Raw genomic sequence first — 229,363 nt, 5'->3', positions numbered from 1 at the left:
CGCGCAGCGCCGCCGCGCAGGCCGGCCGCTGATGGGCCGGCGGCGGGCCGCCGACCGGATCGTCGAGCCGGTCGACACGGGCCTCGCCGAGCTGGTGCCCGACCCGGACCGGGCCGGTTCGTGGACGCTGCTGCTGGACGGCGCGCCACAGTCGCATGTGGACCTGACCGACCCCACCCACCTGGAGTTCGAGTACGTCCGTCGGCTGGCCGCCGCGATCGATCTGGTCGCGCCCGCCGGCGCGCCACTGCGGGTGCTCCATCTCGGCGGCGGCGCGTTGACCCTGCCCCGCTACGTGGCCGCCACCCGTCCGGGCTCCACCCAGCGGGTGTGCGAGCTGGACGGGGCGCTGGTCGAGCTGGTGCGGCGGGCGCTGCCGTGGCGGGCCGATGCCCGACTGAAGGTACGGGTGGGCGACGCCCGAGCGGTGCTGGCCGCCTCGCGGGACGCCAGCTACGACGTGGTGGTCGCCGACGTCTTCGCCGGCGCCCGCACACCGGCCCGGCTGACCTCGGTGGAGTACGCCGCCGAGGCGAGCCGGGTGCTGCATCCGGCGGGCTGGTACCTGGCCAACATCGCCGACGGCCCGCCGCTGCGCTACGCCCGCGGACAGGTCGCCACCGTACGGTCGGTGCTGCCGCGGGCCTGCCTGGTCTCCGACGCCGCCGTGCTGCGCGGGCGGCGCTACGGCAATCTGGTGCTGCTCGCCGGCCGTCAGGAACCGCCGGTGGCGGCGTTGACCCGCCGCGCCGCCGGTGACTGGTTTCCGGGTCGGGTGCTCGCCGGCGCGGAGCTCGACCGGTTCACCGGGGGTGCCGCCGTGGTGCACGACGGCGAGGCCATCGACTCGACGCCACCTCCGCCGGGGATTTTTTCCGTCCGGCGTTGATCTGTTCGCTGGGTCCGTCCGTATCAATCAGCAGCCATGCCCGTGGGGGGACGGCTTCTGTCCATGGACACCCGGAGGTCTGCATGCACGCACTGGCGGTCGGTTGGCAGAGCGACCGGGTGCGGGTGGACTGGATGTCCGCCCGGTCCCAGTCACGGCCGACCACGTCCCCGCATGGGGTCGACTCCCGCGCGGCGTCTCGCCAGAATAGCCCGGTGACGCCGCGACCCACCCCTGGCCGCCACCAGGCTTCGACCACCGAGGCTGCCCACTCCGACCAGTTGGTTCGCACGCTCTACGCCGAACACGCCGGTCCGCTGCTGATGTTCGTCATGCGGCTGACCGGCGGCGACCGGCAGCGGGCCGAGGACATCGTCCAGGAGACGCTGCTGCGTGCCTGGAAGAACGCCCACCGGCTGGGTGCACAGGGACAGGGGTCGCTACGGCCGTGGCTGGTGACGGTGGCCCGGCGGATCGCCATCGACGAGCACCGCAGCGAACAGGCCCGCCCGGCCGAGACGTACGACCGGGACCTGACCGCGTTCGCCGAAGCGGACAGCACCGACCGGGTGCTGCGCTCGATGACGGTGGCGGACGCGCTACGAACGTTGACTCAGTCCCACCGGGAGATCCTGGTGGCGACCTACTTCCGGGGCCGGACGGTGCCGGAGGCAGCCGAGGAGCTCGGCCTGCCACTGGGCACCGCGAAGTCGCGGGTCTACTACGCGCTGCGCGCGCTGCGCACAGCTCTGCAGGAAAGGGGGGTGACGGAATGAGCCGGGTTGACCACATGGACGTCGCCGCGTACGCGCTCGGCGTGCTGGACGACCAGGACATGGAGCGGTTCGAGGAACACCTCGCGACCTGCTGGGCCTGTGCCGCCGAGTTGGAGACGATGGTGCCGGTGGTCGGGCTGCTCTCCGACATCGACGAGGAATCGATCACGGCGCTGGAGCAGACCCACACGAATCCGGTCCTGTTGGATCGGACGCTCGTGGCGCTGCGCGGGCACCGGCGGCGGGCACGGTTCCGGCAGGTCCTCGCGACCGCGGCGGCCGTGGTCGTCTTCGGCGGGCTGACCGGCGTCGGCTTCGCCAGCCTGAGCGACAGCAGCAACCCGCCGGGCATCCAGGCCGGACCGGACGCCACCGCGCCGATCGACCCACCGGACACCCGCCCCGGCAACCCGGGCGACCCGGGGTTCGGCGGCAACGAGCAGGAGGGTGACCAGGTCAACGTCACCGACTCGACCACCGGGGTGCAGGCGACGTTCTTCCTCATCTCGAAGGACTTCGGCACCAAGATGGACTTCACCCTCGGCCGGCTGCCGGGGCCGCGCACCTGCCGGCTGGTGGTGGTGCGCAAGAACGCCGAGACGGAGGTCCTCTCCACCTGGTCGGTGCCGGAGGGCGGGTACGGCACCAACGCCAACCCACAGTCGCTGACTCTGTCCGCGGCCACCTCGACGAAGCTGGACGACATCAAGCACTTCGAGGTTCAGGAGGTGGACGCCAAGGGTGCCACCAACACCCTGATGACCGTCCCCACCGCCTGACCCGCCGCACGCAAAGGCCCGCCTCGGACGAGGCGGGCCTTTCGCCGTCCCTGGCCGGGGCGGCGGATACGGACTCCTACGAACAGAGGCCCCAGACGGTTCAACGTAATCCAGTGAAATTCGCCACCGTTTCGGATTCAACCTTGACAGCACTACTCCCGTACTCATCGGTGACTATCAAGCATGAGGAGGGCACGTGGCACAGATGAAGCGGACCGTCATCGCGGTGAGCGCCGTGGTCGCACTTACGGCCTGCGCTCCCGCGGGCTACGGACCTGACTCCGGTGCGGCCGAGCCGGTCGCCGTCGCCGCGGCCGAGCCCACCGTGACCGCAGACCCGGAGGCCAGCGCGGAGCCGGGTGCCTCGGCATCACCGGGCGCGGAGGCCGAGAACGACGTTCCCCTGCCCGACGGAGCCGAGCTGACCGACAGTCTGACCGGCAAGAAGTTCCCGCGGATGGGCAGTGCGGTCGTCAACCAGGACGGGTTCATCCTGTACCGCTTCGACCGCGACACCAACGACCCGCCGTCGTCCAACTGCGAGGACGAGTGCGCGGAGGTGTGGCCGCCGGCGCTGACCGACGGCAACCCGGATCTCAAGGGCGTCTCCGACGACGCGGTGGGCACCATCACCCGTGAGGACGGCACCCGCCAGATCACCCTCGACGGCTGGCCGCTCTACACCTACATCGGTGACAAGAAGCCCGGCGCGTGGAAGGGCCAGGGCGTCGGCGGCACCTGGTTCGTGGTCAACCCCGACGGCAGCAAGAACCTGGAGTGCCTGCCCAAGGGCACCCCGAAGGCCGTCGCGCCGCCGTCGAAGTCCGAGTCGAGCGACTCCGACTACGACTACTGATCCAATCGGTACACCGATGGCCGGTCGCCGCCCGAGAGGGCGGCGACCGGCCATCGCCTTTACAGCGACAGCCCCGGCCAGGCGGTGAGCGCATCGGTGCGCCGGCCGCGGCGCATGGCAGAGTGAGGCCGTGACCAGGACCGAAGCGAACGCGAGCCGGGCCCTGCGACCGGCGTCCGGCTACCGCCTGGCCGCGTCGGTGCGCCCGCTCACGTTCAGCCCGTACGACCCCTGCGCGCGGATCGTCGCGGGCGTCTTCTGGTGGGCGACCCGCACCCCCGACGGGCCGGCCACCCTCGCCCTGCGGCCGGCGGCCGGCGACCTGGTCGCCGAGGGTTACGGCCCGGGCGCCGGGTGGGTGGTGGAGCGGGCCGACTCGGTGGCCGGGCTACGCGACGACCTGACCGGGTTCGCGGACCTCGCGGCGACGCACCCCGTGGTGGCCCGGCTGGCGGCGGTGCACCAGGGGTTGCGGATGCCGGCCACCGGGCTGGTCTTCCCCCAGGTGCTGCGGGCGGTCCTGGAGCAGAAGGTGACCGGCAAGGAGGCCTACCGGGGGTACGCGGCGACCGTCCGCCACTTCGCCGAGCCGGCCCCGGGGCCGATGCGGCTGCTGCTGCCGCCCGACCCGGCGGCGGTGGCCGCCGCCGGCTACTGGGTGTTCCACCCGTTCGGGATCGAGCAACGCCGGGCCGAGACGCTGCGCCGGGCCGCCCGGATGGCCGACCGGCTCCAGCGGTGCGCCGACGCCACCGAGGCCACCCGGCTGCTGCGCTCGATCCCCGGCGTGGGGCCGTGGACCGCCGCCGAGGTGGTACGCGTCGCGTACGGCGACCCGGACGCGGTCAGTGTCGGCGACTACCACGTACCGAACACGGTCGCCTGGGCCCTGGCCGGCGAGCCACGCGGCGACGACGCCCGGATGCTGGCGTTGCTGGAGCCGTTCCGGGGGCACCGGGGCCGGGTCTGCCGGCTGCTGGAGGCCGCCGGCGTGCAGGCACCGAAGTTCGGCCCCCGCGCCCCCATCCGCTCCTTCGCCCACTTCTGATCACCCGCCGCCGGGATTCAGGCGGCTTCACGCAGGTCGGCCAGGCTCACCGGGGTACGCCGCAGCAGCAGCTCCGCCAGCTCGGTCACCGAGCCGACCTCGCCGAGCACGTCCTTGCCACCACCGAAACGACCGGGATAGCGGTGCACCAGCCGGTAGACGTACCGGCCGGCGATCCGCTCGACGCTGACCCGCCACCGTCCGCAGCACCCGCACACCAACTCCGACACCCCGCGAAAGTAGCTCTGAGCTGCGGCTTTCTGATTCGCCCGGGCGGGACGTGCCGGACGTGGGGCGGACACGCCACCCACCGCGCGGCGGTGATCTGCCTCACCGCTGTCGGTGGCGTCTGGTTGACTGGTCGCCGTGGACCTGCCGATCAACCCGCCGGTGGAGCCGATGCTCGCCCGCAGCGTCGCGTCGATCCCCACCGGGTCGGGCATGACCTACGAGCCCAAGTGGGACGGCTTCCGCTGCATCGTCTTCCGCGACGGTGACGAGGTGGAGCTGGCCAGCCGGGGCGGCAAGATGATGACCCGCTACTTCCCCGAGGTGGTGGAGCAGGCCCGCCGGCAGCTGCCGCCGCGCTGTGTGGTCGACGGCGAGCTGATCGTGATCCGCCGCGACGGCCCGGACGGGCAGCCCCGGCTCGACTTCGAGCTGCTGGCCCAGCGCATCCACCCGGCGGCCTCCCGGGTGAAGCTGCTCGCCGAGACCACCGCCGCCGACTTCGTCGCCTTCGACCTGCTCGCCCTCGACGGCGAGAGCCTGCTCGACGCGCCCTACCCGACCCGCCGCGCCCGGCTGGAGGAGGCGTTGGCGCAGGTACGCCCGCCGGTGCACGTCACCCAGGTCACCACCGACGCCGACACCGCACGCCGCTGGTTCGACGTCTTCGAGGGCGCCGGGCTGGACGGGCTGATCGCCAAGCCGGCCGACCTGCCGTACGAGCCGGGCAAACGGCTCATGTTCAAGGTCAAGCACGCCCGCACCGCCGACGTGGTGGTGGCCGGTTTCCGCTGGCACAAGTCCGGCCCGGTGGTCGGCTCGCTGCTGCTGGGGCTGCACGACGACGCCGGGGTGCTGCATCACGTCGGGGTGAGCGCCTCGTTCACCATGGCCCGCCGGGCCGAGCTGCTGGAGGAGCTGGCCCCCTACCGCGACGCCGGGGCGGAGCACCCGTGGGTGCACGGCGACCACGAGCGGGGCCAACGCATTCCCGGCGGGGTGAGCCGGTGGACCGGCACGAAGAACCTGGAGTGGGAGCCGCTGCGCCCGCAGCTGGTTCTCGAGGTGGCGTACGACGCGATGGAGGGTGACCGGTTCCGGCACACCGCGCGGTTCGTCCGCTGGCGACCCGACCGTGACCCGCTCTCCTGCCGATACGATCAACTCGACCGGCCGATCCGGTTCGACGTGGACCAGGTCCTGCGGGGCGACCCGGCGGTCCCGGCCGGGCCCGCGTAGCTTGGCCGTCGACCTGATCACGGAGGCTCGTTCGTGACCCGTACTTCCGACCGGATCCGCCGTTTCCGGCTCACCGTGGCCGGCCTGGCCGCCGCCGCGGTGGTCGCGGCCGGCTGCACGCTGCCGGCGTTCGCGCCGCGCACCGACGCCGAGGTCGAGGCCGCGGCGCCGGGCACGGATCCGACCTGGCGGCCCTGCCCGGACGTACCCGAAGAGGTGGTCGGGCGGAGCGCGCCGGAGATCCGGTACGAGTGCGCCCGCATCCAGGTCCCCCGGGACTGGTCCGGCGGCGCTGGCGCGGGTGAGACCTTCGAGATCGCGCTGCTGCGGGCCCGCTCCACCAAGCAGCGCGACCGGATCGGCTCACTGTTGGTCAACCCGGGCGGGCCGGGCGGCTCGGGGGTCGACACGGCGGTCTACCTCTCCTTCGGCGAGCAGTTCGGCGGCCTGCCCGACAGCATCATGGAGCGCTTCGACATCGTCGGCTTCGACCCACGCGGGGTGGCCCGGTCCAGCCCCGTCGAGTGCATCCCCGATGCCGACCTCGACGCCGCCTTCGGCTACGACCCCGACCCGGAGAGCCAGGAGTCGTTCGACGATTTCGTGGCGCTCAACCAGCGGATCGGCCAGGGCTGCGGCGACAGGTACGGCGACCAGCTACCGCTGTACGGCACCGAGCAGGCCGCCCGCGACATGGATGCGATCCGCGCGGCCGTCGGTGACGAGAAGCTGACCTACCTCGGCTACTCCTACGGCACCCTGCTCGGCGCCACCTACGCCCAACTGTTCCCGCAGCGGGTACGCGCGCTGGTGCTCGACGGCGCGGTCGACCCCCGCCAGGGGCTGATCGCCGGCTCGGAGAGCCAGGCCAGAGGCTTCGAGCGGGCCTTCGACAACTTCACCCGCTGGTGCGCGGCCAACGCCGCGCGCTGCCCGATCGCGCCGGACGCGCGGGCGGCGGTGATCTCGGCCATCGACAAGGCCAACGCCTCCCCCGTCCGCTCCGCCGACGGCCGCGAGGCCACCGCCGGCTGGGTCTTCTACGCGATCGTCTCCTCGTTGTACTCCGAACCCGGCTGGCAGCAGCTCGCCCAGGCCATCGACCGGCTGAACGAGGGCAACCCCGACAGCGTGTTCCGCCTCGCCGACAACTACACCGGCCGCGACGAGAACGGCCGCTACACCAACCTGTTCGACGCCAACCTCGCCGTCAACTGCGCCGACGAGGACGAGCGCCCCGACCTGGCGCGGATCCGCCAGCTCCAGTCCCAGTGGCGCGGGCAGTACCCGCTGTTCGGCGCGCCGCTCGCCGCCGGCCTGGTCTCCTGCACGCAATGGCCGGGCGGCAGCGACCCCTACCCCACCGGCCGCGCCGACGGCGCCCCGCCGATCCTGGTCGTCGGCACCACCGGCGACCCCGCCACCCCGTACGAGCAGACCCCGGCGCTGGCCGAGATGCTCGGCGTCGGCCAGGTGCTCACCTGGGAGGGCGAGGGCCACACCGCCTACCCGCAGACCGCCTGCATCACCGAAGCCGTCGACGCCTACCTCATCGACCTGACCGTCCCCGCCGACGGCAAGCGCTGCCCGGCCCGCTGACCAGTCGGTGCCGGCTCGCCAGGCTGCTGACGGTCGCGTCGGGCGGCGTACGTCCAGCCTTCCGCTATCGGTCCGAGCCTGCGGGGTAGAGGCGGATGATCCGGGCGACGGTGTCGCGGTCACCCTCGACGCGTACGGTTCCGGCGCCTTCGGCTTCCGCGAGCAGCAGGCCGTCGAAGAGCACCTCGCTCCAGACCGTCGACTCGGCGGTCACGGTCGCCACCGGGTTGTCGGCGGCACCGGGCTGGACGTGCAGTAGCCGCTCGACGGCGGCCAGGTGGTACTCGCGTACCGGTGGGTTGGTCTGGCGGGCGTCGTAGAGGCGCAGGGTGGTCGGCGGCAGGTTGTCGGGGACGGGCGGCGCCATGGTGCGCATAGCGAGGATGGTGGCGTCGGGAGTCATGCCACCGGTGGTGCGAGGATCGCGGCCAGCCGAGTACCACCGGCCCAGTGAGGCGAGCACCGACTCCAGCCCACGACCCCACTCGGTGACGACGTACGCGCGGGTGCGCGCCAGGTCGGGCAGGGTCACCTGCTCGACGATGCCGGCCTGCCGCAGGGATCTGAGCCGGTCGCTGAGGACTGCCGGAGTGATGCCACAAACGGCCTCCTGTAGGTCGGCGAAGCGTTTGGGGCCGAGAAGCAGTTCGCGGACGACGATGAGCGTCCACCGGTCACCCACCAGGTCGAGGGCGTTGGCGGCCCGGCAGGCGTCGCCGTGGTGCGCGTAGGTCAACTTGGCAGGCAACCGGTCTCCACTTTCTTCACACGAGCGAAAGCTATGTTTAAAATACCGTCATGCGGAGTACCGACACACCCCCAGCGCCTCCCGTGGTCGACCGGGACACGTGGCTTCGTGAGCGGAACGACCTACTCGTACGGGAGAAGGCACACACCCGTGAGGGTGACGCCATCGCCGCCGCCCGCCGCCGCCTGCCGATGACCGAGATCGACCCGGTCAAGCTGGTCGGCGAGCACGGCCCGATCTCGTTGCTCGACATCTTCGACGGGCGCGACCAACTCGTGGTCTACAAACACATGTGGCACCTCGGCAAGCCGTTCGAGGAGCAGTGCGAAGGCTGCACCCTGAGTATCTGGAACTTCCACGAGGCTAGCTACCTGGCGGCACGGGGCATCAGGTTCGCAGTCTTCAGCGAGGGGCCGTACGAGGAGATCGCACCATTCCGCGAGTTCATGGGCTACCTCCATCCGTGGTACTCGACCCACGGCATCGACGACCCCGCCGTCGCCGGAGGCGGCGTCATCGCATGCTACCTGCGCCGAGACGACCGGGTGTTCCTCACCTACGAGACGACCGGCCGCGGTGTCGAAGCGATCATGGGCTCACTCAAGCTGCTCGACATGACCGCCTACGGACGGCAGGAGGTCTGGGAGGACTCCCCCGACGGCTGGCCGCAGGACCCGACGTACAGCTGGTGGCGCAGAGACGGCCGCCCGGTAGCCCAGTGGTCCCGCCCCGGCGCGACGCCAGTCCGGCCACCGGACCAACAACACTGCCACTGACGCCTGCCGGAAGGTACCCATGACCAGCTGAAGTTCCAGTCCGACGCCGGCAGGTCGCGTTGCGTGGTCGGCGCCGGCCGGATGTACTGGCCACCATGCTGCGGATCGCGGTCCTCGCCACGGCCCTGCTGGTGACGCTGGCCGGCTGCGCCAACGACCAGCATTCGCCGTCAGCCCCTGGGTTGGCATCGACCGGACCGTCGGGCGCCGAGGCCCCAATAACCGCGCCCCCCGCACCGGGATCCGACTCGGCCCGTTCGTCGCCCGTTCCGACCAGCGGAGAAGCCCAGATCCTGGCGGGCGTCGGTTTCCGGACGCTGGTCGCCAGCGCCCCGCATGACTTCCTGGCAATGATGCGCGGCAGGCTGGCGGTGGGCAGGGGTGGATGTTTGGCCCTGCAAGCCGAGGAAGGGCCGGACTACCTTGTGGTCTGGCCGCCGGGAGTCACGTTGCTTCCGGACGGCCGGGCCGGCGTACACCTTCCCGAGGCCGGATCGGTCACGGTGGGCGAACAGATCAGCGGTGCCGGCGGATTCTCGGAAATTCCGCTGACCGGAGGTGCGCCGCCCGGACTCTTTCCGCCGGTCCCACCCGAGTGCGCGGACGGCAGCACGGTGGTTGCGGTGATCACAAGCGTCGGCCGATCCCGCGTCGGCTGACGGGTGGCTCTGCCGCACATCGGTTCGCGCCGCTGTGGGACGCTCACGGGATGAGTGAGGTGATCTTCCGCGAGGCGGTCCAGGCAGACCTGCCGGCCGTGCTCGACCTGCTCGCCGACGACGTGCTGGGGCGTACCCGCGACGTCGGGGAGGTCGACGCCACGTACGAGAAGGCGTTCGCCGACGTCACCGCCGACCCGCGCAACCACCTCGTCGTCGCCGAGTTCTGCGGCGAACTGGTGGGCTGCATGCAGCTCACCTACATTCCCGGGCTCGGTCGGCACGGCAGCGAGCGGCTGCTGGTCGAGTCGGTCCGGGTCCGCTCCGACCAGCGTGGTCGGGGCCTGGGCGGGCAGATGATGAGCTGGGCGATCGACCAGGCCCGGCAGCGTGGCTGCGGCCTGGTGCAGCTCACCACCGACAAGAGCCGGCACGACGCGCACCGGTTCTATCTCGGCCTGGGCTTCGTCGCCAGTCACGAGGGCATGAAGCTCAGCCTCTGACGCCGTCGCCTGCCGGTGGCTCCGCCAGCCGGGGCCGCCCCACCTCGCAGCCGAGGACGGTTGCCCAGAAACTCGTCAGCGTCGACAGACTCGACCCGTGGATCATGCTCCGGGTGGAGTTGCGGATCATCCAGAAGTCGCCGCCGGGCAGCACGATCGCCCAACCGGCCGGGCCACCGCCGTCCTCTCTCACGAGCACCAGCAGTTCCGGCCTGCTGTCGACGTCGATTTCGGACAGATCCTCGACCTCCACGGACCACAGTCCCTGCTCCCCGAATCCCATTCCGCCCCACCTCATCAGGTCGCCGGTCGCCGTTCCTGCGGGAAGCGTGCGGGAGTGTCGGCAATAGATGCAAGGCTCCGCGTGAGACAGTCATCCAGCGACCCGCCAATGAGCCGACGAGACATCTATTTCCTCGGAGCGGAGCCGGTGATGCGTCAGGATGAGACAACCCGGGGGGGCGTGACCGAGACAGGCTCGACAGTGCCGCGACGTGAACTCGGCCGGCTGCTCCGACAAACGCGGGAAAAGGCCGGCATCGGGCTGGAGGCCGCCGCTTCGGATCTCGAATGGTCGCGGGCCAAGATGTACGACGAGGTGATCCCCCGATGGTTCCAGCTGTACGTGGGGCTCGAATCCGCCGCCAACCGCATCCGCTCCTACGAGCAGAGCCTGATTCCCGGTCTACTACAGACTCCTGAGTACACGGCAGAGGTCGCGCGGTGCCGACCGGGCATCACCGATGACGAGGTGGCGAAGCTCGTCGAGTTGCGGCTGGAACGTCAACGTATTCTCACGAGACGGCGACCGACCGCGCCCATGCTGGACGAGGGTCTGCTTCACAGAAGCCTGCCTGGCATGTCTCGGCAGATTGCCAAGCTGATAGAGGCCGGTGAGGCACCGAACGTCTCCGTCAGAATCGCTCCGCTCAATGGCAAGCTCAATCGTGCCGCCGTCGCCGGCAGTTTCGTCATCCTGGACTTTCCCGTCAAGGGTGCCCGGTCAGCCGAGCCGACCACGGTCTACAACGAAAGCCTCTCCGGCGCGCTCTACCTTGATCGTCTGGACGAGGTCCGGGCATACGCCGAGGTGTGGAACCAGCTCAGCGCAGCGGCGCTGAGCAGCGAGGAATCACGCACGCTCCTGCGTCGAATCATGGAGAGGCATCATGACTGATCTGAGCGGTATGACCTGGCGCAAAGCCAGCCGCAGCAGCGACCAGGGGAACTGTGTCGAGGTGGCGGACGGTCTTGCGGGCGTGGTGGGAGTGCGGGACAGCAAGGACGTCGCCGGCCCGGCCCTGCTCTTCGACGCGTACCAGTGGCGGTCTTTTGTCCAGACCCTCAAGAGCAAGCGGCCCGCGTAGCCCGATGCGCACGCCGCCCCTGGCCCGCAGCACTTGATCGTGCTCGATCTTGCCATGGGCAGGGCGGCTCAGCGGGGGCGGTCGCGGTCCTTGGACGGCTGGACCCGCTTGGGCTCGCCGGGCATCTTCGGGTGATCCGGCGGGTAGGGCAGATCACCCTCGCCGTCGGCGGCGTCCCGCTCGGCCCACTCCAGCAGCGGGGTCAGGTCCCACCCGGTCTCGTCGATGCCGGCGTGCGGGTCACCCCGCTGCGCCAGCCGCTGCGGCACGGTACGCAGGTCGAAGTCGTCCGGGTCGACGTCGGGCAGCTCGTCCCAGGTGACCGGGGTCGAGACGGTGGCCCGGGCGGTGGCCCGCAGCGAGTACGCGCAGGCGATCGTGCGGTCGCGGGCCATCTGGTTGTAGTCGACGAAGACCCGCTCGCCGCGTTCCTCCTTCCACCAGGCGGTGGTGACCAGCTCGGGGCGGCGGCGGGCCAGCTCCCGGGCCAGCGCGATGGTGGCCCGGCGCACCTCCACGAACGTCCAGCGCGGCTGGATCCGCAGGTAGACGTGCATGCCCCGGCCACCGGAGGTCTTCGGCCAGCCGGTCACGCCCAGCTCGTCGAGGATCGCGCGCAGCTCGGCGGCGGCGGTCGCGGCGTGCGCGAAGTCGGTGCCGGGCTGCGGGTCCAGGTCGACGCGCAGCTCGTCGGGGTGGTCGACGTCGGCGGCGCGCACCGGCCACGGGTGGAAGACCACCGTGCCCATCTGGGCGGCCCAGGCGACGTGGGCCAGGTCCGCCGGGCAGAGCTCCGCGGCCTTGCGCCCGCTGGGAAAGCTGATCTCCGCGGTACGCACCCAGGGCGGCACGCCCCGGGTGGGCACCCGCTTCTGGAAGAACATCTCCCCCTCGATGCCGTCGGGGAAGCGTTGCAGGGTCGTCGGTCGCTCCCGCAGTGCGCGCATGATGCCGTCGCCGACGCTGACGTAGTAGTGGAAGACGTCGGCCTTGGTGAAGCCGCGCTTCGGGAAGATCACGCGATCCGGGCTGGACAGCCGTACGGTCTGCCCGGCCACCTCGATCTCCTCGGCCGCCGCTTTCGTGCCACCCATTGCGCGACCCTATGCGATGGGTCCGACCTTCGACGTACCGTTGACCCGTGAGTCTTCCCGACAGTGAACTGCCCCGCACCGAGGACGAGTGGCGGGTCCGCCTCAGCCCCGACGAGTTCCGGGTGCTGCGCGAGCACGGCACCGAGCCCGCCTGGACCGGCGAGTACGTCGAGACCAAGACGCCCGGCATGTACCGGTGCCGGGCCTGCGGCGCCGAGTTGTACCCCAGCGACACCAAGTTCGACTCGCACTGCGGCTGGCCGAGCTTCGACGACGCCATCCCGGGTGCGATCCGGGAGATCGAGGACAACTCCCTCGGCATGGCGCGCACCGAGATCCGCTGCGCCCGCTGCGACAGTCACCTCGGGCACGTCTTCCGCGGCGAGCACTTCACCCCGAAGGACACCCGCCACTGCGTGAACTCCCTCTCCATCCGCCTGGACCCCAGCACCGCCTGACCTCGTCGATCTAGGGCTTATCGTCATGCGTTGATCTCCAACGACGACGATCAGCCCTAGATCGACGGGCGGGCCGCCGCCAACAGGGCGACCTGTGCGCTGCGGGACTGTTCGACCCGGCGGGCCAGGTCGCGTACCCGTTCGTCGGTGCCGGCCGCCAGGTGTGCCCGGGCCAGGTCGGCCGCTGCCTGCTGGTGGGCGCTGAGTACCTCGATCAGCACCGTGTCGAGGTGGGGCGGCGGGGCGTCGCGTAGCCGCGCCAGCTGGTCTGGGCCGGTTCCGTGTCCGGCGTGGTCGTCGGCGCGGGCGCTGCGCCCGGCCTGTGCCAGCCAGGTCCGCGCGGTCTCCAGTTCGTCGGTCTCGGTGACCTCGACGGCGGCTACCAGGGTGCGCAGTTCACCGTCGGTCAACCGGTCCCGGACCAGCCTGACGATCTCAAGGGTCTGCTCGGTGTGCCCGGCCATCATCGACAGGAACAGCAGGTCGATGCCGGTCATCTCGGTCGCGGCGGCCGGCGTCGCGCCCGCTGCGGCGGCCGGTGGCGGCGTACCGTCGGCCGACGTGCGGTCCCCCGGCGCGGGCGGGCCGCCGCAGCCGGCGGCGAGCAACACGGCGAGCAGGGCAGGCAGGAGGTGCGGTGCGGGCCGGGCCCGACCGCACCTCCCGCTGGTCAGACCTGACTCCACAGCGCCGGTACGTTCGGCGGCTCCCAACCGGCGATGGCGGTGTGCGCCTGCCGGCAGCGGTAGGTGCGGCCGCCGTAGGTGACCTGGTCGCCCACGGCGTACGCCCGACCCGCCGTCCACGTGCCGCCGGCCGGCGGGTTGGTGGTCGGTGCGGCCGTCGGGGTGGGCGACGGGGCCGGCGGGTTGGTGGTCGGGCTCGGGCTGGGCGTCGGATTGCCGCTGCCACCGCCGATCTGCAGGTCTACGCAGGAGTAGAACGCGTTGGCGGTGTCCGAGATGTTCCACACGGCCAGCAGCTTCTGCCGGCCCGAGTAGTTGGACAGGTTCACGGTGTGCGAGACGGTCGGGCCGGGCTGACGGCCGCCACCGCTGAACACGGCGACCCGGGTGTTGCCGATGAAGTACTCCCAGTCGCGGGTGGCGTGCTGGGCGGTGTTGACCCAGGTGAACGTCACGGTGCTACCGACCGAGGTGGCCGGCCAGCCGCGGTTGTCGTCGTTGAGGACGGCGAAGTGCGAGATGTTGGCGTGGCAGTTGCGCAGCCCCTTGGGGCCCTCGACGCTCTGCGGCTCCCACCTGATCTGTCCGCAGTCGGGGACGCGGTTCTGGGCGCAGAGCGCCTGGCGGCTGGGCGGCGACGAGATGTAGCCGTGGGCCTGGGCCGGGGTGGCGACGGTCAGGGTGGAGACCATGGCGCCCGCTGCGACGAGCGGAAGGGTGATTCTTCGGCGCATGACGGCAGCTCCTTAGCGGCGTGTTGCCTGGTGAGGTGCCACCAACATAATTTAAACCTTGTTAACAGTAAAGACTCTCATCGATAAAAGGTGCGGGTTGGCCGGGCCGCACGACCGGCCAACCTGACCGGATTCCGCCACAGTGGCCGCCGACAGGCGGCAAGATAGGACAAATCACCATACTTTGGAGGTACCTGTCGTGGCGACGTGCGAGGTATGCGGCAACGACTACTGGATGGCGTTCGAGGTTCGTACGGTCAGCGGCGACGTGCACACCTTCGACTCCTTCGAGTGCGCCGTGCACAAGTTGGCACCCATCTGCGAGCACTGCCAGATCAGGATCGTGGGGCACGGGGTGGAGGTGTCCGGGCGCTTCTTCTGCTGCGGCCACTGCGCGCGGGCCGTGGAGACCGAGCAGGGTGCCCAGATCCGCGACGCCGTCGGCGCCCGCCCCGCCTGAGAACCCCACCCGGCCCGCTCCGCCCTCGCGGCCTAATCTGGCGGGATGCCGAGCACCGAACTGCGGGTCGCCAGCTTCGCCGACCTCGACGCCCGGACCTTCCACGACCTGGTACGACTGCGCGTCGACGTGTTCGTGGTCGAGCAGGAGTGCGCGTACCCGGAGATCGACGGGCGGGACGTCGAACCCGGCACCCGGCACCTCTGGCTGGCCCACGACGGCGCTCCGGTCGCGTACCTGCGGATCCTGGCCGAACCGGACGGGTCCGCCAGGATCGGGCGGGTGGTGGTGGCGCCGGCGGCCCGCAGCGCCGGGCACGCGGGGCGGTTGATGGCCGCGGCCCTGGCCGGGGTCGGCGACCGGCCGTGCGTGCTGGACGCCCAGTCGCACCTGGTCGACTTCTACACCCGGCACGGCTTCACGGTCAGCGGCCCGGAGTACGTCGAGGACGGCATCCCGCACACGCCTATGCGCCGGAAGCGTTGACCGAACCGCGAAACCAGTGCTGGAAGCGCTTCGACGACCGCGTGCACCCGGTGCCGGAAATCGCTTTCCTCATTGACTCTTGACGATCGAACGTGCCATCCTTCCGGTCGAGTCAGCACACGAGGGCCACGCTGACAGCGCGGGAGAGGGCAACTCCCGAGCGTCCGGGCGATGTCGAGATCCGACGACTCCCCCTGGGGGCTCCATGTCCAATTCACTCAGGTCATCGCGGGCGCTCTGGCTGCTGGCCATCGCGGCCGTCGCCACACTGCTGCTCAGCACGGCATTTGTGCAATCCGCCTCCGCGCACGGCTCGGTGGCCAATCCCATCTCCCGCAACTACGGCTGCTGGCAGCGCTGGGGTGGTGACTTCCAGAACCCGCGGATGGCCACCGAGGATCCGATGTGCTGGCAGGCGTGGCAGACCGACACCAACGCCATGTGGAACTGGAACGGCCTCTACCGCGAGGGCGTAGCCGGCAACCATCAGGGCGCCATCCCGAACGGCCAGCTCTGCTCCGGCGGGCGTACGGAGAACGGGCGCTACCGGGCGATGGACGTGCCGGGTGCCTGGCGCACCACCTCGGTCGGCAACAACTTCCGGCTGAAGTTCTACGACCAGGCCAGCCACGGGGCCGACTACATCCGGGTGTACGCCACCCGGCAGGGCTACGACGCACTGACCACCCCGCTGGCCTGGTCGCACCTGGAACTGGTCGGTCAGATCGGCAACACGCCGGCCTCGCAGTGGCAGCAGGAGCCCGGCGGGGTCTCCATCGAGATCCCGGTCAACGCGCCCGGCCGCACCGGCCGGCACGTCATCTACACCATCTGGCAGGCCAGCCACTCCGACCAGTCGTACTACATCTGCAGCGACGTGCAGTTCGGTGACGGGTCCACGCCGCCCCCGACCACCCCGCCCCCGACCACCCCGCCGCCCACCACGCCGCCGCCGACCACCCCGCCGCCCACGACTGCGCCGCCGACCACCCCGCCGCCGGCGGGTGCCTGCTCGGCGACGTACCGGGTGACCTCGACCTGGTCCGGCGGGTTCCAGGGTGAGGTGCAGGTGACCGCCGGCAACGCGGCCATCCGCGGCTGGCGGGTGACCTGGACGTACGCCAGCGGCCAACAGGTCAGCCAGGCGTGGAACGCCACCGTCAGCTCCAGCGGTTCCACGGTGAACGCCACAAATGTCAGCTACAACGGCAGCCTCGGTGCCGGAGCCAGCACCAGCTTCGGCTTCCTGGCCTCCGGCAGCAGCACGAGCACACCGACGGTGACCTGCACCGCGACCACCTGACCCCGGCCGGGGCCGCGCCACACTCCCTCCGGCGCGGCCCCGCCCGGCTCAGCCGGCAACCGGCACGTCAGGCATCGGCAGCCGGCAGCCCGGCGGGGTGGCCAGCACCTGTCTGGTGGTGGTGCCGGTGCCCCGCTCCGGAGAACGCTTCCCGCGTTGACGTACGCCGATGCTCCGTGGCACGCTTCCCTCGGAGCCAACACCACAGGGGCAACGCAGATCGGCCACGGGAGAGGCAACTCCCGAGCGTCCGGGCGCAGTCGTGAACTGACGATTCCCTTGGGGAGCTCCATGTCGAACGTACTCAGATCATCACGCGCCGCCTGGCTGCTGGCCATCGCGGCCGTCGCCCTGTTGCTGCTCACCACCGCGCTGACAAGCCCTGTCTCCGCGCACGGCGCCACGGTCAACCCCGGGTCCCGCGCCTACGGCTGCTGGGAGCGCTGGGGTGGTGACCACCTGAACCCGCGGATGGCCACCGAGGACCCGATGTGTTGGCAGGCGTGGCAGGCCAACCCGAACGCCATGTGGAACTGGAACGGCCAACTCCGCGAGGGGGTGGGCGGCAACCACCAGGCGGCCGTACCGAACGGCCAGCTCTGCTCGGGCGGGCGTGCCGAGGGCGGTCGCTACAACGCCCTCGACACCTTGGGTGCCTGGCGGACCACCCCGGTCGCCAACAGCTTCCAGTTGAAGTTCTTCGACCAGGCCAGCCACGGTGCCGACTACCTCCGGGTGTACGCCACCCGGCAGGGTGTGGACACGCTCACCAAGCCACTGGCCTGGTCCGACCTGGAACTGGTCGGCCAGATCGGCTACACGCCGGCGTCGCAGTGGCAACGGGAGGTCGACGGGGTGTCGATCCAGATTCCGGTGAACGCGCCCGGCCGCACCGGCCGGCACATCATCTTCACCGTCTGGCAGGCCAGCCACTTCGACCAGTCGTACTACCACTGCAGCGACGTGCAGTTCGGTGGCGGCACCACCCCGCCGACCACCACGCCGCCCACGACCACGCCGCCGACCACCACGCCACCCACCACCACCCCGCCGACCACTACCCCGCCCACCACCAACCCGCCGGTGACGGGTGCCTGCTCGGCGACGTACCGGGTCACCTCGACCTGGTCCGGCGGATTCCAGGGTGAGGTGCAGGTGACCGCCGGCAACGCGGCCATCCGCGGCTGGCGGGTGACCTGGACGAACGGCAGCGGCCAACAGGTCAGCCAGGCGTGGAACGCCACCGTCAGCTCCAGCGGTTCCACGGTCACCGCCACAAATGTCAGCTACAACGGCAGCCTCGGTGCCGGAGCCAGCACCAGCTTCGGCTTCCTGGCCTCCGGCAGCAGCACGAGCACACCGACGGTGACCTGCACGGCCACCTGAGCCCCGGTCGGGGCCGCGTCCTCACTCCCTCCGACGCGGCCCTGACCGGCCGGTGCGTACTGCGTTCCTGCTGTTAACAGGGGCCCCCTGTACTACGTGAGGCGTTAACAGGGGGCCCTTCCTTACACCTCAGGCGAGGGCGGAGACGATGTCGGCGACCGAACGACGGCGGCCGGTGTAGAACGGGACCTCCTCGCGCACGTGCAGCCGGGCCCGGGACGCCCGCAGGTCACGCATCAGGTCGACGATCCGGTGCAGCTCGTCGGCCTCGAAGGCGAGCATCCACTCGTAGTCGCCGAGCGCGAACGAGGCGACGGTGTTGGCGCGGACGTCCGGGTAGCCCCGGGCCATCTTGCCGTGCTCCGCCAGCAGCTCCCGTCGCTCGGCGTCGGGCAGCAGGTACCAGTCGTACGAGCGGACGAACGGGTAGACGCAGAGGTAGGCGCGGGCCTGCTCGCCGGCGAGGAACGCCGGGATGTGACTCTTGTTGAACTCGGCCGGCCGGTGCAGCGCCATCTGCGACCAGACCGGGGTCATCGCCCGCCCCAGCGTGGTCCGCCGGAACCGCAGGTACGCGTCCTGCAGGTCGTCGCTGGACGACGAGTGCCACCAGATCATCAGGTCGGCGTCGGCGCGCAGCCCGGACACGTCGTACGTGCCGCGCACCACGACGTCCTTGCCGGCCAGCTCCTCGATCAGGGACTCGACCTCGCCGATGACGTTGTCCCGCAGCGACGGCAGCGGTCCGCTGGCCCGGAACACCGACCACATGGTGTAGCGGACGGTGTCGTTGAGTTCCTTCAGTCGGGCCGCGTTGCTCTGCTCGGTCATCTCCCCGATCCTTCCAGTGCTGTGATGATCTCCTCGGCCGCCGTCTCGCCGGAGCGGACGCAGACTCCGATGCCGACCCCGTCGTAGCCGGCGCCCGCCAGTCGCAGCGTCGGATGCGCCGCCCGCAGCGCCGCCCGCACGGCGGCCACCCGGTCGAGGTGGCCGGGGGTGTACTGCGGCAGCGCGCCGCCCCACCGCTGCACGTGCCCGTCGACCGCCGCGGGCAGCGGCCCGTCGAGCACCGCGGAGATCTCGCGGTGCACCGTGGCGGCCAGGTCCTCGTCGGGGCGTTGGAGCTGCTCCTCCTCGCCGTACCGCCCGACCGAGGCGCGGACCAGGGCCAGCCCGTCGCGCCGGCGCAGGTGGCCCCACTTGGTGGTGAAGAAGGTGGACGCCTTGATCAGCAGGCCCTCGGTGCTGGGCACCAGGAAGCCGGAGAGCTGCGGCAACGTCGGCTCGGGCAGGGCCAGGGTGACCAGCGCGACGCTGGCGTAGTCCAGCCCACCGATCTCCTTCGCCGCCACCGGGGCGATCTCGGTGAGCAGTCGGGCCGCCGGCCGGGCCGGCACGGCCAGCACCACCGCGTCGACGTCGACGTGCTCGGGGTCACGGGTCGGCCCGACCGTCAGCCGCCAGCCGGCGGCGGTCGGGGTCAGCTCGCGTACCGTCGCGTGCCGGCGGATGGTCGCCCCGCTGGCCGTCACGGCCGCGTCGACCAGGGCGCTCAGCCCGCCGTCGAGGGTGCCGAAGACCGGCTCGCCGGGGGCGCGGGGGGCGGCTGCCTGCGCCGCGCGGACCGCGCCGAGCAGCGTGTGCTCCACCCGGGCGGCCCGGGCCAGCGCCGGCATGGTGGTGACCAGGGACAGGTCGTCGGCGCGGCCGGCGTACACGCCGCCGAGCATCGGATCGACCAGCCGGTCGACCACCTCGTCGCCGAACCTCGCGCGGACCAACGCGCCGACGGACACGTCGTCGTCGGGGCCGAGCAGCGGCCCACCACCGTCGCGGTCGGCCTCCGGGGTCGGGCGGGCCACCGTCGCCACCTTCTCCAGATCCCCGGGTACGCCGACCAGCGTGCCGCCGGGGACGGGGCGCAGCCCACCGTCGACCGCGAGGGCCGCCTGCCCGACGGTCGGGTGCACGATCCGCCCGGCCAGACCGAGCCGGCGGACCAGGGCCACGGCGGCGGACTCCCCGCCGGCCGGGTCACGCATCAGAAACGACTCGGCGCCGAACTCCACCGGCCCACCGGCCAACTCGCCGGTGCGCAGCTTGCCGCCCAGCGAGCCGGACTGCTCGTACACGATGATCTCGGTGCCCTCCGGGGCACGGTCGCGCAGCCGGACCGCGGCGGCCAGGCCGGCGATGCCGCCGCCGACCACCGCCACCCGTCGCCGCGCCGCCATGGCCCTCAGCCCTGGTCGGCCGGTCGAGCGGACAGCTCGTGCACCAGCGCGACCACCCGGGTCAGCACCTCCGGGTCGGTCTCCGGCAGCACGCCGTGACCCAGGTTGAACACATGCCCCGGCGCGGCCCGGCCCTGCTCCACGATGCGGCGGACCTCGGCCTCCACCACCGGCCACGGGGCGAACAGCAGGCACGGGTCGAGGTTGCCCTGCACGGCGCGGTCCGGCCCGATCCGGCCGGTCGCCACGTCCAGCGGGGTACGCCAGTCGACGCCGACCACGTCGGCGCCGGCCTCACCCATCGCGCCGAGCAACTCGCCGGTGCCCACCCCGAAGTGGATCCGGGGCACGCCCGCGTCGGCGAGCCCGGAGAGTACGGCCGTCGAGTGGGGCAGCACGAAGCGGCGGTAGTCGGCCTCGGAGAGCGCACCGGCCCACGAGTCGAAGAGCTGCACCGCGGAGACTCCGGCCTCGATCTGCACCCGCAGGAACGCCAGGGTCACCTCGGCGAGCCGGCCGGCCAGGGCGTGCCACAGCTCCGGCTCGCCGTACATCAGCGCCTTGGTCTTCACGTGGGTACGCGACGGGCCGCCCTCGACCAGGTAGCTGGCCAGCGTGAACGGCGCGCCGGCGAACCCGATCAGCGGGGTGTCGCCCAACTGGCTGACCAGCATCCGGACGGCCTCGTCGACGTACCCGACGTCGTCGCGGCCGATCGGCCGGATCCGCTCGACATCGGCGGCGGTACGCACCGGTTCGGCCACCACCGGTCCGGTTCCGGGCACGATGTCCAGCTCCACACCGGCCGCGGCGACCGGCACCACGATGTCGCTGAACAGGATCGCCGCGTCCACCCCGTGCCGGCGTACCGGCTGGAGGGTGATCTCGGTGACCAGGTCGGGCCGGCGGCAGGATTCCAGCATCGCCACGTTGGCCCGGATCTCCCGGTACTCCGGCAGCGAGCGGCCGGCCTGTCGCATGAACCAGACCGGGGTGTGCGGGACGGGGCGGCGGCGGCACGCCCGCACGAAGGGCGAGTCGGCCGGCCCGCCGGGGCGGGGTTCGTCGTCTGGGGCGGCGGTGCCCGTGGTGTCGGTGGTCATCGCGGCCATCGTGCCACGCGCCCGGCGGCCGCCCCGTGCCCACCGCCACCTTTGTGACGGACCGTTGGGTGCTACCGCCTGAGGAGTGCGCGGGCGGGCTCATCACGGCCGGTGAATTCTGCGTGGGTGGAGCCGACGGCGGGCCCTGTTTCGGTCCACCGACCTGACCTACCACCGGTCCTGGAGCTCGACGGTGGTACGCGCCGGCGCTTGAGTTGCCGCAGCGGGGTGGCTCGGTGATCGTCGGCGCGCCGTCACGGCCAGGAACCGGACGGCGGAATAGGCTGCGGACATGGCCCCCCCGATCGCGCTTCCGGACACCTTCGCCCGCGCGGTCGTCGGGCTCCGGTCGGCGGCGCCGCGGCCGGAGATCCTGCTCGAGGAGGTGGGCGCGCCGCAACGGCTGGCGCCGTACTCCTTCGCGCTATCCGCCTCGGTGCTGCGTGACGACGACGAGGTGGCGACCGGGCGGCTGATCCTGTTGCACGACCCGGCTGGGCACGAGGGCTGGCAGGGCACGCTGCGGCTGGTCACCTACGTGACCGCCGAGCTGGAGGTCGACCTCGCCGCCGACCCGCTGCTGCCCGCGGTGGGCTGGACCTGGCTCACCGACGCTCTCGACGCCCAGGCGGCGGGGTATCGGGCCATCGGCGGGACGATCACGCAGACGATGTCTACCCGCTTCGGTGACCTGGCCGGCCCGCCCGCGGCGGGCGACGTCGAGATCCGCGCCTCGTGGACCCCGACCGGCGTCGACCTCAGCGCGCATCTGCACGCCTGGTGCACCCTGCTCGCCTCCACCGCCGGCCTGCCGCCGCCGGGCGTCACCGCCCTACCGGAGCGCCGCCCCGCCACCACCGGCTGAGCCCGGCGGACCTGACCGACCCGGCGGCACGGCGGACCCGGCGGCACGGGGACCCGGCCGACACGCGGCGGGTGCGCGTCGCACGATCGTTTCGCGCACTAGGGTTGTCAGGTGACCGACGAACCACCCCAGCACCGTCGGGCCGCCGCAAGCCGTACGGGAAACGACACGCAGCACCCGCCGTCGGCCCGGCCGGAGCCGTCGGACGCGGGGACCGAGCCCACCAGCGGCGCCGCCGTGCCGCTGACCGCGCCCCGCGAGGGCACCCCCGAGCCCGTTGCCGACCCGGAACAGCTCGCCGAGGTGGTGGCCCGTTTCGCGGCCGGCACCGGACCGGTGGCCCTGGACGCCGAACGCGCCTCCGGCTACCGCTACAGCCAGCGCGCGTATCTCGTACAGTTGCGGCGCGCCGGCGCCGGCACCGCCTTGATCGACCCGTTGCCGCTACCCGACCTGACCGCCCTGGACGCCGCGATCGCCGAGGTGGAGTGGGTGCTGCACGCGGCCAACCAGGACCTGCCCTGCCTCGCCGAGCTCGGGCTGCGCCCGCGCCGGCTCTTCGACACGGAACTGGCCGCCCGGCTGGCCGGCTTCGAACGGGTGGGGCTGGCCGCGCTCACCGAGCAGCTGCTCGGTTTCAGCCTGGAGAAGCACCACTCGGCGGCGGACTGGTCGAGCCGGCCGTTGCCCGAGTCCTGGCTGACCTACGCCGCACTGGACGTGGAGATGCTCACCGATCTGCGGGACGCACTCGACGCGGAGCTGACCCGGCAGGGCAAGTCCGAGTGGGCGGCGGAGGAGTTCGCCGCACTGGTGCGTACCGGTGCCCGGCCGCCCCGGGTGCGGGCCGAGCCGTGGCGGCGCACCTCCGGCATCCACCGGGTACGCGGGGCACGGGCCCAGGCCCGGGTCCGTTCCCTGTGGTACGCCCGCGACGAGATCGCGGCCCGCCGGGACGCGGCGCCGGGGCGGGTGCTGCCGGACTCGGCCATCGTCGCGGCGGCCGAACTGGATCCGAAGGACGAACGGACGCTGCTCACCCTGCCCGGCTTCGGTGGTCGTTCGGTGCGCCGGCTGGCTCGCACCTGGCTGACGGCGCTGGACGATGCGCGACAGTTGCCGGACGACGCGTTGCCGGTGGCCCCGACCGTGGAGGGTCCGCCGCCGCCGCACCGATGGGCCGAGCGGGATCCGGCTGCCGCCGCCCGCCTGGCCCGCTGTCGGGAGGTGGTGCTGCGGGTGGCCGGCGAGCACAACCTGCCGCCGGAGAACCTGATCTCCCCCGACACCGTCCGCCGCATCGCCTGGCAGCCCCCCGAGGAGATCACCGAGGCCACCGTGGCCGAGGTGCTGCGCGACCACAACGCCCGCGAATGGCAGCTCACCCTCCTCCTCCCCGAGCTGGCCACCGCCCTCCTCCCCACCCCCTAACCCCCCCCACCCCCACCCACCCCTCCCTCCCCCCCTCCCACCCGACCACCCCGTTGATCAAGAAGTTTGCGTCCGCCGCACGGCGCATCGCGGACGCAAACTTCTTGATCAACACCGACTGGGGGCGGGTGGAGTGTGGGGTGGGCCACAGCGGGGGGTGCGGCGCGGGTTATTACTGGCGAGTAGCATCGGGGAAACGCCAGTGCCGGCGACCTTCGTTCGGCCCTCTGGCGCCGGCTGCGGCCGGATTGTGGTCGATAAGGAGGCTCACAGTGCCCCGTGAAGTCCGGGATGTCGTGTTTGTCGACGGCGTCCGTACCCCGTTCGGCAAGGCGGGCGGCATGTACGCCCACACCCGCGCCGACGACCTGGTGATCCGCTGCATCCGCGAGCTGCTGCGCCGCAACCCGCAGCTGCCACCGGACCGGGTCGAAGAGGTCGCCATCGCCGCCACCACCCAGATCGGTGACCAGGGCCTCACCATCGGCCGCACCGCCGCGCTGCTGGCGGGCCTGCCCAAGACCGTCCCGGGCTTCTCGATCGACCGGATGTGTGCCGGGGCCATGACCGCCGTGACCACCGTCGCCAGCGGCATCGCCATGGGCGCCTACGACGTCGCGATCGCCGGTGGGGTCGAGCACATGGGCCGCCACCCGATGGGTGAGGGCGTCGACCCGAACCCGCGCATCGTCGCGGAGAAGCTGGTCGACCCGTCCGCACTGGTCATGGGCTCCACCGCGGAGAATCTGCACGACCGGGTCCCGCACATCACCAAGCAGCGCACCGACGCGTTCGCGCTGGCCTCGCAGCAGAAGACCGCGAAGGCGTACGCCAACGGCAAGCTCCAGGGCGACCTGGTATCGGTGGCGATCCGCGACCCGGAGACCGGCTGGGGCCTGGCCGGAGTGGACGAGGCCCCTCGGGACACCTCGCTGGAGAAGCTCGCCACGCTCAAGACCCCCTTCCGTCCGCACGGCAAGGTCACCGCGGGCAACGCGGCCGGCCTCAACGACGGCGCCACCGCCAGCCTGCTCGCCGACGAGGCCACCGCCCGCGAGCTCGGCCTGCCGGTCGCGATGCGCCTGGTGTCGTACGGCTACGTCGGCGTCGAGCCCGAGGTGATGGGTGTCGGCCCGATCCCGTCGACCGAGAAGGCGCTGCGCATCGCCGGCCTGAGCATCGACGACATCGGTCTGTTCGAGCTGAACGAGGCGTTCGCCGTGCAGGTGCTGGCCTTCCTCGACCACTTCGGCATCGCCGACGACGACCCCCGGGTCAACCCGTGGGGCGGTGCGATCGCCATCGGTCACCCGCTCGCCTCCTCCGGCGTACGGCTGATGACCCAACTCGCCCGGCAGTTCGCCGAGCACCCCGAGGTCCGCTACGGCCTCACCGCCATGTGCATCGGCATCGGCATGGGCGGCACCGTGATCTGGGAGAACCCGCACTGGACCGCGTCCGCGCAGGAGGGTGGAGACAAGTGAGCCTCACCGCACCGAACGAGGTCGTCACCAGGGCGCTGCTGCGCCAGGTGAACGTGCCCGGGCTGGACCGGCCCGCCGCACTGATCACCCTCGACAACGGATTCGACCACACCAAGCCGAACACCTTCGGTCCGGGCGGCCTGACCAGCCTGGACGAGGCGATCGACGCCGCCCTCGCGGCCAACCCGGCGTTCATCGCGGTCACCGGCAAGCCGTACATCTTCTGTGTCGGCGCGGACATCACCGGCCTGCCGCAGCTCGCGGACCGCGAGCAGGCGCTGGAGATCGGCCGGCTGGGTCACCGGGTCTTCGCCCGGCTGAAGGACAGCTCCGTACCGACCTTCGCCTTCGTCAACGGCGCGGCGATGGGCGGCGGCCTGGAGCTTGCCCTGCACTGCCACTACCGGACGCTGTCGGCGGGCGCTGCGGCCCTCGCCCTGCCCGAGGTCTCCCTCGGTCTGATCCCGGGCTGGGGCGGCACCCAGCTGCTGCCGAACCTGATCGGCATCCCGGCAGCCACCCAGGTGATCATCCAGAACCCGCTGATGCAGAACAAGATGCTCAAGCCGAAGCAGGCCGCCGAGCTGGGCATGGCGGACGTGCTGCTGGAGCCGGCCGACTTCCTGGAGCGGTCCCTGGAGTGGGCCGCCGGGGTGGTACGCGGCGAGGTCACCGTGGTCCGGCCCGAGGTCGACAAGGACATGTGGGCGGGCGTGCTGTACTTCGCCCGGCAGACCCTCGACTCCCGGCTGCACGGCGCGGTCCCGGCCGCGTACAAGGCGCTGGACCTGCTGGAGACGGCGAAGGACACCGACTTCGCCACCGGCACCGCCGCCGAGGACGAGGCCCTGGCCGACCTGGTCTTCTCCGAGGAGCTGCGCAGCGGCCTCTACGCCTTCGACCTGGTGCAGCGGCGGGCCAAGCGACCGGCCGGCGCGCCGGACAAGGGCCTGGCCCGGCCGGTGACCAAGGTGGGCATCGTCGGCGCCGGCCTGATGGCCAGCCAGCTGGCGCTGCTGTTCGCCCGCCGCCTGCAGGTGCCGGTCGTGCTGACCGACCTGGACCAGGCCCGGGTCGACAAGGGCGTCGGCTACGTGCACGCCCAGATCGAGAAGTCGGTCAGCAGGGGCCGGATGGACAAGGGCACGGCCGCCAAGCTGTACGGCCTCGTGAGCGGCTCCGTCGACAAGGGTGTCTTCGCGGACGCCGACTTCGTCATCGAGGCGGTCTTCGAGGACCTCAACGTCAAGAAGCAGGTCTGGGCCGAGCTGGAGAAGATCGTCAAGCCGGAGGCGGTGCTGGCGACGAACACCTCGTCGCTGTCCATCACCGACATGGCGGCGGAGCTGGAGCACCCGGAGCGGGTGGTCGGCTTCCACTTCTTCAACCCGGTCGCGGTACTGCCGCTGCTGGAGATCGTTCGGGGCGAGCGCACCGACGACGCCACCCTGGCCACCGCCTTCGCGGTCAGCAAGCAACTGAAGAAGTCGAGTGTGCTGGTGAAGGACGCCCCGGCGTTCGTGGTCAACCGACTGCTCACCCGTTTCCTCGGCACGGTCTTCGCCGCCGTCGACGCCGGCACCCCGCTGGAGGTGGCGAACCGCGCCCTGGACCCGCTGGGTCTGCCGATGCGCCCCCTCGCACTGCTCCAGCTGGTCGGGCCGGCCGTCGCCTACCACGTCGGCGGCACCCTGCACGCCGCGTTCCCGGACCGGTTCGGCGTCAGCGAGAACCTCAAGCGGATCGCCGACTCGGGCCAGCCGATCGTGGTCGACGACGAGATCAACGCCGAGGTGGCGAAGCTGCTGGTCGTCGGCGACCAGCCGCTCACCGAGGAGCAGGTACGCCGCAACGCGCTGGACGCGCTGGCGCAGGAGATCCGGCAGATGCTCGACGAGGGCGTCGTCGCGCAGGCACAGGACATCGACCTGTGCATGATCCTGGGCGCCGGCTGGCCGTTCCACCTGGGCGGCGTCACGCCGTACCTGGACCGGACCGGCACCAGCGAGCGGGTCACCGGTCAGCGGTTCCTGTCACGCGGAGCGGCCAGCCTGGCCGGCTGAGCGGGGCTGCCGCCGAGAACCACCGTCGCGGTGGTCACCGACTCCGGTGACCACCGCGATCGCATTGCGGGGCACGGCCGCGACCGTCTCGCGCCGTCCGGCGCCGGACGGCGGGAATTGAGGCCGCTGGCTACGATGACCGGTTCCACCCGAACCCCAGGAGCTGACAGCATGTCCCAACCTCCGGACGAGCACCAGAACCCGCCGGCCGGCCCGCCCCCGGCCGCCGCACCTGGTTCGTACCCCCCGCCGGGTGCCGCCCCGTACCCGTCGATGGGTGACCAGTCGGCGCCGCAGCAGCCCGGCGGCTACCCGCCACCCCCCGGCGGCTACCCGCCCCCGCCCGGCACCTTCCCGCCGCCCGGCGTCGGCCAGCCGCCCGCCGGTCCGTGGCCTGCCGGTATGGGACCCGCCGGACCGCCACCGAAGAAGAAGTTCGGGGTCGGGAAGATCGTGCTGATCGTCCTCGCGGTGCTCCTGGTGCTCTGCGCCGGCGGTGCGACGGCCGTCTGGTTCGCGGTCAAGGACGAGGTCACCGAGACCGTGGACGCGAGCCGGACCCGGCTGGTCGCCCCGGACACCCTGGCCGGCCGACCGAAGATCACCGACCCGCAGTTGCAGCAGGCGGCCGACGACATGGTCCGCGAGATCCAGTCCACTGTGCAGAACGAGACCAGCGCGGTGGGCGCGTTCTACGGTGACCCGGCCCAGGAGGACCTCGTCATGATCGTGGGCGCGTCCGGCCTGATGTCCGACCCGCAGCAGGAGCTGGACGAGGCGATCAAGGGCCTGTCCACCCAGCTGGCGCTCACCAACATGACCTCCGTCGATCCGGGTCCGCTCGGCGGCGAGGCCAGTTGCGGCGACGGCCAGTCGGAGGACCTGCCGCTCGGGATCTGCGTCTGGGCGGACCGGGGCAGCGTCGGCACGGTCGTGATGTTCTTCTCGTCCCGCGCCGACGCCGAGGCCGAGTTCGTCACCATGCGCGGCCAGATCCAGCAACGCGAGTAGGCCGGTATCCGGTCTGAGCCGGGCCCCGGTCGCGTCGGCGACCGGGGCCCGGCGGGCATCAGGCCGGGGCCTCCCCCACCGTCACGGCCGGTCCGGAGCCGGGCTGGCCCTGCTCCGCCGCCGGCCGGGCCGCCGCCTTCTCGGCGGCGCTGCGCAGTACGCAGAACTCGTTGCCCTCCGGGTCGGCGAGCACCACCCAGCCGGCACCGGTCGGCCCGATGTGGTCGGCCACGTGCCGGGCACCGATGCCCAGCAGCCGCTGGACCTCCTCGTCCCGGGTCCGGTCGGTGGGCTCCAGATCGAGGTGCAGACGGTTCTTCACCGTCTTGCCCTCGGGTACCGCCAGGAACAGCACCTCCGGGCCGCCCGGGGGCAGCAGCATGGCCTCCGGGTCACCCGGGAAGTCGTCCGGCTGGCGGGGGCAGTCGAAGACCTGGGCCCAGAAACCGGCCAGGGCGTACGTGTCGTGACAGTCGATTCCGATGTTGTGGATCCGTGCGCTCATTGGTGTCCCTCTTGGTCATTGCCACCGGCTCCGCCGGCCTGTGGGCCGCGGACGTCGGGGCAGCCAGAACTGACGTGCCTGGTCCGCTGAGTTGCGGGACAGCAATCCCGCTACCGGGGTGCCCCGCGAGGGTGAGCGGTCAGCCGGCAAGGCGGGGCGCGGACAGCATCACTGAGATCATCGACGCACCCCCCTCCTTGATCGGGCTGACCCCGGGATCTTCGCACCGCCGCGTCCGCAGGGCAACCCTGGCCCCGGAGCCAGTAGGGCTATGCCGTGGGGTGCGCGGATGGACGTGTTGGTGCTGCGGCTGCCTGCCGGCGGCAGCAATGGGTGATCCGCCGAGTCCGGGCGCGCTGCCCGTATGAGCCCGAGCAGAGCGTCACCGTGCGACGTCCACCGTCGGCGCGGCGTCCGCCGCCGGCAGATCGACCGTCACCTCCAGGCCGCCGCCGGGCTGCGCCACGGCGGTCACCGTGCCGCCGTGGGCGTCGCAGACCGCCCGCACGATGGACAGGCCGAGGCCCGAGCCGCGGGCCCCGGTCCGTTCTCGGCCGCCGCGCCGGAAGGGCTCGAACAGCCCCGGTACGTCGGCCGGGTCCACCTCGAAGCCGGTGTTGCCGACCACCAGCCAGGACCGCTGCCCGTCCGAGCCGGTCCGCACCCAGAGCCGGCCGTGCAGGTGGTTGTAGCGGACCGCGTTCTCGATCAGGTTGCCGGCCAGTCGGTCCAGCAGCCCGGGATCGCCGACCACCGGCGCCGGCTCCAGCGAGGTCTGCACGGCCAGCTTGATCCGCTCCACCTCGCGGCGTACCGCGGAGAGCGCGTTGACGGTCCCGGCAGCCAGGTCGCACTCGCTGCGCCGGCCCAGGCGGCGGCCCGTCTGCGCCTCGCTGCGCGCCAGCACCAGCAGCGCGTCGACCAACCCGTTGGCCCGCTCCGAGGCGTCGCGCACCACGGTCGCCATCCGGCGGTACTCGGCCGTGTCGGCATCGTCGTCGCTGAGCGTCACGTCGATCTCGGTACGCATCACCGCCAGCGGCGTACGCAGCTCGTGCGAGGCGTTGGCGACGAACCGTTTCTGCGCCTCGAAGGCGGCGGCGATCCGGTCCAGCATCGCGTCGAAGGTGTCGGCCAGCTCGGCCACCTCGTCGTCGGCTCCGGAGTAGCAGATCCGCTGGTGCAGCGTGGTCTCACCGAGCCGGCGGGCGGTCGCGGTGACCTGGTGCAGCGGGCGCAGCGCCCGGCCGGCGACCGCGTACGCCCCGACCACACCGACCATGCCGATCGCCAGCAGCGCGGCCAGCCCCTTGGCCAGCAGCTCACCGGAGGCCGACTCGACCAGTTGCTGCTGCCAGGCGGCGGCCTCCAGGCTGCTGCCGTCGGCCAGCACCACAGTGGTGCCGGGCAGCAGCTCGTCGGTGGGGCGCAGCGCGTCGCGGACCAGCAGCCAGGCCAGCAGCACCAGGATCGCGCCCGCACCGACCAGCAGCACGCCGTTGAGCAGCGTCAACCGCAGCCGCAGCGTGGGTCGCAGCCGGGGCCGCCGTACCGTGGGACGCAACCGCAGGGCCGGCAGCCACGGGTGGCGGGTCACACCACCACCTCGGCCGTGCGGTAGCCGGCGCCGACCACCGTCTCGATCAACGGTGGGTCGCCGAGCTTGCGGCGCAGGGTCATCACGGTGACCCGGACGATGGTGGTGAACGGGTCGGTGTTGGCGTCCCAGACCCGTTCCAGCAGCTCCTCGCTGGACACCACCGCGCCCCGCGCCTTGAGCAGCTCGCAGAGCACCCCGAACTCCTTGTTCGTCAGCTCCACCGGCATGCCGCCTCGGGTGGCCGTCCGACGCGCCGGGTCGACCACCAGGTCGGCCACCGCCAGCACCGGCGGCGCCGCCGGGGTGGCCCGCCGGCCGAGCGCCTGCACCCGCGCGACCAGCTCGTCGAAGGCGAACGGCTTCGGCAGGTAGTCGTCCGCGCCGAGCTGCAACCCCTCGACCCGGTCGGCGACCGTGCCGCTGGCGGTCAGCATCAGCACCCGGGTCAGCGTGCCGGACGTGGCCAGCTCCGCGCAGATCTGATCGCCGTGCACCCCGGGCAGGTCGCGGTCGAGTACCACCACGTCGTAGCGGGTGACGAAGGCCATCTCGTGCCCGCTGTCGCCGTCGTAGGCGACATCCACCGCCATGCCGCGCTTGCGCAGCCCGCGTGCGATCGCGTCGGCGAGGTTGCGCTCGTCCTCGACCACCAGTACCCGCATGTCCCGCCTCTTCTCCACCTGGACCACCGACAACGTAGCCTCGCCGGCCAAGCCGACCGCACCGCAGGGCGTGGCCGGGAGCCTGGTGACGGCGGATCAGGCCGGCAGCTGCCACACCCCGAAGTCGCCGTTGTGCAGTCGGCAGGCAACGAGTTCGTACCGGCTCTGGCAGCTGCCGGCGGCACCGGCCAACACGTCGACCGTCCGGGGCCGCTCCTGCGTCGGATCGAGTCGAGCCAGCACCAGCCCCACGTCGGGCACCTGACGCACCCCGAGCATCTGCGGCGCGTACTCGTACCGGGCGACCAGCTCCCACGGCCCGTGCTCGGCCAGCACCTCCCCGCTGGTCAGGTCGAAGGTGACCAGGCCCTGCACCGCACCGCTGGATCCCGCCATCGCCGCCAACGCCCGCTGCTCCCCGGTCAGCAGGAGGTCGACGGTGCCCTCCTTGCTCCACCGCACCGCTCCGCTGGCCGGGTCGAGGGCCGTCATCCCACCGCTGGCCAGTCCGGTGCAGAGCAGCGGGCCGCAGGACGTGACGTAGGTGGCCGTCGGCACGGTCGCCTGCCAGCGTCGGACCAGTCCCTCGACGGTGTAGGCGGTGACGGTGTTCGAGTTGCGGATGACCACCACCAGGTCACCGATCACCGCCGCCTGCTGGTAGCCGGCCGGATTGTCGTCGGGCACGCCGAGGCGGTGCCGGATCGCCCCGTTCTCCGGGTCGATCACCACCACCTCGCCGTCCAGCGCGGAGAGCACGATGGTGTCCACCAGACCGTCCCGCTGGCGGTAGTCGACGCTGGCCACCGGCAACGGGATCGACCACAGATCGCGGGCGGTCGCCAGGTCGATCGACCACAGCTTGTCGGTCGTAACGTCGCCGAACGTACGCACCAGCGCCCGGCCGGGCTCGTCGAGGATCACGACCCCCGGCGTCCGCCAGCGCTCCTCACCGGTGCGGGCGTCGATGTGCAGGGTCTCGCTGGTCCCGGCGGACTCGCGGGCCATGGAGACCAGCACCCCGCTGTCGGCGACGGACTGCACCCGGTAGATCCGGTTGCCGATCGGCACCGGCACCCGCCACAGCGGCGCGAGGCGCTGCGGGGTGCCGGTGGCGCGCTCGGGTCGCGGATAGGCGAGCAGCTCCTGGCTGCCGTCGGTGACGCGCGGTAACGGTGTGACGGTGAAGACGTGTTCCTGGGTGAGGAACAGGTCGCTACCCAGGGCGGCGGGCACGGTCGCGTGGACCCGCCGGGCCGGCGGCGCGGCGCCGGCCAGGGTCAGCAGCCCGACCAGCGCCACGATCGCGGCCGACAGCCGACGGCTGCCGTGGCGGGGTCGGCGGCGGGTCGCTGGCGGGTCGGTCGGCTCGGTGAGCTCACCGAGGTCGATCAACGTCACGCTCGTCCTCCCCGCCGCGCACCCGACGCGCGGCCGTCACGTCCGTCGGATGCACCGGCACCCGCCTGTACGATGGCCCGTCGTGGCTGTGCCGGTGGTAGATCCCTCGCTGAACCCCGTCTCCGCGACCGTCGAGGCGGAACCGACAACACGACGTCCCCGACGCGGGCCGGTGCGCGCCGACGTGCTGGCCATCGGAGCCTACGTGCTGCTCGGTGTCCTCGTCTGCCTGAACTACTGGGCGGACGTGAACAACCGCGTCTCGTCCCACCTGCCCACCGACCACAGCTGGTTCGAGTGGCTCTTCGCGCACGGTGCGTACTCGGTGCGTCACCTCGAGAACCCACTGTTCACCGCCCAGCAGAACGCCCCTGACGGGGTCAACATGATGGCCAACACCTCGCTGCTCGGGGTGACCCTGCCACTGGCTCCACTCACCATGCTGCTCGGCCCCCAGGTGGTGTACGCGCTCTACCTGGGCGCCGCGCTGGCGGCGACCGCCGGCACCTCGTACTGGGTGTTGTCGCGGCACCTGGTGCGCTCGCGGGCGGCGGCCTTCGTCGGTGGCGCGTTCCTCGGGTTCGCGCCCGGCATCGTGCACCACGCCAACGGCCAACCCAACTTCGTCTCCAACTTTCTGCTGCCGCTGATCGTGCTGCGGGTGTTCCGGTTGGCCGAGCCGGGCCGCTGGCGGCGCAACGGACTGGTGCTGGGCCTGCTCGTGGCGTACCAGATCTTCATCAACGAGGAGATGCTGCTGCTGACGGCGCTGGCCTGCCTGGTCATCGTGATCGCGTACGCGGCGATGAGACCGCGCGCGGCGTGGGACCGGGCCCGGACGTTCGCCGCCGGCCTGGGCACCGGCGCTGCGGTGGCCCTGCTGATCACCGCCTACCCGATCTGGTTCCAGTTCAACGGCCCGCAGTCCTACCGTGGCCTACAGGGCGGGGTGTTCCACAGCTGGGGCGAGGACCTCGTCGCCTTCGTCACCTTCCCCCGCGACACGATCGCCGGCGACGAGGCGGTGGAGGCGACGATCGGGCTGACCGAGCAGAACACCTGGTTCGGCTGGCCGCTGGTGGTGCTGTCGGTGGTGGCCCTGGCGCTGCTGGTACGCCGGTCGCTGGTGGCCCGGATCCTCGCCGTGCTGGTGGTGGTCTTCTCGGTGGCCTCGCTCGGCCCGGAGATCCGGTTCAACGGCGAGCTGACCGGCATCGCCGGCCCGTGGTCGTACATCTCGGAGGACCTGCCGCTGGTCGAGATGATGATGCCTACCCGGCTGACCCTGGTGACCACCGCCGCGCTGGGCGTGCTGCTCGCGCTGGCCTGGAACGCGGTGGCCGGCACCCGCCGTCCGCCGGTACCGGCTCCCCGCGCCCCCGAGGGAGCGACCGGCACCGGACGGCTGCCGCGCTGGCAGCGGGTGATCGGGTACGCCGCGATCTCGCTCGCCGTGCTGCCGCTGCTACCAACCCCGCTGCCGGCCGAGCCGGTCGACCCGCCGCCGGCCTTCATCACCTCGGGCGCCTGGCGGCCGTACGTGCCGCAGGGCCGCACGCTGGTGCCGGTGCCCATCCCCAGCAACGTGCACGGACTGTCCACACTGCGGTGGAGCGCGCTGACCCAGCACGAGTTCCCGATCCCGGCCGGCTACTTCATCGGCCCCAACCTCGACGGCGAGGGCGTCTTCGGTGCGCCGAACCGCCCCACCAGCACGCTCGTCTACAGCAGCATGGACACCGGGACGGTGCCCGAGCTGACCGACGAGAACCGCCGGCAGGCGGTGGAGGATCTGCGCTTCTGGCGGGCGTCGGTGGTGGTGCTCGGCGCGCATCCCCGCGAGCCCGTGCTGCGGGAGCTGTTGACCGGGCTGCTCGGCGACCCGCAGCGTGTCGACGACGTCTGGCTCTGGGACGTGCGCGACCGGGTGTAAGGAAGGGCCCCCGGTTAACGCCTGCGGTAGAGCAGGGGCCCCCTGTTAACCGCCTGACCCCGGGTCGGGCAGCGGCTCGGAGACGTGGGCGCTCACGATGCGCCAGCCGGCCGGCAGGCGTACCCAGGTCTGGGTCTGCCGGCCGCTGGCGGCGCCGCCGGGGTACCCGAACCGGGTGGTGACGACCGCCAGATCCGCGCCGAAGGCGCTGACCACCGTGTCGACCAGCCGGCGGCCGGGTGGCAGCGGCGGCTGTACGGCCCGCCACTTGCGCTGCTCATCGAGCCCGTACTGATGATCGGCGATGCCGAAGCGGACCGTGGCCTCGGAGTCCCAGAAGTACCCGCAGATCCGGTCGGCGTCCCCGTCCATCAGCGCCTGCTCGTAACCGCCGAAGGCCGCCGTCACCTCGGCGACCACGTCCGTCCGGTCGATCTCCATGCGGTGAGTCCTCTCTGCGGGGGCGGGACGGCGCGTGGGAGCACCCGGCCGGGCGACGGCGGCTGGTGCGCGCCGCACCGCCGCCCGGCCGGGCGGTTCAGCTCAACTGCTCACCGCCGGCTCGCGCTTCTCACCGCCCGCCGCCCCACCGGCGGCAGCCGAGTCCGTGGCAGTCGAGTCCCCGGCAGCCGAGTCCGTGGCAGCCGGTGCCGCAGCGGCCGGTGCCGCGGGGGTGCTGGCGCCGTGCAGCCGGTCCAGCTCGATCTCCTCCGGATCGGGTACCCGTGGCGGGTACTTGCCGAGCGCGAAGATTCCGCAGATCACCGCCACGAAGAGATAGCCGAGCGCCACCTGCCCGTTGGCGTTCCACTGCACCTCCTCGCCGTGGATCAGGCCGATGAAGGCGAGCACCGCGCCCGACGCGGCGAAGACGGCCGCGTGGACGAAGCGTTTGTCGATGATGAACGCCACGATCGCGCCGAGCACCAGACCGGCGAGGATGGCGCCCTCGCCGAGGATCCGCAGGCCGTCGTAGACCACCCCGGCACCCGCGAGGGCCTCGTTGCCGACCTCGGCCGCCGTGGTGCCGGCCGCCGCGAGGGCGTTGTTCATCTGCCCGGTCGCCCAGGCCGCGATGTTGGGGATCAGCGCCGCCACCACCGCCGCGGCGTGTGCCCGAGGGGTCGCCTGGAACGCCTGGGCACCGATCAGCAGCCCGATGTAGAGCAGGATCGGCACGATCGCCGCGGTCGGGAAGATCGCGCCGAGCAGGGAGAACATCCCCAGGAAGCAGAGCAGCGCGATCACGATCCCGGTCGCCATCGAATAGCCGGTACGCCCACCGGCGGCCTTCCAGCCCGGGTGGCCGACGTAGACCGCTGGCGGGAACGGCGAACCGAGGGCGGAGCCGATGACCGCGCCGGCGCCGTCGGCGAGCAGGACGCTGCGCAGGTTGTAGTTGTCCCCGGCGGTGGCCGCGCTCTCCACGTTGGTCATCGCCTCGGTGAAGTTGTACACACCGAGCGGGATCGCGGTGGCCAGCAGTGGCGCCATGTCCGACAGCCCGCTCCACAGCAGATCGAGCTGGAAGGTGGGGAACGCGAACGCGATGTCCCGCGCCGCCGCCGTGACGTCCGGCACCGACATCGCTCCGCCGATCCAGCCGATCGCCGTGCCGAGCAGCAGCGCGGCGAGGCCGATCGGGAAGTTGAACGGCAGCTTCACGTCGGTGAGCAGGCCGATCAGCAGCAGCGCCAGCACCGGCAGGGCGATCCAGGCCATCCGCCACATCTGGCCGGCCGGGTTCATCGAGATGAAGGTGATGGAGATGCCGGCGAGGGTGCCGAGCAGCGCCGCCCGCGGCGTGTACCGGCGGATGTACGGGCCCACGAACGCGCCGATCAACACGATCACGCCGATGATGAAGGCCCACGCCATTCCCGCCTGCCAGGCCCGGACCGCGTCGCCGGTGCTCAGGTAGATCGGGAGCATGATGACGAAGATGACGATGAACATGTGCGGCACGCTCGGCCCGTACGGCAGGGCGGTCACGTCGGTGCGGTTCTCCCGCCGGGCCAGCCGCCGGGCCAGATGGGTGTAGTAGATGTTGCCGGCGACCAGGGCGATGCCGAGCGCCGGCAGGATCGTGCCGAACACCTCCCGTTCGGGGAGGTTCACCACGAAGAGGCAGAGCCCGGTCAGGGTGAGCACGTTGACCAGGACGTTGACGCCGAATCCGAAGAACGCGTTGGTGTCGCCGCGCACCCAGTACGGCAGCGGCACGACGGAGGGTTTGGTGGAGACCATGGCTGCTCCCGGTCAGGAGGAGGGTTGCAACACGGGGGTGGTGGGCAGCACGGCAAGCACGTCCGTGGAGTCGGCGACCCACCCGAAGATGCCGCCCTGGGCGGCGATCATGTCGAGCCCCACCCGCTGGAACTCCGGGAAGTAGGACCCGACACAGTCGGCGAGCACGAGGCACTCGTACCCGCGGTCGTTGGCCTCCCGGACCGTGGTGTGCACGCACACCTCGGTGGTGACCCCGGTGACCAGCAGGCTGCGGATCTGCTGGTCGGCGAGCAGGGCGTCCAGCCCGGTGGCGTAGAAGGCGCCCTTGCCCGGCTTGTCGATGACCGGCTCGCCCGGCAGTGGCGACAGCTCGTCGACGATGTCGTGGCCGTACTCGCCCCGGACGAGGATCCGGCCCTTGGGCCCGGGGTCGCCGATCCGCTTGCTCGGCAGGCCCCGGTTGAGCTTGGCCGGTGGGCAGTCGGAGAGGTCGGGCAGGTGCCCCTCACGGGTGTGCACCACGCTCAGTCCCGCCGCCCGGGCACCGGCCAGCAGTGCCGTCAGCGGCGCGATGGTCCGACGCAGCTGGCCGACGTCGTTGCCCAGGCTCTCGCCGAAACCGCCGGGCTCCAGGAAGTCGCGCTGCATGTCGATGACGAGCAACGCGGTGGTCGAAGGGTCGAAGGTGTACGGGGAGGGCCGCGCGGCGGCAACGGTCAACATGCGTTACCTCACTTGGTCGTGGCGGCGATGACGTCGTCGGAGGTGGCGACGCAGCCGAAGACGCCGCCCTGCATGGTCACCATGTGCAGGGCGGCGTCGTGGTTTCCCTTGTCGGTGGCGCCGGTGCAGTCGGAGAGGATCAGGCACTCGTAGCCCCGGTCGTTCGCCTCGCGCATGGTGGTGTGCACGCAGACGTCGGTGGTGATGCCGGTGAGGATCAGGTGGGTGATGCCCCGGGTACGCAGCACCAGGTCGAGGTTGGTGGCGTAGAAGGCACCCTTGCCCGGCTTGTCGACGACGACCTCGCCGGGGGCCGGGGCGACCTCGGGCACGATCTCCCAGCCCGGTTCGCCCTTGACCAGGATCCGGCCGCACGGGCCGGCGGCGCCGATCTCGGCACCGATCTGCGCCGAGCGCCAGCGCTTGTTCGACGGCAGGTCGGACAGGTCGGGGTCGTGCCCCTCACGGGTGTGCACGACCAGCATCCCGAGCGACCGGGCGTGCTCCAGCAGCCGGGCGGTGGCCGGCAGGCCGGCCCGGGTGAGGCCGATGTCGTAGCCCATCGCGTCGACGTAGCCGCCCGGCCCGCAGAAGTCGGTCTGCCAGTCGATGCAGAGCAGCGCGGTCCGCGCGGTGTCGGCCGCGCCGTCGTACGGCCACGGGTAGGGGTTCGCCGTTACCGGCCCGATCCTGCCCATCCTCTCCTCCTCCAGTTGTCATGTCCGGTGCGCCGCGGCGCGGCGGTACGCCCGCCACCCACCGGTGGCGCTGATGTCCTCGGCCTCCGGGCCGGCGGCGTACGCCTCGCAGAGGAACCCGAGCACGTCCCGCCCGTCGTGCAGGCGCACCCAGCCGAGCGAGAGGGGAGCCGGCACCCCGGCCAGCAGCTCGCCGACGGCGGTCACCGGCAGCCGCCACAGCTCGACCTCGATCGCGTGGCCGTCCGGATCTGCCGGGGCGAGGCGGACCAGGCCGGGCAGCCCTCCGCCGTCGGGGGTGTCCAACCGGTACAGCCGGTACCGGGGTGCCGTGCGGGCGGCACCGGCGAGGGTGGCGCCCCGGTCGGTCAGCTCGGCGTTGCGGGACTCGCCGGCCAGGTGTCGCCCGACGACCGCGATCAGTACCCGCGCCGGTCCGGCGGCCGACGCCACCCGGGCGACCGGCCGTCCGGCGGCGACGTCGGCGCGGTCGACGGCGGTGGCGGTGGCGGTGGCGGTGCGGTCTGCGGCGGTGGCGGTGGCGGTGCGGTCTGTGGCGGTGGCGGTGGCGGTGAACGCGGCGGCGAGCTGAGCCAGGGTGGTGTCGGTGAACGCCGGCCCGACCAGGGTCAGGCTCGCCGGTCGGCCGGCGGCGGTGAACCCGTTGGGCACGGTCACCGCGGCCAGGTCGAGCAGGTTGGCGAACTGGGTGTAGCGGCCGAGCATGGCGTTGCGCCCGATCGGGTCCTCGGCGATCTCGTCCAGCGTGAACGTCGTGCCGACGGTGGGCACGACCAGCACGTCGACCTCCTGCCACAGCTGGTCGACCCGGGCCCGCAGCTCGCGCAGCCGGTGCTGGCCCCGGAAGACGTCGATCGCGTCGTAGCGCCGGCCGGTCTCCAGCACGGCCCGGGTGACCGCCGCCACGGCCTCGGGATGCTCCCGCAGGAAGCCGTCCAGCCCGGCGAGCCGCTCGGCCACCCACGGCCCCTGGTAGAGCAGGTCCCCGGCCTCGAAGAAGGCGCCCAGCGGCACCGGCCGACCCGGGCCGACCAGAGCACGCAGCTGCTGGACCCCCGCGGCGAACCGCACCGCCTGCCCGGCGTCGCCGAAGAACTCCAGGTCTTCTGTACGGGGCACGCCGAGGCGTAGCGTCCCCGGCATGCGGGGTGCGACCCGCTCCACCGGCAGCGGACGGCCCCAGGGGTCGCTCGCCGGGACACCACGAGCGGCGTGCAGCACGTCGAGGCTGCCGCCGACGTCGGTGGCGAAGATCGAGACGCAGTCCAGCGAACGGCAGGCCGGCACCACCCCGACGGTGCTGAGCAGGCCCCGGGTGGGCTTGAGGCCGACGATGCCGTTGAGCGCCGCCGGCACCCGGCCCGAGCCGGCGGTGTCCGTACCCAGGGCGAAGCTGACCTGGCCGGCGGCGACCGCGACCGCCGAGCCGGAGCTGGACCCACCGGAGATGAGGCCGCCGCCGAAAACGCTTTCGCAGCTGCCGTACGGCGAACGGGTGCCGGTCAGGCCGGTGGCGAACTGGTCGAGGTTGGTCTTGCCGACGAGCAGGGCGCCGGCGTCGAGCAGCCGGCGGACCACGGGCGCGTCCTCGGCCGCCCGGTACCCGAAGTCGGGGCAGCCGGCCGTGGTGATCATGCCAGCGACGTCGATGTTGTCCTTGACGGCGAACGGGATCCCGTACAGCGGCAGCGTCGCGGGGTCACCGCTGCCGGCCAGCCACTCGGCGCGGGCCGACAGCTCCCCGGCCGGCACCGTGCTGATCCAGACCGGCCCGCCGGCCCGCCCGTCGAGCCCGGCGAGAACGCGCTCGACCAGGTCCGTCGGGGTCAGTCCCCCGTGCACGTACGCCGACCGCAGCTCCGAGACCGATCCGATCCGCTCTGGCATACAGTCGATTGTCGACCGTTCTGTTTCGAGAAACCGCGCGATACGTAACGACGCCATGACGGCGACCGGTGCGGGTGGCTCCGGGGCTACCCGAGGTAGGAACGCGCCCCATGGTCGGAGAGCACCGTGAGGACCGTCTCCGGGTCACCCGCGGTGACCGCCTCGAAGAGCCGCTCGTGCCGGTGCACCCCGTCCAGCGGTTGCGCCACCTCCGCCTCGCGACGCAGGTTGATCGCCATGTAGAGCTGCAACTTCACCAGGATCGAGTCGTACACCGCGGAGAGCTGCCGGTTGCCGGCGAGCGCCACCAGCGCGACGTGGAACGCCCGGTGCGACTCGGCGACCGCCAGCCGGTCGCCGGCCCGGGTCGCCTCCCGCATCTGGTCCAACGTCGCCCGCAGCCCCGCCAGGTCGCCCTCCCGCTGCACCGGGATCGCCGACCGCACCGCGAAACGCTCCAGCACGTCGCGCAGCTCGTACAGCTCCCGCACGTCCCGATCGGAGAGGGTGGCGACCCGAACCCCCCGCCGGGGCACGTGCTCGACCAGCCCCCGCTGGGCCAGCAACCGCAGCGCCTCGCGCAGCGGGGCGCGGCTGATCCCGAGCCGCCGGGTCAGCTGCTCCTCGACCAGCCGTTCACCCGGGTCGCTCCGGCCGCTGAGGAGTTCCCGGGTCAGCCGGTCGACCGCGAGGTCCACCAGGCTGACACTCTCCAGCTCGCCGTCCACCGGCGATGCGGCCACGTCGCTCACTCCGACGAGTCTGCCATCTGTCCGCGCAGCGCCGGCGCGGACGCGTCCTGCGGACGACTCAACCGACCAGCGCACGTACGTCCCAGACGAACGCTCCGCCGATCTCCCGGGCCGGGCCGAGCAGCGCCTCGACGGCGCGCCGCACCGGCTCGCCATGGTGCAGTCCACCCTGGACCACCACGGCCGCCCGCCAGTGCCGCAGGTCGGCTATCGCCTGCCGCCGGTCGGCGTCGGTGATCGGCGGCACCTCGCCGGTGTCCGCCACCCGACGGAGCAGCAGCGAGGTGGGCCGGTCCGGGGCACCCCAGCGGGCCGTCGGGTCGTCCGGCGCGCGCGGACCGATGAAGAAGCCGCCCGGCGCGGCGAAAGCCAGGCCGGTCCGGGCCGACCAGAACATCGCCGGGCTGCGGCCCGCGTTCGTCACCGGCGGCACCGCCACCACCGTCCGCCCCGACGGCACGTACGCCCGCCAGGTGCCGTCGGCGACGAAGGCCGGAACCGGCCAGGCCGGCACGGTGCGGATCGGTGTCGGTGCCAGCGGCAGCAGCGCGGCGAGCACCGCGCCGGCCCACAGCAGCCGCACCGGCACCGGCTCCCGGGCGGCCGGAGCCGGCGTCGTGGTGCCGGCGTCGCCCCCCGCCGGGTCGCCCCCCGCCAGGTCGCGCACCAGCCGGATCCGGTCGACGGAGAGGGCGACCAGGATGCCCAGCACCGGTATGCAGATCAGCGAGAATCGGGCCGGTACCACGTGGTCGAGCAGGGGCAGGTCGGCGATCAGCCGGTACGGACCGGGCAGGTCGGTGAACGCGCCGTCGAGGCGTACCCGCGCCCCCAGGGAGAGCAGGGCGAAGACCACCCCGCAGCCGGCCAGCGCCCGCACCAGTGGCCGACGCCAGAACCAGACGGTGATGATCACGGCCAGCACCAGCAGTCCCGGCCCGAAGAAGGAGTTCTCCTCGGTCGGATTCGGGGCCAGCAGGGTGGGCACGTGGTGGTCGCCGAGCACGGTCTGCCGGGCGGAGGCGGCGAACGACGCGGCGTCCAACTGGTAGCCGTGTGCGTGGAACGGCATCCCCCGGTAGTGGCCCGGGCCGAAGAACTGGAACCACAGCGGGTACGCCAGCAGCAGCACCGACAGCGCGGCACCGACCCCGATCCGGCCGGCCGTGGCCGGTGCCAGCCGGCGGGCGGCGGCCCGGTCGGCCAACGCGTACCCGAGGACGAAGACCCCGGCGGCCAGCGCCACGAAGAGCAGCACCTCCTCGCCGAGGAAGACCTGGTACGTCACGGCCAGGCCGAGCAGCACGCCGTCCCGCCACACCCGGCCGCCTCGCTCGGGGCGGAACACCAACGCCAGGATCACCGGCACCAGGAACTGGGCGCCCATGTGCAGGTGCGAGCCCGCCTGGGCGATCATGCCGGGGGCGAAGCCGCAGATCAGCCCGCCGATGGCGGCGGCCACCCGGGAGGCGACCAGGCGACGGCGCAGCAGCACGTACCAGGCGGTGGCGGTACCGGCGAGGCAGCTCACCACCGCCACCCCGAAGGCCGTCTGCGAGCCGAACAGCAGCGTGACCGGGGTCAGCGGGACGCCCAACCCGAGCACCGACGTGTTGGCCATCAGGTTCACCCCACCGGGGGCGTTGAGCGCGTCGCTCCACAGCGGGTTCTCCAACCCGACCACGGCGCGGGCCGCGTGAGCCAGCATCCACTCGAAGAGGATCTGGTCACCGGCCTGGTGGAAGAGGCGATCCGGACGCCCCCACTGCCGGCTGGTCAGCCAGACCGCCAGCGCGAGGTAGCCGACCACCACCAGCGCGTCGGGGGTACGCGCGGAGAGCCACCGCCGGCGGGCGGCGACCTCGCCACCGCGCTCGGTCGTGCCGACCGACATCAGGTCCGGGGGTCGGTCAGCGACCGCACGTCCCACACCCAGACGTCCAGTTCGAGACGGGCCGGGCCGACCAGTTGCTCGACGGTCTGCCGCAGCGGCTCGGAGTGCGGCTGCCGCAGCGGCAGCACCAGGACCGCCGCGCGCCAGGACCGCAGCTCGTCCAGGGATCGGCGGCGCTGACGGTCGTCCAGCTCCGGCGTCCGGCCGGTCGTGGCGACGTCCTCCAGCAGCCGCCCGATGCCGCTGGGGCGGCCGTTGAAACGGCCCGGGTCGCCGGTGTTGCCGTTGCGCGGAGCGAGGAAGTAGCCACCCGGGATCTTGAAGTCCAGGTTGGTGGAGGCGGCCCACCGCATGCCGTGGGTGTTGCCCATGCTCGGCACCGGGATCGGCACGAGCGTCTGCTCCGGCCCGACGTAGGCGCGCCAGCGGTCGGAGGTGATGAACTTGGGTACCGGGGGACGGGACGTCATCGGCAACGGCATCGGCGCGATCGGCAGCAGCGCCAGCACCAGGCCGGCGACGGTCAGCGTACGCACGGTCCGCCGGTCCAGCGACAGCGTGCGGGTCCGCTCGATGGCCAGGGCCAGCAGGATCGCCACGACCACGCTGGTGATCATGCCGAACCGGGTCGGCACCACCGCGTCGAGCAGCGGCAGCCGGACCAGCCACTCCCACGGTCCGACGATCAGCTCCCGGTCCCACCAGGAGATCCGCTCGCCGAGGGAGAGCACGGTGTAGAAGGCGGCGGTCGCGGCGAGCGCCCGGACCAGCACCTCCCGCCGGAGCCAGAGCACAATGCCGACCGCGATCAGCGCCAGGCTCCACCCGAAGAAGGCGTTCTCCTCGGAGTAGTTCGGGGCGAGGTTCACGTTCGCCCGCTGGTTGCCACCGATCGTCGGGGAACCGGGGGCGAAGTACGCGGCGATGTCGTTGCCGTAGTCGCGGACCGCGTCGCTGAGACCGTGGTAGGCCATCGGCCCGGCGAACTGGATGTACAGCGGGTACGCCAGCAGCGTCCCGGCGATCACCGTGCAGGTCGCCAGCGCCTTGGCCAGCGGCCGCCAGGCGGCCGACCAGAGCGCCGGCCGCTGGACGACCACCGCGATCAGGAAGATCCCGCAGCCCATCGCGGTGAAGAGCAGGATCTCCTCGTTGATGAACGCCTGCGCGGTGACCAGCAGGGCCAGCAGCGCGCCGTCCCGGTACGGCCGGGTCGATCGGGTGATCACCATGACCCGCCACACGATGAACGGCAGCAGGAACTGACTGATGATGTTCGGATGCCAACTGGCGTGCGACAGCATCGCCGGTGAGAAGCCGCAGAACCAGCCGCCCACGATGGCGGCGAGCGGGTTGCTCACCACGTGCCGGGACAGCACGAAGTACCAGGCCGAGGCGGTGCCGGCGAGGCCGAGCGTCACCAGCAGCACGAAGGTGACGGCGGGCCCGAACAGCAGGGTCACCGGCACCATCGGGATGCCCAGCGCGAGGATGGCCGTGTTGGCCATCAGGTTGACCCCGTCCGGGTAGTTGAACTGCTCGGTGAAGAACGGGAACTCACCGTGCAGCACCACCCGTACCGAGTGGGCGAGGAAGAACTGCACCTGGGCCGGGTCGCTGCTGTAGAGCGAGGCGACCCGCCCGGCCGGGTTCACCCAGATCTGACTGGTCACCCAGATCGCGGTGAGCAGGAACCCGCCGAAGACCGCGAGATCCTGCCGGCGACGCGTCCACCGGAATCGGCGCCGTCCCGCCGGAGCCGCCCCGGCCGCGTCGGCCGGGCGCAGGTCGGTCTTCGTCGCCGGGTCCGCGACGGCGCCTGCCGGGCGGGCGGCATCGGTCGCGGGCGGCACGTCGGTCACAGGCGCGGTGGTCGTGGGCGCGTCGGTCACAGGCGCGTCGGTCACAGGCGCGTCGGTCGTGGGCGCATCGGTCACGGGCGCGGTGGTTTCGGCCGTCGGGACTTGGCTGCGCGCACCCTCACCCAGCGTCACGACTTCGGACGAGGAGTCGGCGACGTCGGCGGATTGCGGCAGCGCGGCGGCGCGGGTCTCGGCAGGCGTCACAGTCGGCGGAGTCTACCCGAGTAGGGTAATAGCCCCAAAGTCAACTCGTCGTCCCTTGTGGCCGGTGTACGGCCGACACGACGCAGCGTAAGGCGGCGCGAACCACCGTCCGGACGTCTCGTACTATTGCCCTCCGACACGACGACCGACTCGATCGGGGGCGTAACAGGTGGCTCCAGTCCGCTGGCGCGGCTTGACCGCCACCGGCCTGTCTGCCCTGCTGGTCGCCGCCACCGCCTGCGGGCCGGTCGCCGAGCGCGAGCCACGGGACCTGCGGGTCGGCTACGACAGCATGGACGGCTCGCTGACCGTCTGGCCGCCACGTGGCTCGCTGGCCGAGGACGCCGCGGCCACGGCCGCCGTGACCGAGGCGGTCCGGGACTGGCGTTCGCCGGTGGACGACCGGGTGCACCTACCCTCGTCGGGCATCCTCTTCTCCGGCGAGGTCGACGGCGTCCCGCTGGCCCTGGTCGCCGCCTCGGTACCCGGTGAGTCCGCCTCGTGGCTGCTCCAACTCACCCGCGACGGCGACCGGTACGTGGTCAGCCACTCCACCGAGTACACCGATCCGGGCTACCTGGTCTACTCCGACGTGCTGCCGGTGCAGACCTCGGCAGGGCGGCGGTACCTCACCTCCGAGCGGGTCCGACGGCTGGTCGGACCGGACGGCCGCACCGTGTCCGGCACCGACGGGCTGACCGAACAGGTCGACGTGCCGCAGTGCCGGGCGGTGACGTTGACCGCCACCCTGCGGTCCACCGAGTCGCTGCCCCGCGGTCGCGCCGCCGACCGGCTGCTCGACCTCGGCACCGGCACCGCCGGCCCCCGCTACCCACTGGTCCGCGACGAGAGCGGCTCCGGCCGGCGTGCGCTGACAGATCTCGACACCTGCGCGCTGGCCGGTGAGGACGGCCCGTTCGGCAGCATCTCCCGGCGCGTCGGCGACCGGGACGTCCCGCAGTCGGTGCCGGCCTCCTGGCCGAAGGCGAAGGTGGCGGTGCGTACGCTCGGCGAACTTGCCCTCGGTGGCGGCGAGCCGGCCGAGTTGGAGCAGCTCACCTGGGAGACCGCCGACGGCACGATGAGCGCCGTCGTCTACCGCCCTGCCGATGCGGGCCCGGTGGTGCTCTCCCCCGCCGACCGGACCAACCCGCTGCAGGTCTACGAACTGCCGGTGCCGGGTCAGTCGCTGGTCGTGCTGAGCTGGCGCTCCACCAAGGACACCACGTTGTCGGTGCCACCGAACACGACCCGCCTGGTCGACCGTCCGGGCCTGGTGGTGGCTCCCCTCCCCGAACGCAGCGAGACCTTCAGCCTCGCCGCCGACGAGAAGACCCACTACCGCTCCGCCGGCTCCCCCCGCCGCTAACCCCCCACCCCCCCCACCCCCCACCTCCCGCGATCATGCAGTTGTGGCCCCTCACAACGGGTGCATTCGTCACTTAAGAACGACCACAACTGCATGATCGACGTGGTGCGGCGGCGGTGACCCTGCGTCAGGGGTTCCGGTGTTGCCCGGGCACGCCCGGGGGGGGAGGGCTTTGGTGGGGGTGTTAGTTGGGGGTGGGGGTGTTGGGGGTCAGGGTGGGCGGCTCGACGGAGTCGGCGTCGAGGCGGGAGATCCAACCGGTGACGTCGCGGGCCACGTCCTGGGCGGTCAGCCCGAGGTCGGCCAGGATCTGGTTGCGGGAGCCGTGCGGGTGCCAGTCGGCCGGCACGCCCAGATCCCGCAGCGGCACCCAGACGCCGGCGTCGCGCATCGCCTGGGCAAGGGCGTCGCCGACGCCGCCGACCCGGACGCCGTCCTCGACCGTGACCACCATCCGGTGGCCGGCGGCCAACTCCACCAGCTCGGCGGGGACGGGGCGGACCCAGCGCGGGTCGACCACGGTGACCCCGTAGCCCTGCTCGGCCAGCCGGGCGGCGACCTCCACGCCGAGCTGCCCGAAGGCGCCGACCGCGACCAGCAGCACGTCGGTACGCGTCGACTCCACCAGCACGTCGACCGGCCCGACCCGGCGCACGGCGGGCAGGTCCGCGATGACCGTACCGGTCGGGAAGCGGACCACCGTCGGGCCGTCGTCGACGGCGACCGCCTCGCGCAGCTCCTCGCGCAGCGTGGCGGCGTCCCGGGGCGCGGCGATCCGCAGACCCGGCACCACCCCGAAGACCGACATGTCCCAGATGCCGTAGTGGCTCGGCCCGTCGGGGCCGGTGATGCCGGCCCGGTCAAGCACGAAGGTGACCGGCAGCTTGTGCATCGCCACGTCCAGCAGGACCTGGTCGAAGGCCCGGTTCAGGAAGGTGGCGTAGACCGCCACGACCGGGTGCAGCCCGCCTAGCGCCAGCCCGGCGGCCGAGGTGGCGGCGTGCTGCTCGGCGATGCCCACGTCGTAGGTGCGCTCCGGATACTTGTGGGCCAGCTTCGCGATGCCGGTCGGCTCGGCCATGGCGGCGGTGATGCCGACCACGTCGGGCCGCTCGTCGGCGATCGCGACCAGCTCGTCGGCGAAGACGTGGGTCCACTTCACCGAGGGCGCGGCGGTGGACTTGCCGGTGGCGATGTCGAACGCGCCGGGGCCGTGGAAACAGTCCGCCTCGTCCTCCTCGGCGGGACGGTAGCCGTAGCCCTTGCGGGTGACCGCGTGCACGATCACCGGGCCGCCGAAGTTCTTCGCCGCGCGCAGCGCCACCTCGACGGCGGCGACGTCGTGCCCGTCGACCGGGCCGACGTACTTGATGCCCAGGTCCTCGAACATCGCCTGCGGGGCGACCGCGTCCTTGACGCCCTTCTTGACCGCGTGCAGCACCTCGTACATCGGCTTGCCGACCAGCGGGGTCGAGCCGAGGGCGTCCTTCACGGCGTCGAGGACCTTCTCGTACCCCGGGTTCAACCGCAGGGTGGAGAGGTGGTCGGCGAGCCCGCCGATGGTCGGCGCGTACGAACGGCCGTTGTCGTTGACCACGATCACGAGTGGGTTGCTGGTGGCGGCGATGTTGTTCAGCGCCTCCCAGCACATGCCACCGGTGAGCGCGCCGTCACCGACCAGAGCGACGACGCTGCGCGACTCGCCGCGCAGCGCGTACGCCTTGGCCAGCCCGTCGGCGTACGACAGGGCGGTCGAGGCGTGCGAGTTCTCGATGATGTCGTGTTCGCTCTCGGCCTGGCTGGGGTAGCCAGAGAGCCCACCGCGCTGTTTCAGCTGGTCGAAGCCCTGCTGACGGCCGGTGATGATCTTGTGGACGTACGCCTGGTGACCGGTGTCGAAGAGCAGCCGGTCACGGGGAGAGTCGAAGACCCGGTGCAGCGCGAGGGTGAGCTCCACCACGCCCAGGTTCGGGCCGATGTGCCCGCCGGTACGCGACACCTTGGCGATCAGGAAGTCGCGGATCTCGGCGGCGAGGATGTCCAGTTCGGTGGCGGACATCCGCTTGACGTCCTGGGGACCGTGCACCGTGGCCAGCAGCCGGCCGTGTTTGGCCGTGTCCTCTTCAACACTCATGAGGGCAGAGTCTATCGGCCCTCGCGCAGCCCGCACCCCGGTCACCGCGGCCTCGCCGCTGAGCGCCAGGTCAGCCCGGCAGCAGCAGACCGACAAGCTCCACGTGCTGGGTCATCGGAAACAGGTCGTAGCCGCGTAGCTCCGCCAGCCGCCAGCCCAGGCCGGTGAAGACCCGGACGTCCCGGGCGAACGCGGCCGGGTCGCAGGCCACGTACGCCACGGCGCGTGGCCCGGCGGCCACCACGTCGCGCACCACCCGGGCGCCGGCCCCCGACCGGGGCGGGTCGAGCACCACCACGTCGACCGGTCCGGTGATCCGTCGACGGGTCAGCGCGGTCTCCACCCGGGCCGCCACCACCTCCACCACCGGCAGGTCCCGCAGGTTCTCGCGGGCGGCGGCGACGCCGTCGGCGGCGGCCTCGACCAGGGTGATCCGACCGCCGGCACCGACCCGGCCGGCCAGCGCGGCGGCGAACAGGCCCGCCCCGCCGTAGAGATCCCAGGCGATCTCCCCCGGCTGCGGGTCGGTCAACTCCAGCACCGCCGCGACCAGGGTGTCCGCCGCGGCGGGATGGACCTGCCAGAAGGACGAGGCGGGCAGCGACCAATCCCGGCCCGCGGCCCGTTCCCGGACCTGATCCGGGCCGCTCACCACTTCGGTACGCCCGGCCGCCACCGCGGTCACCGCCACGTCCCCGCCGGTGGAGGCGACGGCCTCCACCGCCTCGGCGTCCGGCCAGGTGACCCCGGCGGAGGTGAGCACCGGCAGGTCCTGGATGGCCGGGTGGGCGATCAGGCAGCGGTCGACCGGTACCACCTCGTGCGAGCGGTGCTTGAGCAGCCCGGCCCGGCCCGCCGCGTCGACCGCGTAGCGGACCCGGGAGCGCCAGCCGAGCGGGCCGCCCGGCAGCGGCTCGACCCGGACGCCCAGCGCGTCGCACTCGGTCTCGTCGAGGCCGCCGAGTCGAACGAGCTGTTCGCGGACGACCTTGGCCTTCCAATCGAGCTGGGCCGGCGGGGCGACGTGTTGCAGATCGCAGCCGCCGCAGCGACCCGGCCGGGCGTACGGGCAGGGCGGGGTGACCCGGTCCGGGGCGGCCTCCAGCACGCTCACCGCGTCGGCCCGCACGAACCCCCGGTGCACCTCGGTCACCTCGGCCAGCACCCGCTCGCCGGGCAGGGCGTGCCGGACGAAGACCACCTGGCCGTCCACCCGGGCCACGCAGTGCCCACCGGGGGCGACCGCCGCCACGGTCAGCTCGACCCGCTGGGCCTCCTCCAGGCCACCGCTCACCGCCGCGCCGCCAGTCACCGCTGCTCCCCCGCTCACCGCTGCTCCCCCGCTCACCGCCGCCGCTCCGCTCACCGCTGGCCCCCGCTCGTCGCCCCTCACCGCCGCGCCCCCGCTCACCGCCGCCGCCCCGTCGCTCACCGCTGGCCCCCGCTCACCGCTGCTCCTCGTTGGATGGTGGGCTCTGCTCGGGCGGGGCGGAGCTCGCCGGCGCATCGGTCGGTGACGGGGTGCTGCGCGGGGCCGCCCGGGGCCCTCGGACCAGCCCTCGCGTGAGGGTGGCGTCCATCCGGTCGAGGTCCTTGCCCGCCGTCGAGGCGAGCTGCCACGGCACGCTGGTCACCATCACCCCCGGCTCGAACAGCAGCCGGCCCTTCAGCCGCAGCGCGCTCTGGTTGTGCAGCAGGTTCTCCCACCAGCGTCCGACGACGTACTCGGGGATGAAGACGGTGACCACGTCGCGCGGCGAGTCCCGACGGACGCCGGCCACGTAGTTCAGGATCGGGCGGGTGATCTCCCGGTACGGCGAGTCGATCACGGTGAGCGGGATCGGCACGTCACGGCGATCCCAGTCGGTCTGCAACTGCCGGGTGTCGTGATCGTCGACGTTCACGGTCACCGCGGTGAGCGTGTCCGGCCGGGTGGCCTGGGCGTACGCCACCGCCCGCAGGGTCGGCTGATGCAGTTTGCTGACCAGCACGATCGCGTGGTTACGGGCCGGCAGCACCGGCCGACCGTCGTCCGGGGCCAGTTCAACGGCGACCCGGTCGTAGTGCCGACGGATGGCCAGCATCAGCACGTAGATCAAGCCCATCGCCACGATGGCGATCCAGGCGCCGAGCAGGAACTTGGTGATCAACACGATGACCAGCACCGCGCCGGTCATCGCCATGCCGAAGGTGTTGATGGCGCGGGACCGGACCATCCGGCGACGGACCAGCGGGTCCCGCTCGGTACGGAGCCGCCGGTTCCAGTGCCGGATCATCCCCGCCTGGGAGAGGGTGAACGAGACGAAGACGCCCACGATGTAGAGCTGGATGAGCTTGGTCACCTCGGCCTGGAAGCCGACGATCAGCAGGATCGCGAAGGCGGCCAGGAAGATGATGCCGTTGGAGAAGGCGAGCCGGTCACCCCGGGTGTGCAGCTGCCGCGGCAGGTAGCGGTCCTGGGCGAGGATCGAGCCGAGGACGGGGAAACCGGTGAACGCCGTGTTGGCGGCCACGAAGAGGATCGTGGCGGTCACCCCGACGACCAGGAAGAGCAACACCGAGCCGGACCCGAAGATCGTTTCGCCGAGCTGGGCGGTGACCGTCTTCTGCACGTACCCGTCCGGTCCGGAGACGATCTGCAGGCCCGGATTCTCGACGAACTGCAGCCCGGTGAGCCGGGCCAACCAGACGATGCCGACCAGCATCGTCACCGAGACCAGACCGAGCATCAGCAGGGTGGTGGCGGCGTTGCGGCTCTTCGGCGCCTTGAAGGCGGGCACCCCGTTGGAGATCGCCTCCACGCCGGTGAGCGCGGCGCAGCCGGAGGAGAAGCTGCGCAGCAGCAGGAACGCCATCGCCCAGCCGCTCGTGTCGTGCCACTCGGCGGCGATGACCAGGTCGGCGCTGGGGGCGCGCAGGTCCTCGCCGAGCACGACGACCCGGACCAGCCCGGTGAGGATCATGCCGATGATGACGATCATGAAGCCGTAGGTGGGGATGGCGAACGCGCTGCCCGCCTCCTTGAGGCCGCGCAGGTTCACCGCGGTCAGCAGCACTACGGCGGTGACCGCGATGAGCACCTTGTGCGTCGCCACGAAGGGGATCACGGAGCCGAGGTTGGCCACCCCGGAGGAGACCGACACGGCGACCGTCAGCACGTAGTCGACCAGCAGCGCGCTCGCCACCCCCACGCCGGCGCGCGGGCCGAGGTTCACCGTGGCCACCTCGTAGTCACCGCCCCCCGAGGGGTAGGCGTGCACGTTCTGCCGATAGCTGGCCACCACGGTCAGCATCACCACGACGACCGCAAGGGCCACCCACGGCGAGAAGACGAAGGCCGAGGCGCCCGCGATGGAGAGCATCAGCAGGATCTCGTCCGGCGCGTACGCCACGCTCGACAGCGCGTCCGAGGCGAAGACGGGCAGGGCGATGCGCTTCGGCAGGAGGGTGTGCTTGAGCCGGTCGGACCGGAACGGTCGACCGACGAGCAGCCGCTTCAGCAGGGAGGTGGATCTGGCCACAACGGCAAAGCGTACGTCCACCTCCGGGTCGCACGTGGGGTGGCCGGCTGCGGGCGGATCCACCGCCGGAGTACCGTCGGTCCCCGTCCGCGGTCCCGACGTGGCAGGCTCGCAGGCGACGAGGCGCAGCGGTACGCACCGTGGGAGGCAGCGTGCATGTCGTGATCATGGGATGTGGCCGGGTCGGCTCGACTTTGGCGGACAACCTGGAGGCCCGGGGGCACTCGGTTGCCGTCATCGACCAGGACGCCGACTCCTTCCGCCGGCTGCGGCCCGACTTCGCCGGGACGACGGTCACCGGGGCCGGTTTCGACGGCGACGTGCTGCGTCAGGCCGGCATCGAGCGGGCGGACGCCTTCGCCGCCGTCTCCAGCGGGGACAACTCCAATATCATCTCGGCCCGGCTGGCCCGTGAGACGTTCGGTGTGTCCCGCGTGGCAGCCCGCATCTACGACCAGCGCCGCGCGCAGGTCTACGAGCGACTGGGCATCCCCACCGTGGCCACCGTCCGCTGGACCGCCGACCGGATGCTGCGGCACCTGCTGCCCGAGGGCAACGTGGAGATCTTCCGCGACTCGACCAGCACCGTGTCGATCGTCGAGGTGCCGGTGCACAAGGACTGGATCGGCCGGCCGGTGCGGGCCCTGGAGGAGGCCACCGGCACCCGGGTGGCCTACCTGATCCGCTTCGGCATCGGCACGCTGCCCACCGCCGGCACTGTGGTCCAGGAGGGCGACCAGGTGTTCATGCTGGTCACCGACGACCTGGTGAACCGGGTCACTGCGGTGGCGGCGACGCCGGAAGGAGGGCAGTGATCATGCGGGTTGCCATTGCCGGCGCCGGCAACGTGGGTCGCTCCATCGCCCAGGAGCTGATCGAGAACGGCCACCAGGTGCTCCTCATCGAGCGGCAGCCCCGGATGCTGCGGCCGGACCGGGTGCCGGACGCCGAGTGGGTTCTGGCCGACGCCTGCGAGCTGGCCAGCCTGGAGGAGGCCGAACTGGCCGACTGCGACGTGGTGGTCGCCGCCACCGGCGACGACAAGGTCAACCTCGTGGTCTCGCTGCTGGCCAAGACCGAGTTCGCGGTGGCCCGGGTGGTCGCCCGGGTAAACCGGGCCGAGAACGAATGGCTGTTCACCGAGCAGTGGGGCGTGGACGTGGCGGTCAGCAAGCCACGCGTGATGGCCGCACTGGTCGAGGAGGCGGTGACGGTCGGTGACCTGGTACGCCTGATGACCTTCCGACAGGGCGAGGCCAACCTGGTCGAGATCACCCTTCCGCCGACCGCGCCGTACGTCGGGCGGGCACTGCGCGAGGTACCGCTGCCCCGGGACACCGCACTGGTGGCGATCCTGCGCGGCAAGCGGGTGATGGTGCCCAGCCCGGACGACCCGATCGAGGCCGGCGACGAGCTGGTCTTCGTCTGCACCGCCGAGGCGGAGGACGCCGTACGGGCGGTGGTGCTCGGCCCGGACAGCGTCGAGCGCACCCGCGAGTCGCGCTGAACCGGCTGGTCCGAAAGGCAGCCGTCCGGTCGCCGTCGGCGGTGGTTCAGCTCGTCGGCGGCTCCACCTCGCGCTGGCGGGTCACCCGTCGCACCGTCCAGACCGTGATCAGCAGCAGCAGCACGTACGGCGGGTAGCCCAGGGCCAGCCGGGCTATCCCGAGTGCGGTCTCCATGTCAGCGGCCGCCGCCTCGTCGCCGAGTTGATCGAACCGGCGGGCCGCCAGGTAGATCGCGGCCTGCACGCCCACCTTGGCCAACCACACCACGCCCCACAGCACGGTCAGCCTCGTGAAGACCCGGACCAGCTTGGGATCGTCGCGCCATTCGGCGCTGCCCTTGGCGACCAGCACCGACCAGATCCAGCCGACCAGCGGCTGCCGAACCGCCGCCGAGACCAGCAGAGCCAGCCCGTAGCCGATGCCGTAGAGGATCCCGGGGAGGTAGAAGTCGCGCGCGTCGCCGGTACGCCAGGCGATGGCGGCGCCGACCCCGATGCCGAACAGCCCGTTGACCGCGTGCCGTACCGGCCGCCGCTGGGCCAGCCGCAGCCCGCCGATCAGCACCGCCACCGCCACCGACGCGATCACCGCGGGCCGCAGCTCGCCGAGGATGTTGGCGATCACGAAGACCACCACCGGGATGCTGGACTCGGCCAGACCCCGCCAGCCGCCGAGCTGATCGGCCATCTGCTCGGCGACGGTGGGCAGCCGCTCCTCGTCCGCCGGCCCGGTCTCCGGCTGGGTGGCCGGCTGCTGTCCGGTGGTCATCGCCCGCCGTCCAGAAAATGCCAGATCCGCAGGTTCACTTCGACGGCTCCAACTCGTAGTACGGGTTGTAGATCACCTTGCGGTCGTCGCGCACCGCGATCCGCCCCCTGGCGGTCAGGTGCCGGCCCGGTTCGATGCCCACGATGTGCCGCCGGCCCAACCAGACCAGCGTCACGACGTCACTGCCGTCGTAGAGATCCGCCTCCAGCGCCGGCAGGTTGATCCGCGGCGTGTAGACGACGGTACGCAGCCGGCCGCTGACCGAGACCAGCTGCCCGCGCGCGCACTGCAGCACCGGCTTCGCGCCGCACCGGGCGCTCTCCCGCTGCAGCTGCTGCGCCTCGATCTCGGCCTCGCTCGCGGTGAGCCGGCGCAGCATCCGCCGCAGCGAACCCCGACCCTCGTCGGTGGTCATGACCTCCGCGTCACCTCTCCACGCCGGCCGGCTGGCGCCGACACCCGTCGCCTCCGGTGGCACCGGGACAACACCCGCCCAGCGTACGCCCGACGGGTCCGTCCCGGCGCACCGGAAATTGCGGTCTCAGCGCGCACCGGGCGCGGACGCGATGCCGGCCTGCTCAGCCTGCCCGGCCTGCTCGGCCTGCTCGCCCATCTCGCGCGGCAGCCGCAGCGGCAGCGGTTCACGCACCGGCTTGGCCTCCGCACCCCGGTCGACGACCAGCCCGTCCAGGCACACGGCCAGCGGACCGGCGGCGGCGGGATCGGTGGCCGCCGCACCCTGGTACACCGCGCGGACCATCCACCGCGGCCCGTCCACCCCGACGAAGCGCAGGTCGGTCAGGCCGTCCTCGGTACGCACCCGGGCATGCAGCTCCGGGCCGTACTCGCCGAGGACCTCCTGCGCGGCGGCACCGTCGGTGAACAGTGACTGGCGAATCTCCTCGCGTACCTCGTCCCAGATGCCCTCGGAGCGCGGGGCGGCGAAGACGCCGAGCTGCAGGGCGCTCTGCCCGTGCACCAGCACGACCTGCTGGATCACGCCCTGCTGGTCGGCCTGCACCCGCACCTCGACGTCGGGCACCGCCGGGATCTGCAGGCTGCCCAGATCGAGCCGCTGCACGCCGTCGGGCGCCTCGGTAACGTCGTACGGCCCGCGCGCCGGGGTCGGCTCGGCGCCCTCAACGGTCTCGGGCGCCTCGCTGGCCCGTTCGTCACGGGCGTGCCGTCCCGCGGCCCGCTTTCGGGAGAAGATCACTGCGTCCACCCTCCGCTGTTCGCACTCACGGTGCCATCTCGTCCGTCCGCGCCGTCCGTGACCGCCGGCGGCACCAGTCCGGCGTGTCCGCCGGTGGAGCCGTGCCCGCCGGTCCCGCGTCCGGACGCGGGCAGCTCGGCCACCGGCTGGAAGACCGCCCGTTCCACCCGCTGCACAATGAGCTGCGCGATCCGGTCACCCCTGGCGATCTTCACCGGCACGGCCCGATCATGGTTGATCAGGTTGACCAGGATCTCACCCCGGTAGCCGGCGTCGACCGTACCGGGCGCGTTGAGCACCGTCACGCCGAGTCTGGCCGCAAGCCCCGATCGGGGATGGACCAGGCCCACGTACCCGTCGGGCAGCGCGATCGCCACGCCGGTCGGGACCAGCGCCCGGCCGCCGGGCGACAACTCCACGTCGGCGGCGGCCACCAGGTCGGCACCGGCGTCACCGGGATGGGCGTACGCCGGCACCGGCAGCTCGGGGTCGAGCCGTCGGACCGGCACGGGCACCAGGTCGGTCACGGTTTCCCTCTTTCGTCCGTTCCGCTGTGGGTGACCCTGTCATCCTGCCCGGTACCCGGGCCGCGCCGCGCCGTACCCTGGCACGAGTGAGCAAGCCACGGTCTCCCTCGTCCACCACGGCGACCTCGGGATATACCGAGCGGATGCGGCTGCCCTGGTGGCTGTGGCTCGCGGGGCTCGCCGCCGCCACCCTGCTCGCGGTGGAGGTATGGATGGGCGGCGCCGGTGTGCGGGCCTGGTTGCCGTTCGCGGTGCTGCTGCCAGCCACCGTCGCCGGGCTGGCCTGGCTGGGCCGGATCCGGGTCGCGGTGACCGACGGCGAGCTGCGGGTCGACGACGCCCGGCTGCCCGTGCGGTTCATCGCCGACGCCGTCCCGCTGGATGTCGACGGGCGGCGCGAGGTACTCGGCGTCGGGGCGGATCCACTGGCATTCGTCGTCCAGCGGCCCTGGATCGGCGGTGCCGTCCAGGTGGTCCTCAACGACCCGGCCGATCCCACCCCGTTCTGGGTGGTCAGCTCCCGGCACCCGGTCGAGCTGGCCGACGCCCTACTGAGCGCCCGCGACGCGGCAGGCTGATCCAGCCCGGCCCGCTGAGTACCCTCCCCGCCCGCTGAGCCCGCCGGGAGCGGCCGGTCAGGGTGCTCCGGGGGGTCCGGGTAGGGCTGGCGGGCTGCCGGGCAGCGCGGGCGGCACGCCGGGCAGGCCGCGCCGCTGCCGGCGCAGGTCGGTGCGGAGCTGGTCGGCCAGCGTCCGGGTGGCCCGACGATTCAGGTAGCTCGCCACCGCGGCGCCGGTCAGGAACGGTCCCAGCGTGGTCAGGTTCCGACCGAATCGCTTGAGCAGCGTGTCCCGCAGTTCGTGGCGGGCCGCCGTGCCGAGCACCGCGCCCACCCCCACACCGGGCATCATCGGGTTGACACCACGCTGGTTCGCCCAGGCCTGCACCAGAGAGACCGTCCGCTGACTGCCCGCGGCGGGCAGCGGAGCGCCGTAGATCTCGTGCAGCTCACCGGTCAGCTTCAGCTCGATCGCCACCACGGCGACCGTCTCGGCGGCGAGCAGCACCGGCGCGGAGAGCAGGCTCGGGGTGACCGTCCACTGCACCGCCGAGGCACCGCCACCGGCCGCTCCGATTCCCGCTGTGGCCCGGGACGCGTTGCGCACCAGCCGGTCGGCCAGATCCTCGCCGTCCAGTCCGGGGAAGTGCCGGCGCAGGGTGGCCAGGTCGCGGATCGGCACGTGCGGGGCTATCTCGGCGACCGTGTCCACCATCCAGCGCACCGCCGCCTTCGGCTTGAACAGGTCGCCGATCCCCCGGGCACGGGCCTGACCGACCAGCCGGCCGAGTAGTTGGCGCCGTTTCGCCGGCTCGATGTCGTCGGCGGTCAGCGCGGCGACCGTCTCGCCCAGCTCACCCGCCTGCTCGCCGCGTTCGCTCATGCCAGCACTCCGCTGCGCTCGCTCATGGCTAACGAGTCAACCAGGTCGGGCGGCGCGGCGCTCGTTGAGCCGGGCAGCGGCGGCTCCACTCGGGAGCCGCCGCCGTGGTGGTGTTGTCTTCCTGTCGGTCAGACGCACTCGCGGCAGATCAGCTCGCCGTTGCGCTCGACCGCCAACTGGCTACGGTGGTGCACCAGGAAGCAACGGGCGCAGCGGAACTCGTCCTGCTGCATCGGTAGCACCTTGACCGTCAACTCTTCGTCGGCAAGGTCGGCGCCGGGCAGCTCGAAGCTCTCAGCCACTTCGGCCTCGTCGACGTCCACGGCGCCCGACTGAGAGTCGACGCGCCGGGCCTTGAGCTCTTCCAGGCTGTCCTCGCCGAGGTCGACCTCGTCGCGGCGCGGGGCGTCGTAGTCGGTGGCCATCGGTTTCACTCTCCCATTTCGATGTTGTCGCTTCCGGTTGTAACGCCGGACGACGCTGTTTCGGTTCCGCTGGCCGGCCACCGCTTGTGTCGGCCAACTGACCCGACGACCGTTCGGGTCAGTCCGCCAGAGGATCTCCCCGGTGAGCGCGGAACCCTACCCCCCCTTTGGGCGAGGCATGTATACCGCCCTCGTGGCTGAGATGTACGCCCCTGCACGTGAAGTTGTTCCCAATGTGACTCAGGCGACACGAAGATAGGGGTAGTACTACCCGGTTCTCGGATGGCGCGCCGGCATGTCGGACTGTTTCCACGCGACGGTCGGACACCCGTTAACCTCAGCGGCGTACCTGACGGCCGGCGGGACGGCCGCCGGCCGCCGCCACCCATCATTGTCCGGGAGTGCCCTGATGAGTTTTGCGCGAGTGCGAGCACTCGTTGTCGTCGGCGGGCTTGCGGTGGTCGCCCTGGTCTTCGTGGTCGTCGCCCTGGTCAAGGACACCCAGAGTAACGCCGGCTCGGGCGAGGGCTGCCCGTCGGACTGGCCGCGCGCCGACGTGACCCTGCGGGAGTCGAAGGACGTCAAGATCAATGTGCTGAACGCCACCGACCGACCCGGCCTGGCCGGCACCGTCGCAGACGACTTCCGCAACCGGAACTTCCAGGTGAAGAAGGAAGCCACCCAGAAGAAGCAGATCGACGACGTGGCGGTGCTGCGCTACGGCCCCAAGGGGGTCAGCTCGGCGCACCTGCTGCGGGCCTACTTCCTGGACAACGCCGAGTACGAGTACGACGTCAAGCGCGAGGACGACGTGGTCGACGTGGTGCTGGGCGGCGGCTTCCAGCAACTGGCCACCACCACCGAGGTCAACCAGTCGCTCGGCGACCTCGGTGCCCCGGTCGCCCCGCCGGGTACCTGCCCCATGCCGATCGAAGACTGACCGGTCGAGGTGGGCGGTCAGGGGCCGCCGGAGGCGTCCAGCGCGGCCAGGCGATCGTGCAGCGGGGCGAAGAGCGCCGCCGGCGCGGCGATGACCATGTCCGGCCCGGCCGCCAGCCCCTTGAGCCCACCGACCCGCACGCCGGCCTCGCTGGCCACCAGACCACCGGCCGCCTGGTCCCAGGCGGCCAGGCCCTTCTCGTAGTAGGCGTCGGCCCGCCCCTCGGCGACCAGGCACAGGTCGACGGCGGCGGCGCCGAGCCGCCGGATGTCCCGCACGTGCGGGATCAGTTCGGTCAGCACCCGGGCCTGGTGGGCGCGGCGGGCCGGGGCGTAGCCGAATCCGGTGACCACCAGCGCCTGGCCGAGGTCGGTCTCGGTGGAGCACCGGAGGCGCTGCCCGTCGCGCCAGGCGCCACCGCCGGCGGTGGCGGTCCACTCCTCGCCGGTGTGGATGTTGCGCACCACTCCCGCCACCACCTCGCCGCCCACCTCCGCGGCGATCGACACCCCGCAGTGCGCCAGCCCGTAGAGATAGTTGACGGTGCCGTCGATCGGATCCACGATCCACCGCACCCGGGCCAGGCCGTCGCCCCGCTCCGCCGCGCCGTACTCCTCGCCCAGGACGGCGTCGTCCGGCCGCTGCCGCCGCAGCTCATCGGTGATCTGGCGCTCCACGGCCCGGTCGGCCGCGGTCACCACGTCGGTGACCGTGCTCTTGGTCGCGGTGACCGAAACACCCTCGGCCCACATCCGGTACGCGGTGGTCGCCGCGCCCCGCGCCACGTCGATCGCGAGCTCCAGCAGTTCCCGCGGCGATGGCGCCGAGCGGTCCATCATCGGTCCCCTTCCCGCACGGCCGGGTATCCGGGTTCCGCGCGGGTATCATCCTTTCAAAGTCCAAAAGTGCACCGAATCGGCGGTCCCGACCACCGATCAGCCGTGCGGCGCAGGATGATCGCGGCAGACGGCGTTACAATTCACCCCTGCCCACGCGCCACGGACCGCCACACGACGGACGGGCCGGGACACGGGGGTTCCTCAAACACATCGCCCGGCACGGTGCGCCACGCTGCGCCGGACGACCCGGCCGTGCTCGCTCTTCGCCTCCGGAAGGTCATTCGTGACAGAACCCCGCCAGACCGGCGCCGACGTTCGCTCGCTCACCGACACCCTGATCGCCCACGCGCAGAGCGCCGGCGGCCAGCTCACGTCGGCCCAGCTCGCGCGTACCGTCGAGTCCGCCGAGGTGACTCCGGCCCAGGCCAAGAAGATCCTGCGGGCGCTCTCCGAGGCCGGGGTGACCGTCGTGGTCGACGGCTCGGCCAGCACGCGCCGGCGGGTGGCCGCCGCGCGCTCCGCGACTCCGGCGTCCCGGGCCACCACCGCCAAGACCACCAAGAAGGCGGCCGCGCCGGCTCCGAAGCAGGCCCCCTCGGCCGAGGAGGCGCCGGCTCCGGCTCCGCGCAAGGCAACCTCGCGCAAGGCCACCGGAACCACTGCGGAGGTGGCCGCCAAGGCCGCCGCCCCGGCCAAGAGGTCCACCCGCGCCACCAAGGCCACGGTGGCCGCCGCGACCGGCGCGGGCAAGCCCGCCAAGCCGGGCGAGGTCGCCGAGGGTGAGGTGAATCCCGAGGAGCTCGCCGCCGAGATCGAGGACGTGGTGGTCGAGGAGCCGGCCGAGCTGGCCCGGGCGGCTGCGGCCGACGCCGCCAGCTCCGCCACGGACAACGACTTCGAGTGGGACGACGAGGAGTCCGAGGCGCTCAAGCAGGCGCGCCGGGACGCCGAGTTGACCGCCTCCGCGGACTCGGTTCGGGCATACCTGAAGCAGATCGGCAAGGTTCCCCTGCTCAACGCCGAGCAGGAGGTGGAGCTGGCCAAGCGGATCGAGGCGGGGCTCTACGCCGCCGAGCGTCTGCGGGCGGCCGACGAGGGCGAGGAGAAGCTCGTCCGGGAGATGCAGCGCGACCTGCTGTGGATCTCCCGCGACGGTGAGCGCGCCAAGAACCACCTGCTGGAGGCCAACCTCCGCCTGGTCGTGTCCCTCGCCAAGCGGTACACCGGCCGCGGCATGGCCTTCCTCGACCTCATCCAGGAAGGCAACCTCGGCCTCATCCGCGCCGTCGAAAAATTCGACTACACCAAGGGCTACAAGTTCTCCACCTACGCCACCTGGTGGATCCGCCAGGCCATCACCCGCGCCATGGCCGACCAGGCCCGCACCATCCGCATCCCGGTACACATGGTCGAGGTGATCAACAAGCTGGGCCGGATACAGCGCGAGCTGCTCCAGGACCTGGGCCGCGAGCCCACGCCGGAGGAGCTGGCCAAGGAGATGGACATCACACCGGAGAAGGTGCTGGAGATCCAGCAGTACGCCCGGGAGCCCATCTCGCTCGACCAGACCATCGGCGACGAGGGCGACAGTCAGCTCGGCGACTTCATCGAGGACTCGGAGGCGGTCGTCGCGGTCGACGCGGTTTCCTTCTCCCTGCTTCAGGACCAGCTCCAGCAGGTTCTACAGACGTTGTCCGAGCGTGAGGCGGGCGTGGTACGCCTGCGCTTCGGGTTGACCGACGGGCAGCCGCGTACGCTGGACGAGATCGGGCAGGTCTACGGTGTGACGCGCGAGCGGATCCGGCAGATCGAGTCCAAGACGATGTCCAAGCTGCGGCACCCGTCCCGTTCCCAGGTGCTCCGGGACTACCTCGACTGATCAGCATCCGTCAACTGAACGTGCCGTTTTGACCACCTGGCGTGCAACGTCGGTTGGTGATCAGGTGGTTGCACGAATGTGATCGTTGACGTGGCACCCTGGTTGCACGGCACACTGTCCCTGCCATGTGTGACCTCGGTCCCCCGCGGGCACACAGGGAAGGCGAGGACCGACAAGGGTGTTGCACGATAGGTGACCACGACCGAAGAGAGTGTTCATCGGTGACGACCAGAGGAGGAAGGCGATGACCCCGACCCTCACGCCGCCGCCCGAGACGGTGAGCCCCCCGGCCGCCGATGAACGGTGCGACCGCTGCAATGCCGCCGGCAAGCTCCGGATCACCCTGTCGGGTGGCAGCGAGCTGGTGTTCTGTGGACACCATGCCAACAAGTACGCGGAGGATCTCGTCAAGATCACCGTGCGCTACGCGGCCGACCCGGAGTTCGCCTGGCGCGGCGCTGACCTGATGGCCAACTGAGGGATCAGCAACAACTCGACACAGCCGGCCGGAGACATCCCCAGGATGTCTCCGGCCGGCTTTTACGTGCCTGGGCACACCCGGGTGGCCGGGAGCCCGTCAACCGCCCCTGCGGGCCGCTCAGCGGCGGCAGGCGGCATGGCGGATGCCACCGGCGCCAACCGGATCTGCGCAGCGCCGCACCGCGACACACGGGCGCACGGTGGGGCTGGTGGGCCGGCCGGGACGGACGTGGCTTGCCGGGTTCAGAGCGTCTGCACGGTGGCGATGCGTTCCTCGAGCTGCTCGATGGTGGCCTGAGCGCTCGGCGGGCCGCCGCAGAGTCGACGCAGCTCGGCGTGGATCTTGCCGTGCGGCTGGCCGGTACGGTGGTGCCGAGCCGCCACCAGAGCGTTGAGCTGACGCCGCAGTGCGACCCGGCGCTGCGCGGCGCTCATCGGCGCCGGTGGGGCGACGGTCGGCGCCGCCGGCACCCCCGACCGTTCCGCGACCCGACGTCGCTGCGCAGCGAGTTGATCAGCCTGGCGCTTGGACAGCAGCGCGGCCACCTGTTCCGAGGTGAGCAGCCCGGGCAGGCCCAGGTACTCCTCCTCCTCGGGCGTGCCGGCCTGCGCCGCGGTGCCGAAGGAGGCGCCGTCGAAGATCACCTGGTCCAGCTCGGCGGTGGCGGAGAGCGCGGTGAACCGCTTCTCCAACTCGCCACTGGCCTGGTCGTCGCGCTGGGCGCGCTCCAGCAGGTCGTCGTCGAAGCCCTCGCGGTCGGACGGCTTGCCGAGCACGTGATCCCGCTCGACCTCCATCTCGCTGGCCAACCCGAGCAGATGCGGCACGCTGGGCACGAAGACCGAGGCGGTCTCCCCTGGCCGCCGGGCCCGGACAAACCGCCCGATCGCCTGCGCGAAGTACAGCGGGGTGCTGGCGCTGGTGGCGTAGACGCCGACGGCCAGCCGGGGGATGTCGACGCCTTCGGACACCATCCGCACCGCGACCAGCCAACGCTGCTGGGAGGCCCCGAACGTCGCGATCCGGGCCGAGGCGCCCACGTCGTCGGAGAGCACGACCGCCGCCTTCTCTCCCGTCACCTGCTCGATGAGCTTGGCGTACGAGCGAGCCGTCTGCTGATCGCTGGCGATGACCAACCCACCCGCGTCGGGCATGCCCGCCTCGCGCAGCACCGTCAGCCGGGCGTCGGCCGCCCGCAGCACCTGCGGCATCCAGTCGCCGGCCGGGTCCAGCGCGGTACGCCAGGCCTGGGCGACGAGGTCCTGCGTCATCGGCTCACCCAGCCGGGCCGCCAACTCCTCGCCGGCGTTGGTGCGCCATCGAGTCTCCCCGGAGTACGCCAGGAACAGCACCGGCCGCACCACGCCGTCGCGCAGCGCGTCGCTGTAGCCGTACACCGAGTCGGCCCGGGAACGCAGCAGGCCGTCGGAGCCCCGCTCGTAGCTGACGAACGGGATCGGGTTGTCGTCGGAACGGAACGGCGTACCGGTCAGCATCAGTCGGCGTACCGCGGGCTCGAAGGCCGCCTTCACCCCGTCGCCCCAGGTCCGTGAGTCGCCGGCGTGATGGATCTCGTCCAGGATGACCAGGGTGCGCCGGGTCATGGTGCGCCGCCGGTGCACGTGCGGGGCCATCCCGACCTGCGCGTACGTGACCACGGCACCGTGGAAGTCCGCCGCGGAGTGCACGTCGGCGTTGCGAAACGCGGCGTCGAGTTGGATGCCGACCCGGGCCGCCGACTCGGCCCACTGGGTCTTCAGATGCTCGGTCGGCGCGACCACGGTGACCGCCTCGACGCTGCCGTCGGCGAGCAGTTCGGCGGCGATCCGCAGGGCGAAGGTGGTCTTGCCGGCGCCGGGGGTGGCGACTGCGGTGAAGTCGTCGCTGCGGCGACGCAGGTACTCCACCAGAGCCTTGCGCTGCCAGGCGCGCAGGGGCGGGAACGTCTCGAGCGCCGGCGTCCGGGCTGCCACGCGTTCGCTCCTCTCCGACCACACGTTGTCCCGACCGCGGGCCGGCGGACCCGGGCCGAGGGGCACGGGTAGCCGCCCCACGAAAACGCCTCCGCGCAACGAGCCGCGAAGGCCGACTCAGCATAACCAGGACCGGCCATCGCGCCCACGCGACGCCACACCCGGTCACCGAACGCCACTCACCACTGCCCGCCGTGACGCGAGGCGGGATTCACCGTGGCGACCCGGCGGCGCCGGTACCCGGCGGAGGCGGCGTGGCCACCGGCGCCGACCAGCGCCGACGCAGGGCCACCAGGCGGATACCGAAGACCAGCAGCACCGCGGCGGTCAGCGGAACCGGACCGGTGTGCCCGAGGACGTTGAGGACCACCACCCCGATCGAGCCGATCAGCGCGGCAACGGCGTAGATCTCCCGCCGCAGCACCACCGGGATCTCGGCGGTCAGCAGGTCTCGGCCGAGCCCGCCACCGATGGCGGTGATCATGCCGATCAGGCAGGCACCCACCGCCGGCACCTGGGCGTCGAGTGCCTTGAGGGTGCCGGTGACGGTGAACAGGCCGAGTCCGGCCGAGTCCAGCACCAGCACGGTGGTACGCAGCCGGGCGAACTGCGGGTGCAGCCAGAAGACCGCTGCGGCGGTCAGGGCAGCGGTGGTCGCGTAGCGCCAGTCGGCGAACGCCAGTGGCGGTACCTCGTCGATCACCAGGTCGCGGATGATCCCGCCGCCGAGAGCGGCGACGAAGCCGACGAAGACCACCCCGAACAGGTCGAGCCGCTTGGCCACCGCCGCGGAGGCACCCGAGGCGGCGAAGACCGCGACACCGGCCAGGTCGGCCAGGAGCAGGGCGGTGGAGGTGGTCACCGCCGCAGGTTACGTGGACGGCCGTGCTGGCCGTTCCCGTCACTCCTTGTACGAGTCGAAGATCTCCTTGCACTTCGGGCAGACCGGCGATCCCGGTTTGGGGGTTTTCGTCACCGGGAAGGTCTCCCCGCAGAGCGCCACCACGAAGGTGCCCATGACCGCACTCTCGGCGATCTTTTCCTTCCGGACGTAGTGGAACATCTCCGGACCGGTGTCGGCGTCCTTCAGCTCCGGGCTCTCGAGGATCTGTGTACTCACGTCTGCACCTCCGACGGACAAGTTTGGCAGGTCACGCTGACCCGGTCCACCTGAGGTGGCCCGGGTGGCGAGCGTACGGTGAGCGATTGTGACCGACTTTCACCTTCGCTACGGCACCGAGGTGGCCCGGGCGTTGCGCGAGCATCGTCCCGTGGTCGCTCTGGAGAGCACCATTGTTTCGCACGGTCTGCCCCGGCCGGACAACCTCCGGGTGGCCCGGCAGATCGAGCAGGCCGTCCGGGACGCCGGCGCGGTGCCGGCCACCATCGGCATGGTCGCCGGTGAGCTCGTGGTGGGCCTCGACGACGCCGAGCTGACCCGGCTGGCAACCGCCGACGGTGTGACCAAGCTCTCCGTCCGCGATCTCGCGGTGGCCGCCGCAGCCGGCGCGGACGGCGCCACCACCGTGGCCGCGACCAGCGCCGTGGCCGCCACGGCCGGCATCGGCGTATTCGCCACCGGCGGGCTGGGCGGGGTGCACCGGGAGGCCGCGCAGACCTTCGACGAGTCGGCTGACCTGGTCACCCTGGCCAGGACTCCGATCGCGGTGGTCTGTGCCGGGGTCAAGTCGATCCTCGACGTGGGCGCCACCCTGGAACGGTTGGAGACCCTCGGGGTGGCCGTGGTCGGCTACCGCACCCGCCGGTTCCCGGGCTTCTTCATCACCGACAGCGGCTTCGACCTGGACTGGTCGCTCGACTCGCCGGAGCAGATCGCCGCCGCGCTGGCCGCCCGGGTGCAGCACGGTGTGCACCACGGCGGGTTGATCATCGCCAACCCGCTGCCCACCGACGAGCAGCTCGATCCCGGCCTGCACGACCGCACGCTCGTCGAGGGGCTGGCGTTGCTGGAGCGCGACGGGGTGACCGGCAAGGGCGTCACGCCGTACCTGCTGTCCCACTTCCACTCCGCCACCGAGGGTGCCAGCCTCGCGGTCAACGTCCGGATCATCCTGCGCAACGCCGACCTCGCCGCCCGGATCGCGGTCGCCGCCGCCGACCGTCGCGGCGAAGCCGCCAGGTGAGCGGTACCGGTCGCGTACTGGTCGTCGGCGATGTGATCACCGACGTGGTGGCGGTACTGGCCGGACCGCTGGCCAGTGGTTCGGACACGCCGGCCGCCATCGGGTTCACCGGGGGCGGCCAGGCCGCCAACACCGCGTCCTGGCTCGCCGCACAGGGCGTGCCGGTCACCCTGGTCGGCGCGGTCGGCGACGACGCCGCAGGACGGGACCGGGTCGCGGAGCTGACCGCCGTCGGCGTCGACTGCGTGGTGGAGAGGGTCGCCGGCTGCGCCACCGGCACGGTCATCGTGCTCACCGCCGGCGACGAACGCACCATGGTCACCGAGCGCGGGGCGAATGTCCGGCTGCGCCCCGGGCAGGTCGACGCGGCGCTGGCCGGTACGCCGGACGCGGCGCACCTGCACCTGTCCGGGTACACCCTGCTGGACGCCGACTCCCGACCGGCCGGCCTGCGCGCGCTGGCCGCCGCCCGCGAGCGTGGCCTCACCACCAGCGTCGACGCGGCCTCGGCTGCCCCGCTGCGCTCGGTCGGGCCGGCGGCGTTCCTGACCTGGGTACGCGAGGTCGACCTGCTGCTGGTCAACGCCGACGAGGCCACGGTGCTGGCCGGCGGGCTGGACCCGCTGGCCCAGGGCAGGGCGCTGGTCGCCTCGGCCCACCGGGTCGTGGTGAAGCGCGGCGGTGCCGGCGCGACCTGGGTCGACCGGGACGCCACCGTGGCCGCCTCGCCGGCCCGCCGGGTGGCGGTGCTCGACGTGACCGGGGCCGGCGACGCCTTCGCGGCCGGGCTGCTGGCGGCCTGGCTGGCCGGGGCGTCGCCGGAGGCCGCGCTGGACCGGGCCACCGACCTCGGCGCGGCGGCGGTCTCCCAGATCGGCGCACGCCCGGTCCGTTGAACGACCGCTCCCGGCCACCAGGCCGGGACCGGACCGGTCGAGGCGGGGACCGACCTGGACGGCCAGGAGGCTGCGGACCGGCCGGTCCGGTCAGGGCTCGGCGTCGATGACCCGGTGTGGCCGTTCTTCGGCGCTGAGGCTCATCGGCGGCGGCTCGGCCTCGGTGGCCGGGCGCGACGAGAACCGGTTGGTCAGCCGGTGCTGCTCCTTCGGTGGCCGGTCGTTGGCCAGCAGCACCGCGATCCACGGGATGAGCACCATGCCCAGCGCGACCATGGGCAGCCAGAGCCAGAGCAGCGGCGCCTTCGCACCGACCAGGATCGCGCCGACGATGACGCAGGCCACCCGGACGCCCATCATCGCGACATACCGCCGCTGCCGGCTGGTCAGCTGGTCGTCCTGACTGCGGGAGGCATCGGTGATGAGAATCGGCCGGTACGCCTGACGCTTCACCGTGTACCTCCTCGGGGGGTCACCCCCATCCTGTCACTCGGACCGGGCGACCGGCGAGGTTCGTCGCGAGCACCAGACGTGTTACGTGCGTGGTACGCTCGCCGGCGTGGGCAGCAGGTTCAGCTTCACCGACGAGGCGCTGGCCAACCTGAGGGTCTACGACGTCACGGCGGGGGAAGTCTGGGAGGCGCTGCACAGCAGCCGACGGGTCATCCGCCACCTGGGTGACGACGTGATGGTGGTGTACGCCACCACCGCTCGCGGACGCCGGGTGGCCGTGCTGCTGGCCGAGGCCGACGGGACCGACAACGACTGGGACGTCCTCTCCGCCCGCGAACTGAGCGACGTCGAGGCCAAGCGCTACGACGAGGCCGTACGGAGATTTCCGGAGACGAGGAGGCGGTGACGATGAACCGTCACGACGCGACCAAGCAGTTCCACAGCGGCGGCGACCGGCTCGCCGACCTGATCGACGAGAGTCACTCGGTGGAGCTACCCACCCCCGACACCGAGACCCCGATGGTCAGCCGCTCGGTCCGGCTGCCGCTGGACACCTACGAACGGGTCCGGGCCGCCGCCGACGCCCGGGGCATCGGCGTGACCACGCTGATGCGGCAGTGGATCGAAGCCGGCCTGGCCGACCTGGACGACTCGGCCACCGTCTCGCTGGCCGACGTACGGCGGGCCATCGCCTCCCTCTCCCACCCGAGCGCCGCCTGACGGCAACCGCCCGCCCGCGCCGACCTGACCCGCACCCCGGTGCGCGAGGGGCGAGGTCAGGTCGGAAAGTTGGCGCCACCTGGATCTGTGCGGTCCAACGGAGAGGCCGACGGCTCCATGGGCAGGTTACGGCCACGCCGCGCGTCGAGGACGGCCAGCACGGTCAGCACGCTGGCGACCACGGACAGGGCGAGCATCGGTGTCCCGAGCAGAAGCAGCGGCGCGGACCCGGCCAACGCCAGCACCGCCAGCACCCGCCGGCGCGAGACCCGCGCGAAGATTTCGTACTCGAAGCGGGTCCGCCCCAGCAGGAACAGGGCCGGGCCCCCGACGACGAAGATCAGCCAGGCCGGTTCGACCCGGTCGAACGGCTTCACGATCACCAGTTCGTAGCCCACTCCGGTGAGCAGTACGCCGAGCACCATCACCAGGTGCGTGGCGGACGCCGACGCACCGAGCCGGCCCGGCGACCGGGCCATCCGCAGCGCCTCGGCGAGCAGGTGGCCGGCCCGGTGGAAGTAGATCCGCCAGAGCAGCGCAGTGGTGATGAAGGCAACCGTGAAGGCGGCTGCGGCCAGCCTTCCGAAGCCCTCGCCGCTGTAGCTGATCCCGATGACCAGGATCGTCTCGCCGAGCGCGATCAGAAAGATCTGCTGGTGGCGCTCGGCCATGTGCTCGCCGGCGATCCGCCAGGCCGAAACCGGTGCCCGACCCAGCCCCGGCACCGGCCAGCCCAGCACGAATCCGACCATGTCGATGGAGATTGCCAACGCCCACAGCCCGAACCGCAAGTCGTCGGGTCCGAGTGCGCCGGCCAGCCAGAACACCCCCGCTCCCGACGCCCAGGCGGCCAGCCGCCACGGCACGGTCCGCCGCGGGTGACGCCCCAGGACGGCGGCGATCAGCAGCGGACGGCCGATCACCGCCACCAGGTACGCCACGACGAACGGCACCGCCCGCTCCTCGAACGCCCGAGGCAGGGCAACGGCCATCACCAGGCTGGCGAACATCGTCCCGACCACGACGAACTGGATCGTCCCGGCGTCCGGCTCGTACCGACTGGTGACCCAGTTGATCAATCTCCAGACCTGCCACAGCGCGAGGAACAGGATCAGCGTCTCCAAGAAGCCCAGCACGGTCAGCCCGTGCTCGATTTCCTCGATGAAACGCACCGACACCCGGGTCAGCCCGAAGACCAGGGACAGGTCGAGGAAGAGTTCCAAGAAGGTGGCCCGCGACGACCCGGTCTCGCCACGCAGGAGCGCGCCGCCCCGCTTCGCCGCCATCGACCGCCCCCTGCCATCGTCGGAAGCGGCCCGCTCAGTCCCCGCCGGCCTTCGCTTTCGCCGCCGCCTTCATCTGCTGTTTGTACTCCCGGACCAGGCGCAGTGACTCGGCATCGGTGACATCGGCAACGGACCGGTGGGCGTTCGGATCACCGTAGGAACCGGCCGCCTCCTGCCAGCCCGGCGGCCGCACCCCGAACCGCTTGCCGAGCAGGGCGAGGAAGATCTGGGCCTTCTGTCGACCGAACCCGGGCAGCGCGGTGATCCGCGCGAGTAGCGCACGGCCGTCCGCCGGATCGGCCCAGAGCTGGGCGGCATCGCCGTCGTAGCGTTCGACCAGCACCCGGCACACCTCCTGCACCCGGGCCGCCATCGCCTTCGGGAACCGGTGCAGGGCGGGCGGCTGGGCGAAGATCGCCACCAGGGCCTCCGGGTCGTGGTCGGCGATCTCCCGGGCGTCCAGGTCGTGGCCGAGCCGTTGGGCCAGCACGTACGGCGAGGAGAACGCCTTCTCCATGGAAATCTGCTGGTCGAGAACCATCCCCACGAGCAGGGCCAGCGGGCTGCGGGCCAGCAGTCGGTTCGCCTCCGGGTCGATGGGCAGTACGAGCGTCATGCCTCCATCCTGCCGGTACAAGACAGCAGGACGTGATCCGACGCGCATCCCGTTCAGAGGTGAGGTTAGGCTGTGCTAACTTCTGCGCGTCGCACATCCGCCCTGGAAGAGGTCAACCTTGCTCGCCACCCGCCGCACCACCCGCGTGCTGATCGCTGCCAGCCTGCTCACCATCGGCCTGGCCGCCTGCGGATCCGACGAAGAGGGTACCGCCGCCGATCTCGGCAAGGCGGACGACAAGCAGATCACCGTCTACAGCGGACGCAACGAACAACTGGTCAAGCCGCTGTTGGACAAGTTCACCCAGCAGACCGGGATCACCGTCAACGCGCGTTACGCGAGCACCGCGCAGCTCGCCGCCCAGTTGGTCGAGGAGGGCGACAAGTCCCCGGCCGACGTGTTCTTCGCCCAGGACGCCGGGGCGTTGGGCACGGTGGCCAAGCGCGGCATGTTCAGCACCCTCTCCGAGACGACCGTCGAAAAGGTGCCGCCGACCTACCGCGCCGGCAACGGCCAGTGGGTCGGGGTGAGCGCCCGCGCCCGGGTGCTGGCCTACAACCCGGATCAGGTGCCGGCCGACCAGCTTCCGAACTCCGTGTTCGACCTGACCGCTGCGCAGTGGAAGGGAAAGGTCGCGTTCGCACCGACGAACGCCTCGTTCCAGGCGTTCGTCACCGCCATCCGGGTGCAGCACGGCGACGCCAAGGCCGAGGAGTTCCTGGCCGGGCTCAAGGCGAACGACCCACAGATCCGCGACGGCAACGGCAAGATCGTCGAGGACGTGAACAGCGGCGTCGTCCCGGTCGGCCTGGTGAACCACTACTACCTGGGCGAGATCGCCAAGGAGAAGGGCACCACCCCGGAGGCGCTGAAGGTCAAGCTGCACTTCTTCCCCGGCGGTGACACCGGCGCTCTGGTCAATGTTGCCGGCGTGGGTGTGCTCAACCGGTCCGCCACCGACCCTGACGCGCAAAAGTTCGTGGACTTCCTGCTCGGCACCGAGGCGCAGACGCACTTCGCCGAACAGACCTTCGAGTACCCGGTGATCACCGGGGTGCCGGGCCCGGCGTACGTGCCCGCGCTGGCCGACCTGGCCGTGCCGCAGATCGACCTGAATGACCTGGACACGCTTGACGCCACCGTCAGCATGATCAAGGACTCGGGGTTGGTGCCCTGACCGCTCCGACGACCACCGCAGGGCCGCCCCGGACCGGGCCGGCCCTGCCTGGCGTACGCGGAAGGGCGCGCCGACTGGCGCCACGCCCGACGCTGCTCGCGGCCTCGACCGCGACGGTGGCTGTGGCTCTGATACCCCTGGCCTACCTCGCCGTACGGACCGCCGAGGCCGGCTGGGACACGATCGTCGGAGAGCTGTGGAGCACGCGGGTCGGGTTACTCGCCCTGCGCAGCCTCGGGCTGGCCACGGTGGTCACCACGGCCTGCGTGTTACTCGGCGTCGGCACCGCCTTCCTCGTCACCCGCACCGACCTGCCTGGCCGCCGGCTCTTCGCCGTGCTGGCGTCGCTGCCGCTGGCCGTGCCCACCTACATCGCCGCGTTCGCCTGGGTCTCGGCGGCACCCCGGCTGGAGGGATTCTGGCCGGCGGCACTGGTGCTGACCCTCTGCTCCTACCCGTACGTGCTGCTGCCGGTCGCGGCTGCGCTACGCGGTGCCGACCCGGCTCAGGAGGAGGTCTCCCGGTCATTGAGACGTAGCGGCTGGCAGACTTTCACGGCGGTGACGTTGCGGCAGATCCGCCCGGCCACCGCCGCCGGTGCGCTGCTGGTCGCCCTCTACGTGCTGTCCGATTTCGGGGCAGTCTCCATCCTGCGCGCCGACACCTTCACCCGGGCCATCTTCGTCGCCTTCGACCTGGGCTTCGATAGAACCGGCGCGGTGGTGCTCTCCAGCGTGCTGGTGGCGCTGACCGTCCTGCTGCTGGCGGGCGAGACCGCGACCCGACGGCGCGGCGCTCGCTACGCCCGGCTCGGCGGCGCCCGGCGTCCCGCGTTGCGGCTGCGCCTCGGCGCGGCCCGGCTGCCGGCGATCGCGGCGCTGCTCGGCGTTGCCGGGCTGGCGCTCGGCGTGCCGGCAGTCAGCCTGGCGCGGCGGCTCGCGGCCGGCATGTCCCGCCCGGGAGCGCTGCCCGAGGTGCTCACCGCGGCCGGGAACTCGCTGACGGTCTCGGTGGCCGGCGCCGCGCTGACCATGCTGCTGGCGCTGCCCTTGGGCCTGCTCACGGCTCGCGCACCGGGCCCGCTGACCACCGCGCTGGACCGGCTGGCATACCTCGCACACGCCCTGCCCGGTGTGGTTGTCGGGCTCTCGCTGATCTTCTTCGGCATCAACGTCGCGTACCCCCTCTACCAGACCCGGTGGCTGCTGGCCCTCGCGTACGCCACGCTGTTCCTGCCGTTGGCGGTCGCCGCGGTGGCCGGTGCGGCCCTTCAGTCCCCGGCAGGGTTGGAAGAGGTGGCCCGTTCCCTCGGCCGTGGACCATGGACGGTGCTCCGCACGGTGACCCTGCCGCTGACGCTGCCCGGCATCGGAGCCGGTGCCGCGCTGGTCTTCCTCACAGGGATGAAGGAGTTGCCCGCCACGCTGCTGCTGCGCCCGACGGGCACGGACACCCTGGCCACCGAGCTGTGGACCAGTACGGCCGTCGGCGCCTACGCGGCGGCGGCGCCCTATGCCGCGCTGCTGGTCGCGATCTCGGCACTACCCACCTGGCTGCTAGTCGCCCGTAGCGGGCTGCTCGACAAGGAGGACCGTCAATGAGCGAGCGTCAGCGAGCGAATCATCAATGCAGCCCGTGGGTGCCTCAGGGCGGCACGCAGCGAAGCGGAGTGCCGTCATGAGCGAGCGTCAGCGAGCGAATCATCAATGCAGCGCGTGGGTGCCTCAGGACGGCACGCAGCGAAGCGGAGTGCCGTCATGAGCGACGTCGTACTCAGCGGTGTGTTCAAGCGATATGGACGGGTGAACGCCCTGGTCGGGGCGGACCTAACCGTCCCGGCCGGCCAACTGACCGCCGTGCTCGGCCCGTCCGGGTGTGGCAAGACCACGCTGCTGCGCTGCCTGGCCGGCTTCGAGCGACTCGACGCCGGGGAGATCCGCATCGACGGCACGCTGGTCGCGGGTGGTGGTCGGCACCTGCCAGCGCATCGGCGCAACATCGCCGTGGTGCCCCAGGAGGGTGCGCTCTTCCCACATCTGAGCGTGGCGGAGAATGTCGGATATGGGCTGGACCGGGCCGCCCGGCGGTCCGGCAGGATCGACGAGGTGCTGACGCTGGTCGGGCTCGCCGGGTACGGCGACCGGATGCCGCATCAGCTCTCCGGCGGGCAGCAACAGCGGGTCGCGGTGGCCCGTGCCCTGGCACCCCGTCCGTCGGTGGTGCTGTTGGACGAGCCGTTCAGTGCTCTCGACGCGGGACTGCGTACGGGACTGCGGCACGACGTACGCGAGGCGCTGCGCGCCGACGGCGCCACCGGTGTGTTGGTCACCCACGATCAGGGCGAGGCGCTCTCGGTAGCCGACCAGGTGGCGGTCCTGTGCGAGGGGCGGGTGGTTCAGTCCGCCCCGCCCACCACCATCTATCGCGAGCCGGCCGACCCCTGGGTCGCCGGGTTTGTCGGCGACGCGATGCTGCTGCCGGCGGTGGTCGAGCAGGGTGCTGCGCGTACCGCCCTGGGGATCCTCCCGGTCACCGGTGCGACGGCCGACGGCCCGGCCACCGTCCTGGTTCGGCCCGAGCAGCTCCGCTTCGCCGACGGTCGGGACGCGGTCGCCGCGACCGTCCTGCGACACGACTTTCATGGCCACGACGCGCTGATCGGGCTCCGTCTCGCCGACGGCACCCAGGTCACCGCCCGGATTCTTGACGGTGCCGCCCCGGTACCCCTGGGTGGCGAGGTCACCGTGCGGGTGGATGGCGCGGCACGGGCGTTCCCGGCACGGACCCTCGCCGGCCTTCCGGCCGAGTATCAGCTCACCGCCTGACTGGTACGAGGGCTTTGCGGGGTAGGAGCACTAGCGGCATGGACCGGCCCGGCGGATCGGGTCGAGCTGTCCGCCGGGCCGGTCCACTTCATCAGGGTCAGTTGACCACGAACAGCAGGCGGTTCGGCGATCCCGAGCCGGGGCTGGTCACCACGCCGGTGGTGGCGTTGTTGACCAGGTAGCTCTTGACCTGTGCCGGCGAGTAGGACGGGTTGGCGCCCAGGACGACGGCGGCGGCGCCGGCCACGTGCGGCGCGGCCATCGAGGTGCCGCTGAGCGTGCTGGTCGCGGTGTTGCTGGTGTGGTACGCGGAGAGCACGCTCGAGCCGGGCGCGAAGATGTGCACGCAGGAGCCGTAGTTGGAGAAGGACGAGCGGGCGTCGGTGCTGGTCGTCGAGCCCACGGTGATCGCGGTCGAGGTACGGGCCGGGGAGTAGTTGCAGGCGTTGGCGTTGGAGTTGCCCGCCGCGACCGCGTAGCTCACGCCCGAGGCGATCGAGTTGGCCACAGCGTTGTCGATGGAGCTGCTGGCCCCACCGCCGAGGCTCATGTTCGCCACGGCCGGCTTGACCGCGTTGGCGGTCACCCAGTTGACGCCGTTGACGACGCTGGTGGTGGTGCCACCGCCGGAGCAGTTGAGCACCTTCACCGCGACCAGGCGGACGGCCTTGGCAACGCCGTACGTCGAGCCGCCGACCGTGCCGGCGACGTGGGTGCCGTGGCCGTTGCAGTCGGTGTTGTTGCTGTCCACCGTGTTGGTGCCCCAGGTGGCCCGACCGCCGAACTGGTTGTGGCTGGTCCGGATACCGGTGTCGATGATGTACGCCCGCACGTTCGAGGCGGTGTTCGGGTAGGTGAAGGTGCCACTCAGCGGGCGGTTCCGCTGGTCGATGCGGTCCAGGCCCCAGGTCGGGTTGGTCTGGGTGGCCTGGATCGTGACCACCTGGTCCTGCTCCACGTACGCCACGGCCGGGTTGGCGGCGAGTCGGGCCGCCTGGCTCGCGGTCATCTTGGCGGCGAAGCCGGTCAGTGCCGCGCTGTACGTGTCGGAGACGCTACCCCCGTACCGCTTGACCAGGGCACTGGCCCGGTCCGGCACCGCGCTGCGCGCCGTCGACGAACCCGCGGCACCGACCGCGTCGGTGCGCAGGACGACGAGGTAGCTTCCGCTGACCGCGTTCGACGCGCCAGCGCCGCGGATCTCGCCGGTGGGTGCGGCGACCGCCGCGGTGGTGCTGGCCGCGGATACGGCCGCCGCGGTGGCGACGACGGCGAGCGCCCGGATGAGCTGCCGTCGCGCGGTGGACCCTGAGGACATCGTCTGCCTCCCTTACCTGGGCGGCCGACCCGGGCTTCTGGCCGGGCGGTCCGCACCATGGACTGAGTTGGAGGAGATGCTAGCGTTTGATCGATGGATATAACAGAGATGCGCGTCGATTGATGGAAAATGTCACGGGCCGTCACGCCTGGACCGGGCTCCACCAGGCAGGATGACGGTGTGGATGGACATGACATGCTGCTCTCCCCCGCCGGCGTCGAGGCGCTGCGGACCGCGTTGATCCGAGCCACTTTCACCGCCAACGGCATCGCCGGGCGGCTCGGCCCGCAGGCCACCGGCGGGGTGGCCCGCAACGACTTCCGCGCCGCGCTGCGCGCCACCGCCGACCGCGATCCGCTCGCCACCCTGATCCGGGTGTTCATCTGCGAACAGACCGAGTCGGAGGCCGCCGTCGCCGCCGCGCTCTCGCCACTGTCGATCGCCGAGGCACTCGACGCGGGGCTGGTCGAGCGACACGGCGACGGGCTACGGATGGGGTTGGACCTGGAACCGTACGGCGACGACTGGTGGGTGCTCGCGGACGTGCCGGCCAGCGCCCGTCCGGGCCGCCCGCTGCACGCCGAGCACGTCCTGGGCATCGGCGGGGCGACCCAGACGATGATCGGGGCGGCCGTCCGACGGCCGGTGGAGAGCGCACTCGACCTCGGCACCGGCTCGGGCGTGCAGGCGCTGCACCTGGGTACCCACGCCCGGCGGGTCACCGCCACCGACGTCTCGCGGCGGGCGTTGCGGTTCGCCGCCACCACCGCCGCCCTCAACGGCCAGGACTGGGAACTGCTGCGTGGCGACATGGTGGCGCCGGTGGCCGGTCGTCGCTTCGACCTGGTGGTCAGCAACCCGCCGTTCGTGGTGGGGCCGGGGACCACCACGCACGTCTACCGCGACTCCGGCCGGGTTGGCGACGCGATCGGCGCCGAGTTGGCTGCCGCCGCTCCCGACCTGCTCACCGAGGGCGGCACCATGCAGTACCTCGCCAACTGGGTGCACGTTGCCGGTGAGGACTGGGGCGAGCGGGTGGCCGGCTGGTTCGCCGGCACCGGCCTGGACGCCTGGGTGATCCAGCGCGAGGTCGCGGACCCGATGGCGTACGTCAACCTGTGGCTGACCGATGTCGGGGAGGCGGCCGACCCGCAGCGGATGGCCGACTGGCTGGACTGGTTCGACGCGCACAAGGTGGAGGCGATCGGGTTCGGCATCGTCTCGCTGCGCCGAGCCGGCCACGACGACCCGGTGACCCGGGTGGAGGACCTGCGCCAGCGGGTCCAGACGCCCCTGGGCGACCGGATCGCCGACTGGTTCGACCGGCAGGACTGGCTGCACGGGCGGGACACCGACGGGCTGCTGGCCGAGCGTTACCGCGCTGCCGACGGGCTTCAGCTGCGGCAGGAGGCGACCATGGGTCCCGATGGCTGGGCGGTGGACCGCCAGGTCCTCGCCATGCCTGCGGGGCTGCGCTGGACCGAGGAGATCGACCCGCTGGTACTGGCCCTGGTGGGCGGGGCCGACGGGCGGCTGCCGCTGCGCGACCAACTCGCGCTGCTCGCGGTCGCCCACGATGTGACCGTGGACGAGTTGGCCGAGGCGGCCGGGCCGATCGTGGCGCACCTGGTCGAGCGGGGCTTCATCGAGCGGGTCGGCGCCTGATGCGGGCGGTGGTGCAGACGGTCGGCCGGGCCAGCGTCACCGTCGAAGGTGAGGTGGTCGGCGCGGTCGCCGACGGGCTGTTGGTACTGCTGGGGGTGACCCACACCGACACCGTCGAGATCGCCCGCACGATGGCCCGCAAGGTGCACGAGCTGCGCATCATGGACGACGAGCGGTCGGCGGCCGACGTCGGCGCGCCGATCCTCGTCGTCAGCCAGTTCACCCTCTACGGCGACGCCCGCAAGGGCCGGCGCCCGACCTGGACCGCGGCGGCCCCGGCAGAAGTGGCCGAGCCTCTGGTCGATGAGGTGGTCCAGGCGCTACGCCAGCGCGGCGCGCAGGTCGAGACCGGGCGCTTCCGGGCACACATGCTGGTGGAGAGCGTCAACGTCGGCCCCCGCACCCTGCTTCTCGACCTCTAGCGCCACCCATGCGCAACCAGTGGTTGCGTATGACGACGGATCGTCCTAGAGTCATGCGCAACCACTGGTTGCGGAAATGGAGGAGCGTGCCGATGGAGTACGGCAGCATCGAGCGGGAGATTCGCGTCGACGCCACCCCCGAGGTGGTCTACGAGGTCGTCAGCAGACCCGAACACCTGCGGCAGTGGTGGCCGGACGAGGCAGAGTTCCAGCCCGTTCCCGGTGCCACCGGAGTCATCTCCTTCGGTGACAACGCCACGCCGGATCCGCATGTCGAACCGCTCACGGTGGTGGAGGCCGACCCGCCCCGGCGGTTCTCCTTCCGGTGGGTGTACGATGCGGCCTCGGCCGCGACGCCGACAAACTCGCTCCTGGTGACCTTCGATCTGGTCCCGTCGGGCGCAGGCACGCTGCTGCGCCTCACCGAGACGGGGTTCCGGGAGAGAGGCTGGGAGGCGGCCGTGCTCGAGGAGCACTACCGCGACCACGTCAACGGCTGGGACCATTTCCTGCCCCGTCTCGTCACCTACGTCGCACGGCTGGTCGCGATTTCATGAGCGTCGCCGTCGACGACGAACTCTGGTCGGCGGTCGGCGACCCCACCCGACGGCGGATGCTCGATCTACTGCTGAGCGACGGCGGTGGCACGGCGACCACGCTGAGCGAACAACTGCCGGTCACCCGACAGGCGGTCGCCAAACACCTTGGCGTGCTCGACCGGGTCGGGCTGGTCCACGCCACGCCGTCCGGACGCGAACGCCGCTACGAGGTGGACGAGGCGCAACTCGCCCGCGCAGTCGCGCAACTGTCGTCGGTCGGCGCCACCTGGGACGCCCGGCTGCGTCGGATCAAGCAGATCGCCGAGGCGATCCAGCGCAGCCAGGAGAGCTGAGCTCACCCGGAACGAACGAACGTCGCCACGTCCGTGGCGGCGCTGATGAATGCTGCCCGGATTCGGGCGTCTTCGACGGAAAGAGGTATCGAGATGGTGGACATCCTGCACCGGGTCGGGGTCACCGCGACTCCCGACGACGTCTACGCGGCCCTGACCACGGTCGACGGACTGGCGAACTGGTGGACGGTGGAGACGGACGGCGACGGCGATGTCGGCGGAGTGCTCCGGTTCCGCTTCGTACCCGGCGGCTTCGACATGAAGGTCGTGGAGACCCGGCCCGCCGAACTGGTGCTCTGGGAGGTCGTCGACGGTCCCGAGGAGTGGATCGGCACCCAGGTTCGCTTCGAGTTGAAGGTGGAAGACGACTTCACGATCCTGCTGTTCCGCCACGAGGGCTGGCGGGAGCCGGTGGAGTTCATGTACCACTGCAGCACCAAGTGGGCGATCTATCTGATGAGCCTCAAGAAGCTGGTCGAAACCGGCAAGGGCGAGCCCGCCCCGCACGACGTCAGGATCAGCAACTGGCACTAGTGCGGTGTCGCGGCGACGTGCCTGGACACCGCACCAGCCAGGCGGCACGGGTGGGCTGGTCAGCCGAAGAGACCGCGACGTTGCAGGGACTGGCGCAGCCAACCGTCGAGCTGGGCGGCCCAGTCGGTACCGGCGGCCGAGGCGTGCTCGACGGTGAAACGACCGAAGGCGTCCCGGCCCTCGGTGAACAGCCCACCCCGCTTGTCCAGCTCCAGCACCACCTGCACCTGTCGCGGGTCGGCGATGAAGGTGAGCTCGAGCTGGTTCATCGCGCCCGCGTACTGCGGCGCTGGGTAGAACTCGATCTCCTGGTAGAACGGCAGCGTCTGGTGGACGCCGTAGATGTGCCCCCGCTCCACGTCGGCCCGGGCGAACCGGAAACCGAGCCGCAGTAGCGCCTCCAGCAACAGCTCCTGGGCCGGCAGCGGGTGCACCGCCACCGCGTCGAGGTCACTCTTGTCGACCGCGTGGGCGACCTCCAGTTCGGTACGCAGCCCCATGGTCATCCCGTGCAGGTGCTGCCCGTACAGCTCGGTGAGCGGGGTCTCCCAGGGCACCTCGAACCGAAACGGGACGTCGTAGCGCTGTCCCGCCTCCAACCGGAATGCGCCCGTGACCGGCTGCCGCTGGAACTCCTGGTTGGTCGCGTACTCGTTGTCGCCGCTCTCCACCTCGACCCGGGTGAGCAGACCCAGAGCCACGTAGGACACGTCGACCGCATGGTCGCCGCCGGTGACCGCAATGCTCCCCGTCAGCTGGCCGCCCGGCTGGCAGTTCGAATCCGCCAGCACCGTCTCCACCGACGGACCACCGACTCCCATCGCCTGCATGAGCCGCTTGAAGACCACGATTGCCTCCGTTGCCTGATCGCCCGCCCCACTCGGGGCGGGCAGTGTCGGCCCGGGCGGCCGACCGCTGGCACGGTAACCGCAGCCGGCAAGCCGAACCGACCGAACCGCCGAGCGGGCCCGTCACGGAGTGACGACTCAGGCCACAAGTCGCTAACAGCTGTCGGTTCCCCGATCGCCTCACTCCCGTTTTACGCCCCAACCGCCAAGCTGTTTGTCACCGGCAGGATTTGGCCGGCGGGACACGGCACGGACGTGGACACGGGGAGAGGCGAGATGGGCCTGCAGACGATGGAGCACCGGACGCACACCGGCACCGAGGCCGAGCACGGCGTCGACACCCTGACCGACCTGGACGCCACCGACGAGCGTGGCGTCTCCACGGATCTGGTCCGGGCATACCTCAACGGAATCGGGCGGACGAAGCTGCTCACCGCGGCGCAGGAGGTCGACCTGGCGAAGCGGATCGAGGCCGGCCTGTTCGCCGACGAGAAGCTGGCGACCTGCGCGCCGGTCTCCGCCGACCTGCGTGCCGACCTGGAGGTGGTCGCGCGACAGGGCCGCGCCGCCAAGAACCACCTGCTGGAGGCCAACCTCCGCCTGGTGGTGAGCATCGCCAAGCGGTACACCGGCCGCGGCATGGCCTTCCTCGACCTCATCCAGGAAGGCAACCTCGGCCTCATCCGCGCCGTCGAGAAATTCGACTACACCAAGGGCTACAAGTTCTCCACCTACGCCACCTGGTGGATCCGCCAGGCCATCACCCGCGCCATGGCCGACCAGGCCCGCACCATCCGCATCCCGGTACACATGGTCGAGCAGGTGAACCGGATGGTCCGCGCCCGGCGGGAGTTGGCTGTCTCGCTGGGTCGGGAGCCCACTGTCGCCGAGGTGGCCCACGCGCTCGACGTACCGGAGTTCCAGGTGATCGAGCTGATCTCGTACGACCGGGAGCCGGTCAGCCTGGACCAGGCCGTCGGCGAGGACGGCGAGAGCGCGCTCGGTGACTTCGTCGCCGCCGTGGACCCGTCCGCCGCGCCGGACGACGCCGCTGCTCAGGGCGAACTGCGCAACGAGGTGAGCGTCGTGCTGGCCACCCTGTCCCAGCGCGAGCAGGCGGTGATCCGCCTGCGGTTCGGGCTCGACGACGGGCGGCAGCGCACCCTGGACGAGGTGGGCCGGGAGTTCGGTCTCTCCAGGGAACGGATCCGGCAGATCGAGAAGGTGACCCTGCTCAAGCTGCGGGCCCCGGAACGGGCGCAGCGGCTGGAGGCGTACGCCTGCTGACCTGACTCGCACGACTCGGCCCCGGCGGTTCGCCGGGGCCGACTTCGTGTGTGTCGGCTTGACCGGCGGCCGCGCACCGGATACAAACCTCTTGGTTATCAAACCGGAGGGTTATATACCGTGCACACGGACCTGGACGCCACCTTCGCGGCGCTCGCCGACCCCACCCGGCGCGCCATCCTCGCCCGGCTGGCGACCGGCGAGGCGACCGTCACCGAACTCGCCGCGCCGTTCGCGATGAGCCAGCCGGCGGTCTCCAAGCACCTAAGGGTGCTGGAACGCGCCGGCCTGGTCAGCCGCGGGCGGGACGCGCAACGCCGCCCGTGCCGGCTGGAGGCCGGCCCGTTGCGGGAGGCCACCACCTGGCTCGCCGGATACCGCGACCACTGGGCCGAAAGCTACCAACGCCTGGACGCCCTGCTCGACGAGCTGCGCTCGACCGACCAGGCCGACCAGGCCGGGTCCCGAGGCGGTGGGGCGCGGTGATCGACGACCACCTGGTGGTCGACACGCCAGGTGACCGGGAGATCGTACTGAGCCGGCTGTTCGACGCCCCGGCACGGCTCGTCTTCGCCGCCTTCACCCGACCCGAGCTGCTGACCCGCTGGTACGGCGCCCGAGGCTGGCGACTGGTCGAATGCGAGATCGATCTGCGGGTCGGCGGGCGTTGGCGGTTCGTCTCGCAGGGGCCCGGCGGGGAGCGGATGGGCCAGAGCGGGATCTACCGATTGATCGATCCGCCACGTCGACTCCGCTGCACCGAGTTGTTCGACGACCAGTCGTACCCCGGCCAGACCCTGGTCAGTTACGACTTCACCGAGCTGGCCGGACGGACCACCGTCACCACCACGCTGCGGTACGCCACACCCGAGGGGCGGGACACCGCGCTGCGGTATCCGATGACCCGCGGAATCACCGAGAGTTTCAGCCGACTCGCCGAACTGTTGGCGACGACGACATCAGGAGAACAAGAATGAACTGGACACTGGAAGTGGTGGTCGTACCGGTCTCCGATCTGGACCGGGCCAAGGCGTTCTACGCCGACCAGCTGGGCTTCGCCGTCGACCACGACACGGTGCTCGGCGACGACGTACGGATCGTGCAGTTGACCCCGCCCGGCTCCGGCTGCTCAATCGTGATCGGCAAGGGCGCGGTGCCGGAGATGCCATCCGGTTCACTCAAGGGGCTCCAGCTGGTCGTGCCGGATCTGGCCAAGGCCCGTACCGAGCTGCTCGAACGGGGTGTCGAGGTGAGCGAGATCCAGATACTCGGGGAGAACCCACGGCCGGTGCCGGACCCGCTGGACAATGTCGGCTTCGTCTTCTTCTCCGACCCGGATGGCAACGCCTGGGCGGTGCAGCAGATCTCCAGTCGAGCCTGAGCCGGACTGTTAACAAGGGGCCCTTCCTATACACCAGGCGTTAAGAAGGGCCCCTTCCTTTCACAATCGGCGGGGGCCGGTGTCGGGGCGGGGGGCGGCGGAGCCGACCCGGACGGCGGCGTGCAGCACGGAGAGGCCGTCGGGGCGGGCGAGCACCGGGTTCAGCGTCAGCGACCGCACCCGAGGCTGCTCGTCGGCGAGCCGACCGACCCGCAACAGCAGGTCGGCCAGCGCGGCGCGGTCCACCGGATCGGCTCCCCGGTGCCCGCGCAGCAGCGGTGCCGCGCGGGGCGCGTCGACCAACTCCATGGCGTCGGTGTCGGTCAGCGGCACCGCCCGCCAGGCCCGGTCGCCGAGCAGTTCGGTGGCGACGCCACCCAGCCCGAAGCCGACCACCGGCCCGAACGCCGGATCCTCGACCAGCTCCACCACGCAGGCCACTCCCGGCGGCACCATCGGCTGCACCAGGACGTCGGCGCCGAAGCTGGCCGCCAACTCCGAACAGGCCCGGCGCACGGCGGCGGCGTCCGACAGGTCGAGGCGGACCGCGCCGAGGTCGAGGCGGTGCCGCAGCCCAGCGGCGGCCGCCTTGAGCGCGACCGGGAAACCGAGTCGCGTCGCCGCGTCGACGGCCTCCTCCACCGAGGAGGCCGGCACCGACTCGACCACGTCGATGCCGTACGCGGCGAGCAGCGACCCCGGATCGACGCCCTCGGCCCGCAACGCCGCCGTCGCCGCCGACTGGTCGATGTCGGGCAGATCGGGCAGGGTGCCGGGCAACCGACGCAGCCAGTGGGCGTACTCGGTGACCCGGGCCAGCGACCGGACCGCCTCCTCCACGCTCGGGTACGACGGCATCCCGGCCGGGGCCCGGCCGACCAGGAAGGTCGCCACCGCCGGCTTGCCGGCCGAGAGCGCCGCGGGCAACGCGGCGGTGAGATCGGCCTCGCTGCCGGTGAACTGACCAGGCAGCGGCGGCGCGAAGAGCGCCACCAGGGCGTCGACGGACTCGTCGGCGGCAGCCTCGGCGAGAGCCTGGGCGAACTCGGCCGCGCTGGCCCTCGGCCCGACGTCGCGCGGATAGCCGACCGCGACGGTCAACCCCTGGGCGGTGCAGGCGGTGGCGGCCAACCCCGTCAACGCCGAGGAGTTACCGACGACACCGACCCGGTCGCCGGCGGGCAGCGGCTGGTTGGCCAGCAGCACCCCGACATCGAGCAGCTCGCCGACGGTGTCCACCCGGATCACCCCGGACTGGGCGAACAGCGCGCTGACCGCCGTGGAGTCCGGGCCGGTGGAATCGCCGAGCCCGGCTGGGCGGACCGGTGACGCCAGCGCCACCACCGGCTTGTCCCGGCCGATGCGCCGGGCCAGCCGGGCGAACTTGCGCGGGTTGCCGAAGGTCTCCAGGTACAACATGATCACGTCGGTCGCCGGGTCGTCCTGCCAGTACTGCAGCAGGTCGTTGCCGGAGACGTCGGCCCGGTTGCCGGCCGAGACGAAGCTGGACAGTCCCAGCCCCCGCCGGTCGGCCTCGGCCAGCAACGCCACACCGAACGCGCCTGACTGACTGAAGATGCCGACCCGGCCCGCCGGCGGCAGACGCGGGGCGAGGGTGGCGTTGAGGCGTACCGTCGGATCGGTGTTCGCCACCCCCAGGCAGTTGGGGCCGATCACCCGCATGCCCGCGGCGTGGGCGGCGCGCACCAGCGTGCGCTGGGCGGCGGCCCCATCGATGCCGGCCTCGGCGAAGCCGGCGGAGATGACGACCAGTCCGTGCACCCCGGCCGCCGCGGCGTCGGCGACCACGGCCGCGGCGGCGTCCGGCGGCACCGCCACCACGGCCAGGTCGACGGGCAGGCCGGCGTCGGCCGCCGACGGGTACGCGGGCAGGCCGGCCACCCGGGCGGCGCTCGGGTGCACCGGCACCACCGACCCGGTGAACCCGCCGTCACGCAGGTGCCCGAGCACCGCCGCACCGACGCCCTGACCGGTTGCGCTGGCACCGTAGACGGCGACGCCACGTGGCGCGAGCAGCCGGGCGATGGAGCGCGCCTCGGTGCGGTGTTCGCGGCCGCGTTGCACCTCCAGGGTCGCCTCGGTGGGGGCGATGGGGAAGCTCAGGTGCACCACGCCGTCGGCGAACTGCCGCTGGATCTGGTACCCGAAGTCGGCGAAGACCCGCAGCATCTGGCCGTTGGCCGGGAGGACCTCGGCCACGAAGTTGACGATGCCGGCCCGCCGGGCGGCGTCGGCGAGATGCTCCATCAACACCGAGCCGATCCCCCGCCCCTGGTGAGCGTCCTCGACCACGAAGGCGACCTCGGCGTCGGGAGACTCGGGGCCGAGCCGTTCGTAGCGGCCGACGGCGACGATCCGCCCGCCCGCCAACACCACGAACGCCTCCCGGTCGCGGTGGTCGACGTTGACGAAGCGTTGCAGGTCGCGTTCGGGGATACGCGGGTACGGCGAGAAGTAGCGCAGGTAACGGGTGCGCTCGGAGAATCGGGAGTGCATCGCCACGATCTCCGGCGCGTCCGACGGACGGATCGGTCGCAGCTGGACGGTGCTGCCGTCACTGAGCAGCACGTCCACGGCTTGTTCGGCTGTGGTCACCTCGGGCGGCCCTCCCCCGGCTGATTCACTCAGTCACGCGGATCGTGCGGGTCGAGCCCGAGCAGCGGGAAGACCGCCTTGCGGGTCGCCGCGATCGCCCGGTCCACCTGGTTCGGCTCGCCGGTGGGCTGCCACGGCTCGTATCCCGGATCGACGTCGTCGGTCATCCGCAGCGGCACGTCGAAGCCGGGACGGCGGGCCGTGGCCAGTTCCCGCCAGGCCGGCGGGGTCAGCGTGGCCGGGTCCAGCGGCGCCCCGGTGGCCACCGCCAGCAGGTGCGTCCAGGCCCGGGGTACCACCTCGACCAGGGCGTATCCCCCGCCGCCGGTGGCCACCCAGCGGCCGTCGCACAACTCGTCGGCGAGCGCCCGCAGCGCCAGGTACGTGGCGCGCTGGCCGTCCACGGAGAGGTGCAGGTCGGCGAGCGGATCGACGCGGTGGGCATCGGCTCCGCACTGGGTGAACAGCAGCTGCGGGCGGAAGGCGCGCAGCACCGACGGCACGATCGCGTGGAAGGCGCGCTGCCAGCCGGCGTCCTCGACGCCCGGCGGCAACGGGATGTTGACCGCGGTGCCGGCGGCGTTCGGGCCGCCGGTCTCGTCCGGGAAGCCGGTGCCGGGGAAGAGCGCCAGCGGGGTCTCGTGCAGGCTGACGGTCATCACCCGGGGGTCGTCCCAGAAGATCTGCTGTACGCCGTCGCCGTGGTGCACGTCCACGTCGACGTACGCGATGCGCTCGGCGCCCAGGTCGAGCAGCCGGGCGATGGCCACGGCCGGGTCGTTGTAGACGCAGAACCCGGCGGCGCGGGCGGGCATCGCGTGGTGCAGGCCGCCGGCCACATTGACGGCGCGGCGGGCCTCCCCGCGCCACACCGCCTCGGCCGCGGCCACACTCGCCCCGGCGACCAGCGCGCTGGACTCGTGCATCCCCTCGAAGACGGGATTGTCGGAGGTGCCCAGACCGAAGCCGGCGAAGAGCGGGTCGCGCGGAGCTATCCGGACCGCGTCCAGATAACGCGGGGCGTGCACCCGGGTGAGCAACGCGTCGTCGGCGGGCGTCGGCGGCACCAACCGCACCCCGGGTCGTTGCAGGATGCCGAGCTCACGGGCGAGCGCGATGGTCAACTCCACCCGCACCGGGTCGAGCGGGTGGTCACCGAGGTCGTAGGCGAGCAGCGACTCGTCCCACACCACCACCGTGTCGTCGGACATCTGCCCATGGTCGCACGGGCCCGGTCGAGCGGCTGGGCGGCGGGCCAGGTGCGGTCAGGCGTCGGGTGCCGGGCCGGTGGCCACCGGCCGCCCCGGGTCGGCCACCCAGTTGCTCCACGAACCGACGTAGAGCGCGACGTCGGTCCGGCCCGCCAGGTGCAGGGCGAGTACGGCCTGCGCGGCGGTCACCCCCGAGCCGCAGTACGCCCCCACGGGTACCGCGTCGGTGACCCCGGCCGCGGCGAAGCGGTCGCGCAGCGCCTCGGCGGCCGGGAAGCGGCCGGCGGCGACGTACTCGGGAGCGGGCAGGTTCACCGCACCAGGAATGTGACCGGCGACCGGGTCGACCGGTTCGTGCTCGCCCCGGTAGCGGGGTGCGGCCCGCACGTCGAGCAGGACACCGTCGGCGGCGGCCAGCCGGGCAGCAGCCGCGGCGTCCAGCACCGGCAGCGCACCCGGCGCGACGATCACGTCGCCCGGCCGGGGGGACTCCTCGTCGGTGCTGGTGGGCAGGCCGGCGGCGATCCAGGCCGGGAAGCCGCCGGACAGCAGCCGCACCGGCCGGTGTCCCGCCCAACGCAGCGTCCACCAGGCGCGGGCCGCCGACATGCCGTCGCCGCCGTCGTACACCACCACGGGGTGACCGGCACGTACGCCGGCGGCACGCAACGCCGCCTGCAGCGCGGCCGGGTCGGGCAGGGGGTGCCGCCCGGCCGGGCCGGGCGGGCCACAGAGCGCGGTGTCCAGGTCGACGAAGACCGCGCCGGGCAGGTGTCCCACCGCGTAGTCGTCCCGCCCCGGCGGGCCGGTCAGCCGCCAGCGGACGTCGAGCAGGGTCGGCGGGTCGGCCCCGCCGATTTCGGCGGCGAGCGGCTCGGCCTCGACCAGAAGATCCTCGGTACCGGACATGGCGTCCAGTCAACACCATCAGTAACCGCAGCGGCGGTTCGGCGGCAGGAGATCGAGGCGCGGCAGGGTACCATCGAGCCTTGGAGGGCCGCTGACACCATGAAGTCTCACGACCTGGTCGACACGACCGAAATGTACCTGCGTACGATCCTCGAGCTCGAAGAGGAGGGTGTGCCGCCGCTACGCGCCCGGATCGCCGAACGGTTGCGCCAGAGCGGCCCCACCGTGAGCCAGACCGTCGCCCGAATGGAACGCGACGGCCTGCTCACCGTCGAGGGCGACCGGCACCTGAGCCTCACCGAGCAGGGACGCAGCAGCGCCGTCTCGGTGATGCGCAAGCACCGGCTCGCCGAGCTGCTGCTGGTCAACGTGATCGGGATGCCCTACGAGGAGGCCCACGAAGAGGCCTGCCGCTGGGAGCACGTGATGAGCGACGCGGTCGAGAAGCGGGTCTACGACCTGCTGAATCGGCCGACCCGATCGCCCTACGGCAACCCGATCCCCGGGCTGGAGCAGCTGGGCTCGCCCAGCCGGGCCGAGCCGGAGCCGATCGACGGCGAGCGCAACCTGGCCTTCCCCGGCCTCACCGGCAAGGTGATCGTGCGGCGGATCTGCGAGAGCGTGCAGACCGACGCGGAGGTGCTCCGGCAGCTGCACGCCGCCGGCGTCGACCCGGGGGCCACGGTGACGGTGGCGCAGGAACGTGACGCCGTGTCGATCGACCGCTCCGGCGAGAGCGTACGGCTGCCCCGCGAGGTCGCCTCCCGGGTCTTCGTCGCCGCCGCCTGATCCTGGCTCAGCTCACGTACGGGCAGTGCCGGCAGCCCCGACCGCAGCAGGTGCCACGGCGGGCCAGGAAACCCGCCGTGAGCACGAACAGCCCGCTGTCCGGGTCGAGGTAGCCGGCATCTCCCGCGGCCAGCGCGGTCGCGTGCGCGGCAAGGAGCCGATCCCGCCCGGGGTGATCCGGCGGCAGCCGGGACGGGTGCGGCTCGGTCAGGGGCCGCGCCGCCAGGGGCCGTCGCTGCACGCTCATCCCGGGCAGTCTAGGGGCCGGGCGACGCGCCCTGGCCAGTCCTGGCACCGGCCGAGCTAGCCGAACCAGGTGATCTCCTGACCGTGCCCACGGGTCCAGGCGAGCGGCTGGCCGTCGAGCGCGAGCACGTTGAAGTGTGCTCCGCTCGGCGGCTGCGGCAGTCCGTCGTACGGCAGCACCAACGGCCCCTCGTTGGCGATCCAGTGGCCGGGCAGCCCGCGTACCAACTCGGCGAAGGCCGCCCGGCGCGGCGCTGGCACCAGGTAGAGCACGCTGGTGTGGAAGACCACCAGGGTGGCGTCGGCCGGCGCCTGTGCGGCCAGGGCCGGCAGGTCGTCCACCAGGTCACCGCGGACCAGCAGCGGAGGATCGGCGACGGCGACGGCCGCCGCGGCCCGCAGCCGGGCCCGGCGGTGCTCGTGCTCCGGCCAGATCAACGCGTCGAGCCAGGCCACGTCCGCCGGGTTCGTCACGTCCAGCGGGTTCAGGTCCAGGCCGGCCCGCCACACCACCTCGGGTCGGCGGGCCGGCGGTGCCAGGTTCGTGGCCACGCAGTCCAGCACCGGCTCTCCCGTACCGATCAGGTGGCTGCCCGACGCGTCCGTGGTCGGGCCGCCGCCGGCGTAGCGGTAGGCGTACCGGTCGGGGTAGAGGCAGAGCCCGGCGGAGGCACCGACCTCCAGCAACGCCAGCGGCTGCGGCAGGGCCGCCAGCAGCGGCAGCAGTACGGCGCAGCGCCCGGCCTCATTGGTCTGCGTCACCCGGGTCCGGATCTCCGCCTCGATCGCCGACCAGTTCGCCAGGGCGTAGTCGCGGAAGGCAGCCGGATCCTCGACCGGCCCGCCGAGCAGGCGCACCACGCCGAAGAGCAGGTTCGGTTGCTGTTTGGCCGGCGCAAGGCTGCCGATCAGGGTGAGCAGTCTGTCGTCGCGGGACACCGAGTGCGCCAGCCGCTCGTACGCCGGCGAGACCCCGTGCGCTTCGTGCCCGGCGAACCTGGCGTACCGCTCCGCGATCGTCATCGGCCGATGATCGCAGTGGAGGCCGTGCCGAGGTCAGGTGCCGGACCAGGGATTTCGCTCACATGTGGACCACGGCGATGCGCTCCTCCTTCGGCCGGTCCGGCTCCGCGACGAGCCTGTGCAGGTCGTCCGGGTCACTGGTCGGCAACACCACCGGACGTGTGAACTCCAGGGCGGTGCGGGGGGCCACCTGGTTTATGGTGCGCCCTCCAGGGCGCTACGTTGCCGGAATGGACTGCTACACCTGCCGGACCGAGGCACGGTTCGACACGCTGCCGCCGCGGGAACGCGTCGACGCCGACGTGCACTGGCGGGTGGTGCACGCGTTCGACAGCCGACTGCCCGGCTGGCTGGTGCTCGTTCCGCGCCGGCACGTGACGTCGATCGCCGAGCTGACCGACGCCGAGGCGGCGAGCCTCGGCACCTGGCAGGTCCGGCTCTCGCGGGCGTTGACCGCCGTCACCGGCTGCGTGAAGACCTACGTCATGCAGTACGCCGAACAAGCAGGCTTCGCGCACGTCCACTTCCATGTGGTGCCGCGCCTGGCGGACATCCCGCCCGACCACCGTGGCCCGCGCGCCTTCGCCTACCTCCACGCGCCACCCGACGAGCGTGTCCCCGAGGCCACCATGGACGCCCTCGCCATCGAGTTGCGCGGACACCTCGCTACCGAATCCACCCCATGAACCGCCGTCGGTGCAGCATCCCGGCCGGCACCCAGGTCAGGTCCTGACGAGCGGTCTCGACCAATCTTGGTACGAGGGTGCCCCTGGGAGGGCCGTTTCGGTCCAAGATCCCAAGAAGACGATCGAGCCCCGGGCGGGTACCCGCCCGGGGCTCGTCGCGTACTCGTACGTCAGCTGCAGCCGCTGGTGGAGCCGCAGCCCTCGCAGACGTAGCAGCTACCGGCCGGGCGCATCTTCGTACCGCAGGTGAAGCAGAGCGGTGCGTCGGCGGCCTTGCCGATCACGGCCTCCAGCAGTTCGGTGCTGGAGCCGACCGACGGTGCCGGCTTGGCGGCGGCGACGTCGGCGAGCTCCTGGGCCGGCTGGGCCACCGGGCCGATCTTCGGCTCGGTCGGTGCCTCGACCGGGGCGGAGGAGGCCATGGCGGTGAGATCCGTGCCGTTCGCCTCCGCCTCGGCCTCGGCCCGCAGCTGTGCGGCCCGCTCCTGGGCGGTGAAGATGCCCAGCTCCGCGCGGCGCTCGTAGGGCAGGAAGTCCAGCGCCAGGCGACGGAAGATGTAGTCCATCACCGAGGCGGCCATCCGCACGTCCGGGTCGTCGGTCATGCCGGCCGGCTCGAAGCGCATGTTGGTGAACTTGCTGACGTACGTCTCCAGCGGGACGCCGTACTGCAGTCCGATGGAGATGGCCACCGAGAAGGCGTCCATCACACCGGCCAGGGTCGAGCCCTGCTTCGACATCTTGAGGAAGACCTCGCCGAGGCCGTCGTCGGGGTACGACGAGGCGGTGAGGTAGCCCTCGGCGCCACCGACGGAGAAGCTGACCGTCTGCGAGGGGCGCTTCTTCGGCAGCCGCTTGCGCACCGGGCGGTACTCGACGACCTTCTCGACCACCGGCTCGACGGCCGTGGTCGCCTCCGGCTCGGCGGCCTTCTTCTTCGCCGCCGACAGCGGCTGGCCGACCTTGCAGTTGTCCCGGTAGATCGCGAGCGCCTTGAGGCCGAGCTTCCAGCCCTCGAAGTAGATCCTCTCGACGTCGGAGACGGTCGCCTGCTCCGGCATGTTGACCGTCTTGGAGATGGCGCCGGAGATGAACGGCTGGACCGCCGCCATCATCCGCACGTGGCCCATCGGCGCGATGGACCGCTCGCCCATGGCGCAGTCGAAGACCGGGTAGTGCTCCGGCTTGAGGCCGGGGGCGTCGACCACGTGGCCGTTGTCGGCGATGTGCTCGACGATCGCCTCGACCTGCTCCTCCGGGTAGCCGAGGGAGCGCAGCGCGCGCGGCACGGTCTGGTTGACGATCTGCATCGAGCCGCCGCCGACCAGCTTCTTGAACTTGACCAACGCCAGGTCCGGCTCGACACCGGTGGTGTCGCAGTCCATCATCAGACCGATGGTGCCGGTCGGCGCGAGCACGCTGGCCTGGGAGTTTCGCCAGCCGTTCTTCTCACCGATCTTGTTGCCCTGGGTCCACTGCTTCGTGGCCTCGCGGACCACCGCGGTGGCCACCGTGCCGGTCGGCTTGATCTCGTCGTTGGCCGCGGCGTGCTTGCGCATGACCCGCTTGTGCGGCTCGGCGTTGCGGGCGTAGCCGTCGTACGCGCCGACGATGCCGGCCAGCTCCGCCGAGCGGCGGTACGCCGTGCCGGTCATCAGCGAGGTGATCGCGGCGGACAGCGAGCGACCCTGGTCCGAGTCGTACGGCAGGCCGGAGGCCATCAGCAGGGCGCCGAGGTTGGCGTACCCGATGCCGAGCTGCCGGTACGCCCGGGTGGTGTCGCCGATCTTCTCGGTCGGGAAGTCGGCGAAGCAGATCGAGATGTCCATCGCGGTGATGACCAGCTCGACCGACCTGACGAACTTCTCCACCTCGAAGCCACCGTCGGCGCGGAGGAACTTCATCAGGTTCAGTGAGGCCAGGTTGCACGAGGAGTTGTCCAGGTGCAGGTACTCCGAGCACGGGTTACTCGCGGTGATCCGACCGGTCTCCGGGCAGGTGTGCCAGTCGTTGATCGTGTCGTCGTACTGCAGGCCGGGGTCGGCGCAGTCCCAGGCGGCCTGGGAGATGGTACGGAAGAGCTTCTTGGCGTCGATGGTCTCGATCACCGAGCCGTCGAGGCGACCGCGCAGGTCGAAGCCGCCGCTGTTCTCCACCGCCGTCATGAACTCGTCGGAGACCCGGACCGAGTTGTTGGCGTTCTGGTACTGCACGCTGACGATGTCGGCGCCACCGAGGTCCATGTCGAACCCGGCGTCGCGCAGCGCGCGGATCTTGTCCTCCTCGCGCGCCTTGGTGGTCACGAAGTCCTCGATGTCGGGGTGGTCGACGTCGAGGATGACCATCTTGGCCGCCCGTCGGGTGGCACCGCCGGACTTGATGGTGCCGGCGCTCGCGTCGGCGCCCCGCATGAAGCTGACCGGACCGGAGGCGGTGCCACCGGAGGAGAGCAGCTCCCGGGAGGACCGGATCCGGGACAGGTTGACCCCGGAGCCCGAGCCGCCCTTGAAGATCAGCCCTTCCTCTTTGTACCAGTCCAGGATGGAATCCATCGAATCATCCACAGATAGGATGAAACACGCGCTGACCTGCGCGGGTGACGGGGTGCCGACGTTGAACCAGACCGGCGAGTTGAAGCTGAACACCTGGTGCAGCAGCATCCAGGTCAGCTCGTGGGCGAAGACCTCGGCGTCGGCCGGGGAGGCGAAGTAGCCGTACTCCTCGCCGGCGGTGCGGTAGGTGGTCACCACCCGGTCGATCAACTGCCGCAGCGACCACTCGCGCTCCGGGGTGCCCACCGCCCCCCGGAAGTACTTGGTGGTCACGATGTTGGCCGCGTTGACGCTCCAACTCTCCGGGTACTCCACCCCGCGCTGCTCGAAGTTGATCGAGCCGTCCCGCCAGTTCGTCATCACGATGTCGCGGCGCTCCCAGGCGACCTCGTCGTACGGGTGCACCCCATCGGTGGTCCAGACCCGCTCGATCTTCAGCCCCGCGCCCGCCTTGCTCCGTGCCCTGCTTGTTGTCACGCCATCCCCCGGCATCTCATCCGCCCCCTCGTCCGCGCGGCCCCGCGCGATCCGACTGTCACTACTGGTCAAGAAGTTCACTGCGCGGGACCGGCGACACCGGCCGACTCGGTCCCGGCGCCCTCCCGGGCGCGCGCGGCGGCCCGCAGCGTGTCGATCTCCCGCTCGAAGTCGGCGAGCGAGTCGAACGACCGGTAGACGCTGGCGAACCGCAGGTAGGCGACCTCGTCCAGATCCCGTAGCGGACCCAGGATGACCAGCCCCACCTCGTTGCTGGGGATCTCGGCGGCCCCCTTGGCCCGGATGGTCTCCTCGACCCGCTGCGCCAGCAGCGCGATCGAGTCCTCGTCGACCGGCCGGCCCTGGCACGCCTTGCGCACCCCGCCGATGATCTTCGTGCGGCTGAACGGTTCGGTCACTCCGCTGCGCTTGACCACGGCGAGCACCGCCTCCTCGACGGTGGTGAACCGCTTGCCGCACTCCGGGCACGCCCGCCGCCGACGGATCAACTGGCCGTCGTCGGCCTCCCGCGAGTCGACCACCCGGGAGTCGGCGTGCCGGCAGTACGGACACCGCATCGCCCGACCTCCTCGATCGACCACAGGCCCGCCCTCGCCCGCCTCCGGGCACGCCGCAGGACGCCGGAACCAACCCACAGGGTGGCCCGCCGGTTTGGCGGTACGGGAGTGCGGTCGGTAGTCGAACCCAACCTGTAGGCAACTTACGCCCATGTGACTACTACATCTAGGGGTCGACGGTATGCCGCCGACGATCGGAGGTCAAGTTGGTCGGCGTGTCCGGCGCGTCACCCGCACACCCCCTCACCCCCCGCAGTTTCGCGCAACCGGAGAGCCCAACGCGGACCGGCCACGCCGGTTACCGGCCGGCCGGCCGAGATCGGTGACGCTCCGGACAATGTCGAACACCCGTTCGATCAGACGTACCATTATCAGAACGGGTGTACGACTGTCGCGGGTTTCCGTCGCAACACGCCGAGATAGGTCGTACAGATGTTTGAAAAAGACCGATCTCACCTATACGGTCATGAACAGCCGGAGGTGACCATGGTCGACCCACCGGCCGGCAGATCACCGCATGCACCACGAGCCGCCGAGGCACCCGGCGCCGACCAGGGAGGACGCGTGACCGAGGATCGGGCCAACCGGCCACAGAGCCCGCAGCAGAGCACCGAGGCGGGCCCGCCGGCCGCCCGACGCCGGAGCGTCACCCGCACCCGGCCCGGACAGCCCGCCGTACGCCCGGTGGCTCCGGTGGTCAGCGCCTACCCCGACCCGGCGACGGTCGACCTGACCGCCCGGCAGCGGCGCATCCTCGACTTCATCCGCACCTGGGTGGAGCGCCACGGCTACCCGCCGAGCGTGCGGGAGATCGGCGAGGCGGTCGGGCTGGTCTCTCCGTCGAGCGTCGCCTACCAGCTCAAGGAGTTGGAGAAGAAGGGCTTCCTGCGACGTGATCCGAACCGCCCGCGGGCGGTCGACGTCCGCCCCCCCAGCGACGTCGACGACGAACTGAGCCGCTCCCAGCGCCCCACGCCGGCATACGTGCCGATGCTCGGCCGGATCGCCGCCGGCGGGCCGATCCTCGCCGAGCAGTCGATGGAAGAGGTCTTCCCGCTGCCCCGCGAACTGGTCGGGGAGGGTGAGGTCTTCATGCTCCAGGTCAAGGGCGACTCCATGCTCGACGCGGCGATCTGCGACGGCGACTGGGTGGTGGTCCGGCAGCAGCCGACCGCGGACTCCGGCGAGATCGTCGCCGCGATGCTCGACGGCGAGGCGACCGTGAAGACCTACCGCCGACGCGACGGCCACGTCTGGCTGATGCCCCAGAATCCGGCCTTCGACCCGATCCCGGGCGACGACGCCACCATCATGGGTCGGGTGGTCGCGGTACTGCGCCGCATCTGACGCAGCAGCACGACCGGTGCTGACCCGAGGTCAGTACCGGTCCCCCCGATAGCCGTAGTTGCCGCGGACCTGGCCGTACGGCTCGTTGCCGTCCTCGCGGTAACGAGCGGAGCGCCGCCCACGCTGGTCCGGCTCCGCCGGGCCACCCCGCCGTGGCGGTTCGGCACGGCCACCACCGCCACCCGGCTGCCCGCCGGCACGGCCCCCGGCACCGCCGTAGACTCCGCTGCCGGGGCGGCCACCGCCGCCCGACGGTCGGCCACCGCCCGGTCGCCCGCCGTAGACGGGAGCACCGTCACCACCGGGTCGACCACCACCGCCGTAGACGCCACCGCCGCCCTGGCCCGGGCGGGCACCGTTGCCGGCGGCGGGCCGGCCACCGCCGTAGACGGCTCCCGGCCGTGCGCCGCCGCCCGGTCGCTCGCCGCCCGGCTGCCCGCCGTAGACGCCACCGGACGGCGCGCCGCCGTAGACCCCGCCCGGGCCGCGATCCTGTGCCGGGCCGGGGCCACCGCCCTTACGGCCCGGACCGTCGCCGTCGTCGTCGCCGTCACGCTTCCGGCCGGCCGGCGCGGGCCGCTTGCGGGCCCGCAGAATGCCGAAGATTCCCGCGCCGACGAGCAACGCGCCGAGCACACCGACCGTGGCGATCAGGCTCGTGATGTCGTTCAGGGTCAACCCGTCGATCCACGAGCGACCGGCCGCGCTGTTCGCCGCGTTCGGGTCGTTGGCCAGGTCCTTCGGGCCCTCGGTGGAGGGGGTGTAGGCGAGCACGTCGACCGGGTCGTCGTCTTCGAGGTGGCCGGCGTCGGAGACGGTCAGGAACGTCTTGCCGTCGGGCGAGTAGGCAATCGCCTCGCCGAACGGGTCGGCCAGGGCGGTGACCCGGGGCGTGGTCGTGGTCAGTGCGGTGACGATGTCACCGTTCTGGACGTCGTACTCGAAGGCGTCGGCGTAGGTGCGCAGCACCACCCGGGAACCGTCCAGCGACCGGGCGGCACCGGTGATCGCGACGCGACCGAAGGTGCTCAACGGATTCTCGGTGTCCGTCTTCGGCAGCTCGACATCGCCGACCTTCTTCATCGGCACCGGTTCGGTGTCGCCGGTCTTCAGCGGCCCGTCCGGGGTGAAGATCTCGGCCTTCCCAGCGGTGACCTTCGTGATGATCAGCGGAAGTTTGTCGTCGCCGATCAGCAGCGCCTCGGCGTCGCGCGGCTTGCCGTCCGGGTACGACAGCCGATGCAGCTTCGGCTGGCTGCCGCCGCCGATCGGCATGCTCCAGACCGCCACCCGCTCGCGGCGCTCGCGGCTGGTGACGTTGTCGCCGGTGTCGGCGATCCACAGCGTCTTGCCGTCCGGCGAGACGGCGAGATCCTCGGTGTCCAGCGGTCCCCCGCCGGAGTAGGGCACCTGGCGTACGACCTGGCAGTCCTTGTTGAGGTAGAAGACCTGCTTGCGGTCTTCCTGGTCGGTGCTGTCATTGATGACGATGTAGCCGTTGCGAGTGGCCACCAGGCCGGAGAGCTCACGCAGCCGCGAGTCGGAGACCGAGCACTGCTTCTTGCCCGCCGCCGTGACCGGCGGCCCCGCAGCGGCGACCGGGGGCGCCGCTGCCACAGGAGACGCTGCCTTCGCGGGCGACGAGCCGGGCGCGGCGAGCGCGGCACCGGTGACCGCCACGGTGGCCCCGACCAGGCCGAGGGCAACCGTGACGGAGGAAACAGTGCGGAGCATGAAAGAAGTGTCGCATGCCGAAGGTTTCCATCGGGTGACGCCGCTGGGCGGTCACGAGGCGGTACGAACCGCCTCCGCCGTGTTGCCGAACGGGGCCAATTCCGCCGCGAACGCCTCGTTGACCCGTACGTGCACCATCGTCCCCTCCGGCAGGTGGGCGGTGCTCAGCACCTCTCCCTGCCGGTGCAGGCGGGCCACCAGGTCACCCCGGTCGTACGGCAGCACGACGCGCACCTCGACCGCCGGACGGGGCAGCCGCCGCTCGATCGCGTCGCGCAGATCGTCGATGCCGCGGCCGCGGTGCGCGGAGACGAAGATCGCCTCGGGCCAGAGTCGCTTGAGCCGAAGCAGGGTCTCCTCGTCGGCCGCGTCGGTCTTGTTGACCACCAACAGCTCGGGCAGCCGGTCGGCACCGACCTCGCCCAGCACCTCACGGACGGCCCGGACCTGCTCCTCCGGATCGGGGTGTGCGCCGTCGACCACGTGCACGACCAGGTCGGCCTCGGCGACCTCCTCCAGCGTGGAGCGGAACGCCTCGACGATCTGGTGCGGGAGGTGCCGGACGAAACCGACCGTGTCGGACAGGGTGTAGACCCGCCCGTCGGAGGTGGTGGATCGGCGGGTGGTCGGGTCGAGCGTGGCGAAGAGCGCGTTCTCCACCAGCACACCGGCCCCGGTCAGGCGGTTGAGCAGGCTCGACTTGCCGGCGTTGGTGTAGCCGGCGATCGCCACCGCGGGCACGCCGTTACGGGTGCGGCGGGCGCGCTTGGTCTCGCGTACGGTCCGCATGGCCTTGATCTCCCGGCGCAGCCGGGAGATGCGGTGGCGGATGCGCCGTCGGTCGGTCTCCAGCTTGGTCTCACCCGGACCACGCACGCCCACGCCACCTCCGGCGCCGCCACCACGGCCGGAGCCGCCGGTCTGCCGGGACAGCGTCTCGCCCCAACCACGCAGGCGGGGCAGGAGGTATTCCAGCTGGGCCAGCTCGACCTGGGCCCGGCCCTCCTTGCTCTTGGCGTGCTGGGCGAAGATGTCGAGGATCAGCGCGGTGCGGTCGACCACCTTGACCTTGGTGCGCTGCTCCAGGTTGCGCAGCTGGGACGGGGACAGCTCGCCGTCGCAGATGACCGTGTCGGCGCCCGCGGAGAGCACCAGCGAGCCGAGATCGTCGACCTTGCCGCGACCGATGTAGGTCGCCGGATCGGGGCGGTTGCGTCGCTGGATCAGCCCTTCGAGCACCTGCGAGCCGGCGGTCTCGGCCAGCGCGGCCAGCTCGGTGAGGGAGTTTTCGGCGTCGAGGAGGGTGCCCTCGGTCCAGACGCCGACCAGGACCACGCGCTCCAGCCGGAGCTGGCGGTACTCGACCTCGGTGACGTCGGTCAGCTCGGTGGAGAGGCCGGGGACCCGTCGCAGTGCCTGCCGTTCGGAGAGCTCGTACTCGCCGGTGGTGGCCTCGAGCTCGTCGTCGGGGATGGAAACGTAGGTCTCCTGGTCTCGCAAGCGTCTCTCCTGTCCGTTCTGTGCATGTACCGAGCAATCCTGACATGTGTCAACGCCCGTTGCACCTGGTATATGCCCACCGCGCAAAGAGGCAAAAGTGGGGGTGGGTGCCGGTTGCCCCGGCCGGGCGAGTAGAAATGCGGACGAGCCGTTCAGCGCCGACGGAGGGACCTGCGTGGCCACCACCCGACTGCCCAGTGCCGGATTCTCGATCACGATCCGGATCGCCGTACCCGCCGACGCCTCCTCGATCGGCCGGCTCACCACCTCGGTCGGTGAGGCCGGGGCGATCGTCACCGCGCTGGACGTGGTCGACTCCGACCCCTCCAACGTGATCGTCGACCTGACCTGCGACACCGCCGACACCAGCCACGCCGACCAGGTGGTCGAGGCGCTCAAGGCGCTCGACGGCGTGGACGTGCGCAAGGTCTCCGACCGCACCTTCCTCCTGCACCTGGGCGGCAAGATCGAGGTGAGCCCGAAGGTCGCGCTGCGCAACCGCGACGAGCTGTCCCGCGCGTACACCCCGGGGGTTGCCCGGGTCTGCCAGGCGATCGCGGAGAACCCCGCCGACGCCCGCCGGTTGACCATCAAGCGCAACACCGTGGCCGTGGTCAGCGACGGCTCGGCCGTGCTGGGGCTGGGCAACCTCGGTCCCGCGGCGTCGCTGCCGGTGATGGAGGGCAAGGCGGCGCTGTTCAAGCGCTTCGGCGGGGTGGATGCCTGGCCGGTGGTGCTCGACACCCAGGACACCGACGAGATCGTCGCCATCGTCAAGGCGATCGCGCCCGCGTACGGCGGGATCAACCTGGAGGACATCGCGGCGCCGCGGTGCTTCGAGATCGAGGCGCGGCTGCGCGAGGCGCTGGACATCCCGGTCTTCCACGACGACCAGCACGGCACCGCCATCTGCGTGCTGGCCGCGCTGACCAACGCGCTGCGCGTGGTGGGCAAGCAGCTCGCGGACGTACGGGTGGTGGTCTCCGGTGCCGGCGCGGCGGGCACCGCGATCATGAAGCTGCTGCTGCGTCAGGGCGTCGGCGACATCATCGCCTACGACCGGCAGGGTGCCCTGCACCGCGGCCAGACCGGCCTCAACCCGGCCTGGCAGTGGCTGGCCGAGAACACCAACACCGACGGCTACGCCGGCGACCTGCCCGGCGCGTTGAACGGTGCGGACGTCTTCATCGGGGTGAGCGCGCCGAACCTGCTCACCGGAGACGACATCGCCACGATGGCCAAGGACGCGATCGTCTTCGCGCTGGCCAACCCGGACCCGGAGGTCGATCCCCGGGAGGCACGCAAGCACGCCGCCGTCGTGGCGACCGGCCGCTCCGACCAGCCGAACCAGATCAACAACGTGCTCGCCTTCCCGGGTGTCTTCCGCGGCATGCTCGACGCGCACGCCGAGGAGTTCACCGAGGAGATGGCGCTCGCCGCCGCCCGCGCCATCGCCGATGTGGTCGGCGAAGAGAAGATCAACCCGACGGTGATCGTGCCGAGCGTCTTCGACTCCCGGGTGGCCCCGGCGGTCGCCGCCGCCGTTCGCGCCGCCGCCCAGAACCCCGCCGTCACCCCACCGCCCGCCGCCGACCCGGGCCCCGCCGACCTCCCCGAGATCGCCGCCACCGCCTCCGCCACTCCCTGACCCCAACCCCCACCCCAGGCCGATGCTCGGCAGCCGTTGACCTCAGCCTCCTGGGCACACGTGACGGTCACGGCGTCACTGAGCGTCACGGTGACCAGAAGTGCAGGATCGGTGGGGGTCAGGGGCGGGTGAGGGTGCCGGTGGCGATCAGGAGGGCGGGGCCGGAGAGCCAGCAGGAGTCCTCGGCGAGGGTCACCGTGAGGCGGCCGCCGGGGACGTCGACGGCGACTGTGCCGACCTCGCGGGCGGCCTCGTGCAGGGCCACCGCCGCCACGGCGCAGGCACCCGTGCCGCAGGACAGGGTCTCGGCGGAGCCCCGCTCGTAGACCCGCATCAGCACGTGCGCGTCGACGCCGTCGACCGGCTCTGCGACGGCGGTGAACTCGACGTTCACCCCGGCCGGGAAGACCGCCGGGTCGTATCCGGGCGCCCGGGTCAGATCCAGCCCGGCCAGGTCGAGCCCCGCGGAGACGGGACAGACCAGATGCGGGTTACCGACGTCCACCGCCGTGCCGGGCAGGGTCAGCCCGCCCAGGGCGGCGGCGGAGGCGCCGTACAGCCGGGGGCGGCGCATCTCGACGGCGACGGCGTCCCCCTCGACCCGCGCGCGCACGATGCCGGCCCGGGTGGCCACCGGCAGCGCCCCGCTGGTCGGCGTGGCCAGCCCGGCCTCCAGCAGGTACCGGACGAAGACCCGAGCGCCGTTGCCGCACATCTCGGCGAGGGAACCGTCGGAGTTCCGGTAGTCCATGAACCACTCGGCCTCGCCGGCCAGGGCGACGCCTTCGGGGTGCTTGGCGGCGCGGACCACCCGCAGCACGCCGTCCCCGCCGATCCCGCGCCGCCGGTCGCAGATCGCCGCCACCAGATCGGGCGTCAGGTCGAGCGCGCCGTCCGGGTCGGGCAGGATCACGAAGTCGTTGCCGGTGCCGTGTCCCTTGGTGAACTCCACGCCCCCATCATCGCGCAGCCGCACCGTGGATCCGCACGGCGGCCTCGATCGATCCCGGGTCGGCGGAGTCCAGCCAGTGCACCCTGGGGTCGCGCCGGAACCAGGAGCGCTGTCGCCGGACGAACCGGCGGGTGGCCCGGATCGTCTCGTCGTGCGCCTCGGTTTCGGTCAGCTCACCGGCCAGGAAGCGCAGCACCTGCTGGTAGCCGAGTGCCCGGCTGGCGGTGCGCCCCTCGGGCAGGCCGCGTCCGACCAGCTCGCGGGTCTCGGCGACCAGCCCGTCGGCCCACATCCGATCCACCCGTACCGCGATCCGCTCGTCGAGCAGGGCGGTGTCCAGGTCCACCCCGATCTGCACGGACGGGTAGTACGGCGTCGGCTGCGGCAGCGCCGCGGTGAACGTCCCGCCGGTCAGCTCGATCACCTCCAGCGCCCGGACGATCCGCCGGCCGTTGCCGGGCAGGATCCCGGCCGCCGCCACCGGGTCGGCCTCGCGCAGCCGCGCGTACAGCGGCGCCGGGCCCGCCGTGGCCAGCTCGCCCTCCAGCCGTTCCCGCACGACCGGGTCGGTGCCGGGGAACTCGAACCGCTCCAGCACCGCGCGCACGTACAGCCCGGATCCACCCACCAGCAGCGGCACCCGGCCCCGGTCGAGGATGTCGTCGATCGCCGTCCGGGCCAGCCGCTGGTACTCGGCGACGCTGGCCGGCTCGGTCACCTCCCAGATGTCGAGCAGGTGGTGCGGCACACCGTCGCGTTCGGCGAAGGTGAGCTTCGCCGTGCCGATGTCCAGTCCCCGGTAGAGCTGCATCGAGTCGGCGTTGACCACCTCGCCGTCGAGCGCGTGCGCCAGGGCGATGCTCAGCGCCGACTTGCCCGCCGCTGTCGGTCCGACCACGGCGAGCACGGTGCCGGGGGCGGTCACCGCCGTTCCCAGTTCGCCACGAAGTAGGTCACCCCGTAGGGCGCGGCGTGGTAGCCCAGCTCGCCGTGCCAGCCGCCGCCGGCCGCCCGCACCGCGCCGGCGAGCACCTGCCACGGCGCCCGGCCGGCGACCTTCAGCTGCGCCGACAGGTCGGGGTCCAGGCCGAGCAGGGCTTCGGTGTCCGCGTCGGCCAGTGCCCGGGCAACCCCCTCGTCGTACGCCTCGGCGCGCGGATCGGCGTAGCCGGGCGCCTGCTCGCCCCGGCAGGCCGACCCGTCCCCCGTCACCAGCAGCGCCCAGGGCTGGTTCGACCCGAGTCGGGCACCGAGGTCGGCGCAGGTCTCGACCGGTTCGTCGGCGCCGACCGTCGTCATCCGCCAACTCATACCGCCGGTTCCGGCCGTCCGGGGCCGGCCGAGCAGCCAGGCGCCGATGAGCAGGCTGAGCGGGAGGTGGTCGGTGCCCACCCGCCCGTCGGGGTGATTACCGAGTCGCACCTCCAGCGGCACCCCCCACGGCGCGAAGCTGCCCCGGTACGGGAAGTCGAGGTCGGCTCTGCGATCGCCGGCGCCGATCACCAGCACGCTCCGCGCGCCCGAGTCGAGCAGCCGGACGACGGCGGTGTCACAGGCGGCGCGGAGGTCGTCCAGTTCGGGTGCGGCGGCGCCGGCAACCTCGGGCACGAGCATCGGCGGATGGGGGCAGACGGCGGCGGCGACCAGTGGCACCAGGCAACCGTAGCGGCCCGGCGGTGCACTCGACGTCACCGGCCACCGCGCGGGCGTGGTACCCGCCGAACCACTCGCGGAGCCCGGCCGGGTCGTCGGGGCCAGCTCGTCGGGGCCAACGGCACGCCGAGAACGTGACGCAGACAGGAGGGCTAGGACACCGTATGGTCACGGTCGGCGATAGGCGCTCGACGCGCACCGGGGCGCACCTGTGACAATGCCCGGAGAAACTTGGCTGCGCCGTGGCGGCGCCCGGGAAACTGCTCCTGGGTGCCGGGAGAACGAGGATGGGCACATGAGCGACTGGACTGCCTTCGGACGGGTGGACGCGGACGGCACCGTTTACGTCAAGACCGCCGAGGGCGAGCGGGTGGTCGGATCCTGGCAGGCGGGGGCTCCAGAGGAGGGTCTGGCACATTTCGCACGCCGCTTCGCCGATCTGGTGACCGAGGTGAATCTGACCGAAGCACGGCTCAACTCCGGCGCGGCGGACGCCAACCACTCGCTCGCCACCATCCGGCGGCTCCGCACCTCGCTGGCCGAGGCCCATGTGGTCGGAGACATCGACGCGTTGGCGACCCGACTCGACAAGCTCGCCATCGTGGCCGAGGAGAAGGCCGCGCAGGCCCGGGTCGCCAAGGAGGCCGCCCGCGCCGAGGCCCTCGCGCGCAAGACCACCCTGGTGGAGGAGGCCGAGAAGCTGGCCGCCGAGTCGACCGGCTGGAAGACCGCCGGTGACCGGTTGAAGGAGATCCTCGACGAGTGGAAGACCATCCGCGGGGTCGACAAGAAGACCGACGGCGAGCTGTGGAAGCGGTTCGCCGCCGCCCGGGACGGCTTCACCCGCCGCCGGGGCGCCCACTTCGCCTCGCTCGACGGGCAGCGCAAGCAGGCGCAGACCGTCAAGGAGGAGCTGGTCGCCGAGGCCGAGAAGATCTCCGAGTCCACCGACTGGGCGACGACGGCCAACCAGCTCAAGGACCTGATGAACCAGTGGAAGGCCGCGCCGCGCGCCTCGAAGGAGGCCGAGCAGCGGCTGTGGGAACGGTTCCGCGCCGCGCAGGACGCCTTCTTCACCCGGCGCAGCGAGGTCTTCTCCGCTCGGGACAACGAGCAGCGCGCCAACCTGGAGCGTAAGCAGGCGCTGCTCGCCGAGGCCGAGGCGCTCGACGTCGACGGCGACCCCAAGGGCGCCCAGGCCAAGCTGCGCGAGATCCAGGCACAGTGGCACGAGGCCGGTCGGGTGCCGCGCGAGGCGGCCGCCGGCCTGGAGCGCCGACTGCGCGCCATCGACGAGAAGGTCCGCGAGGTGATGGACTCGGCCTGGCGGCGGACCACCCGCGAGGACAACCCGCTGCTGGCCCAGATGCGGACGCAGGTCGCGGAGGCCGAGGAGCGGCTGTCCCGGGCCCAGGCCGCCGGTGACACCCGGCGGATCAAGGAGGCCGAGCAGGCGCTGGCCTCGAAGCGTCAGTTCCTCCAGTTGGCCGAACAGGCCGGCTGAGCCGGACACCTCGAAGGCCCTCGGTCCGCACCGCGGACCGAGGGCCTTCGTACGTCCGGCCGCTGGTCAGGGCGATGTGAACGTACGACATTTACATCGACGTCAATCTGTGGTTATCTGGGGAAAGCGCTTGCCGTCTTCTTCTGCGGGCGTCGCGCACGGGAGCCATTCCGACCAGTTCATCCGACGGCAGGGCGCATCCTGCGACCGCCACGGCATCGCTGCCCTGGGCACGGCAGCCTCCAGTGTCGAGGCGTACCCCTGCCGACTCCACCGGACGACGCATCCAGGCGTACCCACGGCTTTGTACCACCATCCACCCCGCCGGGGCCGCCCGCGTCGCGGACGCATCCGGGCCGGCGCCGGCAGCCGGTCCACGACGTGCCGACGCGTCGTCCGACCCGTTCCACGTACTCGAGGATGAGGAGAACGACCGTGCTTGCAATCGTCAAGCGTCGCCTGACGCGACGGCTGGCGGCGCTGGCCGCGACGGCAGTCGCGCTGCCCGCGGCCGCCGTCGCGGTGGCCGTCACCCCGGCTGCGGCGGCCACCGTCGACACCGGCGCGTACTACGTGTTCGTCAACCGCAACAGCGGCAAGGCGATGGACCTGTGGAACTGGTCCACCTCCGACGGCGGCGAGATCCGGCAGTTCACCCGCAGCGACGGCAACAACCAGCAGTTCCAGTTCGTCGACGTGGGCAGCGGCTACTACCAGCTACGCAACCGGCACTCCGGCAAGGTCGTCACGGTGCCCAACTCGAACGACGGCGTCCAGGTCACCCAGGTCACGGCGAGCAGCGACACCAAGCAGCACTTCCGACTCGTGGACTCCGCCAACGGCGACGTCCGGTTCGTCAACCGGCACAGCAACAAGGCCCTCGAGGTGTGGCAGTGGTCCACCGCCGACGGCGGGGTCGTCTCGCAGTACGCCGACCTGGACGGCGCCAACCAGCGGTGGCAGCTGGTCCGGTTGGGCGGCGGCAGCACTCCCACTCCCCCGCCCAACCCGGCTCCGCAGACCGGGCTGGTCGGCTGGGCCACCCAGAACGGCGGCACCACCGGCGGCGGCAACACCGGTGCCACCACGGTCACCAGCGCGTCGGCGTTGACCAGCGCGCTCAACTCCACGAACGCGGCGGTCATCCGGGTCTCCGGCACCATCAACTGCTCGGGAATGCTGCGGGTCCGGTCCAACAAGACCATCCTCGGCAACGCGGGCGCCACGATCGCCGGCTGCGGCTTCACCATCAACGGTGACCGCAACGTGATCATCCGGAACCTGACCTTCCGGAACTGGGGCGACGACGCGATCAATGTGGAGCAGTCGGCGACCAACATCTGGATCGACCACAACAGCTTCACCGCCGGATACGACGGCGCGGTCGACATCAAGCGGGGCTCCGACTTCATCACCGTGTCGTGGAACCGCGTCTTCGGTCACGACAAGTCGATGCTGCTCGGGCACAGCGACGACAACGCCAGCCAGGACGTCGGGAGGCTGCGGGTCTCCTACCACCACAACTGGTTCGACGGCAGCAACCAGCGCCACCCCCGGGTCCGCTTCGGCAACCCGGTGCACGTCTACAACAACTACTACAGCAACGTGCGCGGCTACGGCGTGGCGTCCACGATGAACGCCGGCGTGCTGGTCGAGGGCAACTACTTCGAGAACACCCCGGACCCGTACCACCTGGGTGAGGGCAGCTCCGGCCCCGGCTCGCTGGTGGCCCGCAACAACCACTTCGTCAACTCGGGCAGCGGGCAGACCGGCGGCAGCGTGGCCGGCATCCCGTACTCGTACACCCTGGACACCCCGAGCAACGTCAAGTCGATCGTGACGGGCGGTGCGGGCGCCGGTCGGATCTCGGTCTGACCGCGCGGGACGGTCGGGGCCCGGCACGCCGTGCCCCGACCGGCTCAGAGCGCGACGGCGCAGCCGGTCGTGGGTTCGGACGCCACGGCCGGCGCGCCGATCGTGGGCAGCCCCAGCAGCACCCCGGGGGTACGCGGCGAACGTCCCGCCTCGGCTGCGTCACCGGCCCGGGTGCGCCGGTGCGACAGCGGCTCACCGTCGGCGTTGAGGTGGTGCGGCGCGGCGTAGGTGATCGTGGTGTGCACGATGTCGCCCGGACGGATCGACCCGACGTGCGAGCCGGCGTCGAAGTGCACCAGGCGACCGTCGCGGGCCCGGCCGGACATCCGGCCGGTGCGCTCGTCCTTGCGCCCCTCCCCGACGGCGACCAGCACCTCGACGGTCTCGCCGACCAGCTTCTTATTCTCCGCCCAGGTGATCTCCTCGACGCAGGCGATCAACCGCTCGTAACGCTCCTGCACGACCTGCTTGGGCAGTTGGCCGTCCATGGTCGCGGCCGGCGTGCCGGGGCGCTTGGAGTACTGGAAGGTGAAGGCGGAGGAGAACCGCGACTCGCGCACCACGTCCAGGGTGCGCTCGAAATCCGCCTCGGTCTCGCCGGGGAAGCCGACGATGATGTCGGTGGTGATCGCCGCGTCCGGCATCGCCGCGCGAACCTTGGCGATGATGCCCAGGTACCTCTCCGACCGGTACGACCGGCGCATCGCGCGCAGCACGTCGTCGGAGCCGGACTGCAGGGGCATGTGCAGCGAGTGGCAGACGTTCGGCGTCTCGGCCATCGCCGCGATCACGTCGTCGGTGAAGTCCTTCGGGTGCGGGCTGGTGAACCGGACCCGCTCCAGCCCGTCGATCTCACCGCAGGCGCGCAACAATTTCCCGAACGCGTACCGGTCGCCGAACTCGACGCCGTAGGAGTTGACGTTCTGCCCGAGCAGGGTCACCTCCAGCACGCCCTCGTCGACCAGCGCCCGCACCTCGCCGAGGATGTCGCCGGGGCGGCGGTCCTTCTCCTTGCCCCGCAGCGCCGGCACGATGCAGAAGGTGCAGGTGTTGTTGCAGCCGACCGAGATCGACACCCACCCGGCGTAGGTGGACTCGCGGCGGGTCGGCAGCGTGGAGGGGAAGACGTCGAGGGATTCGAGGATCTCCACCTCGGCGGCGGCGTTGTGCCGGGCCCGCTCCAGCAGCACCGGCAGCGACCCGATGTTGTGGGTGCCGAACACGACGTCGACCCAGGGCGCCCTGCGGACGATCTCGCCCCGGTCCTTCTGGGCCAGGCAACCACCGACCGCGATCTGCATCCCCGGGTGCCGGTTCTTGACCGGACGCAGATGACCGAGGTTGCCGTAGAGTCGGTTGTCGGCGTTCTCGCGGACCGCACAGGTGTTGAACACCACCACGTCCGGGGTGTCGTCGGCGTCGCCCGCACGGACATAGCCGGCCTGCTCCAGCAGGCCGGAGAGGCGCTCGGAATCGTGCACGTTCATCTGGCAGCCGTAGGTTCGCACCTGGTAGGTGCGCGGGCTGCCCGCCGCTGCGGTAGTCATGACGTGCACAGCGTATCCGGACCCGACGGGTCGGGCGGAACGAGGAGGAGCCATGTGCCGGAGCATCAAGACCCTGCGTGAGCCGTACACCCCGCAGGTCACCGACGCGGACGTGCAGGCCGCGGCGTTGCAGTACGTCCGGAAGATCTCCGGGTTCCGGGCGCCGGCGGCGCACAACGCCGAGGCGTTCGACGCCGCGGTGGCCACGGTCGCCGCGGCCACCCGCACCCTGCTCGACGAGCTGGTGGTCCGCGGCGCCCGCCAGGGGTAGGCGCTTCAGGCCGCGGCGAGGGCCGGGTTCACCGAGTCGGGCGCCCACCGGGAGCGGTGGCAGCGCGACCAGCCCCGGCAGCGCGGATCCGCCTCGGTACAGAGCCGTCGCTCGCTGAGCACCTCGCCGTCGTCGGTCTCCCGCACGTCGAAGTGGACCGGACGGATGCTGCCGTCGGGGGCGACCAGCAGATGCCGGGTGTCGTCGAGCGTGTCGTCACGCAGCAGGCAGTTGCGGTCGAGCAGCCGGGCCAGCGCCGCGACGCTGGGCAGCTCGGGCAACCCGTCGGGCACGCCGTAGCAGTCCACGATCGTGGCGAACTCCCCCGGCGCCTGCCACACGTCGCAGACCACCGCGTACGCCGGCAGCCGGGCCGGGTCCGCCACCGCCAGCGGCATCACCACCCGACCGATCGCGTCGGCCAGCGCCGGGTAGACCTCCACCGGTCGTACCCGGTCGATTCTCCAGTTCCACAGCTCGGTCATGCCGCCTCCTCGCTGTGCTCGTCCCACCGGCCTCCGGATCGGGCCTTACAAACGATGGTGGGGGGCATTTGCCCCGAAGCAGGGGCAAGTTACCGGTCTGTGACCATTCTGGGCAGAATTTCCCTGAGCCTCATCGCTCGGAGTAGCGGGAAGACGACAGTTTATCGGGTACGGTGCGCGTTACTCAGCGCAACACGAGCCGATGTTCTCCCTCGGGCAGCAGCTCACCGATCACCGGCGCACCGGGGATCTCCCCGGCCACCAGCAGTCCACCGGAGGTCTGCGCGTCGGCCAGCAGCAGCCGGTCCGCCTCGCCGGCCGCGCCGAAGTCGGTCCACGGCGTCACCCACTCAAGGTTGCGGCGGGACCCGCCGCTGACATACCCGTCGCGGACCGCCTCCCGGGCGCCGGCCAGGTACGGCACCCGGGCGATGTCGATCGCCACGGTCAACCGGCTGGCCCGAGCCAGCTTCGAGGCGTGACCAAGCAGACCGAACCCGGTCACGTCGGTGCCACAGCGCACTCCCGCCGCCACCGCCGCCCGTGCCGCGTCACGATTCAGCGTGGTCATCGCGGCTACCGCCTCGGGAAAGCTCTCGCCGGTGGTCTTGTGCCGGGTGTTGAGCACGCCGACCCCGAGCGGCTTGGTCAACGACAGCGGCAGCCCGGCCCGCCCCGCGTCCAGGGTGATCAGCTCCGCCGGCCGGACCAGCCCGGTGACGGCCAGGCCGTACTTCGGGCCGTCGTCGTCCACGCTGTGCCCGCCGGCCAGGTGGCAACCGGCGTCACCGGCCACGTCCCGACCGCCGCGCAACACCTCCCGGGCCAACTCCAGCGGCAGCACCTCGCGCGGCCAGCAGAGCAGGTTGAGCGCGACCAGCGGGCTGCCACCCATCGCGTACACGTCCGACAGGGCGTTGGTGGCGGCGATCCGCCCCCAGTCGTAGGCGTCGTCGACCACCGGGGTGAAGAAGTCCGCGGTGGTCACCACGCCGGTGTGCTCGTCCAGCCGGACCACCGCGGCGTCGTCGCCATGTTCCAGGCCGACCAGCAGGTCGGCGGCACCGGCCCTGCCGACCAGCAGGTCGGCGGCGCCGGCGGCGGGGCCGAGTCCGGCCACCATCGCCTCCAGCTCGCCGGGCGGGATCTTGCACGCGCAACCGCCGCCGCGGGCGTACCGGGTCAACCGCACGGGCTCGGCCATCCCCTCATGATCTCCGTCACGCCACTCGGGCGCCACCCGTAGCGAGCATTTTCGGACTCCCGGGCCCGATCCACGACGGTGTTACCGCTCCGTGACCATCTCGGTTGTGTTCCGCCACGTCACCCCGCCTACAGTGGCCGCTATCCGGGGGTCAACCGACTCCCGAGAGCGACGAGGGGGCGACGTGACGACGGGCGAACCGCTCATCGTGCTGGACTCGGTCAACAAGTGGTTCGGTCCGCTGCACGTGCTGGACGACGTCTCACTGTCGGTGGGTCGGGGCGAGGTCGTGGTGGTGATCGGCCCGTCCGGTTCCGGCAAGTCGACCCTGTGCCGCGCGATCAACCGGCTGGAGCCGATCAACTCCGGCACCATCACCTTCGACGGCCAGACACTGCCGGCCGAGGGCAAGGCCCTGGCCAAGCTGCGCAGCGAGGTCGGCATGGTGTTCCAGTCGTTCAACCTCTTCGCGCACAAGACGATCCTGGAGAACGTCACCCTCGGCCCGATCAAGGTGCGCGGCGAGAAGCCGGCGGCGGCCCGTGAGCGGGGCCTCGCCCTGCTCGACCGGGTCGGCATCGCCAACCAGGCCGACAAGTTCCCGGCTCAGCTCTCCGGCGGCCAGCAGCAGCGCGCCGCGATCGCCCGCGCCCTGGCCATGCGGCCCAAGGCGATGCTCTTCGACGAGCCCACCAGCGCGCTGGACCCTGAGATGGTCGGCGAGGTGCTGGACGTGATGACCTCGTTGGCCCGCGACGGCATGACCATGGTCGTGGTCACCCACGAGATGGGCTTCGCCCGGCACGCGGCGAACCGGGTCATCTTCATGGCCGACGGCAAGCTCGTCGAGGACGCCGCTCCGGCGGAGTTCTTCGCGAACCCGCGCAGCGAGCGTGCCAAGGACTTCCTCTCCAAAATCCTCACCCACTAGGCGTCCGGTAGCGGAGCGGCCGTGACCCGGCAGGCTCCAGTCGAAGAAGGAGAAACAAGTATGCGAATTAAGCGGATTGCGGCAGTCGCCGCGGTTGCCGGCCTCGCGGTCGCGATGACCGCCTGCGGCGGGGACAGCGACGAGGGCGGCTCCGGCACGGGCGCCGGTGGCATCGTGAGCAAGGCCGAGAGCCAGAAGAAGCTGGTCATCGGCGTCAAGGCCGACCAGCCGGGCCTGGGCCTGCAGACCGGCAGCCAGTACGAGGGCTTCGACGTCGAGATCGGAAAGATCATCGCCAAGGGCCTCGGTGTCGAGGAGAGCGGCATCGAGTGGAAGACCACCGTGACGGCCAACCGTGAGCCCTTCATCGAGCAGGGCACGGTCGACCTCGTGGTCGCCACCTACACCATCAACGACGAGCGTAAGCAGAAGGTCAACTTCGCTGGCCCGTACTACATCGCCGGCCAGGACCTGCTGGTCAAGTCGGACTCGACGCTCACCGGCCCGGACCAGCTGGCGGGCAAGACGGTCTGCTCGGTGACCGGCTCGACCCCGGCCAAGCGGATCACCGAGAACTACCCGGACGCTCAGCTGGAGCAGTTCGACGCGTACTCCAAGTGCCTGCCGCTGCTCGAGGGCGGCCAGGTCGACGCGGTGACCACCGACGACATCATCCTCGCCGGCTACGCCGCGCAGGACCAGTACGCCGGCAAGTTCAAGGTCGTCGGCAGCACCTTCTCCGACGAGCCGTACGGCATCGGCCTGAAGAAGGACGACACCGCCGGCTGCGAGAAGGTCAACGAGATCCTCAAGGCCGCCGCCGAGGACGGCAGCTACAAGGCCGCCTGGGACGCCACCCTGGGCAAGAGCGGCACCCCCGCGCCCGAGCTGGACACCACCAAGCTGACCCACTGCGGCGCTGTCTGACCGGTAACGGAGCCGGCATCCCGTCGGGGTGCCGGCTCCGGCCTGTCGCCGACCGCCATTACGTGCCCCGGGAGCCGAAGCATGCACGTATTCGCTGATCCGACGAACTTCGACGCGTACGTGTCGGGCTTCCTCTGGATCCTCAAGCTGACCGGCGCGTCCGCGGTCATCGCGCTGGTGATCGGCGTGCTGCTGGCCGCGATGCGGGTCTCCCCCGTACCCGTACTGCGCGGCTTCGGCGCGGCCTGGGTCAACATCTTCCGCAACACCCCGCTCACCCTGGTCGTCTTCTTCTGCTACTTCGGCCTGTACGTCACCCTCGGGCTGAGCCTGTCGCAGGAACTCGACCTCAACCGCTACTGGCTCGGTGTGATCGGCCTGTCGACGTACACCTCCGCATTCGTCTGCGAGGCGGTGCGTTCCGGCATCAACACGGTGCCGGCCGGGCAGGCCGAGGCGGCCCGGGCGATCGGGCTGTCCTTCGCGCAGACCCTACGGATCGTGGTGCTGCCGCAGGCCGCGCGCTCGGTGATCGCGCCGTTCGGCAGCATCCTGATCGCGCTCTGCAAGAACGCCACCATCGTCGGGACGATCGGCCTGCTGGAGTCCTCCAACATCATGAAGGACCTGATCAACAGCAACGGTGACGCGGTCATCCCGATCTTCCTGGTCTTCGCCGGCACCTTCGCCGCACTCCTCATCCCCACCGGCTACTTCTTCGGCTGGCTGGCCAACCGTCTGGCGGTGAAGCGCTGATGAGCACCGGCAGCATCCTCTACGACCACCCGGGGCCACGGGCCCGAGCCCGCAACGCGGTGCTCAGCGTGATCTTCGGCATCGCGCTGCTCGGACTGCTCTACTGGATCTACACCAAGTTCGACCAGGCGAACCAGTGGGAGCCCCGACTGTGGGAGCCGTTCACCCGGTCGGCCACCTGGACCCAGTTCATCCTGCCGGGCCTCTGGGCGACCCTCAAGGCGGCCGGCGTCGGCATGGTGCTGTCGCTGGCCTTCGGCATCGTCTTCTCCTTCGGCCGGCTCTCCGACCACTGGTGGATCAGCGTGCCGGCCGGCGCGGTGGTGGAGTTCTTCCGGGCCGTACCGCTGCTGCTCATGATCTTCTTCATCTTCTACGGCGTGCCGTTCCTCATCCAGGGCCCGGTCACCGCCTTCTGGGCCGTGGTGATCGGCCTGACCCTCTACAACGGGTCGGTGCTGGCCGAGGCGTTCCGGGCCGGCATCCGGTCCATACCCAGCGGCCAGTCCGAGGCGGCCTACGCGATCGGCATGCGCAAGAACCAGGTGATGCGCATAATCCTGCTCCCGCAGGCCGCCCGCGCCATGCTGCCGATCATCGTCAGTCAGCTGGTGGTGCTGCTCAAGGACACCGCGCTCGGCTACATCGTGGCCTACCCCGAGCTGCTCCAGCGCGGTGTCAACGACCTCTCCGCCAACTACGGCAACATCATCGCTGCCGCCATGGTGATCGCGGTCATCTACATCGTCATCAATTCCCTGCTCACCTGGTTCGCCGGCTGGCTGGACCAACGCAGCCGCGTCCGGGCCTTCCGGATACCGAGACAGACCGGACCGGCCGCCACCGCTGGCGCCACCCCGGGCGGCGACGGCACGGCGGTCGAGCCGCAAGGCTGAGCGGGGGTACCCGCAGCATGATGCGGCGCCGGCCAGAATTGGCCGGCGCCGCATCGCGTACTCCCTGGCGCTCGCCGCAAGCGCGGCGCTCGCTTTGAGCGTGCGTTAATAGGGGGCCCTTGCTATGCACGAGGCGTTAATAAGGGGCCCTTCCTTACATCTCAGCGGGCGATCTCGGTGACGCGGGACTCGCGTACCACCGTCACTCGGATCTGGCCGGGATAGGTCAGCTCCTCCTCGATCTGCTTCGCCACGTCCCGGGCCAGCACCGCCGCGCCGATGTCGTCGACGTCGTCGGGCTTGACCATCACCCGGATCTCCCGGCCCGCCTGCATGGCGAAGACCTTCTCGACGCCGAGCTTGCCGGCTGCGATCTCCTCGATCCGTTCCAGCCGCTTGACGTACGCCTCCAGGCTCTCCCGCCGCGCCCCCGGCCGGCCACCGGAGCAGGCGTCGGAGGCCTGGGTGAGCACCGCCTCGACGGTCTGCGGCGGCACCTCGTTGTGGTGCGCCTCGATGGCGTGCACCACGTCCTCACTCTCGCCGTACTTGCGAGCCACATCAGCGCCGATGATCGCGTGGCTGCCCTCGACCTCGTGGGTGAGCGCCTTGCCGATGTCGTGCAGGAACGCCGATCGTTTGATCAGCGGCACGTCCAGGCGCAGCTCGGCGGCCATGATGCCGGCGATGTGAGCGGTCTCCACCAGGTGCTTGAGCACGTTCTGCCCGTACGACGTGCGGTAGCGCAGCCGACCCAGCAGCGTGACCAGCTCCGGGTGGATCTCGGTGATGCCGACCGTGACCAGGGCATCCTCGGCGGCCCGCTGGCACAGCTGATCCACCTCCTGCCGGGCCAGCTCGTGCACCTCCTCGATCCGGTGCGGATGGATCCGGCCGTCCAGCACCAGCTTCTCCAGCGTCAGCCGGCCGACCTCCCGGCGTACCGGGTCGAAGCAGGACAGCAGCACCGCCTCGGGAGTGTCGTCGATGATCAGGTTGACGCCGGTGACGGACTCGAAGGCCCGGATGTTGCGGCCCTCACGACCGATGATCCGCCCCTTCATCTCGTCGCCCGGCAGGTGCAGCACGCTCACCACGCTCTCGGCCGTCTGCTCACTGGCCACCCGCTGGATGGCGTCGACCACGATGTGCCGGGCCCGCTGCTCGGCCGTGGACCGGGCGTCGGACTCGATGTCTCGTACCAGCAGGGCGGCCTCCCGCTTGGCCTGGGTCTCGATCACCTCGATCAGCTCGGCCCGCGCGGCGTCGGCGGTCAGCCCGGCGACCCGCTCCAACTCGCGCCGCCGCTGGTTCTCCGACTCGGTCAGCTCCTCCTCGCGGGCGGTGAGCGCCGCCTCGCGGGCGGCCAGGGCGGCACTCGCCGCGGTCAACTGGCGTTCCCGCTCGGCGAGCCGCTCCACCTCCTCGGTGTGCAGTCGCTCCCGCTCATCCATCCGGGTGGCCCGGCGCTCCACCTCGACTGCCTGCTCGCGGGTGGTCGCGGCGAGTACCGCCACCTCCCGCTCACCGCTGCGCCGGGCCGTGGTGCGCAACTGCTCGGCGTCCGCTTCGGCCTGCTTGTGCGCCCGTTCGAGCACCGTGTCCGCCTCGGCGCGGGCGTCGTCGAGCACTCGGCGTGCCTCTGCTCGGGCCGCCTTCGCCTCCGCCTTGGCGGCCGCCGCCTCCGTTCGGGCCGCCGCGGCGGCCGACTTCGCCACGTCGATGGTGCTGTTGACCTCGTCCGCGGCGGTACGCAGTGCGGCCAGGGACTGCTCCTGACGGTCCTTCTCGGCGACGTACGCCGGGTCCTCCGGTGCCGGGCGCGCCTGCAACCCGCGCAGCACCCGAAGCCCGAGGAAGAGCGCACCGAGCACCACCAGGGTCAGCACCAGCACGGACGCGAGGAGCACGACGTCGAAGGCGCTCATGCCGCCGCTCCAGCCGCCGGATCCTGCTCACCGTCGTCACTGGTCCGCGACTCCGCTGCGCCGGCAGCCGGCTGCCGGCTCATGCCGGGACTCCGGTGGACCTGTTTCGCCTCGCCATGGCGCGCCTCCCCTGAACCGTCGCGCCGCAGCAGCTGCCGGTGGGCAGACTCCTGCGGCTCTGGACGCCCGACCGGAGCGCCTGGCCGTGGGGTGGCTTCCTCCGCCGACGGTGCCCCAGGGGACGTCGGCGGGCCGGGTGCAGTGTCACGCGAGCACCGGACCGGCCTGTCCGGAGCTGGCGTACGCGGCCGAGGTGCCGGCCAAAGTGATGCTGTTCTGTTACGGGATCTATGTTGTGCGCTTAGCCTGCGCTTGGTCGGGCAATGTGAGCCTTTATGGCGAGGCTAGGTCTCAACCGGCCTCCGGTCAAGAACTCATGATCAAACCACCCGGACGGAGAGAAGTTGCATAATCACTCTCCGTCTATGAACACTCGGACTTGAGTGGGCAAAAAAGACGAACAACCAGCCCGGTGGCCACTCATCCTGGCTGGTCACCCCCCACCCCGCCACCCGTCACCCGGCCAACCCGGCCGGGCCGACGACCGCCGAGCGTAAGCGCTGCCGAGATCACGCTCGATCCCGGATCGAGTGGTCATCAAGCCTGCGGGATGCCACTCGATAAATGATCGAGCCCGATCTCGCGGGCCGGCGGGCGACATACCGGGCGTGGCGCACCGGCCAACCCGACCGGCGGCGCCGGTGGGTGGGATCGCCGGGTCAGCGATCGATCTCGCCCTCGGCGTCGGCGAGGGCGTCGGCGTCGATCTGCTCGGCGAACTCGGCCGCCTCGGCACTCTGCGCGGCGAGCGCGTCCTTCACGGCCCGGATCGAGACGCCCGGCGGGTAGCCCTTACGGGCCAGCATGCCGACCAGCCGCCGGAACACCGCGTCCGGCTCGCCACGGGCGGTACGCAGCTTGCGCTCCACCAGGGCGCGGGCGGTCTCCGCCTCGGTGGTCTCGTCCAACTCGCCGAGCGCTTCGCTGGCGGTGTCGCCGTCGACGCCGCGCTGACGCAGCTCGTTGGCGAGTGCCCGGCGAGCCAGCCCGCGACCGGCGTGCCGACTGGCCACCCAGGCCCGGGCGAAGGCGGCGTCGTCGATGATGCCGACCTCGTCGTAGCGGTCGAGGACTCCCGCAGCGGTCTCCTCGGAGATGCCCCGCCTGGCCAACGCGGTGGCCAACTCCGCGCGGGTGCGGGGGCGGACCGCGAGCTGCCGCAGGCAGATCTCCCGGGCCACCTCGGCCTCGTCGCGAGGTGCGGCCGAGGTGGTTGCGTCGTCCTCGTTGCCGGCGGCGCGACGGCCTCGGCGGGGACGGGGCGTGGCGTCACCCGTGCGGGGCGGGCTGGCATCCCAGCCCCGCCCCGTACGAGCACGTCGTCCTGCCACGACCTAAGGATCAGAAGTCGACCGGCGGCAGCTCCGGGCCACCGGCGGCGTCGCCGGCGCCGACCCCGACGCCGAGCTTCTCCAGGATCTTCTTCTCGATCTCGGCGGCCACGTCCGGGTTCTCCCGGAGGAACTCGCGGGCCTTCTCCTTGCCCTGGCCGAGCTGGTCACCGTCGTAGGTGTACCAGGCACCGGACTTGCGGATGATCGACTGCTCGACACCGACGTCGATCAGCGAGCCCTCGCGGGAGATGCCCTTGCCGTACATGATGTCGAACTCGGCCTGCTTGAACGGAGCCGCGACCTTGTTCTTCACGACCTTCACCCGGGTGCGGTTACCGACCACGTCGGTGCCGTCCTTCAGGCTCTCGATGCGCCGCACGTCGAGCCGGACCGAGGCGTAGAACTTCAGCGCCCGCCCACCGGTCGTCGTTTCGGGACTGCCGAACATGACGCCGATCTTCTCGCGGAGCTGGTTGATGAAGATCGCGGTGGTGCCGGTGTTGTTGAGCACGCCGGTGATCTTCCGCAGCGCCTGGCTCATCAGCCGGGCCTGCAGACCGACGTGGCTGTCGCCCATCTCGCCCTCGATCTCGGCGCGCGGCACCAGGGCCGCCACCGAGTCGATCACGATGATGTCGATCGCGCCGGAGCGGACCAGCATGTCGACGATCTCCAGCGCCTGCTCGCCGGTGTCCGGCTGAGAGACCAGCAGGGCGTCGGTGTCGACGCCGAGGGCCTTGGCGTAATCCGGGTCGAGCGCGTGCTCGGCGTCGATGAAGGCGGCGATGCCGCCGGCCCGCTGTGCGTTGGCCACGGCGTGCAGCGCGACCGTGGTCTTACCGCTGCTCTCCGGACCGTAGACCTCGACCACCCGGCCACGGGGCAGACCGCCCACGCCGAGCGCCACGTCGAGGGCGATGGAACCGGTGGGAATGACCGAGGTCTGGATGACCGGCCGCTCCCCCAGGCGCATCACTGAACCCTTGCCGAACTGCTTGTCGATCTGAGCGAGAGCAAGGTCGAGCGCCTTCTCCCGGTCAGGACCTGCCGCCATCGTTGCCACCCCTGCCTTCGCCGGCGTCTTTCCTGAGCTTCGCGTCACGCGGGACACGCTAGGCGCTGGGTCCGACAGAAAACCAGCCGACGGGCCGTGATCTGTGGACGAGCACCCCGCTGTGGACAATAGCCGAACAGGTGTACGAGTCGGCAAGGGACACGCGGAAGTAGCGAATCGGGTGCTCAGCGTAGCCGGGCGGGCACTCGATCCGGGTAGGCGGCCACCACCGCGCGCCACACCACGTGCGTCGCCTCACCGGCCGCGAGGGCCTGCTCGATGGTCCGCCCACCGAGCTCCGGCAGCACCTGGTCGCTGGCGATGCTGGCCGCGTACCCCGGCCCGAACGCCTCCGCCAGTCGTGCCCAGAAGTCGGTCAGCCGCAACGTGATCAGTCCTCCTCGTCCGGTGCGCCCACCGGCACCGGCCGCAACGCTAGCGCCAGCAGGGGTGCCACCGCGACAGCGGCGAGCAGGGTCAGCACGGGATAACCCGCCACCTGCATGACAAACCCGCTGAGCGCCCCCGCCAACGCCCCGGCCAACCCCATGACCAGGTCGGACAGGCCCTGCGCACTCGGGCGCACCGCGTCCGGCACCGACTCCGACAGCAGGGTGGAACCGGCCACCATGGTCGCCGACCAGCCCAGCCCGAGCAGGATCAGACCGATGGTGAGCCGGAAGGTGTCGTGCCCGGCGGTGCCGGCGACCGCACAGGCCGCCAGCAGCGTGCCGATCCCACCGAGGATGACCGGGCGTCGACCGGCCCGGTCGGTGAGCCAGCCGACCACCGGCGCCAACGCGTACATGCCGGCGATGTGCAGGCTCAGCACGAGTCCGACGACCGGCAGCACCTCGTCGACGGCGTAGTACTCCCGCAGGTGCACCGGGGTCATCGCCATCACCGCCACCATCACCAGGTGGCCCACGGCCACCGCGGCGACGCCGAGCCGGGCCGCCGGCCTGGCGCGTACCACCGAGAAGGCGGCGAGCATGCCCGCACCGCGCTGGGCCGGCGGTGCCGGCGCGGCGACCGGCTCGGCCGGCACCGGGGTGGCGGCGGGCGACGCCGGTGGTGCCTCGGCCGCGTCGGGGAGGCCCGAGCGGGCCGCCGCGAGCCGGCGCGCGGTGAGCAGCGGGTCGGGCCGCAACCCCAGCAGCAGTACGCCGGCGGCGAGCACGAACGCGACGGCGCTGAACGCGAACGGGCCGGACAGCGACGGTAGTCCCCAACCTGTGGTGGTGCGGTCGGCGAGCGCGGCGAAGTTCGGGGCGGCCACCGCGCCGATGGTGGTGGCCCAGACGATCAGCGACAACTGCCGGGCCCGACGGTCCGGCTCGGCGAGGTCCACCGCCGCGTAGCGGGCCTGGAGGTTGGCCGCGGAACCACCGCCGAAGAGCAGCATGCCCAGGAAGAGCAGCGGGACCCACCGGGTCGCCGCCGCCAGCACGACCAGCACGCCACCCAGCGCGCCGACGCCGTACGCGAAGACCAGACCCGGGCGGCGACCGTGCCCGGTGATGATCCGGGTGGCCGGGACGGCGAGCAGCGCGCCGCCGACCACGGCGGCGCTCTGCGCCAGGCCGGCCACCGCGGTGCCGGCGAGTTCGGCGGCCAGCAACGCACCGACGGCGATGCCGATGGTCACCCCGATCCCGCCGATGACCTGGGTGGTGAAGAGCAGGCGCAGGGTACGCCGCTGGATCGGCGCGACATCCGGACGCGCGGGCAGCGCAGTCGTCAGGTCAGTGGCCAACGGAATGCTCCTGGGTAGGGGATGGCCATCCTTTCGCACCCGACCGACGAGAGCAGCCCGGTTTCGTCACAACCCCAGACCACGCCCGATGATTTCCTTCATGATCTCCGTGGTGCCGCCGTAGATGGTCTGCACCCGGCCGTCCAGCCAGGCCCTCGCCACCGGGTACTCCAGCATGAAGCCGTAGCCGCCGTGCAGCTGCACACAGCGGTCGGCGACCCGGTTCTGCAGCTCGGTGGTCCACCACTTGGCCTTGGCCGCGTCGGTCACCGACAGCCGGCCCGCGTTGAACTCGGCGATGCAGTGGTTGAGGAAGGTCCGCGCGATGGTGACCTCGGTGTCCAGCTCGGCCAGGAGGAACCGGTTGTGCTGGAAGCGCCCGATCGGCCGGCCGAACGCCTCGCGGGTACGCGCGTAGTCCAGGGTCAGCGCGAGCAGCCGTTCCGCGGCGGCGACCGCGGCGATGGCGATGCTGAGCCGTTCCCGGGGCAGGTTGGCCATCAGGTGGTAGAAGCCCTGGTTCTCGGTGCCGATGAGGTTCTCCGCCGGCACCCGGCAGTCGTCGAAGAAGAGTTCGGCGGTGTCGTTGGCCTTCAGCCCGATCTTGGCCAGCCGGCGGCCCCGGGTGAAGCCGGCGGTCCCGGTCTCCACCACGATCAGGCTCACCCCGTGCGCGCCCTCGTCGGCGGTCCGGGCGACCACGATCACCAGGTCGGCCAACTCGCCATTGGTGATGAAGGTCTTCTGCCCGTTGAGCACGAAGCTGTCACCGTCGCGCACGGCGGTGGTGCGGACGCCGGCCAGATCGGAGCCGGCACCCGGTTCGCTCATCGCGATGGCGGTGACCAGGTCTCCGGAGCAGAATCCCGGCAGCCAGCGCTTGCGCTGCTCGTCCGTGGTCAGCTCGGTGAGGTACGGCGCCACCACGTCGTTGTGCAGGCCGAAGCCGAGCCCGGAGCAGCCGGCGGTGACGATCTCCTCGACCAGGACCGCGTTGTACCGGAAGTCCCGCTGCCCGCCTCCGCCGTACGCCTCGTCGACGTCCATGCCGAGCAGCCCGGCGGCGCCGGCGGAGCGCCACACCTCGCGGTCGACGATCCCGTCGGCCTCCCAGCGTTCGTGGTGCGGCACCGCCTCCCGGGCCAGAAACGTCCGGCACAGCTCGCGGAACTCGTCGTGGTCGCGGTCGTAGAGATGCTGCTCCATAGCGGCAAGTGTGGCACCGGCCCCGGACGGGCAGGTCAGGCGGTGAAGCCGCCGGGCGGGGCCGGCCGGGCCGCCCGGGCGAGCACGTCGGCCAGCGCCGGCAGCTCCGCCTCGTCGAGCGAGCTGACGGTGATCCGCAGCGCGGGTGGGCCGGCGATGCGGTACAGCGCGCCGGGCGCGGCCAACCAGCCGGCGTCCCGCAGCACGGTCGAGGCGACGGTCTCGTCGGTGACCGGCAGCCACACGTTGATCCCGCTGCGGCCGTGTGCCGGCAGGCCCCGGTCGGCCAGGGCGGCCATCAGTCCGTCGCGCCGCCGCTCGTAGCTGCCCGCCGCCCGGTCGACCAGGGCGGCCACCGCCGGGTCGCGCCAGAGGGAGAGTACGAGCCGTTGCAGCACGGTGGAGACCCAGCCGGCACCGACCCGGGCCCGGCCGGCGACCCGGGCCACCGTGGTCTCGTCGCCGGCCAACACGGCCAGGCGCAGGTCCGGGCCGAACGGCTTGCTCACCGAGCGGAGGAAGGCCCAGTTGGTGGTCGCCCCGGCGAGCGGGTGCAGCGGTACCCGGGCCAGTTCGGCGGCGTGGTCGTCCTCGATCAGCAGCACGTCGGCGTGCCCGGCGAGCAGGGCCCGCAGCGCGCCGGCCCGGTCGGCGGAGAGGGCCGCGCCGGTGGGGTTCTGTGCCCGGCTGGTGACGATCAGTGCCCGGGCGCCGGCGGCGAGTGCGGCGGCCACTCCCGTGACGATCGGTCCGTCGTCGTCGACCGGCACGCCGATCGGCCGCAGCCCGAGCGCGGCGAGCAGGTCGAGCAGGCTGGCCCAGCCCGGGTCCTCCACGGCGACCGGGTCGCCGGGGCGAAGGTGCGCACCGAGCAGGCGCTCGATGCCGTCCAGCGCGCCGCCGGTGAGGGTCACCTCGGCCGCCGGCACCCCGTCGGCGGCCAGTCGCGCCCGGGCCGCCGCGGCCATCTCCGGCAGCACCCCGACGTCGGGGTAGCCCACCGGCTCACCGGCGGAGTCGGCCAGGGTGGCCAGGTGCGGGCGCAGCGGTGGCAGCAGCCGGGGATCGGGTTCGCCCCGGGACAGGTCACGTAGCCCGGGGGCGGGTGGTGGGCGCAGCGCCGCGCGGCGGGCCGCGACCGGGGGGCGGGGGCGTACCCGGGTGCCGTGCCGGCCGGCGGTGACGACGAGGCCACGCTGGCGCAGCTCGGCGTAGGCGCGGGAGACGGTGGCCGGGCTGACGGCCAGGGCGGTGGCGAGCGCGCGCACCGGCGGCAGCGGGTCACCGGGGGCGAGGTCGGCGCGGCGGATGCCCGACTCGATGCTGGCCGAAATCTCGACGGCCGTCGCACCGGTCACCTGATAACGTGCTGCCACAAAGATGAGATTGTACTAGAACAATGATTCGCCGCAGAACAGGGGTCGGAGCATGTACGCGCAGACCGCCCGCACCACCGCCAGCCGCTCCCGGGACCGGATGAGCTACGACCGCGACACCGCCCACGCGGTGCTCGACGAGGCATACCACTGTGCGCTGGGGTTCACCGTGGACGGTGAACCGCGCGTGCTGCCCACCCTGCACGTCCGCATCGGCGACACGCTCTACCTGCACGGCTCCACCGGCAGCCGCCCGTTGCTGGCCGCCCGGGACGGCGGTCTGCCGGTCTGCGTGGCGGTCACCCTGCTCGATGGGCTGGTCTACGCCCGCTCGCAGTTCCACCACAGCGCCAACTACCGATCGGTGATCGCGCACGGCACCGCTCACCTGGTCACCGATCCGGACGAGCGGGCCAGGGTCTGCACCGCCCTGGTGGAGAAGACCGCCACCGGACGCGCGGCGGACAGCCGCCCGCCGAGCCGGCGGGAGCTCGCCGAGACCGCGGTGCTGGCACTACCGCTGATGGAGGTGTCGGTACGGGCCCGCGACGGCGGGGTGCGGGACGAGCCGACCGACCTCGACCTGCCGCACTGGGCCGGGGTGGTGCCGTTGCGGCTGACCGCCGGGCTGCCCGAGCCCGACACCGGGGTCAGCACGGCGGTGCCGGCCTACCTGCAACCGGCTCGCTCCCCCTGGCACGAGCCGGTGCCGCTGCACGGCGGGTACGTGCGGCTGGAGCCGCTGGACCTGTCGCACGCCGACGAACTGTTCGCCGCCACCGCCGACCCGGAGGTCTGGCGGCACCTCGGCAGACGCCAGCCGGTCGACGCCGCGGAGCTGACCGTTGCCATCGGGGACTACCTGACCGCGCGGCACCGTGGCGAGCAGGTGCCGTGGGTGCAGCGGTGCGCGGCCACCGGCGCGGTCATCGGCACCACCTCGTACTACGAGATCGATCCCGAGCGGCGGTCGGTGGCGATCGGGCACACCTTCCTCGGCCGACCGTGGTGGCGAACCGCGATCAACACCGAGGCGAAGCTGCTGCTGCTCGCCCGCGCCTTCGACGAGCTGGGCGCGGTGCGGGTCCTCTGGCACACCGACATCCGCAACGAGCGCTCACAGCGGGCGATCGAGCGGCTCGGCGCACACCGGGAGGGGGTGCTGCGGATGCACCGGCTGCGTCCGGACAACTCGTGGCGGGACACCGTGCAGTATTCGATGACCATCGACGAGTGGCCGAACGCACAGGTCAAGCTGCGGGAAAGGCTTCGCGCGAAGGCCACCGTCGCCGGATGATGTCGGGCGTGCTGGGGATCACCGACATCTGGACTTACGTGCTGGGCACCGTGGCCATCGTGCTGCTGCCCGGACCCAACTCGCTCTTCGTCCTCGCCACCGCCGCCCGGCGCGGGGTCGGCGTCGGCTACCAGGCGGCGAGCGGAGTGTGGGTCGGCGATGCGATCCTCATGTTCCTCTCCGCCGCCGGGGTGGCGTCGCTGATCAAGGCGTACCCACCGATCTTCCTTGTGATCAAGTACGCGGGCGCCGCGTACCTGGGCTATGTGGGGTTGACCATGCTGCGCGGCGCCTGGCGGCGCTGGCGGGACCGCAACGACCCGGACACCCCGCGGCTGATCGACGCCGCCCCACCGGCGGCGATGCGCAGCCCGTTCCGCAAGGCACTGGTGATCAGCCTGCTCAACCCGAAGGCGATCCTGTTCTTCGTCTCGTTCTTCATCCAGTTCGTCGATCCGACCTATCCCTGGCCCGCGCTGTCCTTCCTGCTGCTCGGCCTGATCGCCCAGGTCACCAGTGCGCTCTACCTGACCGCGCTGATCTTCGCCGGGACGTTCCTGGCCGCCCAGTTCAGCCGGCGCCGCCGGCTGGCGGTCGGCGCGACCAGCGCGGTGGGCGCGCTCTTCCTCGGCTTCGGCCTCAAGCTCGCCCAGGGGTGAGGACAACAGGTCAGGTGCCGTCGCCACCGCCGCCACCGACGCCGGCACCGCCCGCCGTACCGCCCAGGCCGAAGCCCGGCGGGATCGGCTCGTCGGGTGACCGGCTGACGTGGGCCGAGTGGGTGATCGGTGCCGACCAGTCGGCGTGGGACGCGGCGGCCGCATGCCGGTTGATAGCCTCGCGCAGCCACCCGTCGACCGTGGTCACCCAGTCCCGCTGATCGGCGCCGGCGTGCCAGCTGCGGAACCGACTGATGCTGGTGTGGGTGATCCCGGCCAGTGCCAGCCGTCGGTCGCACCAGAGGATCACCTCGATGCCGGCGGAGTTGGCGACGAAGATCACCTCCAACTCGGTGATCGGCCCGGCGTAGAGCGGACCCACCCAGAAGCCCCACCGCTGGTGCAGCGGCAGGGCCTGGTCCACCGCCGGCAACCGGCCGTCGACCAGCCCCGCCTGGCGGACGCGGAATCCCAGCGCGTCCAGCGCGGCCAGTACCTGCTGCTGGGTGGGCAGTGGGTGGACGAAGACCGGCACCATGGCGCCCTGGTCCAACGCCGGCTCGATCGCCACCTCCGTCCGCAGACCCATCCGCAGGCTCAGCAGCGGTGTCCCACCCAGGGTGGTCACCGGGGTCTCCCACGGCAGCGGAAACTCGAACGGAATCGACCGGGCCTGCCCGGCCCGCAGCAACAGAGCCTCCGCCACCTGCGCCTGGTGGAACTGCACCAGCCGGCGGGGGGCCTCCGGATCGTCCGGCTCGACCGTGCTGACCAGGCCGAGCCGGACGTGGAAGACCGGCACGTCGACGGCGCCGGCGACGAGATCCACCCGCCCCGGCAGCCGCAGGCCGGGGCGGGTGGACGGGTTGGCCAGCGTGGTCCGCACCGTCAGGCCCGTTCCGCCCGACTCCGGTGACACCCCCGTCAGCCGCACCCGTGTCGCTCCTATCTCAGCCGGCGCGCCGCGCGAGGGACCGGGTCGGTCTCGTCGTCGAACTCCCCGATGACCTCCTCGAGCAGGTCCTCCAGGGCGACGAAGCCGACCGGACGGGCCGGACCACCCCCGTTGCGGACCAGCGCGAGCTGGGACTGGCGGGCCCGCATCACGGCCACCGCCTCGGTGACGGTGGCCGAGTCGGGCAGCGTGATCGCGTCGTTCATCAGGTCCGCCGCGGTGGCGTCGGGCCGGCTGGCGATGGCCCGCACCGCCTCGCGGACGTGCACCAGGCCGCAGACGTCGCCGGCCGCGTCCAGCACCGCCATCCGTGACCGGCCGCTGTCCCGACTGACCTGCTCGATCCGATCCACCGGGTCTTCCCGGCGGACGGTCACCATCCGGTCGAACGGCTCCATCACCTGGGCGATGGTGGTGCCCTGCAACTCCAGCATGCTGGTCAGCAGCTCGTGCTGGGCAGCGCCGAGCAGCCCGTGCTCCCGCGACTGCTCCAGCAGCATCCGCAGCTCGTCGGGGCCGTGCACCTGGGCCAACTGATCCTGCGGGTTGACCTTGACCAGCCGCAGCATCGCGTTGGCCACCGCGTTGAGAACCGACAGCACCGGCCGGGCCACCCGGGCGAACGCCCGGAACGGCAGGGCCAGCAGCAGCGCGGAGCGCTCCGGGTCGGTGATCGCCCACGACTTCGGCGCCATCTCGCCGACCACCAGGTGCAGGAACGTGACCAGGCTCAGCGCGAAGATCAGCGCGATCACGTGGCTCGCACCGTACGGCAGGCCGACGGCGTGCAGCAGCGGGCTGAGCAGACGCTCGATCGCCGGCTCGGCCAGTGCGCCGAGGCCCAGCGTGCACAGCGTGATGCCGAGCTGCGCACCGGCCAGCATCAGCGACAGCTCGCGTACGCCGTCGAGTGCGGCTCGGGCGGCCCGGCCCCCGCCGGCTGCCGCCTGTTCGAGCCGGTACCGCTTGCTCGCCACCAGGGCGAACTCGGCGGCGACGAAGAATCCGTTGAGCGCCAGCAGGACCACGGAGGTGATCAGCGCGAAGCCCGTGCTCATGCCGACACCTCCTCGTGCCCGCCGGTGATCTGGAGACGGACCGAGTCGGCCACGTGCCGGTCGACCGCGAGCACCTCGACCAGGGCGCGTGGCGAGACCTCGCCGTTGTCCCCGTCGACCGGCAGGTCGATCTCCAGCCGGTCACCGACCTCAGGCACCCGGCCCAGTTCGCGCATCACCAGCCCGGAGAGGGTGTCGTACTCGGGACGTTCGGGCAGGGCGATGCCGGTGCTGTCGGCGACCTCGTCGATCCGCCAGCGCGCGGGCACCACCCACGAGCCGTCGTCCTGCCGTGCCGGGGCCCGCTCCGGCGGGTCGTCCTCGTCACGGATCGGGCCGACCAACTCCTCGGCGATGTCCTCCAGCGTGATGACGCCGGCGAAGCCGCCGTACTCGTCGACCACGCAGGCGAGTTGCCGGTGCCCCGAGCGGAGCCGGTCCAGCACGGTGGGCAGCGGCAGCGTCTCGGGCACCAGCAGCGGCGGGCCGGCCACCGCGCTGATCTGGGTGGTGGCGCGCTGCGCCGGGGGGACCCGCAGCACGTCGGCGATGCCGATCACGCCGATCAGATCGTCGACGCCCTCCGCTCCCCGCACCGGGAAGCGGGAATGGCCGGTGTCGAGCAGCTCGACCACCCGGCTGACCGGCTCGTGCGCCCGGAGGGTGTGCACGTGGACCCGGGGCACCATGGCCTCGCCGGCGGTCAGCTGGCGGAAGTCGAGCCCCCGGTCCAGCAGCGTCGACATCTCCGCGTCGAGGTGGCCCCCCAACCGGGACTCGGCGATGATCCGCTCCAGGTCCTCGGGCGTGGCGCCGCTGGGCAGCTCCTCGATGGGCTCGATGCCGATCCGGCGCAGCAGCCGCACCGCGGCCCGGTCGAACAGCTTGATCACCGGACCGGCGATGGCCAGGTAGAACAGGGTGGAGCGGGCCAGCGCCCGGGCGACCTGCTCGGGACGGGCGATGGCCAGATTCTTCGGGGCCAGCTCACCCACCACCATCTGCACCACGGTGGCGATGACCAGGGCCAGCACGATCGACAGCGGCAGGGAGACACCGGCGGAGACGCCGGCCACGCCGAGCAGCTCGGCCAGGCCGGCACCGAGGTAGGGCTCGGCGGCGTAACCGACCAGCAGGGCGGTCACGGTGATGCCGAGCTGGGCGCCGGAGAGCATGAACGACAGCCGAGCGCTGACCTCGAGGGCACGGGCAGCCGCCTGGTCGCCCTGGCCGGCGAGTTGCTTCAGTTTGCCGCGGTCGACGGCGACGTAGCCGAACTCCTGCGCGACGAAGTAGCCCGTCGCGACGGTCAAGACGATGATCAGAAGAAGACCGACGAGGATCAGCACGGGAAACTCAGGGCTCCCGGGGCCGTCGGTGCGTGGGGATGCCGGGGCTTACCCGGCTGGCTACTGCTGCCCTCCTGGGCAGAAGAGTCGATCATGCCGTCATTCTACCGGCGTCGGTACCCGCGGCGGGCAGGTGTGCGTACCCCGGTCCGACCCCGGCGACCTCGGTCGCCGTCGCGGTGACCTCCGGTCAGCGGTCGGCCAGTTCGTCGACGTCGAGCAGGTCCCGGTCCACCCGCCCGCTGCGGTACGCCGCCCGGCCGATCATCTGCGCGGCGACCGGTGCGGTGGCCAACTGGAACACCCCGACAAGCACGATCATGCCCAGGTCGGAGGGGCTGCGCAGGCGCAGGCCCAACCCGAGCAGCAGCAACAGCACCCCCAGCACCTGCGGCTTGGTCGCCGCGTGCATCCGGCTCAGCGTGTCCGGGAAGCGGAGCACTCCGATCGCGGCGGCGAGGCTCAGCAGCGCACCGGCGACCAGGCTGACGGCGCCGAGCCAGTCGGCGACCGCACCCGGCGTCACGGCTCGTCCCGGACGGCGAAGCGGACCAGGGAGACCGAACCGACGAAGCCGAGCAGGGCGAGCACCACCAGCACCGGAAGCGTGGTGGCGTGCCGGTTGACCGCCGCCTCCGCGCCGACCGCACCGAGGATCGTGGCGAGCAGCATGTCGGCGGCGACCACCCGATCCAGCAGCGTCGGGCCCCGGTAGAGCCGGACGAGGGCGAGCAGGGCGGTCAGCGACAGCAGGCCGGCCAGGAGGATGGCGACCACAGCGTTCACGAGAACTCCTTGTCGACTCTAGCGGAACGGACCATGCGCAGTTCGGCGTCCGAGCCGACCGTCTCGACGATCCGCCGCTCCACGTCCCGGATCCGGGCGCGGCTGGCGGCGAGGTCGGCGGGGCCGTGCACGTCGAGCACGTGCACGTAGAGGATTCCGGCGTCCCGGTCCACCTCCACGATCAACGTGCCCGGCACCAGGGAGAGCACCTCGGCGGTGAGGGCCAGACCGAGATCGGTGGGCACCCGCAACTGAACCGCGATGATGGCCGAACGGGGAACATAGCCGGGCTGCACCGCGATCCGGGCCACGTGCGCGCTGGCCCGGACCAGTTCGACGACGAACCGCCCCACGAACACCAGCAGCCCGCGCAGCCTCAGCCGGCCACTGAAGGTCACCGGCGGAAGTGGGAAGAACACCAGCACCGCGGCGGCCACCAGCAGGCCACCGAGCAGATTTCCCCAACTGAAATCCCCCCAGAAGAGGTTCCAGACCAGCACCAGCCAGCCGTACGCGATCACCTGGTCGCGCCGGCGGCCCGCCCAGGCCTGAGCCCGGCGACTGGTCCCGGACGGTCGCGCCGCGCCGGTGCCGGGCGAGGTCACGACGCCCCGCCGGGCAGGACGGCCCGCACGTACGGGGTCCGCTCCATCAGATCGGCCGCCGCACCCGCGGTCACCTCGAACAGCGGACCGGCCACCACGGTCAGCGCCACGCCGAGCGCCACCAGGGCGACCGTGGCGCCGACCATCAGCGCGGGCAGCGGGGCGGTCGGCGCGACGATCCGGCAGGGCGACCGCCAGAAGGCGATGTTCCACACCCGGCTCGCCACGTAGAGGGTGAGCAGGCTGGTCACGGTGCCGACGACCACCAGCGTCCAGGGCAGCGGTCCGCCGGCGGCGACGCCGGCCTGGAGCAGGCCGAGCTTGCCCAGGAAACCGGAGAACGGCGGGATGCCCGCGAGGTTCATCGCCGAGACGAAGAAGAGCACACCGAGCAGCGGCGTAAGCCGGGCCAGGCCGCCGAGCTGACGCAGGTCAGTGCTGCCGGCCCGCTGCTCGACCAGACCGGTGACCAGGAACAGGGTGGTCTGGATGGTGATGTGGTGGACCACGTAGAAGATGGCCCCGACCAGCCCGGCGACCGTGCTGAGCCCCACTCCGAAGATCATGTAGCCGATGTGGCTGACCAGCGTGAACGACAGCAGCCGCTTCATGTCCGACTGGGCCACCGCGCCGAGGATGCCGACCACCATGGTCAGTCCGGCCGCCACCATCAGCAGCTCGCCGGCCTGCTGATCCGGGAAGAGGAGGGTCTGGGTCCGGATGATCGCGTACACGCCGACCTTGGTGAGCAGGCCGGCGAAGACGGCGGTGACCGGGGCCGGCGCGGTCGGGTAGCTGTCGGGCAGCCACGCCGACAGCGGGAAGACCGCCGCCTTGATACCGAAGGCCACCAGCAGCATCAGCTGCAGACTCAGCCGTACGCCGTCCGGCAACGCGTCCAGCCGCGCGGTGAGCTGGGCCAGGTTGAGTGTGCCGGTCGCCGCGTAGAACAGCCCCACCGAGATCAGGAAGATCATCGACGCCAGGACGTTGACCACCACGTACGTGGAGCCGGTGCGGATCCGCGGTCCGGTGCCGTTCAGGGTGATCAGGACGAAGCTCGCGGCGAGCAGCATCTCGAAGCCGACGAAGAGGTTGAACAGGTCCCCGGCGAGGAAGGCGTTGCACACGCCAGCGGTCAGCACCAGGTAGGTCGGGTGGAAGATGGACACCGGGGCGGTCTCACCGACCTCCGCCTGCCCCTGCCCGATCGAGTACAGCAGCACGCAGAGGGTCACCGCCGAGGAGACCACCAGCATCAGTGCGGCCAACTGGTCGGCGACCAGCACGATGCCGACCGGGGCCGGCCAGTCACCGATCTGCACCACCAGGGGTCCGTGCCGGTACGCCTGCACCAGCAACACCACCGCCACCACCAGGCTGGTACTCAGGCAGCCCACGCTGACCACCCGTTGCAGCCACGGCCGGTTGGCAAGCAGCAGGGTCAGCGCCGCGCCCAGCAACGGCAGCACCACCGGCAGCGGCACCAGCTCACTCATCGCCGCCCCCGCTGCGGGTGGCGTCGCGCGTACCGGCTCATCCCGGCCCCTCCGGACGGCGAGGTGCCGGCGAATCGACCTGCTGGGGGTCGGCGGCGGCCGGCTCGCTCGCGAGATCGGCGGTCGAGACCTCCTGGTGCGCGGCCCGGCGCACGACCTGCCGGTCCTCGACGTCGTCGGGCACCTCGTCGTCGCCGGTCAGGTACCAGCTGCGATAGCTGATCGCCAGCAGGAAGGCGGTGAACCCGAAGGTGATCACGATGGCGGTGAGCACCATCGCCTGGGGCAGCGCATCGCTCATCGCCGCCTCGTCGGTGACCCCGACCACCGGCGGCTCCCCGGACCGGCCACCAAAGATGATCAGCAGATTGACCCCGTTGCTGATCAGGATGACGCCGAGCAGCACCCGACTCAGGCTCCGTTCCAGCAGCAGGGTCACGCCGCAGCCGACGAGCACCCCGATCGCCAGGAAGGACATCAGATTGGCTCCGGCGGTTCTCACCGTGCCTCCCCCTGACCACCGGCGGCCGCCGGACCACCGGCGGCCGCCTCGATGTGCCGGTCCACCTCGGCGCCGAGACTGCGCAACACGTCCAGCGCCAGCCCGATCACCACCAGGTAGACACCGACGTCGAAGAAGAGGGAGGTGACCAGGTAGAAGTCCCCGATCACCGGAAGCCAGAGATCGATCGTGGTGCTCCGCAGCACGGCACCGCCGGCGAGCAGGGAGACCACCGCGCTGCCGACGGTGAGCAGCAGCCCGGCGCCGAGCACGGTGCCGGCGCCGATCGGCGCGGCCTCGACCAACTCGTACCGGCCACCGGCGAGGTACCGCATGGTCAGCGCCAGGCTGGCCACGAGTCCTCCGGCGAAGCCCCCGCCGGGGGCGTTGTGTCCGGAGAACAGCAGGTAGAGGGAGAAGACCACCGCGGTGTGGGAGATCAGCCGGGTGACCACCTCCAACACGATCGACCGGTGCCGCTCGTGCAGCGTGGCGCCGCCGCGCAGCCAGACCGGCCGACCGGGGAAGGCCTCCTCGCCGCCGCTGTCCCGCCGCCGCGGACGCGGCCCGGTGCGGGACTGCTGGAAGATCAGGCTCGCCACCCCGGTGGCGGCCACCACCAGCACCGCCACCTCGCCCAGGGTGTCCCAGGCGCGGATGTCCACCAACGTCACGTTGACCACGTTGCGGCCGTGCCCCTGCTCGACCGCCAGGTGCGGGAAGTCCTCGGAGATGGAGCGCGCCTGCCGGGCCGCCGCGGCGCCGACGGCCAGGCCGGCTACCGTCGTACCGACGATCACGCCGATCGTGCGGCGGATCCAGCGGCTACGCCGCAGCGGCCGGATCGAGAATCGCTCCGGCAACCGGCGCAGCACCAGCACGAAGATCGCGATGGTCATGGTCTCCACGAGGAACTGGGTCAGCGCCAGATCCGGCGCACCGTAGAGCACGAACAGCATCGCGGTGCCGTAGCCGGTCATCCCGACCAGCAGCATCGCGGTCAGCCGCCGCCGGGCGCCCACGGCGAGCAGGGCGGCGACGCTGATCACCAGCAGGACCACCGGCTGCGCGGGGCTGCCCCACAATGCGAGCGGCTGCTCCCAGGGCCGGGTGAGGAAGAGCGCCCCGCCCGGCACCGCGGCCAGCACGATCAGGATGAGCCCGAGGTACTGCGGCAGTGATCCCCGCTGGGTGACGCTGGTGACGTCCACGGCGGCCCGATCGAAGCGCTGGGTGATCCACTCGTACCCCTGCTGCCCGGTGACCGGCGAGCGCAGCCGGGCCAGCGCCGGGGCCAGCGGGCCACGCAGCGCGAACAGCGCCGCCCCGCCCGCCACGGCCAGCGCGGACAGCCCGAGCGCCGGGGTGAGGCCGTGCCACAACGCCAGGTGCTCCTCGACGCTGCCGAGCAGTTCGGGGTACGGACGAAGCAGGTGGTCCAGCACCCCTGCCGCCGGGCCCGCGACGAGACCGACCACGGCCAGCAGCAGCGGTGGCACCAGCAGCGGCAGCCCGATCCGCCCCAGCTCCGTCGGGGCCGCGCCGGGGCGGGTGGCGAAGGCTCCCCAGAGGAACCTGATGCTGTACGCCACGGTGAGCGCGGTGCCGGCCACCAGCCCCGCCAGCACCAGCGGCTGATCGGTGAAGGCGGCGAAGACGGCCTCCTTCGCGACGAAACCGAGCAGCGGTGGCAGGCCCGCCATCGACGCGGCGGCGAGCACCGCCACGCCGGTCAGGACCGGTGCGGTCCGGCGCAGGCCGGACAGCTCGCGCAGGTCCCGGGTGCCGGCACCGTGGTCGATCACGCCGACGACGAGGAACAGCGCCGCTTTGAACAGGGCGTGGGCGAGCAGCATCGCGACACCGGCCAACGCGGCGTCCGCGGTGCCCACCCCGATCACCACCGTCAGCAGGCCGAGCTGGCTGACCGTTCCGTGCGCGAGCAGCAGTTTCAGGTCGGTCTGCCGCAACGCCGCCCAACCGCCCAGCAACATGGTCGCCAGGCCGGCGACCACCACCACCGGCCGCCACGGTCCGGCCACGGCGAGCACCGGTGCGAGCAGGCCGAGCAGGTAGACGCCGGCCTTCACCATCGCCGCCGCGTGCAGGTACGCGCTGACCGGCGTCGGCGCCGCCATCGCCACCGGCAGCCACGAGGTGAACGGCAGCACCGCCGACTTCGACAGCGCCCCGAGCAGGATCAGCAGCACGGCGACGACCAGGTGGCCGCCACCGGGCAGCGGACGTTCGGCCAGCTCCGACCAGCGGTAGGTGCCCGCGTGGTGGCCGAGCATGATGAACCCGACCAGCATGGCCAGGCCACCGAGCGTGGTCACGATCAGTGCCTGGGCCGCCGCCCAGCGGCTGGACCGCCGCTCGGTGCTGTGCCCGATCAGCAGGTACGAGAAGACCGTGGTGAGTTCCCAGCCGACGTAGAGCAGCAGCAGATCGTCGGCGAGGACCAGCCCGAGCATCGCACCGGCGAAGGCGACCATCACGCCGGCGAACCGGGCGTTGCCGACCGCGCCGGGCGGAAAGTACCGGGCGCTGTAGACCAGCACCAGCGCGCCCACGCCGCCGACCAGCAATGTCATCAGCCAGGACAGGGTGGTCATCCGTAGGGACAGGTCCAGCCCCAGTTGCGGAATCCACGGGTACGTCTCGACGACCGCGCCGCCGTCGACCACATCGGGTGTGCGTACCAGTGCCCAGCCGAAGGCGGCGGCGGGCGGGAGGGCCAGCAGGTAGCAGGCGCGCGGACCCCACCGATGCACCAGCAGCGGCGCCACGAGGGCCGCCACGAGGTGCAGGATCAGCAGTTCGAGCACGCGCGCTCCCGGTCGAGGTGGCCGCGGCGCCGCTCGGCGTGGGCAGGCGCCTAGCAGCGATCAGACGACAGTTCGGCGCGCTACGGGTGGTTTTCCCGAAATGCGCCCGCCCTCACCATCGGGAGGCGGGTGACCGGATCAGGGCCGGGCGGCGGCGTCCGCCGGGGAGCTCGCGGCACCCCGACCGGGACGGCCCTCGACCATCAGGTCGGGCCGGCCGAGCTGCGACGCCGCCCTGTTCACCAGGCGCTGCGCGGCAGCCAGGGACCGCACCGACAGCAGTCGGCCGCGACTCTCCCGGCGCAGCACGAAGTAGTGCACGGCGGCCCGCACCTGCGCGCGGTCGGCCGCGCTGGCCTGGGCGGTGGAGACGACCAGCTCCCGCAGGCAGCTGGCGAGCCGCTCGGCCAGCTCAAGCTCGGCGCCGTGCAGCCCGGTGCGAAGGGCGGCGACATGGCTGTCGACCTTGCGGATCAGGACGTCGGTGCCGGGTCCGGAACTCCGCTCCTCGACGGCCATCCAACCTCCTCCACCCGCCCAGCACACCGCGGGTGAAGTTACTTTATGTTGCCCGTCACAAGCAAGCAGTTAAGTAAGACTTAACGGATTCTACGGTCAAGTAGCGTGTACCGCCTTAAATAGACATACTCCGCCAGACCGGCGACGACGGATGTCGGTCCCCGGGGGCAGGATGGAGTCGTGGCGGATTCCAGCATGGCTGCGGCGGGGCTCTCCCGGTTCGGTCCGGCGACCCGGGAGTGGTTCGGCGCGGCGTTCGCCGCGCCGACGGCGGCGCAGGTCGGCGCCTGGGATGCGGTCGCCGCCGGCCGCCACGCCCTCGTCGTGGCACCCACCGGTTCCGGCAAGACGCTGGCCGCGTTCCTGTGGTCGCTCGACCGGCTGGCCCGCGAACCCGCACCGGCCGAGCCGAGGCACCGGTGCCGGGTGCTCTACGTCAGCCCGCTCAAGGCACTCGCGGTCGACGTCGAACGCAACCTTCGTGCGCCCCTCGCCGGCATCCGGCAGGCCGCGACGCGGCTGGCGCTGCCGCCGCCGCAGATCACCGTCGGCATGCGTACCGGGGACACCCCCGCCGACGAGCGCCGGGCCTTCGCCCGTACCCCACCAGACGTGCTGATCACCACGCCGGAGTCACTGTTCCTGCTGCTCACCTCGGCCGCCCGAGACTCGCTGCGCGGCGTCCAGACGGTGATCATCGACGAGGTGCACGCGGTTGCCGGCACCAAGCGTGGCGCCCACCTCGCCCTCTCCCTGGAGCGCCTCGACGAGCTACTGCCCGCCCCGGCACAACGGATCGGCCTCTCCGCCACCGTCCGGCCGCTCGACGAGTGCGCCCGTTTCCTCGGCGGCGCCCGCCCGGTCGACGTGGTCGCCCCGGTCGCCGCCAAGACGATCGAGGTCAGCGTCCAGGTGCCGGTGGAGGACATGACCCGCCTCGACGAGCAGGAGGCGCCGCAGGACGATCTGGCCCGCCCCCGGTCGGCGTCGATCTGGCCCGCCGTGGAGGAGCGGGTCTTCGGGTTGATCCGGGCCCACCGCTCGACCATCGTCTTCACCAATTCCCGGCGTGGCGCCGAGCGGCTCTGTGCCCGGCTCAACGAGCTCGCCGCCGAGGAGCAGACCGAAGGGGAGCCGGCCGCGACCGGTCATGGCCCCCGGCTCCCGGCGGAGCTGATGGCCCAGGCCGGCGCGGTGGCCGGCGCACCGCCGGTGATCGCCCGGGCGCATCACGGCAGCGTCTCCCGGGAGGAGCGCCGGCACATCGAGGAGTCGCTGAAGGCAGGTCAGTTGCCGGCGGTGGTGGCCACCTCCAGCCTCGAACTCGGCATCGACATGGGCGCGGTCGATCTGGTCGTGCAGATCGAGGCACCACCGAGCGTGGCCGCCGGCCTGCAACGCGTCGGCCGCGCCGGGCACCAGGTCGGCGCGGTGTCCCGGGGGGTGGTCCTGCCCAAGCACCGGGGCGACCTGCTCTCCTGCGCCGTGGTCGCCGAGCGGATGACCGACGCCGCCATCGAGGAGCTGCGGCATCCGCGCAACCCGCTGGACGTCCTCGCCCAGCAGATAGTCGCGATGGTCGCGCTCGACCAGTGGCGGGTGGGTGACCTGGCGACGGTGGTCCGGCGGGCAGCACCCTTCGCCGAGCTGCCCGACTCCGCGCTGCACGCCGTGCTGGACATGCTCTCCGGCCGCTACCCGTCGACCGCCTTCGCCGAACTTCGTCCCCGGCTGGTGTGGGACCGCGCCACGGACGTGCTGACCGGCCGGCCCGGTGCCCAGCGACTCGCGGTGACCAGTGGCGGCACCATCCCCGACCGGGGACTGTTCGGTGTCTTCCTGGCCGGCGCGGAACGCGCCGCCCGGGTGGGCGAGCTGGACGAGGAGATGGTCTACGAGTCGCGGGTCGGCGACGTCTTCCTGCTCGGCTCCTCGTCCTGGCGGATCGAGGAGATCACGCCTGACCGGGTGCTGGTCTCCCCCGCCCCCGGTCAGGCCGCCAAGATGCCGTTCTGGAAGGGCGACCAGCCGGGCCGGCCGGTGGAGCTGGGCCGGGCGATCGGCACCCGGGTCCGCACGCTGCTCCGCCAGGGCGACGAGGAGGCGGTGGCCACGCTGCGCGCCGCCGGGCTGGACGACTGGGCCGCCGGCAACCTCCTGGCGTACCTGCGCGAGCAGCAGGCCGCGACCCGTGCGCTGCCGGACGACCGGACGGTGGTGGTCGAGCGGTTCCGCGACGAGCTGGGCGACTGGCGACTCGCCGTGCACAGCGTCCTGGGGGCCCGGGTGAACGCGCCCTGGGCGTTGGCGATCGGCCGGCGGCTCGCCGAGCGCTACGGGGTGGACGCGCAGGTGATGCCCGCCGACGACGGCATCGTGGTACGTCTGCCGGACACCGCCGACACCCCACCCGGCGCCGACGTGGTGGCGTTCGATCCCGAGGAGATCACCCAGCTGGTGGAGGAGTCGGTCGGCACCTCTGCCCTGTTCGCCGCCCGCTTCCGGGAGTGTGCCGCGCGCTCACTGCTGCTGCCTCGCCGTGACCCGCGCCGCCGCCAGCCGCTCTGGCAGCAGCGGCAACGCGCGGCCCAACTGCTCGACGTCGCCCGCGAGTTCGCCGACTTCCCGGTCACTCTTGAGGCGGCTCGGGAATGCCTGCAGGACGTCTTCGACCTGCCCGCCCTGACCGAGGTGATGCGTCAGCTCGCCGGCCGTCGGGTGCGGCTCGTGGAGGTGGAGACCGACCGACCGTCACCGTTCGCCCGCTCGCTGCTCTTCGGCTACGTCGGCGCCTTCCTCTACGAAGGCGACGCGCCGCTGGCCGAACGGCGGGCCGCGGCACTCGCCCTGGACTCGGCGCTGCTCGGCGAGCTGCTCGGCCGGGTGGACCTGCGCGAACTACTCGAACCGACGGTGCTCACCGAGACCGAACGGCAGTTGCGCTGGCTCACCCCGCAGCGCCGGCCCCGCGACGCCGAGGACGTGATCGAGCTGTTGCGACAGCTCGGCGACCTGAGCGCCGACGAGCTGGCCGAGCGCGGCGCGCCCGAAGAATGGCTGACCGAGCTGGCCGCCGCCCGACGGGTGCTGCGAGTCCGCGTCGCCGGGCAGGAGCGCTGGGTCGGCGTCGAGGACGCCGGCCGGCTGCGGGACGCACTCGGCGTGGCCCTGCCGGTGGGCGTCGCGCACGCGTACCTCGAACCCGTCGCCGACCCGCTCGGCGACCTGGTCGCCCGGTACGCCCGCACCCACGCCCCGTTCACGGCCAGCACCTGCGCGGCCCGCTTCGGGCTCGGGGTCTTCGTGGTGGAGCAGGCGCTGCGCCGCCTGGCCGCCACCGGTCGGGTGGTCTCCGGCGAGTTCACGCCGGACACCGTCGGCACCCAGTGGTGCGATGCCGAGGTGCTGCGCCTGCTGCGCCGCCGGTCCCTCGCGGCGCTGCGCCGGGAGATCGAACCGGTGCCACCCCGGGCGCTGGCCACCTTCCTGCCCCGCTGGCAGCAGGTCGGTTCCTCGGCTCGTGGGGTGGAGGCGGTGGCCGCCGCCGTGGAGCAGTTGCAGGGTGCGTCCGTGCCGGCCTCGGCCCTGGAACGCCTGGTGCTGCCCGCCCGGGTCGCGGACTACTTCCCCGCGCAACTCGACGAACTCTGTGCCAGCGGCGAGGTGCTGTGGGCCGGCGCGGGAGCGATCTCCGGTGGGGACGGCTGGATCAGCCTGGCGTACGCCGACTCCGCCCCGCTGCTGCTCCCGCCGCCGGACGACGCACTCACCCGCACGCCCCTGCACGACGCGGTCCTGGACGCCCTCGGTGACGGACAGGCCCTCTTCTTCCGTCCCCTGGCCGACCGGGTCGGCGCCACCGACGACGCCGCGCTGACCGCCGTCATCTGGGACCTGGTCTGGGCCGGCCACCTCACCAACGACACTTTGGCACCGCTGCGGGCGGTGATCGGTGCCGGCGGCGCCCACCGCGCGCGCCCGAACGCCGCGCGCGGCCGCTACCGGCGACCGGGAAGGGTGGCGCTGCCGAGCCGCAGCGGCCCGCCGACGGTGGCCGGCCGCTGGTCCCGGCTGCCGGAACGTGACACCGATGCGACCCGCCGCGCCGCCGCGCTCGCCGACGTGCTGCTGGAACGGCACGGCGTGCTGACCCGGGGCGCGGTCATGGCCGAGCAGGCGCCCGGTGGCTTCGCCGCGGTCTACCCGGTGCTGGCCGCGCTGGAGGAGCGCGGCGCGGCCCGGCGCGGATATTTCGTCGACGGCTTGGGCGCCGCCCAGTTCGCGGTGCCCGGCGCGGTGGACCGGATCCGTGCCCTGGCCGAGCCGCTCGACGGTACGCGGGCCCGGGGCGGCGTCACGGTGGTGCTGGCCGCCACCGACCCGGCCAACCCCTACGGCGCGGCGTTGCCCTGGCCGGAGCGGGCGGTCGACTCCGGCGACGACTCGGCGGCGGCGTCGGGCACCGGCCACCGGGCCGGCCGCAAGGCGGGAGCCCTGGTCCTGCTGGTCGCCGGCGACCTGGCGCTCTACGTGGAGCGGGGCGGGCGCACGATCCTCTCCTTCACCGACGACGAGGAGGCGCTGACCGCAGCCGGGAAGGCGCTGGCCGACGCGGTCCACTCCGGCGCGTTGGGTCCGATCTCGGTGGAGCGCGCCGACGGCGAGTCCGTACGCTCGTCGCCGCTGCGCGACGCCCTCACCGCCGCCGGCTTCCGCACCACCCCGCGCGGCCTGCGGCTACGCCCGTGACCCCGCCCACGCCCACAGCTCAGCGCAGGGTGTCGAGGGTCTTCTGGTAGCGGGAACGGTCGGTGGGTGGGGTCCGCGCTGACCGGTAGTTGAGCACCACCGTGCCGCTGCGGTAGGCGGCACCGCTCCACCGCTCGGCCAGGTCACCCGCGCTGCTCTCGTCGGGGAAGACGTACACGGCCACGTTGTCGGTGACGACGAGTTCCGAGCAGCCCAGCCCCAGCCCGTCCGGTCCACACTCGATGGAACGGTCCCGCGGGTTGGCCACCTTGAGCCCGGCGGCCCGGAAGGCCGCGACGACCTCTCCGGCGGTCGGTGCGCCTTCCTGGCGTGGCGGCAGCACCACCGGTGGCGGGCTGGGCGGTCGCCGCTCGGTGCCGCCATCGGCGGTCGGGCCCGCCGGCCCCGCTGCGGTGGCCGGGCCCGCCGGTGCCACTGCGGTGGCCGGGCCCACCGGTCCCGCTGCGGTCGTCGGTTCGGTGGCGTCGACGTCTGGCCCGGTCGGGTTCGCCGGGCCTTCCGACGGCACCGCGTCGGCCGATGCGGCGCTGGCGGGCGGGTTCGGTCCCGCCGGCCGGTCCGGGCCACCGCCGCAGGCGGCGAGCGCGCCCGTAACCGTCAGGAGGACGACGACGGGCAGGATCCGGTGGCTCATCCAGGCAGTCTGCCCAACCCGCTCCGCCGCAGGCAGTGGCCGGTCGGCCAGGCACGGTGTCGCGTATCCGGCAGGACCGGGCGTACGATCCGGTGCCGTGACCAGCGGGGCCGCCAACGACGTCCGGACACCGTTCGGGGTGGTCTCGCTGACCACCGACTACGGGCTCACCGACGGGTTCGTGGCGGTCTGCCACGGAGTGATCGCCCGACTCGCGCCCGCGATGCGGATCATCGACGTGACCCACCTGGTGCCGCCGGGTGACGTCCGTCGGGGCGCGGCGGTGCTCGCGCAGACCGTGCCGCACCTGCCGGCCGGGGTGCATGTGGCCGTCGTCGACCCGGGTGTCGGTACGCCGCGGCGGGGCGTCGCGCTGGGCACGCCCGAGGGGTTCCTGGTGGGGCCGGACAATGGTCTGCTGCTCGACGCCGCCGTTGCTCTCGGCGGGGTGACCGACGCGGTGGAGCTGACCAATCCGCGCTGGCTGGCGCCACGGGTCTCGGCCACCTTCCACGGCCGGGACGTCTTCGCGCCGGTCGCGGCCCGACTGGCGCTGGGCGCACCGCTGGGCGAGGCCGGCCCGCCGGTCGACCCGGCGACGCTGGTGCGGCTGCCCGACCCGCTGGTGCGGCGGCGACCGGACGGGTTCGTCGCCGAGGTGCTGACGGTGGACCACTTCGGCAACGTCCAGCTGGCCGCCCCGGCCGACCTGCTGGCCCCGCTGCCGGCCCGGCTCCTGGTGCAGGCGGCACCGGACGACCGGCCAGAGCACGCGGCACCGGACGACCGGCCAGAGCACGCGACCCCGGACGACCGGCCGGCGCAGGCGGCGGCCGGCGGCGGGGGACGGGAGGTGGCCGCCGTGCACGGGCGTACGTTCGGCGATGCGCCGGTCGGGGCGCTGGTGGCACATGTGGACTCGGCCGGCCGGGTCGCGCTCTCGGTCAATGGTGGACACGCCGCCGAACTGCTCGGGGCGATCCCGGGTACGCTGCTGCGGGTCCGGGTCATAGCCTGAGTCGAGGCGGACCCGCACGACGCGGATGAAACGTCTACTGTGGAAAGCTGTCGAAGTGGATGATCGCTGGGTTCCCGCCGCTTGCCCCTGCTGCGCGTACCGGACCGGCGGCGGCACCTGTCCGGTCTGCTTCTGGACCGATGACGGCCAGACCGATGCGGACGCCGACGTCGTGCGCGGCGGGCCCAACGGGGATCTGAGCCTGTCCCACGCTCGACTCAACTTCGCCGTCTACGGCGCCTGCCACCCCCGCTACCAGGAGTCGGTCCGTGCGCCCCGGCCGGAGGAGCTGCCCTGACCCGGCCCTGACCGGGGACGAGGGCCGCGCAGGCCGTGGAGCCGGGCCGGCGGGCAGGACGCCGGCCCGGCTCTAGGTGCCGGTTCAGCAGACCGGCACCGACCCACCCCAGACCGCCGAGATGTACGCGTGGCTGACGAACTGCCCGCTGGCCAGCCGATTCCACCGGTTGGTGGTCCGGTACGGGCCGGCGACCGTCTGCCCGCTCACGTAGCACTGGAGCGGCACGTTGGCGTACCGGGCGGCCAGACCCCGCGACGCGTAGCCGGTGCCGGGGCCGGCCCGCACGTTGAGTGGGCCGTCACCGACCACACCACGTGGGCCGGTGCCGGTCCACAGGTACGCCACGTCGACCCAGGCGTTCGTGGTCAGCTGCAACCCGTCCCAGAACGTCCCGTCGGCGAGGTCGACGCCGGCCGGGTTCAGCACCAGCCGGCCGAACTGGTCCCGCCCGCCGTTGTAGCCGTTCTGGTAGGCGGCCTGCGCCTGCGGTCTGCCCCGGGGCAGGTCCTTCCAGTTCTCCCGCACCCCGCTCGGGTTCCAGTAGTCGTCGCGGGTGTTCCAGGGGCCGACGTCCCAGACGGGCGCGTACTCGCATCGGCTGCCGTTGGTGGTGCAGACCCGCAGGGTGTAGTCGCCGCTGTTGCGCGGGGAGAGTCCCCGGCGCGAGGGCAGCGCCACGAAGTGGTCGCGGGCGCGCACGGTGTGCCCGTTGGCGGTCACCTCGCCGACCAGGCCGATCCGGGTCGCGTACACCCGGTAGGTGAGGCCGGGGGTGGCGGCGGTGGCGGCGACGGAGTCGGCGGTGAGCCGGACGGCCCGGACCTCGGTGGTGGCGCCGGACCTGCTGCCGGTGAGCACCACCCGGGCCTGCACCCGGCGGACCGGCTGGTCGAAGACGGCCGCGGGAACGGCGTCATGCCACTCGGTCCAGCCGATCGCCCGCCAGCCACGGACCTGGACGCTCGCGGTGGCACCGGATCTGGCGACGACGGTGACCTCGGCCCGGATCCGGGTAGCCGGCCGACTGAGGTTTCGCGGAGCGGCCACCAGCATGCCCTCGGCGACCGCGCTGCGCCGGGCCGGCGCCCCGGGCGGGCGGGCGTCGACCAGCCGGAGGCCGGCACGGGTGTGCCGCACGTTGACGTCGTCGGTGTCGACGACGGACAGGTCGGCGTCCCACCGGTCGACGCGGGCGGCCGACGCGGAGGTGGGGTGCAGGGACACGGCGAGGGCGAGGGTCAGGGCAAGAGCCAGGACAGTGGTACGGGGATGATTCATCGACATTCTCCTCAGAACTCCCCGATAGTGCCTATATAAGTAGATCGAAGAGAAGCGCCGTACAAATGGTGATACACGTGAATATGCTTCGAGTGGAAGAATGGTGCGGTGCCCGAAGGTGACACCGTCTGGAACACCGCCCGCGTGTTGGAACGGGCGCTGGCCGGGGCCCGACTGACCGGCAGCGACTTCCGGGTGCCCGCACTGGCCACCACCGACCTCACCGGTTGGACGGTGCGCGAGAGCGCCAGCCAGGGCAAGCATCTGCTGCTCCGACTGGACGCCCCCGCCGGCACCGGCGAGTCGCGATGGACGCTGCACTCGCACCTGCGGATGGACGGCACCTGGCGGGCGTACGCGCCGGGCGAACGCTGGACGGCGCGGCCGGCACACCTGATCCGGGTGGTGCTGCGCGCCGAGGTCGCCACGGCCGTGGGCTATCACCTGCACGAGGTGACCCTGGTGCCCACCGCCGAGGAGGAGCGCCTCACCGGCCACCTCGGCCCCGACCTGCTCGGCGCCGGCTGGGATCCGGCCGAGGCCACCCGCCGGCTGGCCGCCCACCCCGACACCCCGGTCGGCGTGGCCCTGCTCGACCAGCGCAACCTGGCCGGTGTCGGCAACCTCTACAAGTGCGAGGTGCTGTTCCTGCGCGGCATCCATCCCCGCACGCCGGTACGCGACGTGCCCGACCTGGCCGGCCTGGTCACGCTGGCGCAGTCGCTGCTCGCCGCCAACCGGGGCCGGTGGACGCAGAGCAGCACCGGGTCCCTGCGACGCGGCCAGACCAGTTACGTGTACGGGCGGCGGGCCCAGCCGTGCCGACGCTGCGGCACCGCCATCCGCAAGGAGGAGCTGGGCGAACGGGTCACCTACTGGTGTCCCACCTGCCAGCCGGGCATCCCTTGACCGACTCGGGCGATCTTGTCGCCATGCATCTTCCACGCGACGGCCTGGGCAGATCCGAGGCGGTGGACGGCCAGCCACGCGACCGGATCGGAGTGGCGCGGACAACACGCCGGAAGATCGGCAGATAGGGACGATTGGGCCCTTCCTAACCGACCACCCGCGTCGCATGCTGCGGTTGAGGGCTCACGGAACGTCAACACCGCGCGCCCGCGCTGCCACGTCGGGGTGGTGGCCGCCGCGCCCCGATCCCCGGGAGAGCCATGGCTGTGTTCCGCAGACTCCGGTCCACCTGGCTGGTCCGTGCCACCCGCGCCGTCCTCGACGACATGCCGGCCGACCTCGACGACACCGCCCCGACGCCGGCACCACCCCGGCCGCCGCTGCAGGCACCGGCACCGCTGCAGGCACCGGCACCGGCGAGCCTCGATCCGGCGGCGGCGCCCCGCTGCTTCGGCCCGGTGCCGAACCACGCGTTCAGCCCGCTGCCGGTCCTGGGCGACGACGGCGCGGTGCTGGCCGGCACCGGGCTGCGCAAGTTCGTCGACCCGCTGCCCGGCCTGGGCATCCTGGGACAGACCCCGCTCGGCGCCCACCTGCCCGTCGCAGTGCCGGACACCATCACCCACCCCGGCTGCGACTACTACGAGATCGGCCTTCAGGAGTACGCGCAGCGCCTGCACCGCGACCTGCCGGCGACCCGCCTTCGCGGCTACCGGCAGCTGAACCTCGGCACGGACGTCGACGGGCACAACACCGTCGCCCCGCCGCCACGGCCCTGGCACCTCGGCCCGGTCGTGCTGGCCCGACGAGGCCGGCCGGTGCGGATCAAGTTCATCAACCAGCTTCCCGCCGGCCCCGCCGGCGACCTGTTCCTGCCGGTCGACCCGACCGTGCCCGGTGCCGGCTCGGGTCCCCTCGGCGGGCCGGCACCCTTCCCGCAGAACCGGGCGGTGCTGCACCTCTGCGGCGCGCACACCGGCTGGATCAGCGCCGGAAACCCCTGGCACTGGATCACCCCGGCGGGCGAGATCACCCCCTACCCGACCGGCGCCGGCCTGGCCCACGTCCCCGACATGGCCCACCCGGGACAGGGCGCCACCACGCTCTACTTCCCCAACGACCAGAGCGGACGGCTGCTCTGGTTCCACGACAACACCGCCGGGCTGTCCCGGTTGACCATCCACTCCGGCCAACTCGCGCTCTACCTGCTCACCGACGAGACGCAGGAGCGGCTGATCGCCGACGGGCTGCTGCCGGCCGAAGCGCTACCGCTGGTCTTCGAGGACAAGACGTTCGTGCCCGACGACGCCCAACTGGCCACCCAGGATCCGACCTGGGACCGGGACCGCTGGGGTTCGCGGGGCGCCCTCTGGCACCCACACGTCTACCAGCCCCGGCAGAACCCGTACCGGCTCGACGGACGCAACCCCACCGGCCGGTGGGACTACGGCCAGTGGTCAGGTACCGCGCCGAGCGTCGCCCCGGACGCGCCCGCCACCGCGGTGCCCAACCCGCACCACGATCCGGTCACCGACCCGGACGAGCCGCCGGAGGCGCCGGGTGTGCCGCACCCGAGCGCGGTGCCGGGCGCGTACGGCGACACCGTGCTGGTCAACGGTGCCGCCTACCCGTACCTGGAGGTCGAACCCCGGCTGCACCGGTGGCACATCCTCAACGCCTGCACCGACCGCTGGCTCAACCTCCAGCTGTACCGGGCCGCCTCGGACGCGCCGATGTGGACGGCGGAAGGCCGGCTGGCCGACGCCGACGCCGGCGAGGTGCCGATGGTGGACGCCGCCCGTACGCCGGGCCGCCCGGTCGGCTGGCCCACCGACGGCCGGCCCGGTGGCGTGCCGGACCCGACGACGGCCGGGCCCGAGATGATCCGGATCGGCAACGAATGCGGCCTGCTGCCGGCGCCCGTGGTGATCCCGAACCAGCCGATCGGCTTCCGGTACGACCGGCGTGACCCGACCGTGCTCAACGTCGACGGTCACGCGCTGCTGCTGGCCCCCGGCGAGCGGGCCGACGTGCTGGTCGACCTCGCCACGGTCACGCCCGGCAGCACACTGATCCTCTACAACGACTGCCCCGCACCGTTACCCTGCTTCGACCCCCGGTACGACCAGTACACCGCAGGGCCGGATCGCACCGCCGAGGGTGGCGCACCCTCGACCGTCCCGGGGTACGGTCCGAACACCCGCACCCTGCTGCAACTACGGGTGACGGGCACCCCGGCGGAGCCGTACGACCTCGGCCGGCTGCGGGAACGGCTGCCCGGCGCGTACGCGACCAGCCAACGTCCCCCGGTCGTGCCCGCGCCGGCGTACGACTCCTGCTTCGGCACCACCACCGGCCCGACCCGGATGCCGGTGCACGCCACCTCGGTCGAGTTCATCGCGGCCGGCGGCACCGCGCCGGTGAAACTGCCGCTGGAGGTCAAGGCCGTACGGCAGGTCTTCGAGCCCGACCACGGCCGACTCACCGGCCGCCTCGGCGTGGCGCACCCGATGGCCGGACCGCTGCACGGCGCCACCCTGCCGCTCGGTCCCACCGATCCGCCGACCGAGGTGCTGCACGTCTGCGATCCGGCCGTTGCGGTCGGCGCGCCCGGCGACGGCAGCCAGCTCTGGCGGGTACGCGGCACCGGCCGGCAGAGCCATCCGGTGCGCTTCGACGGGCTGGACGTGCAGGTGGTCGGCCGGGTGGGCCGGGACGGCACGATCCGGCCGCCGCACCCGGGTGAGCTCGGCTGGAAGCAGATCGTCCGGGTGGATCCGGGCGAGGACGTGCTGCTCGCGCTGCGACCCGAGGCACCGGTCCTGCCGTTCAAGATCGGGGACAGCGTACGGCTGCTCGACCCGACCCGACCGGCGGGCGCGCGCATCGGATCCACCCCGGTCAGCCCGATCGACGGACGGCCGACGGGGGTGGTCAACCAGCTGGTCAACCTGGGCTGGGAGTACGGCTGGTCGAGCGGGGCGGCCGGCCACCGCGACCAGGGCATGTACCGGCCCTTGGTGGTCCGCGTCTCGCCTCGGGCACCGACCGGGCTCACCGCCGCCCCGGCCCCCGGCTCGGCGACCGCCCTGCCCGCGATCACCCTGGCCTGGACCGGCAACGGCAGCGGCAACCGGGCACCGGCCACCAGCCACCTGTTGCAACGTGCCACCGATGCGACGTTCACCGACGGCCTGACCACGATCACCGTGGCGGCCACGGCGACCCGCTACACCGACGCGACCGTCACCCCCGGAGTCACCTACCACTACCGGATCCGGGCGGAGAACGCGGTCAGCTGCTCCACCTGGTCGAACAGCATTCCGGCGGCGGTGCAGCTCACCGCACCGACCCGGCTGACCGCAGCCATCCCACCCGCCGCGCCGCTGCGGGTCGCGCTGCGCTGGGCCAACCGATCCTTCGCCACCGGGATCGACGTGCAGCGGGCCACCAACCCGACCTTCACCAGCGGGCCGGGCACCACCGCGATCAGCGTCGGCGACAACCATCTCGACCCTGCGGTCGCACCCGACACCACGTACTACTACCGGGTGCGGACCACCTACCTCGGTGCCGCCTCACCCTGGTCGACGGTGGCGACGGTGAGCACCCCGCCTGCGCCCGGCACTCCGACCGCGCTGAGCGCCGCCACCAGCGCACCCGGCCCGGACACCGCGACCGTGGTCCTGGGGTGGGCCGCCAGCACCCCCACCGGCCAGGGTGCCGGCTTCACTGTGGAACGGGCGTTGGACCCGGCCTTCAGCCGCGAACTGGCCACCTTCACGGTCACTGGTCGAGGCTTCACCAACACCGGCCTGGCCCGTGGCGTCACCTACCACTACCGGATCCGCTCGTTCAACGTTGTCGGCGCCTCCCCGTTCACCGGCCCCATCCCGATCACCACCCCACCCTGACCACCCACCCAGCCCGGCACTGCTCGGCGTCGTCGGCGCTGCTCAGCGCTGCTCGGCGTTGATCGGCATTGGTCAGCGTTGATCAAGAAGTTTGGGTCGTGGAACGCAAGGATCCCGACCAGATCCTCTTGATCAACGGGTTGGGGATGAGAACGGATTGGGGATGAGAGTGGCGCGGCCGGCGGTCACGGGGTGGCGGCGGGGCGACCCACGGCACGCAGCTCGGACAGCGCCGAAGCGAAGCCGTGCAACAGGTCCGTGGCCTCGGTGAGCCGGGCGGCGGCGGGATGCTCCAGCTCCGGCCGGTACTCCTGCGCCAGGTAACCGGCGGCGGCCACCACCAGCCGTTCGTAAGCGCCCACCCCCGACTCCAACTGCCCGGTCAGCGCCTGGTGCGCCTCGGCCAGCGGCGCCCGGGCGTCGGGCGGCGCGAAGCGGGCCGCGCGTTCCACGCTGGCCACCCGGTTGGCCAGCTCACGCAGCGACTGCTCGGCAGTGGCCGCCTCGGCGACAGCGGGCTCGGCGAGGCCGGTCAGCCGGCCCGCCATCCCGGCCATCGTCGACGCGGCCCGGTCCAGGCGCTCCCACGGCTGCGCCGCGCTGGTGCCGCGCAACGCGCTGCGGCTGCGGGCCCGACGTACCTCGGCCACCACGCCGGCCCCGGCGGGCAGCCGCTCCACGGCGGCGACCAGACGGGCCCGGGAGCGAGCGGCGGCCTGAGCCGGGTCGAGCGCGGCCGGGGCGGGTTGCGCGGCCAGCGCGCGCAGGTCGACCCAGCGCCAGCCGGCCAACGCGGTCGCGGCGCCCGCGGCGGCGGCCCAGGCCGCGTCGGCGAGCCCGATGCCGGCGTACGGGGTCAGCACGATCGTCGCGCCGCCGAGCCCGCCGGCCAGGACGCTCCACCGGCGGGCGGAGCGACGCAGCTTGCTCAGCCGCCGAAAGTAACGGGTGCGCTCGTCTGCCACGTCGCCTCCTCGCCCGCTGCGCTCAGCCAGCGGCGGTGGTGTCGCCGGTGCCGCGATCGCGGCTCATGCTGGCCCTGATCTCATCGAGCCGGGCCACGGCCGGGTCACCGGTCTGCGCGGCCGACTGGTCGGCCACGGCACCGCGTTCGGTGCCCGCGCCGAGTTGCTCACCGGCCATGCTGGCCCGGATCTGGTCCAGTCGGGCCGATCCGGCAGTGTCCAGGGTCGCCTTCTGGATCTCCAGCATCCGGCCCTCCGTCGAGTTCCCGGCGAGCTCCGCCCGGCCCATCGCGTTGGCGTAGCGGCGCTCGATGCGGTCGCGGACCTCGTCCAGGGTGGGGGTGCTGCCGGGGGCGGTGAGCGCCGACATCGACTCCAGCGAGGCCGCCACGCTCTCCTGCATCTTGGCCTGCTCCAGCTGGCTGAGCAGCTTGGCGCGCTCGGCGAGCTTCTGCTGGAGGATCATCGAGTTGTTCTCCACCGCCCTGCGGGCCTGCCCGGCGGCGCCGAGCGCCTGGTCGTGCAGGGTCTTCAGGTCCTCCGCGGACTGCTCCGCGGAGACCAGCTGGGTGGCCAGGGCCTGCGCGGACTGCTCGTAACGCCCGGCCTCCGCCTCGTCACCCTTGGCCCGGGCCTGATCGGCCAGCACCAGCGCCTGACGGGCGTTGGCCTGCAACCGCTCGACGTCGGACATCTGCCGAGACAGCTTCATCTCCAACTGGCGCTGGTTGCCGATCACCGCGGCGGCCTGCTGGACGAGCGCCTGGTGCTGCCGGTGCGCCTCGTCGATCGCCTGCTGGAGCTGCACCTTGGGGTCGGCGTGCTCGTCGAGTCGGGCGCCGAAGAGCGCCATCAGGTACTTCCACCCCTTGACGAACGGGTTCGCCATCTCCGCGGTATCCCCTCAATCACGTCGCTGCGCCTGCCCCACCCGGCGTCCCAGCTCGGCCGCCGACGATGGTGCAACCATCGTCCCAGCCGGGCGCCAGTACGGCATCCGTACCGACGAGAGGGGACGTCCGCGATCAACCCTACGCGGCGGTGGCCACCACGACCATCGGGCCGATGGGTCTCAGGCGGCGCAGACCACGTCCCGATCGGTGCGGTCCGTGGCGGGACGGACCCGGGCACTGCGCAGGGTGGCCTTGAGCGGGGAGTCCTGGCGTGCGGAGACGGCGACCGAGCCGTCCGAGGTGACCTGCCGCACCCCTCGGCCGGTGGCCTTGTGTACCGGGGCGGCGACCGGCGAATCGGCCGGCTCGTCCTGCACCGGCACCAGCACGCCCGGCAACTGCTCGGCGAACGCGACCGTGTCGCTGACCTCGCGCAGCAACTCGGAGAGGCGAGCACCCAGCGCGTCGCAGATCGCGGCGAGCAGCTCGCTTGAGGGTTCCTTCTGGCCGCGTTCGATCTCGGACAGGTAGCCGAGGCTGACGTTGGCGGCGGAAGAGACCTCGCGCAGCGTGCGGTGCTGCCCCTGCCGGCGCGCCCTCAGTGCGTCACCGATCACCCGGCGTAGCAGGACCATCGCACCTCCCCTGAGGGACACAGTTCGCCCGGCCATCCGGTCCGGCGGTGGCACCGGCTCCGGCTGTCGAAGCTTTCCCGCAACCGTACCCGTTGCGCGCCGCCACGACATCCCGCCCCGCCCGGCTACCCGACGGCAGGGCGTCCGGTGCCCGAGAGTTGGACGTGCTCTGCGAGCAGGCGCAGCGCCTCGGTCACGGCGGCGCCGCGGATCCGGTCCCGCCCACCTACCAGGTCGAGCTGTCGCACCTCGGTGCCGTCCGGGCCGGCGACGGCGACGAAGACCATCCCGACCGGCTTGCCGTCCTGGGGCTCCGGGCCGGCCACTCCGGTGGTGGCCAGGCCCCAGTCGGCCCCGCAGCGTCGCCGCCCGCCCTCGGCGAGCGCCGCCGCCACGTCCGGGTCGATCGGGCCACGCTCGGCCAGCAGCGCCGCCGGTACGCCGGCCAGCCGCTCCTTCAGCTCGGTCGCGTAGACCACCAGACCACCCCGGTAGACGGCGCTCGCCCCGGAGATCTCCACGATCGTGGCGGCCAGCAGCCCGCCGGTCAGCGACTCGACGGTAGCGACCGTCTCCTGTCGCTCGGTAAGGCGGTGCACCACCCCCGCCGCCGCGCTGCCCATCGCCCCCTCGGCCTCCCGCACACCCATGATCTGCATCCTTCCCGGGTTTCCGGCGCGGTACGCGCCGCAACACCGATCGGGTTGTCAGCCTCGGGCGCGGCGCAGGCGTAATGCCTGGGCGATGTAGTCGAAGCCGGTGACGACGGTCACCACCACCGCCGCCCCCATGATCCACGGACCGATGGCGGCGAGCGTCGCCGGCATCGGCCACAGGTACCAGGTGATGGCGAGTATCTGCAACGCGGTCTTGACCTTGCCGCCCCGGCTCGCGGCGATCACGCCCCGCCGGATCACCCAGAACCGCAGAGCCGTGATGCCCAGCTCACGGGCCAGAATGACCACCGTCACCCACCACGGCAGCCGGTCGTACCAGGACAACAGCAGCAGGGCCGCGCCGGTGAGCGCTTTGTCGGCGATCGGGTCGGCCACCTTGCCGACCGCGGTGACGAGCCCGAACCGGCGGGCGATCCAGCCGTCGACCAGATCCGTCACCGAGGCGACCGCGAAGATCACGCAGGCGATGACCTGCCACCCGCCGTGCGTCATGCCCGAGACGACCACCGAGGCCGCGAAGACCGGCACCAACAGCAGCCGCAGCGCGGTCAGGCCGTTGGCGGCGTTGACCACGGGCACCCGGGCCACCACCGGCACCGGCGTCGACTCCGTCGCCCCGGTCATCCGCCCGCTCCGCTCGGTGGGCGCACCCGGCATCGCACGTCGTGTCTCCCCCGCCTCGTCCTGGTCGGCCGTCACCGCGCCGCGCCGGGAGCCGCCGAGATCATCTCCTCCGGCACCGCGACCAGGTCCACGCCCTCGGTGCCGGTCACCGTGGCCCGGACCAGGTCACCAGGGCGCAGCGCAGCCAGGTCGACCCCGCCGCCGTCCGGTGCGACAAGCGTGGTCGAACCGTCCACCTCCGGCGCCTGATGGGCGGCCCGCCCCTCGACAACGCCGTCGTCGACCGAGTCGACCAGCACCTCCAACGTCGAGCCGAGGCGATCCTCGGCGCGCTGCGAACACAGCTCGTCGGCGAGCGCGCTGAGATTGTCGTACCGGCGCTTGACGGTGGCGGCGGAGACCTTGCCGGGCAGCCCGGCGGCCTCGGTGCCGTCCTCGTCGCTGTAGTCGAAGACGCCGATCGCGTCGAGCCGGGCCTCGGTGAGGAAACGGACCAGCTCGTTGACGTCGGCCCGGGTCTCGCCGGGGAAACCGACGATGAAGTTGCTCCGCGCCCCGGCCTCCGGCGCCAGCGCCCGCGCAGCGGCCAGCAGCTCCAGGAAACGGTCGGTGGAGCCGAAACGGCGCATCCGACGCAGCACCGGCTCGCTGGAGTGCTGGAACGACAGGTCGAAGTACGCCGCCACTCCCGGCGTGGTGGCGATCGCCTCGACCAGCCCGGGCCGTGTCTCGGCCGGCTGGAGGTAGCTGGCCCGTACCCGGACGATGCCCTCGACGGCGGCGAGCTGCGGCAGCAGCTTCTCCAGGGCGCGGGGGTCGCCGAGATCCTTGCCGTACGACGTCGAGTTCTCGCTGACCAGGACCAGCTCCCGGACGCCGCTCTTGGCCAGCCACTCGGCCTCGGCGAGCAGTTCGTCCGGGGTACGGGAGACGAAGGCCCCCCGGAAGGCGGGAATGGCGCAGAACGCACACCGCCGGTCACAGCCACTGGCCAGCTTCAGCGAGGCCACCGGGCCGTTGTCGAGCCGGCGGCGCAGCACCTTACGCAGGTGCGCGGGGGTGTGCTCGTCGACGTCGGTGCCTCGGCCGTGCCCGGGCAGCGACACCGCGCTGCCGCGGCGGGCGACCGGGGTCAGCGGCAGCAGCTCGCGCCGGTCACGCGGGGTGTGCGCGGCGAACTCCTGGCCGGCCACGACCGCACCGAGCCGGGCGGAGATGTCCGGGTAGTCGTCGAAGCTGAGCACCGCCTGGGCCTCGGGGAGGCTGTCGGCCAACTCCCGGCCGTACCGCTCGGCCATGCAGCCGGCGGCGACCACCTTCGCGCCGGTGTCGGCGGCGGCCAGCAGCGTCTGGATGGAGTCCTGCTTGGCCTTCTCCACGAACCCACAGGTGTTGACCACCACCACGTCGGCGCCCTCGCCGTCGGTCGTCACCTGCCAGCCGTCGGCGTGCAGGCGGGCGGCCAGCTCCTCCGAGTCGACCTCGTTGCGGGCACAGCCCAGGGTCAACAGGGCGACCCGACGGCCGTCGGCGCTGGAGTTGTCGGGCGACTGCTCCAGGTCGCGGCGCGGCGCCAGACGCGCCGAGCTGGAGTTGTCGGGCGAGGAGGTGGCAGACACCATCCGAGGGTACCGGGCGGCTCTGGCGGCTCCGGCAACGGCGGGTGCGGCCGGGACGGCCTAGCGTGCCGGAGCGAGGATCCCCACCAGGCGGTCGAGCAGGAAGACCTCGGTGCCGGCCAGACCGACCGAGCAGAAGACCGAGATCTGGTCGGCGTCGGTGCGGCCGGACGTCGCTCCGGCCAGCACCGCGCCCAGGTGGCGCAGCCGGGACGCGTACGGCGGCTGCGCGGCGAGCATCGGGGGCGTGTAGGACATCGCCTGTGCCAGCGAGTCGCTGGCCAGCACGGCAGCGGCGTCCAGCAGGTCGGTGTCGAACTCCGAGCGGTCACGCTGCTTGAAGCCGACCGCGTTGACGTGCGTGCCGGGACTCAGGTCGGCGGCGGTCAGCACCGGTTCCGGGCTGGTGGTGGCCAGCACCACCACGTCCCGGTCGTGCGCGGCTGCCCGGGCCGTGTGCACGGCGCGAGCCGGGATACCGAGTTCGGCCCGGACCCGAGCGGCGAACGCCTCCCGCCGCGCGGCGGAGCGGCTGTGCACGGTCACCTCACGCAGTCGTCGCACGGCCGCCGCGGCCCAGACCTGGGTCCACGCCTGTGCACCGGAGCCGATCACCCCGAGGGTGGCCGCGTCCGGCCGGGCCAGGACGTCCACCGCGACCCCGCCCAACGCGCCGGTACGCCGGGAGCCCAGCTCCGCCCCCACGGCCACCGCCCGCACCGCGCCGGTGCGTCCGTCGTGCAGCACCACCACCTGCTCGGTCTCGGGATGCCCGAACGTGTCGTACGACCGGTATCCGTACCACTGTCCGACCAGGTGCCCGGCGGTGAGCATCAGCCGGCCGCCGTCGAGCGGCGCACCGGCCCGGGGCGGTGCCACCAGCCGCCCGTCGTATGCGGCGAGCAGGGCCTGACGCATCGCGTCCACCGTGGTCGGGGCGTCCAGCGCGGCGGCGACCTCCGAGTCGGAGATGAGCACGGTCATGGATACATCGTGCAGGGTGAAGCAAGGTTGAGGTCTACCCCGGGTGATCCGATTCACCCGGACCGGGCCGCCCGCCCGGTGCTACCGTCGGTCGCGGCGGCCCGCGTGGCCGTCCCGGACGAGTCGTGGGCGTACCCGGTCAGGTCAAGACGCCCCGTGCGTTGACCCGACTCGTCCCGGCCCTCGGTGGCCGGGCCCACCGAAGAGGTGACCCGATGGCCTGGATCGTGCTGGTGCTCTCCGGACTGCTGGAGACGGCGTGGGCGATCGCCCTGGACCGCTCCGCCGGCTTCACCCGTCCCCTCCCCTCGGCGGTCTTCGCGATCACGCTGGTGCTGAGCATGGCCGGCCTGGCGTACGCGTTGCGGGAGATCCCGGTCGGCACCGGGTACGCGGTGTGGGTCGGTATCGGCGTGACCGGCACCGCCCTGGTGGGGATGCTCGTGCTGGGCGAGTCCGCCAGCCTGGCCCGGATCGGTTGTCTGCTGCTGATCGTCGCCGGCGTGGTCGGCCTCAAGATCTATCACTGACCCTGTCCACTCCGAGGGGGCGTGGCGCGCGTCCGCAGTGGGTAGAAACGGACGGCAGACGCAGACTCACCTTCCGGAGGAAGACATGGCCACCAGCACCGTCCGCTCGACCAGCGCCGCCCGCATCTGCACCATCGTGGGCTTCGTATGCGCGGTACTCGCGCTGCTGCTCAACCCGATCCTCTTCGGAGTCATCGGTCTGGTCCTCGGCGTCGTCGGCGCGGTCCTCGGCGACAAGCCGCTCGGCTGGTACGCCGCCGCGGCCAACGTGGTCGCCATGGTGCTGAGCATGCTGATCCTCAGCGCGCTCTGACACCTCTGCTTTCATTGATCACTCGACCGGGCCCGCCACCTCAGGTGGCGGGCCCGCGCATCTGGGTGGGCCTACGTGTCAGCGGGTTCGGCCGCGGTCGGCGACCAGGACGCGGTTGCCGTCCGGGTCGCGGACGGTGGCCATCCGTTCGCCCCACGGCTGGGCCTGCGGTTCGGCGAGCACCTCCACACCAGCCTCGGCCAGTCGGGCCACCGCCGCCGCGCAGTCTGCGACGTACACCCACAGGGTCGCCGGGCCGGTCGGCTGCTCGTCGGCCTCCCGGCGTCCGATGCCCAACTGCCCGTCGCCGAAGCTCACGGAGACGTAGGCGGGCTCGCCGGTCTCCGGGAACTGGTAGCTGACCACCCCGCCGAGCAGCCCCTCGTAGAAGTGCCGGGCGGCGTCCAGGTCGCCGGACGTGATGATCGGGAACACTTCCCTGGCCAACGCCGGACGGTCAGTCACCGCCACCTCGCAGCCCCTCCAGGACCTCTTCCAACTCGTCCGGCTTGACCAGCACGTCGCGGGCCTTGGAGCCCTCTGACGGGCCGACCACGCCCCGGGTCTCCATCAGGTCCATCAGCCGGCCCGCCTTCGCGAAGCCCACCCGCAACTTGCGCTGGAGCATCGAGGTCGAGCCGAACTGCGAGGTGACCACCAGCTCGACCGCCTGCACCAGCAGGTCGAGGTCGTCGCCGATGTCCTCGTCGATCTTCTTCTTGGTGTCCTGCGCGGGGGCCAGCACGTCCGGGCGGAACTCCGGCTCACGCTGGTCCTTGCAGAACTTCACCACGTCGCTGATCTCGCGCTCGGTGACCCAGGCACCCTGGATCCGCACCGGCTTCGAGGCGCCCATCGGCAGGAACAGCCCGTCGCCCCGGCCGAGCAGCTTCTCCGCACCCGGCTGGTCGAGGATGACCCGGGAGTCGGCCAGCGAGGAGGTGGCGAACGCCAGCCGGGACGGCACGTTGGCCTTGATCAGGCCGGTCACCACGTCGACCGAGGGCCGTTGGGTGGCGAGCACCAGGTGGATGCCGGCGGCCCGGGCGAGCTGGGTGATCCGCACGATCGAGTCCTCGACGTCGCGCGGGGCGACCATCATCAGGTCGGCCAACTCGTCGACGATCACCAGCAGGTACGGGTACGGGCGCATCTCGCGCTCGCTGCCCGGTGGTGCCTTGATCTCGCCGTTGCGCACCTTGCGGTTGAAGTCGTCGATGTGCCGGACCCCGTTCGCGGCGAGGTCGTCGTAGCGCATGTCCATCTCACGGACGACCCACTCCAGCGAGTCGGCCGCCTTCTTGGCGTTGGTCACGATCGGGGTGACCAGGTGCGGGATGCCCTCGTAGCCGGTCATCTCGACCCGCTTCGGGTCGATCAGCAGCAGCCGCACCTCGTCCGGCGTCGCCCGGGTCAGAATGGACATGAGCAGGCTGTTCAGGCAGCTCGACTTGCCCGCGCCGGTGGCCCCCGCGATCAGGATGTGCGGCATCTTCGCCAGGTTGGCCACCACGTAGCCGCCCTCGATGTCCTTGCCGAGCGCCACCACCATCGGATGGTGGTCGCTGGTGGCGGAGCGCGAGCGGAGCACGTCACCGAGCGCCACGTTCTCCGGGTCGGTGTTCGGGATCTCCACGCCCACCGCGCTCTTGCCCGGGATCGGGCTGAGGATGCGGACGTCCGGCGACTTCACCGCGTACGCGATGTTGCGGGAAAGCTGGGTGATCCGCTCCACCTTGACCCCGTGACCCAGCTCGACCTCGTAGCGGGTCACCGTCGGCCCCCGGGTGAAGCCGGTGACCGCCGCGTCCACGTCGAACTGATCGAAGACGCCGGTCAGCGCGGCGATCACCTCGTCGTTGGCCTTGCTGCGGGTCTTCGGCGCGGCCCCACTGCCGAGCAGGTTCGCCGGCGGCAGGGTGTAGTCACCGGCCAGCCCGGTCAACGCGAGCTGCTCGGCCCGGGTCGGCGCGGGCGAGTGCTCCGGCGGCTCGGCCGGCTTGCGGCTGGCCGGCACCCGCGACGGCGCCTTGCGGGGCAGGACGATGGTCTCCTGCAGGTCCACGTCGTCCAGCTCGTCGAACTCGTCCGGGTCGACCGGCGGCGCGGTGCGCTTCGCCGGGCGCCGTCGCGGCGGCGTGGCGGGTGCCTCCTCCGCCTCCGGCCCGGTCTGCCCGACCACGGCACCGGCGAGCAGCCCGAGCCGCTCGGGAATCTTGTTGATCGGCGTCGCGGTGACCACCAGCAGCCCGAACAGGAGCAGCAGGATCAGCAGCGGAACCGCCACCCAGGCGGTGACCGAGCGCTCCAGCAGGCTGCCCACCCCCGCGCCGACCAGACCGCCGGCGAAGTCCCGCTCGCCCGGGCCGGCCGGCTGCTGGCCGATGTGCAACAGCGCGGCGGTGGCGACCAGCATGGAACCCCAGCCGACCAACCCCCGCCCACGGTGCTCGGGGTCACCGGGCTCACGCATCAACCGCCAGGCCCCGATGCCGAGCAGTACCGGCACCACGATGGAGATGGCGCCGAGGAAGAGCCGGACCGTGTCGGCCAGCCGGACGCCGAGCGGCCCAGCCGCCGAGAACCAGATCGCGCCCGCGCCGAGCAGGGCGAGACCGATCAGCAGCAGTCCGGCACCGTCGCGGCGGTGCTCCGGGTCGAGGTCGCGGGCCGAGGCGGCCTGCCGCCCGGCGGCCCGCACCGCCCAGCCGGCTCCGTGAGCCAGGCCCATCCACAGAGCCCGGATCGCCCGCCCGACGTACGCGGCCGGGCCCGGTCCCCGCGCCGAGGTGCGGCGCCGGGCCGGCGCGCGGGTCGTCTTGGCCGGTTGGCGGGCACGACTGTTCGTGCCACCACGCGGCGACGCGCCGCGCCGCCGACTCGCCTGAGGGGTACGGCCCGCCATAGCATCACCGTAACGGCGGGCCCGGCGATCGGCCGGTCTTCCTGGTCGCTCCGCGTGTCGCAGCGCGGTCCCCGCCGGCTGCCGTGATATTTGCCTGGCGAGGGGGTGTCCGATGAGGTCGCCGGAGTTCGAGGAACGCCCGGACGACCCGTTGGCCGGGCGCCCGTCGGCGCTGCGGCCGTTGACCCACGACCTCGTCGCCGCGGTGCTGGCCACCCGGGGACACGCGGTGACCACCGACGACGCAGGTGAACTGGTCGGCCGGTGGGCGGAGAGCCACATCTGGTTCCTGCGCGCCGGCGACGCCGGGGAACTGCTCCAGGTACGCACCATCGCCACCCGCGCCTTCGCCGTCGAGCAGGTGCCCTCGCTGCACCACTTCTGCAACACCTGGAACCGTGACCGGTTCTGGCCCAAGGCGTTCGTCCACGTCGACGACGGCGGCCCGGTCCGGATCTGCGGCGAGGTCATCACCGACCTGGAACGGGGCGTGACGCCGCACCAACTCGACCGGCTGCTCGACCGGGGCATCTCGACCGGCTGCCGGCTGGCCGCCGAGGTGGGCCGCCTGGCGGGGACGGCGCATCCGTGACCGGGCCGGCGGCGAGCGGCGGCAGGGGTCGCGGTCGTGCACGAGCCACCGGTCCGGTGAGCGGGCTGCGAACCGTCCGTGGCCCCGGCGACGCGCTCTCCGATGCCCGGGACATGCCCGACGGTGAGTCGCGCATCGCCGAACTCGAACGGGTCGCCTCCCTCGCCCAGGCGACGGGTGATCGCCGGATCGCGCTCGAGGCGTGGTCCGAGCTGGTCGAGACGCACCTGCGTGGCGGCGAACGGTGGCGACTCTTCGAGCCTGTCCGGCACTGCCTCGACGCGGCCCGGTCCGACGACGAGACGTTACGTCGCTACCGGCGGTACGCGGTCGAAGCGCTGCTGGGCAGCCCTCGCATCGGCCTCGACCAGGCTCGCAACGTGCTGGACGGCCTCGCCGACCAGGCCGAAACCGGCGACGCGGGCAGCGCGCTCGTGGCGCAGCTGCGCTGCCGGATCGCCGACCAGGCGGGCGACGAACCCGCCGCCCGGGGTTGGTTGGGCCAGTGGCGGACCAGCACACCCGATCCCGCCGGCGGGTGCCCCGCCTGCCTGCCCGTACGCCAGGCCGAACTGCTCGCCGGCTGGGGCGACTGGGCGGCGGCGCTCGACACCCTCGCACCCCTGCTCGATGGCCCGGCGCGTTGCACCGCCCAGCCCGAGGCCGCCCTGACCGCGGCGATGCTGCCCTGGCTGCGGGCGGGCGAGGCGGAGCGGGCGGCGCGGGCGCACGTCCGGGGCTACCGCCGGCACCGTGCGGAGCCCGACGGGTTCAGCCACCTCGCCACGCACCTGCGCTTCTGCGCGCTCGGCGGGCACCTCGACCGCGGGCTGGAGATCATCGTCGAGCAGTTGCCCCGGCTGGAGCAGCCGCACGAGGACCTGTCGGTGATGGAGTTCGCCGCGGCGGGCGCGCGGATCTGCACGTTGGCGGCCGAGTCGACCGGCGACCGGTCGGTACGGCGACCGGCGTACCGCGGGCGACCATCAGCGGACGTCACGGTGGGCCAGCTCGGCAGCGAACTGCTCACCCTCGCCACCGGCCTGGCGGGCAGCTTCGACGCCCGCAACGGCACCGGACACCAGTCCGGCCGGATGGCCTCCTGGCTGGCGGAGCGTCCGCTGGCCCCGCCGGTGCCGCTGCCCGGCGACGAGGAGCCCGAGCCGGAGGACGGCGCCGATCAGCCGGCCGTGGACGAGGTCGGCCCGCTGACCACCGCGATGATCACAGCCGCATTGGACGAACGGGGCGACGGCTACGCCCTCGACGCCGCCGGCACGGTGCTGGGACGCTGGGGCGACGCGGTGATCCAGTTCCGGCAGGCCGGGGAACGCCAGGACATCCTGCACGCCCGGGTGGTCGCCGGGCGACGGCTACCGGCGGCCCGACGCGCCGAGGCGTACGCGTTCTGCAACGGATGGAACCGGGACCGGCTGCTACCCAAGGCGTACGTCCACGATCCTGGCGACGGTGAGTTGGTGCTGGCCGGCGAGGTGACCACCGACCTGGCGGACGGGGTGGCACCGATCCAGGTGACGGTGCTGGTGGACAGCGTGGTCCGCACCGGTCTGGCGTACGCGGAGGCGGTCGCCGCACTCCCCTGACGCCCGGCTGCCGGCTCGGCGGGCCCGCTGAGGTCGGCGGGCCCGGCCGGGCGGGATCCGCCCGGCCGAGCCCGGATGCTCAGCGCCGACTGCTCAGCGCGCGGAAGTTCTGCGTGGTGATCAGGGTCAGGTTGTTGCGTTGCAGGATCTCGTTGACCGGCTGGTAGAACGTGCTGCCGCCGCGCACGCAGTCACCCGAGCCGCCGGAGGTGACGCCCTGCGCCTGGTTGCCCGAGATCCACGAGCCGCCGGAGTCACCGGGCTCGGCGCAGACGTTGGTCCGCACCAGACCGCCGACCAGTCCCTCCGGGTAGCGGACGGTGGCGTTGCGGGCCTGGACGACGCCGCAGCGAACACCGGTCGTGGAGCCGGATCGGCAGATCGACGAGCCGACGGGCACTTCCTGCGAGCCGGCCACCCGGGCGATGCCGCCCCGGAAGTCGGTCACCTCGGGCAGCACCGTGGTGTTGTTGTTGACCTGCACGAAGGCCCAGTCGTCGCCGGGGAAGGACGAGGCCCGGAAGACGCCCTGCGCCGCACCGTCGGGGCCCGTGGTGCGGTCACCGACCCGCCCGCAGTGCCCCGCCGTGACAAAACCACCGGCCACCGCGAAGCCGACCGAGCAGCGACCGTTGCCGACGAAGAACGCCTCACCGCCGCGCACGTCGGCGAAGAGCCGCGGCTGCTCCTCGGTGGCCATCCGAACCGTCTGCCGGGACACCCCGACGCGGTCCACGAAACGCCACCCGGCTGCTTCCGCGCCCGGCTCGGCGAGCACCACGACGCTGTTCGAGGCGACGTCGACGTACCAGCCGGACACCTGCTCGGCCCGCGCGGCGGCCCGATCCATCCGGGTCTTCACCGCGTCGAGCTGCCTGACCCCGCGATCGACCACCTTCGGCACCGCCCCGGCGGCCCGTACCCGCTGCGCCTGCTCCGGGTCGGCCACCGCGACGTTGAGTTCGTCGCCGTCGGCGCTGAGCCAGCTGCCGCCGTAGGCCGCCCCGAGGTCGGACCGGAGCGTGTCCACCACCGCACTGGCCCAGCGTTCGGTCTTCAGACGCGCGGCCACCTGCGACTCGTCCAGCCTCAGGTCCCGGCGCATCGCCTCGACCAGCTCCGGGTCCGCGCCCGCAACCGCGCTCTTCGGCGCGCTGTTCGGCGCGGCATCGTCACCGGCGAACGACGGCAGGGTCACTGCCACCGCCGCGCCCACCGCCACCACCACGACACCGATGGCTGTCAATCGTCTGCGGTCCATCCGCCATGCTCCTCCCGGCCCGCGTGGGTACGCCTGCCGGTTCGGAATACGGGCACCAGGCCCGAACGGTTGAACAGAAACGCCGACAAATCGATCTGTACACGGCGATGGACCGCCGGACGCCGGGTCCAGCGGTCCATCGACATCGGGTGCGGTGACCCGACGAACCTCAGACCTCGACGACGGTGGGGACGATCATCGGGCGGCGACGGTAGGCGTCGTTGACCCAGCGGCCCACGGTGCGTCGGACGATCTGCTGCAGCTGGTGGGGGTCGGTGATCCCGTCCGCCGCCGCCCGGTTGAGCGCCTCGGTGACCAGAGGAAGCACCGGGTTGAAGGCCTCCGGGTCCTCGGAGAAGCCCTTGGCTGACACGGTCGGACCCGCGACCACCTTGCCGGTGACCGAGTCCACCACGACAGTGGCGGCGATGAACCCACCGTCACCGAGGATGCGTCGCTCGGTGAGCAACGACTCGCTGACGTCACCGACGGCCAGCCCGTCGACGTAGACGTAACGGCTCTTGACGTGCCCGACCAGGCTGGCCCGCCCTTCCACCAGGTCGACCACGTCGCCGTCCTCGCAGAGCACCACCCGATCGGCCGCCACGCCGGACTCGATGCCCAGCCGAGCGTGCGCACGCAGGTGCCGCCACTCGCCGTGCACCGGCATCAGGTTGCTGGGGCGGACCACGTTGAGCAGATAGAGCAGTTCGCCGGCGGGGGCGTGACCGGAGACGTGCACCTTCGCCACGTCCTTGTGCACCACCACCGCCCCGGCCCGGGCCAGCCGGTTGATCACCCGGTAGACGGAGGTCTCGTTGCCCGGCACCAGCGAGGAGGCCAGCACCACGGTGTCACCGGGGGCGATGGTGATGTGCCGGTGGTCGCCGCTGGCCATCCGGCCCAGGGCGCTCATCGGCTCACCCTGCGAACCGGTGGACATCAGCACGATCTGCTCCGGCGGCATCGAGGTCGCCTCGTCCAACCCGACCACCAGGCCGGGCGGGATGTTCAGCAGGCCGAGGTCCCGGGCGATGCCCATGTTGCGGACCATGGAGCGGCCGATCAGCGCGACCTTGCGATCGTGCTCGATCGCCGAGTCGAAGACCTGCTGGACCCGGTGCACGTGGGAGGCGAACGAGGCGACGATGATCCGGCCGCGCGCCTTCGCGAAGATCGAGTCGAGGACCGGGCCGATCTCCCGCTCCGGCGTGACGAAGCCGGGGATCTCCGCGTTGGTGGAGTCCGACAGCAGCAGGTCCACGCCCTCGGCGCCGAGCCGGGCGAAGCCGGCCAGGTCGGTGATCCGGCCGTCCAGTGGCAGCTGGTCCATCTTGAAGTCGCCGGTGTGCAGCACCAGCCCGGCCGGGGTACGGATGGCCACCGCGAGGGCGTCCGGGATCGAGTGGTTCACCGCGAAGAACTCGCAGTCGAACGACCCGAGCCGCTCCCGGCCGCCCTCCCGCACCGTCAGCGTGTACGGCTGGATGCGCCGCTCGGCCAGCTTCGCCTCGACCAGGGCGAGGGTGAACTGCGAGCCGACCAGCGGGATGTCGGGCTTGTGGGCGAGCAGGTAGGGCACCGCACCGATGTGGTCCTCGTGACCGTGCGTCAGCACGATCGCCTGGATGTCGTCGAGCCGGTCGAGGATGGGACCGAAGTCGGGCAGGATCAGGTCGACCCCGGGCTGCTCGACGTCCGGAAAGAGCACACCACAGTCGACGACCAGCAACTTACCGTCGTACTCGAAGACGGTCATGTTCCGGCCGATGGCGCCGAGCCCGCCGAGCGGTATGACCCGCAGCCCGCCTTCCGGCAGCGGCGGGGGGAGTTGGGCCTCCTCGTTGTGCGCCTCGGTCACGCGTTCACCTCATTCTGGGACGCCGTCATCCGGCGTCCATCGTGTTCTTCGGTCATCAGGGAAGGGGTAGGCCCGCCGCCGCGCAGTCGGCGCGCAGCTGGGCGACCTCGCCGTCGGTGGCCTCCACCAGCGGCGGCCGGACCGGTCCGGCCGGCAGGCCCTGGACGGCCAGGCCCGCCTTGACCAGGATGGTGCCCTGGGTACGGAAGATCCCGGTGAACAGCGGCAGCAGCCGGCGGTGCCACGCCAGCGCGGTCGCCGTGTCTCCGGCGTCGTACGCCTCGATCATCCGCTTGGTCTCGGCGCCGGTGAAGTGGGTGGAGGTGCCCACCACCCCGACACAGCCAACGGCCAGCGCGGGCAGGGTGAGCGCGTCCTCGCCGCTGTAGTACGCCAGATCCGTCCGGCTGGTCACCCAACTGGTGGCGGTCAGGTCAGTCTTGGCGTCCTTCACCGCGACGATCCGGCCGTGCTCGGCGAGCCGGACCAGCGTCTCGGTCTCGATCGGTACGCCGGAACGGTGCGGGATGTCGTAGAGCATCACCGGTAGCCCGGACGCGTCCGCCACGGCCGTGAAGTGGCGCAGCAGCCCAGCCTGCGGCGGCTTGTTGTAGTACGGCGTGACCACCAGCAGCCCGTGTGCGCCGGCCTTCTCCGCCGACGCGGCCAGCTCGATCGTGTGCCGGGTGTCGTTGGTGCCGACCCCGGCCACCACCCGGGCCCGGTCTCCGACGGCCTCCACGACCGCCCTGATCAGGCGTTCCTTCTCGGCGTCGGTGGTGGTCGGCGACTCACCGGTGGTCCCGTTGACCACCAGCGCGTCGTTGCCCTGCTGGGTGACCAGATGATCCGCCAGCCGCGCCGCGCCGTCCAGGTCGAGCGCGCCGTCTGCGGTGAACGGGGTCACCATGGCCGTGAGCACCCGACCGAACGGGCGGGAGGCCGCCCGGATCGGGGCGTCAAGGTGGTCGTGCGTCATGGTGACAACCTATCGGACGGCCGGCAGCCGGCCACCGGGGAAGGGGTTACGCCCCCTGGGCGTGCGGACTGTGCGCCACCTCGCTGCCGTCCGGCAGGGTCGAGATGGCGAAATCGGCGAAGACGTTCGGCGCGACCCGCTGCAACTGCCGCAGACACTCCACCGCCAGCTCGCGGATCTCCACGTCGGCGTGCTCGGTGGCGCGCATCCCGATGAAGTGCCGCCAGGCCCGATAGTTGCCGGTGACCACGATGCGGGTCTCGGTGGCGTTCGGCAGCACCGCGCGGGCGGCCTGGCGGGCCTGCTTGCGCCGCAGCGTCGGGTTCGCCACGTCGGCGAAGCGCTGCTCCAGCCCCTCCAGCAGGTCGTTGTACGCCCGCACGCTGGCCTCGGCGGCCTCGACGAACCGCTTGTGCAGCTCCGGGTCGTCGGCGATCACCGACGGCTCGACCATCGCCGCGTCCCGCTCCGGCACGTACCGCTGGGACAGCTGCGAGTACGAGAAGTGCCGATGCCGGATCAGCTCGTGGGTGAACGACCGGGACACCCCGGTGAAGTAGAAGCTCACCGAGCCGTGCTCCAGCACGGAGAGGTGACCGACCTCCAGGATGTGCGCCAGGTAGCCGGCGTTGGTGGCGGTTGCCGGGTTCGGCTTCTTCCAGCTCTGGTAGCAGGCCCGCCCGGCGAACTCCGCGAGCGCCTGCCCCCCGTCGGCGTCAGTCGACCACGGCACGTCCTGCGGCGGGTCGAAGTGGGTCCACGCGATCAGCTTGACCTGGGGCTGCACCATCTCCGGCATGCCGCGACTGTAGTAGGGCGGCTCCGCCGCCCCGATGGCGGGTGGTTAGACGTAGAGGGCGGTGAAGGGGGGCCAGGGGAGGTTGCGGAGCACCGAGAAGGCCAACCAGGCGGCCAGGAAGCCGCCGACCAGCTTCGGGCCGATCCGCAGCTCGGGCAGCCGCCAGCCGAACGCCTGCCGGCCGGCCCAGGCGACGAAGAGGTACGCCAGGAAGGGCAGCGCGAAGACGAAGAGGAAGTGGTGTCGGGCCGCGGCCGGCAGGTCGGCGTGCAACACGTACCAGAGGGCCCGGGTGCCACCGCAGCCCGGGCAGTCCAGCCCGGTCGTCAGCTTGAGCAGGCACGTCGGCAGGGCGTCCGGCGCGGAGCGGGTGGGGTCACTGAGCAGGGTGTAACCGATGCCGGCGGCGACACAGCCGACCGCGGCCAACGGCACCACCCAGCGCGGCGTGCGAGCGTAGAGCCGCGCCACGAACCGGGTGAGCCGGTCGGACTCGGCCACCGGGTAGCCGGCCGGATATCCCACCGGCCAGTTGGCGGGCGTCTCGGGCGGCGCGCCGCCGACCGGCCCGTGCGGCACCGCGCCGTGCGACATTGGTCCGTCCGGAACCGGCCCGGGCGGCACCGCGCCGTCCGACGCGGCCGGATGCCCGGCGGGCGGCGCCGGCTCGGCGCCGGCTCGGTCAACGCTCGTCACGTCGCTCACCGTACACCGGCCACGCCCAGCAACGCGGCGGCCAGCGGGGCGGCAAGGTCACCGGCGACCGGTGGGGCCACCGCGTCCAGGCCGAGCCAGCCGGCCAGCCGGTACAGCTCCGCGGCGAGCGCCACGGCGGTCTCCCCCGGGTGGGCACCCGGCTCCACCCAGGCGGCCGGCACCAGCAGCACCCCGGCCTTGCGATCCGCCTTCAGATCGACCCGGGCGGTGAACCGCTCGCCCTGGCGGAACGGCAGCACGTAGTAGCCGTACACCCGCTGCGGCGCCGGGACGTAGATCTCGATGCGGTAGCTGAAGTCGAACAGCCGCTCGGTGCGGGCGCGCTCCCAGACCAGCGGGTCGAACGGGCTGACCAGCGTGTTGCCGCGCACCCAGCGGGGCAGCCGGGCCTGCGCGTGCAACCAGGCCGGTTGCCGCCAGCCCTGAACGGCGACGGGCCGCAACTCCCCCGCCTCGACCAGGTCGGCGATGGCCTGCCGGGCACCGGCCACCGGCAGCCGGAAGTAGTCGCGCAGCTCCGGCTCGGCGGCCACTCCGAGCGACCGCGCCGCGATGCCCACCAGCGTGCGGTACGCCTGCGCGTCGGTCGGGGTGGGCGCGTCGAGCACCTCCGCCGGCAGCACCCGCTCGGGCAGGTCGTAGCGGCGGGCGAAGGAGGTGGTGCGCTGGGCCGCGCACACCTCACCGGCCCAGAAGAGGTATTCCAGCGCCTGCTTGACCGCCGACCAGTTCCACCCCCAGTTGCCGCTCTCGCGGGGCGCGTCGTGCTCGATCTCGGCCACCGTCAGCGGGCCCCGGGCCGCCACCTCGTCGCGTACCCAGGCGACCAGGGCGGGCTGTTCGGCGGCGATGCGGCGCATGCCACCCCAGGCCTCGGCCTGGGCCCGCGCCATCCGCCAGCGCAGCGCCGGATGCAGGCCGACCGGGACCAGCGACGCCTCGTGGCCCCAGTATTCGAACAGCTCTCGGGGCCGGCGGTAGGCCGCCGTGTCGAGCAGCGTGGTCGGATAGGGGCCGAGCCGGCTGTAGAGCGGCAGGTAGTGCGCCCGTTGCAGCACGTTGACCGAATCCATCTGGATCAAGCCGACCCGGTCGAGCACCCGGCGCAGGTGCCGGCGGGTGGCTGCCCCGGTTGGTGCCGGGTCGGCGAACCCCTGTGCGGCCAGCGCGATCCGCCGGGCCTGGGCGAGCGAGAGCGATTCCGGTGCGAGCATCGCAGGCAGGCTACGTCAGCCGTACGACATCGGTGCGGACGCTGGACCTGCGGCCCGTCACGGCCTAGAACTACTTCCATGCCCACCATCCGCCACGAGGAGCCCGAAGACGCCGAGGCGATCGCCCGGGTACACGTGAGCGGCTGGCAGGCCGGCTACGCCAGGATCATGCCGGACGAGGTGTTGAACCGGCTCAACCCGGTCGCCTGGGCACAACGCCGCCGCGCCCTCGGCACCGCCGACCCGGAGCACCCGTTCACCACCCTGCTCGCCGAGGTGGACGGCGTGCTCGCCGGGTTCACCACGTTCGGCCCGTACCGCAACAACCAGGACCGGGGCGACCTCGACCAGGCGTACGGCGAGGTGGTGGCGATCTACGTGGCGCCCGCCCACTGGGGCGACGGGACCGCCCAGGCCCTGTTCGCGGCGGCCCGAGCGGGCCTGCGGGAGCGCGGCTGGACGGAGTACCGACTCTGGGTGCTGGCGGACAACGACCGGGCCCGCCGGTTCTACCAGCGGGCCGGGTTGTCACCGGACGGCGAGCGGTCGACCTATCCGCTGCCACTGTCCGGCGGGCGTCCCCCGATCGGGCTGGTCGAGCTGCGCTACACCGGCTGGCTCGACGGCTGAACCCGCCGGCGGCCCGGATGACGCCGCGGCGCGCACCGGCAGGAAGGCCAGCAGCGCCAGGCTGATCCAGACATAGGTGTTGCTGAACAGGAAGCCGTCCAGACCGGTGAAGTCCTTCTCCCACGCCCAGACGATCCGGCTGATCAGGAACCCGTACCCGACGGTCGCGGCGGCCAACAGGGCGCGGCGCCGGCGGCTACCGGGCGACGCGGCCATGCCGTTGTCCACCAGCAGCAGCACCCCCGGCAGCAGCCAGACCAGGTGGTGCACCCAGGTGACCGGGCTGACCAGGCACATCACCGCGCCGGTCAGCGCCAGGCCGGTGGCCTCGTCACCGACGGACGCGGCGGCCCGGGAGCGCCACACCCACACCGCGAGCGTCGCGACGACCAGCAGCAGCCAGGCCACCGTGCTCGGGCTCTGCGGGTCGAGCCGGGCCACCACGCCACGCAGCGACTGGTTGGAGACGAAGGCCAGCTCACCGACCCGGCCGGTGTTCCACAGCGCGGTGGTCCAGAACTCCCGGGAGGCGTCCGGGAAGAGCGCGGCGGCGAACATCGTCGCGCCGGCCGCGGCACCCGTCGCGGTGACCGCCGCCCGCCATCTTCCGGTGACCAGCAGGTAGACGATGAAGATGCCCGGCGTGAGTTTGATCGCGGTGGCCAGGCCGATGCCGATGCCGGCCCACCGGCTGCCGCCCGGCAGCAGCCGGAGCAGGTCCACCGCGACGAGGAACAGCAGCAGCGTGTTGACCTGGCCGAAGTTGATGGTCTCGCGCATCGGCTCGAAGGCGGCGGCGAGGCAGAGGGCCACCGCGAAGGCGAACCAGCGGGTCCAGCCGGCCCGTCGCGACACCGGGTCCAGCAGCCACCAGATGAGCACCGCACTGGTCACCACGCCCGCGGCCACGCTCAGCACGATCGCCGCGTGCCAGGACAGGTACGCCATCGGCAACATCACCAGGGCCGCGAACGGGGGGTAGGTGAAGCCGTACTGGGTGCCGGGCTTCAGGTAGTCGTAGATCTCCCCGCCGTCGTGCACCCACCAGACCAGCGCGCCCCGATAGACGTGCAGATCGAAGAAGCCGTGCCGGACCGCCGCCACCGACAGGAAGGCGGCCACCGCGACGGCGAGCACGATCACGACGCCGACCTGCCCGACCGTCCGCCTGGCACCCTGCGCCAACGTCGCCTCCCTCACCCTGCGTAGGCTGTCGTGCCATGAGTCTCGGGTACGTCCGCCCGGCGCGTCCGGAGGACGCCGCCGAGATCGCCCGCATCCAGCTCGCCACCTGGCGGGTGGCCTACCGGCGGCTGCTGCCCCGGCACGTGCTGGACGGCCTCGACGAAGCGTCGCTCGCGCAGCGCTGGGACGCCGCGGTACGCCAGCCGCCCGGCGACACCCACCGGGTGCTGGTCGCCGTCGAACAGGCCGAGCAATCCTATCTGGTGGGGTTCGCCGCCTCCGGCCCGGCCGACGCCGAGGCGCTGGCCCCGAACGAGCCGGCCGACGGGCTCGGTGCGGACGTGGTCGCGGTGACCGACCTGCTGGTGGAGCCGCGCTGGGGCCGGCGTGGGCACGGCAGCCGACTGCTCGCCGCCAGCGTCGACCTGTGGCGGGAATCCGGCTTCGACCGGGCGGTGGCCTGGGTGTTCGAGGGCGACCAGGCGTCCCGGAAGTTCCTCGGCACCGCCGGCTGGGAGCCGGACGGCGCGGGACGCGCGCTGGACGTGGACGACATGCTGGTGCCGCAGCTACGCCTGCACGTCGCGGTGTCCGCCGATCCGGTCGCGGTGCCCGCCGATCCGGTCGACGCCAGCTGACCGCCGGGCCACTGGTCGCTCAGCTGCCGCCCGTGGCCAGCTCGACGACCACCTCGTCGTCCTCCCAGGCACCGGTCGGGGTGAAGCCGAGACTCGGGTAGAGGCGGGCCGCTGCCGCGTTGCGTGGGTGGTACGACAGGCGGACCGGATGCCCCTGCGCGGCGAGCCAGCCGGCAAGGGTGCGCACGATGGCCCGACCGACGCCGTGGCCCTGTTCCGCCGCGTCGACCAGCATCCCACCGATCCAGCGCGAGTCGTCCTCGTCGACGCCCCACATGACGTGTCCGACCACCGTCTCGTCGGCGTACCCGGCCAGCGACGTCCACACCTCGGAGCGCTCGGTCAGCAACAGGTACCGGGCGGCCAGCGCCGGTACCCAGTCACGCTGGTCGTCACGCGGAGCGACGTCGGCGACCGCCCGCCAGTTGTCGTCGTCCACCGGGCGCAGGGTGATCCGGCGCCCGCGCCGGTCGGTGATGCCAGAGTCGATCACCACAGCAGCCTACGGTCGTCCCGGGTGGGACGTCGTCGGGTTTTGCCGAGGCGGCAGACCTGCGGTCACTCAGTCGAGCAGGGCGTCCAGGCCGAGGGTCAGGCCCGGCCGGGCACGCACCGCCCGGACCGCCAGCAGCACGCCGGGCATGAACGAGACCCGGTCGTACGAGTCGTGCCGGATGGTCAGCGTCTCCCCGGTGGCGCCGAAGAGCACCTCCTGGTGGGCGACCAGGCCGGTGGCCCGCACCGCGTGCACGCGTACCCCGCCGATGTCGGCGCCACGGGCACCGGCGACCTCGTCCGAGGTGGCGTCCGGCACCGGGCCCAACCCGGCCTCGGCGCGGGCCGCCGCGATCAGGCGGGCGGTGTGGGTGGCGGTGCCGCTGGGCGCGTCGAGTTTGCGCGGATGGTGCTGCTCGACGATCTCGACCGACTCGAAGTAACGGGCCGCACGCGTGGCGAACTGCATCATCAGCACGGCGCCGAGGCCGAAGTTCGGGGCGATCACGACACCCACGCCGGGCTTGTCGGCGAGCCAACCGCGTACCCGCTCCAGCCGCTGCTCGGTGAAGCCGGTGGTACCGACCACCGCGTGGATGCCCTGGTCGACGCACCAGTGCAGGTTGTCCATCACGACGTCCGGCGTGGTGAAGTCGACGACCACCTCCGCACCGGCCGCCGAGACGTCGCCCAACCAGTCGCTCTGGTCGGCCGACGCCACCAGCTCCAGGTCGGGAGCTGCGTCGACGGCCTTGCACACCTCGGTACCCATCCGACCGTGGGCACCCAGCACACCGACCCGGATCGCCTCGGTCGCGCCCTTCTCCTGCTGCTCAGTCACGCGGCACAACCTATCCCAATCGGGAAGGCTCGTGCCGCGTGATCGACTCCGTGCCGACGAGATGGTGGCGTCGGCCGGAACGCGTCACCGCCATCGCGCCGGATCGGTGTTGATTCAGAGCGAACCGGTGAAGTCCCGGTCGGCGAACGGGCCGACCACCGCGAGGGACATCGGCAGGTTCAACAGCTCCGCGGCGAGGGTGTTGACGTCGTCGAGCGTCACCGCGTCGACCCGGTCGAGCAGTTCGTTGACCGGAATCAGATCGCCGTAGAGCAGTTCGCCCTTGGCCAGCCGACTCATCCGCGACCCGGTGTCCTCCAGGCCGAGCACGAACGAGCCCTTGCTCATCCCCTTGCCCCGGGCCAGTTCCGCCTCGGTGATGCCGTGCGCGGCGGTACGGGCCAACTCGGCGCGGGTCAACTCCAACACCTCGTCGACCCGGCTCGGGGCACAACCGGCGTAGACGCCGAACAGGCCGCTGTCGGCGTACTGGCTGGCGTAGGAGTAGACGGAGTACGCCAACCCACGACGCTCGCGGATCTCCTGGAACAGCCGGCTGGACATGCCGCCGCCGAGCACGTTGTTCAGCACACCGAGGGCGAAACGGCGTTCGTCGAGTCGGTCGATGCCCGGGCAGCCGAGGACGACGTGCGCCTGCTCGGTCTCCTTCACCTCCACCACGGTGGTGGCGGCTCGGGTGCGTACCGCCGGGGTGGCCGGCCGGTACGGCGCGGGTGTCGCCGGGTCGGTGTCCAGCGGGGTGCCGCGCAGCGCCTGGCGGACCAGTCGCACCACGGCCGCGTGGTCGAGGTTGCCGGCGGCGGCGATGACGATCTGCGGCGCGACGTAGCGGCGGCGGTAGAAGCCCTGGATCTGCCGGCGGGTCATCGGGGTGACCGTCTCGGCGGTGCCGGAGATCAGCCGGCCCAGCGGGTGGTCGCCGTAGACGGCCTGGGCGAAGAGGTCATGCACCTCGTCGCCGGGCTCGTCGTCGTGCATGGCGATCTCCTCGAGGATGACGCTCCGCTCGGTCTCCACGTCGGCCGGTTCCAGCACCGAGTCGGCGACCAGATCGCACATCACGTCGATGGCCAGGGGCAGGTCCTCGTCCAGCACCCGGGCGTAGTAACAGGTGTATTCCTTGGTGGTGAAGGCGTTGGTCTCCCCGCCGACCGCCTCGATCGCCGACGAGATCTCCAGCGCGCCGCGCTTGTGGGTGCCCTTGAACAGCAGGTGTTCCAGGAAGTGGGCGGCGCCGGCCTGCGGATTTGTCTCGTCCCGGGAGCCGACCGCCACCCAGATGCCGAACGACACGCTGCGCATCGCCGGGATCGCCTCGGTCAGCACGCGTAGCCCACTTGGCAGCACCGTGCGGCGCACCGTACCGCCCAGCGGATCGTCGCTCAGGGTCCTGGTCACCGCCCGGGTCGAGCCGCCGGCGGAGCGGATGGTCCCGGTGGCGTTGCTCACGACAGCCTGCTTTCGACGAGGAGTGCGGGTGCGGTGGTGACGAACCGGCCGGGGCGACGGGCGTCGCCCCGGCCGGTCAGCGGAACAGTCGGGTGATCAGGCTCAGCTGTGCCGGGTACGGCGTCGCGGACGCGAGTCGCCGTCGCCGCCCTCGCCGCCACCCTCGCCGCCCTCGCCGCGGTCGGGACCGCGGCTGCCGCGCTCGCCGCCACGGTCACCGCGGTCACGCGGACCACGGTCACCGCGGTCACGGCCGGCCGGCCGCTCACCGGACGCCTCACCGGCGGCCGGCGCCTCGGCGCCCTCGGGGCGGACCTTGTCGAGGTAGATCTTGCCGCGCTGGTCGATGTCGGCGATCTCCACCTCGACCCGGTCGCCGACGTTGAGGAAGTCCTCGACCTTCTCGACCCGCTTGCCGTCGCCCACCTTGGAGATGTGCAGCAGGCCGTCGCGGCCCGGCAGCAGCGAGATGAACGCGCCGAACGGCGCGGTCTTGACCACGGTGCCGAGGAACCGGTCACCCATCTTGGGCAGGGTCGGGTTCGCGATCGCGTTGATCCGCTCGACGGCGGCCTGCGCCGACGGGCCGTTGGTGGCGCCGACGTAGATGGTGCCGTCATCCTCGATGGAGATGTCGGCGCCGGTCTCGTCCTGGATGGCGTTGATGGTCTGACCCTTCGGCCCGATCACCATGCCGATCTTGTCGACCGGGATCTTCACGGTGGTGACCCGCGGCGCGTAGTCGGACATCTCGGCCGGGGCCTCGATCGCCCGCTGCATCACGTCGAGGATGGTCTGCCGGGCCTCGTGGGCCTGCTGGAGCGCGGCAGCCAGCACGTCGGACGGGATGCCGTCGAGCTTGGTGTCGAGCTGCAGCGCGGTGACGAAGTCACGCGTCCCGGCCACCTTGAAGTCCATGTCGCCGAACGCGTCCTCGGCGCCGAGGATGTCGGTCAGCGTCACGTACTGGGTCTTGCCGTCGACCTCGTCGGAGATGAGGCCCATGGCGATGCCGGCCACCGGCGCCTTCAGCGGCACACCGGCGGAGAGCAGGCCCAGCGTCGAGGCGCAGACCGAGCCCATCGAGGTGGAGCCGTTGGAGCTGAGCGCCTCGGAGACCTGCCGGATGGCGTACGGGAACTCCTCGCGCGAGGGCAGCACCGGGATCAGCGCCCGCTCAGCGAGAGCGCCGTGCCCGATCTCGCGGCGCTTCGGCGAGCCCACCCGGCCGGTCTCACCGGTCGAGTACGGCGGGAAGTTGTAGTTGTGCATGTAGCGCTTGCGCGTCTCCGGCGCCAGCGTGTCGAGCATCTGCTCCATGCGCAGCATGTTGAGCGTGGTGACGCCGAGGATCTGGGTCTCGCCGCGCTCGAACAGCGCCGAGCCGTGCACCCGGGGCAGCACGCCGACCTCGGCGGTCAGCGGACGGATGTCGCGCGGACCACGGCCGTCGATACGGACCTGCTCGCGCAGCACCCGGTTGCGCACCTCGGACTTGGTCAGCGAGCGGAAGGCGCCGGAGAGTTCCTTCTCCCGGCCCTCGAAGCGCGGGCCGACCGCCTCCAGCAGGCGGGCCTTGATGGCGTCGAGGGCCTCCTCGCGGGCCGCCTTGCCGGCGATCTGCAGGGCCTCCGCGACGTCCGCGCGGGCGAACTCGGCCACCGCGTCGTAGGCGTCTTCCTGGTACTCCAGGAAGACCGGGAACTCGGCGACCGGCTTGGCGGCGACCTCGGCCAGCTCGCTCTGCGCCCGGCACAGCTCGCGGATGGCGGGCTTGCTGGCCTCCAGGCCGCTGGCCACGACCTCCTCGGTCGGGGCCGGCGCACCGTCGGCGACCAGCTTGACGGTCTGCGCGGTGGCCTCCGCCTCGACCATCATGATCGCGACATCGCCGTCCGGCAGGGCGCGACCGGCCACGACCATGTCGAACGTGGCGCGGCCCAGCTCCTCCAGGGTCGGGAAGGCGACCCACTGACCGTCGACGTGGGCCATCCGGGTCGCCCCGATCGGGCCGGAGAACGGCAGGCCGGAGAGCTTGGTCGACATCGAGGCGGCGTTGATCGCGACGACGTCGTACGGGTGCTGCGGGTCGAGCGCGAGGATCGTCTCGACGACCTGGACCTCGTTGCGCAGGCCCTTGACGAACGACGGGCGCAGCGGCCGGTCGATCAGGCGGCAGGTGAGGATGGCGTCCTCGCTGGGCCGGCCCTCCCGGCGGAAGAACGAGCCGGGGATCCGGCCCGCTGCGTACATCCGCTCCTCGACGTCGACGGTCAGCGGGAAGAAGTCGAACTGCTCCTTCGGGTGCTTGCCGGCGGTGGTGGCGGAGAGGACGACCGTCTCGCCGAGCTGGGCGATGACGGAGCCGGCGGCCTGCCGGGCCAACCGGCCGGTGGAGAAGGTGATCTCACGGGTGCCGAACGACCCGTTGTCGATCACGGCGGTGCGGGCTTCGGTGCCGAGTTTGGTCTCGGTCATGGTGTGGCAATGCTCCTTCGCATCGGGGGCTACGACGCGGAAGCTGTACGGACGGCCGGTCTTCGATCGAAGCGCCCGGGACCACCGGCGGGATGCCGGGGTGCCCGGAGGCCACTACCGGAGACCGGTACGCCGACGGCTCCCCCTGTCCTGGGTGTCGCGGCCCGTTTCTCAGGTGGGACGCCAACGGGGGAGTGGCCTGGTGGGCCACTCCCCCGTCACGTCACCGACGCAGACCGAGCCGCTCGATGAGCGACCGGTAGCGGTTGATGTCCTCTTTTTGGACGTAGTTGAGCAGCCGACGGCGACGGCCGACCAGCAGCAGCAGCCCACGGCGGCTGTGGTGGTCGTGCTTGTGCACCTTCAGGTGCTCGGTGAGGTCCGCGATCCGCTTGGTGAGGACCGCGACCTGCACCTCGGGCGAACCGGTGTCGCCCTCGACGGTCGCGTACTCCTCGCGGATCTTGGCCTTGGCCTGCTGATCGAGCGCCATGTTCTCCCTGTTTCAGTGGGTTGGATCAATGCTGTCCATCGGGCCGGGCTAGGGCACCGGCGATGGAGGTGTCCTCGCACCCGCGGCGTCGAGCAGGCAGGCGAGGCCCCACGTCGTCAGCCGACGTCCCTGCCAGCCTACCAGCACCTCGTCCGGATCGTCCGGACGAGCCCCTCAGCCCAGCGCCCGGCGAGTCCGCTCGACGTCCTGGGCGATCTGGGCGATCAACGGCTCGACCGAGTCGAATCGCACCTGCCCGCGCAGGTGCGCCACGAAGTCCAGGGCGAGCCGCTCACCGTACAGGTCACCGTCGAAGTCCAGGGCGTACGCCTCGACCCGGCGTTCCCGGCCGGAGAAGGTCGGATTGGTGCCGATCGAGACGGCCGCGGCGAGGGGTTCCCGCTGCCCGCGACGGATCATCCGGGCGGCGTAGATGCCGTCGGCGGGGACTGCGGCGTACCGGTGGCAGAGCAGGTTGGCCGTCGGGAAACCGAGCTCACGGCCGCGCTGATCGCCCCGGATGACCACGCCCTCCAGGCGGTGCGGACGGCCCAGCGCGGCGGCCGCCGCGGTCACGTCACCCGCGTCGACGCAGGAGCGGATGTACGTCGAGGAGAAGACGGTGCCGGACTCGGTCACCAGCGGTGCGCCCTCGACGGCGAAGCCGAACGTGCGGCCGAGCCGCGCCAGCAACGCCACGTCACCGGCCGCCCGGTGGCCGAACCGGAAATTGTCCCCCACCACCACCAGCGCGGCGTGCAGGTGCTCGACCAGCACGTCGTGCACGAACGCCTCGGGAGGGATCCGGGAGAACTCGGGCGTGAACGGCACCACGCAGAGCACGTCCACGCCGAGCGCCTCGATCAGCTCCGCCTTGCGGGCCGGCTCGGACAGCACCGCGGGATGGGAGCCGGGTCGGACCACCTCGGCCGGATGAGGATCGAAGGTGAGCACCACCGACCGCACGCCGAGTTCGCGGGCACGGGACACGGCGTGCCCGATGGCCGCCTGGTGCCCCTTGTGTACGCCGTCGAAGACACCGATGGTGACGACGGACCGCCCCCAACCACCGGGTGCCGCGTCGTACCCCCGCCACCGCTGCATGCTGCTCCTCCGCTGTTGTTCGCCCCGGCGCCCCGGCGCTCGTCCGCCCGACGCCTCGGCGCTCGTCCACCCGCGCCCCGCCGTCACGCCGGGGCGAGCACGACCTCCGCGCGGGCCCGACCGGCCCGCTCGCTGACGATAGCGATCAACCCCCCGGCCGGATCGAAGACCGCGTACGGTCCGGTGCGCCCGACAGCGTCGAGCGGACCACCGTGGGAGAGCACCTTCGCCTCGTCGGCGGTGGCGTCCCGGCGCGCGAAGAAGCGTTCGGCCGCGACCGCGAGCGGCAGGCCCACCACCTCGGGCGCGCGCCGCTCCAACTCGTCGAGAGTAACGGCCTCGGCCAGGGTGAAGCCGCCCACGGCGGTCCGTCGCAGCGCGGTCAGGTGCCCGCCGACGCCCAGCGCCAGGCCCGCGTCGCGGGCGATCGCCCGGATGTACGTGCCGGTGGAGCAGGCCACCTCGACGTCGACGTCGACCACGTCGGGCTGGTCGCGCCGGATCGCCAGCACGTCGAGCCGGGACACGGTGACCCGTCGGGCCGGCAGGTCGACGGCCTCACCCTCACGGACCCGCTTGTACGCCCGCTGTCCGTTGATCTTGATGGCGCTCACCGCGCTCGGCACCTGGTCGATCTCCCCGCTGAGCGCGGCCAGCGCGGACCGGATCGACTCGTCGGCGACCGTCCCGGCGGGCGTGGTGGCGATCACGTCGCCCTCCGCGTCGTCGGTGACGGTGGCCTGGCCCAGCCGGATGGTGGCGGTGTAGCTCTTGTCCGCACCGATCACGTACGTCAGCAGGCGGGTGGCCCGACCCACGCCGATCACCAGCACCCCGGTGGCCATCGGGTCGAGGGTGCCCCCGTGGCCGACCCGGCGGGTGCGGGCGAGCCGGCGGATCCGCGCCACGACGTCGTGCGACGTCATGCCGCCGGGCTTGTCCACCACGATCAGACCGTCTGTGCTCACGACGTGCAAGCCTGCCAGACCCGGCTGGCCGGCCGAGCACCGGACGCCAGGCTCGAAAACGGATGTACGCGGTGGTATCACGCTGCGACGATGGGCGTATCGGCGTCGATGAACGCCGTGCAACACAGACCACGGGGAGAACGAGATGACCACGGACGGCGACACCGACCGCGCCCGGCAGCCCGAGGAGCACGTGCGCTTGCGCACGCCCGAGCAGCCGAGTGTCCTGCCCGACTGGATGCTCGACCCGCCACCGCCGAGGCGCACGCTGGGCGTCCGGCTGGCCGAGGCCGTCGCGGCGCTGCCCGGGGCGGGACGGATCCGGCGCCGGTGGTGGATCTGGCAGCGGCGGGAGCGCCTCTCCCAGCGGTACCCGAACGCCGTCAAGATCATGGCCGTGTTAGTCTCGTTCGCGGTGATCCTGCTCCTGGTGCTGTCGGTGCACGCCCTCTACGGCCTCGCCTGATCACACGCGGGCACCGGCCGACCGGGGTTCGGACCGGACCGCACCGGTCACCGCCCAGCCACCGGTACGCAGCCGCAGCAGCACTCCGACCAGGCGCAGCACGGTGAACAGCAGCAGGCCGGCCCAGATGCCGCCGAGGCCGAGATCGAAGGCGTGGGCGAGCCAGATCGCCGGGAGGAATCCGCCCAGCGCGCCGGCCACCGTGAGGTTGCGCAGGTACCGGATGTCGCCCGCGCCGATCAGTACCCCGTCGAGGGCGAACACCACGCCGGCCAGCGGCAGCATCGCGGCGAACCACGGCCACGCCACCAGCGCCTGCTCGTGTACCGCCACGTCGGAGCTGAACCAGGTCGGCACGGTGCCGGCGCCGGCCGCCGCGAGCACGGCGAACGCCGTACCGCAGATCGCACCGAGCCGACCGATCCGGCGGGCCAGCGCCCGCGCCGCCGCCTCGTCGCCGGCCCCGAGTGCCGCCCCGACCAGCGCCTGCGCGGCGATGGCCAGCGCGTCGAGCAGCAGCGCCGCGAAGAACCAGAGCTGTACGGCGATCTGGTGGGCACCGACCGCGGCGGCGCCGAACCGGGCGGCCACCGCCGTGGCGGAGAGGAAGCTGGCCTGGAAGGCCACTCCCCGGATCAGCAGGTCGCGGCTGAGCACCAACTGCTGGCCGATGACCCGGGGGCGCGGCCGGAGCGCCACCCGCTCGGTCACCAGCGCGGCGGCGAAGAGGACGCCGGAGAGGGTCTGCGCGATGACGTTTGCCACCGCCGAACCGATCAGCCCCATGCCCACCGGGTAGACCAGCACCGGGCAGAGCACCGCGGACAGCAGGTTGGGGCCGACCACGAAGGCCAATGGCCGCCGGGTGTCCTGCACGCCGCGCAACCAGCCGTTGCCGGCGGCGGCGAGCAGCAGGCCGGGTGCGCCGAAGGCGGCTACCCGCAGCCACTGGCCGGCAGCGGCTCCGACCTCGCCTCCGCCGGCCAGGGCGCTGGCCAGGGCACCACCACCGAACTGCAGGCCAACGACGACGAGGAGCCCCACGCCGAGGGCCAGCCAGGACGACTGGACGCCCTCGGCCACCGCGGCGGCACGGTCGCCGGCTCCGTACCGACGGGCTGCCCGGCCGGTGGTGCCGTACGCGACCACCGTGCCCAGCCAGGCGGTGAGGGTCATCACCGTCCCGCCGACCGCCACCGCGGCCAGCGGCACCCGGCCCAGGTGGCCGACGACTGCGGTGTCGACGAGGACGTAGAGGGGCTCGGCGGCGAGGACCACCAGGGCCGGCAGGGCGAGCGCGGCGATCCGGCGCGGAGACGCGACCCGGTCGGTGGCGACGGTGGAGCGGTTCATCGGTGCCGATGGTGGCACGTGAACAGTAAGGGGAGCAAGCCTATGGACTACTTACCGGCCGGAGCTGCAACCGCCGGCGGGGCGGGCTGCGGACCCGGGTACTGCGGTGCTGAGCTTGAGATCGACAGGGACGGTGACGCCGCGCACCCGGGACGGCTCGGCGTCACCGCCGGTCGGCTACGTTCACTGACGGGTGTCCATGGAGGTCTGCAGGGCACGGCGGGCCTGCTCCCGGGCCTCGTCGGTGGTCTCGGGCTTGGGCTTGGCGGGCATTGGTGGACCCCTTCCAGGGCGCGCGCCGCCGGGCGTGACGGCGCATCACGGGCGGTGTTACGACAAGCGCCCGGACCGGTCTCCGGGGTCACCGGAGCGGCGGGTGGGCGACGTGGCGGCCCGGGTCGATCGACCCTGGAGGGAGGCGAGGCCGGGTATGGCTGCGCCCCTTGACCTGCGCCAAAAGCGGCGCCGACCGTTTCCCAAGCTATCGTTCAGGTCCACATGGTGCGCGCTGTTCCCGCGATTTGGACCGGTCGATTACCGTCACCGGGCCAGGAAGTGCCAGCCGATCCACCACCAGAAACCGAACAGCCCGATCCGACCCACGGGCACCGGACCCACCTCATACCGCATGATGTACCCGCAAACCTCGCCGAGCGTCGGTATCCGCGAACCCTCCCGCCGGGCCAACCACTCGACCAGCCCGAACAGCGCCAGACCGACCAGGAATCCGCCGATGGCCAGAGCCCGCATCATCGCCGCACCAGTCCCCAGAACGCCGACAGCCACACCAACCAGGCCGCGGAACGGACCAGACGATCCTCCAGCAGCGGATCGGCCAGCCGCGAGAAGGTGGGAAAGTCGTCACCGGCCGCCGCGAAGAAGGTGGCGCCCTCGAAGATCCCGAAGACCAGCACCGGAAGTGTCCACCAGACAGCGCCTGAGCCCAGCCGCCGCGGTGCCGGACCGCCCTGCACCCGCCTGGTGAGCCCCAGCCAGATCAGCACCCCACCGGCGCCGAAGACATAGAGGTTGGCCTCCGTCGAAAAGGACGCGAAGCGGCCACCGACCAGCGAGAGAGCGACGAGCACCGGTACGCAGACAACCGGACGTTCCCAGGTGCGAGGGGTCTCGACGGTGAGATCGTGGGGCTGCTCCATCATCCGATTCTCTCCGCCCTGTCCAGGTGCTGGAAGGTTGACTCCCCGGAGTCGACCCTGAAACTACCCCTGCTGGTCGATGCCGCCCCCGGACGCGGGCACTGCCAACTCGGCCCGGATCTGCTCCACCACCTCTTCCACAGTGCCACGGCCGGTGAAGCCGGCGGCGAGCCGATGACCACCGCCGCCCAGTGCGACCGCCACCCGACTCACGTCCGTCGCGCCCTTGCTGCGCAGGGAGACCGCCCACCCGTCCGGGCCGGTCTGCTTGACCACGCAACTCACGTCGGCCTCGGCGGTGCAGCGCACCGGGTCGATCAGCGCCTCCAACACGTACGGCCGCTGATCGTGCCGGGCCAGGTCGTCCAGGGTCGCGTACGTCCAGACCAGACCCTGCCCGCCGGCCGCCTCGGGCTCCAGCCGGGCCCGGCCGAGCACCTCGCCGAAGAGCCGCACCGCACCGAACGGCCGGCTGTCGAACACCCGCCGGGAGATGTCACCCGGACTGATCCCGGTGGCCAGCAGGCGAGCCGCCATCTCGTGCACCGCGGGGGTGGTCGCGTCGAACCGGAACGAGCCCGTGTCGGTGCTCAGCGCCACGTACAGGCACTCGGCGATGCCGGCGTCCAGCGGCACACCGAGCCGCTCCAGCAACTGCTCGGCGACGACCGAGGTCGCCGCGGCCGCCGGGTCGACCAGGTTCACATCGCCGAAGCCGGTGTTGGAGGCGTGGTGGTCGAGCACCAGCGCGGTGCCCGGGCCGGTCAGCCGGTCGGCCAGCTCGCCGAGTCGTGAGTCGCTCGCCGCGTCGAAGCAGATGACCAGGTCCGGCTCCGGTTCGGCCTCGGCCGCCGGCACCAGCAACTCCTGCCCGGGTAGCCCGCGCAGCGGTTCGGGGACCTCCGGCGGGCCTGGGAAGGTCGCCTGCAACCGGTGTACGCCGAGCCGCCGCAGCCCGAGCCCGAAGCCGAGCATGCTCCCCAGCGCGTCGCCGTCCGGGTTGACGTGGCAGATCAGCAGCACCCGCCCGTCGACCGGCAGCTGCCGTACGGCGGCCACCGCGGCGGCCCAGTCGACCTCGGTCGGCCCGGCCACCGGGGATTCGGCCGCCTCGACCCGGACGGTCGGCGCGTCCGTAGCGGCGGCGGTCACCGCCGGTCCCCGCCCCGGGCGTCGTCCGCGTCCTCGGCCTCATCGGCCTCGGCGACGCCCTCGCCGTCCTCGTCCTCGTCCTCGTCGAGGCGGTACGGCTGCGGCTCACCGGCGTACTCGGCCTTGGCGGCGAGGCGCTGCACCTCGGCGTCGGCGTTCCGGGCCGCGGCGAGCAGGTCGTCGATGTGCTTGACCTGATCCTGCACGTCGTCTAGGACGAAGGTCAGGGTCGGCGAGTGCCGCAGCCCGAGCGCCTTGCCGACGGTGCTGCGCAGCATGCCCTTGGCGCTGTCCAGCGCGGCGGCGGTGCCCGCCTGGGCGGCCGCGTCACCGAGCACGGTGTAGAAGACCGTGGCGTCGCGCAGGTCTGCGGTGATCCGGGCGTCGGTGATGGTGATCATGCCGAGCCGTGGGTCCTTGATCTGGCTCCGCACCACCGACGCGACCAGTTCACGCACCCGCTCCGCGTGCCGCCGTACCTTGGCCTGATCCGTCATCTCCGCCACCTCCACGGCGTCCCGCTGCCGACCGGGCCGGTGACGCCGCCGTCACCGGAGCCCGCATCGACCCAACACCTCGAACCCTACCTGCGCCGCCCGCGCCGGCGCGCGGGGCAGCAGGTGGCGATGCCCACCGACCTCAGTCGTCGTCGCCGTACAACCGACGACGTACCGACAGCACCTCGACCTCCGGCCGAGCGGCCACCAGGCGCTCGCAGGAGTCGAGCACCTCGCGGGCGTGCGCCGCCTCGGCGGCCACGACCGCCACCCCTATCTCCGCCCGCCCATGCAGGTCGAGCGCGCCCACCTCGGCGGCCGACACGTCGAAGCGGCGCAGCGCGGCGACGATCGGCCGAACGTAGGACCTCTTGGCCTTCAGCGACCGGGAGTCGCCCGGCAGCAGCAGGTCGAATACTGCGGTTTCCGTGTACATCGTCTGCGGACACTACCCGCACCCCACCCCACATGATCAAGGGGTTTACGCCGATCGGCGTAAACCCCTTGATCAGTGCGTCACCGCAGGGTCAGGCGCGAACCTTCTCCCGCATCTCGAAGGTCTCGATGACGTCGCCGACCTGGACGTTGTTGTATCCACCCAGGGTCAGACCACACTCGAAGCCTTCGCGAACCTCCGTGGCGTCGTCCTTGAACCGCTTGAGCGAGCTGACGGTGAGGTTGTCCGCCACCACCGCGCCGTCGCGCAGCAGACGCGCCTTGGCGTTGCGCCGGATGATGCCCGACCGGACGATGCAACCGGAGATGTTGCCGATCTTGGACGAGCGGAACACGTCGCGGATCTCCGCGGTGCCGAGCTCGACCTCCTCGTACTCCGGCTTGAGCAGGCCCTTGAGCGCCGCCTCGATCTCCTCGATGGCCTGGTAGATGACCGTGTAGTACCGGATCTCCACGCCCTCGCGGTCGGCCATCTCGCGGACCTTGTTGGAGGCCCGCACGTTGAAGCCGATGATCGTGACCGGCTCGGACGACGCGCTCGCGAGCATGACGTTGCTCTCGGTGATCGCGCCGACGCCCCGGTCGAGGACCTTGAGCTGGACCTCCTCGGGGATGTCGAGGTTGAACAGCGCGTCCTCCAGGGCCTCCACCGAACCGGAGACGTCACCCTTGAGGATGAGGTTGAGCGAGGTCTTCTCGCCCTCCTTGAGCTGCTCCATGAGCGTCTCAAGGGTGGCCCGGCCACGGGAGTTGGCGAAGGACGCCGCCCGCCGCCGTGCCTGCCGCTGCTCGGCGATCTGCCGCACCGTGCGGTCGTCCGCCGCGGCGAGGAAGGTGTCGCCCGCGCCCGGCACCGCGGTGAGGCCGAGGACCATCACCGGACGGGCCGGACCCGCCTCGGCGAGCTGGTTGCCGTTCTCGTCGAGCATCGCCCGGACCCGGCCGTGCGCCCCACCGGCGACGATCGAGTCGCCCGCCCGCAGGGTGCCCTTCTGCACCAGCACCGTCGCCACCGCGCCGCGGCCCTTGTCCAGGTGCGCCTCGATGGCCACACCCTGAGCCGGCCCGTCGATCGGAGCGGTCAGCTCCAGTGACGCGTCGGCGGTGAGCAGGACCGCTTCGAGAAGCTCCTCGATGCCGATGCCCGGCTTGGCGGCCACGTTCACGAACATGGTCTCACCGCCGTACTCCTCGGCGACCAGTCCGTACTCGGTCAGCTGCTGGCGGACCTTGTCCGGGTTGGCCTCCGGCTTGTCGACCTTGTTGACCGCCACCACGATCGGCACCTCAGCCGCCTTGGCGTGGTTCAACGCCTCGATCGTCTGCGGCATCACGCCGTCGTCGGCCGCGACCACCAGGATCACGACGTCCGTCACCTGGGCACCACGGGCACGCATGGCGGTGAACGCCTCGTGACCCGGGGTGTCGATGAAGGTCACCGCCCGGTCCTCGCCCTCGTGCGGGACGTGGACCTGGTACGCACCGATGTGCTGGGTGATGCCTCCGGCCTCGCCGGCTACGACGTTGGCCTTGCGGATCGCGTCGAGCAGCTTGGTCTTACCGTGGTCGACGTGACCCATGACGGTCACCACCGGCGCCCGGCTGACCAGCCGCTCGCTGGCGACCTCGGCGTCGAGGTCGATGTTGAACTGCGCGAGCAGCTCGCGATCCTCGTCCTCGGGGCTGACGATCTGGACGTTGAAGCCCAGGTGCTCACCCAGCAGCAGCAGGGTGTCGTCGGAGCACGACTGGGTCGCGGTGACCATCTCGCCCAGGTTGAACATCTCCTGGACCAGTGAACCCGGGTTGGCGTTGATCTTGTCGGCGAAGTCCGACAGCGAGGCGCCACGGGACAGCCGGACCACCTGACCCTGACCCCGGGGAGCACCCGAGCTCATGGTCGGGGCCGACAGGTTGTCGAACTCCTGTCTGCGCTGCTTCTTGGACTTGCGGCCCCGGGTCGGCTTGCCACCCGGACGCCCGAAGGCACCCGCGGCACCGCCGCCCCGGCCACGGCCACCGCCACCAGGGCGACCGCCACCACCGGACGGCGCACCCGGACGGAATCCGCCGCCAGCACCACCGCCGCCACCAGGACCGCCACGGTAACCACCACCGCCGCCGGCGCCACCGCCGCCACCAGGACCACCGCGGTAACCACCACCGCCGCCGGCACCACCGCCGCCACCAGGACCGCCACGGTAGCCACCGCCACCGCCGCCACCCGGACGGCCGGCACCGCCACCGCCACCGGGGCGACCGGCACCCGGCCCGCCCGGACGACCCGGACGCTGGCTCGGCATCGAGGCCGGGCTCGGCCGCGGCGGCATGGACGCCGGGCTCGGCCGCGGCGGCATGGACGCCGGGCTCGGCCGTGGGCCACCGGCACCGGCGGCCGGCGGCCGCTGACTGCCCTGGATACCGAAGGGGTTGTTGCCGGCGCCGCGCGCCGGCGGGCGACCCTGCCGGCCACCCGGACCCGGGTTGGGCCCACCGGGCCGACCCGCGGCCGGAGAACCCGGGCGGGGCGGCATGGCACCGGGACCGGGTCGGGGACCCGGACGGGTGCCACCGTCGGCCGGCGGCTCCCGGCGGACGTTCTCTCGCTGCTGCTGGCGGGCGGCCTGCGCGGCCTTGACCGCGGCCTCCTGCTCAGCCTTCAGCGCGGCGGCACGCGCCTCTGCGGCGGCCACCTCGATGTCGTGAGCGCTCGCCGGCTTGGCGACCGGGGCCGCCGGCGGCGGCGGACCGGGCACCGGGCCCTTCGGCTTCGGCCCAGGCGCTGCCGGACGCCTTGGCGGCATCGGCTTGGCGGTGATCCGGGGCTCGCCGGGGGTCGGCGACGGGGTCGGTGACGCCGTGGGAGCCGGTGCGGCCGACGGCGCAGCCGTCGAGGCACCAGGGCCACCCGAGGCGACGAACGCGGTACGCAGCCGCCGGGCGACAGGCGCCTCGACGGTGCTCGACGCGGACTTGACGAACTCGCCCATCTCTTTCAACTTGGCGAGAACGGTCTTACTTTCGACCCCGAGCTCTTTTGCAAGCTCGTGTACGCGGGCCTTACCTGCCACTGCACTCCTCACTCCGAGGTCGTGCGGGCAGCACCCGCAGCGACCTCACTCCTGCACTTGAAGCCTGGTCATTTCAGGGACTTCATCGTGTGCTCATGTCGGTCGTCCTACCTTGCTAGCGACCCTCGCCCGATCGGGTGACCGGACGTGGTGGTTGACGCGTCAGGTACTCCGCGAGGGCCCCGTCATCCGGAACCCCGGCGACTCGCAACGCGCGCCCGAAGGCACGTCGCCGCGCTGCCTGCGCGAAGCAGGCCGGATCTGGATGCAGGTTCGCTCCCCGACCCGGCAGACTGCGGGCCGGATCGACTCTGAGGCTCAAACCAGCCCCGTCGCCGACCGCGACGATCCGCAGCAGTTCACTGGCCGGCACGCGCCGTCGGCAACCCACACAGGTGCGTTCCGGCAGCGCGCGTCGTACCACTGGTGGAAGTCTACCCCTAGCTACCCGACACCGCTCCGCCCGGTTCCCGGACGTGATCAGCGCCGGGCCGGCCGGTGGTAGGTCCAGCCTGTTCGGCGTCGGACCGGATGTCGATCCGCCAACCGGTCAGCCGGGCAGCAAGCCGGGCATTCTGCCCCTCTCGGCCGATCGCCAACGAGAGCTGGAAGTCCGGAACGGTCACCCGGGCGGCCCGGTTGGCCAGATCGACCACCTCGACCCGCAACGCCTTGGCCGGGGAGAGCGCATTACCGACGAAGGTGCCCGGATCGTCCGACCAGTCGATGATGTCGATCTTCTCACCGTGCAGCTCGCTCATCACCGCCCGGACCCGCTGCCCCATCGGCCCGATGCAGGCGCCCTTGGCGTTGACCCCGGGCGTCATGGACCGTACGGCGATCTTCGTACGGTGACCGGCCTCACGGGCGATCGCCCCGATCTCGACCGTGCCGTCGGCGATCTCGGGCACCTCCAGGGCGAAGAGCTTCTTCACCAGGTTCGGATGCGTCCGGGACAACGTGATCTGCGGACCGCGCATCCCCTTGGACACATGCACCACCACCGACCGGATCCGCTCGCCGTGGGTGTACCGCTCGCCGGGCACCTGCTCGGACTGCGGCAGCACACCTTCCAGCTTGCCGAGATCGACGGTGACGATGCCCTTCTCGGCCCGCGCCTCGTGCGCCTGGACCACACCGGTGACCAGGTCACCGTCCCGGCCGACGTACTCGCCGAAGTGCACCTCGTCGGTGGCCTCCCGCAGCCGCTGGAGAATCACCTGCTTGGCGGTCATGGCGGCGATCCGGCCGAAGTCGTGCGGGGTGTCGTCCCACTCCCGCAGCACAGCACCTTCGGGACTGAACTCCTGGGCGTAGACCAGGGCCGCGCCGGTCTTGCGGTCGATCTCCACCCGGGCGTGCGACTGAGCGCCCTCGGTGTGCCGGTACGCGGTAAGCAGCGCGGTCTCGATCGCTGCGAGGATCGTGTCGAACGGGATCTCCCGCTCGCGCTCCAGTGCGCGCAGCGCCGCGAGGTCGATGTTCACCTCTCCTCGTCCTCCAGATCGTCATCGTCGTCGTCATCGAGGTCTTCTGATTCGGCCAGCTCGTCGAGGCGGGTGAACTCGACCTGTACCCGGCCGGGGCCGAGATCGGCGTAGGCCCACTCCGCGCGGTCCGCGCCGGTCTCCAGCACCACACGCTCGTCGTCGGCGGCCACCACCCGACCGGTGACCTGCCGGTCGCCGCCGGCGCGATCGCCGGGCTCCCCGGACGGCCCACCGCTGCCCCGCACGGTCACCCGGACCAGCCGGCCGATGTTGCGTCGCCAGTGCCGGGGCAGCGTCAGTGGACGGTCCACGCCCGGTGAGCTGACCTCGAGCTGGTACTCCCCGGCGACGATGTCGCCGGCGCTCTCCTCGGCCGCGTCCAGCGCCACGGAGACGGCCCGCGAGACGTCAGCCACCGCGTCCAGGTTGATCCCGCCGTCGGCGTCCACGATCACCCGCACCACGTGCCGGCGGCCCGCCCGCGAGACGGACAGGTCCTCCAGGTCGTAGCCGGCGGTGTCGACCACCGGCGCGATCACTTCCCGCAGCCGCTCGCGGCGGGCGGCGAGGTCGCCACGGGAGACCTGACCCGCACGCGGAGCCTGGCCACCGCGGGGTCGCCCCGTCGTTCTGGTGGCACGGCCACGCTGCGTCATCTGTCCGACCTTTCCCCTGCTCGCCGGCGACCATGCCGGCACGCCTCCGGTGCGGACGCGCCGGAGGCTGCGCAGAGCGTAACGCGCCGCCGCGATGACGGCCCTAGCGGCGCACCGACGCCACCGCCGTACGCGGGCCGCGACGATGGTGTTGACTTGTCCGGTGGCGATGGGCAGAACGACTCGGCTGGACGGATCGTCCGAGCTTTCCCGACGCGCGGTGCTACGGGCCGGTGCGCTGCTGGCGCTCGGTGGGGCGGCCGTGCCGCTGACCAGTTGTGGTCTGCTCGACCGCGACGAACAGCCGCCGCAGCCGGACGCGCTGACGCCCCTGATCGATGAGGCGCTGCGACTCGCCGCCGGGCTGCGGGCAGCCGCCACTGCCCACCCCGAGCTGACCGACCGGCTCGTTCCGCTCGCCGAGTCGCACGAGGCACACGCCGCGGAGCTCACCCGGGTGGTCGGTGGCCCGACCGCCACGCCGTCCGGCTCCGCCGTCTCCCCCTCCAGCGCCCCGTCGGCCGACCGCTCGGCCACGCTGACCGCACTGCGGCAGTCCGAACGCGCCGGCCGGGACGCGGCGACCCGGGCCTGCGCCACGGCGCCCGCCGAGCGCGCCGCGCTGCTCGGTTCGGTCGCCGCCGCACGCGCCACCCACCTGGAAGCGCTGCGATGAGCGCCGAGGTGCTCGCTGGCGCACTCACCGCGGAGTACGCCGCGATCTGGGCGTACGGGCCCATCGGCGTACGCCTGTCCGGTGCCGAGCGCAAGGCCGCGGCCGAGGCGGAGGCCGCCCATCGAAGCCGACGGGACGCCCTGGTGGTGCAGTTGAGCACCGGCGGCGGCACCGTCCCGCCGGACCGGGCCGGATACGCGCTGCCCTTCCCGGTGACCGACCGGGCCAGCGCGTTGCGGCTCGCGGTGGAGGTGGAGGAGCGCACCGCGGCGTTCTGGCGGGCCGCGCTGCCCGCCAGCACCGGGGCCGAACGGGACCGGGCCCTGGCCGCCCTGACGGAGTACGCGGTCCGGGCGACACGGTGGCGGCGCAGTGCCGGGATCACCCCGCTGACCGTGCCGTTCCCGGGTCGTCCCGCCTGAGCCGGGTGGCCCGGGTCGGCACGGTCACACCGGCACCGGTTGCGGTTGGCATACCAGGTATGCATACTCCGGTTCCATGTCCATCCGTCACGGCCTGCTCGCCCTGCTCGAACGCGGGCAGATGTACGGCTACCAGCTGCGGGCCGCCTTCGAGGAGTCGACCGGCTCGACCTGGCCGCTGAACATCGGGCAGGTCTACACCACGCTGTCCCGCCTGGAGCGGGACGGGCTGGTGCGCTCGTTGCCGGAGAGCGAGGCCGGCCAGCGGCCGTACGAGATCACCGACGCCGGGCGGACGGACCTGGCGCTGTGGTTCGCCACCCCGATCAGCCGCAACGACCGCCCCCGGGACGAGTTGGCGATCAAGCTGGCGCTGGCGTTGACCACCCCGGGGGTGGACGTCCGTTCGGTGGTGCAGACCCAGCGGACCGCGACGATGCGAACGCTGCAGGAGTTGACCCGGTTGAAATACTCCAGCGGCAGCCCCGACGACCTGTCCTGGCGGCTGGTGCTGGACGCCATGGTGTTCCAGGCCGAGGCCGAGGTGCGCTGGCTCGACCACTGTGAGACCAGTCTGGTGCGGCACCGCCCCCCGGCTCCTGGCCCAGCGCCCCACTCCGAGGCGGTGGGCCACAGTGGTGAGGAGGCACGACGGTGAGTACCACAGGCGGGCGAGTGCCGGCATCCCCGGACCAGGACGCCGCGTCCGGGACACCCGGCTCGGCCACCCCCGGTCCCGGCGACGGGGCCGTGCTCGACCTACGTGACGTGCACCGCACCCACGGCAGCGGCCCGGCCGCCGTGCACGCCCTGCGCGGGGTGAGCCTGCACGTGCGCCCCGGCGAACTGGTCGCCGTGATGGGCCCCTCCGGTTCCGGCAAGTCCACCCTGCTCACCCTGGCCGGCGGGCTGGACAGCCCGACCGCCGGTGAGGTGCGCGTCGAGGGGCAGCCGCTGCACGCCCTGGATCGCCGTGGGCTGGCGCGGCTGCGCCGCCGACGGATCGGCTACATCTTCCAGAACCTCAACCTGATCGGCAGCCTGACCGCCGTGGAGAACGTCGCGCTGCCGCTGGAGCTGGACGGGTCAGGTGTCCGCCAGGCCCGCCGGCTGGCGCTGGACGCGCTGACCGAGGTGGGTTTGACGGAGCTGGGCGACCGGTTCCCGGACCAGCTCTCCGGCGGCCAGCAGCAACGCGTCGCCATCGCCCGGGCACTGGTCGGGCAGCGACGCCTCGTGCTGGCCGACGAGCCGACCGGGGCGCTGGACTCGCAGACCGGCGAGGCGGTGCTGCGGTTGCTGCGCCGCCGCGTCGACGCCGGAGCCGCCGGGGTGCTGGTCACCCACGAGGCACGGCACGCCGCCTGGGCGGACCGGGTGCTCTTCCTGCGCGACGGGGTGACGGTCGACTCGACCGCCCCGCTGGCCGGCGTCGAGGCCCTGCTCAGCGGCAGCGGCCGGTGAACGGCGAACAACACCGACGAGCGCGCGGGGTACGGCTGGCCGAGGCGGCCGGATCGTGGCGGGCCGCGCTGCGCATCGCCCGCCGGGAGGCACGGCGGGCACGGGGGCGCACCGCCCTGGTGCTGGCCATGATCATCCTGCCGGTGCTGGCCATGAGCTTCATCGCGGCCAGCATGGACATGGCCCGGCTGACCCCGGCCGAGGAGCTGGACCGCCGACTCGGAAACGCCGACGCGGAGCTTCGGGTGGTCAGCCGCGGCCCGGTCGAGCAGGACGCCACCGGCGACGGTTGGTCGACCACCGGTGACGGTGAGACCTTCCCGGGACTGGTCACCACGGAACAGGTCACCGCGCTGCTGCCCGCCGGCGCTCGGGTCCTCCCGGTCCGCCGCTGGGTGCCGATAACCGTCTGGCAGTCCGACCGGATCCGCGACTTCGACACCACCGTGGTCGACATGACCGACCCGCTCGGTCACGGGTTGGGCCGGATCCATCAAGGTCGGGCACCCGCCAGCGGCGACGAGATCGCGGTGAACCTGGCGGCCCGGCGCAGCCTCGACGTCGACATCGGCGATCAGGTCAACGCCGGGGACGGTACGCGTAGCTGGACGGTCGTCGGCGTGGTCGAACTCCCCGAGCGGCTGGACGCGATGGCCATCCTGCACCCCGCCGGGGCGCCCCCGCCGCAGTCGCAATCCGAGGGGCTGTTCCTGGCCGATCTACCCGGCCCACTCAGCGACGACCTGTTCCGGCACCTGAACGCCAACGGTGTCGTGGTCGGCACCCGGGTGCCCGGATCGACCACGTTGGAGAGCAGCTCCGCCGACTCGATCGTCTCGGGCATGGGGGTGGAGCAGGTCAGCATCGGGTTGCTGGTCGGCGGCCTCGGCCTGCTCGAGGTGGTGCTGCTGGTCGGTCCGGCGTTCGCCGTCGGGGTACGGCGGCGGCGGCGGGAACTGGCGCTGGTCGCGGTGGCCGGTGGAGATGCCGCCCAGCTCCGCCGGGTGGTACTCGCCGACGGCGTGGTGCTCGGCTGCGTCGGTGCCGTCACCGGTATCGCGCTCGGCGTGGCCGCCGCGTTCGCCGGCCGGCCGCTGGTCGAGCAGTTCATCTTCCAGCAACGGTTCGGCGGGTACCGCGTCTGGCCGACGGCGCTGGTCGTGATCGCCCTGGTCGCGGTGCTGGCCGGGGTGCTGGCCGCGCTGGCACCGGCCTGGACGGCCGCCCGCCAGGACGTGGTGGCCGGGCTCGCCGGCCGACGCACGCCGCCCGTGCACCGGCGCCGGTGGCTCATTATCGGTCTGCTGCTGGCCGCCGGCGGGACGATCGTGGCCGCGGTCGGCACCGTGCTGACCTCGCAGGCGGTCATCCTCGCCGGCCTCGTCCTGGGCGAACTCGGACTGGTCTTCGCCACCCCGACGCTCGTGGGGCTGCTGGCGCGACTCGGCCGATTCCTGCCGCTGGCTCCCCGGATCGCGGTACGCGACGCCAGCCGCAACCGCTCCTCGGCGGCGCCGGCCATCTCCGCCGTGATGGCCGCGGTCGCCGGCAGCGTCGCCCTCGGCCTCTTCCTCGCCAGTGACGAGGCCCGCACCGAGCAGCGCTACCTTCCCGCACTGCCGGAGCACACCATGCTGGTCGGCACCAGCGCCGACCTGGGCGGCACCGCGCTGCCCGATCTTGCCGAGATCGCCGGCCCGGCCCGAGAGCACCTCGACGCCGGCACCTTCACCCCGTTCGTCTCGGCCGGCTGCCGGCCGGAGTTCGACGCCTGCCTCGTCACCGCGACGTTGCCGGCCGGGCGGGCGTGCCCCTGGCAGCCGTACCAGCCGATCAGCGCCGCCGACCAGCGCCGCGCCCGCGCCGACGCCCGGTGTCGGGACCACCCCGACGACTACTACGGCACGTATCCCCGGGTTGCCGTCGACGAGGGCACGATGCTACCGATCATCACCGGCGCCGCGCCGGATGAGGTGGCCGCCGCCACCGCCACGCTGCGGGCCGGTGGCGCAGTGGTGACCAACCCGCGATTCCTGCGGGACGACGGCCGGCTGGATCTGCGGGTCGATCACACCGACGAGTCACGTGCGGCGGACACCGTCACGGTGCCCGGGTACGCCCTGGCCACCGGGCTGGGTCAGCACTGGCTGATCCTCTCCCCCGCCGCGACCGACCGGCTCGGCCTGACCACGTGGCCGGCCGGTTGGGTGATCGAGACGACCGGGCAGGTGGACCAGGAGCGGCAGGACCAGTTCATCGCGGCGACGCGCCCGCTCGGGCCACTGTGGTTGGAGACCGACAACGGTCACGGCCTCGGTGACGCCCGGCCGCTGCTCCTGCTGCTGGCCGCGGTCTCCGCGGTGGTCACCGTGGGGGCCGCGGGCATCGCCACCGGCCTCGCCGCGGCCGAGGGACGCGGCGACCTGTCCACCCTGGCCGCGGTCGGCGCCGGGCCGGGTGTACGCCGCCTGCTCTCGCTCTGCCAGGCCGGCGTGATCGCGGTGCTCGGCTCGGCGCTGGGCATCGTGGCGGGCGTCGCCGTGGCGGTGATCGTGCTGACCTTCACCAACCAGCGCTACACCGACAGCTGGCCGATCGAACCGCCGTACCCGCTGGTGATTCCCTGGCTCCCGATCGGCGTGCTGGTCGCGGTGCCGCTGGTGGCGATGGCCGGCGCGGCGCTGTTCACCCGCTCGCGGCTGCCGGTCGAGCGCCGCCTGGACTGACCCCCGCGGATCATCGCATCCGCGACCGGTCGGCCCCTGTCGCCGCGTGACCCACGACGGCAGAATGGCCGCGTGTCTGTTCTGCGCAGCGTCACCCGTCGGGCCGGTCGTCACCGCTGGTTCGGCGCCGCCATCCGGCTGCTGGTCCCAGCCGACCGTGCCCTCGGGCGACTGACCCGGGGACGGGTCGTCGCGCTCGGGCTCGTGCCGTCACTGGTGATCACCACCACTGGCCGGAAGTCGGGCCAGCCGCGGAGCAATCCGTTGCTCTACGTGCCCGACGGTGACGCGTTCGTGGTGGTCGGATCCAACTGGGGCCAGCCACACCAGCCGGCGTGGTCGCTCAACCTGCTCGCCGAACCGAGCGCCGAGTTGGACGTCAAGGGCCGCCGGATCCCGGTACGCGCCGAGGTGGCCACCGGCGCCGAACGGGACCGGCTGTGGCGGTTGCTGGTCGCCGAGTGGCCGGCCTACGAGACGTACGTGGAGCGGGCCGGCGGCCGGGAGATCCGGATCTTCCGGCTGGTTCCCGACCGGCACGGCGGTTCGGACGGGCGCGGCGGTTCGGACGGGCGCGGCGGTTCGGACGGGCGCGGCCAACCAATCTAGGGTGGAGTGACCGGGCGGTCGCTCCCGGCTACGGTTCCGACGGTGACGCGATCGCGGGGTGCTCGGCGTGGACGGTGGTCAGGAACACCGGGACGGCCCTCGATGGGAGGTGGCCGAACGGGTCACGGCCGCCGTCCGGCGGCGGTTTCCGGCCGAGGTGCTCGCCGTCGCGGTGCACGGCCCGCTGGCCCACGGCGACGACGACGGCGGTGGCGACGGCGAGGTCGGGTTGCTGGTGGTCACCTACCGGCCCGGCACGGGGCCGCCCGCGGCGACCCGGCGGGTGGACGGCGTGCTTGTCGACCTGACCGTGCTGGCCGCCGACGAGCGCCTGCACCAGGCCCGGCAGCTGACCTCCCGGTGGCCGCTGACGGCCGACCGGTACCTGACCACCCGGGCCCTGCACGACCCGACCGGATGGCTGCGCACGCTGCGCGACGAGCACCTCGGCCGGCTGGCCCGGGCCCGGCCGGCCGAGTTCACCGCCGCCGCCCGGAAGGCGTGGTACCGGGGCAGCGCCGCACACTCCCGGGCCGCCCGGCTGGCGGAGTGGTACGAGACGGACCAGGCCCTGCTGATGCTCGGTGAGGCCCGGCTCGCCGCGGCCACGGTGAACGGCCTGCTCAACCGGACCTACTTTCGGGATCCGGGCGACGCGGTTCGGCGGACCGGGCTGGCCGGGGCGGACATGACCGAGGTGGGCGCGGTGCTGGCCCGTCAGTCGGCGGAGTTGACCGCGCGGGGCCGCCCAGTGGACGGCACCGTCGACGATCTCCTCGACGGCTAGTGCGGTGTCCAGGACGGCCGCCGGTCGCCGGCTCGGTCCGGCGCAGCCCGGTGAGCGTTTCTGGCCACCGCGCTAGCCGAGGCTGCCCTGCACACCGATCAGCATGCCGATCAGGTAGGTCGCCGCCGCCGCGGCGGCGCCGAGCAGGAGCTGACGCAGACCACCGGAGAACCACCGGCGGTTGGTGAACCGGGCCACCACCGCTCCGGCCACGAAGAGTCCGAGCCCGCCCACCGCCAGAGCCAGGGCCAGGCTGGTCGCGCCGAACAGGTACGGCAGCAGCGGCACCAGCGCGCCGACGGAGAAGCAGAGGAACGACGAGAGGGCGGCGGTCCACGGATCGGGCTGCTCGTCGGGGTTGACGCCCAACTCCTCCTGGACGTGCACCCGCAACGCCTGCTCCGGGTCCTGTCGCAGCGCCTCGGCCACTCCGACGGCGAGATGTTCCGGCAGGCCCCGGGCCATCCACATCTCGGCCAGTTCCCGGGCTTCGGCCTCCGGGTGGCGCTCCAACTCCTGCCGCTCCTTGGCCACCTCGGCGGCGAGCTGCTCGTTGGCCGAACGGACGCTGGTGTACTCCCCGAGCGCCATCGAGATCGCGCCGGCGACCAGCCCGGCGGTGCCGGTGAGCACGATGTTGCGCGGCGAGACACCGCCACCACCGACGCCGGCGATCAGCGCGATGTTGGTGACCAGGCCGTCCATCGCGCCGAACACGGCCGGGCGGAGCCAGCCGCCGGAGACGTCCGCGTGGTGGTGTTCCCGCAGCGCCGCAGGGGTGTCCGTCACGGCAGGGTGAGGATCTCGCGGCCGTCCTCGGTCACCAGCACGGTGTGCTCGAACTGGGCCGTCCACCGGCGGTCCTTGGTGACCACCGTCCAGCCGTCGTCCCAGAGGTCGTACTGGTAGGTGCCGAGAGTGATCATCGGCTCGATGGTGAAGGTCATCCCGGGCTCCATCACGTCCGTGGGACGCGGGCTGTCGTAGTGCGGCACGTAGAGCCCGCTGTGGAAGGCCTCGCCGATGCCGTGGCCGGTGAAGTCGCGGACCACGCCGTAACCGAAGCGCTTGGCGTACGACTCGATGACCCGGCCGATCACGTTGATCTGTCGGCCGGGGGCGACCGAGCGGATGCCCCGCATCATCGCCTCGTGGGTCCGCTCGATCAGCAGCCGGGCCTCCTCGCCGACCTCACCGACGCAGAACGTCGCGTCGGTGTCGCCGTGCACCCCACCGATGAACGCGGTGACGTCGACGTTGATGATGTCGCCGTCGGCCAGCACGGTCGAGTCGGGGATGCCGTGGCAGATCACCTCGTTCAGGCTGGTGCAGCAGGACTTCGGGAAGCCCTTGTAGCCCAGCGTCGACGGGTAGGCGCCGTTGTCGATCAGGAACTCGTGTACCACCCGGTCGATCTCGTCGGTGGTCACACCGGGTTTGCAGTGCTCGCCTGCCAACTGCACCGCCTGGGCGGCGATCCGCCCGGCGACCCGCATCTTCTCGATCGTTTCCGGGGTCTGCACGTGTGAGCCCTGCCAGGGCCGGGGTGCCTTCTTGCCGACGTACTCCGGCCGGGCGATGTGGGCGGGCACCGGCCGCCACGGGGAGAGCGTGCCGGGGGTCAGCGGCGCACGGGCGGTCATGGCGCAAGCCTATCGCCGCCCCGCCGGTGACCCCCACCACCGCCCGCGGCGGGAGGTTGTTGCCCCACCCAGGGCACTGTGTCAAGGTGTCTGCGTGGATCAAGGGGGAACACCTCCCGTCTTCTCGGCCAGCGCGCGGACCGATGACGATCACCTGAGCGTGGTGGTCACCGGTGAGGTCGACATGGCGACCGCCGACGCCATGCTCCAGACCGTGCTGCGGGAACCGGCAGCCCGGGTCACGCTCGACCTACGCGCGGTGACCTTCTTCGATTCGGCGGCCATCCACGCGGTGGTCCGGCTCGCCGGCCGCTACCCGGGCGCGTTGACGGTGCTGCCGTCCCGGCAGGTCAGCCGGGTGCTGGAGATCGCCGGCCTGGGCACGCAGCCCTGGCTGCACCCCGCCTGACGTCACGGGCTCAGCCGTCGCCCACGGGCTCAGCCGTCGCCTACGGGCTGAGCCGTCGGCGCAGGGTGACCTGCGTACCCTCCGGGGTCCGATCGACCGACAACTCCCCGAGTGCCCGGATCAGCGACAGCCCGCGCCCCCGGAAGCTCGAACCGGTCGACTCCCGCCACCGCCCGCTGTCGCGCACGGCCGCCACCACCGTGCGGTCCTCCACCTTCACCTCGACGTCAATCGTTGGTTCCGCCGGGTCGACCGGATGCTCGATGGCGTTCGCGGCCGCCTCGGAGACCGCCACGGTGAGGTCGAACAGATCCGTCTCGCCGACCCCGTGCGCGACGAGGAAGTCCTCCAGCCGCCTGCGCAGCACGCTCAGCCGGGCGGGATCGGCGGGCAGCCGCAGCGCGAACCGGTCGAGTTCGGCCGCCTCCAGCGCGAGTACCGCCACGTCGTCGCGCCGGGGCCGGTCGACGACCCGCTCCATCACCGCGTCGATCAGATCCGCGACGTGGTCTCCGGGCCGCGAGGCGTCGGCGCGAAGCTGCGCCAGGGAGGCGTCGATGCCGAGCTGCCGGTCCTCGATCAGGCCGTCGGTGTAGAGCAGCAGCCGGTCACCCGCGCGCAACTCGCCGGAGACCGTCTCGTACTCCGTGCCGGGGATGACCCCGACGGGCGGCCCGAGCGCGCGGTCATGCAGGAACGCCACGTCGTCGCCGCGGATCAGCAGCGGAGACGGATGCCCCGCGCTGGCGTACCGCAGCCGGCCCGTGCGAGGGCTGAACCAGAGGCAGAAGACCGTCGCGAAGGATCGTGACTCGGTGGATCCCACCAACCGGTTGAGCCGGGTCAACGATTCGCCCGGATCGAAACCCTCCAGCACGTACGCGCGCAACGCGTTGCGCAGCTGGCCCATGGCTGCCGCCGCCGGCACCCCCTTGCCGACCACGTCTCCGATGATCAGCACGAGTTCGTCGTGCTCCCGGGCGATGACGTCGTACCAGTCGCCGCCCACCTCGACGTCCTCGCTGCCGGGCAGGTATCGGCTGGCGACCAACGCTCCGGGCAGCCGGGGCAGGCTGCGGGGCAGCAGGCTGTGCTGCAGGGTGGTGGCGATTCGGTGCTCGGTCTCGTAGAGCTGAGCGTTCTCCAGTCGCACACCGACCAGCCGGGCGAGCTGGGTCAACGCGGCCTCCTCGGTGCCGGCGCCCTCGGCCACCGGACGCCACACCCGCAGCTCGCCGAGCCGCTGGTCGGCCACCCCGGTCAGCGGCAGCACGAAGGACGGCTCGACCGAGGTGGCGCCGCCGGCGTCGGCCTCGTAGCGGGTCTCGCCGGCGCTGACCACCACCCGCACGGCCTCGGCGAGGCTGAGGGCGTGTCGGGCCGCGACCTGGAGCACGTCCGACGTGGAGCGGGCGGTGTTGACCGCGACCGCCGCGTCGGCGAGGGCCCGCAACCGGCGGATGATCTGGTTTCGCAGCTGGCCGAGCTCCATGTTGGCGCGGACCCGGGCGATCAGCTCCTGCCCCGAGAAGGGCTTGGTGAGGTAGTCGTCGGCGCCGACCGACAGCCCGGCCACCTCCTCGGCGGGGCCGGCTCGGGCGGAGAGCAGCACGATCGGCACGTACCGGGTGCGCGGGTCCGCCCGCAACGCGGCGACCAGGCCGAACCCGTCCAGCCGAGGCATCATCACGTCGGTCAGCACCAGGTCGAAAGCGGTGTCGGTGGCCAGCCGGAGGGCATCGACGCCGTCGGTGGCGGTATGCACCTCCCATCTGGGCGCGAGCAGCCGAGCGACATGTTCCCGCAGGTCAGGGTTGTCGTCGACGACCAGGATCCGGCCGGACGGGGCGCGGTCCCCGGGGCCGGGCGACGCAGGGGCGGGGTCCCCGGGGCCGGGCGACGCAGGGGCGGGGTCGGCAATCCACTGCGCGGTCTCGGCGACGAAGAGCCCGGCCTGTCGCGGCTCACGCCCGGTGCCGTCGGTGTCGGCGATCCGGTCGCCCGGCAGATGCCCGGAGCCGAACGGCATGGTGACCGTGAAGGTGCTGCCGACGTCGACCTGGCTGGTGGCATCGACCCGCCCACCGTGCATCTCGACCAGCTCCCGGACCAGGGCCAGCCCGATCCCGGTCCCTTCGTGACTGCGCGAACGCACCCCCGGCACCCGGTGGAACCGCTCGAAGATGTGCGGCAGCTCCTCCGGCACGATACCCACGCCGGTGTCGGTCACCTCCAGCCGGGCGACGCCGTCGACCTCCCGGACCCGGATGCTGATTTCGCCGTCGAAGGTGAACTTCAGGGCGTTCGACACCAGATTCAGGACGATCTTCTCCCACATGTCCTGGTCGACGTAGACCGGTTCCGGCAGCGGTGGGCAGTCCACCGTCAGGCGTAGCCCGGCCCGCTCGGCCGCGGAGCGGAACGTGCTGACCAGCCGGGAGGTGTAGCCGGCCAGGTCGGTCGACTCGTAGTGCGCGGCCAGCCGCCCCGACTCCAGGCGGGAGAAGTCGAGCACCGTGTTGACCAGCTTGAGCAGCCGCACCGCGTTGCGGTGCATCATGGTCAGCCGAGACGTGTAGTCCTCCGGCAGCGCCGGATCGGCGAGCAGGTCCTCCAGCGGGCCGAGCACCAGGGTCAGCGGGGTGCGGAACTCGTGGCTGACGTTGGCGAAGAAGTTGGTCTTCGCCAGATTCAGCGCGGCCAGTTCGGCCGCCCGGGCCCGCTCCTGCTCGTACGCCCGCTGCTTGCCGACCGCACGGGAGATCTGCGCGGCGACCAGTTCCAGGAAGGTCCGGTACTCGTCGGTGAACGACAGCCGCCGGGCCACCCCCAGCACCAGCACCCCGGCGGAGTCGTTGGTCGCGCTGATCGGCAGTACCACCGCGTCCTTGGCGGTGTCGGCCGGCACCTCTGCAAGTAGGTCGACCGTGGCGACCAGGTCGCCGGCGCCGGTCATCGCCACCTCGCCCAGCCGGGCGGGCGCATCGACCGGGGCGTCGTCCACGCCACTGCTGCCGGTCAGCCGCAGTTGCCCGTCGCCGTCGCGCAGGTAGAGCAGCGCGAAGGGCACGTCCTCCCGGTGCCGGTCGAGCACCCCGGCGGCGACCCGGCCGAGCTCCGCGCTGCTGCCCAGGTCAGCCAGCTCCGAGCCGAGTTCGGCCAGGGTACGCAGCCGGCGCTCGCCGAGCACCCGGCCGGTGGTCTCACTGCAGATGCAGAGCACACCGTTGATCGACCCGTCGGTGTCCCGGATGGGGTCGTAGGAGACGTCGAAGTAGACGTCCTCCACGAAGCCGTGCCGTTCGATCAGGAAGTGGCGGTCCTGGGCCTGGTACGCCTCGCCGTGACGCATCACATCGGTCAGCAGGGGCCCGAGCACGTCCCAGGTCTCCGCCCAGTGTTCCCGGGCGGGCTGTCCCAGCACGGCGGGGTGCTTGTCGCCGATGGTCGGCCGATAGGCGTCGTTGTAGAAGGCGCGCAGATCCTCGCCCCAGAACATGGCGATCTGCGCCTTGGAGGCGAGCATCGTGCTGATGACGTTGCCCAGCGTGGCGGGCCAGCGGTCCGGGGTGCCGAGCGGGCTGTCCGACCAGTCGTGCTCGCGCAGCAGAGTGCCCATCTCGCCGCCGGCCCCGAACGCCGCCTTGAGCAGCGGAGAGATCCCGCCGGCCGCCGCGAACGGATGACTACCGTCCGCGCCCCCCTGGGCCGAGTTCATGCAGCCTCCCGGCCGTGTTCGCACCGCTTCCGATCATCAAGTGCCGTGACACGCCTTCTACCCAGCCGAATCAACGACGTAACGCATAGCGCCGGTCGGACGCTGATTAGCTCGACTCGGCCGGTCGACCGACGCTGAACACGACGGGTTGATCACCCACAGTGTCACCCAGATCACAGCGGAGTGACGTACGCGCCGGTGATCCCGCCGTCGACCACGAACTGGGCGGCGGTCATGAACGAGGCGTCGTCGCTGGCCAGGAAGGCCACCGCGGCGGCGATCTCGGTCGGTTCGCCGAAGCGTCCCATCGGCACGTGCACCAGCCGCCGGGCGGCCCGCTCCGGATCGGCCGCGAACAGCTCCCGCAGCAACGGTGTGGCCACCGGCCCGGGGCACAGGGCGTTGACCCGGATGCCCTCCCGGGCGAACTGCACGCCCAACTCCCGGGTCAGCGCCAGCACCCCGCCCTTGCTCGCGGTGTACGCGATCTGCGACGTCGCCGCACCCATCAGCGCCACGAAGGAAGCGGTGTTGATGATCGAGCCCCGACCCTGCCGGCGCATGTGCCCGATGACGTACTTGCAGCAGAGGTAGACGCTTGTGGTGTTGACCCGCAGCACCCGTTCCCAGGCGTCCAGCCCGGTGTCGAGGATCGAGTCGTCGTCCGGCGGCGAGATGCCGGCGTTGTTGAACGCGATGTCCACCCGCCCGTACCGTTCGACCACCCCGTCGAAGAGGTCCCGTACCGCGGTCTCGTCGGCCACGTCCGCGGCGACGAAGCTGCCGCCCACCTCGTCGGCGGCCCGCGCGCCGGCCTCGGCGTCGATGTCGACACAGACCACCTTGGCGCCCTCGGCGGCGAACCGCCGCACGGTGGCCAGCCCGATGCCGCTGGCCGCCCCGGTCACCACGGCGACCCGGTCCTGCAACCGTCCCTGCATGCTCACTCCTCGGTGCTGATGAACACGTTCTTGACGTCGGTGAACGCGTGCAGGGCGTCCGGCCCCAGCTCGCGGCCCAGGCCGGAGCGCTTCATGCCACCGAACGGGGTCCAGTACCGCACCGAGGAGTGCGAATTGACGCTCAGGTTGCCGGCTTCCACCGCGCGGGCCACCCGCAACGCCCGGCCCACGTCCCGGGTCCAGATCGAGCCGGACAGACCGTACTCGGTGTCGTTGGCCAGCCGGAGCGCGTCAGCCTCGTCGTCGAACGGGAGCACCGAGACGACCGGGCCGAAGATCTCCTCCCGCCAGTGGCGGTCGGCGGTCGAGTCGGCGAGCAGCACCGTCGGGGCGTACCAGTAGCCGGGACCGTCGGGGCGCGAGCCGGTGAACGCCACGCGCGCCTCGTCGACGTACCCGGCGACCCGGTCCCGGTGCGCGGCCGAGATCAGCGGCCCCATCTCCACCGTCTCGTCGGCCGGGTCACCCACCCGGAAGGCGCGGACCGCCGGTTCGAGCAGCTCCAGGAAGCGGTCGTACACGACGCGTTGCACCAGGATCCGGGAGCGGGCACAGCAGTCCTGGCCGGCGTTGTCGAAGACGGCGTACGGTGCGGTGGCCGCGGCCCGTTCCAGATCGGCGTCGGCGAAGACGAGGTTCGCCGACTTGCCGCCGAGTTCCAGGGTCAGCCGCTTCACGCCGGCCGCGCAGCCGGCCATGATCCGGATGCCGACCTCGGTGGAGCCGGTGAAGCAGATCTTGCGCACCGCCGGGTGGCTGACGAACCGCTCACCCACCACGTCGCCGCGCCCGGGCAGCACGGTGAACACGCCCTCGGGCAGGCCCGCCTGATCCGCCAACTCGGCGAGGCGCAACGCGGTCAGCGGGGTCGACTCGGCGGGCTTGAGCACCACCGTGTTGCCGGCGGCGAGGGCGGGGGCGAAGCCCCAGGCGGCGATCGGCATCGGGAAGTTCCAGGGCACGATCACCCCGACCACGCCGAGCGGTTCGTGGAAGGTGACGTCCAACCCGCCCGGCACCGGGATCTGCCGTCCGGTGAGCCGCTCCGGCGCCCCCGCGTAGTAGTCCAGCACGTCCCGCACGTTGCCCGCCTCCCAACGGGCGTTGCCGATGGTGTGGCCGGCGTTGCTCACCTCCAGCCGGGCCAGCTCCTCCAGGTGCTCGTCCACCACGGCGGCGAACCGCCGCAACACCCGCGCCCGATCCCCCGCGCTGACGTTGCGCCACTTCTCGTACGCCGTCACCGCCCGCGAGATCGCCGCGTCGACCTCCGCCACGGAGCTGCCCGCAACCTCCCGCAACACCACCCCGCGCGCCGGATCCCACACCTCACCCACCCCAGCCCCCCATCCCGCCCCCCATCCCGCCACCCATCCCGCCGATCATGCAGTTGTGGCACCGCACGAATGCCTCGTATCCGCTCATTTCAGGAGCCACAACTGCATGATCGGCGTAGCGAGGGGCGGCGGGGCGGGGGGCGGCGTGGCGGGGGGCGGCGGGGCGGGGGTGGGGGTGGGTGGTTAGAGGCGTTCGAAGCCACGGGTCAGTTCCCAGTCGGTGACGGCGGCGTCGAAGGCGGCCAGTTCGACGCGGGCCATGTTGGCGTAGTGGGCCACCACGTCGTCGCCGAAGGCATCGCGGGCCACCGTGGAGGAGTCCCAGAGGGCCAGGGCGTCGCGGAGGGTGCCGGGGACCCGTTCGGCGCTCGCGTCGTCGTAGGCGTTGCCGGTGCACTCCTGCGCCAGCTCCAACTCATTCTCGATGCCGTGCACCGCGCCGGCCACCAGCGCGGCGATCGCCAGGTACGGGTTGACGTCCGCGCCCGGCACCCGGTTCTCCACCCGCATCCCCTGACCGTGCCCCACCACCCGCAGCGCGCAGGTGCGGTTGTCGGTGCCCCAGCGCAGCGCGGTCGGCGCGAACGAGCCCGGCTGGTAGCGCTTGTAGGAGTTGATGTTCGGCGCGAAGAGCAGGCTCAGCTCCCGCATCGTGGCGAGCAGCCCGGCGAGCACCCGCTGCCCCGTCACGCTCAGGTGTGCCGGGCCGTCACCCAGCATCGCCGAGCCACCGGAGGCGTCACGCAGCGAGAAGTGGATGTGGCAGGAGTTGCCCTCCCGCGCGTTCGGCTTGGCCATGAAGGTGATCGACATGCCCTCCTGGGCGGCGATCTCCTTCGCCCCGTTCTTGTAGATGACGTGATGGTCGGCGCAGGCCACCGCCTCGTCGTACCGGAAGGCGATCTCGTGCTGGCCGAGGTTGCACTCGCCCTTGGCGCTCTCCGGGGTGAGCCCCGCGCCCGCCATCTCGGTGCGGATGCGGCGCAGCAGCGGCTCCACCCGGGCGGTGCCGAGCAGCGAGTAGTCCACGTTGTACTGGTTGGCGGGGGTGAGGTCGCGGTAGCCGCGCTGCCACGCCTGCTCGTACGAGTCGCGGAACAGGACGAACTCCAGCTCGGTCCCGGCGTACGCGGTCAACCCGTGCGCGGCGAGCCGGTCCAGTTGGCGGCGCAGGATCTGCCGGGGCGAGGCGGTCACCGGCCCGGCCCCGCCCAACCACTCCAGGTCGGCCAGGAGCAGTGCGGTGCCGGGCTGCCACGGCACCCGGCGCAGGGTGCCGAAGTCCGGCTTCATGGCGAGGTCGCCGTAGCCGCGTTCCCAGCTCGACATGGCGTACCCGTCGACGGTGTTCATGTCGACGTCCACGGCGAGCAGGTAGTCGCAACCCTCGCTGCCGTTCGCGACGACCTGGTCGAGGAAGAAGGGGGCGTGGAACCGCTTGCCCTGCAACCGACCCTGCATGTCGACCAGGGCCAACACCACCGTGTCGATCTCCCCCTCGGCGACGGCGACCCGCAGCTGTTCCAGCGTGAGCGGTGGTCTTTTCATCCGCGAGCCTCCATCACCAAGGTCTACCGGCCGCAGCCGATCACCGTCAATGGGCCGCAACGCTCGTACCCGGTGACACCGGCCGGGCAAACCGGCTTCGGCCGTCTGCCGTCCGCTCCGCCGTCTTCACGTTCGATCGTGGCACCATGCCCGGCCGGGGCACGGCCGCCGGGCCCGTGCCCCGCACCGTCGCATCAGTCGTTCTGCTCGATCGACAACAGCCAGTCGTCCATGGTCGCCGTCAGGGCGTTGTTGGCGGCCACGTCCACGACGCGCCACCGTACCGCGATGGTGTAGTTGCCCGGTCCGAGACGCCGGCAGGCCTGCAGCGCGTTCGACTCCCCGACCCCGGTGGTGAACGTGGGATCGTTCAGCGGTGCCATCGGGGTGGCCACGCCAGCGGCGATGACAACGATCTGGAGCTGGACGTGGTCTGCCGGCACCGTGACGGGCACCGGCTGGCCGGCCAGCACGACCTCACCGGTGAATCGCACGACGAACTGGTCGTTGTCGCCGTTGGGTACCGTCACCGGCACGCCGGAGTTGGTCAGCGGCACGAAGACGCCGGTCTCGCCGATCGTGGTGGGGGTGTCGTTCATCCGCGCCAGCGATGCCTCCTGCGGTCCGCCGTTGCAGTTGGTCGGCCCCTGCTCGGGTGGGATCTGGTCGTCCTGCGCCCGGGCCATGGCCTCGGCGAACCGGTGCGGTCCGTCGACCACCACGCCCGGCCCACCGACGCGGGCCGGCAGACCGGCGCTGGCGGGCGCCGTGAGCGCGGCGCCGACGAGGATGGCGATGGCGGCTGGCACCAGCCACCGTGCGTGTCGGGCTCGAAGTTGCATGGTCTCCTCCTGTGACTGGCACACCGCCGGCCCTCGGTTTGTCCGGCGGGTCGCCCACCTACCGGCGGGCGCTCGATGCCGCAGACGCTGGCACGGGGGCCTCAGGGCGGCGTCAGGGCGCGGTCAGGGCGGCCGGTCCGCCGCCGTCGGATCGCCGGATGTCGGGTTGGCGGCACCGGACCCTGACGCCGCCGTGACACCTGGGCGGAGCATCGGTTCCACCGGCCGCCATCCCCGGCGGCGCCAGCGCGAAAGGTAGAACCCCATGTCGTACCCGAGCCTCATTCGGTGCAGATTCCCCGTGGCCGCCGCCGCGGTGGTCGTAGGTTTGTCGGCGGGCATCCTGGTCGTCCCCGTGATCGACGTGGCCACCGGCACCGCCCGTCCCGCCCGTGCCGGCGGCTCACCCGATCGGGTGTCGCACACGAGTCCGTTCGATGCGCAACCGATCAAGACCGCGACGGCGACCTGCCCCATCGACACGGTGCGCTATGCCGGCGGGGCAGCGGTCAACCACGGTCGGGCGGATGGCGGCGGCGTGGCGTTGACCGGGATCGTCCCGGACGTCGCCGGTCGATCGGTCACCGTGACGGCCGCCGCCCGGCCCGGATACACCGGCCAGTGGTCCCTGACCGCGTACGCGATCTGCGAATCCTCCCTGGAGCCGTGGCGGATCACCGCGGTCGGGACCGGCACGACCACCGCGTCCTGCCCCGAGCCCACCCGCCTGTTCGGCCTCGGGTTCCAGGTGACCGGGGTGCCGTCGGAGAGCCATGTCACCGAGATCGCGATGGATCAGAACCTGACCCAGGTCCGGGTGAGCGCCGGTGGTCCGGGAGCGGAGACGGCCGAGGTCACCGCGATCGCACTCTGCCGGCCGTCAGCCGGACAGATGCGCCGGGTGCAGGCGTTCAACGACGAACCGGGTTGGCCCAGAACGGCCGAGGGCCAGGACACCGAGGCGGACCTGGCGGTGTACGCGACCGGGGCCACCGTCACCGGGCCCGAGGACGCCACCCTCGACGCGGTCGTGCCCGGCCCCGACGACGGGGTCACCTGGGTGCGCGGAACGCTACTCGAATCGGGTAAGCCCCTCGTGGGGGCCGCTGGCCGGACCACCGTCACGGCCGACGACGATCAGGACGAGGCGGTGGTCGCGCGTGCCGCGCTCATCGGAACCTTTCACTGACGGTGGCCGGACCGGTGGGCCGTACCGCGACGGACGGATCGCGGGCGACCGGCGGCGTCTGGACGCCGCCGGTCGCCGCCCCGCCGGACGGGCGGGCCCGGGCGGGCGGCGCGAGCAGGACGCGGTCCGGCGGGCGTACGCCGATGGCGCGCATCGCCTCGCCGTACCGGTCGAATGCCCGGCGCGCCTCGCCGTGCCGGCCGGCACGTGCCAGGCAGCGCACGAGGCTGCGATGGGCCGCCTCGTCGTACGGGTCACGCTCCAGCAACCGCAGCAGGTACCCGACGGCGGCGTCGATCCCGGCCCAGCGACCGGCGTCGGCGGTGGTGTCGCTGACCTTGGTGAGCATGCGCAGCATGCTGAGGTACGCGGCACGCGTCTCCTCACGCAGCGGCCCAGACCAGGGCGCGTACGGCTCGTCCTCGAAGGCGTCCGCGCCGTGGTGCCGGTCGATCGTGACCAGCAGGTCCCGCGCCTCGGCCGACTCACCGGCGGTCAGGAGTCGGCGGGCCTGCGCGACGTAGGCGAGGAAGTCCTCGACGTCGACCCGCACCCGGGTCACGTCGAGGGCGATGCTGGCCTGGTCGGCCACCAGATAGTGGTCGGCGCTCCGCGCCCGGCGGGGATCCAGCACACCGCGGACGATCGACAGCAGCACAGACAGCCGGTGCGCGGTCTTCGCGGAGTCGTCGTCGGGCCACAGCATCTCGCATAGCTCGTCGCGGGGCACCGGCCGGCCGCGCCGCGCGACGAGGATGCGCAGCAGGTCCCGGGCCTTACGGGACTGCCAGCGCGACGGCGGTACCGGCTCGCCGTCGACCCGTACCTCGAACCGGCCCAGGGCCTGCACGGCGACGTCCGCGAGCGCCTCGACGGCCTCGGAGGTGGACCGGTCCCGGGCGACCGCCGCGCCCGCCCCGTCGCACGGCGGTACCGCCCACGGCCGCGGGTCGGTCAGCACGGCTCCGGCAGTGGCCAGCCGCTCGGCCGCCAGCAGGCCACGGATACGGTCGTCGGGCCCCGCCGTGGGGAGCCGGCTGATCGCGACCACGATCCGGGCGGCCTCCACCGTCGCCCCGGCGTCCGACCAGATGCCGTGGCACTCCCGCAGGGCCGCGCGGGCGCGGGCGACATCGGCCTCGGGCCCGCGAGCGTGGGCCGCGCCCCGCAGCTCCAGCGCATCGGCCAGGCCCACGCGGTCGCCCTGCGTCCGGGCCGTCCCACACGCCTCCGAGGCCAGCTCGTCGGCGCGCCCCCGGTCACCGTGGCGCAGCGCCAGCCAGCCCTGCGCGAGCAGCGCCGGCACCCGCAGCTCACCGGTTGCGGCACGCGCCGCCGCGAGCGCGTGCGCGGCGGCGCACTCCGGATCGTCGTCGAGCAGTACGAGCGCCAGACCAGCCTCGGCGGGTACGAGCACGTGTGCGTTGCCGGCCTCCCCGGCGATCCGTGCGGCCGCCTCGTAGGCCGCGTGCGCCTGCTCGCGCCAGCCACGGCGCCGGTACACCTCGGCGAGCCCGAGCTGTGCTCCGGCCACCCTGCGCGACCCCGACCGCTGATACGCCGAGATCGCGCGCTCGTACTGGCGGACCGCCTCGTCGAAGCGTCCCAGCATGGCCAGCGCGTCCGCCTCGTTGCAGGTGGCGATCGCGCGCAGGCTCGACTGGCGGGCCGCTGCGGCGTAGCGGGAGCAGGTCCGGGCGACGTCCAGCGCGTCGGCGAACCGGGCGGAGCGCAACAGGCGGTAGGTGCGGTTGATCGAGATGCGGGTCAGCAGAACCACGTCGCCGATCCGTTCCGCGACGGGCAGCGCCAGCCGGTAGTGCTCTTCGCTTCCGGCCTCGTCACCGAGCACGCCCAGGCACAGCGCCATGCTGACGTGCGCGGTGGCCAGGGCCGCGGTCCCGGCGAAAGCCCCGTCGTCCGGACCGGCGGCGCCGGTGTACCCGGCGACCGCCACCCCGGGCCCCGTCGCCTCGGCACCGCGGGCGGCGGTAACGGCGTCGCGGGCGTAGCGCAGGGCCGTGTCGGGCGCGCCGGTCAGCAGGTGGGCGTGCGCCGTCCAGGCCGCCAGCAGCGCGGCGTCGGCCGGCGGGTGAGGGCCCGGTCCGGCCTGCGCGAAGGCGGCCAGCGCGGCCAGCGCGTCGCCGCGCTGGTAGTGGACCCGGCCGACGCGCCAGGCCAGCGCGGCGGTGCCGTCCGGCAGCCCCGGCCCGGCCGCCGCATGCGCCGCCACGGCGGCGTCGAGGTGGCCGAGCGCGCGCTGGGCGTCGCCCAGCAGCAGCCACAGCCGGGGTGTGCGCAACGGAATCGGCAGCGCCGAGACCAGCTCCGCGACGGCCTCCGCGTGGCCGGCGGCCAGCATGGCCTCGCCGTGCCGGGCGAGCACCTCCGCGCAGCGTTCGGGCTGCCCGCTGTGGTGGTACGCCAGTGCCGCCGCCACGGGCGGGCCGTGTTCGTCGAACCAGGCCGCTGCCCGGGCGGCGGTGTCGGTCGGCCGGGTACCCGATGCCCCGTGGCCGGCGATGGAGGCGGCGCGAGAGCCGGTGTCGCGGGACAGTCGGACGGCCTCGGCCACGACCGGCACGATCCGCGGGCACGGGGGCGGGCCGCCGGGCACGGACGGTGGCGAGCCCGCCCTGATCAGCAGGCCGGTACGGGTGAGCAGGCGGACCGTCTCGTCGGCGTGCGGATGCCCGAGGGCGCGGCACAGCCCCGGGTCGACCGGTGCCAGCTCGCCCACGTGTGCCAGCAGCCGCGACGCCGCATCGGGCAACGTCGGAAGCACCTCCTCCGCGAGATAGTTCGCGATCAGCCCGCCCGGCGCCGCGATGACGGGCAGCAGAGGTCCGTGCGGCAGACCGTCACTGCGCAGCGTCTCGGCGGCCAGATGGACCATCGCCGGCCAGCCCGCCGTGACCTGATGGACCCGCTCGGGCAGGTCCCGGGCATTGCCGTCATAGCCGCCGACGTCCAGGTCGTACCCGTTGACCAGCAGGTCCGCCACCTGGTCGACGGAGAGCGACAGTTCGGCGGGCCCGACGTCGGCGCGTGGCAGCGCGCCCGCCGAAGCGCCCAGCGGCCACCGGGAGCAGAGCGCGACATCGACGGATCCGACCCGCTCCGCGAGGGCCCGGTCGGCACCCACGAGCCGCGCCAGCGCCCGGCTCATGTCGCGCGCGGCGTCGGCAGGCAGGCAGGGCAGGTCGTCGAAGACGACCTGCGCGGCGCCGGCGCGCGCCTCCGCGAGCACGGCAGCCGCGAGCGTGTCCGCGGCCTCGCCCGGCGCCGGTGGCAGTCCTCGGTGCCAGCTCGCCCCCGTGCTCGGGTACCAGCCGCGCAGCGCGGTCGTCTTGCCGTAGCCGGCCGCGGCGACGACGACTCGGCAGTGCTGCCGGGCAGTGGTCGCTCCGGCGTGCCGTGGTGCGGCTGGCAGGTGCACGGTGCCTCCCTCGCCCCCAGGCTCGCCGCCTTACCCCGGCGGCGGCAACGCACTGTCGCGAACGTGCCATCCGGCGGCCGGGGACGGCTGCCGTGAGGCGACCCGGACGTCGCCGTGACGGCGGTCCGGATCGTCGACGCCAGTGCGGCGTCCGACCAGGGCGCCGAAGCGCGGAAGGAAAATCGTGATGGACATTCGAGGTACCCGCAGGACGGCCGGACGCCCGCTGTTGGCGCTGTGTCTGGCCGCCGCCGCCCTCGTCGGCGGGCTGGCTCCGGCCACGCCGGCCGCCGCCGCCACCAGCTGCGACTTCGAGATGGTGTCGCTGCGGGCGCGGAACCTGCAGACCGACAACGGCAGCCAGAAGGACTACGTCTGGCTACAGGTGGAGGACCGCTGGTTCCCCTCCGGCGGCGACGGGGTCATGTTCCAGCTGAACCAGACCAGGTACCCGAGCTCCTTCGGCTACCCCACCGCCGGCTTCGGCTCCAGCGGCCTGGAGGTCCGCCTGGTACTGGACAAGTGGCCGACGAACATCACCGTCGAGCGCGAGACCATCGCGTGCGACGCGGTCACCGGTGCGACGCGGACGTTCAGCAACGGCGATGCGGTGTACGACCTGATCTTCAACGTCACCGACTGACGCAGGGACGGTACCCGTGGCGGGACGCCGACGGGTGGCGAGCTGCGGTTCGCCACCCGCCGGTCAGCCCGCAAATGCGTTGCCGATGGGGCGGGTGTAGCGCATCCTTGGGCCTGTGACCAGGCCCGATCGCGACGGGCCGACCGGGCCCTCGGAACGGCCCGGCAGCCGCGGCGGCGCGGGGAAGCGTCACCTCTCTCTCGGGTACGGCGGTCAGCCCTACCCTGACTCCGCCCCGCGCCGCCCACTGACCACCGGACCCGCAGTGGCCACCTCGACCGGCCCGTCGAACGCCCGGCGGGCGGCCCGTCGAACGCCCGGCGGGCGGCCCGTCGAACGCCCGGCGGGCGGCCCGGGCGGCCCGTAGTACGCCGGCCTGGCGGCGGCCACCGCAGCGCCCGGAGCGGTACCCGGCCCGAGGGGGATCAGGCGAGTACCAGGCCGGCGACCCAGATCGCGCCGATCACCAGCCCGGACAGGAATTCGACGAGCATCGACAGTCCGGCGGCGGCGACCGCCCGCTTCGTCGCCGGCCAGGCCAGCCGGGTCTCCCCCAGCCGCAGCCGTTCCATCGCGAAGATGCCGCCGATGAAGCCGATCACCAGCCCGACCACCGGGATGACGAAGAACCCGACCAGGCCCAGCACTGCCCCGGCCAGCAGCGAGGAGGTGGGCACCCCCGCCCGTTTCAGGTTGCGGCCGGGCCAGGCGTACTTCACGACGGTGCCGCCCACGGCGACCAGGGTGGCCGCGGCGAGCACCAGCCAGCGGCCGGAGCCGGCGCCACCGAACAGCGTCCACACCAGCACTCCGCCCCAGCACAGCGGCAACGCCGGCAGTCCGGGCACCACCACCCCGGCCAGCCCGGCGAGGATGGCCAGCGCGGTGATCACCGACACCACGGCGCCGGTCTCGGTCAGGCTCACGTCCACTCCCCATCGGGTCGGCACATCGGTTAACAGGGGGCCCCTGCTCTACCGCAGGCGTTAAGAAGGGGCCCTTCCTTACATCGGGCCGCGTAGCCGGGTGACGATCTCCTGCGGCGGGCCCGGTGGGCCGAACAGCCGACCCTGCGCGGTGTCGCAGCGTAACGCCCGCAGTCGCTCCGCCTGTGCCTCGGTCTCCACCGCCTCAGCGGTCACCCATAGTTCCAGCGCGTGCGCCAGCCGCACCAGGGCGTCGACGATCCGCTCGTCACGATGGTCGGCGTCGTCCGGCTCGTTGTCCCGGATGCCCTCGACGAACGGCCCGGCCAGCTTCAGGCAGGTGATCGGCAGCCGGCGCAGGTACGCCAGGTTCGAGTAGCCGGTGCCGAAGTCGTCCACGGCCAGCCGTACGCCCAGCGCGGCGAGCCGGTGCAGCGTCCGCAGCGGCTCTCCGGCGGAGCCCATCACCGCGCTCTCGGTGAGCTCCAGTTGCAGCAGTTCCGCCGGGAGACCGGTGCTGGCCAGCGCGTCGGCCACGGTGTCGACGATCGCCGGGGCGTCGGCCTGGCGGGCGGCCACGTTGACGCTCACCACGAGCCGGGCGGCCGGGAACTCGGCGTGCCACCGCTGGGCGTCCTGGCAGGCCTGCCGCAGCACCCACTCACCGAGCCGGACGATCAGACCGGTCTCCTCGGCGAGCCCGATGAACCGGTCCGGGCCGATCAGCCCCAGCTCCGGATGCTGCCAGCGGACCAGCGCCTCGACGGCCGTCATCCGGCCGTCCAGGAGGGACACGATCGGCTGGTAGTGCAGCACGAACTCGCTGCGGTCCAGCGCTGCCGGCAGCCCGGCGGCCAGTGCCGAGCGGGCGCTGTCACGGGCGCTGCGCTCCGGGTCGTAGACCGCCCATCGGCCGCGCCCCTCCGCCTTCGCCCAGTAGAGCGTGGCGTCGGCGGCCTTCATCAGCTCCGCGGAGCTGGTGCCGGCGAGCTCCGAGTCGACGATACCGACGCTCGCCGAGACCGCGAGCTGCTGATTGCCGACGCACACCGGCGCGGAGACGGCGGCCAGGGCCGTCTCCGCCACGGCGATCACGTCGTCCACCGTCGAGACGCCGTCGACCAGGATGACGAACTCGTCGCCACCCATCCGCGCGACGAGGTACCCCTGTTCGGCCACGCAGTCGGCCAGCCGCCGGGCGATCATCACGAGCAGCCGGTCCCCGAGGTCGTGCCCCAGGCTGTCGTTGATCGCCTTGAACCCGTCGAGGTCGAGGAAGCAGACACCGACCCGGCCCGGCGCGTGGGGCGGGCCCACCAGCCGGTCCAGCGTGTCGAAGAACTGGGTGCGGTTCGGCAGGCCGGTCAGCGGGTCGTGCAGCGCCTGGAAACGCAGTCGCTGCTGCATCTCGTACCGCTCGGTGATGTCCTCGATCACGGCGACGGTGAACCGGGGACGGCCGTCGTCGTAGCGGATCAGGGAGACCGCCAGATCGGTCCAGACGGCGCTGCCGTCCTTGCGGTAGTAGCGTTTCTCGACCCGGGCCGCCTCGTGCTTGCCCTCGATCAGCTCCTGGTACAGCTCCCACATGCCGGCCGCGTCGTCGGGATGGAACAGCGCCGTGACGTTGATCTGCCGCAGCTCCTCGACCGAGTAGCCGAGCATGTCGGCGAAGGACTCGTTGACGTCGATGATCGTCCCGTCGACGCTGGCGATGCCGATGCCGATCGCCGCACCACGGAAGACGGCCCGGAACCGGGCCTCGCTGTCGCGCAGCGCCTCCTCGACGGTGTCGCGGGCCTGCCAGGCGGAGCGGGCGATGCTCTCCTGCTGGACGAAGGTCCGGTCGCGCAACCCCCGGGCGAAGCCCGCCGCCAGGCCGGCCTGCATCGCCACGATCCGCTCCGCGACACCGGGCGGCACGGCCGCGATTCCGAGGACCTCCCCGGCGAACCGGTCGCCGAGCGTACGCACCGTCCACTCGATCACTCCTGGCTCGGTGAGGTGCGCTGCCACCAGAGCCTGACCGACCTCCTCGGCCACCGGCGTCACCGGTTCGGCGGAGCGCAGCAGCTGCGCCAGCCGGACGGTGTGCCCGAGCAGCAGCCGCTCGGTCTCGGCCGGGCTCAGCGGCACGAAGCCGAGCCGGCGTACCGCCCGGGCCCAGTCGGCGGCGTACCGCTGGGCGCCGGCCGGGTCGACGGCGTTCCCGCCGGAGGCGCCGACGGCGGCCATCGGATCAGCCGGCGGGCCGGTCGTTGCGGGCCACGCCACCGAACGCGCCGAACCGCTGCGCGTCGGCCGCCACCTCGGACGGCGAGTCGGGGCGCCACAGCTCCATGTGCACCACGCCCGGCTCCAGAAGGGTCCAGTCGCCGAAGAACCCGGTGATCTCGGCGCGCGAGCGGAGCGAGATCTCGGTGGCGGTGCGCGCCGACAGCCGCTGCGCGTCCAGCATCTCCTGTGGCTGGTCCTCGAAGGTGGAGTGCGAGATGACCAGATGGCTGCCGGGCGCGGCGGCGGCCCGCAGGGTGGCCAGGATGTCGCCCGGGCGGTCGGCGTCGGGCACGAAGTGGACGACGCCGGCGAGCAGGATGCCCAGTGGCCGATCGAAGTCGAGCAGGCCCAGCCGACGGGCCTCGGCCAGGATCCGCTCCGGGTCGCGCAGGTCGGCGTGGATGACGCCGGTCAGGTCGTTGCCGGCGAGCAGTTCCCGGCTGTGTGCCACGGCCACCGGGTCGATGTCGACGTACACCACCCGGGCCTTCGGATTGGCGGCCTGGGCGACCTCGTGCACGTTGCCGACGGTGGGGATGCCGGAGCCGATGTCCAGGAACTGGTCGACTCCGGCGTCGAGCAGCGCCCGCACCGCTCGGCGCAGGAACTCGCGGCCCGCTCGCATCGTCGCCGGCAGGTTCGGTGTCATGGCCGCGATCTGCTCGGCCAACTTCCGGTCGATCTCGAAGTTGTGGGCCCCGCCCAGGAAGTAGTCGTACACCCGGGCCGCGCTGGGCCGGGAGAGGTCGATCTCGTCGGGAAGTCCGTTCGGCTGCTGCACCGGTAGCACCTCAAGTCGTCGCCACGGCTCCTGTGATGCTGCCCACTCTAAGCCCGTGGGTCACCCGAAGGGAGATTCACAAAGCTCTTTTCTGATCTCCGCCCGACGGCCGCGGGCTCAGGCCGCTTCCAGCAGCAGCGAGATGCCCTGCCCGACGCCGACGCACATGGTGGCCAGGGCCCGCCGCCCGCCCCGGCGACGCAACTCCAGCGCGGCGGTGAGCGCCAGCCGGGCCCCACTGGCACCGAGCGGGTGGCCCAGGGCGATCGCGCCGCCGTTCGGGTTGACGTGCTCCGCGTCCTCGGGCAGGCCCAGCTCGCGCAGCACCGCGACCGACTGGGCGGCGAACGCCTCGTTCAGCTCGATCACGTCGACGTCGGCAAGTGCCAGCCCCTGCCGGTCGAGCAGCCGGCGGGTCGCCGGTACCGGGCCGACGCCCATCACCCGTGGCGGTACGCCGGCCGACGCCGCGCCGGTGACCCGGGCCAGCGGGGTGAGGCCGTACTCGGCGACGGCCGCCTCGGAGGCGACCAGCAGGGCCACCGCACCATCGTTGACACCGGAGGAGTTGCCGGCGGTCACGGTGCCGCCGTCGCGGAACGGGGTGGGCAGCGCGGCGAGCTTCTCCAGCGAGGTCTGCCGGGGGTGCTCGTCGGCCTCGACCAGCCGGGTCTCGCGCCGGCCGGCCGGCACGCTCACCGGCACGATCTCCTCGGCGAGCCGGCCGTCGGCCTGCGCCTTGGCGGCACGAAGCTGCGAGCGGTACGCGAACTCGTCCTGCGCCAGCCGGTCCACGCCGTACTCGGCGGCCACGTTCTCGGCCGTCTCGGGCATCGAGTCGACACCCCAGCCCCGCTCCATCAACGGGTTGACCAGCCGCCAGCCGATGGTGGTGTCGTACACCTGAGCCGATCGGGAGAACGCGGTGGTCGCCTTCGGCATCACGAAGGGCGCCCGACTCATGCTCTCCACCCCGCCCGCGACCATCAGGTCGGCGTCGCCGGCGACGATCGCGCGGGCCGCGGTGGCGAGCGCGTCCAGGCCGGAGCCGCAGAGCCGGTTGACCGTGCTGCCGGGCACCTGCTCGGGCAGTCCACCGAGCAGCGCCGCCATCCGGGCCACGTTGCGGTTGTCCTCGCCGGCCTGGTTGGCGCAGCCGAGCACCACGTCGTCGGTGCGCGCCCAGTGCACCGAGGGATGGCGGGCGACCAACTCCCGGATGACGTGGGCGGCCAGGTCATCGGGGCGTACGCCGGCCAGCGCACCGGCGTAGCGGCCGATCGGGGTGCGGACACCGGCTACCAGGTATGCCACGGTCATCGCGAATCCTTCGGGGGTGGGAAGGCGGCTGCCGGCGCGTCCACCAGGTCCACGGGGACTCACCGACGGCCAGGATATCGCCGGTCGGTACGGATAGGTTGTCGGCATGGCACCAGCCCAGTTCAGCGCGGAGACCAGCGGCGGCGGTGCGTTCGTCCGCCAACCCAACCGGTTCACCGGGCGGGTCACCCCGCACTCCACCTCACCGCCGGGCGGCGGGCCGGACGAGCAGGACCGCTGGCCACTGGAGTCGGGCCGGTACCGGCTGATCTGGTGCCGGGCCTGCCCATGGGCGCATCGGGCGCTGATCGTGCGCAATCTGCTCGGGCTGCGAGAGGCCGTCTCGCTGGGCACCGTCGACCCGATCCGGGACGAGCGGGGCTGGCGGTTCACCCTCGACCAGGACGGCTTCGACCCGGTGCTGGGCATCGGCTTCCTCTCCGAGGCGTACCTGGCCACCGACGCCGACTACACCGGCCGGGTCACGGTGCCGGCGCTGGTGGACACGCTCACCGGCCGGGTGGTCACCAATGACTACCCCCAGCTGACCCTGGACCTGTCCACCCAGTGGCAACGGCTGCACGCCCCGGACGCACCGGATCTCTACCCCGTCGAGCTGCGTCCGGAGATGGACGCGCTGATGGCCGAGATCCACCGCGACGTCAACAACGGCGTCTACCGGTGCGGTTTCGCCACCTCCCAGCAGGCGTACGACGAGGCGTTCGAAGCGCTGTTCGCGCGGCTGGACGCGCTGGCGCAGCGGCTGGCCGGTCGGCGCTACCTGATGGGCGACTCGATCACCGAGGCGGACGTGCGGCTGTTCACCACGCTGGTCCGCTTCGACGTGGCGTACCACGGGCACTTCAAGTGCAACCGGCACAAGCTCACCGAGCTGCCGGTGCTGTGGGCGTACGCGCGGGATCTGTTCCAGACCCCCGGTTTCGGCGAGACCGTCGACTTCGACCACATCAAGCGGCACTACTACGCCACGCACCGCGAGATCAACCCGACCGGCATCGTGCCGCTCGGCCCGGACCTGCACGGCTGGACGACGCCGCACGGGCGTGGCTGAGCCGGCCGGGTGGCGGTCATGCTCGACGGCGTCCGCCCCGGGCCGCCGGTCCGTGCGGCGCGCCGCCGCGCTGGTCGCCACGCTCTGCGTGCTGGCCGGCACGGTTGCGGTGACCCTCGCCGTGATCGCCGGCCCGGGGCCGGGACTGACCGGGTACGTCAGTGAGGCCGGTGTCGCCGACAGCGGGTACGCCTGGACGTACCGGATGGGGGTGTTCGCCCTGGCCGGGGCGCTGCTGCTGCTCGCCGTCGCGCTGCGGGTCGGTGCCGCACACCGCGCCGACCGGGCGCTGCGGGTCGCCGGGACACTACTCGTGGCGGCCGGGCTGTGCACGGTCCTGTCCGGGGCGGTGACGTGCAGCGCGGGCTGCCCACTCCCGCCGTTCGAGCGGGCCACCGTGGCGGATCTGGTGCACGGTGCGGCCAGCATCGCCGCGACGGCGGCGGTGGTCTTCGCGATGCTGGCGGTCGCCTTCTCGTCGGTGGCGCGACGCCCGCTGCGGCGCACCGGCGTCGTCGCGGCGGCGGTGTCGCTGCCACTCGCGGGCGCGGTCGGTCTGGCGATGCTGCTGGTCGGCCGGAGTCCGCTGGTCGGGGTGCTGGAGCGGCTGCTGCTGGCGGTCGCCGTCGGCTGGGCCCTGGTCACCGCCGGAGCGTTGGCGCTGCGCAACCCCAGCGCGTCGGCAGCGCGTGATCCCAGCGAACCGGGTGCGCCCGACCGCACCGCACCGGCAGTGCGCGACCCCACAGCCCGCCGCCCGCCCAGCGGCCCCGCACCCGGGGGAGGATGACGCGATGAGTTCGTTGTTCACGCCGCTGACGCTGCGGACGGTCACCCTGCCCAACCGGATCGCGCTGGCGCCGATGTGCCAGTACAGCGCCGGCCCCGACGGTCTGCCCACCGACTGGCACCTGGTGCATCTCGGCACCCGGGCGATCGGTGGCGCCGCGCTGGTGATGACCGAGGCGACCGCCGTGCTGCCGGAGGGCCGGATCAGTCCGCAGGACACCGGGTTGTGGTCCGGCCGGCACGTCGACGCCTGGCGGCCGGTGACCAGGTTCGTGGCCGCGCACGGCGCGGTGCCCGTGGTGCAGCTGGCGCACGCCGGGTTCAAGGCGTCGACCTACCGGCCGTGGGAGCCGCGCCGGGGCGGGGTGCCGGACACCGAGGGCGGCTGGACGCCGGTCGGGCCCACCGGTGAGCCGTTCGTGCCGGAGTACCGGGTGCCCTCGGCCCTGGACGACGCCGGGATCGCCGGTGTCGTCGCGGCCTTCGCCGAGTCCGCCGCGCGGGCGGTGGCGGCCGGCTTCGTCGCCGTGGAGATCCACGCCGCGCACGGCTACCTACTGCACGAGTTCCTCTCCCCGCTGACCAACCACCGCACCGACGGCTGGGGCGGGGACCGGGCCGGACGGATGCGGCTGACGCTTGAGGTGGCCCGGGCGGTACGCGCCGCCGTCGGTGCGGACGTGCCGGTACTGGCCCGGATCTCGGCCACCGACTGGGTGGCGGGCGGCTGGACGATCGAGGACAGCGTGGCCCTCGCCGCCGAGTTGGCCGCCGCCGGGGTGGACCTGATCGACTGCTCCTCCGGCGGTGCGTCGCCGTCGGCCACCGTGCCGGTCGGTCGCGGCTACCAGGTGCCGCTGGCCGCCCAGGTCCGCCGCGAGGCGCAGGTGCCCACCGGCGCGGTCGGTCTGATCGTGGAACCGGAGCAGGCCGAGGCGATCGTCGCCGACGGCGAGGCCGACCTGGTGCTGCTCGGCCGGGAGCTGCTGCGCAATCCGTACTGGCCGCACCAGGCAGCCGCCAAGCTGGGCGCTGCTCCCAGCTGGCCCGACCAGTACCTGCGGGCGGTCTGACCACGGCGGGTCCGGCTGACCCCGGCGACGGCCGAGGGCAGCCGGACCGTGCGGGTCTCAGCCCGCCAGGTGGCCCCAGCGTCGCTCCAGCTCCCGCCACGGGCCCTGGGCGGCAACCGTGCCGCCGATCAGCACCACCACGTGGTCGGCCCGCACCAGTGCGGCCCGCTTCGAGGTGGAGCCGACCACGGTCACGCCGCGTTCCCGCAGGGCCTGCCACAGGGCCAGCTCGGTGGTGACGTCCAGCGCGGAGGAGACGTCGTCGGCCACCAGCAGCTCGGTACGCGGCGCCAGCGCCCGGGCCAGCGCCAGGCGCTGCAACTGCCCGCCGGAGAGCCGGGTGCCCTTGTGCCCGATGAGCAGCCCGAGCCCGCCGCCGGTGCCGGCCAGGTCGTGCTCCAGCTGGGCGGTCGACACCGCGTGCGTGGCGTCCACCCGATGCCCCAGGGTGATGTTGTCGGCGATCGTGCCGGAGAGCACCCGGGGCAGCTGACCCACGTAGCCGACCTGGTTGGGGCGCAGGAACAGCTCCGGTTCGGTGACCGGCTCACCGTTCCAGGTCAGCTGCCCGGTGTGCGGGGCGATGCCGGCCAGGGCGCGTAGCAGCGAGGACTTGCCCGCGCCCACCGGGCCGACGACCAGCACCAGCTGCCCGCGTTCCACGGCCAGGTCGACGCCGCGTACGGCGATGGTGCCGTCGGTGTGTCGGACGCCGAAGTCGACCAGGTCCAGCCGCCGCAGCGCGGTACGCGGCGCCACCGGCGGGGCGGGGGCCGTACCGGCGGCCAGGTCGACGCCGGGCACCCGCGCCGAGTACGCCTCGATCCCGGTCATCTCCGCCGTCCGTCGGGTCCACACCCGCGCCGAGGGCACCTGGGAGATCAGGGACGCGGTGGTCCAGGCGAACCAGCGTGCCGCGCCCAGCGTGGCGACCGCGACGAGCGTCGCCCCGGCGGAGAGACCGCCGGTCAGGAAGAGCGCCCAGACGCCGATCGGGAACAACCCGCTGGCCAGCGAGGGGGTGGATCGGGCCCAGACCTGCACGGCGATCTCCCGGCGCTGGCGGTCGCTGCGTACCGCGTCGAGGTCGGCCAGGTGGGCCAGCACCGGCCGGGTGGCCCCGGCCAGCTTCACCGTCCGGGCCGCCGACAGCGTGGAGACCAGTGCGGTGGCGAACGCCGCCCGCGCGGCGACGGTGTCCCGGGCCGCGCGTTCCAGCCGGGGACCGAACGCTGTCGCGGCCACACCGGAGAGCACCATCGTGCCGAGGAAGAACAGCCCCGGCACCACGCTGTCAGTGATCAGGGTCATGGCGACCAGCAGGAGTACGCCGACCGTCTGGTCCAGCACGTTGTCGGCGAGCTGCACCACCCGTTCGGTGTCGCCGCCCTGGGCCACCACCTCGGCCGGGGTGTGCCGGCTGACCCGGCGTGGTCCGGTCTGGCCGTGCACCAGGCGGGCGCTGATCCGCAGCATCTGCCGCACCCACCAGGCCGGGAACCACAGGTGGGTCCAGTAGTGCGCGGGGATGGCGAGGATCAGCCCGGCCGCGATGCCGATGGCGGGCAGCCAGGGGTCGCCCGTGCCGTCGATCACGTCGGCCCAGAGCCAGGACAGCACCGGTCCATCCAGGCCGAGGACCGCCAGCACCGCGAAGATGCCCACCGCCGCAGCGCCGTAACGGGGGTCGTTGAGGCAGAGCCGGGCGATCTCCCGCAGGGTGCGCCCCCGAGACGCGGGCCGCCGGTCACCGCCGGACTCGCCGTCGGCTCCGGTGCCGACGGTACGGCCGATCGGCTCCCGGCCGCCGACCTCCCGCGCGCCGACCTCCCGGCCGTCGGCGGGCTCCACCGGCTCGGGCCCGACCACCGGCGCGGGATCGTCCTGCCCCAACGTCGGCGCCTGGTCGCCGTCCGGGGCGGGCCGCTCGTGGCCGACCGTCGGGCGGGGCCGGTCGCCGTCACCGGTCGACCCGAGCGCCCGGCCGCCGTCGTCGACGACCCCGCTCGATGCCGAGGCCCCGACCGCGCTGGTCGCGGCCGAGGTGTTCGCCGCACCGACCAGTGCGGGTTCGTCCCAGATCCGGTCGGCAGCCGCCCCGGCCAGCAGCTCGGCCTCGGTGTCGCCGCCGTGCGCGCCCGCGTGGCTGGCGGCGAGGAGTTCGGCGAAGCGGCGTGACCGGGCCAGCGGGGCGGCCTCGACCACCGCGCCGTCGGCCAGCACCACCACCTCGTCGCACCGGCTCACCGACGACAGCCGGTGGGCGATGACGATGCCGATCCGATCGCGCAGCAGCCGTTCGGTGGCCTGCTGCACCCGCGTTTCGGTGACCGGGTCGAGCCGGGCGGTGGCCTCGTCGAGGATCACCACGTGCGGGTCGCGGACCAGGATCCGGGCGAAGGCGACCAACTGCTCCTGGCCGGCCGAGAGCACGTGGCCGCCCTCGCCGAGTCGGGTGTGAATGCCGGCGGGCAGCTCGGCGATCCAGCCGGCCAGGCCCAGCTCGTCCAGGGCCCGCGCGGCGGCGTCCAGCAGCTCGGGGTCGAACAGGGCCACGTTCTCGGCGACCGTGCCGGCGAGGATCTCGGTGCGCTGCGGCACCACCGCGACCCACTGGCGTAGCTGCTCGACGTCCAGGTCGAGCACGTCGCGCCCGCCGAGCAGGACCGTCCCGGGCGGCACGTCGACCGCCCGGGTGAGCAGCTTGGCCAACGTCGACTTGCCCGACCCGGTCCGGCCGACCAGCGCGTACGAACGGCCCCGGACGAAGGTCAGGTCGACCTCGCGCAGTGCGGGGCCCCGGTCGCCGTCCGGCCCGGTCCCCGGGTAGCGGTAGGTCAGGTTCCGGATGGCCAGATCACCGTCGACGGGGGCGTCGCCGCCGGTCGGTTCCTGCGGGGCGTTGGAGAGCAGCTGCACCCGGCCCCAGGCGCCGAGGGCGTACTGCACCTCCGGCACCATCCGACTGACGTGTTCGACGGTCATGCCGAGGGAGAGCGCGAGCAGCCAGATCGCGGTCATCCGGGCGGCGTCGACCTGGCCGGTGTTCAACGCCCACACCCCGCCGAGCACGACCAGCGCGATGCCGGCCCGGGTCACCCCGGCCGCAACGGTGTTGACCTGCGCCGACATCCGCCACACCAGCAGGCCACGGCGCAGCACCTCGGCCGCCCGGCGGGCGTAGAGGCGCAGCACGTACGGTCGGGCCAGGCTGGTGCGTACGTCGTCCTGGCCGTGGATCGACTCCTCCATCACCGCCGCCAGGTCCGACCAGGCCGCCTCCTCGTGCATCCGGGCCGGGGCGATCCGCGCGGCGGGCCCCCGCAGGGTGAACGCGAGCAGGATCATGAGCAGCAGCATGCCGACCCCGGCCGGCCACCAGACGGTGAACGCGACAAGCGTGGAGAGCAGACCGACGGCCAGCGCCTGGGTCAGCCGTACCCCGGGGCCACGCACACCCGAGGCGACGTCGTACACGTCGCCGTCGATCCGGTCGAGCATCTCGCCGACCGGGGTGGTCTCCAGGGTGGGCACGGGTTGCCCCAACGCCACCCGGCACAGCCGGCGACGCAGGTCGGCCGACCAGTCGGCGGTCACCCCGGCCATCACCAGGCTGACCACCAGGTCGCTGACGACGGCCACCACCAGCGCCACCGACAGCAGCACGAAGAAGCCGACCGAGCGGTGCAGCAGCACCGGCCCGGCGAGCGCGGCGGTGGCCGCCTGGCCGACGCCGCCGAGGACGATGAGCACGACCACCAGGGTCATCCGGCGGGAAGAGGTGACCCACAGATCACGGAGCAGGCGCATGGGTCAGTTCCTCCGGTTTTGGTGGCGGAGGTTCCAGCCTGCTGCGCGGACCGGCGCGACTCAACGCATTTTTCTGCAGGCAGAGGGGCCGCTCGATCGTTCAGAAGAGCACGGTCGCCAGCGTGCCGACCGGGCGGAAGCCGCAGCGTTGGTAGACCCGCCGGGCCGGCAGGTTGAAGTCGTTGACGTACAGGCTGACCGTCGGGGCGACTCGCATCAGCGCGTCGCGGATCACGGCCGCCATCGCCGCGGTGGCGATCCCCCGGCCCCGCCAGTCGGGCGCCACCCAGACCCCCTGGACCTGCGCGGTGCGCCGGGTGACGACCGCCAGTTCGGCCTTGAAGACCACCCGGCCGTCGACGAACCGGGCGTACGCCCGACCGGAGCGGATCATGTCGGTGACCCGGCGCCGGTACCCGCGACCGCCGTCGTCGATCAGCGGTGAGACGCCGACCTCCTCGGTGTACATCGCCACCGCCGCCGGGAAGAGCAGGTCGAATTCACTACTGCGCACCCGGCGCACCTGTGGGTCGGCGGGGACCACCGGCAGCGCGTCGATGGCCAGCAGTGGCTGGTTCGGGCGTACGTCGCGGGCCGGTCCCCAGGCGCTCGCGAGGCGGTCCCAGAGTTGCAGCACGGCGTCGGCGCGCCCGACGATCGAGGAGCAGAGCCGTTCCTCGCCGGAGAGCAGGTCGGCGAAGGCGGCGACCGCCTGTGGGCCGGCCAGCACCGGGGTGAGGTTGCCGCCGAGCCAGCAGATCGATTCGAGTTGGCGGCGCGAACCGTACCCGAGCATTCGCCCCTCGGCCCGCCACCACGCCAGCCCGCGGGCGGCGACCCGCTCCGCGACCTGCGCGCTCGCGTACGGGTCGAGGTCGAGCAGCCGCTCGACCGCGCGACGTTCCGACTCCCCGAGTTGCCGCACCGGCGCCGTCAGCACGGATACCAGCCTGCCAGATCCGTTCACGCCGTGTCGGCAGACGGTAACCGTCGCCCAACCCCCGGACACCCCAGTCCAGCCATACCGGACGAACCCACCCACCACCACCCTGTTGATCAAGAAGTTTGCGTCCGGCATCGCCGACGAAGTAGACGCAAACTTCTTGATCAACAGGGGGTACGGCGGGGGGCCGGCGGCGGTACGGCGGGGGCCGGGATCGGGTCAGTGCACGGTGACGGTGGCGCCGGGGAGGAGGTCGCGGAGCTCGTCGGGGAGTTCGGCGCCCATCTCGTCGGCGAGGCGCAGCGCCTCCTCGATCAGGGTTTCCACGATCTGCGCCTCGGGCACGGTCTTGATGACCTGCCCCTTGACGAAGATCTGGCCCTTGCCGTTGCCGGAGGCCACCCCCAGGTCGGCCTCGCGGGCCTCGCCGGGGCCGTTGACCACACACCCCATCACGGCGACCCGCAGCGGCACCGGCAGCCCTTCCAGGCCGGCGGTGACCTCCTCGGCCAGCTTGTAGACGTCCACCTGGGCGCGCCCGCAGGACGGGCAGGAGACGATCTCCAGGCCCCGCTCGCGCAGCCCCAACGACTCCAGGATCTGGTTGCCGACCTTGATCTCCTCGACCGGCGGCGCGGAGAGCGACACCCGGATGGTGTCGCCGATCCCCTCGGCCAGCAGCGCACCGAAGGCGACCGCCGACTTGATGGTGCCCTGGAACGCCGGACCGGCCTCGGTGACGCCCAGGTGCAGCGGGTAGTCGCACTGCTCGGCGAGCTGCCGGTACGCGCGGATCATCACCACCGGGTCGTTGTGCTTGACCGAGATCTTGATGTCCCGGAAGCCGTGCTCCTCGAAGAGCGAGCACTCCCACAGCGCCGACTCGACCAGCGCCTCCGCGGTGGCCCTGCCGTACTTGCTGAGCAGCCGCTTGTCCAGCGAGCCGGCGTTGACGCCGATCCGGATCGGCACGCCCGCGTCGCCGGCCGCCCGGGCGATCTCGGCGACCTTGTCGTCGAACTGCCGGATGTTGCCCGGGTTCACCCGTACCGCCGCGCACCCGGCGTCGATCGCGGCGAAGACGTACTTCGGCTGGAAGTGGATGTCGGCGATCACCGGGATCTGTGACTTGCGGGCGATCGCCGGCAACGCCTCCACGTCGTCCTGGCTGGGCACGGCCACCCGGACGATCTGGCAACCGGACGCGGTCAGCTCGGCGATCTGCTGCAGGGTGGCGTTGACGTCGGAGGTGAGCGTGGTGGTCATCGACTGCACCGACACCGGCGCACCACCGCCGACCGGCACCGAACCGACCATGATCTGGCGGCTGGCCCGCCGGGGCGCGAGCGGCGGCGGCGGTACGGGGGGCATACCGAGGCTGACAGCGGTCACGTCACACACTCACCTTGAGAAGATCGAGATCGGGTTGACCACGTCCGCGGTGATGGTGAGCAGCGTGAACGCGCCACCGATCAGGATCACCGCGTACGTGACGGGCATCAGTTTGAAGTAGTCGACCCGGCCCGGATCGGGCCGGCGCAGCCGCGCGTACACCCAGGATCTGGCCCGTTCGAACCAGGCGATGGCGATGTGCCCGCCGTCCAGCGGCAGCAACGGCAGCAGGTTGAACACCCCGATGAAGAAGTTCAGCGAGATGAACAGCATGACGAACAGTTCCCAGGCGTCGTTGGCGACCGCCTCGCCACCGAGGATGCTGGCGCCGACCACGCTGATCGGGGTGTCGATGTCCCGCTCGCCGCCGGTGATGGCGGTCCACAGCGCGGGGATCTTCTCCGGCAGCCGCTGCAACGCCTGGGCGGTGGCCACCGCCATGTCGCCGATGAAGTCGCTGGTCGCGCCGACCGCCTCGACCGGGCCGTAGGAGACCAGGCCCGGGGTGGAGACGACCAGGCCGACGCCGAGCGCGGAGACATCGCTGACCGGGCCGCTGGCGTTGTCGATCGGCGGGCGCTTGGTGGTCGCCAGGACGGTCTCGGCGGTGCCGGGCTGGCCGTCGCGCTCGTACCCGATGGCGGCGGTGCTGCCCGGGGTGGTGGTCCGCAGCGTGGTGAGCAGGTCGCCGTAGCTGTTGATCGGGGCACCGTTGATCGAGGTGATCCGGTCGCCGTCCTGCAGCCCGGCTGCGGCGGCCGGGCTGGGCACGTCACCGGCAGCGCAGGCCCGGTAGGTGGTGTCCGGCAGGACACAGTCCTGCAGGGCGATCACGGCCGGCTCGGCGCGGACCTGCTCCTCGGTGCTCGGGAAGGCGGGGTTGGGCAGGCCGAAGGTCATCGCCGCCAGCCAGGCCGCGATGATTGCCAGCGCGAAGTGGGTGATCGACCCGGCGGACATCACGATGGTGCGCTTCCAGACCGGGTAGCGCCACATGGCCCGCTTCTCGTCGCCGGGCTCGACGTCGTCGTCCTGCGGCGTCATACCGACGATCTTGCAGAAGCCACCGAGCGGGATGCCCTTGAGGCCGTACTCCGTCTCGCCCCGCTTGAACGAGAAGATGGTGGGACCGAAGCCGACGAAGTAGCGGGTGACCTTCATGCCGAAGGCCTTCGCGGTGACCATGTGGCCGGCCTCGTGCAGGCTCACCGAGACGAGGATGCCGAGGGCGAAGAGAACCACCCCGAACGCGAACGACATCAAGCTCCTTCCACCGCAGCAGCGATGATCTCCTGCGCGTGTGCGCGCGCCCACGACTCGGCTTCGAGTACGTCCTCGACGGTACCCGGTTCGTCGAAGTCGGGAGCGTCCTCCACCACCCGCTGTAGCGTGTCGACAATGCCGAGGAACGGCAGCCGCCCGGCGACGAATGCCGCCACGCATTCCTCGTTGGCCGCGTTGTAGATCGCCGGCCGGCAGCGCCCCGTCTCACCGGCGGCCTTGGCCAGCGCCACCGCCGGGAACGCCGCGTCGTCCAGCGGCGCGAACTCCCAGTTGTGCGCGCTGGTCCAGTCGACGGCTGCGGCGGCGTCGGGCACCCGGTCGGGCCAGCCCAGGCCCAGCGCGATCGGCAGCCGCATGTCCGGCGGGCTGGCCTGGGCGAGCGTCGAGCCGTCGACGAACTCCACCATCGAGTGGATCACCGACTGGGGGTGCACCATCACGGTGATGTCGGCGTACGGCAGGTCGAACAGCTCGTGCGCCTCGATCACCTCCAGCGCCTTGTTGACCATTGTCGCCGAGTTGATCGTGACGACCGGCCCCATGTTCCAGGTCGGGTGGGCGAGGGCCTGCTCGGGCGTGACCGCCGTCAACTCGTCGCGCCGCTTGCCCCGGAACGGCCCGCCGCTGGCGGTGACGATCAGCCGGCGTACCTCGCCCCGGCTGCCGCCGCGCAGGCACTGGGCCAGCGCCGAGTGCTCCGAGTCCACCGGCACGATCTGCTCCGGCCGGGTCACCGCGGCCTTGACCAGCGAGCCGCCGGCCACCAGCGACTCCTTGTTGGCCAGCGCGAGGGTACGCCCGGCGCGCAGCGCCGCCAGGGTCGGCGCCAGCCCGAGCGACCCCACCACCCCGTTGAGCACCACGTCACACGGCCACTGCGCCAGCTCGGTCATCGCCTCCGGCCCGGCCACGATCTTGGGCAGCTTGAACTCGCCGCTGGCCCAGCCCTGCCGGCTCGCCTCCGCGTAGAACGCCAGCTGGAGATCCTGCGCGGCGGACGCCTTCGCCACCCCCACCACCTCGACACCGAGTTCGAGGGCCTGGGCGGCGAGCAGACCGATGTTGCCGCCGCCGGCACCGAGCGCCACCACCCGGAACCGGTCCGGGTTGCGCCGCACGATGTCGATGGCCTGGGTACCGATCGAGCCGGTACAACCCAGCAGCACAAGATCGCGGGGGGACGTCACGCCGCCCATTGTTCACCACGCCGACTCAGTGCAAGGAAGGGCACCTTATTAACGCCTCCGGTAGAGCAGGGACCCCCTGTTAACACCAAGCAGCTACCGTCAGCTCTCCCCGCGCGGAGCGTCTTCCTCGGCTTCGGCGGTCTCGTCGGCTTCGCCGGTCGGCGCCTCGTCATCGAGCAGGTCGGCAGGGTCGACCGAGAAGTCGAACGGCCGGTTCATCACGAAGGTCGTCCCGGCGGCGGCTGCCGCGAGCGGCCGGTACTCGCCGTCGACCAGCTCGAGCAGGGCGACGGTGGGCACCCGGTTGCGCAGGTCCACCCGCAGGAAAAATGGGACACCAGCGGCGGCATACTCACGCGGCCGGTCGATCACGTCCTTGCGCCGGTTGCCCGGTGACACGATCTCCCCGAGCAGGACAGCCGTGGCGATGTCGACGGCCGATCGGCCTCCACCAGATCTGGTCAGCACCGCGATGTCCGGAATGAAGAGATCCTTCCCCGAGACGACGTTGATCTCCGGGTAAACCCACAGCCCGGCTCGCCGGGCCGCACGATGCAACAGGTAGGGCAGTTCACGTTCGACCGACTGGTGGTCGATTCCGGCGTGGGGTGTCACGATCACGCTTCCGCTCAGGACCTCAACCTTGGGGCCGTTGGTCTCCGGCAACAGGTCGAGGGCGAGCTGGGCGGTCCACGGCTCGTCGCGCCACCGCAGCACGTCGAACGAGGGCCCGGTGGGCCGGGCTTCGGCATCGCCGGGTGCCGGCTCGGGCGCGTACGCGGCCTGGGCCATCCGGGCTCACCCCCTCAGCGGGACATTCTGCTCACCTCAGCCTAGCCAGCACAGCCCGCGCCGCACGACATCGCACAGCCTGTCCGACCCAACATGGGCAGTGGTGGGCGCAGGTCGGCGTGATCTACACCGTTCCGGCGGCATGGCGGTATCCAGCCCTGGCTGACCCCGCCATACCGCCGAAATGGCGTCGATCACCACGCTCGGCCGGCCCCTCTCCCCGCGGCCGGGCCACACTGAGGTCCGGTGCCGGCGGGTCGGCCGGCACCGGGCCACGTCACGTCGGGCTCAGGCGCGCTCGCCGAACCGGCCCGCCCGGGTGGCGGTCACGAACCGGGTCCAGGCGGCGGGACCAAAGCTCAGCTCCGCACCCTGCCGATCCTTGCTATCCCGTACGCCGACAGCGTCGGCGAATCCCGCCACCTCGACGCACTCACCGTTGCCGCCGGACCGGGACGATTTACGCCACACCCCGTCACGAATCATGGGTCATCTCCTTCGCGATCGCCGTGATCAGCTCACGGGAGTCTTCGACGTCGAGCGCCCGCTCGCCGAGCGAGCGCCAGGCATCCTCGTACAAGTTGATCTCGTGCGGTTTGTCAAGGTAGACCGCGCCGCAAGGACCGTCCATGTAGATCGTGGTCGGCTCTGGCTCCCGCACATCGGTCGGGAAGTCGAGCATGGTGAAGGTGCCCGTTTCCGCCCAACGGAACAGCCCTGCTGCCAGAGGGAGCACCCGAACCCGGATGTTGTGCCGCTCGCTGGCCATAACCAGGGCGTCGAGTTGCCGGGCCATCGCCGACCGGTCGCGCAACGGTCGGCGCAGCACCGCCTCGTTGAGGATCACGTCGTAGTAGGGCGCTCGGGGAATTGCCCGAGCCAACAATCGTTGCCTGCGGAGCCGGACATCCACCTTGGCCTGTCGCTCCGCCGCGCTCATCTGCGGGTGGTCAGTCGCGATGACCTCGGTCATGTACTCGACCGTCTGCAACAGGCCGGGTACCAGGTTGGCTTCGTACTTTCGGATCTTGGTGGCGGCGGCTTCCAGGCCGACGTAGAGCTTGAACCAGTCCTTGATCGCCTCCCCGTAGCTGTGCCACCAGCCGTGCGCCTTGGTCTCGCGGGCCAGCGACCGCATCGTCTTGATCGTCTCGCGGCCCACGCCGTACACCCGGCACATGGCCTCCACGTCGTTCGGGTGCATGGGGACCTGGCCGGTTTCGTACCGCCAGATTCGCGGCGTCGACCATTCCAACTCTTTCGCTGCCGCGGCCACCGTTACGTGCGCGTTTTCGCGAAGTTCTCTCAAATATCTGCCGAGTTGCCTACGCGGGACGGTGCTTCCCGGGTCGTCCACGTCATCTCCTTTGTTGTTGTCGCGTAAGGCACCTCATCCCTTGGTCCGCATTCTTGCGCAAAACATTGCGCCAAACCAGTAGTGAAATGACCATCGTGGATGACCGGCCGATCCCCCTGGCAGGTCACGACCGGGGCGGGCGCCTTCCCCGAAACCTCATCCCGGCGTCCGCCCCGGCACCGTCACCATTGGACAGTGGAGGGATCTAGATGACCGGAGAACGCCCACTCCCCCAGCAGATCCGCGCCGCCACCTTCGACACCCGCTGGCGCGGCCTCGACCCCGCCCAGGTGCACGACTATCTCAACCGACTCGCCGACGAGCTGGAGCGCCTGCACCGCGAACTGACCACCGCCAACACCGAAGCCGAACGCACCCTCCAGGCGCTCCGACAATGGCAGTCCCGCCAGACCGCGAACCGCCGCTACAGTTCGCGGTCGATATGAGCGCACCTCACTGGATCATCCATTTGCCCACCAGACTGACCAGCCTCGACGAGGCCACCGCACTCGCCGTCGCGCTCCGCGACTCACTCGGCCACCTGGCGGTCATCGACTTCGGCGAAACCACCCTCAGCGAAGAAGACCGTCAGTTCCTGCGCCACCGAGTCTGGTGCGACGCCCCACTCGGCGGCCCCAACCGTTGCCACCAGCGAAACGACCACGCCGGTCCCTGCACAGTCAGGTGATCGACTCCGTTTCGGCGACGTGGCGGTGTCGGGTGGTACGGGATACCGCCACCTCGCCGGAACGGCGTCGGCAGACCGGCCAGGATCAGGCCGTACGCTGTTCCTCGTCGACCGACGGCCACGGCGGATCGTGATGCACCCACGGTGAGGCGCCCGCCAACTCCGTTCCGCCGGCCGGGACGCGGCGGATGGCGTAGCGGATGACCGCTGGGCCACTGACGAGCATCACGACTGCCGCGGTGGCCAGCGCGAAGGTTGTCGTCGCACGATACGGCGGCCAACCCGTCAGCAGCCGCAGCAGGTACGGCAGCGACACCACCGCCCCGGCGAGCAGGCCCGCCGCACAGATCCGGCCGACGAGGGGCTGCAGCGGCTCGCTGAGGTTGGCCACGAGGACGGCTAAACCGGCTGGTACCGCCATCAGCCCCAGTGTCATCAGCACGATACCGAACGATCCCAGGAAAGTGCTCTCGTTCCTGCCGGAGAGCGTGTGCATGATGAACACGGCGAACCCGACAGGGTGGAGCGCGCCGACACAGGCCGCCACCGCGGCCAGTGACCAGCCGTGTCGCCGCACCAGCAGGGTGGCGCAGCCGACCAGAGCCACCATGCTGCCGACCGCGATCGACAGCGGCACGGCGACCCTGACACCAGCGGTGACGGTCGCGTTGGCGACGCTCGGGATCGGTGTCGCCAACTCCTCGTGTCGGAAACCGTCGCCGGCAAGAGTGCCGAAGCCGATCCGCTCCCACCGGCCGGCAGAGTCGCGGCGGGCAAAGCCGTCCCGACCGTTGGCCACCAGCACCACCACGCCGCCGTCCGGCTGCTCCCGCACCAACAACGCACGCGACGACAGGTACTCCTGCACGTCGCGCATCCCGGGCATCGTCGCGCCGAGCCGCTCCCGGGCATCATCGTCGATCTGCCAGGCGACGCGCCACGTCGCTCCACCGTCCCGGCTCTCCTGCACCGCCAGACGGCCCGGCACGATCCGGAAGCAGTGGTCCGCATCCCGCGCCGAACAGTCCTCTCCCGACGCGGCCGGCGGCGGCTGCGCCGAGAACAGTTCGTAGCCACCCTCCGGCAACTCCGAGAACGTCGATCCGTCGTCCGCGCCGATCCACCACATGTAGGGCTCGCGGGAGCCGTGGTAGGCATTGCCGATGCCGACCACGGTGACGCCCTGCCACTCGTACATCGTGACGGCGTCGTCTTGCACGGGGGCGGAGGTGGCCACGACGCCCAGCCCGGCGATCGGCAACACCACCAGCACCGCCACCATCCGCAGCCAGCGGACCAGGCTCGGGCGGGCCGCCGCCGAGCGCCACGTCCACCAGGCCAGGCCCAGCGCCGGCAACGCCAGCAGGTCCGTGCCGTCGGCCAGGATCA

At 72.2% G+C, this 229,363-nt stretch carries 214 protein-coding genes, 1 pseudogene and 1 riboswitch (2 of these 216 cut by a window edge); of the genes and pseudogenes, 87 read left to right on the top strand and 128 right to left on the bottom strand.

Features of this window, described 5'->3' with window-relative positions; translation table 11 throughout:
* From BMY89_RS02145 to BMY89_RS02120, 6 genes are all read left to right on the top strand, one after another.
* Positions 1-32, top strand: the 3' end of a protein-coding gene (locus tag BMY89_RS02145) for a hypothetical protein (protein WP_092374005.1). 937 nt of this gene lie to the left of the window's left edge; only the last 32 of its 969 coding nucleotides appear in the window; its start codon lies beyond the left edge, outside the window; it ends in the stop codon at positions 30-32.
* Positions 32-889 carry a spermidine synthase gene (locus tag BMY89_RS02140; protein ID WP_092374002.1) on the top strand — a complete coding sequence of 286 codons (858 nt, stop codon included), beginning with the start codon at positions 32-34 and terminating at the stop codon, positions 887-889. Before BMY89_RS02145 ends, BMY89_RS02140 begins: the two co-directional genes overlap by 1 nt.
* Positions 890-972: 83 nt before the next feature.
* Positions 973-1,665, top strand: a complete 693-nt coding sequence (locus BMY89_RS02135) for a sigma-70 family RNA polymerase sigma factor (RefSeq protein ID WP_092373999.1) — start codon at positions 973-975, stop codon at positions 1,663-1,665.
* Positions 1,662-2,444: an anti-sigma factor family protein gene (locus tag BMY89_RS02130; RefSeq protein WP_092373996.1), complete on the top strand. Its 783-nt coding sequence runs from the start codon at positions 1,662-1,664 to the stop codon at positions 2,442-2,444. The genes BMY89_RS02135 and BMY89_RS02130 overlap by 4 nt, the downstream gene beginning before the upstream one ends.
* 196 nt (positions 2,445-2,640) lie before the next feature.
* On the top strand, positions 2,641-3,300 hold the full coding sequence (locus BMY89_RS02125; protein ID WP_092373993.1) for a COG4315 family predicted lipoprotein: 660 nt from the start codon (positions 2,641-2,643) through the stop codon (positions 3,298-3,300).
* 130 nt (positions 3,301-3,430) lie between these two features.
* Entirely contained in the window at positions 3,431-4,348 is a 918-nt protein-coding gene (locus BMY89_RS02120) for a DNA-3-methyladenine glycosylase family protein (RefSeq protein ID WP_092373991.1), read from the top strand.
* A gap of 17 nt (positions 4,349-4,365) precedes the next feature.
* Here the strand turns inward: BMY89_RS02120 and BMY89_RS02115 are convergent, their stop codons facing one another.
* Positions 4,366-4,578: a hypothetical protein gene (locus tag BMY89_RS02115; RefSeq protein ID WP_092373990.1), complete on the bottom strand. Its 213-nt coding sequence runs from the start codon at positions 4,576-4,578 to the stop codon at positions 4,366-4,368.
* Between the two features lie 136 nt (positions 4,579-4,714).
* Here BMY89_RS02115 and BMY89_RS02110 point away from each other — a divergent pair, with 136 nt between their 5' ends.
* Positions 4,715-5,815 carry an ATP-dependent DNA ligase gene (locus tag BMY89_RS02110; protein ID WP_092373988.1) on the top strand — a complete coding sequence of 367 codons (1,101 nt, stop codon included), beginning with the start codon at positions 4,715-4,717 and terminating at the stop codon, positions 5,813-5,815.
* Positions 5,816-5,848: 33 nt separating this feature from the next.
* Positions 5,849-7,414, top strand: a complete 1,566-nt coding sequence (locus BMY89_RS02105; RefSeq protein WP_092373986.1) for an alpha/beta hydrolase — start codon at positions 5,849-5,851, stop codon at positions 7,412-7,414.
* A gap of 64 nt (positions 7,415-7,478) precedes the next feature.
* Here the strand turns inward: BMY89_RS02105 and BMY89_RS02100 are convergent, their stop codons facing one another.
* The gene (locus tag BMY89_RS02100) at positions 7,479-8,162 is read right to left on the bottom strand and encodes a winged helix-turn-helix transcriptional regulator (protein ID WP_092373984.1); all 684 of its coding nucleotides are present in this window, start codon (positions 8,160-8,162) and stop codon (positions 7,479-7,481) included.
* Between the two features lie 50 nt (positions 8,163-8,212).
* On the opposite strand from BMY89_RS02100, the gene BMY89_RS02095 reads away from it, so the two are divergent.
* The 3 genes from BMY89_RS02095 to BMY89_RS02085 all read left to right on the top strand — a co-directional run bounded on the left by BMY89_RS02095 (position 8,213) and on the right by BMY89_RS02085 (position 10,100).
* Positions 8,213-8,938 (top strand): DUF899 family protein, encoded by a 726-nt coding sequence (locus BMY89_RS02095; protein ID WP_092373982.1) that lies wholly within the window; start codon positions 8,213-8,215, stop codon positions 8,936-8,938.
* 95 nt (positions 8,939-9,033) lie between these two features.
* Positions 9,034-9,597, top strand: coding sequence for a hypothetical protein (locus tag BMY89_RS02090; RefSeq protein ID WP_092373980.1), 564 nt, complete (start codon positions 9,034-9,036; stop codon positions 9,595-9,597).
* Positions 9,598-9,647: 50 nt separating this feature from the next.
* Complete coding sequence (locus tag BMY89_RS02085) at positions 9,648-10,100, top strand: GNAT family N-acetyltransferase (protein ID WP_092373978.1); 453 nt, start codon at positions 9,648-9,650, stop codon at positions 10,098-10,100.
* Here the strand turns inward: BMY89_RS02085 and BMY89_RS02080 are convergent.
* Positions 10,090-10,383 (bottom strand): hypothetical protein, encoded by a 294-nt coding sequence (locus BMY89_RS02080; RefSeq protein WP_092373976.1) that lies wholly within the window; start codon positions 10,381-10,383, stop codon positions 10,090-10,092. The two genes, BMY89_RS02085 and BMY89_RS02080, sit on opposite strands and share 11 nt — an antisense overlap.
* A gap of 303 nt (positions 10,384-10,686) precedes the next feature.
* Between BMY89_RS02080 and BMY89_RS02075 the strand changes: the two genes are divergently transcribed.
* Both BMY89_RS02075 and BMY89_RS02070 read left to right on the top strand, forming a co-directional pair.
* Positions 10,687-11,277, top strand: a complete 591-nt coding sequence (locus tag BMY89_RS02075; RefSeq protein WP_092375394.1) for a DUF5753 domain-containing protein — start codon at positions 10,687-10,689, stop codon at positions 11,275-11,277.
* Complete coding sequence (locus tag BMY89_RS02070) at positions 11,270-11,467, top strand: DUF397 domain-containing protein (protein ID WP_092373974.1); 198 nt, start codon at positions 11,270-11,272, stop codon at positions 11,465-11,467. The genes BMY89_RS02075 and BMY89_RS02070 overlap by 8 nt, the downstream gene beginning before the upstream one ends.
* A gap of 68 nt (positions 11,468-11,535) precedes the next feature.
* On the opposite strand, the gene ligD is transcribed toward BMY89_RS02070, so the two are convergent.
* On the bottom strand, positions 11,536-12,561 hold the full coding sequence (gene ligD, locus BMY89_RS02065) for a non-homologous end-joining DNA ligase (RefSeq protein ID WP_092373972.1): 1,026 nt from the start codon (positions 12,559-12,561) through the stop codon (positions 11,536-11,538).
* A 47-nt stretch (positions 12,562-12,608) separates the two neighbouring features.
* Here ligD and msrB point away from each other — a divergent pair, with 47 nt between their 5' ends.
* Complete coding sequence (gene msrB / locus BMY89_RS02060) at positions 12,609-13,019, top strand: peptide-methionine (R)-S-oxide reductase MsrB (protein ID WP_092373970.1); 411 nt, start codon at positions 12,609-12,611, stop codon at positions 13,017-13,019.
* A 56-nt stretch (positions 13,020-13,075) separates the two neighbouring features.
* Here the strand turns inward: msrB and BMY89_RS02055 are convergent, their stop codons facing one another.
* Positions 13,076-13,705, bottom strand: a complete 630-nt coding sequence (locus tag BMY89_RS02055) for a DUF305 domain-containing protein (RefSeq protein WP_307818764.1) — start codon at positions 13,703-13,705, stop codon at positions 13,076-13,078.
* Positions 13,690-14,439 (bottom strand): lytic polysaccharide monooxygenase, encoded by a 750-nt coding sequence (locus BMY89_RS02050; RefSeq protein WP_092373968.1) that lies wholly within the window; start codon positions 14,437-14,439, stop codon positions 13,690-13,692. Before BMY89_RS02050 ends, BMY89_RS02055 begins: the two co-directional genes overlap by 16 nt.
* A gap of 199 nt (positions 14,440-14,638) precedes the next feature.
* Here BMY89_RS02050 and BMY89_RS02045 point away from each other — a divergent pair, with 199 nt between their 5' ends.
* The 4 genes from BMY89_RS02045 to BMY89_RS02030 all read left to right on the top strand — a co-directional run bounded on the left by BMY89_RS02045 (position 14,639) and on the right by BMY89_RS02030 (position 18,074).
* Positions 14,639-14,899, top strand: coding sequence for a Prokaryotic metallothionein (locus tag BMY89_RS02045; RefSeq protein ID WP_092375386.1), 261 nt, complete (start codon positions 14,639-14,641; stop codon positions 14,897-14,899).
* A gap of 45 nt (positions 14,900-14,944) precedes the next feature.
* On the top strand, positions 14,945-15,385 hold the full coding sequence (locus BMY89_RS02040) for a GNAT family N-acetyltransferase (protein WP_092373966.1): 441 nt from the start codon (positions 14,945-14,947) through the stop codon (positions 15,383-15,385).
* A 205-nt stretch (positions 15,386-15,590) separates the two neighbouring features.
* On the top strand, positions 15,591-16,688 hold the full coding sequence (locus BMY89_RS02035) for a lytic polysaccharide monooxygenase auxiliary activity family 9 protein (protein WP_092373964.1): 1,098 nt from the start codon (positions 15,591-15,593) through the stop codon (positions 16,686-16,688).
* Between the two features lie 291 nt (positions 16,689-16,979).
* The gene (locus tag BMY89_RS02030; RefSeq protein WP_092373962.1) at positions 16,980-18,074 is read left to right on the top strand and encodes a lytic polysaccharide monooxygenase auxiliary activity family 9 protein; all 1,095 of its coding nucleotides are present in this window, start codon (positions 16,980-16,982) and stop codon (positions 18,072-18,074) included.
* Between the two features lie 129 nt (positions 18,075-18,203).
* Here the strand turns inward: BMY89_RS02030 and hemQ are convergent, their stop codons facing one another.
* From hemQ to hemE, 3 genes are read right to left on the bottom strand one after another with little or no spacing between them, the layout of a single operon-like run.
* The gene (gene hemQ / locus BMY89_RS02025) at positions 18,204-18,905 is read right to left on the bottom strand and encodes a hydrogen peroxide-dependent heme synthase (protein WP_092373960.1); all 702 of its coding nucleotides are present in this window, start codon (positions 18,903-18,905) and stop codon (positions 18,204-18,206) included.
* Positions 18,902-20,311, bottom strand: a complete 1,410-nt coding sequence (gene hemG, locus BMY89_RS02020; RefSeq protein ID WP_092373958.1) for a protoporphyrinogen oxidase — start codon at positions 20,309-20,311, stop codon at positions 18,902-18,904. The genes hemQ and hemG overlap by 4 nt, the downstream gene beginning before the upstream one ends.
* Positions 20,312-20,316: 5 nt before the next feature.
* Positions 20,317-21,414 (bottom strand): uroporphyrinogen decarboxylase, encoded by a 1,098-nt coding sequence (gene hemE / locus BMY89_RS02015; RefSeq protein WP_092375383.1) that lies wholly within the window; start codon positions 21,412-21,414, stop codon positions 20,317-20,319.
* 292 nt (positions 21,415-21,706) lie between these two features.
* Here hemE and BMY89_RS02010 point away from each other — a divergent pair, with 292 nt between their 5' ends.
* From BMY89_RS02010 to BMY89_RS01990, 5 genes are all read left to right on the top strand, one after another.
* Positions 21,707-22,279, top strand: a complete 573-nt coding sequence (locus BMY89_RS02010) for a DUF3000 domain-containing protein (protein WP_092373956.1) — start codon at positions 21,707-21,709, stop codon at positions 22,277-22,279.
* 111 nt (positions 22,280-22,390) lie between these two features.
* The gene (locus BMY89_RS02005) at positions 22,391-23,710 is read left to right on the top strand and encodes a ribonuclease D (RefSeq protein WP_092373954.1); all 1,320 of its coding nucleotides are present in this window, start codon (positions 22,391-22,393) and stop codon (positions 23,708-23,710) included.
* A 272-nt stretch (positions 23,711-23,982) separates the two neighbouring features.
* Positions 23,983-25,194 (top strand): thiolase family protein, encoded by a 1,212-nt coding sequence (locus tag BMY89_RS02000; protein WP_092373952.1) that lies wholly within the window; start codon positions 23,983-23,985, stop codon positions 25,192-25,194.
* Complete coding sequence (locus tag BMY89_RS01995; RefSeq protein WP_092373950.1) at positions 25,191-27,257, top strand: 3-hydroxyacyl-CoA dehydrogenase NAD-binding domain-containing protein; 2,067 nt, start codon at positions 25,191-25,193, stop codon at positions 27,255-27,257. Before BMY89_RS02000 ends, BMY89_RS01995 begins: the two co-directional genes overlap by 4 nt.
* A gap of 171 nt (positions 27,258-27,428) precedes the next feature.
* Entirely contained in the window at positions 27,429-28,268 is an 840-nt protein-coding gene (locus BMY89_RS01990; protein ID WP_232521004.1) for a hypothetical protein, read from the top strand.
* 58 nt (positions 28,269-28,326) lie between these two features.
* On the opposite strand, the gene BMY89_RS01985 is transcribed toward BMY89_RS01990, so the two are convergent.
* The 4 genes from BMY89_RS01985 to BMY89_RS01970 all read right to left on the bottom strand — a co-directional run bounded on the left by BMY89_RS01985 (position 28,327) and on the right by BMY89_RS01970 (position 32,436).
* Positions 28,327-28,773 carry a VOC family protein gene (locus BMY89_RS01985; RefSeq protein WP_092373948.1) on the bottom strand — a complete coding sequence of 149 codons (447 nt, stop codon included), beginning with the start codon at positions 28,771-28,773 and terminating at the stop codon, positions 28,327-28,329.
* Between the two features lie 382 nt (positions 28,774-29,155).
* Positions 29,156-30,337 (bottom strand): sensor histidine kinase, encoded by a 1,182-nt coding sequence (locus BMY89_RS01980; protein ID WP_092375377.1) that lies wholly within the window; start codon positions 30,335-30,337, stop codon positions 29,156-29,158.
* Between the two features lie 29 nt (positions 30,338-30,366).
* Positions 30,367-31,035, bottom strand: a complete 669-nt coding sequence (locus tag BMY89_RS01975; protein WP_092373946.1) for a response regulator transcription factor — start codon at positions 31,033-31,035, stop codon at positions 30,367-30,369.
* Between the two features lie 96 nt (positions 31,036-31,131).
* On the bottom strand, positions 31,132-32,436 hold the full coding sequence (locus BMY89_RS01970) for an outer membrane protein assembly factor BamB family protein (RefSeq protein ID WP_092373944.1): 1,305 nt from the start codon (positions 32,434-32,436) through the stop codon (positions 31,132-31,134).
* A gap of 49 nt (positions 32,437-32,485) precedes the next feature.
* Between BMY89_RS01970 and BMY89_RS01965 the strand changes: the two genes are divergently transcribed.
* Positions 32,486-34,369, top strand: coding sequence for a DUF6311 domain-containing protein (locus BMY89_RS01965; RefSeq protein ID WP_307818768.1), 1,884 nt, complete (start codon positions 32,486-32,488; stop codon positions 34,367-34,369).
* A 45-nt stretch (positions 34,370-34,414) separates the two neighbouring features.
* On the opposite strand, the gene BMY89_RS01960 is transcribed toward BMY89_RS01965, so the two are convergent.
* The 8 genes from BMY89_RS01960 to BMY89_RS01925 form a co-directional block, all read right to left on the bottom strand.
* Positions 34,415-34,810, bottom strand: coding sequence for an AtzH-like domain-containing protein (locus BMY89_RS01960; RefSeq protein WP_092373940.1), 396 nt, complete (start codon positions 34,808-34,810; stop codon positions 34,415-34,417).
* Positions 34,811-34,912: 102 nt separating this feature from the next.
* Positions 34,913-36,616, bottom strand: coding sequence for a regulator (locus tag BMY89_RS01955; protein ID WP_092373938.1), 1,704 nt, complete (start codon positions 36,614-36,616; stop codon positions 34,913-34,915).
* Between the two features lie 12 nt (positions 36,617-36,628).
* A complete protein-coding gene (locus tag BMY89_RS01950; RefSeq protein ID WP_092373936.1) occupies positions 36,629-37,321 on the bottom strand; it encodes a cysteine hydrolase family protein in 693 nt (230 codons plus the stop codon).
* Positions 37,322-37,329: 8 nt separating this feature from the next.
* Entirely contained in the window at positions 37,330-38,019 is a 690-nt protein-coding gene (gene biuH, locus BMY89_RS01945) for a biuret amidohydrolase (RefSeq protein ID WP_092373934.1), read from the bottom strand.
* 18 nt (positions 38,020-38,037) lie between these two features.
* Positions 38,038-39,927: an allophanate hydrolase gene (atzF, locus tag BMY89_RS01940; RefSeq protein ID WP_092373932.1), complete on the bottom strand. Its 1,890-nt coding sequence runs from the start codon at positions 39,925-39,927 to the stop codon at positions 38,038-38,040.
* 86 nt (positions 39,928-40,013) lie between these two features.
* The gene (locus BMY89_RS01935; protein ID WP_092373930.1) at positions 40,014-40,679 is read right to left on the bottom strand and encodes a GntR family transcriptional regulator; all 666 of its coding nucleotides are present in this window, start codon (positions 40,677-40,679) and stop codon (positions 40,014-40,016) included.
* A 58-nt stretch (positions 40,680-40,737) separates the two neighbouring features.
* On the bottom strand, positions 40,738-42,573 hold the full coding sequence (locus BMY89_RS01930; RefSeq protein ID WP_232521003.1) for a DUF6311 domain-containing protein: 1,836 nt from the start codon (positions 42,571-42,573) through the stop codon (positions 40,738-40,740).
* Entirely contained in the window at positions 42,573-44,360 is a 1,788-nt protein-coding gene (locus tag BMY89_RS01925; RefSeq protein ID WP_092375368.1) for a DUF6311 domain-containing protein, read from the bottom strand. Before BMY89_RS01925 ends, BMY89_RS01930 begins: the two co-directional genes overlap by 1 nt.
* Before the next feature lie 448 nt (positions 44,361-44,808).
* Between BMY89_RS01925 and BMY89_RS01920 the strand changes: the two genes are divergently transcribed.
* Positions 44,809-46,008, top strand: coding sequence for a hypothetical protein (locus BMY89_RS01920; protein WP_092373928.1), 1,200 nt, complete (start codon positions 44,809-44,811; stop codon positions 46,006-46,008).
* Positions 46,009-46,192: 184 nt separating this feature from the next.
* Here BMY89_RS01920 and dxs read toward each other — a convergent pair whose 3' ends face one another.
* The 3 genes from dxs to BMY89_RS01905 form a co-directional block, all read right to left on the bottom strand.
* Complete coding sequence (dxs, locus tag BMY89_RS01915; protein WP_092373926.1) at positions 46,193-48,142, bottom strand: 1-deoxy-D-xylulose-5-phosphate synthase; 1,950 nt, start codon at positions 48,140-48,142, stop codon at positions 46,193-46,195.
* A 70-nt stretch (positions 48,143-48,212) separates the two neighbouring features.
* Positions 48,213-49,472, bottom strand: coding sequence for a class I SAM-dependent RNA methyltransferase (locus BMY89_RS01910; RefSeq protein ID WP_232521001.1), 1,260 nt, complete (start codon positions 49,470-49,472; stop codon positions 48,213-48,215).
* 115 nt (positions 49,473-49,587) lie between these two features.
* The gene (locus tag BMY89_RS01905) at positions 49,588-51,663 is read right to left on the bottom strand and encodes an APC family permease (RefSeq protein WP_092373924.1); all 2,076 of its coding nucleotides are present in this window, start codon (positions 51,661-51,663) and stop codon (positions 49,588-49,590) included.
* 152 nt (positions 51,664-51,815) lie between these two features.
* Between BMY89_RS01905 and BMY89_RS01900 the strand changes: the two genes are divergently transcribed.
* Entirely contained in the window at positions 51,816-52,478 is a 663-nt protein-coding gene (locus BMY89_RS01900) for a potassium channel family protein (protein WP_092373922.1), read from the top strand.
* Positions 52,475-53,170 carry a potassium channel family protein gene (locus BMY89_RS01895; protein ID WP_092373920.1) on the top strand — a complete coding sequence of 232 codons (696 nt, stop codon included), beginning with the start codon at positions 52,475-52,477 and terminating at the stop codon, positions 53,168-53,170. The genes BMY89_RS01900 and BMY89_RS01895 overlap by 4 nt, the downstream gene beginning before the upstream one ends.
* Positions 53,171-53,216: 46 nt before the next feature.
* Here BMY89_RS01895 and BMY89_RS01890 read toward each other — a convergent pair whose 3' ends face one another.
* The 4 genes from BMY89_RS01890 to dut form a co-directional block, all read right to left on the bottom strand.
* Positions 53,217-53,939 (bottom strand): DUF3159 domain-containing protein, encoded by a 723-nt coding sequence (locus BMY89_RS01890; protein ID WP_092373918.1) that lies wholly within the window; start codon positions 53,937-53,939, stop codon positions 53,217-53,219.
* A gap of 34 nt (positions 53,940-53,973) precedes the next feature.
* A complete protein-coding gene (locus BMY89_RS01885; RefSeq protein ID WP_092373916.1) occupies positions 53,974-54,354 on the bottom strand; it encodes an OB-fold nucleic acid binding domain-containing protein in 381 nt (126 codons plus the stop codon).
* A gap of 126 nt (positions 54,355-54,480) precedes the next feature.
* Entirely contained in the window at positions 54,481-55,155 is a 675-nt protein-coding gene (locus BMY89_RS01880) for a DUF3710 domain-containing protein (RefSeq protein ID WP_092375362.1), read from the bottom strand.
* On the bottom strand, positions 55,152-55,682 hold the full coding sequence (gene dut, locus BMY89_RS01875) for a dUTP diphosphatase (protein WP_092373914.1): 531 nt from the start codon (positions 55,680-55,682) through the stop codon (positions 55,152-55,154). Before dut ends, BMY89_RS01880 begins: the two co-directional genes overlap by 4 nt.
* A gap of 143 nt (positions 55,683-55,825) precedes the next feature.
* Between dut and BMY89_RS01870 the strand changes: the two genes are divergently transcribed.
* Positions 55,826-56,260: a DUF3093 domain-containing protein gene (locus BMY89_RS01870; protein ID WP_175510288.1), complete on the top strand. Its 435-nt coding sequence runs from the start codon at positions 55,826-55,828 to the stop codon at positions 56,258-56,260.
* Between the two features lie 57 nt (positions 56,261-56,317).
* On the opposite strand, the gene BMY89_RS01865 is transcribed toward BMY89_RS01870, so the two are convergent.
* Entirely contained in the window at positions 56,318-57,124 is an 807-nt protein-coding gene (locus tag BMY89_RS01865) for a hypothetical protein (RefSeq protein ID WP_092373912.1), read from the bottom strand.
* A gap of 128 nt (positions 57,125-57,252) precedes the next feature.
* Entirely contained in the window at positions 57,253-57,549 is a 297-nt protein-coding gene (locus BMY89_RS01860; RefSeq protein ID WP_007075406.1) for a DUF4193 domain-containing protein, read from the bottom strand.
* Between the two features lie 424 nt (positions 57,550-57,973).
* Between BMY89_RS01860 and BMY89_RS01855 the strand changes: the two genes are divergently transcribed.
* Entirely contained in the window at positions 57,974-58,489 is a 516-nt protein-coding gene (locus tag BMY89_RS01855) for a LytR C-terminal domain-containing protein (protein ID WP_175510287.1), read from the top strand.
* Between the two features lie 17 nt (positions 58,490-58,506).
* On the opposite strand, the gene BMY89_RS01850 is transcribed toward BMY89_RS01855, so the two are convergent.
* Positions 58,507-59,325 carry an inositol monophosphatase family protein gene (locus BMY89_RS01850; RefSeq protein ID WP_092373908.1) on the bottom strand — a complete coding sequence of 273 codons (819 nt, stop codon included), beginning with the start codon at positions 59,323-59,325 and terminating at the stop codon, positions 58,507-58,509.
* Between the two features lie 286 nt (positions 59,326-59,611).
* Between BMY89_RS01850 and BMY89_RS01845 the strand changes: the two genes are divergently transcribed.
* Together BMY89_RS01845 and BMY89_RS01840 are read left to right on the top strand one after the other, a co-directional pair.
* The gene (locus BMY89_RS01845) at positions 59,612-61,207 is read left to right on the top strand and encodes an RNA polymerase sigma factor (protein ID WP_092373906.1); all 1,596 of its coding nucleotides are present in this window, start codon (positions 59,612-59,614) and stop codon (positions 61,205-61,207) included.
* A gap of 244 nt (positions 61,208-61,451) precedes the next feature.
* Complete coding sequence (locus BMY89_RS01840; protein ID WP_092373904.1) at positions 61,452-61,685, top strand: DUF7455 domain-containing protein; 234 nt, start codon at positions 61,452-61,454, stop codon at positions 61,683-61,685.
* A 245-nt stretch (positions 61,686-61,930) separates the two neighbouring features.
* Here the strand turns inward: BMY89_RS01840 and BMY89_RS01835 are convergent, their stop codons facing one another.
* The 3 genes from BMY89_RS01835 to BMY89_RS01825 all read right to left on the bottom strand — a co-directional run bounded on the left by BMY89_RS01835 (position 61,931) and on the right by BMY89_RS01825 (position 64,781).
* Positions 61,931-63,661, bottom strand: a complete 1,731-nt coding sequence (locus tag BMY89_RS01835) for a DEAD/DEAH box helicase (RefSeq protein ID WP_092373902.1) — start codon at positions 63,659-63,661, stop codon at positions 61,931-61,933.
* A gap of 211 nt (positions 63,662-63,872) precedes the next feature.
* Positions 63,873-64,523, bottom strand: a complete 651-nt coding sequence (locus BMY89_RS01830; RefSeq protein WP_092373900.1) for a trimeric intracellular cation channel family protein — start codon at positions 64,521-64,523, stop codon at positions 63,873-63,875.
* A 39-nt stretch (positions 64,524-64,562) separates the two neighbouring features.
* The gene (locus tag BMY89_RS01825) at positions 64,563-64,781 is read right to left on the bottom strand and encodes a DUF3039 domain-containing protein (RefSeq protein WP_092373898.1); all 219 of its coding nucleotides are present in this window, start codon (positions 64,779-64,781) and stop codon (positions 64,563-64,565) included.
* Between the two features lie 88 nt (positions 64,782-64,869).
* Between BMY89_RS01825 and BMY89_RS01820 the strand changes: the two genes are divergently transcribed.
* Together BMY89_RS01820 and BMY89_RS01815 are read left to right on the top strand one after the other, a co-directional pair.
* Positions 64,870-65,805 (top strand): pseudouridine-5'-phosphate glycosidase, encoded by a 936-nt coding sequence (locus BMY89_RS01820; protein WP_092373896.1) that lies wholly within the window; start codon positions 64,870-64,872, stop codon positions 65,803-65,805.
* Positions 65,802-66,701, top strand: coding sequence for a carbohydrate kinase family protein (locus BMY89_RS01815; protein WP_092373894.1), 900 nt, complete (start codon positions 65,802-65,804; stop codon positions 66,699-66,701). The genes BMY89_RS01820 and BMY89_RS01815 overlap by 4 nt, the downstream gene beginning before the upstream one ends.
* Positions 66,702-66,791: 90 nt before the next feature.
* Here the strand turns inward: BMY89_RS01815 and BMY89_RS01810 are convergent, their stop codons facing one another.
* Positions 66,792-67,154, bottom strand: coding sequence for a DUF3099 domain-containing protein (locus BMY89_RS01810; protein WP_092373892.1), 363 nt, complete (start codon positions 67,152-67,154; stop codon positions 66,792-66,794).
* A gap of 106 nt (positions 67,155-67,260) precedes the next feature.
* Here BMY89_RS01810 and BMY89_RS01805 point away from each other — a divergent pair, with 106 nt between their 5' ends.
* Together BMY89_RS01805 and BMY89_RS01800 are read left to right on the top strand one after the other, a co-directional pair.
* Positions 67,261-67,560 (top strand): hypothetical protein, encoded by a 300-nt coding sequence (locus BMY89_RS01805; protein ID WP_092375356.1) that lies wholly within the window; start codon positions 67,261-67,263, stop codon positions 67,558-67,560.
* A gap of 2 nt (positions 67,561-67,562) precedes the next feature.
* Positions 67,563-67,874: a hypothetical protein gene (locus tag BMY89_RS01800; RefSeq protein ID WP_092373890.1), complete on the top strand. Its 312-nt coding sequence runs from the start codon at positions 67,563-67,565 to the stop codon at positions 67,872-67,874.
* A 56-nt stretch (positions 67,875-67,930) separates the two neighbouring features.
* On the opposite strand, the gene BMY89_RS01795 is transcribed toward BMY89_RS01800, so the two are convergent.
* On the bottom strand, positions 67,931-69,160 hold the full coding sequence (locus tag BMY89_RS01795; RefSeq protein ID WP_092373888.1) for a low temperature requirement protein A: 1,230 nt from the start codon (positions 69,158-69,160) through the stop codon (positions 67,931-67,933).
* 34 nt (positions 69,161-69,194) lie between these two features.
* On the bottom strand, positions 69,195-69,776 hold the full coding sequence (locus BMY89_RS01790; RefSeq protein ID WP_092373886.1) for an HhH-GPD-type base excision DNA repair protein: 582 nt from the start codon (positions 69,774-69,776) through the stop codon (positions 69,195-69,197).
* Positions 69,777-69,894: 118 nt separating this feature from the next.
* Here BMY89_RS01790 and BMY89_RS01785 point away from each other — a divergent pair, with 118 nt between their 5' ends.
* The 3 genes from BMY89_RS01785 (at position 69,895) to BMY89_RS01775 (ending at position 73,778) form a co-directional block, all read left to right on the top strand.
* Entirely contained in the window at positions 69,895-70,953 is a 1,059-nt protein-coding gene (locus BMY89_RS01785) for an iron ABC transporter substrate-binding protein (RefSeq protein ID WP_092373884.1), read from the top strand.
* A 44-nt stretch (positions 70,954-70,997) separates the two neighbouring features.
* Positions 70,998-72,554: an ABC transporter permease gene (locus BMY89_RS01780; RefSeq protein WP_092373882.1), complete on the top strand. Its 1,557-nt coding sequence runs from the start codon at positions 70,998-71,000 to the stop codon at positions 72,552-72,554.
* Between the two features lie 156 nt (positions 72,555-72,710).
* A complete protein-coding gene (locus tag BMY89_RS01775) occupies positions 72,711-73,778 on the top strand; it encodes an ABC transporter ATP-binding protein (protein WP_092373880.1) in 1,068 nt (355 codons plus the stop codon).
* Positions 73,779-73,875: 97 nt separating this feature from the next.
* Here BMY89_RS01775 and BMY89_RS01770 read toward each other — a convergent pair whose 3' ends face one another.
* Complete coding sequence (locus BMY89_RS01770) at positions 73,876-75,096, bottom strand: S8 family peptidase (protein ID WP_092373878.1); 1,221 nt, start codon at positions 75,094-75,096, stop codon at positions 73,876-73,878.
* 180 nt (positions 75,097-75,276) lie between these two features.
* Here BMY89_RS01770 and BMY89_RS01765 point away from each other — a divergent pair, with 180 nt between their 5' ends.
* The 5 genes from BMY89_RS01765 (at position 75,277) to BMY89_RS01745 (ending at position 78,609) form a co-directional block, all read left to right on the top strand.
* On the top strand, positions 75,277-76,761 hold the full coding sequence (locus BMY89_RS01765) for a DUF7782 domain-containing protein (protein WP_175510262.1): 1,485 nt from the start codon (positions 75,277-75,279) through the stop codon (positions 76,759-76,761).
* A complete protein-coding gene (dtd, locus tag BMY89_RS01760; protein ID WP_092373874.1) occupies positions 76,761-77,183 on the top strand; it encodes a D-aminoacyl-tRNA deacylase in 423 nt (140 codons plus the stop codon). The genes BMY89_RS01765 and dtd overlap by 1 nt, the downstream gene beginning before the upstream one ends.
* A gap of 92 nt (positions 77,184-77,275) precedes the next feature.
* Complete coding sequence (locus BMY89_RS01755; protein WP_092373872.1) at positions 77,276-77,740, top strand: SRPBCC family protein; 465 nt, start codon at positions 77,276-77,278, stop codon at positions 77,738-77,740.
* Positions 77,737-78,075, top strand: a complete 339-nt coding sequence (locus tag BMY89_RS01750; RefSeq protein ID WP_092373870.1) for an ArsR/SmtB family transcription factor — start codon at positions 77,737-77,739, stop codon at positions 78,073-78,075. The genes BMY89_RS01755 and BMY89_RS01750 overlap by 4 nt, the downstream gene beginning before the upstream one ends.
* Positions 78,076-78,168: 93 nt before the next feature.
* A complete protein-coding gene (locus tag BMY89_RS01745; RefSeq protein WP_092373868.1) occupies positions 78,169-78,609 on the top strand; it encodes an SRPBCC family protein in 441 nt (146 codons plus the stop codon).
* Between the two features lie 59 nt (positions 78,610-78,668).
* Here BMY89_RS01745 and BMY89_RS01740 read toward each other — a convergent pair whose 3' ends face one another.
* Positions 78,669-79,457: a sporulation protein gene (locus BMY89_RS01740; RefSeq protein WP_092373866.1), complete on the bottom strand. Its 789-nt coding sequence runs from the start codon at positions 79,455-79,457 to the stop codon at positions 78,669-78,671.
* 276 nt (positions 79,458-79,733) lie between these two features.
* Between BMY89_RS01740 and sigB the strand changes: the two genes are divergently transcribed.
* The 4 genes from sigB to BMY89_RS01720 all read left to right on the top strand — a co-directional run bounded on the left by sigB (position 79,734) and on the right by BMY89_RS01720 (position 82,125).
* Positions 79,734-80,744, top strand: coding sequence for an RNA polymerase sigma factor SigB (sigB, locus tag BMY89_RS01735; protein WP_232521000.1), 1,011 nt, complete (start codon positions 79,734-79,736; stop codon positions 80,742-80,744).
* Positions 80,745-80,864: 120 nt separating this feature from the next.
* Entirely contained in the window at positions 80,865-81,230 is a 366-nt protein-coding gene (locus BMY89_RS01730) for an ArsR/SmtB family transcription factor (RefSeq protein WP_092373864.1), read from the top strand.
* The gene (locus BMY89_RS01725) at positions 81,227-81,721 is read left to right on the top strand and encodes an SRPBCC family protein (RefSeq protein WP_092373862.1); all 495 of its coding nucleotides are present in this window, start codon (positions 81,227-81,229) and stop codon (positions 81,719-81,721) included. Before BMY89_RS01730 ends, BMY89_RS01725 begins: the two co-directional genes overlap by 4 nt.
* Entirely contained in the window at positions 81,718-82,125 is a 408-nt protein-coding gene (locus tag BMY89_RS01720; RefSeq protein ID WP_092373860.1) for a VOC family protein, read from the top strand. Before BMY89_RS01725 ends, BMY89_RS01720 begins: the two co-directional genes overlap by 4 nt.
* 60 nt (positions 82,126-82,185) lie before the next feature.
* On the opposite strand, the gene BMY89_RS01715 is transcribed toward BMY89_RS01720, so the two are convergent.
* The 3 genes from BMY89_RS01715 to BMY89_RS01705 are packed head-to-tail and all read right to left on the bottom strand — an operon-like array spanning position 82,186 to position 86,861.
* Positions 82,186-84,741 carry a bifunctional acetate--CoA ligase family protein/GNAT family N-acetyltransferase gene (locus BMY89_RS01715; protein ID WP_092373858.1) on the bottom strand — a complete coding sequence of 852 codons (2,556 nt, stop codon included), beginning with the start codon at positions 84,739-84,741 and terminating at the stop codon, positions 82,186-82,188.
* A gap of 29 nt (positions 84,742-84,770) precedes the next feature.
* Complete coding sequence (locus BMY89_RS01710; protein WP_092373856.1) at positions 84,771-85,952, bottom strand: acetoin utilization protein AcuC; 1,182 nt, start codon at positions 85,950-85,952, stop codon at positions 84,771-84,773.
* A 54-nt stretch (positions 85,953-86,006) separates the two neighbouring features.
* Complete coding sequence (locus BMY89_RS01705; protein WP_092373854.1) at positions 86,007-86,861, bottom strand: sulfurtransferase; 855 nt, start codon at positions 86,859-86,861, stop codon at positions 86,007-86,009.
* Between the two features lie 99 nt (positions 86,862-86,960).
* Here BMY89_RS01705 and BMY89_RS01700 point away from each other — a divergent pair, with 99 nt between their 5' ends.
* Positions 86,961-87,650, top strand: a complete 690-nt coding sequence (locus BMY89_RS01700) for an iron-dependent transcriptional repressor DtxR (protein WP_092373852.1) — start codon at positions 86,961-86,963, stop codon at positions 87,648-87,650.
* A 7-nt stretch (positions 87,651-87,657) separates the two neighbouring features.
* Here BMY89_RS01700 and BMY89_RS01695 read toward each other — a convergent pair whose 3' ends face one another.
* Genes BMY89_RS01695 through BMY89_RS31255 form a run of 3 tightly spaced genes read right to left on the bottom strand, consistent with a single transcriptional unit; the run spans position 87,658 to position 89,109 of the window.
* Positions 87,658-87,897, bottom strand: a complete 240-nt coding sequence (locus BMY89_RS01695) for a DUF5522 domain-containing protein (protein ID WP_092373850.1) — start codon at positions 87,895-87,897, stop codon at positions 87,658-87,660.
* Positions 87,898-87,953: 56 nt separating this feature from the next.
* Entirely contained in the window at positions 87,954-88,919 is a 966-nt protein-coding gene (locus BMY89_RS01690) for a DUF2332 domain-containing protein (RefSeq protein ID WP_092373848.1), read from the bottom strand.
* Positions 88,920-88,977: 58 nt separating this feature from the next.
* Entirely contained in the window at positions 88,978-89,109 is a 132-nt protein-coding gene (locus tag BMY89_RS31255; protein WP_269766837.1) for a hypothetical protein, read from the bottom strand.
* A 40-nt stretch (positions 89,110-89,149) separates the two neighbouring features.
* On the opposite strand from BMY89_RS31255, the gene BMY89_RS01685 reads away from it, so the two are divergent.
* Positions 89,150-89,605 (top strand): HIT family protein, encoded by a 456-nt coding sequence (locus tag BMY89_RS01685; protein ID WP_092373846.1) that lies wholly within the window; start codon positions 89,150-89,152, stop codon positions 89,603-89,605.
* 170 nt (positions 89,606-89,775) lie between these two features.
* On the opposite strand, the gene BMY89_RS01680 is transcribed toward BMY89_RS01685, so the two are convergent.
* Complete coding sequence (locus BMY89_RS01680; RefSeq protein ID WP_092375351.1) at positions 89,776-92,649, bottom strand: vitamin B12-dependent ribonucleotide reductase; 2,874 nt, start codon at positions 92,647-92,649, stop codon at positions 89,776-89,778.
* A gap of 62 nt (positions 92,650-92,711) precedes the next feature.
* Positions 92,712-93,212, bottom strand: a complete 501-nt coding sequence (gene nrdR / locus BMY89_RS01675; RefSeq protein ID WP_092373844.1) for a transcriptional regulator NrdR — start codon at positions 93,210-93,212, stop codon at positions 92,712-92,714.
* 564 nt (positions 93,213-93,776) lie between these two features.
* Here nrdR and lexA point away from each other — a divergent pair.
* On the top strand, positions 93,777-94,559 hold the full coding sequence (lexA, locus tag BMY89_RS01670) for a transcriptional repressor LexA (RefSeq protein ID WP_092373842.1): 783 nt from the start codon (positions 93,777-93,779) through the stop codon (positions 94,557-94,559).
* A 30-nt stretch (positions 94,560-94,589) separates the two neighbouring features.
* On the opposite strand, the gene BMY89_RS30220 is transcribed toward lexA, so the two are convergent.
* Both BMY89_RS30220 and hflX read right to left on the bottom strand, forming a co-directional pair.
* The gene (locus BMY89_RS30220) at positions 94,590-96,293 is read right to left on the bottom strand and encodes a hypothetical protein (protein ID WP_092373840.1); all 1,704 of its coding nucleotides are present in this window, start codon (positions 96,291-96,293) and stop codon (positions 94,590-94,592) included.
* Between the two features lie 51 nt (positions 96,294-96,344).
* Entirely contained in the window at positions 96,345-97,793 is a 1,449-nt protein-coding gene (hflX, locus tag BMY89_RS01660; protein ID WP_092373839.1) for a GTPase HflX, read from the bottom strand.
* A gap of 175 nt (positions 97,794-97,968) precedes the next feature.
* Here hflX and BMY89_RS01655 point away from each other — a divergent pair, with 175 nt between their 5' ends.
* The gene (locus tag BMY89_RS01655; protein WP_092373837.1) at positions 97,969-99,441 is read left to right on the top strand and encodes an NAD-dependent malic enzyme; all 1,473 of its coding nucleotides are present in this window, start codon (positions 97,969-97,971) and stop codon (positions 99,439-99,441) included.
* 118 nt (positions 99,442-99,559) lie between these two features.
* Here the strand turns inward: BMY89_RS01655 and dapF are convergent, their stop codons facing one another.
* From dapF to BMY89_RS01640, 3 genes are read right to left on the bottom strand one after another with little or no spacing between them, the layout of a single operon-like run.
* Positions 99,560-100,393: a diaminopimelate epimerase gene (gene dapF / locus BMY89_RS01650; RefSeq protein WP_092375349.1), complete on the bottom strand. Its 834-nt coding sequence runs from the start codon at positions 100,391-100,393 to the stop codon at positions 99,560-99,562.
* Positions 100,394-100,400: 7 nt separating this feature from the next.
* Positions 100,401-101,330, bottom strand: coding sequence for a tRNA (adenosine(37)-N6)-dimethylallyltransferase MiaA (miaA, locus tag BMY89_RS01645; RefSeq protein ID WP_372433282.1), 930 nt, complete (start codon positions 101,328-101,330; stop codon positions 100,401-100,403).
* Positions 101,315-102,007, bottom strand: coding sequence for a class III extradiol ring-cleavage dioxygenase family protein (locus BMY89_RS01640; RefSeq protein ID WP_175510286.1), 693 nt, complete (start codon positions 102,005-102,007; stop codon positions 101,315-101,317). Before BMY89_RS01640 ends, miaA begins: the two co-directional genes overlap by 16 nt.
* A 334-nt stretch (positions 102,008-102,341) precedes the next feature.
* Between BMY89_RS01640 and BMY89_RS01635 the strand changes: the two genes are divergently transcribed.
* Positions 102,342-103,550 (top strand): DUF349 domain-containing protein, encoded by a 1,209-nt coding sequence (locus BMY89_RS01635; RefSeq protein WP_092373835.1) that lies wholly within the window; start codon positions 102,342-102,344, stop codon positions 103,548-103,550.
* Positions 103,551-103,985: 435 nt separating this feature from the next.
* Positions 103,986-105,425 carry a pectate lyase family protein gene (locus BMY89_RS01630; RefSeq protein WP_092373833.1) on the top strand — a complete coding sequence of 480 codons (1,440 nt, stop codon included), beginning with the start codon at positions 103,986-103,988 and terminating at the stop codon, positions 105,423-105,425.
* Positions 105,426-105,469: 44 nt separating this feature from the next.
* Here the strand turns inward: BMY89_RS01630 and miaB are convergent, their stop codons facing one another.
* Positions 105,470-106,972, bottom strand: a complete 1,503-nt coding sequence (miaB, locus tag BMY89_RS01625; RefSeq protein ID WP_092373831.1) for a tRNA (N6-isopentenyl adenosine(37)-C2)-methylthiotransferase MiaB — start codon at positions 106,970-106,972, stop codon at positions 105,470-105,472.
* A gap of 52 nt (positions 106,973-107,024) precedes the next feature.
* Here miaB and BMY89_RS01620 point away from each other — a divergent pair, with 52 nt between their 5' ends.
* Entirely contained in the window at positions 107,025-107,243 is a 219-nt protein-coding gene (locus BMY89_RS01620; protein WP_092373829.1) for a DUF2277 domain-containing protein, read from the top strand.
* A gap of 5 nt (positions 107,244-107,248) precedes the next feature.
* On the opposite strand, the gene BMY89_RS01615 is transcribed toward BMY89_RS01620, so the two are convergent.
* A complete protein-coding gene (locus tag BMY89_RS01615) occupies positions 107,249-107,728 on the bottom strand; it encodes a hypothetical protein (protein ID WP_092373827.1) in 480 nt (159 codons plus the stop codon).
* Between the two features lie 184 nt (positions 107,729-107,912).
* Positions 107,913-108,932 carry a selenide, water dikinase SelD gene (gene selD / locus BMY89_RS01610; protein ID WP_092373825.1) on the bottom strand — a complete coding sequence of 340 codons (1,020 nt, stop codon included), beginning with the start codon at positions 108,930-108,932 and terminating at the stop codon, positions 107,913-107,915.
* A 184-nt stretch (positions 108,933-109,116) separates the two neighbouring features.
* On the opposite strand from selD, the gene BMY89_RS01605 reads away from it, so the two are divergent.
* The 4 genes from BMY89_RS01605 to BMY89_RS01590 all read left to right on the top strand — a co-directional run bounded on the left by BMY89_RS01605 (position 109,117) and on the right by BMY89_RS01590 (position 112,442).
* On the top strand, positions 109,117-109,863 hold the full coding sequence (locus BMY89_RS01605; protein ID WP_092373823.1) for an amino acid ABC transporter ATP-binding protein: 747 nt from the start codon (positions 109,117-109,119) through the stop codon (positions 109,861-109,863).
* A gap of 60 nt (positions 109,864-109,923) precedes the next feature.
* Positions 109,924-110,790, top strand: a complete 867-nt coding sequence (locus BMY89_RS01600) for a glutamate ABC transporter substrate-binding protein (protein WP_092373821.1) — start codon at positions 109,924-109,926, stop codon at positions 110,788-110,790.
* Between the two features lie 81 nt (positions 110,791-110,871).
* Positions 110,872-111,546 (top strand): amino acid ABC transporter permease, encoded by a 675-nt coding sequence (locus tag BMY89_RS01595; protein ID WP_092373819.1) that lies wholly within the window; start codon positions 110,872-110,874, stop codon positions 111,544-111,546.
* Positions 111,546-112,442: an amino acid ABC transporter permease gene (locus tag BMY89_RS01590; protein ID WP_092373817.1), complete on the top strand. Its 897-nt coding sequence runs from the start codon at positions 111,546-111,548 to the stop codon at positions 112,440-112,442. Before BMY89_RS01595 ends, BMY89_RS01590 begins: the two co-directional genes overlap by 1 nt.
* A gap of 161 nt (positions 112,443-112,603) precedes the next feature.
* On the opposite strand, the gene rny is transcribed toward BMY89_RS01590, so the two are convergent.
* The 7 genes from rny to BMY89_RS01555 form a co-directional block, all read right to left on the bottom strand.
* Positions 112,604-114,370, bottom strand: coding sequence for a ribonuclease Y (gene rny, locus BMY89_RS01585; RefSeq protein WP_092373815.1), 1,767 nt, complete (start codon positions 114,368-114,370; stop codon positions 112,604-112,606).
* Positions 114,371-115,149: 779 nt separating this feature from the next.
* Complete coding sequence (locus BMY89_RS01580) at positions 115,150-115,821, bottom strand: regulatory protein RecX (RefSeq protein WP_092373813.1); 672 nt, start codon at positions 115,819-115,821, stop codon at positions 115,150-115,152.
* Positions 115,822-115,831: 10 nt separating this feature from the next.
* A complete protein-coding gene (recA, locus tag BMY89_RS01575; protein ID WP_092373811.1) occupies positions 115,832-116,878 on the bottom strand; it encodes a recombinase RecA in 1,047 nt (348 codons plus the stop codon).
* Positions 116,879-117,063: 185 nt separating this feature from the next.
* A complete protein-coding gene (locus BMY89_RS01570) occupies positions 117,064-117,264 on the bottom strand; it encodes a DUF3046 domain-containing protein (RefSeq protein WP_092373809.1) in 201 nt (66 codons plus the stop codon).
* Positions 117,265-117,269: 5 nt separating this feature from the next.
* Positions 117,270-118,634: an MFS transporter gene (locus tag BMY89_RS01565; protein WP_092373807.1), complete on the bottom strand. Its 1,365-nt coding sequence runs from the start codon at positions 118,632-118,634 to the stop codon at positions 117,270-117,272.
* Between the two features lie 66 nt (positions 118,635-118,700).
* Positions 118,701-119,840: an acyl-CoA dehydrogenase family protein gene (locus BMY89_RS01560; protein WP_092373805.1), complete on the bottom strand. Its 1,140-nt coding sequence runs from the start codon at positions 119,838-119,840 to the stop codon at positions 118,701-118,703.
* 35 nt (positions 119,841-119,875) lie between these two features.
* Positions 119,876-121,216: an aminotransferase class I/II-fold pyridoxal phosphate-dependent enzyme gene (locus BMY89_RS01555; protein ID WP_092373803.1), complete on the bottom strand. Its 1,341-nt coding sequence runs from the start codon at positions 121,214-121,216 to the stop codon at positions 119,876-119,878.
* Between the two features lie 52 nt (positions 121,217-121,268).
* Between BMY89_RS01555 and BMY89_RS01550 the strand changes: the two genes are divergently transcribed.
* Together BMY89_RS01550 and leuE are read left to right on the top strand one after the other, a co-directional pair.
* A complete protein-coding gene (locus BMY89_RS01550; protein WP_092373801.1) occupies positions 121,269-122,513 on the top strand; it encodes a bifunctional pyridoxamine 5'-phosphate oxidase family protein/GNAT family N-acetyltransferase in 1,245 nt (414 codons plus the stop codon).
* Positions 122,510-123,172 (top strand): leucine efflux protein LeuE, encoded by a 663-nt coding sequence (gene leuE, locus BMY89_RS01545; protein WP_092373799.1) that lies wholly within the window; start codon positions 122,510-122,512, stop codon positions 123,170-123,172. The genes BMY89_RS01550 and leuE overlap by 4 nt, the downstream gene beginning before the upstream one ends.
* Before the next feature lie 10 nt (positions 123,173-123,182).
* Here leuE and BMY89_RS01540 read toward each other — a convergent pair whose 3' ends face one another.
* The 10 genes from BMY89_RS01540 to BMY89_RS01495 all read right to left on the bottom strand — a co-directional run bounded on the left by BMY89_RS01540 (position 123,183) and on the right by BMY89_RS01495 (position 133,273).
* The gene (locus BMY89_RS01540) at positions 123,183-124,106 is read right to left on the bottom strand and encodes a sporulation protein (protein WP_092373797.1); all 924 of its coding nucleotides are present in this window, start codon (positions 124,104-124,106) and stop codon (positions 123,183-123,185) included.
* A gap of 11 nt (positions 124,107-124,117) precedes the next feature.
* Complete coding sequence (locus tag BMY89_RS01535; protein ID WP_092373795.1) at positions 124,118-125,185, bottom strand: hemolysin family protein; 1,068 nt, start codon at positions 125,183-125,185, stop codon at positions 124,118-124,120.
* Complete coding sequence (locus tag BMY89_RS01530; protein WP_092373793.1) at positions 125,182-126,534, bottom strand: hemolysin family protein; 1,353 nt, start codon at positions 126,532-126,534, stop codon at positions 125,182-125,184. Before BMY89_RS01530 ends, BMY89_RS01535 begins: the two co-directional genes overlap by 4 nt.
* 190 nt (positions 126,535-126,724) lie before the next feature.
* Positions 126,725-127,060 (bottom strand): monovalent cation/H(+) antiporter subunit G, encoded by a 336-nt coding sequence (gene mnhG, locus BMY89_RS01525; RefSeq protein WP_092373791.1) that lies wholly within the window; start codon positions 127,058-127,060, stop codon positions 126,725-126,727.
* Positions 127,057-127,320, bottom strand: a complete 264-nt coding sequence (locus BMY89_RS01520; protein ID WP_092373789.1) for an MrpF/PhaF family protein — start codon at positions 127,318-127,320, stop codon at positions 127,057-127,059. Before BMY89_RS01520 ends, mnhG begins: the two co-directional genes overlap by 4 nt.
* Positions 127,317-127,925: a Na+/H+ antiporter subunit E gene (locus tag BMY89_RS01515; protein WP_092373787.1), complete on the bottom strand. Its 609-nt coding sequence runs from the start codon at positions 127,923-127,925 to the stop codon at positions 127,317-127,319. Before BMY89_RS01515 ends, BMY89_RS01520 begins: the two co-directional genes overlap by 4 nt.
* The gene (locus tag BMY89_RS01510) at positions 127,922-129,424 is read right to left on the bottom strand and encodes a Na+/H+ antiporter subunit D (protein ID WP_092373785.1); all 1,503 of its coding nucleotides are present in this window, start codon (positions 129,422-129,424) and stop codon (positions 127,922-127,924) included. The genes BMY89_RS01515 and BMY89_RS01510 overlap by 4 nt, the downstream gene beginning before the upstream one ends.
* Before the next feature lie 37 nt (positions 129,425-129,461).
* Positions 129,462-129,902 carry a Na(+)/H(+) antiporter subunit C gene (locus BMY89_RS01505; protein WP_092373783.1) on the bottom strand — a complete coding sequence of 147 codons (441 nt, stop codon included), beginning with the start codon at positions 129,900-129,902 and terminating at the stop codon, positions 129,462-129,464.
* 20 nt (positions 129,903-129,922) lie between these two features.
* Positions 129,923-132,754 carry a Na+/H+ antiporter subunit A gene (locus BMY89_RS01500; protein WP_092373781.1) on the bottom strand — a complete coding sequence of 944 codons (2,832 nt, stop codon included), beginning with the start codon at positions 132,752-132,754 and terminating at the stop codon, positions 129,923-129,925.
* Positions 132,755-132,892: 138 nt separating this feature from the next.
* Positions 132,893-133,273, bottom strand: a complete 381-nt coding sequence (locus tag BMY89_RS01495) for a hypothetical protein (RefSeq protein ID WP_092373779.1) — start codon at positions 133,271-133,273, stop codon at positions 132,893-132,895.
* A gap of 195 nt (positions 133,274-133,468) precedes the next feature.
* Here BMY89_RS01495 and BMY89_RS01490 point away from each other — a divergent pair, with 195 nt between their 5' ends.
* Positions 133,469-138,022 carry an ATP-dependent helicase gene (locus BMY89_RS01490; RefSeq protein WP_092375341.1) on the top strand — a complete coding sequence of 1,518 codons (4,554 nt, stop codon included), beginning with the start codon at positions 133,469-133,471 and terminating at the stop codon, positions 138,020-138,022.
* 19 nt (positions 138,023-138,041) lie between these two features.
* Here the strand turns inward: BMY89_RS01490 and BMY89_RS01485 are convergent, their stop codons facing one another.
* Positions 138,042-138,677: a hypothetical protein gene (locus BMY89_RS01485; RefSeq protein ID WP_092373777.1), complete on the bottom strand. Its 636-nt coding sequence runs from the start codon at positions 138,675-138,677 to the stop codon at positions 138,042-138,044.
* A 139-nt stretch (positions 138,678-138,816) separates the two neighbouring features.
* Between BMY89_RS01485 and BMY89_RS01480 the strand changes: the two genes are divergently transcribed.
* On the top strand, positions 138,817-139,695 hold the full coding sequence (locus tag BMY89_RS01480) for an SAM hydrolase/SAM-dependent halogenase family protein (RefSeq protein ID WP_092375337.1): 879 nt from the start codon (positions 138,817-138,819) through the stop codon (positions 139,693-139,695).
* Positions 139,696-139,750: 55 nt separating this feature from the next.
* A complete protein-coding gene (locus BMY89_RS01475) occupies positions 139,751-139,993 on the top strand; it encodes a CPCC family cysteine-rich protein (protein WP_092373775.1) in 243 nt (80 codons plus the stop codon).
* An 84-nt stretch (positions 139,994-140,077) separates the two neighbouring features.
* Here BMY89_RS01475 and BMY89_RS01470 read toward each other — a convergent pair whose 3' ends face one another.
* Positions 140,078-141,274, bottom strand: a complete 1,197-nt coding sequence (locus BMY89_RS01470; protein WP_232520998.1) for a hypothetical protein — start codon at positions 141,272-141,274, stop codon at positions 140,078-140,080.
* Between the two features lie 108 nt (positions 141,275-141,382).
* Here BMY89_RS01470 and BMY89_RS01465 point away from each other — a divergent pair, with 108 nt between their 5' ends.
* Positions 141,383-142,183, top strand: coding sequence for a DNA-formamidopyrimidine glycosylase family protein (locus BMY89_RS01465; RefSeq protein ID WP_092373772.1), 801 nt, complete (start codon positions 141,383-141,385; stop codon positions 142,181-142,183).
* A gap of 260 nt (positions 142,184-142,443) precedes the next feature.
* On the top strand, positions 142,444-146,097 hold the full coding sequence (locus BMY89_RS01460; protein WP_092373770.1) for a hypothetical protein: 3,654 nt from the start codon (positions 142,444-142,446) through the stop codon (positions 146,095-146,097).
* Between the two features lie 185 nt (positions 146,098-146,282).
* On the opposite strand, the gene pspM is transcribed toward BMY89_RS01460, so the two are convergent.
* The 7 genes from pspM to BMY89_RS01425 all read right to left on the bottom strand — a co-directional run bounded on the left by pspM (position 146,283) and on the right by BMY89_RS01425 (position 152,494).
* Positions 146,283-147,062, bottom strand: a complete 780-nt coding sequence (gene pspM / locus BMY89_RS01455) for a phage shock envelope stress response protein PspM (RefSeq protein ID WP_092373768.1) — start codon at positions 147,060-147,062, stop codon at positions 146,283-146,285.
* A gap of 22 nt (positions 147,063-147,084) precedes the next feature.
* Complete coding sequence (locus tag BMY89_RS01450) at positions 147,085-147,951, bottom strand: PspA/IM30 family protein (protein ID WP_092373766.1); 867 nt, start codon at positions 147,949-147,951, stop codon at positions 147,085-147,087.
* A 183-nt stretch (positions 147,952-148,134) separates the two neighbouring features.
* Positions 148,135-148,590 (bottom strand): helix-turn-helix domain-containing protein, encoded by a 456-nt coding sequence (locus BMY89_RS01445; protein WP_092373764.1) that lies wholly within the window; start codon positions 148,588-148,590, stop codon positions 148,135-148,137.
* Positions 148,591-148,715: 125 nt separating this feature from the next.
* Entirely contained in the window at positions 148,716-149,240 is a 525-nt protein-coding gene (locus BMY89_RS01440; protein WP_232520997.1) for a CinA family protein, read from the bottom strand.
* Positions 149,241-149,297: 57 nt separating this feature from the next.
* Positions 149,298-149,891, bottom strand: coding sequence for a CDP-diacylglycerol--glycerol-3-phosphate 3-phosphatidyltransferase (pgsA, locus tag BMY89_RS01435; RefSeq protein WP_092375332.1), 594 nt, complete (start codon positions 149,889-149,891; stop codon positions 149,298-149,300).
* 71 nt (positions 149,892-149,962) lie between these two features.
* On the bottom strand, positions 149,963-151,513 hold the full coding sequence (rimO, locus tag BMY89_RS01430) for a 30S ribosomal protein S12 methylthiotransferase RimO (protein WP_232520996.1): 1,551 nt from the start codon (positions 151,511-151,513) through the stop codon (positions 149,963-149,965).
* 57 nt (positions 151,514-151,570) lie between these two features.
* On the bottom strand, positions 151,571-152,494 hold the full coding sequence (locus tag BMY89_RS01425; protein ID WP_092373762.1) for an ornithine cyclodeaminase family protein: 924 nt from the start codon (positions 152,492-152,494) through the stop codon (positions 151,571-151,573).
* A gap of 92 nt (positions 152,495-152,586) precedes the next feature.
* Positions 152,587-152,653, top strand: a riboswitch (guanidine-III (ykkC-III) riboswitch).
* A gap of 56 nt (positions 152,654-152,709) precedes the next feature.
* On the opposite strand from BMY89_RS01425, the gene BMY89_RS01420 reads away from it, so the two are divergent.
* On the top strand, positions 152,710-153,024 hold the full coding sequence (locus BMY89_RS01420) for a DMT family transporter (RefSeq protein ID WP_092373761.1): 315 nt from the start codon (positions 152,710-152,712) through the stop codon (positions 153,022-153,024).
* Positions 153,025-153,109: 85 nt separating this feature from the next.
* Positions 153,110-153,337: a hypothetical protein gene (locus BMY89_RS01415; protein ID WP_092373759.1), complete on the top strand. Its 228-nt coding sequence runs from the start codon at positions 153,110-153,112 to the stop codon at positions 153,335-153,337.
* Positions 153,338-153,415: 78 nt separating this feature from the next.
* On the opposite strand, the gene BMY89_RS01410 is transcribed toward BMY89_RS01415, so the two are convergent.
* The gene (locus BMY89_RS01410; protein ID WP_170147585.1) at positions 153,416-153,802 is read right to left on the bottom strand and encodes a VOC family protein; all 387 of its coding nucleotides are present in this window, start codon (positions 153,800-153,802) and stop codon (positions 153,416-153,418) included.
* Positions 153,795-156,242 carry a DNA translocase FtsK gene (locus tag BMY89_RS01405; RefSeq protein WP_092373755.1) on the bottom strand — a complete coding sequence of 816 codons (2,448 nt, stop codon included), beginning with the start codon at positions 156,240-156,242 and terminating at the stop codon, positions 153,795-153,797. Before BMY89_RS01405 ends, BMY89_RS01410 begins: the two co-directional genes overlap by 8 nt.
* A 112-nt stretch (positions 156,243-156,354) precedes the next feature.
* On the opposite strand from BMY89_RS01405, the gene BMY89_RS01400 reads away from it, so the two are divergent.
* Positions 156,355-156,834: a YbjN domain-containing protein gene (locus tag BMY89_RS01400; RefSeq protein WP_092373753.1), complete on the top strand. Its 480-nt coding sequence runs from the start codon at positions 156,355-156,357 to the stop codon at positions 156,832-156,834.
* Between the two features lie 113 nt (positions 156,835-156,947).
* Positions 156,948-158,438 (top strand): type III secretion system chaperone family protein, encoded by a 1,491-nt coding sequence (locus BMY89_RS01395; protein WP_092375326.1) that lies wholly within the window; start codon positions 156,948-156,950, stop codon positions 158,436-158,438.
* Positions 158,439-158,517: 79 nt separating this feature from the next.
* Here the strand turns inward: BMY89_RS01395 and BMY89_RS01390 are convergent, their stop codons facing one another.
* From BMY89_RS01390 to BMY89_RS01365, 6 genes are all read right to left on the bottom strand, one after another.
* Complete coding sequence (locus BMY89_RS01390) at positions 158,518-159,699, bottom strand: S1 family peptidase (RefSeq protein ID WP_092373751.1); 1,182 nt, start codon at positions 159,697-159,699, stop codon at positions 158,518-158,520.
* Between the two features lie 169 nt (positions 159,700-159,868).
* A complete protein-coding gene (locus tag BMY89_RS01385) occupies positions 159,869-161,560 on the bottom strand; it encodes a ribonuclease J (RefSeq protein ID WP_092373749.1) in 1,692 nt (563 codons plus the stop codon).
* A gap of 55 nt (positions 161,561-161,615) precedes the next feature.
* Complete coding sequence (gene dapA / locus BMY89_RS01380) at positions 161,616-162,539, bottom strand: 4-hydroxy-tetrahydrodipicolinate synthase (protein WP_092373747.1); 924 nt, start codon at positions 162,537-162,539, stop codon at positions 161,616-161,618.
* Between the two features lie 46 nt (positions 162,540-162,585).
* Positions 162,586-163,329: an FAD-dependent thymidylate synthase gene (gene thyX / locus BMY89_RS01375; protein WP_092375324.1), complete on the bottom strand. Its 744-nt coding sequence runs from the start codon at positions 163,327-163,329 to the stop codon at positions 162,586-162,588.
* A gap of 54 nt (positions 163,330-163,383) precedes the next feature.
* Positions 163,384-164,043, bottom strand: coding sequence for a DUF2752 domain-containing protein (locus BMY89_RS01370; protein WP_372433280.1), 660 nt, complete (start codon positions 164,041-164,043; stop codon positions 163,384-163,386).
* Positions 164,040-165,269, bottom strand: coding sequence for a winged helix-turn-helix domain-containing protein (locus BMY89_RS01365; RefSeq protein WP_092373745.1), 1,230 nt, complete (start codon positions 165,267-165,269; stop codon positions 164,040-164,042). The genes BMY89_RS01370 and BMY89_RS01365 overlap by 4 nt, the downstream gene beginning before the upstream one ends.
* A gap of 78 nt (positions 165,270-165,347) precedes the next feature.
* On the opposite strand from BMY89_RS01365, the gene BMY89_RS01360 reads away from it, so the two are divergent.
* Positions 165,348-165,899 carry a GNAT family N-acetyltransferase gene (locus BMY89_RS01360; protein WP_092373743.1) on the top strand — a complete coding sequence of 184 codons (552 nt, stop codon included), beginning with the start codon at positions 165,348-165,350 and terminating at the stop codon, positions 165,897-165,899.
* Here the strand turns inward: BMY89_RS01360 and BMY89_RS01355 are convergent.
* Positions 165,798-167,084, bottom strand: a complete 1,287-nt coding sequence (locus BMY89_RS01355; RefSeq protein WP_092375320.1) for a glycosyltransferase family 87 protein — start codon at positions 167,082-167,084, stop codon at positions 165,798-165,800. The genes BMY89_RS01360 and BMY89_RS01355 overlap by 102 nt on opposite strands.
* A 35-nt stretch (positions 167,085-167,119) precedes the next feature.
* On the opposite strand from BMY89_RS01355, the gene BMY89_RS01350 reads away from it, so the two are divergent.
* The gene (locus BMY89_RS01350; protein ID WP_092373741.1) at positions 167,120-167,722 is read left to right on the top strand and encodes a GNAT family N-acetyltransferase; all 603 of its coding nucleotides are present in this window, start codon (positions 167,120-167,122) and stop codon (positions 167,720-167,722) included.
* Positions 167,723-167,741: 19 nt separating this feature from the next.
* On the opposite strand, the gene BMY89_RS01345 is transcribed toward BMY89_RS01350, so the two are convergent.
* The 7 genes from BMY89_RS01345 to truB form a co-directional block, all read right to left on the bottom strand.
* Positions 167,742-168,215: a GNAT family N-acetyltransferase gene (locus tag BMY89_RS01345; protein ID WP_092375316.1), complete on the bottom strand. Its 474-nt coding sequence runs from the start codon at positions 168,213-168,215 to the stop codon at positions 167,742-167,744.
* 69 nt (positions 168,216-168,284) lie between these two features.
* Complete coding sequence (gene dapB / locus BMY89_RS01340; protein ID WP_092373739.1) at positions 168,285-169,058, bottom strand: 4-hydroxy-tetrahydrodipicolinate reductase; 774 nt, start codon at positions 169,056-169,058, stop codon at positions 168,285-168,287.
* Positions 169,059-169,172: 114 nt separating this feature from the next.
* Entirely contained in the window at positions 169,173-170,528 is a 1,356-nt protein-coding gene (locus BMY89_RS01335; protein WP_232520994.1) for a M16 family metallopeptidase, read from the bottom strand.
* A 102-nt stretch (positions 170,529-170,630) separates the two neighbouring features.
* A complete protein-coding gene (locus BMY89_RS01330; RefSeq protein WP_092373737.1) occupies positions 170,631-173,006 on the bottom strand; it encodes a polyribonucleotide nucleotidyltransferase in 2,376 nt (791 codons plus the stop codon).
* A gap of 223 nt (positions 173,007-173,229) precedes the next feature.
* Positions 173,230-173,499 (bottom strand): 30S ribosomal protein S15, encoded by a 270-nt coding sequence (gene rpsO, locus BMY89_RS01325; RefSeq protein ID WP_092373735.1) that lies wholly within the window; start codon positions 173,497-173,499, stop codon positions 173,230-173,232.
* A gap of 174 nt (positions 173,500-173,673) precedes the next feature.
* Positions 173,674-174,603 (bottom strand): bifunctional riboflavin kinase/FAD synthetase, encoded by a 930-nt coding sequence (locus BMY89_RS01320; RefSeq protein ID WP_092373733.1) that lies wholly within the window; start codon positions 174,601-174,603, stop codon positions 173,674-173,676.
* An 83-nt stretch (positions 174,604-174,686) separates the two neighbouring features.
* Positions 174,687-175,571, bottom strand: coding sequence for a tRNA pseudouridine(55) synthase TruB (gene truB, locus BMY89_RS01315; RefSeq protein WP_092373731.1), 885 nt, complete (start codon positions 175,569-175,571; stop codon positions 174,687-174,689).
* A 145-nt stretch (positions 175,572-175,716) separates the two neighbouring features.
* Here truB and BMY89_RS01310 point away from each other — a divergent pair, with 145 nt between their 5' ends.
* Positions 175,717-176,037, top strand: coding sequence for a hypothetical protein (locus BMY89_RS01310; RefSeq protein ID WP_092373729.1), 321 nt, complete (start codon positions 175,717-175,719; stop codon positions 176,035-176,037).
* Here the strand turns inward: BMY89_RS01310 and BMY89_RS01305 are convergent, their stop codons facing one another.
* From BMY89_RS01305 to rimP, 10 genes and pseudogenes are all read right to left on the bottom strand, one after another.
* Positions 176,038-177,390, bottom strand: a complete 1,353-nt coding sequence (locus BMY89_RS01305; protein WP_092373727.1) for an MATE family efflux transporter — start codon at positions 177,388-177,390, stop codon at positions 176,038-176,040.
* A 540-nt stretch (positions 177,391-177,930) separates the two neighbouring features.
* Positions 177,931-178,140: a DUF6186 family protein gene (locus BMY89_RS01300; RefSeq protein ID WP_175510285.1), complete on the bottom strand. Its 210-nt coding sequence runs from the start codon at positions 178,138-178,140 to the stop codon at positions 177,931-177,933.
* Positions 178,140-178,547 carry a hypothetical protein gene (locus BMY89_RS01295; protein WP_092373724.1) on the bottom strand — a complete coding sequence of 136 codons (408 nt, stop codon included), beginning with the start codon at positions 178,545-178,547 and terminating at the stop codon, positions 178,140-178,142. The genes BMY89_RS01300 and BMY89_RS01295 overlap by 1 nt, the downstream gene beginning before the upstream one ends.
* Positions 178,548-178,610: 63 nt before the next feature.
* Positions 178,611-179,642: a DHH family phosphoesterase gene (locus BMY89_RS01290; protein ID WP_092375311.1), complete on the bottom strand. Its 1,032-nt coding sequence runs from the start codon at positions 179,640-179,642 to the stop codon at positions 178,611-178,613.
* A gap of 53 nt (positions 179,643-179,695) precedes the next feature.
* Positions 179,696-180,196: a 30S ribosome-binding factor RbfA gene (gene rbfA / locus BMY89_RS01285; protein ID WP_092375308.1), complete on the bottom strand. Its 501-nt coding sequence runs from the start codon at positions 180,194-180,196 to the stop codon at positions 179,696-179,698.
* A 142-nt stretch (positions 180,197-180,338) separates the two neighbouring features.
* Positions 180,339-180,632, bottom strand: coding sequence for a DUF503 domain-containing protein (locus tag BMY89_RS01280; RefSeq protein ID WP_092373722.1), 294 nt, complete (start codon positions 180,630-180,632; stop codon positions 180,339-180,341).
* 91 nt (positions 180,633-180,723) lie between these two features.
* Complete coding sequence (gene infB, locus BMY89_RS01275) at positions 180,724-183,723, bottom strand: translation initiation factor IF-2 (RefSeq protein WP_092373720.1); 3,000 nt, start codon at positions 183,721-183,723, stop codon at positions 180,724-180,726.
* 93 nt (positions 183,724-183,816) lie between these two features.
* Positions 183,817-184,147 (bottom strand): annotated as a pseudogene (locus tag BMY89_RS01270) (YlxR family protein).
* 16 nt (positions 184,148-184,163) lie between these two features.
* On the bottom strand, positions 184,164-185,210 hold the full coding sequence (nusA, locus tag BMY89_RS01265) for a transcription termination factor NusA (RefSeq protein WP_092373716.1): 1,047 nt from the start codon (positions 185,208-185,210) through the stop codon (positions 184,164-184,166).
* Positions 185,207-185,869: a ribosome maturation factor RimP gene (gene rimP, locus BMY89_RS01260; protein ID WP_092373714.1), complete on the bottom strand. Its 663-nt coding sequence runs from the start codon at positions 185,867-185,869 to the stop codon at positions 185,207-185,209. The genes nusA and rimP overlap by 4 nt, the downstream gene beginning before the upstream one ends.
* Before the next feature lie 220 nt (positions 185,870-186,089).
* Here rimP and BMY89_RS01255 point away from each other — a divergent pair, with 220 nt between their 5' ends.
* The 7 genes from BMY89_RS01255 (at position 186,090) to BMY89_RS01225 (ending at position 192,553) form a co-directional block, all read left to right on the top strand.
* Positions 186,090-186,545, top strand: coding sequence for a hypothetical protein (locus BMY89_RS01255; RefSeq protein WP_092373712.1), 456 nt, complete (start codon positions 186,090-186,092; stop codon positions 186,543-186,545).
* A complete protein-coding gene (locus BMY89_RS01250) occupies positions 186,542-186,967 on the top strand; it encodes a ferritin-like domain-containing protein (RefSeq protein ID WP_092373710.1) in 426 nt (141 codons plus the stop codon). The genes BMY89_RS01255 and BMY89_RS01250 overlap by 4 nt, the downstream gene beginning before the upstream one ends.
* A gap of 76 nt (positions 186,968-187,043) precedes the next feature.
* Positions 187,044-187,625, top strand: coding sequence for a PadR family transcriptional regulator (locus BMY89_RS01245; RefSeq protein WP_092373708.1), 582 nt, complete (start codon positions 187,044-187,046; stop codon positions 187,623-187,625).
* A 92-nt stretch (positions 187,626-187,717) separates the two neighbouring features.
* Entirely contained in the window at positions 187,718-188,431 is a 714-nt protein-coding gene (locus BMY89_RS01240) for an ABC transporter ATP-binding protein (protein ID WP_092375305.1), read from the top strand.
* Positions 188,428-191,157 (top strand): FtsX-like permease family protein, encoded by a 2,730-nt coding sequence (locus BMY89_RS01235; RefSeq protein WP_092373706.1) that lies wholly within the window; start codon positions 188,428-188,430, stop codon positions 191,155-191,157. The genes BMY89_RS01240 and BMY89_RS01235 overlap by 4 nt, the downstream gene beginning before the upstream one ends.
* A gap of 72 nt (positions 191,158-191,229) precedes the next feature.
* Positions 191,230-191,766 (top strand): nitroreductase family deazaflavin-dependent oxidoreductase, encoded by a 537-nt coding sequence (locus BMY89_RS01230; RefSeq protein ID WP_092373704.1) that lies wholly within the window; start codon positions 191,230-191,232, stop codon positions 191,764-191,766.
* Positions 191,767-191,833: 67 nt separating this feature from the next.
* A complete protein-coding gene (locus BMY89_RS01225; RefSeq protein WP_170147584.1) occupies positions 191,834-192,553 on the top strand; it encodes a nucleotidyltransferase domain-containing protein in 720 nt (239 codons plus the stop codon).
* 72 nt (positions 192,554-192,625) lie between these two features.
* On the opposite strand, the gene BMY89_RS01220 is transcribed toward BMY89_RS01225, so the two are convergent.
* Both BMY89_RS01220 and map read right to left on the bottom strand, forming a co-directional pair.
* The gene (locus BMY89_RS01220) at positions 192,626-193,342 is read right to left on the bottom strand and encodes a VIT1/CCC1 transporter family protein (RefSeq protein WP_092373700.1); all 717 of its coding nucleotides are present in this window, start codon (positions 193,340-193,342) and stop codon (positions 192,626-192,628) included.
* Positions 193,339-194,196 (bottom strand): type I methionyl aminopeptidase, encoded by an 858-nt coding sequence (gene map, locus BMY89_RS01215; RefSeq protein ID WP_092373698.1) that lies wholly within the window; start codon positions 194,194-194,196, stop codon positions 193,339-193,341. The genes BMY89_RS01220 and map overlap by 4 nt, the downstream gene beginning before the upstream one ends.
* A gap of 94 nt (positions 194,197-194,290) precedes the next feature.
* Between map and BMY89_RS01210 the strand changes: the two genes are divergently transcribed.
* The gene (locus BMY89_RS01210) at positions 194,291-194,605 is read left to right on the top strand and encodes an STAS domain-containing protein (RefSeq protein WP_232520993.1); all 315 of its coding nucleotides are present in this window, start codon (positions 194,291-194,293) and stop codon (positions 194,603-194,605) included.
* 40 nt (positions 194,606-194,645) lie between these two features.
* On the opposite strand, the gene BMY89_RS01205 is transcribed toward BMY89_RS01210, so the two are convergent.
* The 5 genes from BMY89_RS01205 to BMY89_RS01185 all read right to left on the bottom strand — a co-directional run bounded on the left by BMY89_RS01205 (position 194,646) and on the right by BMY89_RS01185 (position 203,012).
* On the bottom strand, positions 194,646-198,323 hold the full coding sequence (locus BMY89_RS01205) for a SpoIIE family protein phosphatase (RefSeq protein WP_092373696.1): 3,678 nt from the start codon (positions 198,321-198,323) through the stop codon (positions 194,646-194,648).
* A gap of 173 nt (positions 198,324-198,496) precedes the next feature.
* Positions 198,497-199,264, bottom strand: a complete 768-nt coding sequence (locus tag BMY89_RS01200) for a 3-oxoacyl-ACP reductase (RefSeq protein ID WP_092375299.1) — start codon at positions 199,262-199,264, stop codon at positions 198,497-198,499.
* A 2-nt stretch (positions 199,265-199,266) separates the two neighbouring features.
* Positions 199,267-200,622, bottom strand: a complete 1,356-nt coding sequence (locus tag BMY89_RS01195) for an aldehyde dehydrogenase family protein (protein ID WP_092373694.1) — start codon at positions 200,620-200,622, stop codon at positions 199,267-199,269.
* Positions 200,623-200,805: 183 nt separating this feature from the next.
* Positions 200,806-202,170 carry a glutamine synthetase family protein gene (locus tag BMY89_RS01190; RefSeq protein ID WP_092373692.1) on the bottom strand — a complete coding sequence of 455 codons (1,365 nt, stop codon included), beginning with the start codon at positions 202,168-202,170 and terminating at the stop codon, positions 200,806-200,808.
* Positions 202,171-202,364: 194 nt separating this feature from the next.
* Entirely contained in the window at positions 202,365-203,012 is a 648-nt protein-coding gene (locus tag BMY89_RS01185) for a hypothetical protein (RefSeq protein WP_139217881.1), read from the bottom strand.
* Between the two features lie 301 nt (positions 203,013-203,313).
* Here BMY89_RS01185 and BMY89_RS01180 point away from each other — a divergent pair, with 301 nt between their 5' ends.
* The gene (locus BMY89_RS01180) at positions 203,314-204,201 is read left to right on the top strand and encodes a hypothetical protein (RefSeq protein ID WP_092373688.1); all 888 of its coding nucleotides are present in this window, start codon (positions 203,314-203,316) and stop codon (positions 204,199-204,201) included.
* Here the strand turns inward: BMY89_RS01180 and BMY89_RS01175 are convergent.
* A complete protein-coding gene (locus BMY89_RS01175) occupies positions 204,182-207,640 on the bottom strand; it encodes an ATP-binding protein (RefSeq protein WP_092373686.1) in 3,459 nt (1,152 codons plus the stop codon). The two genes, BMY89_RS01180 and BMY89_RS01175, sit on opposite strands and share 20 nt — an antisense overlap.
* 187 nt (positions 207,641-207,827) lie before the next feature.
* Here BMY89_RS01175 and BMY89_RS01170 point away from each other — a divergent pair, with 187 nt between their 5' ends.
* Entirely contained in the window at positions 207,828-208,283 is a 456-nt protein-coding gene (locus tag BMY89_RS01170; protein WP_092373684.1) for a hypothetical protein, read from the top strand.
* Positions 208,284-208,708: 425 nt separating this feature from the next.
* On the opposite strand, the gene BMY89_RS01165 is transcribed toward BMY89_RS01170, so the two are convergent.
* From BMY89_RS01165 to pcaF, 4 genes are all read right to left on the bottom strand, one after another.
* Complete coding sequence (locus BMY89_RS01165; protein WP_092375296.1) at positions 208,709-209,209, bottom strand: DUF456 domain-containing protein; 501 nt, start codon at positions 209,207-209,209, stop codon at positions 208,709-208,711.
* Between the two features lie 78 nt (positions 209,210-209,287).
* Positions 209,288-211,444 (bottom strand): putative bifunctional diguanylate cyclase/phosphodiesterase, encoded by a 2,157-nt coding sequence (locus BMY89_RS01160; RefSeq protein WP_092375293.1) that lies wholly within the window; start codon positions 211,442-211,444, stop codon positions 209,288-209,290.
* Positions 211,445-211,448: 4 nt separating this feature from the next.
* A complete protein-coding gene (locus tag BMY89_RS01155; RefSeq protein ID WP_092375290.1) occupies positions 211,449-212,267 on the bottom strand; it encodes an SAM-dependent methyltransferase in 819 nt (272 codons plus the stop codon).
* A 117-nt stretch (positions 212,268-212,384) separates the two neighbouring features.
* Positions 212,385-213,587 carry a 3-oxoadipyl-CoA thiolase gene (pcaF, locus tag BMY89_RS01150; protein WP_092373682.1) on the bottom strand — a complete coding sequence of 401 codons (1,203 nt, stop codon included), beginning with the start codon at positions 213,585-213,587 and terminating at the stop codon, positions 212,385-212,387.
* Positions 213,588-213,693: 106 nt separating this feature from the next.
* On the opposite strand from pcaF, the gene BMY89_RS01145 reads away from it, so the two are divergent.
* Genes BMY89_RS01145 through BMY89_RS01135 form a run of 3 tightly spaced genes read left to right on the top strand, consistent with a single transcriptional unit; the run spans position 213,694 to position 216,521 of the window.
* Positions 213,694-214,659: a glutathione S-transferase family protein gene (locus tag BMY89_RS01145; RefSeq protein WP_092373680.1), complete on the top strand. Its 966-nt coding sequence runs from the start codon at positions 213,694-213,696 to the stop codon at positions 214,657-214,659.
* Positions 214,660-214,711: 52 nt separating this feature from the next.
* Positions 214,712-215,449, top strand: a complete 738-nt coding sequence (locus tag BMY89_RS01140; protein ID WP_232520992.1) for a DUF998 domain-containing protein — start codon at positions 214,712-214,714, stop codon at positions 215,447-215,449.
* A 4-nt stretch (positions 215,450-215,453) separates the two neighbouring features.
* Positions 215,454-216,521 (top strand): NADH:flavin oxidoreductase/NADH oxidase, encoded by a 1,068-nt coding sequence (locus BMY89_RS01135; protein ID WP_092375287.1) that lies wholly within the window; start codon positions 215,454-215,456, stop codon positions 216,519-216,521.
* Between the two features lie 57 nt (positions 216,522-216,578).
* On the opposite strand, the gene BMY89_RS01130 is transcribed toward BMY89_RS01135, so the two are convergent.
* From BMY89_RS01130 to BMY89_RS01095, 8 genes are all read right to left on the bottom strand, one after another.
* The gene (locus BMY89_RS01130; RefSeq protein WP_092373676.1) at positions 216,579-220,331 is read right to left on the bottom strand and encodes an ATP-binding cassette domain-containing protein; all 3,753 of its coding nucleotides are present in this window, start codon (positions 220,329-220,331) and stop codon (positions 216,579-216,581) included.
* 100 nt (positions 220,332-220,431) lie between these two features.
* On the bottom strand, positions 220,432-221,271 hold the full coding sequence (locus BMY89_RS01125; RefSeq protein WP_092373674.1) for a GNAT family N-acetyltransferase: 840 nt from the start codon (positions 221,269-221,271) through the stop codon (positions 220,432-220,434).
* A 222-nt stretch (positions 221,272-221,493) separates the two neighbouring features.
* Positions 221,494-222,666, bottom strand: a complete 1,173-nt coding sequence (gene ispG, locus BMY89_RS01120; protein ID WP_092375284.1) for a flavodoxin-dependent (E)-4-hydroxy-3-methylbut-2-enyl-diphosphate synthase — start codon at positions 222,664-222,666, stop codon at positions 221,494-221,496.
* Between the two features lie 9 nt (positions 222,667-222,675).
* Entirely contained in the window at positions 222,676-223,926 is a 1,251-nt protein-coding gene (locus BMY89_RS01115) for a M50 family metallopeptidase (RefSeq protein WP_092373672.1), read from the bottom strand.
* Positions 223,926-225,137, bottom strand: a complete 1,212-nt coding sequence (gene dxr, locus BMY89_RS01110; RefSeq protein WP_092375282.1) for a 1-deoxy-D-xylulose-5-phosphate reductoisomerase — start codon at positions 225,135-225,137, stop codon at positions 223,926-223,928. Before dxr ends, BMY89_RS01115 begins: the two co-directional genes overlap by 1 nt.
* Positions 225,138-225,236: 99 nt before the next feature.
* Complete coding sequence (locus BMY89_RS01105; RefSeq protein WP_092373670.1) at positions 225,237-225,929, bottom strand: Uma2 family endonuclease; 693 nt, start codon at positions 225,927-225,929, stop codon at positions 225,237-225,239.
* Positions 225,930-226,217: 288 nt separating this feature from the next.
* Positions 226,218-226,400 (bottom strand): DUF397 domain-containing protein, encoded by a 183-nt coding sequence (locus tag BMY89_RS01100; protein ID WP_092373668.1) that lies wholly within the window; start codon positions 226,398-226,400, stop codon positions 226,218-226,220.
* 4 nt (positions 226,401-226,404) lie between these two features.
* Positions 226,405-227,286, bottom strand: a complete 882-nt coding sequence (locus BMY89_RS01095; protein WP_092373666.1) for a helix-turn-helix domain-containing protein — start codon at positions 227,284-227,286, stop codon at positions 226,405-226,407.
* A gap of 209 nt (positions 227,287-227,495) precedes the next feature.
* Here BMY89_RS01095 and BMY89_RS01090 point away from each other — a divergent pair, with 209 nt between their 5' ends.
* Both BMY89_RS01090 and BMY89_RS31430 read left to right on the top strand, forming a co-directional pair.
* The gene (locus BMY89_RS01090; protein ID WP_092373664.1) at positions 227,496-227,732 is read left to right on the top strand and encodes a DivIVA domain-containing protein; all 237 of its coding nucleotides are present in this window, start codon (positions 227,496-227,498) and stop codon (positions 227,730-227,732) included.
* Complete coding sequence (locus BMY89_RS31430) at positions 227,729-227,974, top strand: hypothetical protein (protein ID WP_092373662.1); 246 nt, start codon at positions 227,729-227,731, stop codon at positions 227,972-227,974. The genes BMY89_RS01090 and BMY89_RS31430 overlap by 4 nt, the downstream gene beginning before the upstream one ends.
* A gap of 85 nt (positions 227,975-228,059) precedes the next feature.
* On the opposite strand, the gene BMY89_RS01080 is transcribed toward BMY89_RS31430, so the two are convergent.
* On the bottom strand, positions 228,060-229,363 hold the 3' portion of the coding sequence (locus BMY89_RS01080) for a hypothetical protein (RefSeq protein WP_139217880.1). It continues 427 nt past the right edge of the window; the window shows 1,304 of its 1,731 coding nt (coding positions 428-1,731); its start codon lies off the right edge, out of view — the gene reads right to left on this strand; it ends in the stop codon at positions 228,060-228,062.

This window comes from Micromonospora phaseoli (assembly GCF_900109115.1).
Taxonomy (GTDB): domain Bacteria; phylum Actinomycetota; class Actinomycetes; order Mycobacteriales; family Micromonosporaceae; genus Micromonospora; species Micromonospora phaseoli.
The sequence above is the reverse complement of the archived record's forward strand: the minus strand, read 5'-3'. Positions and strand labels throughout refer to the sequence as shown.

What these genes read in the sequence shown, in the direction of transcription:
- BMY89_RS02140 (WP_092374002.1), top strand. Translation starts at nt 32, where the DNA reads ATGGGCCGGCGGCGGGCCGCCGACCGGATCGTCGAGCCGGTCGACACG.
- BMY89_RS02135 (WP_092373999.1), top strand. Translation starts at nt 973, where the DNA reads ATGCACGCACTGGCGGTCGGTTGGCAGAGCGACCGGGTGCGGGTGGAC.
- BMY89_RS02130 (WP_092373996.1), top strand. Translation starts at nt 1,662, where the DNA reads ATGAGCCGGGTTGACCACATGGACGTCGCCGCGTACGCGCTCGGCGTG.
- BMY89_RS02095 (WP_092373982.1), top strand. Translation starts at nt 8,213, where the DNA reads ATGCGGAGTACCGACACACCCCCAGCGCCTCCCGTGGTCGACCGGGAC.
- BMY89_RS02090 (WP_092373980.1), top strand. Translation starts at nt 9,034, where the DNA reads ATGCTGCGGATCGCGGTCCTCGCCACGGCCCTGCTGGTGACGCTGGCC.
- BMY89_RS02085 (WP_092373978.1), top strand. Translation starts at nt 9,648, where the DNA reads ATGAGTGAGGTGATCTTCCGCGAGGCGGTCCAGGCAGACCTGCCGGCC.
- BMY89_RS02080 (WP_092373976.1), bottom strand. Translation starts at nt 10,383, where the DNA reads ATGGGATTCGGGGAGCAGGGACTGTGGTCCGTGGAGGTCGAGGATCTG.
- BMY89_RS02075 (WP_092375394.1), top strand. Translation starts at nt 10,687, where the DNA reads ATGTACGACGAGGTGATCCCCCGATGGTTCCAGCTGTACGTGGGGCTC.
- BMY89_RS02070 (WP_092373974.1), top strand. Translation starts at nt 11,270, where the DNA reads ATGACTGATCTGAGCGGTATGACCTGGCGCAAAGCCAGCCGCAGCAGC.
- ligD (WP_092373972.1), bottom strand. Translation starts at nt 12,561, where the DNA reads ATGGGTGGCACGAAAGCGGCGGCCGAGGAGATCGAGGTGGCCGGGCAG.
- BMY89_RS02050 (WP_092373968.1), bottom strand. Translation starts at nt 14,439, where the DNA reads ATGCGCCGAAGAATCACCCTTCCGCTCGTCGCAGCGGGCGCCATGGTC.
- BMY89_RS02040 (WP_092373966.1), top strand. Translation starts at nt 14,945, where the DNA reads ATGCCGAGCACCGAACTGCGGGTCGCCAGCTTCGCCGACCTCGACGCC.
- BMY89_RS02035 (WP_092373964.1), top strand. Translation starts at nt 15,591, where the DNA reads ATGTCCAATTCACTCAGGTCATCGCGGGCGCTCTGGCTGCTGGCCATC.
- BMY89_RS02030 (WP_092373962.1), top strand. Translation starts at nt 16,980, where the DNA reads ATGTCGAACGTACTCAGATCATCACGCGCCGCCTGGCTGCTGGCCATC.
- hemQ (WP_092373960.1), bottom strand. Translation starts at nt 18,905, where the DNA reads ATGACCGAGCAGAGCAACGCGGCCCGACTGAAGGAACTCAACGACACC.
- hemG (WP_092373958.1), bottom strand. Translation starts at nt 20,311, where the DNA reads ATGGCGGCGCGGCGACGGGTGGCGGTGGTCGGCGGCGGCATCGCCGGC.
- hemE (WP_092375383.1), bottom strand. Translation starts at nt 21,414, where the DNA reads ATGACCACCGACACCACGGGCACCGCCGCCCCAGACGACGAACCCCGC.
- BMY89_RS02010 (WP_092373956.1), top strand. Translation starts at nt 21,707, where the DNA reads ATGGCCCCCCCGATCGCGCTTCCGGACACCTTCGCCCGCGCGGTCGTC.
- BMY89_RS01990 (WP_232521004.1), top strand. Translation starts at nt 27,429, where the DNA reads ATGTCCCAACCTCCGGACGAGCACCAGAACCCGCCGGCCGGCCCGCCC.
- BMY89_RS01985 (WP_092373948.1), bottom strand. Translation starts at nt 28,773, where the DNA reads ATGAGCGCACGGATCCACAACATCGGAATCGACTGTCACGACACGTAC.
- BMY89_RS01975 (WP_092373946.1), bottom strand. Translation starts at nt 31,035, where the DNA reads ATGCGGGTACTGGTGGTCGAGGACGAGCGCAACCTCGCCGACGCGATC.
- BMY89_RS01965 (WP_307818768.1), top strand. Translation starts at nt 32,486, where the DNA reads ATGCACCGGCACCCGCCTGTACGATGGCCCGTCGTGGCTGTGCCGGTG.
- BMY89_RS01960 (WP_092373940.1), bottom strand. Translation starts at nt 34,810, where the DNA reads ATGGAGATCGACCGGACGGACGTGGTCGCCGAGGTGACGGCGGCCTTC.
- BMY89_RS01955 (WP_092373938.1), bottom strand. Translation starts at nt 36,616, where the DNA reads ATGGTCTCCACCAAACCCTCCGTCGTGCCGCTGCCGTACTGGGTGCGC.
- BMY89_RS01950 (WP_092373936.1), bottom strand. Translation starts at nt 37,321, where the DNA reads ATGTTGACCGTTGCCGCCGCGCGGCCCTCCCCGTACACCTTCGACCCT.
- biuH (WP_092373934.1), bottom strand. Translation starts at nt 38,019, where the DNA reads ATGGGCAGGATCGGGCCGGTAACGGCGAACCCCTACCCGTGGCCGTAC.
- atzF (WP_092373932.1), bottom strand. Translation starts at nt 39,927, where the DNA reads ATGCCAGAGCGGATCGGATCGGTCTCGGAGCTGCGGTCGGCGTACGTG.
- BMY89_RS01930 (WP_232521003.1), bottom strand. Translation starts at nt 42,573, where the DNA reads ATGTCGGTCGGCACGACCGAGCGCGGTGGCGAGGTCGCCGCCCGCCGG.
- dxs (WP_092373926.1), bottom strand. Translation starts at nt 48,142, where the DNA reads ATGAGTGTTGAAGAGGACACGGCCAAACACGGCCGGCTGCTGGCCACG.
- BMY89_RS01890 (WP_092373918.1), bottom strand. Translation starts at nt 53,939, where the DNA reads ATGACCACCGGACAGCAGCCGGCCACCCAGCCGGAGACCGGGCCGGCG.
- BMY89_RS01885 (WP_092373916.1), bottom strand. Translation starts at nt 54,354, where the DNA reads ATGACCACCGACGAGGGTCGGGGTTCGCTGCGGCGGATGCTGCGCCGG.
- BMY89_RS01870 (WP_175510288.1), top strand. Translation starts at nt 55,826, where the DNA reads ATGCGGCTGCCCTGGTGGCTGTGGCTCGCGGGGCTCGCCGCCGCCACC.
- BMY89_RS01865 (WP_092373912.1), bottom strand. Translation starts at nt 57,124, where the DNA reads ATGAGCGAACGCGGCGAGCAGGCGGGTGAGCTGGGCGAGACGGTCGCC.
- BMY89_RS01860 (WP_007075406.1), bottom strand. Translation starts at nt 57,549, where the DNA reads ATGGCCACCGACTACGACGCCCCGCGCCGCGACGAGGTCGACCTCGGC.
- BMY89_RS01850 (WP_092373908.1), bottom strand. Translation starts at nt 59,325, where the DNA reads ATGGACCGCTCGGCGCCATCGCCGCGGGAACTGCTGGAGCTCGCGATC.
- BMY89_RS01840 (WP_092373904.1), top strand. Translation starts at nt 61,452, where the DNA reads ATGACCCCGACCCTCACGCCGCCGCCCGAGACGGTGAGCCCCCCGGCC.
- BMY89_RS01800 (WP_092373890.1), top strand. Translation starts at nt 67,563, where the DNA reads ATGAACCGTCACGACGCGACCAAGCAGTTCCACAGCGGCGGCGACCGG.
- BMY89_RS01795 (WP_092373888.1), bottom strand. Translation starts at nt 69,160, where the DNA reads ATGGCGGCGAAGCGGGGCGGCGCGCTCCTGCGTGGCGAGACCGGGTCG.
- BMY89_RS01790 (WP_092373886.1), bottom strand. Translation starts at nt 69,776, where the DNA reads ATGACGCTCGTACTGCCCATCGACCCGGAGGCGAACCGACTGCTGGCC.
- BMY89_RS01775 (WP_092373880.1), top strand. Translation starts at nt 72,711, where the DNA reads ATGAGCGACGTCGTACTCAGCGGTGTGTTCAAGCGATATGGACGGGTG.
- BMY89_RS01770 (WP_092373878.1), bottom strand. Translation starts at nt 75,096, where the DNA reads ATGTCCTCAGGGTCCACCGCGCGACGGCAGCTCATCCGGGCGCTCGCC.
- dtd (WP_092373874.1), top strand. Translation starts at nt 76,761, where the DNA reads ATGCGGGCGGTGGTGCAGACGGTCGGCCGGGCCAGCGTCACCGTCGAA.
- BMY89_RS01755 (WP_092373872.1), top strand. Translation starts at nt 77,276, where the DNA reads ATGGAGTACGGCAGCATCGAGCGGGAGATTCGCGTCGACGCCACCCCC.
- BMY89_RS01750 (WP_092373870.1), top strand. Translation starts at nt 77,737, where the DNA reads ATGAGCGTCGCCGTCGACGACGAACTCTGGTCGGCGGTCGGCGACCCC.
- BMY89_RS01745 (WP_092373868.1), top strand. Translation starts at nt 78,169, where the DNA reads ATGGTGGACATCCTGCACCGGGTCGGGGTCACCGCGACTCCCGACGAC.
- sigB (WP_232521000.1), top strand. Translation starts at nt 79,734, where the DNA reads ATGGGCCTGCAGACGATGGAGCACCGGACGCACACCGGCACCGAGGCC.
- BMY89_RS01720 (WP_092373860.1), top strand. Translation starts at nt 81,718, where the DNA reads ATGAACTGGACACTGGAAGTGGTGGTCGTACCGGTCTCCGATCTGGAC.
- BMY89_RS01710 (WP_092373856.1), bottom strand. Translation starts at nt 85,952, where the DNA reads ATGTCCGACGACACGGTGGTGGTGTGGGACGAGTCGCTGCTCGCCTAC.
- BMY89_RS01705 (WP_092373854.1), bottom strand. Translation starts at nt 86,861, where the DNA reads ATGTCCGGTACCGAGGATCTTCTGGTCGAGGCCGAGCCGCTCGCCGCC.
- BMY89_RS01700 (WP_092373852.1), top strand. Translation starts at nt 86,961, where the DNA reads ATGAAGTCTCACGACCTGGTCGACACGACCGAAATGTACCTGCGTACG.
- BMY89_RS01695 (WP_092373850.1), bottom strand. Translation starts at nt 87,897, where the DNA reads ATGAGCGTGCAGCGACGGCCCCTGGCGGCGCGGCCCCTGACCGAGCCG.
- BMY89_RS01690 (WP_092373848.1), bottom strand. Translation starts at nt 88,919, where the DNA reads ATGACGATCGCGGAGCGGTACGCCAGGTTCGCCGGGCACGAAGCGCAC.
- BMY89_RS01685 (WP_092373846.1), top strand. Translation starts at nt 89,150, where the DNA reads ATGGACTGCTACACCTGCCGGACCGAGGCACGGTTCGACACGCTGCCG.
- BMY89_RS01680 (WP_092375351.1), bottom strand. Translation starts at nt 92,649, where the DNA reads ATGCCGGGGGATGGCGTGACAACAAGCAGGGCACGGAGCAAGGCGGGC.
- nrdR (WP_092373844.1), bottom strand. Translation starts at nt 93,212, where the DNA reads ATGCGGTGTCCGTACTGCCGGCACGCCGACTCCCGGGTGGTCGACTCG.
- BMY89_RS30220 (WP_092373840.1), bottom strand. Translation starts at nt 96,293, where the DNA reads ATGCTCCGCACTGTTTCCTCCGTCACGGTTGCCCTCGGCCTGGTCGGG.
- BMY89_RS01640 (WP_175510286.1), bottom strand. Translation starts at nt 102,007, where the DNA reads ATGCTCGTGCCCGAGGTTGCCGGCGCCGCCGCACCCGAACTGGACGAC.
- BMY89_RS01635 (WP_092373835.1), top strand. Translation starts at nt 102,342, where the DNA reads ATGAGCGACTGGACTGCCTTCGGACGGGTGGACGCGGACGGCACCGTT.
- miaB (WP_092373831.1), bottom strand. Translation starts at nt 106,972, where the DNA reads ATGACTACCGCAGCGGCGGGCAGCCCGCGCACCTACCAGGTGCGAACC.
- BMY89_RS01620 (WP_092373829.1), top strand. Translation starts at nt 107,025, where the DNA reads ATGTGCCGGAGCATCAAGACCCTGCGTGAGCCGTACACCCCGCAGGTC.
- BMY89_RS01615 (WP_092373827.1), bottom strand. Translation starts at nt 107,728, where the DNA reads ATGACCGAGCTGTGGAACTGGAGAATCGACCGGGTACGACCGGTGGAG.
- selD (WP_092373825.1), bottom strand. Translation starts at nt 108,932, where the DNA reads ATGGCCGAGCCCGTGCGGTTGACCCGGTACGCCCGCGGCGGCGGTTGC.
- BMY89_RS01600 (WP_092373821.1), top strand. Translation starts at nt 109,924, where the DNA reads ATGCGAATTAAGCGGATTGCGGCAGTCGCCGCGGTTGCCGGCCTCGCG.
- BMY89_RS01595 (WP_092373819.1), top strand. Translation starts at nt 110,872, where the DNA reads ATGCACGTATTCGCTGATCCGACGAACTTCGACGCGTACGTGTCGGGC.
- BMY89_RS01590 (WP_092373817.1), top strand. Translation starts at nt 111,546, where the DNA reads ATGAGCACCGGCAGCATCCTCTACGACCACCCGGGGCCACGGGCCCGA.
- rny (WP_092373815.1), bottom strand. Translation starts at nt 114,370, where the DNA reads ATGAGCGCCTTCGACGTCGTGCTCCTCGCGTCCGTGCTGGTGCTGACC.
- recA (WP_092373811.1), bottom strand. Translation starts at nt 116,878, where the DNA reads ATGGCGGCAGGTCCTGACCGGGAGAAGGCGCTCGACCTTGCTCTCGCT.
- BMY89_RS01560 (WP_092373805.1), bottom strand. Translation starts at nt 119,840, where the DNA reads ATGGAGCAGCATCTCTACGACCGCGACCACGACGAGTTCCGCGAGCTG.
- BMY89_RS01550 (WP_092373801.1), top strand. Translation starts at nt 121,269, where the DNA reads ATGTACGCGCAGACCGCCCGCACCACCGCCAGCCGCTCCCGGGACCGG.
- leuE (WP_092373799.1), top strand. Translation starts at nt 122,510, where the DNA reads ATGATGTCGGGCGTGCTGGGGATCACCGACATCTGGACTTACGTGCTG.
- BMY89_RS01535 (WP_092373795.1), bottom strand. Translation starts at nt 125,185, where the DNA reads ATGAGCACGGGCTTCGCGCTGATCACCTCCGTGGTCCTGCTGGCGCTC.
- BMY89_RS01510 (WP_092373785.1), bottom strand. Translation starts at nt 129,424, where the DNA reads ATGAGTGAGCTGGTGCCGCTGCCGGTGGTGCTGCCGTTGCTGGGCGCG.
- BMY89_RS01505 (WP_092373783.1), bottom strand. Translation starts at nt 129,902, where the DNA reads ATGTCCTTCCTGGCGATCGGGGTGCTCGTCGGCTGCGGCGTGACCCTG.
- BMY89_RS01495 (WP_092373779.1), bottom strand. Translation starts at nt 133,273, where the DNA reads ATGGCCGTCGAGGAGCGGAGTTCCGGACCCGGCACCGACGTCCTGATC.
- BMY89_RS01490 (WP_092375341.1), top strand. Translation starts at nt 133,469, where the DNA reads ATGGCTGCGGCGGGGCTCTCCCGGTTCGGTCCGGCGACCCGGGAGTGG.
- BMY89_RS01485 (WP_092373777.1), bottom strand. Translation starts at nt 138,677, where the DNA reads ATGAGCCACCGGATCCTGCCCGTCGTCGTCCTCCTGACGGTTACGGGC.
- BMY89_RS01470 (WP_232520998.1), bottom strand. Translation starts at nt 141,274, where the DNA reads ATGAATCATCCCCGTACCACTGTCCTGGCTCTTGCCCTGACCCTCGCC.
- BMY89_RS01460 (WP_092373770.1), top strand. Translation starts at nt 142,444, where the DNA reads ATGGCTGTGTTCCGCAGACTCCGGTCCACCTGGCTGGTCCGTGCCACC.
- BMY89_RS01450 (WP_092373766.1), bottom strand. Translation starts at nt 147,951, where the DNA reads ATGGCGAACCCGTTCGTCAAGGGGTGGAAGTACCTGATGGCGCTCTTC.
- BMY89_RS01445 (WP_092373764.1), bottom strand. Translation starts at nt 148,590, where the DNA reads ATGGTCCTGCTACGCCGGGTGATCGGTGACGCACTGAGGGCGCGCCGG.
- BMY89_RS01440 (WP_232520997.1), bottom strand. Translation starts at nt 149,240, where the DNA reads ATGGGTGTGCGGGAGGCCGAGGGGGCGATGGGCAGCGCGGCGGCGGGG.
- pgsA (WP_092375332.1), bottom strand. Translation starts at nt 149,891, where the DNA reads ATGACCGGGGCGACGGAGTCGACGCCGGTGCCGGTGGTGGCCCGGGTG.
- rimO (WP_232520996.1), bottom strand. Translation starts at nt 151,513, where the DNA reads ATGGTGTCTGCCACCTCCTCGCCCGACAACTCCAGCTCGGCGCGTCTG.
- BMY89_RS01425 (WP_092373762.1), bottom strand. Translation starts at nt 152,494, where the DNA reads ATGACCGTGCTCATCTCCGACTCGGAGGTCGCCGCCGCGCTGGACGCC.
- BMY89_RS01420 (WP_092373761.1), top strand. Translation starts at nt 152,710, where the DNA reads ATGGCCTGGATCGTGCTGGTGCTCTCCGGACTGCTGGAGACGGCGTGG.
- BMY89_RS01415 (WP_092373759.1), top strand. Translation starts at nt 153,110, where the DNA reads ATGGCCACCAGCACCGTCCGCTCGACCAGCGCCGCCCGCATCTGCACC.
- BMY89_RS01405 (WP_092373755.1), bottom strand. Translation starts at nt 156,242, where the DNA reads ATGGCGGGCCGTACCCCTCAGGCGAGTCGGCGGCGCGGCGCGTCGCCG.
- BMY89_RS01400 (WP_092373753.1), top strand. Translation starts at nt 156,355, where the DNA reads ATGAGGTCGCCGGAGTTCGAGGAACGCCCGGACGACCCGTTGGCCGGG.
- BMY89_RS01395 (WP_092375326.1), top strand. Translation starts at nt 156,948, where the DNA reads ATGCCCGACGGTGAGTCGCGCATCGCCGAACTCGAACGGGTCGCCTCC.
- BMY89_RS01390 (WP_092373751.1), bottom strand. Translation starts at nt 159,699, where the DNA reads ATGGACCGCAGACGATTGACAGCCATCGGTGTCGTGGTGGTGGCGGTG.
- dapA (WP_092373747.1), bottom strand. Translation starts at nt 162,539, where the DNA reads ATGACGCACGACCACCTTGACGCCCCGATCCGGGCGGCCTCCCGCCCG.
- thyX (WP_092375324.1), bottom strand. Translation starts at nt 163,329, where the DNA reads ATGGTGCAGCCCCAGGTCAAGCTGATCGCGTGGACCCACTTCGACCCG.
- BMY89_RS01365 (WP_092373745.1), bottom strand. Translation starts at nt 165,269, where the DNA reads ATGCTCGCACCGGAATCGCTCTCGCTCGCCCAGGCCCGGCGGATCGCG.
- BMY89_RS01360 (WP_092373743.1), top strand. Translation starts at nt 165,348, where the DNA reads ATGCCCACCATCCGCCACGAGGAGCCCGAAGACGCCGAGGCGATCGCC.
- BMY89_RS01350 (WP_092373741.1), top strand. Translation starts at nt 167,120, where the DNA reads ATGAGTCTCGGGTACGTCCGCCCGGCGCGTCCGGAGGACGCCGCCGAG.
- BMY89_RS01330 (WP_092373737.1), bottom strand. Translation starts at nt 173,006, where the DNA reads ATGACCGAGACCAAACTCGGCACCGAAGCCCGCACCGCCGTGATCGAC.
- rpsO (WP_092373735.1), bottom strand. Translation starts at nt 173,499, where the DNA reads ATGGCGCTCGATCAGCAGGCCAAGGCCAAGATCCGCGAGGAGTACGCG.
- BMY89_RS01320 (WP_092373733.1), bottom strand. Translation starts at nt 174,603, where the DNA reads ATGCAGCGGTGGCGGGGGTACGACGCGGCACCCGGTGGTTGGGGGCGG.
- BMY89_RS01310 (WP_092373729.1), top strand. Translation starts at nt 175,717, where the DNA reads ATGACCACGGACGGCGACACCGACCGCGCCCGGCAGCCCGAGGAGCAC.
- BMY89_RS01305 (WP_092373727.1), bottom strand. Translation starts at nt 177,390, where the DNA reads ATGAACCGCTCCACCGTCGCCACCGACCGGGTCGCGTCTCCGCGCCGG.
- BMY89_RS01300 (WP_175510285.1), bottom strand. Translation starts at nt 178,140, where the DNA reads ATGCGGGCTCTGGCCATCGGCGGATTCCTGGTCGGTCTGGCGCTGTTC.
- BMY89_RS01295 (WP_092373724.1), bottom strand. Translation starts at nt 178,547, where the DNA reads ATGGAGCAGCCCCACGATCTCACCGTCGAGACCCCTCGCACCTGGGAA.
- rbfA (WP_092375308.1), bottom strand. Translation starts at nt 180,196, where the DNA reads ATGACGGATCAGGCCAAGGTACGGCGGCACGCGGAGCGGGTGCGTGAA.
- BMY89_RS01280 (WP_092373722.1), bottom strand. Translation starts at nt 180,632, where the DNA reads ATGTACACGGAAACCGCAGTATTCGACCTGCTGCTGCCGGGCGACTCC.
- rimP (WP_092373714.1), bottom strand. Translation starts at nt 185,869, where the DNA reads ATGACGCAGCGTGGCCGTGCCACCAGAACGACGGGGCGACCCCGCGGT.
- BMY89_RS01250 (WP_092373710.1), top strand. Translation starts at nt 186,542, where the DNA reads ATGAGCGCCGAGGTGCTCGCTGGCGCACTCACCGCGGAGTACGCCGCG.
- BMY89_RS01245 (WP_092373708.1), top strand. Translation starts at nt 187,044, where the DNA reads ATGTCCATCCGTCACGGCCTGCTCGCCCTGCTCGAACGCGGGCAGATG.
- map (WP_092373698.1), bottom strand. Translation starts at nt 194,196, where the DNA reads ATGACCGCCCGTGCGCCGCTGACCCCCGGCACGCTCTCCCCGTGGCGG.
- BMY89_RS01205 (WP_092373696.1), bottom strand. Translation starts at nt 198,323, where the DNA reads ATGAACTCGGCCCAGGGGGGCGCGGACGGTAGTCATCCGTTCGCGGCG.
- BMY89_RS01200 (WP_092375299.1), bottom strand. Translation starts at nt 199,264, where the DNA reads ATGCAGGGACGGTTGCAGGACCGGGTCGCCGTGGTGACCGGGGCGGCC.
- BMY89_RS01190 (WP_092373692.1), bottom strand. Translation starts at nt 202,170, where the DNA reads ATGAAAAGACCACCGCTCACGCTGGAACAGCTGCGGGTCGCCGTCGCC.
- BMY89_RS01185 (WP_139217881.1), bottom strand. Translation starts at nt 203,012, where the DNA reads ATGCAACTTCGAGCCCGACACGCACGGTGGCTGGTGCCAGCCGCCATC.
- BMY89_RS01170 (WP_092373684.1), top strand. Translation starts at nt 207,828, where the DNA reads ATGGACATTCGAGGTACCCGCAGGACGGCCGGACGCCCGCTGTTGGCG.
- BMY89_RS01160 (WP_092375293.1), bottom strand. Translation starts at nt 211,444, where the DNA reads ATGGCCGCCGTCGGCGCCTCCGGCGGGAACGCCGTCGACCCGGCCGGC.
- pcaF (WP_092373682.1), bottom strand. Translation starts at nt 213,587, where the DNA reads ATGACCGTGGCATACCTGGTAGCCGGTGTCCGCACCCCGATCGGCCGC.
- BMY89_RS01145 (WP_092373680.1), top strand. Translation starts at nt 213,694, where the DNA reads ATGGCACCAGCCCAGTTCAGCGCGGAGACCAGCGGCGGCGGTGCGTTC.
- BMY89_RS01135 (WP_092375287.1), top strand. Translation starts at nt 215,454, where the DNA reads ATGAGTTCGTTGTTCACGCCGCTGACGCTGCGGACGGTCACCCTGCCC.
- BMY89_RS01130 (WP_092373676.1), bottom strand. Translation starts at nt 220,331, where the DNA reads ATGCGCCTGCTCCGTGATCTGTGGGTCACCTCTTCCCGCCGGATGACC.
- BMY89_RS01115 (WP_092373672.1), bottom strand. Translation starts at nt 223,926, where the DNA reads ATGTCGTTCGCGTTCGGGGTGGTTCTCTTCGCCCTCGGCATCCTCGTC.
- BMY89_RS01105 (WP_092373670.1), bottom strand. Translation starts at nt 225,929, where the DNA reads ATGGCCCAGGCCGCGTACGCGCCCGAGCCGGCACCCGGCGATGCCGAA.
- BMY89_RS01090 (WP_092373664.1), top strand. Translation starts at nt 227,496, where the DNA reads ATGACCGGAGAACGCCCACTCCCCCAGCAGATCCGCGCCGCCACCTTC.
- BMY89_RS31430 (WP_092373662.1), top strand. Translation starts at nt 227,729, where the DNA reads ATGAGCGCACCTCACTGGATCATCCATTTGCCCACCAGACTGACCAGC.